Raw genomic sequence first — 230,686 nt, 5'->3', positions numbered from 1 at the left:
ACTGGACCCGGCAGACCGTGGCAAGCGGATCGAGCTGCAGATCGGCGCCATCGCCACCCATGCCACCGTCTGGGTCAATGGCTCCATCGTCGCCCATAACTGGTCCGGCTATAACAGCCTCTATATCGACCTGACGCCCTTTGCGCGCTATGGCGATGAATTGAACATCATCGCCATCCGCGCCGACGCCACCGCCATGGAAGGCTGGTGGTACGAGGGGGCTGGGCTCTATCGCCATGTCTGGCTGGCAAGACGGTCGCCGGTATCGATCATCACCGATGGCATCCATTGCGACCCGCGCAAGGGCGCGGACGGCACCTGGCGCGTGCCCGTCACCGCCACCTTGACGAATATCGAGAATTCTCCCGTTCCCGTCACCCTGGAAGCCACCCTGCTCGACCCGGATGGGCGGGAGATCACCACGGGCCGCATCGGCCTCACCGTACCGGTGCTGGCGGACGGCGCGGCGGCTTTGGTGCTGGAGCCAGGCCCCTCCCCCCGCCTCTGGTCGGTGGCAAGCCCCACCCTCTATTCCGTGCGCACCCGCGTACTGCGCGATGGCCGCACGGTGGATGAGCGCACGACCTTCATCGGCTTCCGCACCATCCGTTTCGATGCCAACCAGGGCTTCTTCCTCAACGACCAGCCGGTAAAGCTGAAGGGTGTCTGCCTGCACCAGGACCATGCCGGCGTCGGTGTCGCCGTGCCGGACAGCCTGATCCTCTGGCGCTTGCAGCGGCTGAAAGCCATGGGCTGCAACGCCATCCGCATGTCGCACAATGCCCCTAATGCAGAGATGCTGCATTGGTGCGACCGGCTGGGCTTTCTGGTCATGGATGAGAACCGGCAGTTCAATCCCGCGCCCGACTACATGGCGCAGTTGGAATGGCTGGTCCGGCGCGACCGCAACCACCCGTCCGTCATCCTCTGGTCGGTCTTCAACGAGGAGCCGATGCAGGGGACCGAAGCGGGCGTGGAGATGGTGCGCCGCATGTCCGCCGCCGTGAAGCGGCTGGATGACAGCCGCCCGGTGACGGCGGCGATGAATGGTTCCTTCTACGACCCGGTGAATGTCTCCACCGTCGTAGATGTGATGGGCTTCAACTACTACCAGGAGCATTACGACCGGTTTCACGCGGCCAACCCCGACAAGCCGATCACCAGTTCAGAAGATACCAGCGCCTATCAGACGCGCGGCGCCTTCCACACCGATCCGGAACGCCACATCATCACCTCTTACGATACGGAGGCGACAAGCTGGGGGGCCAACCATCGGCAAAGCTGGAAGAATATTGCCGACCGTCCCTTTGTGGCGGGTGGTTTCGTCTGGACCGGGTTTGATTATCATGGTGAGCCCACGCCCCATGAATGGCCAACCATAGCCAGCTTCTTCGGCATTCTCGATCTCTGCGGCTTCCCCAAGACCGCCTTTGGCATCCATGCCGCCCATTGGATCGATGATGCCCCCACCATCAGCCTCAGCCCGCACTGGACCTGGCCCGGTCGTGAAGGGGAGAATGTGCAGGTCTTCGCCATCACCAATGCCGAGGAGATCACCCTGCGCCTGAACGGGCGGGAGATCGGCACCCAGAAGGCCGACCGCATCATGGGCAATGAATGGCAGGTGCCCTATGAACCCGGTCGGATTGAGGCGCTGGCCCTGACCGGGGGTAAGGTTGTCGCCCGCGCGGTGCAAGAAACCGCCGGCCCGCCGGTAGCCCTGCGCCTTACCCCCACCTTCGCTGCCATGGCAGGTGATGGGGAGGATGCGCAGCCCGTCACCCTGGATGCCGTGGATGCCAAGGGCCGCCATGTCCCCACAGCTAACCTGATGACCCGCTTCCAGGTGGAAGGGGCGGCCATCATCGGTGTCGGCAATGGCGACCCCAACAGCCATGAGCCGGAACAGGGCAACAGCCGGTCCCTGTTCAACGGCCTGGCCCAGATCATCCTGCGTGCTGACCAAGGTGCCGGCAGCATCCGGCTGGTGGCGGAAGCCGATGGGCTGACGCCCGCCCGCCTCACCCTGCCGCGCGTGGCAGCGACACCGCGCAACCAGGTGGCGGTGACCCCGCCCTGGATGGATCTGCGGGAATGGCGCCGCTCCCCCGCCTTCCCCATCCGCCCCGATCCGGGTTTGGCCCCGGCCGATGGCGATAATAACAGTTGGGCCTTTGTGCGTGCCGGGGTGCCGACAAGGGCGGAAGATACGGTCGGCTGGCGCCTCTACCGCACCCGCTTCATCCCCTGGCGCCGCGTGGCTACCGAAGGCGGCACCCTGCGTTTCGAAGACATTGGCGGCCGGGCGGAGCTTTGGGTAGATGGGGTGAAGATGGCAGAAAAGCGGGATCCCGCTGCCGGCCCGCTGGAAGCCCCCCTTCCCGCCGGGGTGAACGCCCGGCGGGTCGTGCTGCTGGTGGAAGCGGGCGCGGGTCGCCCATCCGGATTGCTGGGGGCGGTGCGGGTGGTGGGGTAAGTGAATGGTGGCAAGGGCGATACTTTTGCCCTTGCCACACCCCAAGGCGTCGGCGGTCATCTCCGCCCCCCAAACCTCCACCTCCGCCCTCAGCGGTTCAAATCCGCTTCCTGGTCAAGAACTGGTCGATACGGTTCGAGTGTGCCTCCATCCATTTCCATATCCATGCCATGGCCAGCATCGTGAAAAGCCAGGCCAGGGTGACGTCGGACAGAAAATGGGCACCAAAAAGCACACGGTTAAGCGCGATCAGCATCAACAAAGGGATCAGGATGAAGGCGGCCTTCCGCCGCAGCCTTGTCGGCACAAGGACCAGCAGGGAAAGGGCCGCCGCTGCCCCTGATGCCTCGCCGGATGGAAAGGAGCAGTTGCGTGCGCATGCGCCGGCAAATTGCCAGACGGGTGTAAAATCAGCGCTCCCACCAAATTCAAGCAATTGACGGGGACGGGCGCGACCGATCAGGGGCTTCAAGGTCTCCACAATAAGAAGCGGGCCGGCAGCAAAGCTCAAGAGAACGAAGAGAGGTTTGTGCGGCTCACAAAGCCTGTACCTTTGAGGCAGCAAGATGGACATGCCGATAAGCAACAGCATTGCACTGATAATATAGGCCGGGCTTTTAAGACCGAATTCCCGAAGTCCCTTCAAGACAGGCTGATGCACCAGGACAAAGACCTGCCCCTCCGCAAACCAGCGCGATACGGCCAGATCGATTACCGGGAAAATCATGAAAATGAAGCTGATCAATATTATCGACCTGCCAATGACAACCAGCATTCTGTCAACACCGGTTCCGGTGTCATGCCCCGCCACATCGATAAGGGCTTTGGGCACGTAACTCGGTGCAGTCCTTCGCATTCCGGTCTCTCCTGACAACACATCACCGGTCCCTTAGAACGGGAGTGTCAAGAAATGGCGAAGACCGGATCAAGAGCCTGTCCGCAGGTGTGGAAACCTGTATTGTCTGATATCGGGACCGGGCAGCGAGAAACTGGGTGATGGCGACAAGGCGTTGAAATGGATAACAATCTTGTTCTCATCGTTGAGGATGAGCCGACAATTGCGCGGGTTCTTGAGGGATATCTGCTGCGGGACGGCTTCCGGACTGTCCAGGCGTCTGATGGGGAAACTGCCCTTCAGCATCACGCGCTTCTGAAGCCGGATATCGTGCTTCTGGATGTACGCATTCCCAAGATTGACGGTTTTGGCGTGCTGGCCCACCTTCGGCAAACCAGCTCAACGCCGGTCATCATGGTGACGGCGCTTGCCGACGATATTGACCGGTTGAGCGGCCTGCACCTGGGTGCTGATGACTATGTTGTGAAGCCGTTCAACCCGCAGGAAGTCGTCGCCAGGGTCAAGGCCGTCCTGCGGCGGACCTTGGGGGAGCGAAACGACGCTGTTCGCCGCTTCCGTACCATAGAGGTGGACTGCACCAGCTATGCGGCCTTCGTCAATCGCGACGGGCAACGGATAGCCCTTTCCCTGACGCTCAGCGAATTCCGGATTCTGGCTCATATGATCCGTCATCCGACCCAGGCATTCGCCCGCGCCGACATTCTGGATGCCTGTATGCCTGAAAGCGACGCGCTGGCGCGGACAGTGGACACCCATATTTCAAATCTTCGCCGCAAGTTGGAAGAAATAGGGGAAACCGGTTTCTTCCCCGCCATCCGCGGCGTTGGCTATCGCTTATATGATCCGCAATAAAAATGAATAAACATCGCGCGCTACCGCTGGCTACACTTACAGCCGCTGTCATCGCAACGATGCTTTTATTAAGCGTCGGCATGGCCTATATCGGCGTGACATGGTATTCTTCCTATCTGGAAGATGATATCAACAGCAGCCTCCCGCCGGAGGCAGCGGCCGCCTACGAAATGATATATGCCGGCCGGGTGCCCGATGAGACCTCTCTGAAAACCCTTATTGAGCATCTGGACGCGCAGTCAGAACCGGCGGATTTCAAGACCCAGATCGCCGTGTTGGTATGCGGGCTGCTGTCGGCGCTGGTTTGCGCCCTTATCGGCATTTATCTGGCCCGACGGATCGCCCGCCCCCTGGAAGACCTGACCGTCGCTGCCGAAACACTGAAGTCGGGCGACTTTTCAGCCCGCGTCGCCGCGGCCCCCAGCAGCACGCGGGAAGTCGCAAGCCTGGTGGAGACTTTCAACGCGCTGGCGACAAGCCTTGACCGGATGGAAAAGAGGTTGCGATTCAACAATATGGCGATTGCGCATGAATTGCGCACCCCCCTCACCGTTCTGCAGGGGGCGCTCCAGGCGATACATGACGGGGTTTTCCCCCTGGATCGAAAAACCATCCCGGATCTTCTGCTCCAGGTCGAAGGTCTGAGCCGGATTGTCGAGGATCTGCGAACCCTGTCGCTGGCGATCGGCCAGAAGCTCGTCATGCAGCGCCAGCAGCTCGACATCGCCGACATTGTGGAAGCCGTTCTGTCCACCTCCAAACCCCTGCTTGATGGCAGCGGGATGGATATTGAAACCAACCTTCGGCCCGCCCGGATATCCGCCGATCCATCCCGGGTTCGTCAAGCCGTCCTGGCGCTTCTGGAAAATGCCAGCCGGTACGCCGCCAGCGGCGGTTGGCTGCGGTGCGAGACGGAGGGGCTGCCGGATGGAAGCGTCGTGATCCGCCTGCTTGATCGCGGGCCCGGATTTCCAGAGGACATGGATGCCGTCGCCATCAATCCTTTCTGGAGGGGGGACCCTTCGCGATCACGCGCCACAGGCGGTACCGGGCTGGGCCTCTCCGTTGTCCAGGCCATAGCAGCCGCCCATGGCGGGCATCTTGAGTTCAAGAACCGCTCCGGTGGCGGCGCCATGGTCGCGCTTTACCTGCGCCCTGAATAGGCGAAGGCTGGCAGCCACAGGGCACAGAAGGCACATTGGAAGGTCAATCGCACCGGAAAATCCGGATGCGTTTCTTGACCTTCTTTTCCTCGATATCCATCCATTGCGGCTCGCTGGATGATGCCGGGCCTTTCAACAGGGTATCAAGGTCAAGGCCTTGACCCAAAAGGCTTCGCCGCGCGGAACCCGGCAAAAAGCGAGCCAGGAACCGCACCGGCGCAGCCGGCAGGCGCAGTTGCTCTTCGCGGATCCCATCGACATATTTTTCAATAATGATGGTGCTCATGGAACGACCTTTCAGGTTGGTCGTGCCGGGCCGGAACCCGGCAGAGGTAAAAACGGCGGCGCGACAGATCAAGACAGGCAATAAGGCCCGGGCCGGCGGAAGCGGGAGATGATCACGGGTTCATGCCGCCTCATTGCTGGCGCTTCCAAGCGCTGCAAAAAGCCCGACCAGCGCTCCTGGTGCTGTGCCCAGGGAGCGTTCAATGATGATGAAGGTCGCGCGTAACCGCGCTGCATATTCCTGGGGTGACCAGTTGAAACGCCCGCCGCCAAGCAGCATGGCCTGACCGGCGAGCAGAAATTCAAGCGTCGCCTGGGCGTCTTCGACATCGAAAACGCCTTCCTTCTTGCCCTGCGTGACAATCACCGCGAGGACAGGGGCCACTTGGCGCACAAGCTGCACATTGGTCAATTCATGCAGGGCGTAATTTTCCGGGTGGTTGAGGGCATCCACCAGATATTGCTGGTGCCGGTCAACATGCTGCATAGCAAGGACCGCACCGATAAAGCGATCAATCGCGCTGCTGCCCTCCTTCAGCCCCTCCGCCGCGACCGACCGCGCCATTTGCCGGACCACCGCGATTGCCAGCTTTTCAAGCAGATCATCCTTGGTCTTGAAATAAAGATAGAAGGTGCCCTTTGCGATACCGGACGCTTGAACAATCTCGTCGATTGAAACGGCCCTGACCCCCTTTTCCCGGAAAAGCCGGGCAGCGCTGGCAATGATGATATCGGCCTTGTCCGGGTTCTCTTTACGACGTGGCGGCACGGCAATCTCCATATGACTGACGGTCAGTCATTATACCGATAAATGTAGCCGATCAAGGGGATTGTTACCGCGCATGCGAAAACATGCGGGACCCCAGCCATGACGTACGTCCACTGCATGAGAAGATAGCCAGACGCTGCCGCGCCCGCTCAGACAGCCCCGCGCCCGTCCATTCTTGACAGGATGGCGGCCGCACCTCGCATCTGAAGGCTCATATCTGCCTCAACACCGCGCGGACCGGCGAGGCATCGGCGGTGGCCAATTTCAGCGGCAAGGCAATCAACTCGTAAACCCCGTCCGGCACATCGTCCAGCACCAGCCCTTCCAGAATGGCCAACCCATGCCGGCGGACACACATATGGGCGTCCAGGGTCTTGCTGTCCTGCGGATCAACAGACGGTGCGTCGGTGCCGATCAGCCGCACGCCCTGTTCTGCCAGGGCCATGATCAGCAAAGGCGACCAAGCCGCGAAATCAGCCTGCCATTGATCGGGGAAGCGGGTGAATGTGCGCACCAGCAGGCGGGTCATGTCCGGCCGCAGGAAGGGCATGACGTGGCCGGGTTCAATCAGCGCCACGCCCTGCGGAATGGTCAGAACCTGACAGGGGCCAAGATACAGGTCGAGCGGCACCTCCCCCATCGGGGCACCATCGGCATCATAATGCAGCGGAGCATCCGTGTGGGTGCCGGTATGGGTAGAGAGGCTGATCTGGCAAACGTTGACCGGACATCCGGGGCCGATGCTCCAGGTCCGTTCTTCCTGATAAGGGCTGTCGCCTGGCCAGACAGGGATACCGACCCGCACCTTCTGGCTGATGTCCCAGATTTTACGGCTCATAGCGATGTCCTGAGGCTGAGCAGTTCAGGGAAAAAGGAAAGGTCCAACGCCTTGACCAGATAGGACACGCCGCCGCTGCCGCCCGTCCCCGGCTTATAGCCGATGATGCGTTCAACCGTTTTCATATGGCTGAAACGCCATTGCTGAAACCGGTATTCCAGATCCACCAGCTTTTCCGCCAATTCATACAGGTCCCAATGCGCGGCTGTATCCCGGTAAACGGCCAGCCACGCCGCCTCCACCGTCCTGTCGGACCGGTAGGGCTGCGTCCAGTCGCGGGACAGATGGCTTTCGGGGATAGCAAAACCACGCCGGGCCAGCAGGCCTAGACATTCATCATAAAGCGATGGTTCCGCCAGCGCGGATAGAAGCCGTTCATGCACCAGAGGATCGCTTTGATGCACCGGGATCATGGCGGCATTCTTGTTGCCCAGCATGAATTCCAGCAACCGGTATTGCCAGGACTGGAAACCGGAACTCTGGCCCAGATGGGGGCGTACCTTGCTGTAATCCGCTGGCGTCATGGTGGACAACACGTCCCAGCCCTGGATCAACTGGGTTTGGATGCGGGCAACGCGCGCAATCATCTTGAAAGCCGGCCCCAGATCATCCCGCCTTACATGGTCCCGCGCCGCTGCCAGTTCATGCAGGCAGAGCTTCATCCAGAGTTCGGAGGATTGATGGATGATGATGAACAACAGCTCATCATGCTCCCCAGACAGCGTATGCTGGCAGGATAAAAGCGAAGGCAGCCCCAGATAGGCGCCATAGCTCATCGGCGGGGCCTGATGGATACCCTCCGAAGACAGATCGACGCTGGTCTTTTTCATGAAGCCCTATGATCGAAATCACTCCCGGCGCTCACTGTACCATGCCAGGCAGATCGACGGGCAAACCGTTATCGGTAACGTTCAACGGTTTTGGCTTTCAAAAATATTCTATATTTAGCCTCTTTTGGACGCTAAAAGCCAACCATAAAGGGCTGCTGGCATAGCATGGCCGGCTTCAGCCGCTGACAGAAGATGGGTATCTTTCGCCGTGATTGGACATATTCTTGATATTTTGGCCTCCGGCATTGTCGCAGTCATCAGTGCCATGGGCTATGCCGGTGTCTCCTTGCTGATGGCGATTGAATCGGCCTGTATCCCGCTGCCTTCGGAAATCATCATGCCCTTTGCCGGCTATCTGGTTTCCACGGCGGAATTGAACCTGATCCTGGTCGCCACGGCGGGTGCAATCGGCTGCAATCTGGGATCAGAAGTGGCCTATGTCATCGGCAAGCGCGGTGGCCGGACGGCCATTCTCCGCTGGGGTCGCTATGTGCTGCTGGACGCCCATGACCTGGATATGGCGGACCGGTTCTTTGCCCGGTTCGGGGCACCGGCAATGTTCATCGCCCGGCTACTGCCTGTGATCCGCACCTTCATTGCGCTGCCGGCGGGCATTTCCGCCATGCCGCGCGTGCCTTTCCATCTTTATACCTTCGTCGGCTCCTGGATCTGGTGCTACGGCTTGGCTTATGTCGGCATGAAGCTGGGTACCGAATGGCACGAGAACCCGGTACTGCGCACATGGCTGCACCGGTTCGATTTTGTGATCGTGCTGACGCTGCTGGTTCTTGGCGGCCTTTTCGTGTGGCACAAGATGCGCGGTCTTCGGCGCAGTGCCTGAGCGCGGAACTTAAATTCCATTGTCAAAGGCAATTACGAAATAATAAGCTACCTGACTGAAAATTAACTGATAATCTCGTGCAAGACTGACCGAAACCGTATCGCCTCACGCCTGCCTTGAATTGGGAAAAGCCGGAAGATGTCCGCCAAGGCCACGCCTGCCGTCAATGCGCTGAAACAGGCCGGTATCACCCACCGGTTGCTGGAGTATGATTATGACCCCGATGCCGATGCCATTGGTATGGCCGCGGCAGCAGCGCTGGGGGTCGATCCCGCAATGCTGTTCAAAACCCTGGTCAGCGATGTGGACGGGGTGGGCCTTGTCTGTGCCGTCATCCCCTCCCCCGCCCGCCTGGATTTGAAAGCGCTAGCGGCGGCGGCTGGTGGCAAGCGGGCCCAACTGGCCGAGCCCAAGGTGGCGGAGCGGATTTCCGGCTATGTGATTGGCGGGATCAGCCCGCTGGGCATGAAGCGGCGGCTGCCCACCCTTATTGATGCCAGTGCGGGCACCTTGTCGGAAATGATCGTGAATGGTGGTCGTCGGGGCCTGCAGATCGTGGCCGCCCCGGCCGATATCGTGGAGGTCCTGTCTGCAAAACTGGCGCCGATCACCGTCGTGAAGTAGGCGGCAGGACAAATCATGCCACGACATGCGGCGGGGCTTCACCCGCCTCTATGGCCGTGAGATTCTTGAGCGTGGTTTCCGCTATCGCCGTCAGGGCTTCTTCCGTCAGGAAGGCTTGATGGCCTGTGACCAGGACATTCGGGAAGGTCAGAAGACGCTGGAAAACATCGTCCTGCACGATCTCGTTGGACAGATCCTCAAAAAACAGGTCGCGCTCATCCTCATAGACGTCCAGTGCCACACCACCCAGTTTGCGAGATTTCAACCCTTTGATCAGGGCCGCACTGTCGATCAGGCCACCACGGCTGGTATTGATCAGCATCAGACCGGGTTTGGCCGCAGCGATTGCGTCTTCATCAACTAAATGGCGGTTATCTGGCGTTAAAGGACAATGAAGGGTGAGAATATCCGACTGTGCCAACAGGTCCGGAAAATCCAGATAGTCAATCCCCAACGCCATCAGCGCCGGGTCGGGAAAGGCATCGCTGGCCAGCACCCGGCAGCCGAAACCCAGCTTCAGAATACGGGCAACATGCCCCCCAATGCGCCCGGTACCGACAACACCCACCGTCCGGCCGATAAGGTTTCGCCCGGTCAAACCGACAAGAGAAAAATTATTCTCCCGCACGCGCATCCAGGCCCGATGAATATGCCGATCAAGGGATAAGATCAACCCGACTGTGAATTCCGCAACCGCCTCCGGTGAATAGGCCGGGACATTCACCACCTGCATGCCAAGCCGGCGCGCAACCTCCAGATCGACATTGTTGTAGCCTGCACAACGCAACGCGATCGTCTGCACGCCACCGGTGGCCAGCACCTCCAGCGTTGGTCCGTCCAGCCGATCATTCACAAAAACGCAGACCGCAGAAAACCCCTTGGCCAGCAGGGCAGATTTCTTTCCCAAGCGCGTTTCGAAATACTCAACCTCATGGCCATGCTGCAGGTTTGCCGCCTGAAAAAACCGACGATCATAGGGCTTGGTCGAAAACACGGCGACACGCATGGCAACATCTCCATTACATTCATTTACGGGGATTATAGAGGTGATTTGCCGCCTATTTCCGCCATCACCCGCATGGCTGTTTCCCGTACCATTTCACCCAAACTGGCAATCCGGGTATCTGTTATACGCGCCATAGGCCCAGAAAGGGAAACAGCGCAGGCCGGGTCACCATGTTCATTGAACACGGTCGCCGCAACACAGCGCAGACCGACGGCATGCTCCTCATCGTCAATGGCATAACCACGCTGACGGATGCCACCCAGGTCAGCCGCAAGGGCAGCCGGGTCCGTTACCGTTCGCGCGGTCATCCGGGACAGGCCATGGCGGTCGATATGGCGGTCCAGCGCGCTTTGATCCATCGCCGCCATCAGGGCCTTGCCGACGCCCGAACAATGCAGCGGCACGCGGGCACCCAGCCGGGCGAAGGTGCGCATCATCTCCCGACACTCTACCTGGGACAGATAAACTGCCATGCCCTGATCCTCAATGGCGAGATTGACTGTCTCCCCGCTGCGCTCCATCAGCCAGCGCATATGGGGCCGGGCCATGCGCACCACGTCACGGGTGCGCAGGAAACCATTGCCGGCGATGAAGGCCTGAACACCAACAGCCCAGAGTTTGGTTTCCGGATCAAACCGCACATAGCGTTCCGTCTCCAGTGATGTCAGCAGCCGGTGGGCGGTGGAGGCGGCCAGGCCTACTTCCGTCGCCAACTCTGTCAGCGTGGCGCCACCGTCGCTTTGCGCCAAACGGTTGAGGATCGCCAGGGCACGCCCCAGGGCCTGCACCTGCCCGCCACGTTCGCTCTCCTCCCGCATCTTGGCCATGCCGCACCTTTTCCGTATCGTGGAAAGACTTCCATAACATATTGCAGTGCCGGGGGCGTCGGCTTTATCGTTCAGGTCAGAGGAAATGCCCAACAGAGGACGCCACCCCATGTCCAAGATGGTTACGATCCACGGCCTGAATGTCGATGCTGACCTTCACCATTTCATCGACGCGGACGTGCTGCCCGGTACCGGGCTGGCGGCGGATCGCTTCTGGCTGGGCTTCGCGGACCTGTTCCACGACCTGACGCCCATCAACCGCGGGCTGCTGGCCAAGCGGGATGCGATGCAGGCGCGGATTGATGAATGGCATCAGGCCCACCGGGTTCAGCCGCTCAATCCGGATGCCTATGAGGGCTTTCTGCGGGAGATCGGCTATCTGCTGCCGGAAGGGCCGGATTTCACCATCACCACCGCCAATGTCGATCCGGAGGTGGCGCAGGTCGCCGGGCCGCAGCTTGTGGTGCCGGTGATGAATACGCGCTTCGCGCTGAATGCCGCCAATGCGCGCTGGGGCAGCCTGTATGATGCGCTTTATGGGACTGACGCGCTGGGGGATATCGGCACAGCGGCGACCAAAAGCTATGATCCCGTGCGCGGTGCCGCCGTCATCGCCAAAGGGCGGGAATTGATGGATCAGGCGGCCCCCCTGGCCCAGGGCAGCCACACCGATGCCACGGCCTACGGCATCCGCCACGGGCAGTTGGTGGTAACGCTGGCCGGCGGTACGGAAACCGCGCTGCGGGACAGCGCCCAGTTCAAAGGCTGGCAGGGGGAAGAGGCGCAACCCACCTCCGTACTGCTGGCCCATCATGGGCTGCATCTGGATATCATCATCGACCCCACCCACCCGATCGGGCAGGGAGATGCAGCGGGCGTGGCCGATATCGTGCTGGAATCCGCCCTGACAACGATCATGGATTGCGAGGATAGCGTCGCGGCTGTCGATGCTGCTGACAAGCTGGTCATCTATCGCAACTGGCTGGGGCTGATGAAGGGTGACCTGACCGCCAGCTTCGAGAAGGGCGGTCGTGTCATGCAGCGGGCGCTCAACCCGGACCGGACCTATACAAGCCCAACCGGCGCGCCGCTGACCCTGCATGGCCGGTCCTTGATGTTCATCCGCAATGTCGGCCACCTGATGACCAACGATGCGGTGACCTTCGCTGACGGAAGCTGGGCGCCGGAAGGCATATTGGACGGGATCGTCACCAGCCTGATCGCCCTGCATGACCTGCGGCGCACCGGCGGCCTGTCCAACAGCCGGGCCGGCAGCATCTATATCGTGAAGCCGAAGATGCACGGGCCGGAGGAAGTGGCCTTTGCCAACACGCTTTTCGACCGGATCGAGGATGTACTGGGGCTGGACCGCCATACGCTGAAAATCGGCATCATGGATGAGGAACGCCGCACCACGGTGAATCTGAAGGAATGTATCCGCGCTGCCAAGGATCGGGTCTGCTTCATCAATACCGGCTTCCTGGACCGGACGGGGGATGAGATCCACACTTCCATGCAGGCCGGACCGATGATCCGCAAGGGCGACATGAAGGCCGCCGCCTGGATCAGCGCCTATGAGAACTGGAATGTCGATAATGGGCTTTCCTGCGGCTTCCGGTCCCAGGCCCAGATTGGCAAGGGCATGTGGGCGATGCCGGACCGGATGGCCGACATGCTGAAGACCAAGATCGGCCACCCGATGGCCGGCGCCAACACCGCCTGGGTGCCCTCCCCCACCGCCGCCACGCTGCACGCGCTGCATTATCATCAGGTGGACGTGGCGGCGCGGCAGGCAGAACTGTCCTCCCGGCCCCGCGCCTCGCTCCGCGATATTCTGACCGTGCCACTGGCCAGGGGCATCAACTGGTCACCGGATGAAATCCGCCAGGAGCTGGAGAATAACGCCCAGGGCATCCTGGGCTATGTGGTGCGCTGGGTTGACCAGGGGGTCGGCTGCTCCAAGGTGCCCGATATCCATGATGTCGGGCTGATGGAAGACCGCGCCACGCTGCGCATCTCCAGCCAGCATATCGCCAACTGGCTGCTGCACGGGGTTTGCGACAAGGAGCAGGTGTTGGCGGTGATGAAGCGGATGGCCGCCGTGGTCGACCAGCAGAATGCGGGCGATCCTGCCTATCAGCCCATGGCCGCGGATTTCGACAATTCCATCGCCTTCCAGGCCGCGTGCGATCTGGTCTTCAAGGGGGTGGAGCAGCCCAACGGCTATACCGAACCGCTGCTGCACCAGCATCGCCGCGCGCTGAAGGCCAAACTGGCCGGCTGAACCGGCAGAAGCGCTTAAGGGTGAGGGGTGCCCCACCCTTAAGCGCGCCGGTACCGCTCCAGCAGATCATCGCCCAGGGGCAGTGTCTCCACGCGGCGGAACCGTTTTGCGTCGGCCAGCCGATCCGCGCCGAACGCGGCTGCCGCCCCCAGCCCATCCCCGCCAATCACCATCGGCGCCCGGAACCATTCTGCACGATCCACCGCATCGGCCCGCAGCAAGGATGCCGCCAGCCGGGCCCCGCCCTCTGCCAGAACGCGGGTGATCCCCCGCGCTGCCAGCGCCTTCACGGCGGCCATAACCGGGATTTCACCCGGCGGGTTGGGGTCGATGGCAATCACCTGCACCCCGCAATCGGCGAAGGCCTGGGCCCGGGCCTGCTGTGCCCCTTCCGCCAAGGTTACCACCCAGGTGGGTACGTCCCGCGCTGTCCGGACCAGCCTGGACGTCAAAGGCAGGCGCAACCGGCTATCCATCACAATCCGCACGGGGGAGCGCCCCTCCAACCCCGGCAGACGGCAGGTCAGTTCCGGATCATCCGCCAGTGCCGTGCCGATCCCCACCATGATGGCATCATACCGGGCGCGCAGCATATGACCGTGGGCGCGGGCCTGCGCCCCCGTGATCCACTGGCTCTGCCCGGTGCGGGTGGCGATGCGGCCATCCAGGCTGGTCGCCATTTTCAGCGTGACCATGGGCAGGGCTTCGCGGATTCGCTTGAAGAACCCTTCGTTCAACATCGCCGCTTCTGTTGCCATCAGGCCCACATCGACCTGAATGCCAGCCGCCCGCAGCCGCTTGATGCCGCCGCCACAGACGCGCGGATCGGGATCTTCACAGGCCACCACAACCCGCCCCACACCGGCCGCGATCAACGCTTCCGAACAGGGGGGCGTCTTGCCATGATGGTTGCAAGGTTCAAGGCTGACATAGACCGTTGCACCCCGCGCCGCCGTACCTGCCTGGGCCAGGGCCTGCGTCTCCCCATGAGGCCGACCGCCGGGGGCGGTAACGGCCCGACCAACAACAATCCCGTCCTTGACGATAACGCAGCCTACCGACGGGTTGGGCCAGACCCGGCCCAGTCCGCGTTCGGCCAGGGCCAGGGCGGATGCCATATGGGCATAATCCGCCGGCGAATAACCGGATGCCGGCATCGGTTAGCAATCCACTTTAATCGGCGTCGAGCACGTCGGTGCGCAAGGTCTCGACGAACTGGTTGAAATCGGTCGCCTCACGGAAGTCCTTATAGACCGAGGCGTAGCGAATATACGCCACCTTATCCAGGGCCTTGAGACTGTCCATCACCATACCGCCGATCTGGGTCGCCGGGATTTCCGTTTCGCCGGAACTCTCCAACTGGCGGACGATGGAATTGACCACCCGGTCAATGCGATCAGCATCCACGGGGCGTTTACGCAGGGCAATCCGCATGGAGCGGAGGAGCTTTTCGCGGTCAAACGGCTCCCGCGAGCCAGAGCTTTTGACCACAGTCAATTCACGCAACTGCACCCGTTCGAAGGTCGTGAACCGGGCACCGCAGGCGGAACAGAAACGCCGCCGCCGGATCGCGGAATTATCTTCCGTCGGGCGGCTGTCTTTCACCTGGGTATCATCGTTCCCGCAAAAGGGGCAGCGCATGCAAAGCCTCCATCCATCCCTGTTCTTTTTGACTTATCCGGGCCGGAAAGCAAAGCCGCGCCTTGGCAAAAACGCCAAGGCGCGGTGCTGCATTCATCACATCCCGGAATAGATCGGGAAGCGACGGCAAAGCGCCTGAACCTGTTCCCGCACGCGGGCTTCAGCAGCGCTGTTATCGCCATTGCTGATCGCCAGCGCGTCCAGCACTTCCACAATCATGTCACCGATCTGCGCAAATTCGGCTGTGCCGAAGCCGCGCGTGGTAGCGGCGGGGCTGCCCAGACGCACGCCGGAGGTGACGAACGGCTTTTCCGGATCGAACGGAACGCCATTCTTGTTGCAGGTCATGCCGGCATTTTCCAACGCATGCTCGGCGGCCTTGCCAGTCAGCTTCTTCGGACGCAGATCGACCAGCACGATATGGCTGTCGGTGCCACCGGAAACGATATCCAGACCACCGGCGATCAGCCGTTCAGCCAGAACCTTGGCGTTGGCCACCACATTCTGGGCATAGGTCTTGAATTCCGGCTTCAGCGCCTCACCGAAAGCCACAGCCTTGGCGGCGATGACATGCATCAGCGGCCCACCCTGCAGACCGGGGAACACGGCGGAATTGATCTTCTTGCCCAAATCCAGGTCGTTGGACAGGATCATGCCACCGCGCGGGCCGCGCAGGGTCTTGTGGGTGGTGGTGGTCACCACATGGGCATGGGGCAGCGGGTTGGGATAAACGCCGGCGGCGACGAGACCTGCATAATGGGCCATGTCGACCATGAAGAAGGCGCCGATTTCATCCGCGACCTTGCGGAAGCGGGCAAAATCGATAGCGCGCGGATAGGCGGAACCACCAGCAATGATCAGCTTCGGCTTATGCTCACGCGCCTTGGCTTCCAGATCATCATAATCGATCAGGTTGGTGTCACGGGTCACACCGTAAGAGACGACCTTGAACCATTTGCCAGACTGGTTGGCAGGGGCGCCATGGGTCAGGTGACCACCGGCGGCCAGATCCATACCCATGAACGTGTCGCCCGGCTGCAGCAGCGCCATGAACACGGCCTGGTTGGCCTGGGCGCCGGAATGCGGCTGGACATTGGCATATTCACAGCCGAACAGCTTCTTCGCGCGCTCGATGGCCAGATGCTCAGCGATATCAACATATTCGCAACCGCCATAATAGCGCTTGCCGGGATAGCCCTCAGCATACTTGTTGGTCAGAACGGAGCCTTGAGCCTCCAGCACAGCGGCCGAAACGATATTCTCCGACGCGATCAGCTCGATCTGGTCCTGCTGGCGGGCCAACTCCTTGCGGATACCCTGGTAAAGCTCGGGATCGGTATCAGCCAAGCTATCGGTGAAGAAGGGGGAACCCTTGACGCTGCTCATGATGTCTTGTCCTTATTGTACCAACGGGGAATTACCCCAGCATCGCGACGCGGCGCGCATGGCGCCCGCCTTCAAATTCAGTTGAGAAGAAGGTGGCCACGCAATCCTTGGCAACCTCGATCCCTGTCGTACGGGCGCCCAGCACCAGCACATTGGCATCATTATGCAGACGGGTCAGCCGCGCATCGGTCGGGCTATGGCATAAGGCTGCCCGCACATGGCGATGGCGATTGGCAGCGATGGAAATACCGATACCAGTGCCGCAGATCAGCACACCCAAACCAGCGCGACCATCAGCCAAGGCGGCGGCAACGGCGTCGGCGAATGTCGGATAGTCAACCGAAGCGGCACCGTCGGTGCCAAGGTCCAGGACGGGAAATCCCGCTTCCCGCAACTGAGCGGCAATCACCGCCTTCAGTTCCGGACCGGCGTGATCGGAAGCGATCGCAACCGTCGCCTTACCTTCGCTCGGTGCATGCGTTGCACTGGCGCTCATCGTACCACCTGCTTCTGTTCCGGTCGGGGCGGATGCCGCGTCGGCGCCAGGCCGGCCCCAACCGCTTGTAGGTCAGCGATTGCCGCGACCCTAGCAGAAGCACCCGTCTTTCTCCAGTTCCCGCCCAGCCCAGCAAAAGCAGCCCGGCCTTGTCCGCCACGCGCCCCTGGCCCGGCGCCGCATCGGAAACCCCCTTCGCGCGGACGGACGAAGAAAATGGGAACCGACCACAATCATCCGCGTTAAACACATGAATAGTTGCCACTGGCACCTTGATCACAAGCCATCGAGTCGGGAAATTGATATCGGTCAAGAGATCGGCGCGATGATAAGAGACAAGTTGCCGTGATCGGCATATCTATAACGTTGGTGATAGAGCGACTACAGTTGGATCATCAGGCGAATAGCCCGTGTTTTTATCGGGAATTTTTAGCATCACCGCCATAAGACAACTTAAATGGCACAGCATCTCCAAGTAATAACATCTGTCTCTGAATATGTTTTTCATTGACAGTTTTTCTAAGGCATGCGAAGCGAAACCACAGCTAGGACGAACTTCGGGAAACTGGGACAATGACCGAACAACAGGGCAACGACGTGGAATCCGGCGATCTGCTGCGCATGACAGCAGAGATCGTTTCCGCTTATGTCGGAAAGAATACGTTGCAGACACAGCAGCTGCCGGAGCTCATAAACGCGGTCTACTCTACCCTGACAGGGCTTCAAGCATCGCCTCAGGAAGCGGCGGCCGAGCCCGCACGACCGGCTGTGCCGATCAAAAGATCAGTCACGCCTGAATATATTATCTGCCTGGAAGATGGTAAAAAGCTGAAGATGCTGAAGCGGCACCTTCGATCGACCTATGACATGACACCGGATGAATACCGGGTGAAATGGGGCCTTCCGGCGGATTATCCCATGGTCGCGCCGAATTACGCCGCGCAGCGTTCCGAGTTCGCTAAGAAGATCGGCCTGGGCCGGGGTTCGTCCGTGCGCACCGGTCGCCGTCGGGGCTGATAAGCAGGACAGCTTCGGAAGCCGCCAGACCCGGTTCTGGCGGCTTTTTTTATGCCCCATCCACAGAGATGGAAACGTCACCCGCGATGGTGTTTCCAATTCTTTCCGTTAAGAAACAGGCCGCGCCTGGGCGCTACAATAATACGAGTGCCTCAGCCTTTGTTACGCAATACATAATTTAATTTGTTAATTGCATTATGGGATAGAATGGCACGCCCGGCCGAGGCTGGTCCCTGTATTGTCACTTCTGTGTTGGTGCGCGGATCAATCGCGTTTACACGGACAATCGTGCCCACCTGCTGAAATTCAAGCAGGATATCTTTTTCAGTCAGGGGGGCACGGGGAGATGGCACCGTCAGCCTCCATCTCAGATGCTGGAATAGGTGCCGTAGGAAAGAGATGTGGTCCAGAACCGCTCCAGGCGGCGCATCGTCTCATTGGCGCGCGCCAGTTCATCGGAGGACAAGCCACCGCGATCCAGCATCTCCACCTGTTTGGCGAATAAGGCACTGATCCGGTCACGCAGTGCCAGGCCTTTTTCCGAAAGGCGTACCCGGACGGAGCGACGGTCGTGAGCCGAACGCTCCTGTGTCAGGTACCCGTTCTCGTGCATTTTCTTCACATTATACGAAACATTGGAGCCCAGATAATAGCCCCTTGCCGTCAACTCGCCGACAGTCAGCTCGTCGTCACCAATATTATAGAGAATCAGGCTCTGGACATTGTTAATGTCCTGCATGCCGAGACGGTCGAGCTCGACCTTCAGAACTTCCAGAAAATGGCGATGCAGCCGCTCTATAAGCAGAATGCTTTCATAATAAGGTTGTTGCAAAGCCCTTCTCCATCGCCCCTGAAAAAATCGACCGCTATGCCGGACTATCCGGAGCAGCGGAACGTGGGCGCATCTCCATACCACAACTGGCGCCCCAACAATGTCGGAATAATATCATTATGGATCAGGTTAAAAGCAAATTGATTAAGATGCCAGGAATTGCTCTTTCCGGGATAAAAGGAATGCTTCTGAGTTTTCCGTCCAAAATGGTTATGCCATCCGCTTACCTCCCAGTTTGGCGCGCGCCAGGGAAAGGGACGTGGACAAAGCCTTGCCCAAATCTCCCCCGTCGCCTTTGATCTCATCACGGACGATGGCATGCATGGCGTCAATATGCAGCCCAACCACTTGGAGCTGCGCCGGGCTTGGCGCGGTCAGCGGTACAAGGAAATGGTTAAGGGCATTGGCAAAATCAGATAGCAAATCGTAACCGAACGTCTTTCCCAGGGTCAGTATATCATCGCTGATCTTGATGACACGGCGCAGGTGCACGGCGCGGTTCTGCTGGTCAGCAAGGGCAAGCCGGTAACTTTCCTGCAATTCCTGCAAGTCGATCCGTGTTTGGGTCACATGCGCATCCGACAGGCGGGCCACATGCGTTGTCGCCCGCATAATGGCTGCGGGATCAATCAAACCGGGCCGCCCATCCTCGGAGCCGCCGACCTTGGCGCGCAGCCGATTGGGCAACTTGATGATTTCAACCTTTGGCCCGGATGCGGCACCTGACTCCGACGTCTCAGGCCCAACCGGCTTGGTAATGTCGTTCATGCCTGTATCCTATGGCCGACTTCTGCCCCGCCGCCCTCATTATCCACATTTCCTTCTTTCTGCGCCACCGCATCGGCAGCGCTTTCGATCACCATGTGCTGTCCGTCCTCCACCACCCGGATATCATCAGGGCCAAGTTGACGCCGATCCGCCTCCCCGTAGGGAATGGACTGCCGGCGCCTGTCGGGACCAAAATAACTGGGTGCGCGGACAAAGGGCCGCGGCCGGTCGATGATGGCAAGCAGACGGGTCACTACGTTCATGACCGACATGGGCTTGGCCAGGTATTCCGTTACCCCGGCATCGCGGGCCAGCCGCACAGCCGTCTCATCGGCTTCACCGCTCATCATCACATAAGGCAGAAAGCGCACCCTGTCGCTCTCATGACCCCGTATCCATTTCAACAGGCCAATGCCGTCCAGCGGCTCCATCAAGTGATCCGCGAAGACAATGTCGACATCCCGACCGCCCATGCTGTCCATCTGGGCCGACACATCCAGGATCGCCATCGCTTCCTCACCATTGTCGGCCTGCATCACTTTGCCAATGCCAAGCCCTTTCAGGATGGTGACAAGAATAGAGCGGACGAAACGATTATCGTCCACGACCAGGATGGAGAGACCATCGAACCGATAATATTTCCCGCTCGAACTGGTCTTTGACATGAAGGGAGCCGAATGTCCGGGAACAGGCAAGGGCGATGGGCGGCAACAGTGTTAGTCCCGTCAAGTGCCGTTATGCAAGCCCGCTTGGCCCACCGCAAAGCATAGTATCAATCTTTCAGGGCGGCGCGCAGTTGATATTTACATTTCGTTAACAGGAAACCACGCACAAACCGACATATCGACAAGCGATTAACCACTTGGTCATCACCCTTGGACAAATAATGGACTTGTGTGGTGACAGGAGGCTTATCGATGGCGAGGACTGATCAACAGCGTAATGCGGAATCCGGACGGATCGAACAGACCGCGCTGGTCGTTTATTGCTTGCTGGAGGAAATGCGCCCCTTGCTGGCCGTTCAGGATAATGCCGAGAAAGACGACGCCCATCTTGGTATATTGATGGGGCTCACCATGTTCCTGGATGAGCAGATCGGTCCGTTCCGTACCGAACGGCTGATGGCTGCGGCGCCCAGCATCATTCTGCAGGCCGACGCACATGTGACGCCAGAGCAGCGGGCATCGGCCCTGTCGACGCTCCGTCGGATTGGGGACCATCTTGTGACTCTGGGATGAGTCGGCTGGTCATGGTACGTGCCCGCCGCGGCTGACGACCGACATCTGTTGCCAACAGGTCAAATCCGTACAGAAACACGCGGTCTTATTCGGTATTAACGAAATGTTATATATTGGTTCGTTATATATCTTGACTAGTCATGTGTGTGTTCTATCGTGCGCCCAGTTTCGGAAGGGTTCATGATGATTGATGTTAAAACCTTGTGCCTTGGCGTTCTCAGCCGGGGCGATGCCTCTGGATACGAGATCCGCAAGGAGTTCGAGGAAGGTCCCCTCAGCCATTTCAGTGATGCCGGCTTTGGTTCCATCTATCCGGCGCTGAAGCGACTGCTGGATGACGGCATGATCACGATGCTGCCGCATAGCGGCGATGGTCGGCCCGATAAGAAGCTGTACCGGATCACCCCCGCCGGTCGTCATGTCCTGTATCAGGCGCTGACGCGCGCGCCGGCGCCGGACAAGCTCCGTTCTGACCTGATGTTCATTCTTTCCTTCGGCCATCTGTTGCCGCCGCGTCATCTCGACCGGATCATCAATGACCGCATCACCGATTACCGGCGGATGATCGCGACGCTGGAGGCGCAGGAAAAGACGGCACAGCACACCCCCGGTGATCGCTTTGTTGAAGGGATGGGCTTGGCGATTTATCGCGCTGTAGCGACCTATCTGGAAGAACACCGGCACGAACTGGTGGCGGCCGCCCTGATGGAAAGCCAGGTGGCCGAGTGAGAGAGTGCCGTCGTCGGCACTAATCCTCGTCTGATATCAATCCGCCTGAAGCTTGACCTTTAGGCGGATTGGAGGGCGGCGCTGGGCGAGTGAGGGAGCACGAAATCTCCCGTGATCGGTCAAGATCAAGGGAGATTGGCATGATTCTGACTTGTTGCTTGCAGCGGGTGCTTAACCGAAGGTAAGTCACCCTTATGCAGGATGATCTCGCCCCCTCACGCGCAAGTGCCGGCTCTGGCAATGCCTACCGCTTGGCACCGCACCCCGCAGTGGTTGCACCTTATCAAAGGCCAGCGCCGCGGGGCGGGTCCGTCCGGCGGATCGGCGCGATGCTGGGGCGGAACTGGTATCTCATCCGCCGGTCCTGGCCACGACTGCTGGAACTTTGTTACTGGCCCACGGTCCAGTTGCTGATCTGGGGCTTCATGGCCCAGTATCTTCGCGGCAGCGGCGGCTGGGTCGGCAACACCGCCGGCATCCTGATCGGCGCTGTTCTTCTTTGGGAAATCCTGGTTCGCACACAGATCGGGATGAGCGTCACCTTCCTTGAGGAATTATGGAGCCGTAACCTCGGCAATCTGTTCGTCAGTCCGCTTCGAGCATGGGAATGGGTTGTGTCCCTGGTGTTGATGGGCATCATCCGTGTCGTCATCGGACTGGCCCCGCCTGTGGTGATCGCAGCATTGGTGTTTGATTTCAATCTTCTCGGCCTGGGCTTGCCGCTGGCCCTGTTCTTCGCCAATTTGATGATGCTGGGCGTGTCCATCGGACTGGTCACATCAGGCATCATCTTACGCCATGGGCTGGGGGCGGAAATGCTGGCCTGGATGGCCGTCTTTATCCTGGCACCTTTATCCGCCGTCTATTATCCGGTGTCAGCTCTGCCCCCCTCCCTGCACTATGTGGCGCTGGCTTTGCCCACGGCCCATGTGTTCGAGGGCATGCGGTCGGTGATCGGCGGGGCCGGTGTACCCTGGGGCCATATGGCCGCCGCGGCACTTCTTAATCTTCTCTATCTCCTGCTGGGCAGCCTATACTTCCTCAAGGCGTTCCAGCATGCCCGCCGGCAGGGCGCTCTTTTACAGGCGGGTGAGTAAGGGGGAAGGTTAAAAGGGTGTCCAGTGCCAGCAACCGGCGGCAATTCGCCGTACAGAAGCCCAAAGGCAAAGCCTGGGAGACATTGTCGCTCGTGGATGACCTCCGCAGCGGCAAAGCGGAATTCAAACTCGCGGTCCAGCTCCATGGGCGTGCGCCGATCCGACTGATCCAGATCGATTATACCAGCGACGAGGCCTTGTCCGATTTCGACTGGCACCTGATCGAACTGCATGATCCGAACAAGGGCGACCGGCCCCGGCCGACATTGATTGCCGGCAAGGAAAGGGCCACGCCGAAGGAAACGAAACCGGCAAGTTCCGGTAAATCCAAGGGGACACGGGCCAGACCGGGATCGTCTGGCGCGGACGAGAAGGTCGCCCTGCCGGTGCGCACCTATATCGTCGCCTTTCTGTTCGGGGCGTTGACGATTCTAGTCTGGGCCTTGACCTTCAAGACATAAAAAACCCTGTGCCAGGGATCGCCGGGCACAGGGTCGGAACCATCAATCCTGTATCAATCCGCCTTGATGTCGGAAGGTTTGGGTGCCCCACCATCGGGCGCCGGGCTGGCGCCCTGCACCGTATCCTCGCCCATCAGGCGGGCCGCTTCTTCCGCCAGGGCGCGATAGCGACGGGCAGAGAACGGAATGGTGGCGATATAGCCAAGACCGACAAATGCCAAGGTGGCCCATGGGGAACTGACCAGGGCGGCAGCCGCGAGACCCACACCCAGCAGCACGAACACCACATAGCGCTGGGGTACATGCAGCCCTTTGGCAGAGAAGGTGGGAACCGCGCTGATCATCAACACGGCCGTCCCCACTGTCCAAGGGATGACCAGCCAAGGGCTATCCACCCAACCGGGGCCGACCTCCAGCGTGGCGATCAATGGCAGCAACGCCAGGAAAGCCCCCGCCGGCGCCGGAACACCGGTAAAATAATTATAGGCGAAGGGCGGCTTCTCTGCCGCCGCCCCCAGCATGGTGTTGAAGCGCGCCAGCCGCAATGCCGCGCAAATCCCCATCAGGAGAGCCGCCATCCAGCCAATGGTATTGGCATCGGAAAGGGTCCAGAGATAGAGGATCATGGCCGGGGCCACGCCGAAGCTGACGACATCGGACAGGCTGTCCAGTTCCTCGCCAAACTTGCTCTGCGCGTTCAGCATCCGGGCGATACGGCCATCCAGAAGGTCGAAGACAGCCGCAACAGCGATAGCAAGCACCGCCTGCTTCCACTGCCCTTCCATCGCGAATCGGATACCCGTCATGCCGGATGCCAGATTGAGCATCGTCAGCATATTGGGCAGCAGATGATTGATGGACAGACCCCGGAGGCGGGGCGGCCGCAACCGCCGGGAACGGACCCGGATGGCAGGGCGCGGCACACCGGGCATCAGCGGACCTCACCCTCGCGCTGGGCTTCCACGCCGACAAGATCGGCCAGGATGCTTTCACCGGCGATCATCTTCTGACCGACCGCCACCAGCGGCGCCACACCATCCGGCAGATAGACATCGCAGCGACTGCCGAAGCGGATCAGGCCATAGCGCTCACCGGCACGCAGGGGCTGGCCGGGCGCCACCCACCACACGATACGACGCGCAACCAGACCGGCGATCTGCACAAACACCATGTCCCGCCCATCGGGCAGGGTCATGCGGATGGACATGCGCTCATTATCATCGCTCGCCTTGTCCAGCGAGGCGTTGAGGAACTTACCGGGATGATATTCCGCGCTGTGAACAACGCCATCGGTCGGCACGCGATTAACGTGGACATCGAACACATTGAGGAAAATGGAGACGCGGGTCAGCTTGACATCGCCCATCCCCAGTTCCGGCGGCGGCGAAGCCTTGGTGATCATGATCACCCGGCCATCGGCAGGGCTGACCACCAGACCGGGACGGGTCGGGGTGACGCGATCAGGATCGCGGAAGAAATAGACACACCACGCGGTCAGCACCAGACCAACCCAGCCCAACACCGTTGACCAGGTGAACAGCAGGACCGAGACGATGGCGAACAGGGCGATGAACGGCCAACCGGCCTTGTTGATCGGAACGATTACGGTTTTCAGTGCAGACATGGGCGGAGCGGCTACCCGCTTGTGGTGGGAACGAATGACCATACTAGACAGTCGGCGATGGGAAATTAAGCCAATTCGCGCATCCCGTCATATTGCCGGGATTTCTATAGCCAACGTCATAGGGCGGCGGCTGTTCCCGGCATCGGCCCCAAGTCGGACTGTCTTTTTCCGCGCAGCGCATCATTATCAGAAACGGGTGTGGCCTTACGTCAAGGATCGGGGATGTTTAAAAGTGCAGCAGCAAACGCCGACATCGTTGAAAATACTCATTTGTGAAGATGAAACCCTGATCGCTCTCGGCCTCGCGGCCGTACTGGAAGATGGTGGTCACGAAGTTTGTGGTATTTGCGGAACAGCCGATGATGCTGTGGATGCAGCCGCAGAGCAGCGCCCTGACCTTGTGCTGATGGACATCATGCTGCGGGGAACGCGCGATGGGCTGGATGCGGCGGCCGAGATTCGCCGCCGCCTCGACATACCCTGCCTGATGATGAGCGCGAATGATCCGGCATTGCTGCGCGACCGGCTCACGGAAATCCAGGCGATCGGCTTTATCCCGAAGCCCTACAGTCCGAACGATCTGCTGGGATGCCTGGCGCGGCTGGGGTGAAGTGTCGCATATGGCGGGTGGGCGCTGCTTGCGCTAAACCGGGGCCATGTCACAGCCATTCGCTCCCCTGCCCGTCGATGATGCCCTGCCCGCCCTTCTGTCGGCATTAAGCCAAGGGGGGAATGCGGTTCTCCAGGCTCCCCCTGGGGCTGGCAAAACCACACGAGTTCCCCTGGCCCTGTTGGATGAGGCCTGGGTCGATGGACGGCGGATCATCATGCTGGAGCCGCGGCGGCTCGCCGCACGGGGTGCTGCACGGCGCATGGCGGCAATGTTGGGTGAGGATGTGGGCGAAACGGTCGGATATCGCGTCCGGCTGGATAACCGCGTATCGGCCCGAACCCGAGTCGAGGTGGTGACAGAAGGGATTTTCCTGCGCCAGCTTCAGGCCGACCCTTCGTTGGACGGTGTAGCCGCCGTGCTGTTCGACGAGTTCCACGAGCGCAATCTGGATAGTGACCTGTCGCTGGCATTCTCTCTGCAAAGCCAGACCCTGCTGCGCGACGACCTTCGGCTGATCGCCATGTCCGCGACCCTGGATGGGGCACCGGTGGCAAAGCTGCTGGGCGATGCACCGCTCATCACCTCTGAAGGGCGGGCCTTCCCCGTGGAAACGCGCTGGGCCGAACCGCCGCCCGGTGACCGGATCGAAGAATGGACGGCCCGAACCATCCGCCGCATCCTGGTGGAGGAGGAAGGCAGTCTGCTGGTCTTCCTGCCGGGAACCGGTGAAATCCGTCGGGTGGAAAGGTTGTTGGCGGAGGCGAGCTTGCCGCCCGACGTGCTGGTGACACCGCTCTATGGCGATTTGAGCCTGGAGGCACAGGATGCGGCCATCCGCCCCGCACCAGCCGGCCGGCGCAAAGTGGTGCTCGCCACGGCAATTGCCGAGACAAGCCTGACCATTGATGGTGTGCGGGTGGTGGTTGACAGCGGCTATTCCCGCCTCGCCCGCTTTGACCCCCGCAGCGGGATGAGCCGGCTGGAAACCATCCGGGTATCCCGCGCCTCCGCCGATCAGCGACGCGGCCGTGCCGGCCGCACCATGCCCGGCATCTGTTACCGTCTCTGGTCGGAAGCGGCGGACCGGGCGCTGATCGGGTTCACCGCGCCAGAAATCACCCGGGCCGATCTGGCGCCCCTGGCGCTGGAGCTTGCCCAGTGGGGCATCACCGATATCACCGAACTGTCCTGGCCTGACCTGCCACCGGCACCAATGCTGGCACAGGCACGCCATCTTTTGCGGCAGTTGGGGGCACTGGATGAGAAGGACAGGATAACCCCTCACGGCAAGGCGATGGCCCGGCTGGGCCTGCATCCCCGCCTGTCCCATCTGGTGCTGCGCGGGCGCAGCTTGGGGCGCACCCGTCTGGCATGCCGCGTCGCCGCCCTGATCGGGGAACGGGATATTCTGCGGGGGGGCATCCGCGATGCCGATCTGCGCACCCGCCTGGACCATATGGCCGAACGCGGTCGCCTGGGTGATGTGGATCGCGGCGCGTTGCAGCAGGTGCGGGAAGTCGCCCGGCAACTGGAACGGCAAGTCGGCGGTGACGCCGGCACCATCGACCATGACGATGCCGGGCTTCTACTTGCCCTGGCCTATCCCGACCGGATCGCCCAACGCCGGGCTGGAACTGCCGGGCAGTACCGGCTTTCCGGCGGGCGCGGGGCGACACTGGACAGCACGGACCCGCTGGCCACCCGCGAATTTCTGGCCGTTGCCGATCTGGATGGTCAAGGCCGCGATGCACGCATCTTCCTCGCAGCCCCCGTCACGCAGGCGGAACTGGAAGAGGCGTTTGCAGACCAAATTCATACTGAAACCCAGGTCGCCTGGGATGGTCGGGAACAGATTGTTCAGGCACGGCGCCGACGGCGACTGTTTGAGCTGTCCCTGCGGGACGAGGCGCTGACCGATCCCCCGAGCGATGCCTTACTGCCCGCCATGCTGCAGGGCGTCCGGGAAATGGGCCTGGGCTGCCTGCCCTGGACCAAGGAACTGGAGCAATGGCGGCTTCGTGTCGGCTTCCTGCGGCGCACCGCGCCAGACCGCTGGCCGGACATCTCGGATGACGGCCTGCTGGCAAGCCTTGAGGAATGGCTGGCGCCCTATCTGGACGGGGTGCGCCGCCGCGCGCATCTGGACCGGATTGATCTACACGCCGCCGTCACGGGCATGCTGGACTGGAACAGCCGGCAAGCCTTGGATCATGAAGCCCCCACCCACCTGACCGTGCCCACCGGCAACCGCATACCGATCGACTATAGCGGGGACGAGCCGGTGCTGGCCGTACGCCTGCAGGAACTGTTCGGCTTGGCGGAGACACCACGGCTCGGCGGCGGGCGGGTGCTGGTCCTGCTGCATCTGCTGTCACCCGCCCACCGGCCGGTGCAGGTCACGCGTGACCTCGCTGGTTTCTGGACAGGCAGTTATCGCGATGTAAAAAAAGATCTGGCAGGGCGTTACCCGCGTCATTACTGGCCTGATGATCCGCTGGTGGCGGAACCGACGGCACGGGCCAAACGGCGCGGGTCCTGATCTGCTACCACGCGGCCATGCTGGCGTTCCAACTGCGCATCCAGTTCTGCCCCCAGCAGGACCGCGTAGGACCCGAGATACATCCACATCAATAACGCCATACCAGCGCCAAGCGAGCCATAAGTAGCGTTGTAATCAGCGAAATTGGAAATATAGATCGAGAAGCCGATGGAGCCGAGCAGCCAGAGGGCGGTGGCAGCCACCGCGCCCGGTGTGATCCAGCGCCATGCGACATGCGGACGGCAAGGGCCGAACTGATACAGCACGGACAAAGCGGTGATGACGGCCAGGGCCAGGATCGGCCAGCGCAGAATGCGGACAATCCATTCCACCGCCATGCCCAGACCGACAAAATTCAAAATTGTCGGCACGGCCACAACAATGGCCAGCGCCACGACCAGCAGCAGCATCAAACCGAGTGTCAATACCAGCCCGGTCAGGGAAAACGCGACAAATCCCCGTTTCTCCTTCCGGTCATAGGCAATGTTCAACGCGCGCATCAAGGCGCGCACCCCACCCCCTGCACTCCACAGGGCCACCGCCAGACTGGTGAGAAGGCCGAGACCAAGCGCCCCCGGCTTCTGCCGGGTCAGGCTATCCAACTGTGTCAGCAGCAGATCACGCCCTGACGGCGGCAGGAAGGCCGTCACCGGTCTTAGATGATCGTCGATGGATTGGGGATCAGCCACCAGCCCGTACAGGGCCGTTCCGGCAACCATGGCCGGAAACAGGGCCAGCAAGGTCAGGAACGCGACACCGGCGGCCACCACACTGATATTATCACGGTCTGCCTGGTCCCAGCACCGACGCAAGGTTAAAAGCCAGCCGCCGGGCGGCTGTAACACCTGTTCCTCACCCGTTACCGTCGGATCCCGTCCATCTGTCACAGCCAAAGTAACGCCCCTTTTCCACCCTGTCCTACAGGCAACAGGATGGAATGGGTGCCGGTTCCCTGTCAGGCCGCCGCGACCCGCAGATCACTCAGTTTGGTCAGCAGGTAATCCACATCCTCACTGGCCAATTCCTCGAACTGGGTCAGTATCCGCTCCAGCATCCGGCGGCGGTGGCGTTCCAGATCATGGTCCAGCCCGTCAAATTCGGTCTCGTTCGCCACATCCATGGCAATCCGCAACGCCGGATAGAGCTTGGGCGGCAGGCCCGTGCGATCGAACAGGGATTTAAGGCCCAGACGGCCCGCATCATGGATCAAAAGACGCGCGTTGCTGACCGGCACCTGACCCAACTGTGCCATGGCCATTTCCAGGAACGGCACATCGCCCATGCACAGGGCCCGCAGCAGCAGCGACGGGGTCAGGCGGTTGCTGCGGCGCAGTTGCGCCACCAGCCGCTCCAACTCGGCATCGCCCATGCCGCCAACCAGCCCATAGGTGGCGCGCTCACGGGATTGCAGCACGACATCGGCAGCAAGATTAGCCGACAAATCATGTTTGGCCACCAGCCGTTCCCGCAATTGTTCGGAAACCAGCGCCACCAGCCGTTCTGCCACGGTCGCAGGCAGGCGGGAACGGCCAACCATCGGCTCCGCAACGTCCTTGCTATCCGGGAACCGGTCCAAGGCGCGGCTGAAGACCTGTTCATCAATCTCCGCCGTGTCATTGGCCATCAGGGTGGCCACGACCTTCTCGCTGCCCCGCTCCACCAGTTCGCCCGCGACATGAGCGCTGACCTCCGGACGACGCGCCACGGCTGTCTGTTTTTCAGACGAACCGCTACGGACGATCTCCACCAGATCGGAATCCGTCAGCACAGTCGATACTTCAATGAACGGCAGCGCCACTTCCTCAACATCACGTGCCAGAGAAAGCGCGACATCATGGGGAATGGAGGCATTGCGTTTCAGGCTGTCGGCGAGCGCGACGCGGACGCGCGTCGCAACATCACGCGCCATGAGACGAACGATATCCTCCGCCAGGGCCCGTTCAGAAGCTGTGATGGCGGTTGCGGAAAACTGTGCCGCCACCTTCTCCGCCATTTCCGCACGGGTATTGGGCGAAGGGTCGGTCAGCAGCCGCTGCACATCCTGCTGGGTCAGCATATCGGACATCGGGCTTGAAGCCTCCCCGTGAACGGATCAGATGGCGCGGCATTGCAAATGCCTAACCGGGTTTCTTACCGATTAAATTTAGTGCAGGGCGGGCATAATTGCGAACGCCAAAATGAAGACACTGACCACAAGGGGGATATGATTTCCGCATTAACCGCCAATGTTTGCGACATGCAGACCTGTCTCCGGCTGGCGGCGGCGTTTTCGACGCCTTTCCTGCGCCTCCCGCTCGACCAAGCGGACACGATCAACCATGTCGATCCGTAATTCCGATAGCACTTCGAGCATCCGGTCGTCATACGCGAAAGACTCGGGGTTATTCTCCCGGAAAACGGCCAGCGCCGCATCCCTTTGCGCCAAAAGCTCCCGGATCGGCTGATGGTAAAAGCGGACCAGCGCCGTAAGCCAGCGATTGATCACCCAGTTCGGCCTTGCATGATCAATGACAAACCCATCTAACATGCGCACCACATCGCTTGCCGGATACCAGGTTTCCCCCGTCACCCAGCGATTGGTCGTAAAAAGCCGGACAGGCCGGCCCAGCCCATCCAGCGCCACGCCGACCAAATGCGACAGGGCACTATTCCCATCAAGATCGGGGGCCGGCTCCGCCGCGGCCAGCGGGGCAACCCCTTCCGGCATCCCCAGGGGTCGCAGGAATGTATGGAAATGCCCCACCTCGCCCAGGGGCTGACTGCCCACAGGATGGGCGTGAAAATAATATTGAGCATGGTGTTCGGCATCATAAACATCCGTTTCCGGATAATGCCGCATGTCGTTTTCAGGCAACCCGTTCAGAAGAAGGGTTAAAATATTGTCCTTGGTCTTTGACAATATTCTTTCACATTCAACAAGTTCACGGGCGACGGCCAATAAATCACTCAGTTGGTCATCGTCCAGCCGCGCCACGTCTTTCATAGACACCGAACCTGCTGCAAGATGGATGAATTACATACCCATCCGGTCAACCCTGTGCACAAGCCTAGCACGACCTGACCACACACGGCTGCATTCTATTTCGATTTAGGCGGGGTGGCAGTGGCCTTCTCCGCCGCGGGGTGAAGCGGTGCCGTGCGGCCGGCTGTGGGCAGGCGCGACTGATCAATGCTGGAGAAAAGCGGATGCTGGGCAGCCAGATCTTCCGTTTCCCGCGTCAGCACCCGGACAATCTCAGCCACTGCCGCATCATCGGCATCGGCACGCGCCACCAGCGTTGCCACCACGCCAATGGTGGCGACATCATTTTCCAGGCCTTTATAGAGCGCCGCTGGGACGGTTGCCACCGCCAGTTCGGGATGTTCAGCCAGCAGCGTATCCATCGCCGGGCCGGACAGTGGAACCGGCACGGCCCCACATGATGTGATTGCCTGATCAACAGCGCTGTTGGGATGGCCAACGGCCAGGAAAGCAGCATCAAGACCACCATCGCAGAGAGCCTTGACCGACTGATCCGGTCCCATCTCCTCCGCCTCGTCGTCCTTTTCCTTCAATCCGGCGGCCATGATCGCCATATCTGCCAGATTGCGCAGGGCGGAACCACGAGGGCCATGATTGACCCGCTTGCCCTTCAGGTCCGCCAGCGCAACGATACCGGCTTCCGGGCGCGCCAGCAGAACCAGGGTTTCCATATGCAGGCTTGCCACGGCCCGCAATTCACCAAAAGGACCCGCGGCGGCAAAACGCCCCTCTCCCTTATAAGCCATGCGCTGCCAGTCGGACTGGACCAGGGCCATATCCGCCTCGCCCGAGCGCAGGGCATTCAGGTTATAAACGGGGCCGGAGGTCGCCTCTACCAGACAGCGGTAACCGTGGCGCACCCGTTCCTGATTCATGATCCGGCAGATTGCCCCGGCGGCTGGATAATAAAGTCCAGTAACGGCCCCCGTGGCGATGACAAGCGGACGCCCCCGTGACGGGGCGGGGTCCGCCGCTGGTTGCTGGGCGCTGGCAGGCAACGCAATACCGGCGAGCATAAGCGGGGCGATGGCCAGGGCGACCGTCACCCGGCCAATGGATAAGCGGATTTTCCGGAAAGACAAAAGCCGTAATTCCCGTCAGCAAGGTAGAAGAAAGGCGCAGGTCACCGCCCGATGGAGCGGGGCAGCGGGTCCATGCTCACATTGGTCATGCCCTGCTGCAGCGTCCATTCCACAATCCGCCGCAGCACTGCGCCGGTCGCATTGTCCATGGCCGCGACAATATCCGTCAAGGCCGGGCTGGAGGCGGTCACCCGCGCCTCGAAAGTGTCACTGGCGACGATGTTGCGCCGTGGCATACGGACCAGCTTTGCATTGATCCTTACCACCGCTTCCGGTGCCGTCACCGTGGGATCCGCGCCAGCGTAATTGGCCTGGAAGTCGCGAAGATCGGTTTTCAAAATGAAGTCGGCACGCAGGCCTGAGCGCTCCACCCCAACCGCCACAATGCGGCGGCTATTCTCGAAGCTCTCAACCAGCAGGGTCTGCATCATGTCCGGGGCCGTATCCACCCAATTGGCCGCGGCATAATAGGTCATCCGGTTACTGGTCTCGCCCAGGGCGATGCGGGGCGTGTCGATGCCGTTATTCGCCAGTGGCGTCTCCACCAGCAATTGCCACTGCGCGCGCTCCAACCCGGCGGTGAATTCACGCGCCGGGGTCAGCATATAGAGGCGCGGCGGAGGGCCAGCATTAAACAGCCTTGCCGGGGAGCAGGCGCCCAGCGTCAGAAGACCTGTGCCGACCGCTGCCAGCACGCCCCGACGGGCGATCATCGAACCGGATCGGAGGGTCTTCATTCTGCATTCACTCCCGAGTTGCCGCCGAACAGCAGATCGGCCGGGTCACGTTCCAGACGCCGCGCAACGCGGCTCAAATTGGATGTCAGATCCTGAAGATGGATCAGAAGCTGGCTCAGATCATAAAGACCTGTGGCCGTGAAATCGCGGATCGGTTCCCGGTTTTCCTCGATCATCCCGGCAAGCGAGGCGGAGAGCTTGTTGACCTCCCGCGTTGTCTGGGCCAGTTCACGGGTGATGACACTCGCATCGGCCCCAACCTTGCCCATCGTATCATTGGTGGTGGCCAGCAGCGTGCGGGTCTGGGCGCCCAACACATCAACCTGCCGACGCAGATCGGAAATCAGCAGATTGGCATTGCGCATTGTCTGATTGGCCTCCCCGCTGGTTTCAGCCAGGTTGGCAAGCACGGTGCCGATGGCCTGCTGGTTCTCCTCATTCAGCAGGGTCGAAAGACGCGCTGACAGGTCGACCAGCTTGTCCAGCATTTCCGGAGCTTTTTGCAGCATGGAGGCAATGGCGCTGATCCGGGAGGGAATGACAGGAATATCCGATGTCTGATCCCGCAGCAGCGGCGCATCATTGCTGCCGCCGGCAATCTCGATATAAACGCCACCGGTCACGCCCACCGGCTCCAGCGAGGCGACCGCATCGGTCTTGATCGGGGTATCCTGCGGCACTTCCACCGTCACCCGCACCTGCTCCACATTCTCCGGATTGATGCGGATATCGGTGACGCTGCCCACACTGACTCCGCGATAACGCACAGGGCTGCCTTCCAGCAGGCCGGTCACGGTACCCGACATCATGATGTAATAGGGCTGCACATCCTTATCGAACTGGATTTTTGCCAGCCAGATCACGAAGAACATGACCCCGGCCGCCAGGGCCAGCACAAAGGCGCCGACCGCCGTATAGTTGGCCTTCGTTTCCATGCCTCATCCCTTCGCCGCGCTGGCCGCGCGGCCGCGCGGTCCATGGAAATAATCCCGGATCCAGGGATGATCCTGGCCCAGCAAATCATTGATCGTACCGACGACAACTTTTTTATCCACCAGCACGGCCACACGGTCGCAGATGGCATAAAGGCTGTCGAGATCGTGGGTCACCATAACGACCGTCAGACCCAGGCTTTTCTGCAGGTTGCCGATCAACTCGTCAAAAGCATTGGCGCTGATCGGGTCCAGCCCGGCCGTGGGTTCGTCCAGGAACAGGATTTCCGGGTCCATCGCCAGGGCCCGCGCCAAGCCGGCACGCTTGCGCATGCCGCCGGAAAGCTGGGATGGATATTTGACACCCGCATCGGCCGGCAGCCCCACCATGGCAACCTTGATGCGGGCAATCTCCTCAATCATCTCCCGGGGAAGGGCAGTATGCTCCTTCAACGGCACCTGGATATTCTCCAGCACGGTCAGCGAGCTGAACAGCGCCCCATCCTGGAACAGCATGCCCCAGCGGGCCTGGAGGGCGATACGCTCCCGCTCAGGGATGCGGCGCGTGTCCTTGCCCAGCACCTCCACAGTCCCCGCAGTTGGCTCCATCAGGCCGACAATTTCGCGCAGCAGAACGGACTTGCCCGTACCAGACCCGCCGACAAGACCCAGGACTTCGCCCTTCCGCACCGTCAGATCGACACCATCATGCACAATCTGTCGACCGAAGGCCGTACGCAGACCCTTGATCCGAATGACTGGGGGCTGTTGCGGGGGGACCACCGTCACATCACACCCCGAGATAAGAGAAAAGGATGGAGAAGACGGCATCAAGCACAATGACCAGGAAGATCGACAGCACGACCGACTTCGTTGTCAGCAGGCCAACCGATTCCGCGCTGCCCGTGACCCGCAGGCCCTGATAGCAACCGACCAGCGCGATGACCACGGCAAAGACCGGTGCCTTGACCATCCCCACGAACAGGGTGGAGGGGGTGACCGCGATCTGTAGCTGGCGGGTAAACTGGACAAAACCGATATCGAGATAGGAGTAGGCCATCACCGCCCCCCCCGTCAGGGCAACGATATTGGCATAGAAGGCCACCAGGGGCAGCGCGATCAACAGGGCAATCATGCGCGGCAATACCAGCAGTTCCAACGGGTCCAGGCCCAGGGTCCGCATGGCATCAATCTCCTGATTGACCTTCATCGTCCCGATCTGGGCCGTGAAGGCCGATCCCGATCGCCCGGCCACGATGATCGACGTCATCAGGATGCCGATTTCGCGCAGAACGCCGATCCCCAGCAGATTGACGACATAGATTTCGGCACCGAAACGACGAAGCTGATCCGCGCCCTGATAGGCCAAAACAATGCCGATGAGGAAAGAGAGCAGCCCGATGATCGGAAGCGAATTCAGCCCCGTCTGCTGGAGATGGAAAATGAAGGGTTTCCACCGGATACGCGAGGGTTGCAGCAGCAGGCGCCCGAGCGTGACCATGACCAGCCCGAGAAAGTTCAGCATGGACAAGACCCCATGCCAAAGGCTGACCGTTACGAAACCGAGCTGATAGAGGGCGGGAAAACGGGGGCCTTCCGGTATCTCCGGTCGCGGCTCCCCATTGGTGATACGCTGCACATCCATCAGAAGCTGGCAGAGATCGCTCCGCGCGCCGACGATGGCAACCTTGTGCCCCTGCCCCCGCAGGCGGCGGATCAGCCGGTCCAGCAACAAGGCGCCGGCGGTGTCGAGAGCCGTCATATCCGCCAGATCAAGGCAGATGGAACTGTTACGCTTGCCGGGGTCTTGAACCCTTAATTGCGGCTCCAGGCTTTGTGCCGACGCGATATCCCATCGCCCGGCAGCGGCCAGCACAAACTGGCCCTCTTCCCATGCCGATCTGATGGTTCCCGTTTGCACCCTGGCCCTATCTGCTGCGCACCGAAATGGATACGGTCGGTCCACTTGATATCACAGGCCGTGATGGGTCAATACCTGAATACCGCCAAGGAGGTAGGATGAGGCGGGCTTGAAAAGGCTTTCAACCTTTCGCTACCGCCCCGCCTTGGAAAGCTCGCTTTCATGCCACCGTGCCAGCAACAGACGCTGGATCAGCGAAAGCAACCCGAAAATCGTCATGCCCAACAGGGAAAGCAGTGTCAATGCCGCGAATAGACGGGGCATGTTCAACCGGTTCCCGGATTCAATGATGCGCCATGCGAGACCAGATGCCGTGCCCGATCCCGCCACGAATTCTGCGACCACGGCACCAATCAGCGCCAACCCGCCGGAAATTTTCATACCCGCCAGCAGATAGGGCAAGGCCGAAGGCAGTTGCAGTCGCCACAATATTTGCCAGCGGCTGGCACCATACAGGTGGAACAGATCGCGCAGATTGGGGTCCACCGCCCGCAAGCCCAGGGTCATGTTGGAGAGAATGGGGAAAAACGCGACAATCCAGGCCAGAATCAGCAAGGCCAGATTGACCCGCTCATAACCCACCCAGATCACGACGAGTGGCGCGATAGCGACAATCGGCGTTACCTGCAAGATGACGGCATAGGGATAAAGCGCCGCCGCTGCCAGCCGCGACTGGCTGAACAGCAGCGCCAGCGCGACACCGCTGACCACCGCCAGCAGGAAAGCCTGCAAGGTGATCACAAGGGTCAACCAGAGCGAGCCAAGCAACAAAGCCGCGTCACCCCAAAGGGCGGCCAGCACGGCGCTGGGCGCTGGCATCAGATAAGGCGGCACTTCCCAATACCGGATCGCCCCTTCCCAGGCGCCCAGCAAGATCAACCCGAAAAGCGGCGGGAGCAGCCAAAGGCCGGAACGCTGGATCAATTCCTTCATCCCGCCCCTCTGCCGGTATTGCTGGCCGGTGCCATGGCTGTTTCCAGCAAGGCTGACACGGCCCGGCACTGCGCGCCATAAAGGGTGCCGGTGCGGGTCGCCAGATCGCGCTCCGGCGGCAGATCGACCATCATTTCGCCAACGATACGACCTGGCCGCGGGCCCATCACCGCAATGCGGCTGGACAGGTACACGCTCTCAAAAACACTATGGGTGACGAACAGGACGGTGAAACCGCCATGCCGCCAGAGCGCCAGCAGATCATCGTTCAACTTCAAACGGGTGATCTCATCCAGAGCAGCGAAAGGTTCGTCCAGCAACAACAGGCCAGGCCGCGTCACCAAGGCCCGCGCCAGGGCGGCCCGCATCTTCATCCCGCCGGACAGTTCGCGCGGATAGGCATCGGCAAAATCGGACAGACCGACTTTTTCCAGCTCTGCCAACGCCCTGCTATCACCTTCCGCCCGTCCAACACCCGCCAGGTCCAGTGGCAAGCGGACATTGGCGCGGATCGTGGCCCAGGGCATCAATGTTGGTTCCTGAAAGACGAAACCGATATCGCCACGTGCGGCTGGCCGGGTCCATTCAACCTGCCCTGAGGTGGGGGACAAAAGACCGGCCACCAGACGCAGGACCGTGCTTTTGCCACAACCAGACGGCCCCAGCAGGGACAGGAACTCTCCCGCTGCGACCGTCAGATCAACCCCCGCCAGGGCCCTGGTGCCATTAGGGTAGGACAGCGTGACGGCATCCAGTCTCAGAAGGGGATCAGCACTCACGGCTTCAACGCCAGTCCCTGTCCGTCCCCAACGAAGCGAAAATCCACGCCCCGCCGCCAATCCAGATCTGCCGGATAAATCCCCAAATTTTTCATTTCATTCGTGAAATCTTCCCAGCGGTCAGCATCCATTGTGCCAACGCCGCGGCTTTCGGCATCCCCACCCAGGACCAACCCGTAATCGATCATCTTCTGGCGGGCATAGGCCAGCGTGGCATCATCAATATCCGGGTTCTGTTTTTTGATCAGGGCATGGGCCGGCGCCGGATCGCCCGTCAGATAGGCGTACCAGCCTTCTATGCTGGCCTCGACAAAGGCCTTAACCACCGCCTCCCGCTTTTCCAGCGTATCCCGCCGCACCATGATCAGGGCGGAATAAGAACCATAGCCGTAATCAGCCAGCAGAAATGTCTGCGGCTTCACGCCCGCCTTTTCGGCGGTGAAAGGTTCAGACGTGATATAGCCCTGTTGAATGGCCTTTTTATCAACAAGGAAGGGCGCGATATTGAAGCTGTATTTCCGGATCTGATTATCCGTAAAACCATAGCGCGATGCCAGCCAGCGCCAGATGGTATTCACGGAGGGATCACCGATATGGATCGGCTTTCCTTTCATATCCGCCAGATTTTTGACGTCGTCGCGAGGATGCGTCATCAGCATCCAGGGGTCTTTCTGGAACAGGGCGGCCACAGTGACGACGGGCGCACCAATCTGCACCAGATTAAGCGGGAAAAAGCCGCTGGACCCCATCGCCCCGTCAATGGCACCCGCCGCCAGCAGGCGCTGCGGCTCAACCCCCGTGCCACCGGGGCGGATTTCCACCGTCAGCCCCCGTTTGGCATAAAGGCCGGTGGCCAGCGCCTGATAAAATCCGCCCTGTTCTGCCTGCGCCACCCAGTCGGTCATGAAGACGAATTTCTCGGCCGCCCGAACAGGCAGCACCGAGAGCGTGGCGGCGATCAGGCCAGCGAGCAGAACAGGCAGGCGGAGAGCGGACATGGTTCGACATTCCCTAAACGAACGCAAGCCGGGCGATGCTACCCGCCGCCGCTGCGTCTGTCACCCCAACGACTTGAAACGGATGAATTCCAGGCCCACGGCATCGCAATCTGGATAGACATCCGGCTTTTCGGTGCTGATCCGGGCACCAATCACCATTTCGTAACCGAGACAAAGCTGAAGGATCTGCTCCACCAGCGTTTCCTGCAGGTTCCAGTGACGGCTCATGGCCAGGGTCGTGATACCCCGGCGCAGGGCGTCATAATCCAGCACCTCGTCAATCTCGTCCCGGGTCAGGGTGAGAGGACGCAGGAACAGTTCCGCATTGATAATAATCCGCTGCGGCGCCGCCTTCTCGAAATCGTGAATGCCGATCGAGGTCGGGATGGAGAGGTTCCGCAGATAGATCACCCTTGACTCGCCCATGGCTGAGATGAGCTTCAGGCGAGCCTCGTCAAGCGCAGGCGCGAACATTAATTTTCTCCTCGAACAACATACATCACGTCACGTTTACTGGGCAGCAGATGCTGCCCGCCATCCACCACCAGCAGATCGCTGGCATAGCCGGGAACAGCGGCGATGAACAGGATGGCATTGGCGATATCGTCGGGGGTGGAGCCCCGGCCCAGCGGCGCCAGACGATGGGCACGCTGAAACTCCTCTTCCGTCTGGTCGGCCGATGGTAAGGTCAGGCCCGGTGCCACCCCATGCACCCGAACCCGCCCTTCCAGAGCACAGGCCATCACCTGGGTCGCCGCGTTCAAGCCCGCCTTGCTGATCGTATAGCTGAAAAAATCCGGGTTCAGGTTGACCACCTTCTGATCCAACAGATTGATGACCACAGGATCATCCCGCCTGTCGCAGCAGGCGGCGAAAGACTGGGCCAGCAGGATCGGCGCTTTCAGGTTAACCGCCAGCAGCCGGTCCAGACCATCAGGCGTCATATCCTCCATCCGGTCATATTCGAACAGGCTGGCATTGTTGACCAGCAGACGGGGGGGGCCAAGCGCACGGGCCAATCGTTCCGGTAGCGACGCGGTTTCGGCAGCGTCTGCCAGTTCTGCCTTCAAGGCGACGGCGCAACCCCCCAGCGCTTGCAGGGCGCGCACTGTCTCCTCAGCCTCGCCAGCCGCGCTGTTATAATGGACGCCGACATCCCAGCCAGCCTTCACCAGCCGTTCGGCAATGTGCCGGCCCATGCGCTTGGCCGCACCCGTCACCAATGCCACAGGCCGCTTCGGCTGCATCGCCCCCGTCTCTCCCACCATTCGCCAGATCGGTTTTCATCGCCCTCTCTATCCGATCATCGCCATAAACGCCATGGCTGGCGGCTTTGCCCTGGCGCATTCCCCCCTTGCCGCGCCCCCATCGCGTCTGCCTATACTGACGAAGCTGCAACAACGCGGAGGGTCGCGGGCGTAGCACCATCATGGATCGGATTGCCTGCCCGGCTGACAGCCGGTGGCAGCCGGGCCGCCAACCCGCGGCGTTAACATGAGTACATTGGAAGATTTCATCCGTGCCCGGCATATCACCGAGGTGGAATGTCTGGTCCCCGATCTGTCCGGTATTGCCCGGGGCAAGATCGTCCCGGCAGACAAGTTCCTGCGTATCATGCGGGATCGCGGGCTGCGCCTGCCGGAATCCATTTTCATCCAGACCGTGACCGGTGAATATCCGGAGGATGAGGATGTAACGTCGGTGGAGAATTGGGATGTCTATATGGCGCCTGATCCCCAGACGATCCGCGTTGTGCCCTGGTATACGGAACCAACGGCGCAGGTGATCTGCGACTGTTTTTACGCCGATGGTTCCATCGTCGATATCTCCCCCCGGTCGGTGCTGAAGCGCGTCCTGAAATTGTACGAGGATCGCGGCTGGAAGCCCATCGTAGCGCCGGAGCTGGAATTCTTCCTGGTCGCGGTGAATAAGGACCCCGATTATCCGCTGGTACCCCCGATCGGTCGATCCGGCCGGCAGGAAAGCGGGCGGCAGGCCTATGGCATCGACGCCGTGAACGAGTTCGATCCGATCTTCGAGGATGTCTATGATTTCTGCGAAAAGCAGGAGATCGACGTCGATACGATGAGCCATGAGGCCGGCGCCGCGCAGATTGAAATCAATTTCAACCACGGTGATGCGCTGGAACTGGCCGATCAGGTCTTCCTGTTCAAGCGCACGGTGCGCGAGGCGGCGATCCGGCATCAGGTCTATGCCACGTTCATGGCCAAGCCGATGCAGAATGAGCCCGGCAGCGCCATGCATGTCCATCAATCGCTGGTGGATATCCAGACGGGGCAGAATCTGTTCAGCACAAGCGACGGCGCCGACACGCCCATGTTCATGAGCTTCATTGCCGGGCTGCAGAAGTTCCTGCCCTATGCGATGCCGCTGCTGGCCCCGAACGTCAATTCCTACCGCCGGCTGGTCCAGGGGTCGGATGCCCCGATCAATGTCCATTGGGGGCGGGACAATCGCACCACCGGTTTCCGGGTTCCCGTCAGCCCGCCGGAAGCGCGCCGGGTGGAAAACCGCGTCGCCGGGGCCGATGCCAACCCCTATCTCGCTCTTGCGGCTTCGCTGGCCTGCGGCTATCTCGGCATCGCCCAGGGGCTGGAGCCGAGTGACCCGGTGAAAGGCTCCGCCCATCGTCTGGCCTTCTCCCTGCCCCGCCATCAGGGCGACGCGCTGTCCAAATTCAATAGCTGCAAGCCGTTGAAGGAAGTGTTGGGCGACCGGTTCGTTTCTGCCGTCGGCTATGTCAAGCAGGCAGAATATGATGCCTACCAGCGGGTGATCAGTTCCTGGGAGCGGGAGAACCTGCTGCTGAACGTGTGAGCCTGGCCAGACGTGTCAAGGCGGCACGCCTGGTCGCATCAAACCGTTCTGCCACTGCTCCGTGGGACAGTGGCGGAACGGTTTGGGGAGAAGATGAGTTTATGGCATTGCCCCCACGGGAATCCGGCATAGGGCGCCGTTCTCGGGCCGGCCTATGCTGACGGGTGCTTCGTTGATGCAAAGGGAGGGTGTGCCATGCCTTTTCTCATCCGCTTCATGCTGCGCCATGCGGCCCTGGGTTTTCTGCTGGGGATTATGGGTGCAGGTGCCGCCATCGCCGCTGATTTCGCTGGACTGCGCAGTTTGGCCGCCTTGTCGGATATGGGCTGGGTTGGGTTATCGGCCTTCGCCTTCCTGACTGGCTTGACCATTGGCGGGCTGCAGATCGGCTTTGCCGTGATGCTGCTGCCTTATGATGATGCGCCACCCTCTGGTGGTAAACCGAGGCGCATCATCCCAGTGCCGCAACTGAAGCCGATACCCGTCAGGGTGCCGCGCCCAGGCGCTTAAACTGCATAGGTGGAGAAGCGATATTCGCTGTGGGAGCGAAAGGTTTGCCCCGGCCGCAGAAGCGTGGACGGAAATTCAGGCCGGTTGGGACTATCCTGGAAATGCTGGGGTTCCAGGCAGAAGCCGCAATGCGGCCTGTAAGGCACACCATTCCGGCCCGGCATATCAACAGAGTTGGCCGTAAAGAACTGCACACCTGGCTCCGTCGTCCATAATTCCAGGACACGGCCGCTTTGCGGCTCCAAAACCCGCGCGGCTTGGCGCAAATCACCAGATCGGCCCCGGATCACGAAGCAATGGTCATAGCCATTGCCGATACGCATCTGCTCTTCTGATGAGCCAATGTCCCGACCGATGGGTTTCGGCACCCGAAAATCCAGCGCCGTGCCCGCGACCGGTCTTATCTCCCCCGTCACCAGCTTATCGGGACCAAAAGCGGTGAAACCATCCGCCTCCACCCGCAGCAAATGATCGTGGACTGGCCTTGAATGGTCATAACCCAGGTTGAAATAGCCATGATGGGTCGGGTTCAGGACCGTGGGGGCACTGGTGGTGGCCTCGATTGTCAGGGCCAACCTGTCATCATCCGTCAGGCAATAGGTGACCTGGATGGAAAGGGTGCCGGGGAACCCCTGGTCACCATCAGCGCTTATCAGGGAGAAGCGCACGGCCGGCCCGGCCTTGTTATCAGCGGCCTCGCCCTGCCAGTTCCGCTTGGCGAAACCCACGGGGCCCCCATGGGAGCTATGGCGACTGCTGCCGGTTTCCAGTTGCACCATCCGCCCGTCCAGCGGAAAGCGGCCATTGGCGATACGGCCGGCATAGCGTCCAACCAGGGTTCCGAAATTCCGCGACCGCGTCCGGTAGGCTTCAAAATCATCCAGACCGAGAACGACCTCCCCGTGACGACCGGCACGGTCGGGCATATGCAGGGAAGTGACCGCCGCCCCATATGTCATGACGGCGGCACTGCTGCCGCGGCGGTTCGTCAGGGTAAAGCGGTAGACAGGGTCGCCATCCGGCATGCGCCCCCATTCCTCACGCCGCACCTGTCCGGCGGACGATGGCGGCAGAGTCTGGCAGCCGGCAAGCGCGGTACAGCCCAGAAGGAATAAACGACGGTTGAGAATGGAGCCCGGCATCAGCACCCCGGAAAGGCAGGGTGCGGCGGGACTAAGATGCCCGCCGCACCCTTAACATTACATCTTGTATCGAGCACCCAGGAAGAACTGGCGACCGGTATGGTGATAGACATAGGTGCTGTTCCGCACCCCATCCAGTTCACCATGATATTGACGGTTCGCCTCATCGGTGAGGTTGAGCGCTTCCAGCGTGATGGTGAAATTCTCCGTCACATTATAGGAGGCAGAGGCATCAATCGTCGTGGTCGCGGATTTACCATTGGCGACGATGCCACGGGTGCCGGCATTGGCCGCCGGAACCTGCTGGAAGTAACCGGAACGGTAAGCAGCGGAAACACGGGCGTTCCACTTCTCCCCATCATCATAATAAAGCGTCGCGTTCCAGGCATTGGGCGACAGGTTGACAAGATCCGCGGTCACGAAGGTGGCGCAGGCCGCATTCGGGCAGTAGTCGATCTTGGATGACACATGGGTGTAGTTAACCTGCAGGCCCAGATTGGATAACAGGTCCGGCAGGAAAGTCAGCGGCTGCTGATAGCTGATTTCAAACCCTTTCAGCGGGCCGCCCGGCGTGTTGGTGGGTGTGCTGAAAACATATTCCAGGTTCGGGTCACGTCCGCCACCGGCCGGGAAGGCTGTGGGGTTGAGCGCCGTCAACTGGGCATACGTCATCACCTGCTGCGTCGTCTGAACGAAGGTGGAGATATCCTTGTAGAAATAAGCGAAGGAGATCAGCGATTCCTTGGCGAAATACCATTCCACAGAGGCGTCGAAAGTGTTGGCCCGGTAGGGCTCCAGATTAATGTTCCCCAACGATGCGCTGGGGTTGGGTGCACTCAGCGCCGACAGGGTGAAGACGGGGATCAGGTTGGAGACCGGCGGACGAGACATCACCTTCGCCGCAGCAGCGCGCAGCACCAGATCATCCACCGGCTCCAGCGACAGGTTGATGGAGGGCAGCGTGTCCTTATAGGAGTTCTTGCCCGTGGCAGCGGTCGCCACGCCGGCAACGGCGGAGTAGCCGGTTGCTGTCACGTCCGTATCAACACGGCGAACGCCGACATTACCCCGGAAAGGCATGTCGCCCAGCGAAATGTCCCAGTCCGCCTGGACGTAGAAGCCCAGCGATTCCTCTTTCACATTGCGCCAGTTGGCGAGGGTGGACGTGTTTTCCAGCCCCTGAAGGCGGAAATCACCCCCCGGTACGCCGGTATCGCAGTTGCAGTTGAAATTATAGAGGCGGGCAAATGCTTCCAGATCCGGCACCAGCCACGAGGTCGGCGTGCCATCGGGCAGGTTAAGCCCCTTGCCGAACCCTTTCAGCAGCGTCGTGATGCTGGCAAGGCTGGTGCCTGCGGGCAGTGCGGGCGCGACATTGGAAGTGGCCGAAGGACGCGAATAGGCCGAGGTGTCGGACTTGAAGCGCTTCCAGTTCACGCCAGCCTTCAGGGTCAGCGCATCGGTGGCATCCCACTCGAAACCGCCCTGCGCGGTGTCATAGATATTGACCTGATAATTGGGATTCATCCGGATTTCCGAACGCGGAACCGCGCCGGTCGGCCCCACAATCGTCCAGGCTGCCGGATCGGTAACGTCGAAACCGTAGGAAATCAGCGGCAGGTTACGGTTGTTCCGGAAGTCCCAGCTATAGCCATCCGTATTCTGGCGATCCATCAGCACCGTGGTCTGGATCGGGTTTGCAAAATCAGACTTGGCGCGGCCGCCCGTGGCACTGGCACGGAAAGCCTCGGAGAATTCATGCTCCACATTCAGCGTATATTGCTGGAATTCCGTCGTCAGCTTATCGAAACGCTGTTCGGAGCGGATATCCATGTCGTCAAGCACGGCATAGACCATTTCCCCGGTACGCGGATCGACCTCAGCCGAAACGATATCCACCTGCGGCTTGCCGCCCTGGGAGGCATTGCGGCTCAAGGACCAAGCCTCCAGGAAGTTTTCCTGGCGGGTATTATTCAGCTTGGAATAAAGCGCATCGAACGTGACGGTCGTGTTGCCTTCCGCCGGGCGCGCCTGAAGCGACAGCGTGGCGCCGGTGCGTTCCTGGTCGTGAACCAGGCGGCCATAGCGCGGGATACGCGGATGGAAGATGCCGCCGGCAGCCGCCGCCCCACCGGGCAGGGCAGCAGGGTTCTGGAAGCCGTTATCGCCATTGGCCGGGCCCCAGCGAACCGAACTGAACCCTTCTTCCAGCAGATCGCGCTCCGAATAGGCGACGGAAAGCAGCGCCCCGATCTGGTTATCCAGCCAGGTGTTGGACAGCAAGACAGCGCCGCGCGGGTTCGCCTTCTTCGACAGGTCATTATAACCGATCTGACCGGACGCGGCGGCAGTGAAACCGTCGAAATCAAACGGGCGGGAGGTGCGCAGATCGACTGTAGCGCCGAGAGAGCCCTCCTCCACTTCCGCCGAAGCGGTCTTGCGCACAGTGATGTTATTGAAGAGTTCAGAGGCAAAGACATTGAAGTCGAAACCACGGCCCCGGTTAGTGCCGCCGGAACTGTCCGTCGCGCCCGTCGTGGCTTGCGCCTCAATCCCGTTGATGCGGGTACGGGTGAATTCCGATGAAAGCCCGCGCACGGTCAGCGACCGCCCCTCGCCAGCGTCCCTGTCAATCGACACACCGGGAATACGCTGGATGGATTCCGCCAGATTGGTATCGGGGAAATCCGCGATGTCCTCAGCGGAAATCGCATCGACAACACCGGCAGCGTTGCGCTTGATGTTCAGCGCGTTGGCAAGGCTGGCACGGAAACCGGTGACAACAATTTCTTCCAGGCTCTCCGTCGCAGCGGTTTCCTGCGCCTGCGCAAGACCTGCCCCCAAGGTCAAAGCGGTAATAGAGGCACCAAAAGCCAATAAGCGCCGGGCGCGGCTAAAATTCCGGGACATATGTTTCCTCCTCCAAAGGTTGCTTTTCAGGGGTTGACCCCCTTTTCAAGCTTTCCCCGCGGCTCGCGGGCATCGGCTTCGCACAAGTTTTGTCTGGCGATTGCCACCGGTGTCATGCAAAACTAAGCCCGGATGTCGATCTGCGCAAGCGCTTTACCGCGACAAACCGCCGCGCTTGCGGATTTTCCCGAACATTCCTGTCCGGGCGCGACTTTCTGGTCACTCTTCAGGGTTAGGACCACAGCACCGAGATGGAATGAACGGCACCAAAGATGGCGCCCGGCGCCGGATAAAATGAATAGGGGACGGAAATGTCTTTGAAAAACAACCTATTGGCAGCGACTGCCTGTATCGCCATGGTCATCTCCGGGCCGGCACTCGCCCAGCAACCAGAAGACGGATTGCTTTTCCGCTTCTCCGCAGACCAGAACCTGACCGCTGATTATGCCGGCGGCCAGGCAGAACCAACCTTCGCCGACAAGGTGAAGATCATTGGCCGGGGCGGGGTGGCAGGCGGCTATCTGCAGGCACCGGACGATCAGGTGCTGGCTTGGTCCGCCCCCGGCAATATCCAGGCCCAGCGCGGCACCCTCTCCTTCTTCTGGCGCGCGCGCTATCCCCTGGGCAGCACGGAATTCCCGCTTTTCCGGGTGGCGTATGCCAATCATTCAAGCTGGGACATGGTCTTCCTGCGGATTGATTGGAACGGCCACGGTTTTGACGCTTTCGTGACCGATGCCAATCTGGCCCGGGTGCGGGTTTCCTGGAAGGCACCCGCCATTCCCGCACCGGACGCCTGGACCCATATCGCGTTCGCCTGGGATGAGGCGGCAGGCATACAGCTCTATATCAACGGCACCTTGGCGGAACGGAAGGACCAGCCGGCGACATTGGATGCCGGGCTGGACCAGTTCGGGCCGCATAGCCGGATCATCGCGCCGATCCAGGTGCAAAGCCGGTACAATTTCCTGCGCGGCGGCGATCTGGATGAAATCCGGATTTATGATCATGCTTTGGCGCCGGATGCTGTGGCTACATTGGCCCGTGCACAAGAACCCAGAATCACAAAACCCGAACCGGACTGGCAGCAGCCCTGGGCCCTCCGCCTGGGTTTCGGGCCGAAAGACCCGGCCCCGCCCTATCTGGCCAGCAGCCATACGCGCATCCGCAAAGTGGAAATCAAGGACCAGCGCGACATCGCTCAGCGTATGTGGAAGGGAAATGACGGCATCCGGGAGACAACCTGGCCCGGGGTCTATAATCGCTCCCGCCTGCCCGGCCGGACCGATTATTTCATCCTGCCCGACTGGAATGTCTATTCAGCGGGTGGCAAGGAAGGAACATGGTTCCTCCCTGATGAGCCGTGGAACCGTGTGGAAATCCAGGGGGCGGCACATGGACGGCTTTCCGTGCTGCGCGGCGCCACGGTGCCAGAAGCAAAAGAGCCGGTGACGGCCCCTGCCACGGAACTGGCCCGCCGCCGCGAGGGCACGGAGCGCAGCACCACCCAACTGGCCAAGGATGAACAAGGCGGCGCCGTCCGCTTCACCAACGATGCCCAGGAGGTGCCGATCCAGGAGATCGGGGTCTATCATGTCGGCCCCGGCAAGGCGCCGGAGGCGGGCAACGCTTACAGTTTCACCGTGCGCGCCGAGGCCGAACCCGACTATCCCGCCATTGCCCATATTTCCCGTTTCATCGACGGTCGCTATCCGGCTGCGGAACGCGCGCTGGCCGTAGCGCTGCCCAAGGGGGGGCCGATGGAACCCCGCACCGTGCCGGCCACGACCAGCCAAAGGCCGCTGGTCCATATAGCCATTCCCATGGATTTCCGCCGCCAGGGGCCGGGCAAAGCCCTGCGGCGCGGCACCACCCAGGGCTATGAGAATGCCGGTGGCCTGGATGGGGTTGAACTGACCATCCCGGCTCTGAACCTGCCGGCCACGCATAAGGGGCTGATCCCGCTGAATATCCGGATCAAGGACCCGCTAACCCCCGAGCGGGACTTGGCAGATGTGAATGTCGCCGTCAAACCGGGAGAAGCGCGAACCCTCTGGTTGGACACGCGCGACCGCATCCTGCCGCCGGATGGCAGCGTCTATCTGACCATCGCCACCGTGGCCCCGGGCTTCGGCCTTGCCAGCCTGGATGGAATGGATGTGCGGCTGCTGTTCAAAAGCCGGGAAGAGGCACTGGCCGAACATGTGGCCGACCGGTTTGAACAGGTCCGCGATAATTACGGCTTCCTGGTGGAAGAACGGCAGAGCACACGGGAACTGGGCCTGTTCAACCGCTTCTATGAAGACCTGACCGACCTGCTGCGCGCTGACCCAACCCATAAGGGCGCACTGGCCTATTGGTCGGAATGGAACCCGCAACAACCCTTGCCGGCGGTGCAGATTGAACCCGCCCCGGCTGGCGTCCCGGCCTGGGCGTGGGGACAGACCCAGTATCTGGCACAGGTTCGTGACTTTGTGCATTGGTGGATCGACCACCGGCAGGTGGATGGTGAATTTGGCGGCGGCCTGTCGGACGACACGGATCTGACCAACCAGTGGCCGGGCCTGGCCCTGATGGGGGTGACGCCGGACAAGATCAACACGTCCCTGTCGGAGATGATTGAGGCGATCTATGCCAACGGCATGTTCACCAAGGGGCTGGGCACCATCGTCACCGACGAATTGCATGTTTATGAGGAAGGCATCAACGCCATCAGCCAGTCCGCCTACATGAATTGGGGCGACCCGCTGACGATGGAACGGTTGATGGAAACAGCCATCAATTACAGCCGCCTGACAGAGGTGAATCCAAAGGGCAACCGGCTGCTGGTCAGCAATTATTTCGGTGGCGACCGCATCGTGCGGGAGACACCCTGGCAATGGTCGAAGCCTTACTCCTATATGATCTTCCATCCCGGCGTGCTGCTGGTGGATTATAACGGCTCCCCCGCGCTGAAAAAGCTGCTGCTGGAACTGGCGGATGGTTATCTGGCCCATGGCAAGCAGGATGCGCAGGGGCGATGGGATTTCCCGTCGGAAATCAACTGGCCGGACGGCGCCACCCGCGGCACGGCCGGTCCGGAACAGACCAACCTGCTGATGTGGGCGGCATGGCGCTGGACAGGCGACGAGAAATATCTGCGACCGCTCGACCATGTTCTGCGCCGCAGCGGCCTGGGCGGGCTATCCGGCATCGTCAACAGCGATCTGGCCCTGGACTTGAAGCGGCCAGACTTGCGCACTCCCCTGGTAACCGCCGCCGGCCAGCGCGACGCCAACCCCTTCACCCTGCATACGGCCTGGACCGCCACGGGTGATAAGCGTTACCTGGAACAGCAATATGACCAGCAGCGGCGCTGGGCGACGTGGCGCTGGTCGATGATGACGGAAGACCATTGGTGGGTCGACCGGGTGGAGTTGCCGGCGCAGGAGCTGCAGCGCCAGCGTATGGGCGGGGTCGCCCTGTGGCGCAACGCCATCGTGCGGGGGCATCGCATAAGCTGGCAATTCGCCCAGCCTGACGACGCCACCAAACTGGCGATCCTGGTGCGGGAGCCGACGCGCACCGGCTTCCGCGTCATTGCCTATAACCTGTCTGATGCCCCGATTACCGCCACCATCCAGGGCGGCGATGTGGCAAAGGGGAACTGGCGGCTGAGCCAGGGGATCGACACGAACGGTGACGACAAGGCCGACACGAGTATCGATACCCGGACCATCCGCTTCGGCGACGGGATTGGAACTGACGTTCAGTTCGCCCCCCGGCAAACCAAAGTGCTGGAATTCACCCTTGCCGGTGAGGAGATCGAGACACGTAACCGTCCCGATATCGCCATTGCCAGCCGCGACCTGTCTTGGGATCGCCAGGGATTGAAGGTGAAGGTGCATTCCCTGGGCAGCCAGCCCACGCCCACCGGACGGGCACGGCTTCTGGATGCCGATGGCAAGGTTCTGGCCGAAGCCCCCATTCCTGCCCTGGCCGCCCCCAATGACCTGCTGGCGAAAACCGCTGACATCCTGATCCCGGTCGGGAAAGGACAGCAGGGCGTGCGGGTGGAACTGGTGCTTGATGGCGATCCGGTGGAGATCACCGATACCAATAATCAGGCCCAGGTCCCGCAACGGCCCTGACAGCAAAGCGGCCGCCGGTGAAGGTCCGGCGGCCGCACCGATCATGAAGGGCGGCTCCCTTCCGGGCCGCCCTTCGCCTTAACGATTACCCACCAGCGTCCGGATCAGGTCACCCATATTGCGAACATAGGTGCGGGTGGAAATGCCCTGGACAGGAAAGTCAGTCACATAAGGGGAGGTGTCGGACAGGTCACCGACATTGGTGGTGCGATATTCACCCCCCACCGGGGTTTCCGGACCATCGCCCTTATAGGGATTGGTGGTGAAGGTCAGCGGTGCCGGCCAGTAGCCAGCGTCATTCAGCGTGGTCAGAATATCGGACACGGCGGCATCAACGGGGGCCTTTTCCGCAGCCGGTTTGGCCATATCGGCTACACTGACATCCCGAAGGCTGAAATAGGCCGGCAGCTTATACGTCCCGGCCTTGGCCAGGAGGGGGGAGTTGCGTGCCAGTTCCGCCGGATCCAGCGTCAGGGCCGCCGCATAGGCCTTGCGCAACCCATCAACATCGATGGCCCGGAAGGACTGATAATGGATAATCACATCCTTGGGATTCTGGTTGGTGTAATAGCTGCCGTTGACGACATTCGAGCCACGGCGATGCAGGAATAGGGGCCTGCCGGTACCGATCTCAATAAAGGTCGGGTGGCTGTCGCGCCCTTTGACCATGTCAGCCGGCGCCCGCACACTGTCCAGCCAGTCAATCGCCTCTTCCACCCGCGCCAGATATTTACGATCACCGGTCAGTTGGTAAAAGCTGATCAGCGCCCGGATGTTGCTGGCCGTGGTGTGGGTGGCCAGGGCTTCCGGCTCGTAAGTGCGCGCGCCAACCGGCTTCAGCGTCTTCACATCATGTTGCAGCCCCCAGCCGGCCTGCGGTTTTGGCTGCTGGGTGGCGATGAAAATATCCATTCCGCGCCGGATAGCGGCGGGCAACCGCTCATCCCCCAGGGTCTGGTAGGCGAAAATCAGAAATTCCAGGTTTTCACCGATCACATCATCGTTGAAGGTGACATGGCCGGTATAATCGGGCCGCCCGTGCAGGCCGCCATGATCGACATGGGGAAAACGCTGGGGCCATCCCCCATTGGGAAGCTGCGCATCCAGCATGAACTGGATCACCTTCTCCAGCGGGGCGCGATAGGTCTCGTCCCGCTTTTCCAGATAAAGCCGCAGCAGAAGTTGCGCCGCTTCGGATGTGCCAGCATCGTCGAATGTCGCATTGCCGTAGTAATGCTGGAACTCTTCCATCCGCCAGGCATTGCGGCCATAGGTTTCATACCAGCGCTTTTCCGCCGCAGGCCCTGCGGTGTCGATCAGATAATTCCAGCCACCGCCGGGCAATTGCCCGCGCACCAGCGCGTCGACCGCCTGGCGCGCTGCGTCGTAATAATATTCATCCCCCGTTGCGCGATAAGCGTCCAAAAACAGATGCCCCATCGTGGGCGTACCCGGCGGCTGTACCCAGATCATTGTGGGCGAGGCCTCCATCTCACCCCAGCGGCGGGACAGGTCGGGCAGGTAGGTCCAGACATAGCCGCCCTGAACGGCCGCCTTCTCCACCATGAAACGGGTCGCCCGCTTCATGGTGTCCAGGATCGTCTGCTTTTCCGGCACCTGGGCAACCATTGTAGTGGTCGCCGCCGAGGGCTCGCGCGCGGCGGATGGGATTGCGGGAAAAAGAAAATAGAGGGCGCAGGCGGACAAAAGCGCGCGGCGCAGCGCGGACCGGTTCATCATGAAATCTCCAGACGTTTCCCATAGGGGCGGCTCTGCCGGCCACCTCCCGCCTGAAGATAACCATAAATGACACCGGTTTCCTATCCCCTATAAAGCCTCAAGGCTGTGGGATCGCCGGGTCAGATCTCAACATGCCCCCCCAGTTCCACCACGCGGTTCACGGGCAACTGGAAGAAATCTGCCGTGCGCGTCGCGCTGCGCGACAGGAAGGAAAACAGGTGCCCGCGCCAAGGCGCCATGCCGCTATCGGCACCAGGAACAACCGTCTCCCGCGTCAGGAAGTAGGAAAAGCGCATGGGTTCATAATCAAAGCCCAGGTCAGCCCGCCGGGCATTCGCCAATGCCTTCGGCACATCCGGGTCTTCCATGAAACCATAGCGAACGATGACACGGAAAATATCCTCCCGCAGGGCTTCAGCGGTAATGCGCTGATCCGCCGGCACGCGCGGCACGGCCTCAACCTTGACGGTCAGCAACACCACCCGCTCATGCAGGACATGATTATGTTTGAGATTATGCAGCAGGGCGAGCGGCACACCCTCCGTTTCCGCCGTCAGGAAGACGGCCGTGCCGGGCACCCGGCTCACCCGCTCCGACAGGCTGCCCAGAAACTCGACCACCGGCAGCGCATTCTCCCGCAGCTTGGCCTGCACCAGCAGCCTTCCCTGCTTCCAGGTGGTCATGACGAGGAAGGCAGCGATGCCCGCCGCCAGGGGGAACCAGCCGCCATGGGTGATCTTGGTTGCCGTTGCCATGAAATAGGCAATGTCGACGCAAAGAAGCAGGATAACCAAACCCCAGGCCCATATCCCCCGCCAGCCCCAATGGTTGAAGGCCAGCATGGAAACCAGGGTCGTGGTGATCAGCATCGTCCCCGTCACGGCGACGCCATAGGCCGCTGCCAGATTCATGGAATTGCCAAAGCCGATGACCAGCGCCACCACCGCCACCATCAGCGCCCAGTTCACGAACGGGATATAGATCTGGCCGATCTCCCGTTCTGATGTGTGGATAATCTCCATCCGGGGCAGATAACCCAACTGGATCGCCTGACGGGTGACCGAGAACGCACCGGAAATCACCGCCTGACTGGCGATGATGGTCGCCGCCGTCGCCAGAACAACCAGGGGCAAGGCGGCCCAGGTGGGGCCCATGAGGAAAAAGGGATTCACCGCTGCTTCCGGGCGTGTCAGCAACATGGCACCCTGGCCGAAATAATTCAGGATCAAGGCCGGCCAGACCAGTAGATACCAGGCAAGCCGGATCGGCAGCCGGCCGAAATGGCCCATATCGGCATAAAGTGCTTCCGCACCCGTCACCGCCAGCACCACGGATCCCAGCGCCAGAAAGCCGATCCAGCCATCATTGGCGATGAACATGATCGCCCAATGCGGGCTCAGCGCTGCCAGAACGCCGGGGGCCTGGCCGATATTGCTGATCCCCAAGACCGCCAGCAACACGAACCAGACGATCATGATGGTGCCGAACAGCCCCCCTACGGCCGCCGAGCCTTTGGATTGTACCGTGAACAGCAGCACCAGGATGGCAATGGCCAGCGGAACCGCCCATTGCGCCAGTTCCGGTGCCGCCACCTGCAGCCCTTCCACCGCGCTTAATACCGAAATGGCGGGGGTGATCGCACTGTCCCCATAAAACAAGGCGGCCGCGAACACACCCAAGCTGCCAGCAATTGTCAACAGCTTCGGTCTATTGGCCAGGGTCCGTTGCAGCAGGGCCAGCATGGCGAAACTGCTGCCCTCGCCATCATTATCGGCGCGCATAATGATGGCGACATATTTCAGCGATACGACCAGCAGAACTGTCCAGAACACCAGGGACAGGACACCCAGCACATGCAGCCGGTCCACCGGCAATGGATGCGGGCCCGCGAAAACCTCTTTCATCGCGTAAAGCGGGCTGGTGCCGATATCGCCAAACACCACGCCAATTGCAGAAATGAACAGCATCCCGAAGGAGGATTGCCGTACCGGATGCCCCGCCGCCGAAGCCGCGCTTGCCATTATGCCTTGTCCCCCAGGGAATGACGCTTTTGACGCTAACCAATCATGCTGCGGTGCGCAAGCAGGCCTGTCGGTGCGGATTTGCCCTTCAATGCCGGAAAGCGGAATGGTTTACGCCGGCAAAGGGCATTTCAGCATTGCATTCATGGCACCTCCCACCCCAGAATAGTGACCAACCAGGACAAAATAACCAAGTGCGGATCCAACTGTCCCGCACCCCTGGAAAAATGGAAATCGGACGAACAAGGGGGTTACGGATGAAAGTGGAACAGGAAGCAGCGGTCGGGCTTCTGCCGGCGCTGGGGCCGGTTCAACTGGTCATGTTGGGTGTCGGCTGTATCATCGGCGCCGGCATCTTCGTCATTACCGGATCGGCAGCCGCGCAATATGCAGGGCCGGCCGTGGTGCTGTCCTTCATCTTTGCAGCGGTCGCCTGTGCCTGTGCCGGCCTGTGCTATGCGGAAATGGCCGCCATGTCACAGGAATCGGGGGGCGCCTACAGCTATACCCGTCAGGCCATGGGCCCGCGCATCGGATGGCTGGTCGGCTGGAACCTGATCATGGAATATCTGGTCGCCGCCTCCTTCGTGGCGGTCGGCTGGTCGGGCTACCTGTCAGCCCTCTTCTCATCCATCGGCATGCCTTTGCCGGAAGCCTTTTCCTCCGCCCCCTTTGCCATGGAGAAGGGCAAGCTGGTCACCACGGGCGCGCTAATTAACCTGCCCGCCATGTTCATCATCGCTTTTGCCACCTTCTGCGCCGTCATTGGCGTGCGCCGGTCGGCATGGGCGAACACGGCTGTCGTGATCACGAAGGTGGCGGTGATCCTGGTGGTGATCGCTGTCGGCGCGTTTTACGTCAATCCGGACCTCTGGGTACCGTTCGTGCCGCAGAATACGGGGGAGTTTGGCCATTACGGCTATAGCGGGGTGCTGCGCGCCGCCGCGGTCGTCTTCATCGCCTATATCGGTTTTGATGCCGTCGCCACGACGGCACTGGAAGCCCGCAACCCCCAGCGCGATGTTCCCATCGGCATTCTGGGCTCCCTGGTCATCTGCACCCTGCTCTATGTCGGGATGGCCCTGGTTCTCACCGGTATCGTGCCCTTCACGGAACTGAATGTGCCAAGCCCCGTCGCGCTGGCCGTGGAACGGATGGGCCCTGCCATGGGATGGCTGGAACCGCTGGTATCGCTGGGTGCCATCGCCGGTCTGACTTCCGTGATCCTGGTTCTTCTGGTGGCGCAGCCGCGCGTTTTCTTCGCCATGTCCAAGCATGGCATTCTGCCATCGGTCTTCGGCAAGGTGCATCCCACTTGGCGGACACCGCATGTGGGCACTATTACCACCGGCCTGGTCGCCATGGCGCTGGCTGGCCTGTTCCCCATCGACCTGCTGGCTGAACTGGTCTCCATCGGCACATTGACCGCTTTCATGGCCGTATCCGCCAGCGTGCTGGTGATGCGCCGTACCCATCCGCATTTGCCGCGCCCCTTCCGGGTGCCGCTGGTGCCGGTGGTCCCCATCGTCAGCGTGGCTGTCTGCCTCTACCTGATGTGGGGCCTGCCGGGGGATACCTGGTGGCGGTTGGTCATCTGGCTGGGGATCGGCATCGCCATCTATGAATATCGTCGCCGGAAAACTGGCACGCAGAGCTGATTGGGAGATATGAAGAAAGGGCGGGCATGATCATCATGTCCCGCCCTTTCTTGCCGATCAGGAGCGTAGATTGTCTGCCACGCTGTGCAGCCCGTGCGCGCGCAGCAACTGCTCCCGCTGGCGCAGGCGCCTTTTCTCTACCGACTGACGGGTACGTTCCCCACCCAGGATGGTGCCATCCTCCCCAGTCAATGTCTTGACCAGACGGTCGAGCAGAGCATTTTCATTCTCCGGAGCGCGTGCATCCAGCGGTCGGTCGCCATTGATCTCCCGCAGCAGCCTGTCTGCGAGCGCCGCCTGACAATGCGGCATATGTCCCTGGATGATCAGAGCGGCCATCGTGCGCATCGTCGGGTTGGCAACACTTTCCACAGCCCCCTTCCGACGCAGCACAACATCGCCCATCTGCATCAGGGCCGTGCCCAGATTAGGGTGGAGAGCAAAGAGGTCCTGCACCACATCGGCAAAAATCAGCATGTCAGACAGGATCGCATCCACCTGCCGGATCAGGCCATTTTCCACATTTGCCTGTGCCAGCAGGGTCAAGGCTTCGACCTTCGCAGCCAGAGACCGGAAGTCGAAAAGCCAGACTGTCAGCAGCGATGTTAATATATAATCATGATGCTCCAGCGAGGAGCGCGACAGGATCAGGTCGCTAAGGGCTGCGAGATCTTCACCCTTGAAGACGGGGTAGGCGGCACGGTCGGCCGCCATGGTGCGCGCTTTTGCCTGCGCCTGCGACAGCAAGGTATCCAGCAACTGTATGCGTTGCTTTGGCGCCACCTTAGCCTCATTGGCCTGCGCCATGGCAATACGGTGCATGGCGGCATTCACCAACCCCTGCGCATCCTGCAACTTGCGCATATGGCTGTAGCTGTGCAGCAACTCGCTCGTACAGATATTGGCGCGGAAAAGATAATCCCGCATCACCTGGCTGATGGTGCGGCGCGCCTCCACGGCGAACAGATCATCCACCGTGGCGCAGATGGCAACGTCACCTTGCGGGGTGGAAATGGTGACGGGTCGATTTTTGCGCGGCTGGACTTCCTGCTCGTAAACAACAGTCTCAGAACTCACACCGTTGGACAGGGTGCGCAGGCGGACCACCTTGACCGAAAGGGTTTTTCCGGCCAGCAGAAGACGCCGGCTATCCTCAATCGCATCCTCTTCCCGGTCCCAGAGGGCGTGCAGCTCCCACCGGTCTTCCACCTTCAGGAAGACCTCAAAAACCAGTCGCTTGTTCCAGAAGCCCAGCCCAAAGAACATCCACACCCCTCTACCCGATGGGTATAGGCTAATGGATAGGGATTAATTGCAAAAGTTTTCTTAAGGTCAGTATCCGTTCTTCAATCGAACGGATTCGTGCTGCCCTTACGAAGCAACATGCGAATGGGCACACCCGGCAGCTCAAACGTTTCCCGCAGGCCATTAACCAGATAACGGGAGTAGTTATCCGGCAGGTCCACCGGCTTGCTGACAAACAGCGCAAAAGTAGGCGGACGGCTTTTCACCTGGGTCATATAGCGGATCTTCAACCGGCGGCCATCAACCAGCGGCGGCGGGTGGGATTCCGTCATGGCGCTCAGCCAGCGATTAAGCTGGGATGTGGGAATACGGCGATTCCACACATTATAGGTGGTCACGACCGTGTCCAGCAGCTCTTCCAGCCTCTGCCCTTTGAGGGCGGAGATGGTGACGGTCGGAATACCCTTCACCTGCGGCAAGGACGTCTGCAGCCGGTCAGAAAGCTGTTTCAACGCCGCATTCTTGTCGGCAACCGCATCCCACTTGTTCAGCGCGATGATCAGGGCGCGCCCTTCCTCGATCACCAGCCGGGCGATGGTCAGGTCCTGCTTGTCCAGGATACCATCCGCATCCAGAACCAGGACCACGACATGCGCCATCCGGATGACGCGGAGCGTATCCTGATTGGCCATCTTCTCCAGCTTGGCCTCAACACGGGCCCGACGGCGCAGGCCGGCCGTGTCAACCAGACGGATCGGACGGCCCTTCCAGGTCCATTCCACAGAAATAGCATCACGGGTCATGCCGGCTTCAGGCCCGGTCAAAACCCGCTCTTCCCCCACCAGGGCATTCAACAGAGTGGATTTGCCAACATTGGGACGACCGACAATGGCAAGCTGGAGCGATTTCGGCTCCGTCTCGTCCACCGGCATGTCTGCATCCGGCTCTGCCGCCTCATCAGCAACCGCGATGCTATCCTCGTCGGCCTGATCCGGCTCTTCCACCGGCTCATCCTTGGGCATATGCGGCAGCAGGGATTCCACCAGATCGGCCATGCCCTCGCCATGTTCGGCAGACAGGGGCACGGGCTCCCCCAGACCCAGTTCAAACGCTTCGATCAAGCCGGGCTGGCTGGCCGCCCCCTCGCACTTATTGGCAACCAGGATGGTCGGCGTCTTCACCCGGGCACGCAGCCACGCAGCGAAATGCTTGTCCATCGCCGTTACACCGGCGCGGGCGTCGATCAGAAACAGGCAGACATCGGCGCGCTGGATCGCCCGCTCCGTCTGTACCCGCATGCGGGCCTCCAGGCTGCCATCAAAGACATCCTCCAGGCCCGCCGTATCGACCACGGTAAATTCCAGCCCCCCGACACGGCCATCGGCGGCGCGCCAGTCGCGCGTCACGCCGGGCGTATCGTCAACCAGGGCGATCTTCTTGCCGACCAACCGGTTGAACAAGGTGGACTTGCCGACATTCGGCCGCCCGACAATGGCGACCGTCAGCCGGTGCGTGGCCTTAATCACTTACACTTACTCCGTTACCGATAGGCGGCCAGATCGCCGTCTTCCGTCAGGACATATAGGGTTTCGCCCGCTGCGACCAGCGGCTGAATGGCAGGGCCGGGCAGCTCTGTGCGACGGGTAACCGAGCCATCGGCGACCGACATCTCCACCAGTTCCCCCAGATTATTGCTCAACAACAGACGCCCGCCCGCGACCAGGGGACCGGTCCACAGGATCGCATCCTCGCGGTCCTCCGGGTCCTCATAGCGCTCAAGCTGGGAAATCCAGCGCACACGGCCATCCTTGCGGGTCAGGGCGACCACCTGGCCATCGTTGGTCGTGACAAAAACCCAGTCCCCCACCACAGCCGGGGTGGTGATGCCGCCAATATCCTGCTCCCAGACGCGCTGGCCGGAGCGGATATCAATCGCCGCCATGCGCCCGGAATGGCTGATGGCATAGACGACACCATCGGCAATGACGGGCAGACCGCGAATATCAGCAAGGCCGGTCAGGTTCTCACCCCGGCGAACAGCAGCAAGGCTGTCCTGCCAGGCCTGGCGTCCATTCTGCGTGCGCAGGGCGAAGATTTCGCCCGAAGAATAGGGCGTGATGGCCGTATCGCCTTCAACGGCTGCCGCCGAGCCGCCCAGCAGGGCCGCCGGTTCCAGGAAGCCGGTATGATACCATTCCAGCGCGCCGGTTTCGGCGTTCAGGGCAATGAGCTGGTTATCGATCGCCGACACGAAAACGCGGCCATCCAGCGCCGTCGGCGCGGACCGGATCGGACCGGCAATACGCCGACGCCAGATCACCTCGCCATTATCCGGGGCAACGGCAACCGCCTCGCCAAATCCGTTGGTGACGAACAGGCGACCTTCATGGAAGGTCACGCCGCCACCGAATGCCGTGCCCTTCTGTCCATCGCGCAGGATGGAGCGGCGCCACAGCCTTTTGCCGGTATTGGCATCGAAGGCGTGAAGCTCGTTATCGGTATCGAGAACAAAAGCCCGCCCCCCGGCAATCACCGGCCCTGCCAGCAGGCGGGCGGAAGAGCTGGAGCCGGAAACGCTGGCCGACCAAATGCGCTTCAGGGAAGCACCTAGGGCAACATGGCCGGCATTATGCGCCGCGTTGCCGCCGGGCTGGGCCCAATCCGCATTGGCGATGGCGTCCGGCAGCGTGACAGCGGCTTCGGAGACCTGGGGGTCCACCTCTAATTGCTGCTGAAGCTGCAGGACGGAAATACGATTCCCCCCCAGCTTCGGCCCTTCATCCTCGCTGCTGAACCAATCCGTGATGCCGCAACCCGACAGCATGAGGCATGCCACGAGAGAAACCGCGACACGGCGGGCATTGCGATAACGGGCGCTGGGGGCGGTGACGGTGGCGCGCAGGGCGCCGAAACGGTTGCTGCTGACCATGGTATCCTGGTTCTTGGGCGTCATTTCGGCGCCGCGTAAAAGGCGGCGAGTTCAGTGGCACGGGCACGAACGCCCTGCGGGGCATCAGCATCCTCAGCCAGACCGCGGAAAAGTTCCGCTGCACGGGCATTATCACCACTACGGATAGCCAAAAGTCCGGCCAGTTCCGCGGCAGAGGCACGCCATGCATTGCCTGTGGCAAGCAACGGTGCCAGCCGCCCCTGAAGGGCAGCAATATCGCCGGTATCGACCTGAAGCTGGATGGACATCAACAGGGCCAGATCGCGAAGAAGAGGCGTCGCCTCACTGTCGCCGGCAAGGCTGTCATAAAGCGCAATCGCCTGGTCGCGCTGACCGTCACGGGCACGCAGACCCGCCTCGTACAGACGGGCGATCGTGGCATGACCGCCACCCAACTGCTGGGCAGCCTGGGCCAGGGCATCCGCACCGGCCTTGGTGTCGACGGGCGCGGCATTCTGTTCCGGCCGGATTTTGGACAGGGCCGTGCTCAAAACGGCAGTGCGCTCTTCCATCTGGCCAGTGCGCCAATGTTTCCAGCCCACATAGCCCGCCGTTCCCACGACGATCAGCACCGCCGACGCCACGACGGCGCCACCATAGCGCTGCCAAAACGATACGAGCTTATCGCGGCGGATATCCTCGTCTACTTCGCGAAAGATGTCGGACATGCTTCACCCTCGGCCGGTCGCCGAACCGAATAAACAAAAAGCGGCGATAGCAGACCCCCCGCCGCCGGTCAAGGCAGCTGCCCCGCCCGGCATCTTCCACGCCGGTCAGGCCGACACCCAAGCGGCGGAAAATCCGTATCATGCCGGATGGTTATACGATGCTTTCTGGCAAATGCGGGGCAAAAATGCCCCGAGACGCGGAAAAGCGCAAAACAGCCGCCCGCCGGAACCTTCCTTCTTGCTGGGATCACCCGACACTGTTCGCGGCCTGCCCCGAAGGAAGGTTCAACCAATCTGCCGCCACCATGGCCTGGGTACGATTGCGGACGCCGAGCGCCTTGAAGATGGCTGTGATATGGATTTTCACTGTTCCCACCGTCAGGTCCAGCGCGTCAGCAATTTCGATGTTGCTGCGGCCATTCCGGATCATCGCCAGGATTTCCCGTTGGCGGGGGGTAAGCTGCTGCCCCGCATCTTCGCGGAAGAATCCGGCAGGAACCGGCCCCGCCACCGTCATCAGTGGCTCTCCCGCAGGGCGCATGGCCACAACGGGGGGCACAAAAATCCCCCCTTCCAACAACACCCTCAGCGCTGCCGGCAATTCATCATCGATATCGGAACGGCGAACATAGGCGCGGGCGCCCTCGCCCAGGGCCGCGCGCATCCGCTCCGGATCATTGCCCCCCACCATGATGATGGCAACGTTAGGACATTGGGCCATGAAGTCGCGCACCGCACCGCGGGAAAGAATGGCAATGGAAACAATAGCCGCCATGGGTTCCGTCGGTGCTTTAAGGGCCTGATGGCCCAACTCCGACAGGTTGGCAACATCCTCCAAGGAACCCACCCCCTCCACCCGGCGCGCAATCTGGCGCAGACGGACACAAAAAGCTGGCTCGTGATCTATCAAAAACAGACGCATTCGGTTCACGCCCCTGGGCTCATCCCCGCAACCAATCATGGATGGTGAGGGATGTGATTTCCCGACTATACACGGGAGCATCGCTTCCTACAATTTTATGCAGCGCCCGGCGCAAAAAACTTGGACCACAACTTTTGGGGGCTTTTTTGTCCGAGGAAGCGGAGCATGCATACATCATCCAATAAATTATTGCGCAAATTGGGATTTGCCCTCTCTTCATGTTACCACAATAGTTTAGGTTTGCCTTTCCGTGCCACGGGGTTAATTCATCGTAGACGAGAAAGATCCCTTTCATATATTGCGCACCTTCATAACTTACAGTTTTATGATATGGACCTAAAAAACAGGGATCGTGATGCAAAAGCACTCGCGGGAACATCATCGGCATCTATGTAAAGCGGGCCGAGAGGGTTGCCCGCCGCTGGTACTCCCCTCCCGTTTACCCATCCCCTGCACAGGGGTGTGCTGATCATGCGTGTGGCCGTTCTCACCGACGACGTTATGGTCCGGCGGCGCCTGATGATGATTTTGGCCCGGGAGGCGGGGGTCACCCCCGTTCTTCATGGTGATGTGGCGGGGCTGGCCGCCGGGTCGGCGGATGCGATTCTCATTGACCCCCGCAACTTCTCCTTGCTTCGTGATCGCGACCCTGTTGCCTCATTGCGCTTGTCCCGGCAGGCGCATTTCATCTTTATCCTGTCTCTGGGAGAGGTTCTGGACACAGCAGATATCCTGCCCTTCGCCGATGCCTGGATTTTCACCGACGAGAATTTGGACAAGGTGCCGGCGCTGCTCCGACTGGGCAAGGAAGGCCACTGCCTTCTCCCGGCGCAATTCCTCTCCCAGGATGGGATTGATCGCATCCGGCTGGCATTGCTGCCACGACTCAGCGATACTGAATATCGATGCCTGCTGGAACTGGGGCGAGGGCTGAACAACAGGGATATCGCTCAACGCCTGACCATGAGCGAGCCAACGGTGAAATCCACCGTGCGCGCTACCCTCACAAAAATGCACTTCCGCAATCGCACGGAAGCGGGCGTTTTTGCCGCCCGCAAAGCCGATGATCTGGTGCGTCAATCGGCATAACCAATCTGGCCGCCAAAGCGCTCGGGCTGGCATCAGGCGACGGAGGTGTCCGTTGCAGGACACCCCGCCCGTCAAAACGGATCAGCCAGCGGCGGCGATCGGCATCGTGTCGGAAGCGCCAGCGCTGTTGAAATCGCCGCCCACGCCGTTATTCAGCGCCCATATGGCCGCTTGTGTGCGGTTGGAGGCATTGATCTTCCGCAGCAGACTCTTGAGATGAACCTTGACTGTCGCTTCGGTAATCGAAAGCTGGTTGGCGATCATCTTGTTGCTGTCACCACTCAACAGGCAGCGGAGAATTTGCATCTCACGCTGGGACAGGCCTTTGCGGCTGGCCGGAATTTCTGGGGTTGGCGCGGCGGTCGCCACACGGCCCGTGATCAACAGCGCAGCCAGATGGGTGGGAAATACTTTCTCGCCCAGCATGACCAGCCGCAGGGACTGTGTCAGGGCGTCGGACGACAGGTCTTTCATCAGATAGCCATCAGCGCCCGCTTCCAGTGCACTGGAGAGACGGCGGGTGCAGAGATCGGATGTCAGGATGACAATACGCGCTTCCGGCAAAAGCTGACGCAGGCGACGCAACGCATCAGCCTCGTCCTCCGCACCTGACGCCAGGTCCAGCAGGACCAGTTTAGGCTGGGCACCCTGCTCTACCAGAACCACCCCTTCACGCATATTTCCGGCTTCTGCCGCGATCTGGAACGGCGACTCTTCCAGCAGGCGCTTCAGCCCTTCGCGGAACAGTTTGTTCGCATCGATCAGAAAAGTGCTCACATTTTCCATCTCATCACTCCCGCGCTGCATTCCGTTTCAATCCTGGCGCCGCTTTAACAGCACCATTCGGATGATCCCCCGATAGCTTCCCACCATCTTGGGCGACACCGGGAGCCGAATGGCCGGCTCTCTTTAGAGTGGGAAGTTACTCCCGGTGGCTTGGGTTTAACATCTCTCGAAGGCAGTAAAGATGTGAGCCTTTTAGGCATATGCCGGATATAGTGTCCTTATTATGCCCTAAAAACTTCTAAATTCATTCTGTTTCCTCTCATTTTACGGAGGAGCGTTACAGAGAAAATTTCGACATTTCATTGTGAACTTTTAATAATTAATAAATTATCAACAATTTTTTCAAATAAAAATTAAAATTGGCTTTGCAGTTGAACAGAAAAATGCGCTTCAATTTGGAAACAGCTTCAGATTATATTCGACAGATGCAATGTGACTAAAAAGAGAAATTTCTCCCTTTCGCCCCAAAAACGTCCCAATAATGCCCCAGACGCCAAAGGCTTACCCCAGACCGTTCGGGATAAGCCTTTGGATATGAGACCCGATTAACAGAGGCGCAAAAAGGGTCAGGACAGCGTCGCTTGAAGCCTGGAAAGATAGGCCAGGACGGCATCGACATCCGGCAGGGACAAGCGCGCGGCTGTCGTCGCCCCCAACTCACCCACGCGAATGCCTAAGCCTTTTTCCGCGACCGCGCGGAAGCCATCTTCGTCCGTCACATCATCCCCGATGAAAATCCAGGGATGGTCCTGCCACCCTTCCATCCGGGCCAGATGGACGACGGCACTTCCCTTATGCCAATCCATATCGGGACGCAGTTCATGCATTTCCTTGCCGGACATGTAGCGCAGGGTCGGCTCCCCCGACAGAACGGCATGAACCGTGTCAACAACCTGGGCCTTGTGGTCCGGAGCCACCAGCCTGGTATGGACCGTAATCGCATAACGTTTGGGTTGGACATATGCACCGGGAATGGATGTCAGCGCCTTTTCCAGTGCTGCCACAGCCCGTAAAATAGCAGGACGGAAAGGCTCCCCAACTGCATGGAAGCCGGCGGTCGTGCTGATATCCAGCCCGTGACTGCCGACATAGGCCAGCCCATCAATATCAACCAGGGACCGAACATCCGCCATATCGCGCCCGGAAACGATGGCGACAGGGCACAGGGCCGCAATCGCCCGCACTTGTTCACGCATCCGGTCAGAAAGAACAGCATCTTCCGGTCGCGGCATGATCGGCGTCAAAGTGCCATCATAGTCCAGAAACAAGACCGGCTTCCGCCCATCGGCAGCGCCCACCAAGCTTTCAGTTTCAGCAAGGCAGACATCAACATAATGCATATCGGTGCCGCCGACAGCGCTCGTCGTTTGATATGATATATCGACCATTGGTCCCATTTTCCTTCGCCGAAATAACAGCTTAACGCTTTGAAGCTGCATTTTGTGCCGTAAGGAAAGGGCGCGTCCAACCAGAATTATGGAAGCATAAGAGCCAAAATGGCGACGGCCCCGCAAAGGGGGCCGCCTTTTACCACTTGCCAATCCCGTTGGCCGGGATCATATTGTGCATCGCAGCACACGTTGCTGCATGCCCTTTCGGGCGTTTCCTCCCTAAACTCAGGCCGCTCTTGTAGCGGCCTTTTCTTTTGGGCCGTTTCCTCCCCATCGCCCCTTCTTATTTCCGAAGGTTGCGTCAGCGGCACCGTTCTTGTGAAGACTATTTCTTTCATCTGGAACGACAGGTCAAGGCATTTTCTGCCTGTCGGACAAAATTGTTGCAGATGGCACGACCGTTCTATTTCAGATAAGCGCACCATATCGGCGCAACCCCATGGAATGGCTGCTTTTTAGGAGCAAACAGCACAAAAAAACCCCGTCGCCGTAAGGCGCCGGGGGTTTCAGTCTTGGGAGGAAACGCAACAAAATGTCGCGGATTTCAGAAATATCGCATTGCACCTAAGATTTGGTTAACGCGAACGCCGAATCTTGTCCTTTTTTAGATCAGGCTCGGGACTGGCGGCAGACGGGGGGATGCGCTATGCAGCCAACCTTCCAAAGTCAGATCAGGTTCCAGTCCATGACCAGCATTCCCGCCCGCATCGCGCAAGAATTGGGCGTCCGGTCGCAGCAGGTGGAAGCCGCGGCAGCCCTTCTGGATGAGGGCAGCACCGTCCCCTTCATCGCCCGTTATCGCAAGGAAGTGACGGGCGGCCTGGATGATACCCAGTTGCGCACGCTGGATGAGCGGCTGCGCTATCTGCGGGAGATGGAAGAGCGCCGGGCAACGATCAAGCAGTCCATTACCGACCAGGGCAAGATGACCCCGGAGCTGCTGCGCGACCTGGAGGCGGCGGACAGCAAAACCCGGCTGGAAGATCTTTACCTGCCCTTCCGGCCGAAGCGGCGGACAAAGGGTATGATCGCGCGGGAAGCGGGGCTGGAGCCCTTGGCCACCCTGCTGCTGGCTGATCCATCCCGCGACCCGGAAAAGGAAGCCGCCGGCTTCATCGCCATCGACAAGGGGATCGCCGATACCAAGGCCGCACTGGAGGGAGCCCGCGCCATCCTGGTGGAGCGCATGGCGGAAGATGCCACCCTGGTCGGACGTCTGCGCCAGTTGGCCCATGATCAGGGCCGCATCGTCTCCACCCTGATCGAGGGCAAGGCGGAAGAAGGCGCCAAGTTCAGCGACTATTTCGATTCGAGCGAGGCCCTGACCCGCATCGCCTCCCACCGGGCCCTGGCGCTGTTCCGCGGACGGGCAGCCGGTATCCTGGACCTGAAGCTGGTGGTGGGTAATGAACCGGTGGCCGGTGAAGCCCACCCGGCCGAACAGATCATTGCCAACGCCTTCAGCATTGCAAACCGGTCCCGTCCCGCCGACCGCTGGCTGCTGGATTGCTGCCGCTGGGCCTGGCGGACCAAGATCGCCCTGCATATCGAAACCGATCTGATGAGCGTCCTGCGCGAGAAGGCAGAGGATGAAGCGATTACGGTTTTCGGGCGCAATCTGAAGGATCTGCTGCTGGCACCACCCGCCGGCCAGCGCGCCACCCTGGGCCTGGATCCCGGCATCCGGACAGGCGTAAAGGCCGCAGTGGTAGATGCCACCGGCAAGCTGCTGGAAACGGTAACCATCTATCCCCATGAGCCGCGGCGTGACTGGGATGGCTCCCTGGCCACCCTGGCTGTGCTGGTGAAACGCCATGATGTCGATCTGATCGCCATCGGCAATGGAACCGCCAGCCGGGAGACGGACAAGCTGGCCGCAGAATTGCTGGAAAAACTGCCGGGAGCGAAGCCGACCAAGGTGATGGTGTCGGAAGCCGGCGCGTCCGTTTATTCCGCCTCCGAAGTGGCGGCGCAGGAATTCCCCAAGCTGGATGTCACCCTGCGCGGGGCCGTATCCATCGCCCGCCGGCTTCAGGACCCCCTGGCCGAGCTGGTGAAGATCGACCCGAAATCCATCGGTGTCGGCCAGTATCAGCACGATGTCAGCCCGGCCAAACTGGCCCGGACGCTGGACGCCGTCGTGGAGGATTGCGTGAACGGCGTCGGCGTGGACCTGAATTCCGCGTCCATCCCCTTACTGGCCCGCGTTTCCGGCCTGTCCGGCACGGTTGCCGGCAACATCGTGGAATTCCGCGACCGCAACGGCATGTTCCGGTCCCGCCGCCAGTTGCTGGAGGTGCCGCGACTGGGGCCGAAGGCATTTGAACAGGCCGCCGGCTTCCTGCGAATCCGCGACGGCGACAATCCGCTGGACGGTTCCTCCGTGCATCCGGAAGCCTATCCGGTGGTGGAACGCATCCTGAAAAAGACCGGGCGACCGCTCGACAAGCTGATCGGCGATGTTGCCTTCCTGCAATCGCTCGACCCGGCCGATTTCACGGATGAGAAATTCGGCATTCCCACCGTGACCGATATCCTGCGGGAGTTGGAGAAGCCCGGCCGCGATCCTCGCCCGGAATTCAAAACCGCCAGCTTCAAGGAAGGGGTGGAGGAACTGAAAGACCTCCAGCTCGGCATGGTGCTGGAGGGGGTGGTGACCAATGTCACCAATTTCGGCGCCTTCGTCGATGTGGGCGTGCATCAGGATGGGCTGGTGCATATCAGCCAGCTTTCCCACAGCTTCGTCAAAGACCCCCACAGTGTCGTCAAGGCGGGCGATATCGTGAAGGTGAAAGTGATGGAGGTGGACCTGAAGCGCCGCCGCGTCGCCCTCACCATGAAGCTGGACGAACGCCCCGCGCCGGCACGCCCCACCGATAAGCCGGCGGAACGGCGGGATGAACGGCGGAGCCCGGCCACCGCCCCGCGCCAGAATGCAGCCCCACCCCGCAAAGCCCCGCCCGCACCGGCAGCGGAGGATAATGCTTTCGCCGCCGCCTTTGCCGCTGCAAAGGCCAAAGGTAAAAAATAAGCGCACAATCGGGAAAGCGGCGGCCCCTTGCCGCCGCTTGCGAAAAAGAAGGGCCAGTGACGTTGCTGCGTCACTGGCCCTTCTTTGTTTAATCCTGACCGTCCTGCTGGATGGCAGCCTGACGGAAGGGGTGGGCTGGATAGACACCCAGGATTTTCACCTCCCGGGCATAGAAGGCCAATTCCTCCATCGCCAGACGCAGGGACCGCTCTTCCGGATGCCCCTCCACATCGGCATAGAACTGGGCCGCGATGAAACGGCCATCCACCATATAGCTTTCCAGCTTGGTGATGTTCACACCGTTGGTGGCGAATCCGCCCAACGCCTTGTAAAGCGCCGCCGGCACTGACCGGACCCGGAAGAAGAAGCTGGTGACACTGGGCGTACCGGGTGCCGGCACCTGCGCTTCACGGGACAGGATCAGAAAGCGGGTCGTATTATGCGCGGCATCCTCGATCCCTTTGGCCAGGACCTGCAGACCATAAATCTCTGCCGCCAGATCAGAGGCAATGGCACCGATGCCAGGATCGTTCCAGGTCGCCACATCGGCGGCGGCACCCGCCGTATCGGCGTGGCTGACCGGCGTCAATCCCCGCTCCCGCAGATAATTGCGGCATTGCGACAGGGCCTGGATATGGGAATGGACCTGGGTCAGGCTTTCCATGCTGGCCCCTTTGGGCGCCACCAGGCAATGCACGACCCGCTGGTAATGCTCCCCGATGATATGCAGCCCGCCGCGCGGCAACAGGTGATGAATATCGGCAACACGACCGGCGACCGAATTCTCAACCGGGATCATGGCCAGCCGTGCCCGCCCCTCATGCACGGCGGCAAACGCGTCCTCGAACGATGCGCAGGGCAGCGGCGTCATCTCGGGAAAGACGCTGCGGCAGGCCAGATCGGAATTGGCACCGGGCGCGCCCTGATAAGCAATCGTCGAGGCAGGCATGACGTGATCAGTCCTTCTTATCTTTATGATTCTATACCCGTGACCGGCGCCAGCATCCGCCGGGCCCGTTCCAGATCCTCTGCCGTGTCCACACCCAGGGGCACGGTATCGACCACGGCAAGATCAATCACCATGCCATTGGCCAGCGCCCGAAGCTGCTCCAGCTTTTCCCGCTGTTCCAGGATCGCGGGGGGCAGTGCGACGAACCGGGCCAGCGCGTCGCGCCGATAGGCATAAAGCCCGATATGGTGGAATAGCGGGCCCTCACCCCAAGGTGCGGTCGCGCGGGTGAAATAAAGCGCCCGGCCCCGCCGGTCACCCGGCCGCAACTCCACCACAGCCTTCACGACATTGGGATTGGTCCTCTCCGCCGGATCAGAGATCACCACGCCCAGGGTAGCAATATCGACCGCGGGATCGGACAAGGGCGCAAAAACCGCCTGGACCGCAGCAGGTTCAATGGTCGGCAGATCGCCCTGGACATTGACGATCGCATCGTGCCGCCCCTCCGGGTCGATCTTGCATACCGCCTCCCAGATTCGGTCGGAACCGGATGGGTGGTCGGGATCGGTCAGCACCGCGCGGCCACCGGCAGTCTCCACCGCATCCACAATCGCCTGTTCAGCCGCAGCTACGACGACAGGGCCAATGGCTGCCTCCATCGCCCGCCGCCAGACCTGGACAATCATCGGCACGCCCTGGATATCCGCCAGCGGCTTGTCAGGAAGCCGGGTGGACGCCATACGGGCGGGAATGACGATCAAAGGGTTGGTTGGAAGGCTTTTCGGGGGGGGCTGGGTCATCATGATCTGTCCGTGCGACATTTGGTCCGCCGGGTCAAGGCGTAAACTCCATGTGCGACCGCCTGTCCTGGGATATGTATCCCGCATGGTTTGCCGACAAGCGGGCATGGACGTGCCCGCTGGTTGGCGTTATTGTGCCCGCGCCCGGCGTACCCAAGGGATCAGATCTAATGGCTGGCAGCACCTTTAATAAGATTTTCATGGCTATCCTCATGGCGACGCTCATTGCCATGTTTGCCGGCTTCTTCTCCAAGAAGCTCCTGCACCCGACCTATCCGGCTGAGCGCGCCTATAAGGTAGAAGTGCCCGAAACGGCGACAGCCGAAGCGGATGCGCCTGCCGCCCCCGCGGAGCCCGATCCGGTGACGCCGCTCCTGGCGGCTGCCGATCCGGCGGCTGGTCAGAAGCTGGTGCGCGCCTGCGCGGCTTGCCACACGTTCGAGCAGGGCGGCGCCAACAAGGTTGGCCCCAATCTCTGGAACATCGTGAACAACAAGCACGCCCATGCGGAAGGCTTCGCTTATTCTGATGCGATGAAGAGCCAGGAAGGTCCCTGGGATTACGAGCATCTGAACAAGTTCCTGGCCAACCCCAAGGCCACGATCCCGGGTACGAAGATGAACTTCGCCGGTATCAAGAAGGTTGAGGATCGCGCCAACCTGATCGCCTATCTGCGGACCCTGTCCGACAGCCCGGCACCGCTGCCGTAATCGGCAACCAGCGCCAGGTGTGATATAGGGGCGGCCTTCGGGTCGCCCCTTTTCATTGGGCGGGTAACAAGGCACCCCCGCATGCCTGTAGGAGAATCGCAGATGTCTGCCGCCGATCTCGCCCCACTTGTAACGCTGGCGCTGCGCTGCGCCGATGCGGCAGGTGCCGTTGCGCGCAAACATTACCGCACCCCCGTGGCGGTCGATGTGAAGGCAGACACCTCCCCGGTCACCATTGCCGACCGGGAAGTCGAATCGGCTATTCGCGCCATTCTCACGGCGGAACGTCCCCAGGATGGTATCCTGGGCGAGGAGCATGGCAGCCGCGACCTGAATGCTGAATATGTCTGGGTGATTGACCCGATCGACGGCACCAAATCCTTCATCACCGGCCGCCCGCTTTTCACCACCCTTATCGCGTTGCTGCACCGCGGGGTGCCTGTACTGGGCATTATCGACCAGCCGGTGATTGGTGACCGGTGGCTGGGCGTGGCCGGTCAGGCAACCACCCTGAATGGCAACCCTATCCGTACCCGTCTCTGCCCCGACCCGGCAATGGCGACGCAGGCGGCCACAATGCCGTTCCCGCATCCGGAATTCCGTCAGACGGAAGCAGCCAGCCGGTACATGGTCTGGGGTGGCGATGCCTATGCGTTCGGCCTGCTGGCCGCCGGCTTCATTGACCTGATGGTGGAAGCCGGCTTGCAACCCTATGACTGGGCCGCCCTTGTTGCCGTGATTGAAGGCGCCGGCGGCGTGATCACCGACTGGGAAGGCCAGCCGCTGCGGCTGGGCACCAACGGCAATGTTGTGGCAGCGGGCGACCCGTCCCTGCATGCCAAGATACTGCAAACGATCCGGCCCCGTTTGTAATTACCCGTCCGGGCTGACTCCTCATCTCATGCCACCGTTCCCGGCCGGGCTTGCGGAGGGGACGGCGGGCGTTGGACGCGGTCAGCGGGAAGGCGGACGCGCACCGTCGTTCCAACCCCCGGCGAGCTTTCCATTTGCAAGCTGCCCCCATGCGCTTCCGCATAGCCGCGCGCCAATGGCAGCCCCAGCCCGGCGCCGGGCTGCCGCCGGGCATGGCCATCCTCCACCTGTCCGAAAGGCTCCAGTGCCAGACGCATGGCGGCAACATCCATGCCGATTCCCTTATCGGCAATGGTAATCACGACATCACCGCTCTCCTGGTCCTCGCCGACCTCAATAGCAACAGCTCCCTCTTCAGCACTGAAACGGATGGCATTGCTCCAGAGATGGACCAGCAACTGCTTGATCCGGACCTCATCCACCAGCAGGCGTAGCCCGGCGGGATTGACGCGGGTGGAAACACGTACCTGCTTTGCCGTCGCCTTCTGGGACAAAAGCCGATCGCAGCGCTCCACCAGCGCCGACATATCAACCCAGCCCTCGCGCAGCTCCAGTTCCCCGGCATCCATGCGGGCAATATCCAGCAGGTCATTGATCAGGCGCAGCAGATGCAGGCCGCCTTCATGAATATCGATCGCATATTCGCGATATTGCGGGGCGCCCAATCCGCCCAGCAACTCATCCCGCAGGATTTCCGAAAAGCCGATGATCGCATTCAAAGGCGTGCGTAATTCATGGCTGATATTGGCGAGAAACCGGCCGCGCGCGCGGTCAGCCATGGCGGCACGCACTTCCGCCGCCTGCACCTGGGCACGGTTGGTCATATGCTCGCGGCGGTCCCGCGCAACAATGATCAAATCACGTCCCGACGGCTCCAGCCGGCATAAGGCCAGTTCCACGGGCATCGGCTCCCCCCCGGCGCCCGCCAGTTCGGTGGCATCCCAGACCGATCCGTCGGCAACAGGCCCACTGCCCTGAACACGTCGCTGAAAGGTCAGCCTCGCGGAGGGGGGAAGCAAATCGGCGAAGAACCGCCCCGTCAGTTCACGGCCATCCTTAGCCCCCAGCAGCGCTGCACCGACCTGGTTCACCAGAACAATCCGCCCGTCACGCAGCAGGCACACCAGATCGGGCAATCCATCGACCAGAAGCCGGTAGGCGGCGGCAATATGTTCCAGCCGATCCGCCATGATCGCATGGTGGCGGGCCCGCTGCCGGAAGCGCCCGACCATAAGGCCCCCGGCACCAAGCCCAACGAGCAGCAGAGGCAGAAGAAGCCAGGCCAGACGGGCCAGATAATCCCCCACGGGTGTAGGGGCCTGCCAGACCAGCCAGCCCTGTACCGTGCCATCGCCAAGGGCAACAGGCAGGGCAATGCGCCCAACCGCCCCCCCAACGGGGTCAGCCGCGGTGACGGCCACTTCAGTCAAGGACAACGGCACAAGGCTTTGCCGGGCAGCCGCCGTATCCAGCCGCCGCAACAGCAAAACAGCCCCCTGCCCTTCCGCATCGTCAAAGCCGGCGGCACCGACGAGATGATAGCTGTCCTGAAAGATCAGTCCGCCTGTCACCGGTTGGCCGGTATTGGCGGTTACCGACCGGACATGCGTGGCCAGACGGCTAATTTCTGCAACAGAGGATAAATCCCGCAGGTCAGAATCGGCCAGCGGTTTGCCATCCCGGAACCCCAGACGAAATTGCCCAGCCACATCCATCACCAGGACCGTGTCGCCATTACGTCCGAGCCACCGGGGAACGCCCTGCGCCTGATCCAGCAGAGCAGCATGCTCGCCCACCGTTGAGGCAAGATCGCCCTCCATGGCCGAGAGGGCGGCCCGGACCCCCTCCTGCACACGGACTGCCGCTTCATGGTCGGAACCACGGCCAGACCATGCAACAAGCAGGATCAGCAGCCCTACCATCGCCATCATCCCCCCGACCATCAGCAGGGTGGGGAAGCCCCGGGCCCCAAGCGCCGATGCATGGCCGCCTTGCAGATTGTGAAAGGCGGCCATGTCTGCGGGTGGCAACATGGCTGATGGGGGAAGAGGCGGCATCTGCTTCATGGACCTGGGATGAGAAACGGGTGGCGCCGATTCTTGTTAAGGTTAAGCCGGCTATATTTCATCTTACCCCCCGGTTCTTCAACAGGAACCTCGGACCGCCCTCTCTTTCCGGCCCTATTACGGGGAGGGATATTTTCCATTTTCATGAAATAATTATGACAGTGATCTGACTGAATTAAACAGCCAATCCAGAGACGGAAAACCGTGTTGATAATGCAACAACCGATCATCGTCATTTCATTGTAATAAAACCTCATCAAATCGGTAATGACGGTTTGATAGCCCTCCGGCGGGGCACGGGATCACACCGGCTACAACTTCGGCATTAGGCGGGTTGGGCAGTGAGGTCCGGCTTTCGGCGCATTCCACCGGAGAAGAACAATGAACTTCAAGTCCACCCTGCTGGCCGGCACCATTGTCGGCGCGGCCCTGATTGCCAGCCCGGCGCTGGCGCAGACCGCCCCGGCGGGCGGCGCGTCCCAGGCGCAGATTGATGCGCTGGCGCAGCAGATCCAGGCTCTGCAGAGCCAGCTGACCAGCCTGAAGGACAATGTCACCAAGGAGCAGAAGGCCGTTCAGAAGACGCTGGCCGATATGCCCAAGGTCACTGCCGACGGTGGCCGCATGCGTGTTGTGACCGCCGACAAGAAGTTCGATGTCGCTCTGCGCGCCCGCATCCACATGGATTACGGCACCTGGGTGAACAAGGATAACTACACCACCGACGCCACCGACGGCTTCCAGCTCCGTCGCGCCTTCCTGGGCGTTGCAGGCACCGTCTACAATGACTGGGGCTATGAGTTCACCGGCAACTTCGCCAATGACCGTGGTGGCGCTTCCCAGGTCCAGGCTGCCAACATCACCTATAATGGCTTCAAGGATAGCCAGGTGATCATGGGTGTGTTCCAGCCGAAATTCACGCTGGATGACAGCACCTCCTCCAACGATATCGCCTTCATGGAACGCGCGCCGATCAACAATATCGTTGTCGGTATTGGCGGTTCCGACAGCCGTACCGGCTTCGGTATCTCCACCAAGGGCAGCAACTACTTCCTGGCTGGTTACGTGACCGGCAACCAGACCGGTACCACGGGTACCATCGACGATATGGTCAACCTGCTGGGCCGCGCTGCCTATCAGTTCTACAGCAGCAATGAAGGCGGCGCCGGTATCGGTTTGTCCGGTGTCTATCAGGTAACCCCGCAGACCGCTGCCCGCACCAGCGCCACCCAGATCACGAAGACCGCTTCTTTCGGTGATCGTCCGGGCGTTCGCATCGGCGGCAACCGCACGTCGCTGACCAGCACCGGCACCATCAACAGCATTGATGACCAGTACGCCTACGGCGCCGATCTGGGCTTCAACTTCAAGAGCTTCTGGGGCGCTGGCGAATACTACAAGTTCGGCGCCAGCACGGACGAGCGCCTGCCCGGCACGACGACCGCCAACAGCTTCAAGGACCCGGAATTTGACGGTTACTACGTCTCCGCCGGCTATATCCTGACCGGCGAGCGTCGCGCCTATAAGCCCGGCGAATGGGCCACCGTGAAGCCCTCCTGGCCGGTGGGTCAGGGCGGCTTTGGCGCCTGGGAAATCGCGGCCCGTTACTCCACGGTCAATCTGATCGACCGCGCCGGCGGCGTCGCTGGTACCGGCACCGGTGAAGAGAAGAACTGGACCCTGGGCGTGAACTGGTACGTCAACAACGCCATCCGCTTCATGGTCAACTACGTCAACACCACGGTCGAGCGTCCGAACGGCACCGAACAGGGCCTGGATGCGCTGGCCCTGCGCATGCAGTTCCAGTTCTGATCGATCACACGATCATCAGGGAAGAGCCCGCCGGCAGCCGCCGGCGGGTTTTTTCTTGGCTTGGTTTTGCCGCGAGACCGCCGCCGACGGGAGGGCAGATCAGAGACGGCGGACGTCCGTAATCCCCTTGTCCCCCGCACGGGCCAGCACATCGGCCAGGGGTTCCACCACCACTTCCATATGGAAGGCGTTGGCGTGCAGCAGATTGCTGCCATCGACCATTAAACCGACATGGCCGGGGAAAAACACCAGATCGCCACGCTGGAACGCAAGTCCAGCGCCATCACCTGACACCAGCGTGCCAACCGAGGCCGCCTGCTGGTCGCTGTCGCGCGGACAGTCGATACCTGCCGCCTGAAGCGCCACCTGCACCAGCCCGGAACAGTCGATGCCGATGCTGGTCCGCCCCCCCCACAGATAGGGCGTGCCGACGAATCGCAACGCCACGGCCACCGGATCGGCTGCCTTATCAGCCAGCGGTGCCAGATGGCGGGCATAGATCCAGCCGCCGCCGGACACCTGCCGCCAGGAGCCCTCTTCCCCGATCACCGTGACAAGGGCGCCCATGGGCAAAATGTCGGCAAAGGGCTGCTTCACGTCCGGCGCCGGATAAAGCAGCGTGCGCAGCGCCGTAACCTTGTGGGTTGGCGCTTCCGGTTCGGCAGAAAGCCCTTCCACCCGCAGCCAGCCAACATAGCCACCGCGCACGCTATGCCCCCAGGCCCAGCCATCATGTTCTTCCAGCACGGTGAAATCCTCACCATGCAGCAGTTCGCTGGCCTGGCGCGCCTCAAAAGACGGGCCTTCCTTCAGCGCCATGAAACCGGCGCCGATCTGGCAGGGCACACCGTCGATGAAACGCGCCGCCTCGACCTTGCCTTTCAGGTAAGAGGCGGCGAGATCGTCGCGATAGGGATGGATACGGGGGTCGAGCTTTTGTTCGTCACTCATGCCGATGGTGCCAGGGCTTCCGGTCGGGCGGCATCCGCTGCCGCCACCATGGCGGCGGGAACACCGCCATTGCTGTCCAGGGCGGGATCAAGCGTCCCCCCTTCTTCACCGACCGGCGCCGCCTGCCCCGCATCAATCACCATCTGACCGAATTCAGCCAGGAAGACGGACCCTTTGACAGTCCGCTGGACCAGCACGTTGCGGCGATCCTGCTGGTCGCGCTTGCGCTTGATGTAGCCCAGCCGGCCCAGCCGGTCCAGCGCCCGGGTGATGGCGGGCTTCGATACATTCAATGTCTGCGCGAGACCCCGCACCGTATGGGGCGGCGGGGTCAGATAGACGGTCAGCATCAAGGCCAGTTGCCGGGCCGACAGGTCCGGTCCGTCCTTGCGCACGCTGGCCACCAAGGCCCCCCGCCAAAGTTGCAGCGCCTCAAGGTTTCGTGACATGCCGCCCCCCGACCGCTTCGCGCCGGCCCCTTGCGAAATCGCAACCGGACGCGAAACGGAGTGTGCCGAATAAAGTGTTTTACGGCAAGGCGGGAACCAACAGGCTTACCCTTGGGCGGCAAACCGGTTCGCGATCACGTTGAAAAAGGCCCGCAGCGTCATGGCCTCTCCGCCTTCCGGGCGGCCGGGCTTGGCACTGCTGTTCCAGGCATAGAGATCGACATGCGCCCACGGCGTCTGTTTGGAAACGAACTGTTCCAGATACAGCGCCGCCGTGATGGCGCCCGCCATGCCGCCGCCGGGGGCATTGTTCAGATCGGCGATCTTGCTGTCCAACTGGCTGCGATAGCCCTGCCACAGCGGCAGGCGCCACAACGGATCATGGGTGGTGGTGGCCGCCGCGCTGATCTCCGCCGCCAGGGCGTCATCATTGCTGAACAGGGCCGGCAATTCCGGGCCCAGCGCCACACGGGCGGCACCGGTCAGGGTGGCGAAATCGATCAGCAGTGCCGGCTGCTCGCTATCGGCTTCCGTCAGGGCATCGCACAGCACCAGACGGCCTTCGGCATCGGTATTGCCGATCTCCACCGTCAGGCCCTTGCGGGTGGGGAAAATATCCATGGGGCGGAAGGCATTGCCGGCCACCGCATTTTCCACCGCCGGCACCAGCACGCGCAGGCGCACCGGCAGCTTGGCATCCATGATCAGCCGGGCAAGGCCCAGGGCATGGGCGGCACCACCCATATCTTTCTTCATCATCAGCATGGAGGAGGCGGGCTTGATATCCAGCCCGCCGGTATCAAAACAGACACCCTTGCCGACCAGCGTCACCAGCGGATGGGACTTGTCACCCCAGTTCAGGTCGATCAAGCGTGGGGCCTTGGCAGCGGCGCGGCCCACGGCATGGATCATGGGATAATTATTCACCAGCAGATCGTCACCGACGATGGTGCTGACACGGGCGCCATATTCGGCCGCCAGCATTTCCGCCGCAGCCGCCAGTTCCGGCGGCCCCATATCTTCTGCGGGGGTATTCACCAGATCGCGGACCATATAGGCCGCCTGGGCGAAGCGCAGAACAGCCGCAGAATCGGCATTGGCCGGGATCACCAGCGCTGCAAAGCTCTTGGTGGATTTTTTGTAACGGGTGAACTGATAGCAGGCCAGGGCCCAGCCGGTGGCCACAGCGGTGGCGGTCGCCGCATCCAGCGGCGTTTCCAGCGCATAGGAACCGGCGGGCAGGCTGCCTGGCAGGCCCGCCAGCGACCAGATATCCACCGGATCGGCAACACCGGCCAGCACACGCGCCAGACTGCCATCAGCAGCGGCAATCAGCGCTGTGCTGCCGGGGGTGGCGGTAAAGCCCAGGCGGCGCACCCAGGCGGCATCCGCCGCAGGGGCTGCGGCCAGCCAGGCATCAAGCTCGGCCTTTTTCAGCAGGGTGACGGGGACGGTATCGGCGGCGGGGGCGTTCAGCAGACAGGCCAGCACGGTGCATCAGTCCTTGAGATGGCGGTGGACGGCTATGTATGGCGCCACATTCGTATCACGCCCCTTGAAGTTGGGGCTTGGTGGCTTCTGCTTCCAGCCCTACTCTCCCGTGGCAAACTGCGCAACGGGCAAGCTTCCATGGGCACACAGAACGAACTCACCCTCGTCATCGGCAATAAAAGCTATTCCTCCTGGTCGCTGCGGCCCTGGCTGGCCTTGCGGCAGGCCGGTGCCGACTTTCAGGAAATTGTTGTGCCGCTGCGCCAGCCGGACACCAAGGCCACGCTGCTGGGCCATGGCCCGTCCGGCAAGGTGCCGGTGCTGAAACATGACGGGCTGGTGATCTGGGACAGTCTGGCCATCTGCGAATATGTGGCGGAGCTTTATCCCGATGCCGGCCTGTGGCCGGCGGATCGGCAGGCGCGTGCCATCGCCCGCGCGGCCGCATCGGAGATGCATTCCGGCTTCACCGATCTAAGGCGCAACCTGTTCATGGATCTGCGCACCCGGCATGACGTCCCGGAACGGGTGGCCGCTGCTGCCGCCGACATTGCCCGCATCCAGGAACTCTGGACCGATTGCCGTACCCGATTCGGCCAGGGTGGCCCGTTCCTGTTCGGCCGTTTCACCCTGGCGGATGCCATGTTCGCCCCGGTCTGCGTCCGGATGCGGGGCTGGGGGGTGGAACTGGAGCCTGTGCCGGATGCCTATGTCTCAGCCGTCCTGGACCTGCCCGCCATGAAGGAATGGACCGCCGCCGCCGCGGCGGAACCGTGGGAGATTGATTACCTTACGGTGTAAAGGCGCGGTCCCATCCGGCCAGCAGGCGTCCATAGCCGGCGTCACGCCGCAGATCACCCAACAGAAAGGCCCTGTCCAGCCGCTGTCCGCCCCACCGGCCCAGCGGCTGGACCTTTCCACGAACGGAAAGAGACACGCGATCGCCGATGGTGCCCAAGGGCATGCGCACGCCCAACCGGGCAAAGGGCGCTTCCCCGGCCATCGTGATCCCCGCCGTCAAGGAGACCCCACTGCCAAACCAGCGTTCCACCCCTATCTCCGCCCCCCAATCGCCAGCCAGATAGCGCCCGGCAGACAGGGACAGGCGGCTTTCCGCTCCCGGCCCTTCCAGGCCAAGGGTGAGATGGGCGGTATGGATGCGGCTGTTGGGCAGGTGCCCGCTGCCATCCGGTTGGCGCTTCCACAACCGGTGCGCCTCCACGCCCACCGACCCGCGGGCAAGCGGCGGCTGATAGCGCAGTTCACCACCGAACCCGCCAAACATCTCCTCCAGATATCCAGCCTCCAGCATCACATCCAGCGGTGGGGCCAGGGTCAGCAATAAGGCGCCCTGCCCCCGGTTCCACCTGATGTCCCGGTTTGGATAAAGGGGGGCATCGGCGCGGCCCACCGTGAAGTCCCCCTGGGGGAAATTGCCCAGATCGTGGGCCAAACTGGTGCGTGCCGCGCTGTGCAGCAACAGGCCGGCGAGAGGCAGCACCGTCAACCCAGCATCCAGCCCCACCCGCCGGCCCCACTGGCCCGTTTCAGGGGGGCCGGGGCCAATCTCTCCCCATCCGGTCAACGCCATCTCCCAATGCCGGGCCAAGGCTGTGGGACGGGCAGCGCGGGCAAATTCCGTTCCCCGGCGGATTTCGGCGCCGCTGCTATCCCATCGGGCGGCCTTTTGCACCTGCAAGGCCGGCAAATGCGCCACGATTCCGGGAAGACCCAGGCGATGGGTTGCCGGTTTTGCCACCCGCCCCGTAAATGCGGCGGCGGCGATGCTCTCCGCCGGGTCCATGGCGGCATCCACATCGCTCCACCAAGCCCCGTCCGGCTGACGCGCGGGCAAAGGCCAGGGGCGATCCATGCCGGCCATATCCCATCGCAACGCCACGCCCAGTACAGCCCCGCGATAACGTTGCCATCCAACGGAAAGATCAAGCCATGACAGAGGCCGCGCGCCCAGCGTAACCGACGTTTCTGCCGCTGGTCCGGCCCTGGCCGCTATCGCCTTGATCCAGGCCCGATCGGTCCATAGGGGCACCTGCAGTGCCGCCAAAGGCTTCGGCTTCGACCAGGACAGGCCGCCGGCCCAGCCCATGCCCGCGCCCAGTTCGACGGAACCAAGACGGATGCCGGCCATGGCGCTATCCAGGCGCCTTGACGTGTCCGCGCCGATCCCCCGCACCCCCAGCACCAGCGACGGTCGCCACTTTCCCGCCGGCCAAAGGCGAAGGTCGGCATCGCCAACGCCATCCGCACCCCGATCCTGCCGCAGTTGCACGGCGACGGATTGCAGGGGTTGCAGCCCCAGCACGCCCTGCCGGCCCTCCCGGTCCCATTCCATCGCCGCCCAGGCTGTTCCTTCCTCGACCAGAAAAGGGGTGGGGGCAGCCGACGGCAAGGGCGCCGCCCGGCTGGGCGGGGCGACCAGCAGCAGAAGAAGCAGGAACAGGCGGATCGGGATCGGCACGAACAAAAAAGGCGGCACCCAGAGGATACCGCCCAAATTGCGCATATATTGTTCTTATTTCAACCAATAAGAAGAAAAGACCTCACACGCGCTCAATCACCATGGCAATGCCCTGGCCGCCACCGATGCACATGGTGATCAACCCATAGCGACCACCTGTCCGCGCCAGTTCATAAAGCGCCTTCACGGTGATGATGGCGCCCGTAGCCCCCACCGGATGGCCCAGGGCCACACCGCTGCCATTGGGGTTGACCTTCGCCGGATCGAAGCCCAATAGCTTGGACACGGCGCAGGCCTGGGCGGCGAACGCCTCGTTGCTTTCAATCACATCCATATCAGCGACGGTCAGCCCCGCCCGCTTCAGGGCGATGGGCACGGCATGGACGGGGCCAAGGCCCATCACGTCCGGTTCCAGGCCGGCATGGCCCCAGGCGACGATACGCGCCAGGGGCTTCACCCCGCGCGCGGCCGCAGCATCAGCCGACATCAAGGTGACAGCCGCCGCCCCATCATTAAGGCCGGAGGCATTGCCCGCTGTCACCGTGCCATCCTTTTTGAAGACGGGTTTCAGCTTGGCGAAATCCTCCAACTTGGCATCCGTCCGCACATGTTCATCCGTGTCGAACAAGCGGGTGCCGCCCTTGGCCTTCACCTCCACCGGCAGGATCTGTTCCTTGAAGCGCCCTTCCGCCGTGGCGCGGGCAGCGCGGGCATGGCTTTCCAGCGCCAGCGCGTCCTGGGCGGCGCGGTCGATGCCTTCGCGCTCGGCCACATTCTCCGCAGTCACACCCATATGGATATTATGGAACGGGTCGGTCAGCACCGTGACCATCGCATCCAGCATCGCGGCGTCGCCCATGCGCTGGCCCCAGCGCACCGCGGGCATGATATAGGGCGACCGGCTCATGCTCTCCGCCCCGCCGGCCACCGCCACCTCGCATTCCCCCAACCGGATCATCTGCGCGGCGGAGATGATGGCCTGCACGCCCGACCCGCAAAGCCGGTTCAGTGTCAGGGCCGGCGCCTCCTTCGGCAGGCCAGCCTTCACGGCGGCGACGCGGGCCAGATAGGCATCGTGCGGGCCGGACGGGATCACCTGCCCCATCACCACATGCTGCACATCGGTCGGGGCCAGCCCGGCCCGGCGCACCGTCTCCGCAATCACCAGCGCGCCCAGGTCGGCAGGCGCAATGTCCTTCAGGCTGCCGCCAAAGCCGCCCACCGCCGTGCGCGTCCCCGCAACGATCACCACATCATTCAAGCCGGTCATTACGTTCCTCCCGAAATTTGTTTTTATCGAAACGGTAATTTATGGGCCGATTGCGGCGCACACAAGAAATTTTCGCACATGCAAAAAGGGCCGACCCTGCGGCCGGCCCCTTTCTTCTCAACGCCCCTTGAAGGCGGGCGGACGTTTCTCGGCGAAGGCGGCCATGCCTTCCTTCTGGTCTTCCAGGCCGAAGGTGCTGTGGAAGGTGCGGCGCTCAAACAGCAGGCCTTCCGCCAGGCTGCTTTCAAAGGCGCGGTTCACACTTTCCTTCGCCATCATGGCCACCGGGCGGGACATGGCGGCGATCTTTTCCGCTATCCTCACGGTTTCCGCCATCAGGTCAGCAACCGGCACCACGCGGGCGACAAGGCCGGACCGTTCCGCCTCCGCTGCATCCATCATGCGACCGGTCAGGCACATTTCCATCGCCTTGGCCTTGCCGATGGCGCGGGTCAGGCGCTGGGTACCGCCGGCACCGGGGATGGTGCCGATGGTGATTTCCGGCTGGCCGAATTTGGCATTGTCCGCCGCGATGATGAAATCCGCCATCATCGCCAATTCGCACCCGCCGCCCAGGGCATAGCCGGCGACAGCGGCAATGGTGGGCTTGCGGCAGGTGGCCAGCCGGCCCCATTTGCGGGTGATGAAATCGTTCAGATAGGCGTCCATATGGGTGAAGCCGGCCATCTCCTTGATGTCGGCCCCGGCGGCGAACGCCTTTTCCGACCCGGTGACGACGATGACGCCGATGGCGGCATCAGCTTCCAGCGTGTCCAGGGCATCGCCCAACTCTGTCACCAGCGCATCGCACAGGGCGTTCAGCGCCTTGGGACGGTTCAGCGTGACGATGCCGACGGCGCCCTTGGTTTCAACCAGGATATTCTCGTAGCTCACGGTCATTTCCCCATTCTTGGACGGGCGATCATCAGGGCTGCAACAGCCGCCGCGCGATGATCACCCGCATGATCTCGTTGGTGCCTTCCAGTATCTGGTGGACACGCAGATCACGCAGGATGCGTTCCACCGGATATTCCCGGATGTAACCATAACCACCATGAAGCTGCAGCGCATCATTGGCGATCTGAAAACCGGCATCTGTGGCAAAACGCTTGGCCATGGCGCACCAGGTCGTCGCCTCCGCATGGCCCGCATCCAGGGCCACGGCCCCACGATGCACCATCAGCCTTGCGGCATCCAGTTCTGTGGCCATGTCAGCCAGCTTGAACTGCAATGCCTGGAACTCATTCAGCTTTTTGCCGAACTGCTGGCGCACCTCCATATGCGCCTTTGCCGCCTCCAGGCAGGCCCGCGCGCCACCGAGCGAGCAGGAGGCGATGTTGAGCCGCCCGCCATCCAGCCCCTTCATGGCGATCTTGAAGCCATCGCCCTCGTTCCCCAGCCGGTTGGCTACGGGCACACGACAATCTTCAAACATCACCTGCGCGGTGGGCTGGCTGTTCCAACCCATCTTGCGTTCCTTCTTGCCGAAGGAGAGGCCCGGCGTGCCCTTTTCCACCACCAGGCAGGAAATCCCCTTCGGTCCCGGCCCGCCGGTGCGCACCATCACCACATAGATGTCGGAGGACCCGCCGCCGGAGATAAAGGCCTTGGACCCGTTCAGCACATAATGGTCACCATCGCGTTCAGCCTTGGTGCGCAGCGATGCAGCATCCGACCCCGCCCCCGGTTCGGTGAGGCAATAGCTGGCGAAATGGGCCATGCTGAACAGATCCGGCAGCCATTTCGCCCGCTGTTCCTCATTGCCGAACGTGTCGATCATCCAGGCCGCCATGTTGTGGATGGACAGATAGGCAGCGGTGGAAGGACAGGCGGCGGATAGTTCCTCAAACAATATCGCCGCATCCAGGCGGCCCAAGCCGGTGCCGCCGAACTGGTCGCGGCAATAAAGCCCGGCAAAGCCCAGTTCTGCGGCCTTGCGCAGGGTCTCAACCGGGAAAATCTGGTTTTCATCCCAGTCGGCAGCGAAAGGCGCCATATGGTCGGTGGCGAATCCGCGCGCCAGATCCTGGATAGCGCGCTGGTCCTCGGTCAGATCGAAATCCATCTCGGTCGATCCTTGGCAAAAGAAAACGGGCGGTGGGCGCCTGTCGCCCCTGTCGGGCCCAGCCAACCACCGCCCCAGTCTGCGGCCCGCCCTGGGAGGGCGCGATAAGGCCGCGATTTCTGAGAAGAACCGGGGCGGTTGGCCCCTTACCCCATGGTGGGGATGACGAAGCTGGCCCCGTCGCGAATGCCCGAAGGCCAGCGCGATGTCACCGTCTTGGTCTTGGTGTAGAAGCGCACACTGTCCGGCCCATGCTGGTTCAGGTCGCCAAAGCTGGACCGCTTCCAGCCGCCGAACGTGTAATAGGCGAGCGGCACCGGAATCGGCACATTGATGCCGACCATGCCCACATCGACACGGGCGGCGAAATCACGCGCCGTGTCGCCATCGCGGGTGAAGATGGCGACGCCATTGCCATATTCATGATCATTCGGCAGGGCCAGAGCCGCCTCATAATCATCGGCGCGCGCCACGCAGAGCACAGGGCCGAAGATTTCTTCCTTATAAATCCGCATCTCCGGCGTTACCCGGTCAAACAGCACGCCGCCCATGTAGAAGCCATTCTCATAGCCCTGCAGGGTCAGTTCGCGGCCATCCACCACCAGTTCAGCGCCTTCCTGGATGCCGATATCGACATAGGCCTTGATCTTGTCCAGGTGCTGGCGGGTGACGACGGGGCCGAAATCCGCCGTCGGATCGGTGGAGGGGCCCACCTTCAACGTGCGCACCCGGCTGGCCAGCCGGTCGACCAGAATATCCGCCGTCTTCTGGCCCACCGGCACGGCCACGGAAATGGCCATACAGCGTTCCCCGGCGGAGCCATAGCCGGCCCCGATCAGGGCATCGACCACCTGATCCATATCGGCATCGGGCATGATCAGCGCATGGTTCTTGGCCCCGCCAAACGCCTGCACCCGCTTGCCGTTGGCCGTGCCGCGGGAATAGATGTACTCCCCAATCGGGGTGGAACCGACAAAGCCAACGGCTTTGATGTCCGGGTGGTCCAGAATGGCGTCCACCACTTCCTTGTCGCCATTCACCACATTCAAAATGCCTTTGGGCAGCCCAGCTTCCGCCATCAATTCCGCCAGCAGCAGCGGCACGGACGGATCACGCTCCGACGGCTTCAGAATGAAGGCATTGCCGCAGGCAATGGCGGGCGCGAATTTCCACATCGGGATCATGGCGGGGAAATTGAACGGGGTGATACCCGCCACCACGCCCAGCGGCTGGCGCATCGAATACATGTCGATGCCGGGCCCCGCCCCTTCGGTGAACTCCCCCTTCAACAGGTGCGGGATGCCGATGGCGAATTCCACCACCTCCAGCCCGCGCTGGATATCGCCCTTGGCGTCGGGAATGGTCTTGCCATGTTCCAGGGCCAGTTTCAGCGCCAGCTTGTCGAAATCCCGGTTCAGCAGTTCCAGGAACTTCATCAGCACACGGGCGCGCTTCTGCGGGTTGGTGGCAGCCCAGGCCGGCTGCGCCGCCTTGGCATTGGCCACCGCGTCCGCCAGTTCCGCCGCGCTGGCCAAGGGAACTTCGGCGGAAATCTCCCCCGTCATGGGCGTGAAGACCGGTGCGAAACGACCGGATCTACCCTCCACCCGCGCGCCACCGACAAAGTGATAAAGCCTGTCCACCATCGTTTCCTCCCGATTTGATTTAACGTCAAGGTGGCACGCGCCCATGCGCACGACAAGGCGCGCTTTAGCCCATCTTGTTGTGCAAAAAGCCCCATATGGCAGCGAACGGTGCCCACACTCATCCCCGGCTTTCTGGATCGACACCGAAATAGTCGCGGCCGCGCGAAACATCAGGGGCTTGTCCGATGAGCGAACAACTCTAGTTTCCTCCCACAGCAAAGTTGTAGGCAGAGTAATTATATGACCAATGAAGATAAGAGTTGCGTCGCCGGCTACCTCCCAAGAAGGCTGCCTTTGGGAAATTAGATAAAATGTAACCTAACCCTTTGGACGAAGGCGCTGCCCTTTTCGGCACCGCCTGTTGCTGTATGTTTCTTTCGAGGCAGAAAGGGGAGACACTTCAAGTGCAACACCATGACGGCGTCCATCTGCGGACCATGCGGACCTCGCGGGGGATGAGTTTGGCGGCTTTGGCAAACTCTGCGGGCCTGTCCAAGAGCGAGATTTCGAAGCTGGAAAATGGCGTTCGGCCGTTTCGTCCCGACCATGTGATCCGGTTGGCGAAAATTTTTGGTGTCGGTCCCGTGGATATGCTGGCACCCAACAGCCCGCTGCGCACCATGCTGGGTGAAGTCCGAACGGAAACAGACCTGCCTCTTTTCGATGGCCGTGAACTGGCGCGCGATGGCGATAATGCTGTTCCGCGCGGCAAAAGCCCGCGCCCGGCGCCGTTGCGCAATGCGCCCCGCGCCTATGCCGTGACCGTGAGCGACCTGAACAACACGCCGGCCCTGGCGCCGGGCGCCATATTGCAGATCAATCCCGATGTCACCGCCAGTGTCGGTGATCTGGTGATCAATCGCCTCTCCTGGTCGCCCCTGGCCTTCTATCTCCGGCAGGATGATGATGGTGCGCTGTACGGGCTGACGCTTTCCCGCCGCCGGATTGATCTGCGGATGGAAGATGTCGACAAGCTGCACCGCGTGGCCGGCATCTGGCTGGGGGAATGACCGGCAGGATCGCTTGACGGCATGGGGGCGCCAGACGACAGTCGGAGAGAATAAATGATCTCCGGGTAGATGATGGCGCAGGATCACACTGGTGTGCCAAAGGCCGCCATAGCGGCATTGATGGCGGCGGAACAGGATCGGTTCATCGCCGCACACCCCCGATCCGCCGAAGCGGCAGCGAACGGCCTGTCCGGGTTTTACCAAGGCGTGCCGATGCACTGGATGCGGGACTGGCCTCTGCCATTCCCGATCCTGGTACAAAATGCCCACGGCGCCACACTGACAGACATTGACGGCCACGAACGGGCGGATTTCTGCCTGGGTGATACCGGGGCCATGTTTGGCCACTCACCACCACCAGTTGCCAAAGCCATAGCGGAGCAGGCCCAGCGCGGCCTGACCTATATGCTGCCCACGGCGGATGCCGCCGCCATCGGCCACCTGCTCCCGCAAATTTTCGGCCTGCCCCATTGGCAGATTGCCACCACGGCCACGGACGCCAACCGTTTCGCCCTGCGTGTGGCCAGGGCGGTGACAGGGCGGCCACGCATCCTGGTTTTCAACGGCTGCTATCATGGCACGGTGGATGAAACCTTCGTGCGACTGGATAAGGGCCAAGCGGTGAACCGTCCCGGTCTTCTGGGCCAGTTCACCGACCTGACCCGTGACACGGCGGTGGTGGAATTCAACGATCTGACCGCTTTGGAACAGGCGTTGAAGGCGGGCGATATCGCCTGTGTCATCACAGAACCGGTTTTGACCAATAGCTGCATGGTGCTGCCCGAACCCGGGTTCCATGCGGGCTTGCGTCGCCTGACGCGGGAAACGGGCACGCTGCTACTGATCGACGAGACGCACACCATTTCCACCGCGCGTGGCGGCTACAGCGCCCGGTACGGGCTGGAACCGGATATGTTTGTGCTGGGCAAGCCGATTGCCGGCGGCATTCCCGCCAGTATCTGGGGCTTTACCGACGATATCGCCCGACGGCTGGATGCCGTGCGGGCGGCCACACCATCCGGCCATTCCGGCATGGGCACCACCCTGTCGGCCAATGCCCTGGCGCTGGCGGCCATGCGGGCCGTGCTGGAACAGGTGATGACCGCCGATGCCTATGCCCATATGGAACGATTGGCCGACCGGCTGGAAAAGGGCCTGATGGCGGCCATTACCGCTGCGTCCCTGCCCTGGCATGTGGCGCGCGTCGGCGCCCGGGTGGAGTTCATCTGCGCGCCCGGCCCTTTACGCAATGGCACGGCGGCTGAGGCGGCCCATGCCCCGGAACTGGAAGCGGCGTTGCATCTGGCCTTGCTGAACCGGGGCTGCCTGATCGCCCCGTTCCATAACATGATGCTGGTCTGCCCAGCGACGACGGCCATACAGGTGGACCGGTTGATCGCTGCCTTCACCGACATTACCGGCCAGTTGCGGAGGGTGGCATGAGCGGGCCGCCCTTTGCCCCGTGGGAGGAGGCCGAACGCTTCCTGGCCACCCATCCGGAGATTGAGGCGGTGGATATCGTGCTGGTCGATGCCAATGGCGTCGGCCGGGGCAAGATCATCCGCCGGCATGAATTGGAAAGCCTCTACCGCCAGGGGCGCCACCTGCCCAGTTCCATCCTGGGACTGGATGTGACGGGAGAGGATGTGGAGGAAACCGGGCTGGTCTGGGCAATGGGCGATGCCGACCTGCGCGTCTGGCCGGTCCCCGGTACCCTGGCCCCCCTGCCCTTCACCCACCCGGCGCGGGCACAGGTGCTGGTATCGCTCTATGGGCTGGACGGGCAGCCTTTTGGGGCCGATCCCCGCCATGCGCTGGCCCGCCAGATCGCAGCGTTGAAGGAGGATGGGTACCATCCGGCCGGCGCGTTCGAGCTGGAATTTTACCTGCTGGACGCCACCCCCGGCCCCGATGGCAGGCCGCGCCCGGCTTCCATGGCGCTGGACGGGCGCCGTCACGACCAGATCCAGGTCTATGGGCTGGATGATCTGGACGGGATGCAGCCCGTTTTCGCCGCCATCTATCAGGCTGCATCAGCCCAGGGCCTGCCGCTGGAAACCCTGATCGCAGAATATGCACCGGGCCAGTATGAGTTGACCCTGCATTACCGCCCCTGCCTGATGCGTGCCGCCGATGACCTGATCATGCTGAAGCGGCTGGTGCGGGCCATTGCCCGCCGCCATGGGATGATCGCCTGCTTCATGGCCAAGCCGTTCCAGGGGCGGGCCGGGTCTGGAATGCATCTGCACGTATCGCTGGGCGATGGCGCGGGCGGCAACCATTTTTCGGAAAAGGCAGATGGTGAATTGGTTCCGGTTCTCCGCCACGCCATCGGCGGACTGGCCGACACCATGGCTGAAAGCATGCTGGTCTTCGCGCCGCACGCCAATAGCTGGCGACGCTACGTCGCCAATCTCTATGCGCCGGTGGAACCCAGTTGGGGCGTGAATGACCGATCCGTCGCCCTGCGGGTGCCTGCCGGGCCCGCACAGGCCAGACGGGTGGAACATCGACCGGCAGGCGTGGACGCCAACCCCTATCTCGTCGGCGCCACCGTGCTGGCGGGCATAAGCCATGGGCTGGAAAACAGCATCGAGCCCGGCCCCGCCAGTCGCAGCGGCCAGCCGCAACCCGCCCCGGTTACCGCCCGCACCGCGACCATGCCGCGTGACTGGCATCAGGCACTGATAAAGGCAGAGGCCTCGGCATTCCTGAAGCAAGCCCTGGGGCCGGAATTGCACCGATCCTTCACCGCCATCAAACGGGCTGAGTTAGCCCGCGTGATGGCGGCCGTGCCAGACCTGGATTACCAGCTTTACCTGCACCTATAGGGGCCGGAGCCGGGCTGATCAGGCCCAGCCACCGCCCAGGGACCGGAACAGGGCGATGGCGGCCTGCAACTCCGCCAGCCGGGTCTGGGTCAACTGATCCTGGGCTGACAGCAGGGAACGCTGCGCATCCAGCAGGGTCAGCAGATCAACCGCCCCTTCCCGGTAGCGGGTTTCCGCCAGACGGAAAACCTCCCGCGCCAGCCGGACCGATTCCTCCTGCAGGCGGCGCTGGGTTTCCGCATTGCGGGCGGCGCCCAGTGCCGTTTCCACGTCCGAGAAGGCAGTCAGGATGGAAGCACGATAGCTCTCCACCAGTTCCAGCTTCCGCGTCTCGGCAATCTCCACCCCGGCGCGGCGGCTGCCGCCATCAAACAGGCTTTGCGCCAGCGACAGGCCCAGATTGGCGGTGGCCAGGGGCGCGTTGACAAGACTGCTCAACCCGCCGCCGGACAGATTGCCCGACAGGCTGATGCTGGTGGTGGGATAAAGGGCGGCCCGCGCCGCCACGATATCGGCCCCCGCCGCGACAAGCTGAAGCGATGCCGCCTTAAGATCGGGCCGGCGTTCCAGCAGGTCAGCCGGCACACCGGTGCCGGTGCGCGGCAGGCCCAGCCCGCCCAGCCCATCGGTGGCAACCGCGATATCCTGCGGCTGGCGGCCCAGCAGCACCGCCAGATTCAAGGTTGCATCCAGTTCCTGCTGGCGCAGGGCGGGGATGGTCGCCTGCTGCGATACCAGTGCATTGCGCTGCTGCGCCACTTCCAGCGCCGTGGCCGCGCCATTGCGGTAGCGGGAATCCACCACCGACATGACACGTTCGGCCAGTTCCAGGTTCTCCTCCGCGCTACGACGGCGGTCGCGCAGGGAAAGCACCTGGAAATAGGTATTGGCGACATCAGCGGTGACGGTCAGGGCCACCGTCTCCCGATCCAGGGCGCTGATCGCCGTCGCGGCAGCGGCACTGGTGGCACCAGCGCGGTTACGCCCCCAGAAATCCAGTTCATAAGAGGCCGAAAGGCCCAGGCTGGCACTGGTCCGCCCGCTGGAGGAGGAGCCGGTGCCATCATTGCCGGAGCCATTACCCCAACGGTCACTCTCCTGCCGGCTGATCCCCGCACTGCCGCCCACGCTGGGCAGCAGGGAGGCATCGGCCTGGATCTGACGCAGTTGCGCCTGCCGCAGCCGCAGGGCCGCCGCTGCCAGATCGGTATTGGCGGTGCGCGCTTCGCCCAGCAGGGTCAGCAATTCGGGGGAGTTGAAGCCCTGCCACCAGTCAGCGGCCGGCCAGGCGGCGGCGGCATCAACCGGTTGGGTCCAGGCGGCTTGGGGGGTGACAGGCTGCGGCACCGCCATGTCGCCAGCATGGGAGCAGGCGCCCAGCAGGGCGGTGCCAGTCAGCAGGACAAGGGACAGGGGCCGGGAAAGACGGCGGGCGATCATGCGTGGATCATCCAATGGCTGGCGTCAGTCGGACGCAAGGGCAACGACGGGGTCGAGCATGGCGGCGCGGCGGGCGGGGGTGTAACCAAAGACCAGGCCGGTACCGAAGGCACAGCCGAATGCCAGGGCAACCGGCGCCAGCGAAAGCTGGATCGGTGTGCCCAAAGCCGACAGCAGCAGGCCGATGGACAAGCCCAGAACAACCCCGACGACACCACCCAGGGCGGAAACAAGCAGTGCTTCCAGCATGAATTGCTGCATCACGTGACGGGTGCGGGCGCCGGTCGCCATGCGGATACCAATTTCGCGCGTCCGCTCCGTCACATTGACCAGCATGATGTTCATCACGCCGATGCCACCGACCAACAGGGAAATGGCCGCGATGGACCCCAGCAGCACCGTCATCGTGTCGCGCATCGCCGATTGCGTCTCGATGATGGAAGCGGTGTTGCGGATCTGGAAATCTTCCGCCTGATGGCGGGCGATCAGCAGGGAGGTAACCTCGGTCTGCGTCTCGTCAATCCGTTCCAGATTATCCACCAGCACCGTGATGGTGCGCAGGTTGCGCTGGCCGAACAGGCGCAGCGAACCCGTGCTGAGCGGCACGAACACCACGTCATCCTGATCCTGGCCGAATGGCGTGGCGCCCTTGGCAGACATCACGCCGATCACCTGGAACGGCACATTCTTCAACAGCATATAGCGACCAACCGGGTCCTGGTCGGGGAACAGGTTAGCGGCCACCGTCTTGCCGATGACAGCCACAGGCGCATAGCGCTGCTGGTCATCCTCACTGAAGAAAACACCGCTCTCCACCGGCCAGCTTTTGGCCACCACCATGGCGGGCGTCGTCGCATTCACCTGCGTCTGGTAATCCAGGTTGCCGGCGCGTGCCGTCATGCCGCCGGTATATTCCGGGACGGCAGCAGTGACATTAGGCAAGGCTGAAATCGCGATGGCGTCATCAGGAACCAGCGTTGCCACACCATTGGCGTTGCGCTGCCCTGGCGCGCCGGGGCGGACCAGCAGCAGGTTGGTGCCCATGGCACTCATCTGGTCCATCACGGATTGCTTGGACCCGTTGCCCACCGCCAGCATCGCCACCACGGATGCCACACCGATGACGATGCCCAGCAGCGTCAGCACCGTGCGATAAAGATTGGCGGTCAGGGCCCGCATCGCCATACGGAAGGCTTCCGTCAACTCACGGAAGTTCCAGCCTTCATCCTCACCCTGTTGCGGCACATGAACGGATCGGGCAGGCACGGGCGGCGGCGGGGCTGCTTGCGCGCCGTCCGGCGGCCCGTCAGCAATGACCTGCCCATCCTTCAACTCCACCAGCCGGCGGGCATTGTTGGCCACATCCCGGTCATGGGTGATCAGGATGATGGTGTGACCCTGGTCCGCCAGTTCCCGCAGCAGGCGCATAACCTCCACACCGCTGCGGCTGTCCAGCGCACCCGTCGGCTCGTCCGCCAGGATCACCTGGCCGCCATTGACCAGCGCGCGGGCGATGGAAACACGCTGTTGCTGACCACCGGAAAGCTGGCTGGGCCTATGGTCCAGACGCTCTTCCAGCCCCAGAGAAGACAGAAGCTGTTCCGCCCGTTCCCGCCGCGCATCCCGTGACATGCCGGCATAGATGGCCGGCACCTCGACATTCTCGGTCGCGGTGGCCATCGGGATCAGGTTGTAGCTCTGGAACACGAAGCCGAACGCCTCGCGCCGCAGCGCCGCCAGCATATCCCGGTCAAAGGTGGACACATCCTGCCCATCGAACAGGTACTGCCCGGTGGACGGTCGGTCCAGACAGCCCAGGATATTCATCAGGGTCGATTTGCCCGACCCCGATGCCCCCATGATGGCAACAAATTCACCGGGATAAATCTTGAGCGAGATGCCTTTCAGCACCTGCACCGCCAGTTCGCCAGTCGCATAGGTCTTGGTGATGTCGACCAGTTCGATCAGCGGCGTGGCCTGGGGCTTCTGCTGCGGGCTGCTCATAACACCCCCGGCGGACGCATGCGCGGCCCCTGCTGCTGCTGTTGCATGCTACGGGCCTGTCCTGCGGGCAAGGCACGTCCAATCACCACGCGCTCCCCTTCCTCCAGGCCGGACAGAACCTGGATATTCACCCGGTCCGCAACACCGACCATGATCCGCCGCTCTTCCGTCGTGCCATCGGCCTTCAGGACCGTGACCATGCGGGGGCGCCCGCCGGGGCCAGCCTCGCCGTCTGCTGCCGGTGCGGGGCGCTGACGGGGTGCCCCTTCAGCCCTGGGCCCCGCTTCGGAGCCAGCGCCCGGCCGACGCGGGGCACCATCGCCACCACGGGGCGGCGCCCCTTCCGGGCGGCCCGGCGCACGCAGGGCGGCCAGCGGAATGCGCAGCGTGTCCTTGGCCTGGGCGACAACGAAGAAGACCTGCGCGGTCATCTGCGTCATCAACTGGCCGCCCTCATTGCCCACATCGAACAGGGCATTATAGAGGACGACGTTATTTTCCACCGTCGGTGTCGGCTCCACCTGCCGCAATGTCCCCTGCCAGCGGCGATCCGGACGGCCAAGGGTGGTGAAATAAGCCGGCATGCCGATCTTCAGGCGCGAGACATCGGCCTCCGAAACCTGGGTCGTCACCGTCATCTTGGCCAGATCGGCGATGCGCAACACGATCGGCGCGGACTGGTTGGCATTCAGGGTCTGGCCCTGCTTGGCGTTTTGCGACACGACAGTGCCGGTCATGGGCGCGTAAATCTTGGTATAGCCCAGGTTCGCCTCATCCCCCCGCAGGGTGGAGGTTGTCTGGCGGATCTGTGCATTCACAGACCGGATCGAGGCTTCAGCAGCGCGCAGATTGGCCTCCGCGCTCTGGAAGCTGTCCTGGCTGGTGGCGTTATCCTTCAACAGGTTGCGCTGACGCTCAAACTGCTGTTTGGCCAGCACCAGTTCCGCTTCCCGCTGCGCCAGTTGCGCGTTCAGGTTTTCAAGCTGCGCTTTGTCGGAATCCACGCGGGACTGATAGACGGTGGGGTCGATTTCCGCCAGCAGGGTGCCCTGCTCCACTTCCTGGCCCACCAGGAAATGGATTTTGCGGAGCTGGCCGGAAACCTGGGTGCCGACATCCACATAATCCAGCGGCTGAAGGTTACCCAGCGCAGCAACGCTGTCTTCAATGTCCCCCCGCTCCACGGCAGTGGTCAGGTACTGACCTTCCCCCGTCGACCCGGCGCTGGAAAGCCACCAGGCAATTCCGGCGCCGGCGGCGGCCAGAAGGGCGATACCGGCATACAGGACACGGCGCCCGCCCTTGCGTCGGGACCGTTTCAGGGATGGCGGCTTGGTGGAAGCGGTGGCTTGGCTGGCAGCTTGCATCAGGGTCATCGACGAAGGGAGGACAAAGGGTGCCCTTCTTATACGCGGCCCGTGTTAATACCCTGCATCCGATTTTATAATATTTATGCAGTTTTTTCGCTTCCGCACATTATCCACGGTGGCCGTCTTTCAGGCCTTAACCGGGCGGGGCGGCTGCCGGCGCTCTCCCAGCGCATAAGACAGGGCGCCCATGAATTCTTCCATGTCCAGCGGCTTGGTCAGATACCGCAGGAAGCCGGCGGCCAACCCTTTTTCCACCTGTGCCGGCATGGCATTGGCGCTCAACGCCAGCACGGGAATGGCAGCGGTAGACGGGTCGGCCCGCAGGCGGCGCAGCATCTCGAAGCCATCCATGCCGGGGAGATTGATGTCCAGCAGGATGATGTCGGGTTGGGTATCGACCGCCATCTGCAGACCCGATCCCGGATCGGGCGCCACGAACAGTTCCGCCCCTTCCACCGCCGCCATCACATCCTGCATCAGTTCGATATTCGCGGGGTTATCCTCAATATAGAGCATGGTGAAATGGTGACCGGCGGCCAGACGCCGGGGGGAATGCCCCTGCCCGGAGGGTGATGCAGCCTGCGCGGCAGGGAAGAGATCGAAATAAAATTCGCTGCCCCAGCCTTCGTGGGTTTCCACCCGTAATTCCGATCCCATCGCTTCCAGAAGACGCTTGCAGATGGTCAGGCCGATACCGGTGCCTTCAATGGCCCCATGCTCCCGCCCCAGCCGGTTGAAAGGCTGAAACAGTTCCGCCAGCCGGTCTGCCGGGATGCCGATACCGGTATCCCGGACCGAAAGCCGGATACACTCTTCGTGCACATGGGCCCTTATGGTGACGCTTCCGCCCTCCCGATTATATTTGACGGCATTGGATACCAGATTCGACAGAACCTGGTGCAGGCGCGTCCTGTCAGCCGCAACCGGGGGGAGCGAGGGGTCAAAGGCTGTATGGAAAGCGATCCTGGCCGTCTGCGCCGCCGGTTGCATCGCGCTCACCAGATCGGCCACCACCGCCGACAGATCGACGGCCTCCATGGAAAGGCTCATCCGGCCAGCCTCCACCCGTGCCAGATCCAGCACCTCATCAATCAGGCGCAACAGCAGATGGCCGGCCTTGTCGATCTGGGTGGCAGCCCGTTCCTGCTTGGCGGTCAAAGGCTCCCGCACGCGATTGAACAACAGCAGTTGCGCAAAGCCCATGATGGAATTGAGCGGTGTACGCAACTCATGGCTCATGCTGGCGAGGAACTCGGATTTCGCCCGGTTGGCCGCCTCGGCACGCAAGCGGGCATCCTGAAGGTCGCGGGTGCGTTCCTCGACCCGCTGTTCCAGGGCGGCGCGCGCCTGTTCCAACTCCAGTTCCATGCGCCGCCGCTCTTCCACCTCCCGCTCAAGGGCGCGGTTGGCCAGACGCAATTGTTCAGCCTCCCGTGCCGCAGCGGCGTTGATGCGGCGGTCGGCAATGCTTGCGCCCAGTGCCAGAAGCAGCAAACCATAGGTAATGGCGGCAACCATCAACGCCAGCAGGAAGCGGGACAGGCCACCATCCGAAGGCGGACCAACGGGATCAAGCGTGATGACCAGGCCGGCCATGCCGACATAATGCATGCTGCTGACGGCAACCGCCATTACCAGGGCCGCCAGCAGACGATGGGACAGGCGCCGCACCCGGAAAGCCAGGGCAAGGGCCAGGCTGGAGGCGACCATTGCGATGACCACGGAAAGGATGAACATTTCCGGGCGATACGCGATGCGACCCGGCACCAGCAAAGCCGCCATCCCCATGTAATGCATGGAGGCGATGCCCGTGCCAACCAGGATACCCGCCGGCAGCAGCCGGGACAGGCCGCGCTCCGCGCGCACCCACCACAGCCCAAGAGCCACGACACAGATGGCGGTGATCAGGGAAACGGCGGTCAACCCGCCGTCGAAACCGATCGGCACATCCAGTTGGAATGCCAGCATGGCAATGAAATGCATCGCCCAGATACCGCCACCCAGCGCCGCCGACGCACCCGCAAGCCACCAGATGCGGGACAGGCCGGCGGCATGACGCAACCGCTCCACCATATCCAGAGCGACGAAGGCCGCAACGGCCGCCGTCAGGAAGGATAACAGCACCAACCAGGGGTCATGCGAAAAAGCCGCCCCTGTCGCCTCGGAAGTAAAGCATAGGCCGATCACTACCCATCCCACACTTATAGTTCCATGCCAAAAGGGGCCGATATCCCACCGCTGTCGCGCAATGGTCAACGTGCCGTTTACAGGGGCGTCGCTTGTTAATGCAGCATGGTATCACGAAGGGCATAGCGCACCCAAGGTGACGGTGCCGAAGGGCCAGGGAATCCTATCCCAGGGAGAAGGTGCAAGGGACGATAAATACACCTATACCTATGGTTATCGGGGTAGTAGTGCCACTTGCACCAGCATTCGCATATACAGGAAAGGGAGTATGACGTGACAGCGCATCCCCGGACCATCCAGGCCGGCGGGCGGATTGCCGGATGGAAAATGGCATTTGCTCCCTTCCTGACCTTACGCGGCCGATTGACCCTTCTCGTGGTGTCGGTTGTGGCCGCCATGGCAGCGGTGTTGATTGTTGAAAACAGCGCCCGCCAGAACGACGCCGTCATGCTGGCGCAGCGTCGCGCCATGGACATTGCCCAGGCCATTGCCGCCCAGCATTCGGAATTGCTGCTGAATGTTCAGCGGCTGGTGAATGTGGCTGCCACCCGGGTGGCCTATACAAACCCCACCCTCTGCACTGAACAACTGACGATGCTGAAGGCCGCACAGCCCTGGGTGTCGAACATTTTCATCGCGCAACGGGACGGCACGGTCCTGTGCGCCACACAAACCCTGGATCGCAACCGGAATCTGGCGGAGAGGGATTACTTCAAAACCGTCCTTGCCACAGGCCGACCTGCGCTTAGCGGCTATCTGCGTGCATTGACCAACAACCGGCCGATCATGGTCTATGCCCAGCCCGTAATCGGGCCGGAACGACAAACCATCGGCGTTGCCCTTGCCGGACTGCAGCTCGACTGGCTGGAAGCCGTCGCTGAGCGGGTAACCCAGGCCAATCCGGGATTGAGCCTGATGGCGCTGGACGGCACCGGCTCTGTGCTCAGCCGCTTTCCCCGGATCAGTGGGCTGGAGGGTACTTCCGTCCGGGATCTGGCCTTCGTCGCCACTGTCATGGCCCATGATACCGGGACCGTTTCCGGTATTGGCGTGGACTTGCGAACCAGGCTGATGGGGTTCACCACGCTGCGGGATAGCGGTGTAAAGGTGATTGTCAGTTTTCCCCAGGATGAGGCGCTCGCCCGGGCGGAGAACGAGTTCTCCCGCCACATGATCATTACGGGTGTGGTTGCGGTGCTGGCTGTCCTGATCCTTTATGTCGGCCTGTCGAAAACCGTTGTCTGGCCGCTGCGCCATCTGCTTGGAACGGTGCAGCGTCTGGGCCAGGGGGAACTGGGCCTGCGCGCGGCGACCGGTCCTGGGGAAATCGGCGTTCTGGCCGCCGCCGTGAATGAAATGGCCGCCGGCCTGCAACGCCAGTCGGCCGAGTTGGCCACCCGTGACGCGCAATATCGCCTGTTGTCGGAACAGGGAAGCGATGTGGTTGCACTGCATGCCCTGGATGGCAGCTATCTCTATATCTCCCCCTCGGCGGAATGGATGCTGGGCCACACCGCCGAGAGCATGGTTGGCAGCACACCCTTGGACCGGGTGCATGAGGATGATGCACCCCGGTTGGAACGGGCTTTGACCATTCTGGTCGCCGGCATGCCCTGCCCCCCTGTCACCTATCGCATGCGCCATGGCGACCAGCGCTGGATATGGGTGGAAACGGCTTTCGCCTTGGCCGCCGATCGGCAGGCCGGGCAGCGTATTGTCTCCGCCACCCGCGATGTGTCGGATCGGGTGGCGCAAGAACAGGCTTTGCGCGACGCACGGGAAGCGGCGGAGAAAGCCCAGCATGATGCCGAACATGCCAACCAGGCAAAATCCGAATTTCTGGCGAATATGAGCCATGAGGTGCGGACGCCGATGAACGGCATCATCGGCATGACATCCCTCCTGCTGGACACTTCGCTGAGCCAGGAACAGCGCAGCTTTGCGGAAACCATCCGTGAGAGCGCCGATGCGCTGCTTTATGTGATCAACGATATTCTGGACGTTTCCAAGCTGGAAGCCGGGAAGCTGGATCTGGAGAGTGTCGATTTCTCCCTTGAAGAGGTAGTTGACGGGGTTGTTGCGCTTCTGGCGCCGCGTGCAGCCCAGAAAGGGATTGAGCTTTCGGCCTCCATCGATCCCGCCGCCCTGGGGGCCTATCGCGGGGACCCGACAAGGTTGCGCCAGATCCTTCTTAATCTGGCCGGTAATGCAGTGAAATTCACCGAGGATGGCAGCGTAGACATCCTTGTCCGCCTGATCCGGAAAGAGGATGGGAAAGCCGATAATACCGCCTTGTCCTTCATCGTCACTGATACCGGCATCGGTATGACGCCGGAACAGGTGGCATCCCTGTTCCAGAAATTCAGTCAGGCTGACAGTTCCATCACGCGACGCTTCGGGGGAACCGGGCTGGGTTTGACCATCTGCCGACAACTGGTGACCTTGATGAATGGGGAGATCAAGGTTGAAAGCAGGTTGGGTGAAGGCAGTCGTTTCAGCTTCTCGCTGGAATTGCCACCCGCCGCCGCTCCCTTGCCCAACAAGCTGGAAATACCGGACCGGTTACGCCGGCTTTCCGCCCTGATCGTGGATGATCTGGAAACCAACCGTCGCATCCTTGCCCGGCAGTTGGACCGGTTGGGTATCCGTTATGTCACCACGGACGGGGCCTCCTCTGCCCTGGCAGAACTGGACCGGGCGGCATCGGAGGGAGAATTTCCAGACTTCATCCTGATCGACCACTCAATGCCCGGTATTACAGGGGACAGTCTGGGGCGCTGGCTGCGCCACCACCCCAGTTTCACGCATGTGAAGCTGGTGCTGGTCTCGTCAACCGGTGGCCTTTCCCCCGGCGATCCCGCCGCAGATGTCTTTGATGCCATCATGACCAAGCCGGTCCGCCCCCCGGTTCTGATGGAAGTGCTGGGTCGCCTGTTCAGCGTGGAGGAGAGTGTTTCGGCGCCCCCTTCACCGCCGCCGCCCGCATCAAGACGCGGCGAGGGGCGCCATGTGCTGGTGGTGGATGACAATCATATCAACCAGGAACTGGCACGGTTGATCCTGGACCGGGATGGCTATGCAGTCACCATGGCCAGCGATGGCATGCAGGCCGTTGCCGCCGCCGCCAATGGCTCTTTCGACCTCATCCTGATGGATGTGCAGATGCCTGGTATGGACGGCATTGAAGCCACACGGATGATCCGGTCCCAGGAAACACAAGGCGGCCGGCGGCGGATCCCGATCATTGCCATGACAGCCAACGCAATGGTTGGCATGCGGGAAGCCTATCTGGAAGCCGGGATGGACGATTATGTGTCCAAACCCTATGTGCCGATGACGCTACTCGACACGGCGGCACGGTGGGCTGGCGGTGATACGGCGCCAGCGGATGGAACAGATGCTGTGATGGAGGGAAAAGCCGTGCCGTCACCTGAAAATGATCTGGAAGCGATGCTGGCACCGCTGTCGGTGCTGGATCGCAGCATGCTGGACAGTCTGGCAAGTTTCACCTCGCCGGAAGAATTTGGTGAGTTGATGCAAACTTTCCTGGCGACCGGGCGCCAGCGCGTAGCCCAAATGGGAAGCGCGCGCGAAGGAAATGATCTCAACCGGCTCCGCCGGGAGGCACACAGCCTGATCTCCCTGGTCGGCAATCTGGGCCTGATCCGGCTTCAGACACTGGCCCAGAAACTGGAAATCGCGCTGCTGGACAACAAACCGGACGAGGCAGAAATACTCCTGATCAGCCTGCAGGCCCACGCGCCCGAAGGGTGGGCGGCAGCGGAGAGGTTGTTGCAGGATATGCAAGCCCCCGGCGCCGCCGCACAATGACCGGGCCTGTACGCGCCCAATCGCTCACCGTAAACGGGCCGGCGCCACCATTGCCGCCGTGAAGCCCAGTCCGGTCAATCGGTCGGGCGTTTCTTCCCCACGCAACAGACCCGCGGCAAATCCGGACAGGGCCGGGGCTGTCTGGATGGCACTTCCGCCTAAAGCTGCCAGCCAGAAAAAGCCTTCTGCCGCCGGATCAAATCCGATCACCGGATTACGATCGGCGACGAAGCTGCGCAAGACCGCCCAGCTTTGGCTGGGGCCCTTGATTTCCAGACCACAGGCCTCCTGGACCCTTTGGATTGCTCGGGCAGCCGCCTGTTCATCCGGCAGAGCATCCCCTGGTGCGACCGGCGTATTGTCTGCGGAGGAAAATAACAGCGCCCCACCCTCGGGCTTCAGGAAAAACGCCCCGGCAATATCCAGGATGAAAGGCATGCGGCCAATCTCCAACCCGGCCGGCGGGTCGATCAGGCTGACCGTACGCCGCATGGGCTGCAGGCCGATGGCAGGTACCCCGGCCAGGGTTGCAACCTGCTCGGACAGCACCCCTGCCGCGTTGACCACAATGCGTGCCTGCCACGTGCCCGCCGGGCTTTCCACCTGCCAAAAACCGTTCTGCCGGCTGAGGGCGGTGACGGGTGCGCTTGTGACAATTCGGGCGCCCCGCTGCCGGGCACCATCGCGATAGGCGGTACGCAGTCGTTCCACGTTGATATCGCAGGCATTGGGTTCAAGAATGCCGGCGGCGATATGCGCTTCCCGCAGCAAGGGCGCCAGGGTCCGGCATTCCGGCCCGGTCAGCGGGTTGATGCTGGGAACCAGGGCCTGCATGCTGATCAGGGCGCGGGTCAACTCATCCATCTGATCGGCACGGGCAATGTGCAGCACCGGACGCGGTGACAGAAGCGGACCTTCGGTGAAACCCGGCGGGGGATGCCGCAGGAAAGGCCCGGAAGCAACCGTCAAAGCCCGGATCGGCAAAGTGCCATATGTTTCCGAATAAAGCGCCGCAGACCGGCCCGTCGCATGGGCACCTAATTGATCCCCAGCCTCCAGCAGGACGACATCGCCGTCATTATCCAGCGCATAGGCAAGGGCGGTGCCGGCAATGCCCCCGCCGATGATGACGATATCGGCCTTTTGCATCGGATCATTCTCCTGGTCAATCAACTGCCTTTTGGCAACTGCCTTGTGGCTCATCCTATCACGCCCGGCGGTGGTTTCCTCCGGGCGTATCCATGCTCAGCGCGGCGCCATGCGGATGGCGCCATCCAACCGGATGGTCTCGCCGTTCAGCATGCTGTTGGCGATGATATGCAGCGCCAGCGCCGCATATTCCTCCGGCTTGCCCAGGCGTGACGGGAACGGGACCTGCTTGCCCAGACTGTCCTGTGCGTCCTGCGGCAGGCCCAGCATCATCGGTGTCAGGAAAATCCCCGGCGCGATGGTGCATACCCGGATGCCGGAACGCGCCAGTTCCCGCGCGGCGGGCAGTGTCAGGGCATGAACGGCACCCTTGGACGCGCCATAGGCGGCCTGACCGATCTGCCCGTCAAACGCGGCAACGGACGCGGTGTTGATGATCACCCCGCGCTCCCCATCCGCCGTTACCGGCTCCAGCCCCGCCATGCCGGCAGCCGCCAGACGCATGATATTGAAGGTGCCGATCAGGTTGACTTCGATCACCTTGCGGAAGAGGTCCAGATCATGCGGCCCGTCCCGGCCCAGAATTTTAGCTGGCGGTGCAATGCCTGCGCAATTCACGGCAATCCGCGCAGGGCCGAAGGCATCGGCTGCGGCTTCAATGGCATCCAGGGCGGATGTAGCCGATGTCACGTCGCAGGACAGGGCAAGGCCACCAATCTCTGCCGCAACGGCCGCCGCCGCCTCTTTGTTCACATCCAGCAAGGCCACCTTGGCGCCACCGGCCGCAAGCGCGCGTGCCGTGGCTGCCCCCAACCCGGAACCGCCACCCGCCACCAGGGCGCTGACACCTTTGATTTCCATGAGACTTCCTCCCTCTATCCATTCATGGCCGCGGGGACCGTAAGGCCCTGTCGCACGGCCCTTGGACACAGCAGATGTCGTGCCCTGATAGGCTTGGCAACCACCTTGTGGTGCCCTGCCGCCCGTCTTATCGTAAAGCCGCAAGACAGATAATGATGTAAATCATTGTTCTGAAAAGCCTATCCCGCCAACCGCCGGAGAAGTACCGCCACACCCCTGTGGCCTATGGGCGTGGGCGTCCGCTTGTGATATCAGGCTCACGCAGCATGAACGGAACCAGGGCCATGGCAAACGCAGTAAAGGCCGGCGGAATCGAACAGCCTGTGGCGCGACGTGCCCTATTGGCCGGGGTGGCCGCATTGGCCCTTCCCCTGCCCTTTATCCGTCCGGCGCGGGCGGAAGGGTTATCGCTCCGCGGTACCGCCTGGGAGAGAACGGGGCGGATGGCCGGCCTTGATCCCTATCTTCTTTATGCCGTCGGGTATGTGGAAAGCCGCCTGGATCGCAAAGGGCGCACCGGGCCCTGGCCCTTTGCCGTGCGCACAGCATCGGAATCCTACTATCCAGCGGATTTCAACGCGGCCATGACCTTGATCCATACTTTGCCGCCCAAGGAGATCGCCGACGCGGACCTGGGCTGGATGCAAGTGAATGTGCGCTGGCACGGCAACCGGGTGCCGGATGTCAGCCATCTGCTGCATCCAGAGATCAATATGCGGGTGGGGGCCGGTATTCTGCGGGAAGCAATCGACAGCATGCCGAAGGATCTGGAACTGGCCGTCGGCCGCTATCATGTCTGGCTGGATGAGCCCCGGGCCCGCGATTACGGCCGCCGCGTCCTTGCGCTCTGGCACAAGCTGCGTGAGACCTAAATCCAAGAGGCCCAGACGGCCCATCGCTAGGCTCTTAATCCAGCAGGCGGCGGGCAGCCAGAAGGTCCATCAAGGTGTCGGACAAAAGTTCCCGCAGCTCAGGGGAAAGGTTATCCCCTTCCGCCGTCGGGGCATCCCCGTCCTCCCCCTCATCAGACTGAGCCATATCGGCCGCTGATTCAGGTTCGTCTTCGGCCCCAATCTCGTCTTCGGGGATTGCGCCCTCCCCGTCAGAGCCCGGTGCCAGGGACAGGGGCGGCGCTTCGCCTACAGGGGGCAATTCACCGCCATTCGCCTTGGCTTCCTTTAACAGGCGCTGCACGCCGCGAATCGTATAGCCCTCGCGGTAAAGCAGGGCCTGGATACGGCGTAACAGTTCCACATCATCAGGGCGGTAATAACGCCGGCCGCCGCCACGTTTCAGCGGCTTGATCTGCGGGAATTTTGTCTCCCAGAAGCGCAGCACATGCTGCGGCACCTCCAGTTCGGTCGAAACCTCACTGATGGTCCGGAAGGCGGTGGCAGATTTTGCCACCGGCCGCACCCGCGCATCATCACTGGCAACATCGGTCATAGACGCGATCAGCCCTTCGCGTCGGTCGCGAAGCGTTCATTGATCCGGCTTTTCAGCACATGCGACGCGCGGAAAACCAGCACGCGGCGCGGCAGGATTGGCACTTCCTCACCCGTCTTGGGGTTGCGGCCAACGCGCTCCCCCTTGGAACGGACGGCAAAACTGCCAAAGCTGGAAATCTTGACCATGTCGCCATCGGCAAGCGCATCAGAGATTTCGTCCAACACGCTTTCAACCAGATCGGCGGATTCGTTCCGGGACAGGCCAACCTGCTGATAGACAGCCTCGCTCAACTGGGCGCGGGTAACAGTATTGCTCATGACGATTTCCCCCGGGTTCTTGTAAACCTGACGGTACGCGGCGGACGGAAATCCGTCAATTCCAGTTGCTTGGCACCGGTTGTTCAGATCAGGACAAAACCGGGATCAATAACGGACCAAAGCCCCGCCCCAGGTGAAACCACCGCCCATGGCTTCCAGCAGCATCAGGTCGCCGCGCTTGATTCGTCCATCATGGACCGCTTCCGCCAGCGCCAGCGGGATGGAAGCCGCAGAGGTGTTGCCGTGATGGTCGACCGTCAATACGACCTTTTCCGGCGACAGCTTCAGCTTGCGGCCGGTCCCCTCAATGATGCGGCGGTTCGCCTGATGCGGCACCAGCCAATCAATATCCTGAGCCTCAAGCCCGTTGGCCTGCAAAGCCTCGCGGACAACTTCCGTCAGGTTGACGACGGCATGCTTGAACACTTCCTGCCCACGCATGCGCAGATGGCCGACGGTCTGGGTCGAGGAGGGACCGCCATCGACATAGAGCAGATCGTGATGCTCGCCTTCAGAATGAAGGTGGGTGGACAGGATACCCTGGTCCTGGGCCGTGCCTTCCCCATCCGTGGCACGCAGTACCACAGCGCCGGCGCCATCCCCGAACAGGACACAGGTGGTCCGGTCGGTCCAATCCAGGATGCGGGAGAAGGTTTCCGCACCGATCACCAGCACGGTACGTGCCTGGCCAGCCTTGATGAAATTATCAGCCACCGACAGGGCATAGATGAAGCCGGAACAGACGGCCTGCACATCAAAGGCAGCACCGCGCTTCATACCCAACCGGGCCTGTACCTTCACGGCAGTGGCGGGAAATGTATGATCCGGGGTCGCCGTGGCCAGGACGATCAGGTCCAGTTCATCGGCCGTGATGCCCGCATGATCCAGGGCGGCAACGGCAGCATGATAAGCCAGATCGCTGGTTTTCTCGCCATCAGCGGCAATGTGACGGGATTTGATGCCCGTCCGCTCGGTAATCCACTCGTCTGACGTATCGACGATCTTGGTCAGATCCTCGTTCGTCATGACGCGGGCAGGCAGATAGGAGCCGCAGCCTAGGATAACCGACCGGATTGCCATTTAGAGAACCGCCGCTTCGCCGCCTGTTACATCCGTTTGCGCTGCCCTTGCTTCTGCCGCAGCAGCCAAAGCTGCCTGCAACACCGCCAGTTCATCGCGAATCTTGTCATTGAAGCCATGGTTGGCCATGCCGGCCGCCACGGCAATCGCATTGCTGAAGCCCAGCGCATCGGTGCCGCCATGGCTTTTCACGCAGATGCCCCGCAATCCCAGAAACATCGCACCATTATAGCGGCGCGGGTCCATGCGCAGGCGCAGCTTGGCGAAGGCGCCACGCGCGAAAACATAACCGATCTTGGACATGAGCGACGATGAAAGCGTCCGGCGTAAAAATTCGGCAAACAGCTTGGCCGTGCCTTCCGCCGTCTTCAGCGCCACATTACCGGTGAAACCATCGGTGACAACGACATCCACCGTACCGGCGGCCAGATCATTGCCTTCAATGAAACCATGGAAATTCCGGGCAAGCGGCGTGGCCCGCAGGGCGGCGGCCGCTTCCCGGATCGATTCATGGCCTTTTTGCTCTTCCGACCCGACATTCAGAAGACCAATGGTGGGGTTCAACAGGCCCAGCACGGTACGGCTGAACACAGTGCCCATCACGGCAAACTGAACGAGATTGTCGGCATCGCATTCCAGATTGGCACCAAGATCCAGCATGACACTCTCGCCACGCTGGGTCGGCATAATGGAAGCAATGGCCGGCCGGTCGATGCCCGGCAGGGTCTTCAGGACGAACTTGGCAATCGCCATCAATGCGCCGGTATTACCGGCGGAAACGACACAGGCTGCGTCGCCCGCCGCCACCGCATCGATGGCCAGCCGCATACTGGAATTGCGCCCCGACCGCAGCGCAGTCGACGGCTTGGCATCCATGGCAACGACATCAGCCGTGTGCCGGACGGTGGAAACCGCCTTCAGGGCCGGATACCGGTCCAAAAGCGCATTCAGCCGTGCCTCGTCCCCGACAAACAGGAACTCGACATTCTGGCAGCGCTCACGGGCCAGATCGGCGCCGGCGACGACCATGTCAGGCGCATGGTCGCCACCCATGGCGTCCAAGGCGATCCGCAAACGCGCAGTCACGAGCTTACGACGTCCTTATACCGCGAAACCGGATGCCTGCCGGCAAAATCAAGCAGCAGCAGCGGCCTGGGTCACTTCGCGACCATCATAATGGCCGCAGGAACCGCAGACATGGTGCGGGCGCTTCAGCTCGCCGCAGTTGCCGCATTCGTTGTAGGCGGCGGCGGTCAGCCCATCATGCGAACGACGCATGTTGCGCTTCGACTTGGAGGTCTTCTTCTTAGGAACAGCCATGATCGTAACTCACAATGTTTTAGGCGGCCACAAAGGGCCGCCCGGACAGAGGCGCTTGAATACTGGATATGGTCTCAGAGGGCAAGAGCCAAACCCGATTATGACGGCTTCTTTAAGCGGGACAGGGCCGCAAAAGGGTTCTGACGCGGCGGTTCAGCCGGCAAGGCGCCCTCTACCCCATCCGTCGCCGGGTCATAATCCTCCAGAATCGGGGTGAATTCAACACCCGGCGCGCGGGGATAGGGATCAAGCGCCAGCGACAGATTCTGGGCCACCAGTTCACCAATATCAATACGCCCGCCGGGCATAGGCTCGGGGAAATCCTCCTCCGCCCCCAGATACTGGAAATGATCGGCCTCGGGGTCATCCTCTTCCTTGGGGATCAGATGATCGGGGGCGAACATAGCGGAGAAATCCTCGGCCAGCGTGGCCGGCACCGGCTCCAGGCTGACAACACAGCGCTGGGTAACAGCGGCCTCAAGCTCACCCGTCACCTTGATGAACTCCCCCCGGACGCGGCGCAGGCGGAGCTTTGCGCGCAGATGGTCGATCCCGATCAGGTCAAACCGGGCGGCCAAGGCGGCGCATTCCTCCGGCGTGGCGCTCACCACCTCGTGCTGGCCGCCGGTCGTCACCTTGTCGGCAATGACGATATGGGAAAATTCAGGTTTGGCGGAGGGTGCAGTCATCGGGATATTCCAGAGAATCAGGGTACGGAGGCAACTGGGGCAAAAGTGATTTCACCTGCCAACAGCCGATCAACAGGGTAACTGACCAGCGCCGCCATCTGGCGGCGGGTATAAGCGGCCATCTCAGCCACGATATCCGGTTCCGGCAGGGTGCTGCCATACAGATTGCGGTCCAAGGCCTCGACCAGGGCTGCGGAGTCAGCCGCATCCAGGCCAGCATCATACGCCTGCACCCGACCATAATAATGGCTGGCCAGATCCTTGACCTTATCGCCCACCTTCATGTCACCCGCCCCCATTTCCCGTAGATTGAAATCCAGGTCGGCAAACATGAAATCGAACAGGGCCTGGTTGAAGACGGCTGTGGCCTGTCCCCCCATGGCCAGCCGCCGCATCACCATCCAGGCATGCAGGGCCACCATCTCGAACCGGCCTTCCAGCGTGTCGGGGACCCGGAGCCTGGTAAAAAACACCGGATCGCGCGCCTGCTCCACGATGGCGCCATAAAGCCGGGCGACAGTACGTTCCGACGGTTTGCGCTTGAACAGGCGGGTAAGCATGGGTGGGTTCCGAATATCGGCGGGGCGAGACATCCCGCAAGGGCGGCGATTATTGACATTGCGCCAAAGCCGGTGCCAATGTCACCGGCCAGATAGGGGGTGGCAGCCCCGGCGTCAAGCATGACCAGGGCGGATGATAGCGCTTGTATCCACCCGCCCGGCCCGTGCATATGGCAACCGGACCCGTTTTCCACCCCTCTCGTGATGACACGAAAAGAGATGTCCCTTTCCATGCGCAAGACAAAAGCCCCACTGCTGTTGACTGCCGGCCTGTTCGGCCTGGCCCTGGCAGGGTGCAGCCCGATCGTCGCGACAAGGGGCAATCTGGTGGAAGATAGCCGCCTGGCACAGATCCAGGCCGGTTCCACCACCCGCGAACAGGTGCAATATGTGCTGGGTACGCCCACCTCCACCGGCACGGTGGATGGGAACACCTGGTATTATATCGGTCGCCGCCTGGAACAGACCGCGTTCCTGGACCCGGAAGTGACGGCGCAGCGCACCATCCGCGTGCGGTTCGACGACCAGGGCACTGTCCAGGACGTGAAGGAACTGGATGTGAGCGATGCCCCTTATGTGGCACCGGTCGCTGCCGTTACACCGACCGAAGGCATTGATCTCGGTTTCTTCGAGCAGTTGCTGGGCAACCTGTCCAAGCCGGCACGCAAGAAGAAAGACGACGATAAGAAGAAAAAGTAAACATACGCCATGCCCTGTAGGGGGGGCGATATTATAAGGTTTTGGAAGCCCCGGACGCGATGGTCCGGGGCTTTTTGCTGCGATACGGCTATTGGTGCGCCAGGATGGCCAGCAGCAACAGGGCCACAATATTCGTGATCTTGATCATCGGATTAACGGCAGGACCCGCCGTATCCTTATAAGGGTCGCCCACCGTGTCGCCGGTCACGGCTGCCTTATGCGCGTCCGACCCTTTGCCACCATGGTGGCCTTCCTCGATATATTTTTTGGCATTGTCCCAGGCACCGCCACCCGAGGTCATGGAGATGGCGACAAACAGGCCGGTGACGATCACCCCCAGCAGCATCGCTCCCACGGCAGAGAAGGCAGCCCCCTTGCCGCCGATGGCCGCGACCAGCAGATACAGCACGACGGGCGCCAGCACTGGCAGCAAGGATGGGATCAGCATTTCCTTGATGGCAGCACGGGTCAGCATATCGACTGCGCGGCCATAATCCGGCTTGGATGTCCCGGCCATGATGCCGGGATTCTCCCGGAACTGTCGGCGCACCTCCTCCACCACCGATCCGGCGGCGCGGCCCACCGCCGTCATGCCCATGGCGCCGAAGAGATAGGGCAACAGCCCGCCCAGAATCAGCCCGACAACCACATAAGGATTGGACAGGCTGAAATCGACGCTGACGCCGGCGAAATAAGGATAATCCGCGCTGTTGGCCATAAAGTAGCGCAGATCCTCGCTATAGGCGGCAAACAGGACCAGCGCACCCAGCCCGGCAGAACCGATGGCGTACCCTTTGGTCACGGCCTTCGTGGTGTTGCCCACGGCATCCAGCGCATCGGTGGTGACACGCACATCCTTGGGCAGGTCCGCCATTTCCGCGATACCGCCGCCATTATCGGTGACGGGACCATAGGCATCCAGCGCCACCACCATGCCCGCTACGGCCAGCATGCTGGTCACGGCGATGGCGATGCCGAACAGGCCCGCCAGCAGATAGCAGCCAATGATGGCAACGCAGATGACCAGGGCCGGCAGGGCCGTCGCCTCCATCGACACAGCCAGTCCCTGAATCACATTGGTGCCGTGGCCGGTTGTGCTGCTCTGCGCCACCGATTTCACCGGCCGATAGCCGGTGCCGGTATAATATTCCGTGATCCAGACGATCAGCGCCGTCACCACCTGACCGATGACCGCGCAGAGATAAAGGTCCTGTCCGGTGAAGCTGACACCCCCGGATGTGGTCAGCACGGTGGCGAATCCATCCGGCAGCACCCAGGCCGTCACCGCTGCGATCGCCCCCAATGACAAGAGGCCGCAGGCGATGAAGCCCTTGTAAAGCGCGCCCATGATATTGCCCGAGGCGCCAAGCCGCACAAAGAATGTGCCGATGATGGAGGTGATGATGCAGGCACCGCCGATCGCCAGCGGGTAGATCATGATGGCCTGCAAGGCTGGCTCGGCGACGAAGAAGATGCTGGCCAGCACCATGGTGGCCACCACCGTCACCGCATAGGTTTCAAACAGATCGGCCGCCATGCCGGCGCAGTCGCCGACATTATCGCCGACATTATCGGCAATCACGGCGGGGTTGCGCGGATCATCCTCCGGGATGCCCGCCTCCACCTTGCCCACCAGATCGGCGCCGACATCGGCCCCCTTGGTGAAGATGCCACCGCCCAGCCGGGCGAAAATGGAGATGAGCGAGGCCCCGAAGCCCAGCGCCACCAGCGCATCGATCAAAGGCCGGCCGACCACCCCCATGGCCCCCAGGGCCATGTAATAGCCAGCCACCCCCAGCAGGGCGAGACCAGCCACCAGCATGCCCGTAACAGCACCCGCCCGGAACGCCAGCGACAGGCCTTGCGCCAGCCCGTGACGTGCCGCTTCTGCCGTGCGGACATTGGCGCGCACGGAAATATTCATCCCGATATAGCCGGCGGCGGCGGACAGGACGGCGCCGATAATGAAGCCGATGGCGACATAAGCCCCCAGCAGCAAGCCAACAATCACCGCGATAACCACGCCCACAAGGGCGATGGTCGTATATTGACGGTTGAGATAGGCGCGTGCGCCTATCTGAATTGCATGGGCAATTTCCTGCATCCGCGCATTGCCGGGATCGGCAGCCAGCACTGACCGCGCCGTGACCAATCCATACAGAATGGCAAGCACACCGCAGCCCAGCACGAAGTATAGTGCGTGCGTGATCATGATGTTTCCTTACCCTTTGAACGGTGCCGCTTTTTATTCTGCGGAGGCCAGGACGGCCGGCGGCACTTTGCGGGTAAAGCATGACACGCCACCAGGCATGCGGCAATACGCCGCGACTACCTATCGCCAGACGCGAAAGGGTCAAGGAAACGATTGAGAGGAAGGTGGATCAGTAAACCGGGCGCTGGGTGACCGACTGAATCAGCACATCATGCACAATGCCGGGGCCTAAAACCTTGTCCGTCGCCTCCTGCAATTTGGTTTTCAGGGCAGGGATATTCAGGATCTGGCCATCAATCACCTGCCCCGTCTCCAACCCGCCATAAAGGGCCTGGACATAGGCATCGGTCAGCCGGGGGCTTTGCGCACGCACGCTTTCCCGCGTCGGCTCGTCATCCACTTCCAGGCTGACGGTGAACATGATGTTCTGCTGCACATTCTTGGCCCCCATCAGCGGCACGATCATCGGGCCGATCTGGGCATAGACGGGGGGGCCGACGCGGGGCGGCTTCTCCACCTTCTTCTCTTCCTCCGCATGATCGGCTGGCTTGGGCCCAAACATCATATAGCCGCCGACAGCGGCGCCGATCAGCACCAGCAAGGCCAGGACGAGGAGAATGATCTTTTTCATGGGGGATGCTTACCATGGCAACGAAACGCACCCCCACTATAGCGCCTGTGACCAAAAGAGGGTGAGCGCCATTTCCGCCGGGTCGTAAAACACCACCCGGTGCCTCTGGGCAGGCTTAACCCGGCCGGTCGCCCCGACGCTGGCGCATTGTTTCCAGGGACCGGGCCAACCGCCCAATCTCGCCATCCGCAGCCAGAGGAAGGGTCCCGTGGTCGGGAATTCCTGCCGCCTCAGCCTCTGCCGTCGTTGCCAGGACACCCAGCGGGACCACAATCAGGCGCCGCAAAAGCAAGGTCGCCAGAATCAGAATCGCCAATAAAAAGGCCGCGCCCAGCAGCATGATGATGCTGGCGGATTGATGCGCCGTGCCGATGACAAGGGCCCGCGGATATTGCGCGATGAACCACCATCCCGGTCCCGCCAGGGCCGTGACCGCCAGATAATTGTCACCACCGGCATCGAACAATGTCCGCACTTCACCCGACGTCAGAGGGTTGGCGTCCAGTGTCTCCCGGAGCAGTCCATGAATGCGCGACAGGTTGGCATCACGCAGCAGGGACAGGTTGATCGTCCCCAATTCCCGGTTCAACTCGTTCATCCGCTGTGGGTGGGCAATCAGATGACCATCCCTGGACAGGATGAAATTCGTTGATCCTGCCAGGTGATCGGTGATCAACCTGTCCATCAGCTCATTCAGCAGCACGTCATGGCTGGCATTGATCAGATGGCGTCCGTCATGATCAATAGGAAGCTGATAGGTTACCATCCAGCCATTGGCCGTATGATCATGGTAAAGCGGGGTCCAGATCGGACGCCGATCCGGGTTTTCCACCATCAAGGTGGACTGGATGACCGATGCACCCACCATGTTCAAATCCGCGCGCGCCTGCAGGCCCCAGGCCGTGCCGGGCCAATAGTTCAAAAGCACATTCTCGGGAAAACTGGCATGGGTATTGACGAAATTGCCCTGCCAGGCGGGACCGAATTCCGCCAGTAATTGGGCCGTCAGCACCATACGCCGCTTCAGTTCAGGCGTCAGGTCCGCATGGTTGCGGCCCATGAAACCTGTAAGACTGGCGCGCCACAACCCATCCGGCCCGATCACACCGGTAAAATATTCCCGCCGCATCCGGATGGCCCCATCCTCCCCCTTCACGAACCAGCGGTCGAAATCGGGATCGGGCAACACGGCCGGATCGGTATAAAGTTGCAGGAACCGTTTGCGGAACTGCTCCATGTTGGATTGAGCCAGATCGAAGATCGCGCTCTCGGTCCGCCCGCGTTCCAGCAAATGCGCTTCCAGCGTCGCCAGCGTCTCATTTTCCGCACGCTGGAAGAAGGCAGCATAACCGATCGCCGTCACCGGAATGACGATGATCAGGGCCCAGATCGCCATCTGGGTCATGAAACCAGCCAGCAGCGAGCGGGCCGCCGCATCCGGCTTTTCGTGCTGCTGTTGCGGATTCTGCATCAAAACCAGCCTCGCTCCCCCATGAAGGCTGGATGGTTTTGTCCGCAAACAGTCACGTTCGTCAACAAGACTGTCCGCCAGGCAATAAAACCGGTCAATGCGATTTAGGTTTGGTGGGAAGGGCAGGCTCAGCCGACTGGGGGGCGGCGGCAATCTCTTTCACCATGCCTGCTTCGCGATAATAGGTTTCCGCCCCCGGATGCAAAGGCACGGACAGGCCATCCAGCGCCGTTTCCAGCCGGATTGATTTCCCTCGCGGATGGCCATTATCCAGCATCAGCCGCGTCTGTTCATTCCAGAGCGCGGCAGTGATGTCATGGATAAGGGCCGGCTTCATGTCCCCACGCACCAGCCATTGCGCGCCCACGCCCAGGCTGGCGGTGGCCGGCACATTTTCATAAATATCGGCCTCGATACGGCTTTCGGTGAAGAAGGGCAGGCGTTTTTTCAACTGCGCCGCCTGCTTGTCGTCGAAAGGCAGCAGGGCAATGGGCAGCCGGCGCGCCAGTTCCGCCACCGCCGGCAGCGGATAGCCACCAACAATGACAAAGGCATCCAGTTCCCCCGCCACCAGCCGGTCGCCAGCAGCGCCAGGGCTGAGATAGAAGGGCTTGACCGTCTTTTCCGACAGACCATAGGTGCTGAGAAGCGCACGCGCCGTGACCAGCGTACCAGACCCCTGCTCCCCCAGCGCCACGCGCTTGCCACGCAGGTCGGCCGGGCCCTTCATGCCGCCGTCAGCCCGCACAACAAGATGGATGGTTTCTGTATAAAGGTTCGCGATGGCCCGCAGGTCAGAATAAGGCGTCTTGTCGAACGGGGTCTCCCCCTCCCGCGCGGCATGCGCGATATCGGCCTGCACCAGGGCCGATTCGAGACGTTTCTGCCGCAGCAGATTAACATTTTCCACCGCACCGGACGTGGATTGCGCCACCACGATCAGGCCGGGCACCCCACAACTGCCACCCCGGTCGCAGGGGCGTGTGCCGGGCGGATTGGACACCGCATTGGCCAGCACCCCGCCAATCAGGAAATAGGTGCCACCCGTTGTCGCCGTGCCTATCTGGAAAAACCGGACCTGGTCGGCCCGGGCGACGCCCCCCGCCCCGGGCAGCGCCGCCAGTGCCAGGGCCGCCCCGCCAGCCTGCAACCATCGCCGTCTGCCAATCATCAGAGGCTGGCCCGCAGCCCCAGGCAACGGGGAGGAAGGGTGGTCAGATCCGGAGAGGAACTGCATGGCGCGGTGCGTCCGATCGCTCATGGTTCAGGTATCCCATCGTGCGCCCGGGCAGCCATCCACGCAACCGGAACGCATGCGAAACGGCTGGCTGCCGCTGGGCTTTCCAGCGTTCGTTGCCAGGATTCAACAAGGCTGTGGCAAAAATATCGCCGCTTCTGGGCCAGGACATGGCCCGTCAGATTACTCAGATCACATTGACCAGCATCAGGATGCCGACAATGGCGATGATGGCCCCGATCAGGCGGGAAGCCATGCCGCCGCCAAATTGATAAAGCGTGGCCGACAGCCCCACCCCGGCGGACAGGATCAACAGGCACCCGACCACCATGCCCGGCCAGAACAGCAAGGCATTGGTCGGTGTACCGCCCCATTGCGACAGCGAAATGCCATGGACGGCACCGGCAATGGCAGCCAGCACCAGCCCCAGCGCCACGGGCATGGAAACCGTGAAAGCCAACAGTCCGCCAAACAGGACCAGCGACCCTTCGAGCGCGAAGACGACATAGGGCAGATGCACCCCCATGCGCCACAGAAAGGCGAACAGCAAGCCGGCCACCAGCGCAAGCGCCGCCCCGGTGCCGGGGCTGCCGCGCCCCTGCATGTCCAGCCAGAGCCCCAGGCCCAGAAGCCCCAGCAGATGGACATAGGTCAGCATCGGCCCCGCCATGCCCGCGGAGAAGCCGGACGGCAGCGAGGTTGCCGCCTGGGCCGCACCAGGGATCAACAGGAACAGCCCCAACAGGCAGAGACAGGGCAGGATCAGACCGTGGCGATACAAAGGGCGCTCCAACTGGCAGCGGGCTCGGCCCCCTTGGTCGCCCAGACGGGCCTGTCGGGTCAAGCCCGCTGCGCCGCCCTTTCAACCTGGCTTTCATCGTCCAGCCGTCACCGTCACGGCAACCGACATGCCCAGATAATCGGATGGCGCGCCGGTCCATTCCCCCGCCAGAGGCACCGCTTGGGCGGCGTCGCGGGTCACGGCGACACGGATAAGGTTACGGCTGCCAATGATACCGTTGGTGGGGTCAAACTCGACCCAGCCAGCCCCCGGCAGATAGGCCTGCATCCAGGCATGGGTGGCGCCGGCCCCGACTGTTCCCTCCCCCGCCGCCCCGTCGGCCGCAGGGTCATACAGATAGCCGGTGACGAAACGGGCGGCCAGACCCAGGCTGCGCACCGCCTCCATCATCAACAGGGCGAAATCCCGGCAGGAACCGCTGCCCGTCGCCAGCGTCTCCACAGGGGACTGCGTGCCCTCTGCATCCCGCGACTGGTAGGTGAAGCCGGCCTTGATCGCCTCCGTCATCCGGATCAGCATGGGCAGGGTTTCCACCAACCCATCGGCATCATCCGGGCCGGGCCGCACGAACTGGCGCGCCCATTCATCCACCCTGTGATCCGGGTCGGGATAATGGCGCTCCATCGTCCGGCCCAGATCAGGCACCTCCGCCGCGTCATAGCTGAACGGGTAGAGGCGGGCATGGTCGGAAACCGGGAAATCAGCCGGTTCAGCCGGGAACTGCTCCAGCACAATCCGGCTTTCCACATGCAGACGGGTTGCCTGCACCCCGTCGAACGCGGCGATGGCGACCGAATTGCCAAACACATCATGCATCCAGCGCAGGCTGGTCGGCGGCGGGTCGATGACCAGGGCCGTTTCTACAAGCCGCACATCGTGGCTGTCACGGGGCCGGAACATCATCCGGTGCGGCCCCAGCGTTACGGGATTGGCATAATTATACGTGGTGACATGGCGGACGGTGAAGGTGCCCATTTTTTCCCCCTGGGGGCCCCACGGCCCGGTTAAGGCCAGAACGGCCACCAGCGGGACCGGTTCCCCCGTCCAGGCATATCATAATTCAACCAGATGGGCCGTCTGGTGGCGAAGGCGGCTGCGTTCCTGGAGAATGCGGACCCCGGCGGAGCGGGCACGGTCACAAGAACGGTAATGCAGGGCGAGGAGAATGCGGCTGACCTGCCCCCTGTGATCGAACAGGGGCATCCCCAGGCGTGCCGCCATGACACGCTGACCGGCATCCTGGCCGATCTCAAACGTCTCATAAACCGGTCGGCCGGTCTGGGCGATCAACGCCAGGAAATGATAGGCGGTGCTGTACAGCGCTGGCGGATAAACCTCGTCCAGATAGCGCCCGGCAATATCGCGGCCCACCGCGATGGCCGCTGCCGACCCGATGAAAAGCCCCAGGATGCGGCCATCCTTTTCCGCGGGCGCTGTTGTCAGCGCCAGATGGGGCAGCAAGCGCCGATCCATCTGGGACAGGTCCAGCCTGTCCGCCATGGGGGCCGCAGCCCCCGCATCCCCCAGGCGACACCAGAAATCCAGCGCATCGCGCAGCAGGATTTCTGGCAGATCGGAAGCAGCGATGGCGGCGGGAGGCATCGACATGGAAACGGCCGGATAGGGTGACGACAACGCCCAGATACGTGATGCTTGTTGCATCGGCATGACATGGGCGTGGCATTCAATCGCATTTTCCTTAAATGCAGCCCATGCCAAGCCCCTACCGCAATGCGAAGCCGCGCGCTATGAAGGGCGGATGCGAGGTCTTTCCCCGGTGGCTGGCCGGGCCATCGGGAGACCCTGACCGGAGATGATGCGATGAAGCTTTATGGCGCGCTGCTGAGCCCCTATGTCACCCGCGTGGTGCTGGCCGCCCGCTTCAAGGGCCTGGATATTCCCATCGTGCCGCCGCCGGGGACCGGGCTGAAATCGCCCGAATATCTGGCCATCAATCCCTATGGCAAGATGCCGGCCCTGGTGACGGACGATGCGGTGATCATCGAGTCGGAAGTGATCTGCGAATTCCTGGACGAGCGGTTCCCGGAAAAGAAGATCCTGCCCGGCAGCGATGTTGCCCGCGCCCGCGCCCGCATCATCAGCCGCGCCATCGATCTATATATCCTGCCCGCCCTGCTGGGCCTGCTGGGACAGATGAGCCCGCTGAACCGCAACGAAGCGCTGGTAACGGAAAAACGCGCCGAATTGCGGCGTGGCATGGATGGTCTGGAAACCTTCATCCAGGCCGACCCCTGGTGCATGGGGGCGGATTTCACCCTGGCGGACTGCGCCGTCGTACCGGCCTGTTTCTTCCTGCAGAAATTCCTGCCCGCCTTTGGCGTGATGGATGTGTTCGAGCATCACCCCCATATGGGCGCGGTCTGGGACCATGCCCATGGTGACCCGATGGTGGCCCACCTTCTGTCGGAAATGACAGAGGCGCTGAACGATTTCCTACGCCGCCGGGCCGCCAACGGCTAAGGCCATAGTGCCGGTCAGCATGTCCTGTTGACCGGCCTTATTGCCGGGCGCATCGTGTCGCCCGCGGGGGTGGCGTGACTGCGCACCGCATGAGTTTCAGCATCCAACATACAGAAAATGGGAAAAATCCTATGGTAAAGCCGATGCGCATCGCGGTCGGGACCGCGACGGTGGCGTTGATGGTGGGCATGGCCCATGCCGATGAAGGCATGTGGACGCTGGACAATGTGCCGAGGGCGGCAATCGCCAAGGCCACCGGCTTCACGCCGGACCCGGCCTGGCTGAAAAAGATCCAGCTCTCCTCCGTCCGTCTGGCCGGTGGCTGTTCCGGCAGCTTCGTGTCCGGTGAAGGTCTGGTGATGACCAATCATCACTGCGTCGCCGATTGCGTGGCCGAACTCTCCTCTGCCGAGGATGATGTTCAGGCCAATGGCTTTCTGGCCAAGACCCGCGCCGATGAACGCAAATGCGCCGGCATCGAGGTCAACCAGTTGACCGACATCACCGACGTCACAGACAAGGTGAATAAGGCGACCGACGGCAAGAGCGGCCAGGATTTCGCCAACGCCCGCCGCGCCGCGCTGACCCAGATCGAAAAGGAATGCAGCGGGGATGATGCCGCTGTGCGCTGCGATGTGGTGACGCTGTACCAGGGGGGCCGCTACCACCTGTATAAGTATCAGCGCTATCAGGATGTGCGTCTGGCCTTTGCACCGGAAGCTGGCATTGCCGCCTTTGGTGGCGACCCGGACAATTTCAACTTCCCACGCTACTGCCTGGATATGTCGCTGCTGCGCGTCTATGACGCCAGCGGCAAGCCGTTGAAGAGCCCCAACCATTTCAAATGGTCCAAGCAGGGCACCAAGGATGGCGAGGCGACGTTCGTCTCTGGCCATCCCGGTTCCACCTCTCGCCAGCGCACCATCTCGGAACTGGAATTCGTCCGCGACAAGGTCGCCACCTCCTACCTGTTCTACGCCCAGGAACGCCGGGGTCGCCTGATCGAATTCGGTCGGGAGAACGAGGATCGCCGCCGTGAGGCGTTCGAGCCGCTGGCCGGCACCGAAAACGGCATCAAGGTCTGGAAGGGCCGTCAGCAGGCGCTGGCTGACAAGGAATTTTTCGCTTCCAAGGTGAAGGCGGAGCAGGAGCTGCGGTCCAAAATCGCCGCTGATCCGAAATTGTCGGCCGACGTGGGCGATGCCTATGACGTGATCGCCAAGGCACAGGATCGCTATGCCCAGCTTTATCCGCGTCTGGTAATGCTGGAACGGATGCGCGCCTTTGACAGCGAGCTGGCCAGCTATGCCCGCCTGCTGCTGCGCGCGGCGGATGAGAGCAAGCTGCCGAACAATGAACGCCTGCGCGAATATGGCGAGGCACGGCTGCCGGCCCTGAAACAGCGCCTGGCCAACCCGGCCCCGGTCCATAAGGACCTGGAAATCGCCATGCTCACCTTCTCGCTGACCAAGCTGCGGGAAGAGTTCGGTCCCGATGACGCCATCGTGAAGGCCGTGTTGGGCAAGCAGTCGCCCGATCAGGTCGCCACCGCCGCCGTCAATGGCAGCAAGCTGGGTGACCCGGCGGAACGCCTGCGCCTGTTCGAAGGCGGCAAGGCCGCCATTGATGCCTCCAACGACCCGCTGATCAAGCTGATGGCCGCCATCGACCCGGCAGCCCGCGCCGCCCGCAAGGCGGTGGAGGAAGAAGTGGAAGCCCCGGTGGAGCAGGCCCAGGCCCGCATCGCCAAGGCCCGCTTCGCCCTTTATGGCGATAGCGTCTATCCCGACGCCACCTTCTCCCTGCGCCTGTCCTACGGCAAGGTGCAGGGCTGGGAGGAGTTGGACGGGCATATGGTGGAACCCTACACCACTTTCGCTGGCGTCTATGAACGCGATACCGGTGCTGCCCCGTTCGACCTGCCGCCGAGCTGGGAGAAGGCCAAGGATAAGGTCAACCTGTCCACGCCGTTCAACGCCGTGACCACCAATGACATTATCGGTGGCAATTCCGGCTCCCCCGCGCTGAACAGCAAGGGCGAGGTGATCGGTCTGGTCTTTGACGGCAATATCCACAGCCTGTCAGGCGATTATGGCTATGAGCCCAAGCGCAACCGCACCGTCATGGTCGATGTACGTGGCATGACGGAAGCCCTGCGCAACGTCTATCACGCCGACCATCTGGTGAAGGAGCTGGGGGTGAAGTAACCCCCAATCACCCGATATCAGATTTGGAAAACCGCCGGGGCGCCCCCGGCGGTTTTTTTTATGATGGGTATAGCGCAGGCAGTATCCGCCACCTCTTGACAAGCTACCTACCAGAAGGTAGGCAAGAGACATGAGCAACCTGTCGACCACAGCAGATGACATTCTGCGCTGCGCCCGCACCCTGATCGTTGCGGGCGGCTATAATGGCTTCAGCTATGCCGACATTGCTGCGGTGGTCGGTATCCGCAAGGCCAGCATCCATCATCATTTCCCCGCCAAGGCAGATCTGGTGCGCACCCTTGTTTTCCAATACCGCCAGGAAGTGGAAGCAGGGTTGGCCAATCTGGACCAGCGGGTCCCCGATCCGGTCGGGAAAATCCGCGCCTATCTGGGGTTCTGGGAGGCCTGTATCACCGATCAGAGCCTTCCCTTTTGTGTATGCGCCCTGCTGGCAACGCAAATCCCGATCCTTCCGGAAGAGGTTGCACAGGAAGTGCGGGCCCATTTCCGGATGCTGTCATCCTGGTTAAGTTCGGTTCTGACGCGGGGAAAAAATCAGGGTAGCCTGCACCTGAATGGAACGGCAGAAGCCGAAGCGGAAATCCTTATTGCCGCCGTCCATGGCGCCATGGTGTCAGCCAGGGCCTATGGGGACCCCGCGATATTTGGCGTTATCACCCATCCCATGCTGGAACGCCTTAACCCTCCCCCGTAAAGGCCCCCCTGATCGGATATCCCTGATTTTGCGTTCAAAAAACCTACCAACTGGTAGGTAGCCACACCCTCTCTCCAACATTCCGTCTACCGGAAAGGACAACCCGATGTTTGGTATCTCCCCGTTGGGCTGGGTCCATACGCTTGGCAGCCTGCCAGCCATCCCATTCGCCCTTTACATGCTCGTGCGGTATGGACGGATTGTGCCGTTCTCCCGCGCTGGCTTGATTTATTTCATCTCCATGCTGATCGGAAGCCTGTCGGTATTTCTTATCGCCCAACAGCCGGTCAGTTACATCATCGCCATCGCCACGATCCTGTTTTTGCTCACCGGCTATGGCGTGGCCCGATTTGCCGGGATATCGCGCGCCGCCCGCTATGTGGAAACGGTCTGCCTCAGCCTGACGGTCTTTCTGCTGATGGTGCCCACCGTCAGCGAAACCCTACGCCGGGTGCCAGATGGCCACCCGTTCGTGACCAGCCTGAATTCACCCTTGCTGCTGGGGGCACAAGCCAGCTTACTGGCCATGCTTATCCTCGGCTTGACCGCGCAGATCCTGCGCCTGCGCCGACAAAGGTAACCATGATGAATTAAAGCCCATCAGACCCGGCAGAGCGGTTATCGGTGGCGGCAAGGGGCGGGTCCCTATGGCACTCGGGAGCCCCCTTGTCATTTTTAATAGGAAATTTGTTTTATTAAAACTAACCCCCCTCGCGTGATTTTTGATATTTTCCTTAGGTGATGCGTTGCAGAGGCGGGATCGCCGCAATGCTCGCCAAACAAGGGCTGCCCGCTCAAGGGCACAATCATCGGGAGGAAGGTCTTGCACATGGCATTCTATCGGATTGCGCGGCTTTCTTTGTTCGCGTCATTGACAGCGCTATCAACCATAGCAGCCCTGGCCCAATCCCATCAAGGGCTGGGCGGGACCGGCGGTCAGGGGCCTGGAAGTTTCGGGCCTTTCAATGGGGAGTTTCCTGCCGGCGGGGATGGGCTGTTCAAGCCCATGCCGGAGGAAAACACCCTGCCCGGCCCGGCAATCGCGGCTGAAACGCCCTGGACCCTGCAAGGTTGGGTGCAATTTGACAGCGCCATGAAAGGCACGACCCTGCTTGGCGGCCTGCCCAGCGCCGATGGCAAAGCGCCGGCCCGTTTCCTGGCGTTGAAGGATGGCAAGGCAACCCTGCTGCTGGGGGACAAGAGCATCAGCGGCGGGCGCAGTCTGAAGCCGGGCACCTGGCATTTCCTGGCCGCCAGTTTCAGCGACGGCACCGCCCGGCTCTATGTCGATGGGGCGGAAGTGGCCAAAGCCTCGGCCAGCAGCCCCGCCGCAATGCCGCTCCTGTCCCTGGCCCCGCGCCCTTCCAGGCAGGTGCCGTTCGCAGCAAACCAAGCTGCCGTCTTTACAGGCCGGCTCTATGGCTTCACCAATCTGCCGCGCGGGCTGGCAGCCGCGGATATCAAGGCCCTGGCTGGCCCGCAGCCGGTTACAGCGCTGACGAATTTTGAATCCGGGGCGCCGACATGGCCAGTGCAGGTCCGCCAGCAATATGGCCAGATCCGCCCGCAGGCCCCCTGGACCCTGCCGAAGCAGCAGGGCGATTTCAGCAAACCGGTGGCCAAACCCCTGGCGGAAAGCCCGGCCCTGCGGCCCGACGGCCAGGGGCAATGGGTGCTGGGCGCGTGGCGTCTGGCAGAGGCCCCCAAGGTCAGCGCCCCCGGTGCGCTTCTGTCCCGCGCCGGGTTTGATACCGGCTCCTGGTATGCAGCCACGGTGCCGGGCACGGTCCTGACGACGCTGGTGGATCGCGGCGTCTATCCTGATCCCGATTACGGCTTGAACAATCTCGCCATCCCGGAAAGCCTGAACAAACAGGATTACTGGTACCGGACGGAGTTCGAGGTGCCGGCGGATCAGGCCGGCAAGCGCCTGCAGATTCTGCTGAAGGGCGTGAATTATCAGGCTGAGGTGTGGCTGAACGGCACAAGACTGGGCACCATGAAGGGGGCCTTCATCCGTGGCCGGTTCGACGTGACCGGCATCGCCCTGCCCGGCCAGCGCAATGCCCTGGCCATCAAGGTCTCCCCGCCGCCCCATCCCGGCCTGCCGCATGAGGAATCGCTGACCTCCGGTGTGGGCGAGAATGGCGGCATGCAGGCGCTGGACGGCCCGACCTTCATCGCGTCGGAAGGGTGGGACTGGATACCGTCGGTGCGCGACCGGAATACCGGGCTATGGCAGGATGTGAAGCTGATTGCCACCGGCGATCTGCGGCTGGGCGATGCCCAGATCGTCACCGCCCTGCCCGATGCCGATAATGGGCGCGCCCTGATCGACATCCATGTGCCGGTGGAAAACCTCTCCGCCCAGCCCTTGCAGGCGACGGTCACCGCCAGCTTCGATGATGTAACCGTGTCCAAGACGGTGACGGTTTCCCCCGGCACCAGCATGGTCAGCCTGACGCCTGCTGAATTCCCGCAACTGACCGTGCGCAATCCGAAACTCTGGTGGCCCAATGGCTATGGCGAGCCGACGCTGCACCAGATGAAGGTTGCCGTGGCGCTGGATGGGGCACCATCGGACAGCAGCGACATCCGCTTCGGCATCCGGCAGGTGACCTATGAATTGTCGCTGATGGATCAGACCGGGCAGTTGCGCCGGATGGAAGTGGACTTGACGGAGGCCAAGGCGCGCGGGGAACGGTTGATTGATGGCAGCCATGAAGGCATCCGCAAGGTACCGGATGGCTGGGCCGTGTCACTGCGGCCGGGGGCGGAGAATTCCCCTGCCCTGAAGCCGGTAGACCCGGCGGGCCTGTCACCGCATATCGTGATCCGGGTCAATGGCGTGCGTATCGCTGCCAAGGGCGGGAATTGGGGCACGGAGGATTGGCGCAAGCGCATCGACAAGAAGCGGCTGGAACCCTATTTCCGCCTGCATCGCGATGCGCATGTAAACATCATCCGCAACTGGGTCGGGCAGAATACGGAGGAGGAATTCTTCGAGCTGGCCGATGAATATGGGCTGATGGTGCTGAATGATTTCTGGGCCTCGACCCAGGATTATCAGTTGGAACCGCAGGACGTGCCGCTGTTCATGGCCAATGCCGCCGATACGGTGCGCCGCTACCGCAACCACCCCTCCATCGTGCTGTGGTTCGGCCGCAATGAAGGGGTGCCCCAGCCGATCCTGAACGAGGCGCTGGAAGAGTTGATCGCCAGTGAGGATGGCACCCGCCATTATATGGGCTCCTCCAACCGGGTGAATCTGGCCGGCAGCGGGCCTTACAATTACCGGGAGCCGGAAAGCTATTTCACCGACCATGCCCAGGGTTTCTCGGTGGAACTGGGCACGCCGTCCTTCCCGACACTGGAAGCCTTCAAGGCCGCCATCCCGACCAGCGAGCAATGGCCGATCAGCGATAGCTGGGCCTATCATGACTGGCACCAGGGCGGTAATGGCGATGTGAAGAGCTTCATGGAGGCCATGAAGGTCAAGTTCGGCCCCGCCACCAGCCTGGAAGATTTCGAGCGTAAAGCCCAGATGCTGAATTACGAGGGCTATCGCGCCATCTTCGAGGGGATGAATGCCGGCCTGTGGACCAAGCATTCCGGCAGGATGCTGTGGATGACGCAGCCGGCCTGGCCATCCACCATGTGGCAAATCCTGTCCCATGATTACGATACCCATGGCGCCTTCTATGGGATGAAGAAGGCCGCCGAGCCGGTCCATGTGCAGATGAACCTGCCCGACCATGGCGTGTCGGTAATCAATAATGGTCGCGAGGCTTTAGCCGGCCTGACCGTCACCGCCAAGGTCTGGACCCTGGATAATCAGCCCCTGGCGACCAAAACCCAGGGGCTGGACGCCGGCGCCGGAACGGTTTCAACCCCGTACAATCTGGACCTTGCTCCGCATCTCCAGGCCCACGAACTGGTTCTGGTCACCCTGGATCTGACCAACAAAGCCGGCACCACCCTGTCGCATAATTTCTATTGGGTGGCGCGCGATGCCGCTTCGCAGCAAAAGCTGAATGGCCTGCCGGCCAGTGCCATCCAGATCAGCGGCACGGGACAGAAGGTGGGCGGGGAGGTGAAGCTGCGCCTGCAACTGACCAACAGTACCAGCGTGCCGGCCCTGTTGACCAAGCTGACACCGATGAAGCCGGATGGCAGCCGCATCCTGCCCGCCTATATCAGCGACAATTACCTGTCCCTGATGGCCGGCGAAAGCCGGGAGGTGGAAGTGACATACCCGGCGGACGCCGCGCCGACGGCCCCCGTGATCGGGTTGCGCGGCTGGAACCTGGAGCCAACCCAGGTCACCGTGACCCTTTCCCAATAAGAAAAAAGGGCTGTATCAAGGATGGGACCCTGCGGGGTCCCATCATAAAAGATCATGGGAGATTGCCCGGATGCTGCGCCCTACCCTTCTCGCCCTCTCACTGCTATTCGCGATACCGGCCTTCGCCAACAGCACGAGTGAAGAGAGATTGCGGACCGACTGGCCATGGCTGGCCCGTTTCCAGGAGGATAACCAACGGCTGGTGGCCGAAAAAGCGGCGGTGGACATTGTCTTCATGGGGGACAGCATCACCCAGGGCTGGCCGAAGAAGCAGCCGGCTTTCTTTGCACCCGCTGGGCGGGTCAATCGCGGGATTGGCGGCCAGACCACGCCGCAAATGCTGCTGCGCTTCCGTCAGGACGTGATCGCCCTGAAGCCCAGGGCCGTTCATATCATGGCCGGCACGAATGACATCGCCGGTAATACCGGGCCGATGACACCGGCACAGACCCAGGCCAACATCATGTCGATGGTGGAACTGGCCCAGGCACATGGCATCAAGGTCATCCTGGCCAGCATACCGCCCGCCGCCGCGTTCCCCTGGCGCAAGGAAGTGGCGCCAGCGGAGCGCATTCAGGCGATGAACCAGTGGCTGCGGAATTATGCCGCCGAGGTTGGTGCCACCTATGCTGATTACACATCCGTTCTGGATGATGGCAAAGGCGGCATGAAGCAAGGCTTCGCCGACGATGGGGTGCATCCCACAGCCGATGGCTATGCGGCCATGATCCCTGTCACCGAAGCCGCGATCAAACAGGCGCTGGGACGGTAAACACCCCTATAGGGCCCCGGCGCTGGTGGCGGTCACACGCCACGCGGCCGGGGGCCGCTATAGGCGTTCAGCAGTTTCTCCATCAGATCCTGCATCGGGATGACGGGGTTGTCCGGGGTCACTTCCGGCAGCATTCCATCCACCAGGCCCCACCCTTTCAGCGGCTGTAACAGGCTGGGATCGCGGGACAGGATATGCAGGGGTACCTTGTGGCCGCCCTCTGCCTCATCCGCGATCCAGCCCACAGCGGGGTGGTCGCCCAGCACCAGCACCAGCGCATCATCCGGCACGGCGCGGACCAGCCAGTCGCCCAGCGCCCGCAGGCTGTAATCAATGGACCGGGCATAGTGGCCGGCCATGTCCAGATAATCCGGTGCCAGATCCGCTCCCGCAAAGGCGCTGCCATCGGCCAGGGCAGTGACAGACGCTTCCCGCCAGGACGGCAGCGGGGTCCAGGGGGCGTGGCTGCTGGTCAGCACCATTTCCAGGAACAAAGGCTGCCCTGGCTTCAGCGGCACCTGCTGTTCCACCGCTGCCAGCAACGCCTGGTCCGGCATCGGCGACCAGCCGAAAGCAGGTCCTTCATACGGAAAGGCTGATCGGTTCAATGTGAGATCGAAGCCCCAGCGCGCGCCCTCCGGCCAGGGGCCGGACAGGCCCGGCATGGCCGCAACCGTATGCCATCCGGCCCCCTGGAAGGCATTGACCAGCCCCGGCCGCCCGGACGCCAGCACGGCGCCCTGCAGCACCGGTTGATCCTGCCGGATACCGGCGCGCAATGTGCCATGGGCCAGCCAGCTCCGCCCGCCCAAGACCGGGCTTTCAACCAGTCCGGTCAGCGCATGAAAGCCGGATGCCGACAAGGCCGCTTCCAGCGCTGAAAGGCGCCCGGCGACAACCGCTTCATGGCGGGGATCGGTCAGGGCCGATAAGCCATAGGATTCCACCCAGGCCAACACCACGGGCCGGCCCCTGAGCGCACTTAACAGTTCTGCCGGGGGGATGGCGCCCACCGGGTCTTCCGCCAGGGCAGCGGCCAGATGTGCCTTTACCTCACGCCCGGCCACCCATCTTTCCCCCTGGTCCCGCCAGGCCGCCACCATGCCGCGCGCTGGCGGCTGGAAACCTTCGATCCCGGCCAGTTGCAGGGTAAGCGCGCCCAGCAGCACGCCCAGCGCCACCCGCCGCCCCGCCGGGACCGCCAGCGGCCGCATCAATCCGGCAAAAGCCAGGAAAAGCAGCCCCAGCAGCAGGCCCGGGATCAGGGCCACCACCAGGGTCAGCAGCAGGGGATGCAGGCTGGCAGCCAGCACATCCCACAAAGCCGGTATCAAGGCCGGATCGAAAGCGGGCTGGAATGGCCGCCCGGCAACCATCTGCGCCACCAGATCGGCCAACCGCATCAACACAACCGGCAGGGTCAGCAAGGCTGCCGCCGCAACACAGCGCCGTCCCGGTCGCCAACCGGCATAAGCCGCAATCAGCCCCGCCGCCAGGGCCAGGGCCGGCTCCACCGCCAGCCCGCGATGGTCCGGCCCCAGCATGGCCCCCGGCACCGCCGGCAATCCGACAGCCAGGCTAAGCAGCAACAGGGCCGGGAGGAGCCGCAGCGCGGCGGAAAAATAGGCTTTCAGCATCGGCACAGACACGCGGGATCAACAACGGAACGGATAATGACGGGACCATTGCCCCCTTGTCCTTGTTCCATCCGTACAGACAGCGGGAAAGGGGAGGCGGAAACATGCTGGAGGGGCAACTTCCCTGGACGGAGATATTGCTGCGGCTGACAATAGCAACCATCCTCGGCCTGCTTCTCGGCTTTGACCGGGAATGGCGGGGCAAGTCGGCAGGGTTGCGCACCCATACGCTGGTGGCCCTTTCGTCTGCCGCGACGACCCTGGTCTCTATGGAAATGTTTCTGGCCGCCAGCGAGGGGGGCAAAGGCGGCGATGTCGATCCCGTCCGCGTTGTCCAGGGGGTGGCGCAGGCAATCGGCTTTATCTGTGCCGGCGTCATCATCCGGGGGCGCGGCCATGATGTCCGCAACCTGACAACGGCGGCCACCCTGTGGACGGCGGGGGCGCTGGGCATCGCCTGCGGCGCCGGATTCCACGTTATCGCCGGTTTGACAGCGGGATTGACCCTGCTGGTCCTGATCCTGGCGGGATTGGTGGAACACCGGTATTTCCCGCAAGATCGCCAAGACGGCCCGCCCCCTCAACCATAACGGTGCAGGCGGGCACCATGGGCGCGCAGCCAGTCGCGCGGGCCCAGCACTGCCGGCGTCAGCCGGGCGCATAATTCCCAGAATTGGGCGGAATGGTTCATCTCCCGCAGGTGCGCCACCTCATGCGCGACGACATAATCCAGCACGGCGTCGGGTGCCAGAATCAGCCGCCAGCAATAGGAAAGCCGCCCTGCCGCCGAGCAGCTTCCCCAGCGCGACCGCGTATCGCGAACGGTGACCGATGCCACCTTGGCGCCGATCAAGGCGGCCTTGGCGCGCGACCGTTCCGCCATCACGCGCTTGGCCTCCGCCTTCAGGAAGCTGGTTACGCGGCGAGCCAGAAAATCCTTCTCACCCCCTACCAGCAGCAAGGGCCCTTCTTCTGTTCCCGTCACCAGACGCGGTGCCGCGCGGCTGCCGGGCTGGTGACGGATCACATGATCGACACCCAGGATCGGCACCACGGCCCCGTCGGCAAAGGGATATTCCGGCGGAACGGCGGAAAGCCGACGGTGCAGCCATTCCAGATGGCGGCCAATGAATTTATGGATTTCCACGTCGGGAATCGCCGGGGGCGTTGAAATACGCACCATGTTGCGCACGGGATCGACCCGCATCGACAACCGCCGGGAGCGCAGGGAGACCCGCACTTCCACCGGCACCGGTATATGGGCCAAAGCCATCATCCGGGGCGGTGGAGCGACGGCACGAGGACGGGAGGGGGCCAATGCCTTGCGCTTTGCCGCCGGCTTGGGCCGGGCCGGTTTCAACACAGGCTTCAGAAATGAAAACATCGGGCCTTCCCACCGCGCGGATTATCCGCGCCTACCCTATCCCAACAAACCAGCTTGGCAAGGCGACAGTGCCAGGACGCGGTCAAGGACCGCACAAATGAAAACCCCCGCGGCTGGATGCGCCCGCGGGGGTTTCCATTCATTCAACAATCTGCATGGCATCATTTCTTACGCAGATTGCGTTGAGATAAGCGATCTTCAGTAAATCGCAAAAGAAAACTGCGGTGGAGTCATGCTTTTATGCACCCTCCCTGGTTACGTAACGCAGGAAATCGCCCTTTATTACAGGACCGCCCACTGCGTCGGGGGCGTATAATCTGTCAAAACACCCTCCATCTCTTTGTTACGATTTGATGGTGCACCCGTTGGATGCGGTGGTCAAGGGGCAATATTACGGCAATTCGCGACCCTATCCGAAAGGTGTCAAACCCTGCTGCCTCCCCCGAAAGAGGATGTTGAAACAAAAAAGGCCGAACCCGTGAGGGTCCGGCCTTGGTCTTACAGCAAAGAGAAAAATGAGGCGTCAGGCGACCTGTGCCTTCAGGCGGCTGCTGCGCACGGCATCATTTTCGAGGATGAAGCGGCGCACGCGCGGCTCAATCTCCTCGCGCCATTTACGGCCGTTGAAAATGCCGTAATGGCCCACGCCCTTCTGCATGTAGTTCTGCTTCTTGGCTTCGGGGATGGAGGAGCAGAGATGCTGGGCGGCAATCGTCTGACCGGGGGCGGAGATATCGTCCAGTTCTCCTTCCACGGTCAGCAAGGCGGTCTTGGTGATGGCCGACGGGTCAACCGTCAGGCCGCGCCATTTCATGGTGCCGCGCGGCAATGCCCGCTCCTGGAACACCTGCTGCACGGTCTGGAGATAGAATTCCGCTGTCAGATCCAGGACAGACAGATATTCATTGTAGAATTTACGATGCGCTTCCGCGCTTTCACCATCGCCGCGCACCAGATGGCGGAACAGCTTCACATGTTCCCCGACATGGCGGTCCAGGTTCATGGACATGAAGCCGGTCAACTGGATGAAGCCCGGATAAACCTGACGCATGGCGCCCGGATAATAGAAGGGAACGTTGGTGATGACGTTCCGTTCAAACCAGCCGATATCCTTGTTTTCCGCCAGTTGGGTGACCACGGTGGGTGCAGCGGATGTATCAATCGGCCCGCCCATCAGGGTCATGGAGGCGGGCTGGCAATCATCATCCGTCTGGGCCATCAGCGCCACGGCGGCCAGCACCGGCACCGCCGGCTGACACACCGCCATGACATGCGTGTTGGGGCCCAGGTGACGGATAAAGTCCATCACATAGTCGATATAATCTTCCAGATCGAAGCGGCCGCGCGCCAGGGGCACCAGCTTCGCGTCAGCCCAGTCGGTGATATAGACATCGTGATGCGGCAGCAACGCCTGCACCGTGCCCCGCAGCAGCGTGGCATAATGGCCCGAGAGGGGCGCCACCAGCAGCAGCTTCGGGTCGTCATGCGGGACGGCGCGCTCAAAATTCACCAGATTGCCAAACGGCTTTTCCAGCACGACCCGCTCCGTCACGGCCACGTCGCGGCCATTGATGCGCGTGGTCGGCAGGCCGAATTCCGGCTTGCCCCAGCGGCGGGTTGTCCGTTCCAGCAGTTCCGCCCCGGCAGCCAGGGCACGACCGGCCTTGGTATATGAGGCGGGGACGAACGGATTCTGAAAGGTTTGTTGTGTCGCTTCCGCCATCAGCCGCAGCGGAGTCAGGGCGGCATGATGAAGATCGTAAAGATGGTAGAGCACTGACGAAACCCTCTCTCAACCCAAACCCGGGGGACCCGGCACCACCCACCCGCATCAAGGCGGGTGTGGCGGCTGGCGAACTGGCGCCACCTTTGCGGCAGCTTGTCACAGGTGCCGTTACAGTTATGCGCCATCGTTAAGGATGCAACGATTTAATCACTTAAGGGTTAAGATCAAAGGCAGCCGACCAAAGTCGGGGGTAGGGGCACAAATGCATGTATACCCCCTCGTTCGGGCCCAAATTTTCACCATGCCTGGATAGGCCCGGACAAATTAGCCTGTTGAAAAGGCAGGTTGGTTCATTCCGGGGCGATGTTATGGACCTCGACCGTGCCGGTCGCGTGACGCCGTAGAATTTCGCATGCCTGCCGTTCGCGTTCCGCATCCCGGACATTCACCCAGAGCAGCATGCCACCCCCCTCCAGATGGGGACGGAGGCTTTCGTCGCGCTTGTTGCCAAGCCAACGGGCCAAAACCGCGCCCAAGCCACCGCCGGCCCCACCCGCTGCCACAGCCCCGGCGGCAGCGGCCAAAGCAGTGCCGCCCGTGGAAATAATCGCGCCTGTGGCGGCAATAGCGGCAATATAGGCGGGAACGCCAATGGCAACGCCCTGGGCATTGCCCAGTTCTTCCGGCGATACGATGGCACGGCGCGGCGTATCCGGGTCTGTCTTGGCCAGTTCCACATGCCGGCGGCTGGCAATACGCTTGAGCGATTCCTCATCCTGGCCCATCAGGCTCATATCATGGGGGAAGAATCCGGCCATGGAGAGATCATCAATGGCCTTCTGCAGCGCTTCTTCCGTCGTGAACAGGGCCACAGCTTCCCGCAGGCTGCCATGGCTGGGCACGGCGGAAGGCGACTCCGCCATTGTATGATCCGGCTGATGCCCGGAAGGACGGCCGGGCGGATCGGTCATGTCGCGGAACGGCTTATCGTCGGTCATCGCTTTCTTCCTTCTGCCATTATGAGACGCGTCAAGCGGTCAGGAATGAAACGGTCCTGATCCGCAAAGGTTGCCATCCATACCGGGGCGGGCTTTTCGCTGGACCCTGCCGGGGCGCTGGCATAGACATGGGGGCGCCCCTGCTAATGGGGCGCATGCCCGTTTCAGCCACAAGAGATAGCGGTCGCCACCCGCGATGCCTGATGCCCTGACCCAATCCGCCCCCCTATCGCCGCTGGAAGCGGCCCAGAAGGTGCTGCGCGATGTCTGGGGCTATTCCGCCTTCCGGGGCATGCAGGCCGATATTGTGGAGCATGTGGCGACGGGTAATGACGCGCTGGTGCTGATGCCCACGGGCGGGGGCAAGTCGCTCTGCTATCAAATCCCGGCACTGGTGCGTCCAGGGGTGGGGATTGTCGTTTCCCCTCTTATCGCTCTGATGCGCGATCAGGTGGATGCCCTGCGCCAATTGGGCGTGCGGGCTGCCTATCTCAATTCCACACTCGACTGGCGGGAAGCGCTGGAGGTGGAGCGGGCGTGTGAACGCGGCGACCTCGACCTGCTTTATGTGGCGCCGGAACGGCTGGTGACGCCGCGTTTCCTGGAATTGCTGGAACGGTCCCAGATCGCCCTGTTCGCGCTGGATGAGGCGCATTGCGTCAGCCAGTGGGGGCATGATTTCCGGCCGGAATATCTCCAGCTTTCCATCCTGCACGAGAAATTTCCCGAGGTGCCGCGTGTGGCGCTGACGGCCACGGCCGATGCGCAGACCCGCACCGATATCGCCAACCGGCTGGGCCTGACCGATGCGCGGCTGTTCCTGGCCAGCTTCGACCGTCCCAACATCACCTATCGCGTGGTCGCCAAGGACCAGGAACGCCGGCAATTGCTGGATTTCCTGCGCCGCCGACCGGAAGATGCGGGCATCATTTATTGCCTGTCGCGCGGCAAGGTGGATGCCATCGCGCAATATCTGAAGGATCAGGGCATCGACGCCCTGCCCTATCATGCCGGCCTGGACCCGCAGACCCGCCACGGCAATCAGGAACGCTTCATCAAAGGTGAAGGCGTGGTGATGGTGGCGACGGTTGCCTTCGGCATGGGGATCGACAAGCCCAATGTCCGCTTCGTCGTGCATATGGACCTGCCGAAATCGCTGGAAGCCTATTATCAGGAAACCGGCCGCGGCGGACGCGACGGGCTGCCAGCGGAAGCGCTGATGCTCTATGGGTTCAGCGACGTGGTGCAGTTGCGCCAGATCGTGGAATCATCCGACAGCCCCCCCGCCTTCAAGCGCACCGAGCGGCAGAAGCTGGAAGCGCTGCTGGGCTTTTGTGAGACGGCGCGCTGCCGCCGCCAGACGCTGCTGACCTATTTCGGGGAGGAATATCCCCAGCCCTGCGGCAAGTGCGACACCTGCTTTGAACCGGTGCAGACCTATGACGGCACGGTTGTCGCGCAAAAGGCCCTGTCAGCCGTTTACCGCACCGGCCAGCGCTTCGGCGTCGGGCATCTGGTTGATGTGCTGCGCGGGGTCGCCACGGACAAGGTGACGGAAAAGGGCCATGACCGGATCAAGACGTTCGGCTGCGGCACCGAATTCGGCAAGCAGGAATGGCACAGCGTCTTCCGCCAGCTTGTCGCCCACGGATATCTCTGCGCCGATCCGGAAGGCCATGGCGGCCTGATCCTGACAGACGCCGCCACACCTGTGCTGAAGGGGCAGGAGAATGTGCGCCTGCGCCGTGATCCGTCAGCCTCCCCCGGTCGGTCCGGTGGCGGTCGCAGTAGCGGTGGAGGCAGCAGCAGCCGGCCCCGCGCCGCTGTCAGCAACCTGTCGCCGGAAGATGATGCGCTGTGGCACGCACTGAAGGCGCTGCGGCTGGAACTGGCGCGTGAGCAGGGCGTGCCGCCCTATGTCATCTTCCATGACGCAACCTTGATGGAAATGGTCCAGCAGAAGCCCCAGGAACTGGACGAGTTGGGCACCCTGCCCGGTGTCGGCGCCCGCAAGCTGGAACGCTATGGCGAGTATTTCCTGGATGTCATCCTGACCCAGAGCTGAGGGGACGTCACGCCACCCTCCCATTCCCCTGTTTTCCCCGTGGCTTAAAAGCCATCCGCCTGCGCCGCCAGGCATGAAACAACAAAGGTGATGCAAAGCGCATTTTCCTTGTTGCGTTGCCGGGATCGCTTTGCTAGAAGCACGTCCACCGCGACGGCGCCCCGATAGCTCAGCGGTAGAGCAACCGCTTCGTAAGCGGTAGGCCGTTGGTTCAAATCCGACTCGGGGCACCATCCTTCTCCCATCTCAGCACTTTATAAAATAAACCGGCTGGGCTGGGACGCTCCCCAAGCGCGTACCCCTGTGTCATACGCTGCTTTGTTCAGCGGAATCGTACATCCCCAGGCGCTTCTGTACCATTGCCATACATATTTCCGATTGCAGTTGCGAAGTGACGCGATAGACCGCGATAACGCCCGCAAGGCTCCGGCAAAATTGCCGATGCCGGAAACGCTTTGGGGGTGAGCGCGCGTCATGGTCATGCCGCAAGACATACAGATCGATGCCTTTGTCAGTTTTACGCTGGCGATCCTGCTTCTATTTCTGGGACGTGGATTGATTGAGATCTACAGTCCCTTGCGCCGTTTCAGCATTCCGGAATCGGTAATAGGCGGTCTTCTTTGTGTCCTGATTGTCGGTCTGGCCTACCTCATCCTCAACATGAAGATCAGTTTTGAGCTGAATGCCCGCGACCGGCTACTGCTCTATTTCTTCGCGGCCGTTGGCATGAATTCGGATATCCGCGATCTGGCGCGTGGCGGCCGGCCTTTGCTGATCCTGCTCCTGCTGGCCGGGGGCTATATTGTGGCCCAGAACCTGTTGGGTATGGGATTGGCAGGCGCTTTCGGGCTGGACCCGCGCGCTGGCCTGATGATGGGGTCAATCTCCCTGACCGGCGGGGTGGGCACCACCATGGCCTGGGCGCCCCATTTTGTGGATGTGCTGGGCATAACCAATGCGTTTGAACTGGGCATGGCCGGCAATATGATCGGCATGATCGCCGCCTGCTGCATCGGCGGACCCATCGCCGCCTATCTGATCAAAAATCATGGCGTTACCCCTTCCGGCAAAAGCGATTTGGGGGTTGGCGCGGTGCGTGAGGAACAAACAGCCACCAAAGTGAATTATTACGGGGTACTGCTGGCGTTGTTCTGGCTTAACATCGCCCTGATGCTGGGGGAGGCGATAGGCGAATTGATCAAGACCACCGGGCTTCATGTGCCGAGTTTTGTCGGCTGCCTTCTGGCCGGCATCGCGTTGCGCAATATTGTGCCGCACCTGACCCGGCGTAAGCGCCGGCTGTGGAACTGGAACATGATGCGCAGCGGCATAGCGCTGATTTCCGATATCTGCCTGGGAATGTTCATCACCATGGCCTTGATGGGGCTACAGCTTTGGCAGTTGCACGGCTCGGTCGGTTTCATCGCCACATCCATGACCCTTCAGGTGCTGATGGCGGTGTTCTTCACCATCTTCATTCTGTTCCGCCTGCTGGGCCGCGATTACGAGGCGACAGTGATGTGCGCCGGCTTCGGCGGTATCTCGCTCGGCTCCACCGCGACCGCCATCGCCAATATGAGCGCGGTGACGCGCGAACATGGCGCCGCGCCGCGCGCCTTCATCGTCGTTCCGCTGGTGTGCGGCTTTTTCATCGATCTGGTGAATGCCCTCATCATCGGCGTCATGGCCAGGTGATGCATGAATCTTGATCTGAAGCGGGAAGATGATGGCCTGGTCCTGTCGGTTCCCGATGGCGGCATGGACCCGGCGGGTGCGACAAAGGCCCTGGATGGCCTTTCATTGCCCGATACGGACGGCATCTCCCGCTTGCGGATAGAAGCACCGGAAAACTGGAAATGGGGCACTGGCGATGCCGCCTTCCTGGCGGCATTGCTCCAGCGCTTACCCAAAAAAGATGGCGACCCGGTAGCGCTGGAAGGCGTGCCGAAGGATCTGGCGAAATTGCTGGAACTGGCCCGCACCGCCCCCGCCGCGAAAGAGGCACCGCAAAAGCCAACAGGACTGCGTAAACATCTGGGTCTGTGGGCTTTGGGCGAATGGGCGGAAATCCGCGCCATGCTGACCCTGATCGGCGAAGTGGTGCTGCGCCTGCCCCGCTTCCTGACCGGCCGCGCCATGGTCCGCCGGAATGAAGTGATCGACGTGCTGGCGGAATCCAGCGTCCGGGCCCTGGCCATTGTCGGTATCGTCAATCTGCTGATGGGCTCCATCCTGGCCTTTGTCGGGGCTGTGCAGTTGAAGGCGTTCGGCGCCGGACTGTATGTGGCCGATCTGGTGGGCATCGCCTCGGTCCGGGAACTGGCGCCGGTGATGACCGCGATTGTGCTGGCCGGGCGCACCGGTGCCAGCTTCGCCGCCCGCATCGCCACCATGCAGGGGAACGAGGAGATCGACGCGCTGACCACGCTGGGCGTGCCGCCGGAGGAATTCCTGGTGCTGCCGCGCGTGGTGGCGCTCAGCCTGCTGATGCCGCTGCTTTATGTTTATGCCTGCGCCCTGTCGCTGATCGGCGGGCTGCTGGTCGCGACGACCATGATGGACCTGACCGCCACCGCTTACATGGTGGAGACGCAGGGCGCGATCAAAAGTGCCAATTTCGTCATTGGCGGGCTGAAGGCTTTCGTCTTCGGCGCGATGGTAGCCCTGATCGGTTGCCGCTGCGGCCTGCGGGCGGGGCGCAGTGCTGCCGATGTCGGCCAGGCCACAACGGCCGCCGTGGTCAATGCCATCGTCGCCATCATCGCCGTGGACGCGCTGTTCGCCGTCTGCGCCAACGCGCTGGGGGTGTGACATGGCGGGCCAGGATACACCCCGTATCGCACTGAAGGATGTGGATATCGGTTATCGCGGCAAACCGGTGCAGAGCGGTATCAGCGTCGATATTGCTGCCGGTGAAGTGTTCGCCATTGTCGGTGACAGCGGATCGGGCAAAAGCACCCTGCTTAAAAACATGGTAGGCCTCCTGACCCCGCTGAAAGGCAGCATCCGTTTTGATGGCAAGACCCTGACCGAAGCGGGCCGGACCAATGATGGCGGCAATGGGCCGCCCCCATTCGGCATCCTGTTCCAGGGGGGCGCGTTGTGGAGTTCCATGACGCTGCTGGAAAATGTGATGATGCCGATGGAAATGCACAGCCATGGCGACCCCGCCGGCTATGAGATGCTGGCGCGGTTCAAACTGGCCCTGGTCGGGCTGGCCGGACATGAGGAACGCTATCCTGCCAGCCTGTCGGGCGGCATGCGCAAACGGGCGGCCCTGGCCCGCGCCCTGGCGCTGGACCCGGCGGTGCTGTTCCTGGATGAGCCTTCCGCCGGTCTGGACCCGCTGAGTTCCCGCCGGCTGGACGAGCTGGTCCTGTCCCTGCGCGACGGGCTGGGCATCACGGTCGTGCTGGTCACGCACGAGCTTGAGAGCCTTTATTCCATCGCTGACCGCATGCTTTTCCTGGATGGGGAAGTGCATCGGCCCACAGCGCTTGGCCCCCCGGCTGAGCTTGCGCGCAACGCGGACAGCGACAAGGTGCGAGAGTTCCTCTCGCGCCGTGGCATCTCCTCCTCTCCCTCTTCTTCCTCTTCGCAGGAGGTTCACTCTTGAAACGCCCCAGCCCCACCGCCATCGGCGCCTTCGTGCTGGGCGCCATGATCCTGGTCGCCAGCGCCATCCTGTTCTTCGGCGGCGGTGCCCTTTGGGCGCAGCGGTTGGAGGCGGTCGCCTATTTCGACAGTTCTGTCGCCGGGCTTCAGGTGGGTGCGCCTGTCACCTTCCGCGGCGTCCGGGTCGGATCGGTGAAGACGATGGGCATCCACGTCAATCCGCAGACCTACAATTTCATCATCCGCGTCGGCATGGAAATAACACCGGATACGGTGGCCACCTTCGGGTCCGACCTGCCGGATGAGGGAGAGGAACTGGTTCCCATGCTGGTCAAGCGTGGCCTGACCGCCAAGCTGGTGATGCAGAGCTTCGTCACCGGCCAGTTGATGGTGGAACTGGATTTCCGGGAAGGGGGCAAGCGCACCGATATCAGGGGCCGTGCCGGCATGCCGGAAATCCCGACCGTACCCACGGACCTGGAAGCCATCACCACCCAGCTTGAAGGGGTGAAGCTGGATGAAACGATTGAATCCTTCAAAAACACCCTGGATGCACTGACCGGCGTCCTGTCCACACCGGAACTGAAACAGACCATTGCGGAGCTGCCGGCCCTGCTGGTGCAGGTGCGCCAGACCCTGGCGACGGCGGAAACGGAAATCAGCAGCCTGTCCGGTTCCACCCGGACCACAATCGACCAGACGGCCCGGTCGCTGGACCAGACGTTGGCATCCTTGCGCACCCTGACCGCCACTTTGGACCGGGAAGTGGCCCAGACCGCGGAAGCGGCCCGCACCACCATGGGTAAGGCGGATACCACGCTGGACGGTGCCAATGCCCTGCTGGACCCGCGCGGCCGCACCGCCGTGCAGATCCAGCGCGCCGTGGATGACCTGGCCACCACCGCAGCCCGCCTGCGCAACCTTTCCGAACGTATCGACCGTGACCCCAGCGTCCTGGTCCGGGGGAGATAAGCCATCATGACCATCAACCCGCGCGCCGCGTCCCTTCTGTTGCTGCCCGGTCTGCTGGTGCTGGGGGCTTGTGCCTCTGATCCGCCGGCCCTGGTGGCTTTGCCTGCCGCGCCTGCGGCCAGTCAGGCCGCCGCCAATCCGGCCACCCTGCTGCTGCGACCGGTTACGATCCCCGGTTATCTGGATAATCTGAATGTGGTGACCAGCCGCCAGGGTGGCAGCATCACGCAGGATCAGGGGACCGAATGGGCGGAACGGCTGGGCGACGGCACCACCCGCGTGCTGGCGGGCGCCCTTTCCGACCGGTTGGGACCGGGCAATCTGCTGATTGAGGGCGATGGACGCATCCCTGACGCCGATCTCAGCATCCAGATCACCCGCATGGACCCGCAGCCCGACGGAAAGCTTGTGCTGGAGGCCCGCTGGACCCTGGTGGGCAGCATGGGGGACCGGCCAGTGCGCGCCGGAACGGAAAGCATCAGCGTCCCCTTCTCCCCCCGCACCCCCGCCGGGATCGCCGACGCCACCGCCCAGGCCCTGGGGCAACTGGCCGACCGGCTGGTCGTGGCGGCAGAGACATTCCCCCGGATGGCGCAGACAATGCCGGGACCGGGCTCCGCCACAGTGCCACGATAATCATGCCCCCCTGACCGTCTGTGCTTCGCCCAGCGCCTGCGCCATGAAATCCACAAAAGCGCGGACACGGGCGGCCAGATGGTCATGGCCAACATAAACGGCGTGAACCTGCTCCTTCTCCGGATGCTTATAGGCCTCCAGCACGGACACCAACCGGCCTTCAGCAAGATCGCTTTCCACATGAAAGCTGCCCAATCGGGCTAAACCCAAGCCATCCACCGCCAGACGGCGCAGGATCACGCCATTATTGCCGTAGACATTGCCGCGGATGGGCACGCTGAAACCCTCCCCGCTGATCGGATCACGGAAGGGCCATTCATCCAGCGGACGGCGGAAATTGAAGCGCATGCAATTATGATGCGCGAGATCCGCAGGGTGTTGCGGCAGGCCATGCGCAGCCAGATAGGCGGGGGCGGCAACAATGATCCGCTCATTTTCATAAATTTTGCGGGCCTTCAGGGTGGAATCCCGCAAGGAGCCGATACGCAGCGCGATATCGGTGCGTTCATCCACCAGATCGATCACCGCATCGGTCAGGGAAATATCCAGTTCCACCTGCGGGTACAGCGCCAGGAAGCGTGGTACCAACGGCAGCAGGCGCATTTCCCCGAAGCCAACGGAGGCACTGACCCGAAGCCGGCCCCTGGGTACCACCCCCGCCCCGGTGGCAACGGCACGCTCCGCTTCCTCAATCTCAGCCAGGACACGGCGGGCACGATCCAGATAAATGACCCCTTCCGGCGTCAGTTGCAGCGCACGGGTGGAACGGGTCAGCAAGGATACGCCCAACCGGTCCTCTATTCGGGAAATCAGCTTGCTGACGGCCGAGGGGGTCAGCGCCAAGCGGCGACCAGCGGCGGAAAAGCTGCCCGCCTCCACCACTGCGACGAAGACACCCATCTCCCCGCTGCGATAATCCATAGGGCGTTCCCTGCCTTGTCAGCCTCAATCCTCACATCATTCGTGAATTAAATTCAAAGTGATTTTGAAAATCCACCATCTTCATTCCAGGATCGGATGGGGCCATCCTCTGCGTCAAATCAAACGTCACGCTTATCACTCGCCCGGCCGTTGACAGCGCAGGGCGGGAAAGGATGGTTTCATGCCTATCGCCCTTTATGCCTTGGCGATCGCGGCCTACGCGATCGGCACGACTGAATTCGTCATTGTCGGGCTTTTGCCCACGGTGGCGGCCGATCTCGCTATTTCCCTGCCTTTGGCCGGCCTTATCGTCAGCGTGTATGCGTTGGGCGTCACGTTCGGCGCCCCGATCCTCACCGCCCTGACCGGCAAGATCGACCGCAAGCCCTTGCTGCTGGGATTGATGGCCCTGTTCGTCACCGGCAATATGCTGGCCGCCCTCAGCCCTGATTACGGGATGTTGCTGGCAGCCCGGGTGCTGACGGCGTTTGCCCATGGCGTCTTCTTCTCCATCGGGGCCACGATTGCCGCTGATCTGGTCCCGGCAGACCGGCGGGCCTCTGCCATCGCCCTGATGTTTACCGGCCTGACGGTGGCAATTGTTACCGGCGTGCCGATGGGCACTTTCATCGGCCAGACATGGGGATGGCGCGCCACTTTTGGGGCCGTGGCAGGCCTGGGCCTGGTGGCGATGGTGGGCATGGCGCTGCTGCTGCCGGCCCGTATCGCCAAGGCCCCGCCGGCCAGCCTGATGGAACAGGTCAAAGTGCTGGCTTCCGGCCGGCTGCTGCTGGTCTTCGCCATGACCGCCCTGGGCTATGGCGGCACCTTTGTGGCCTTCACCTATCTGGCAACGATCCTGGAGACGATCACCGGTTTCGCCGCTTCCCAGGTCAGCCTGATCCTGATCCTTTATGGCGCCGCCATTGCGGTGGGCAATATTTCCGGTGGGCGGATCGCCAACCATAAACCGGTAAAGGCCCTGGCATGGCTTTTCATTGCCCAGGCTCTGGTCCTCGCCCTGTTCACCCTGACCGCGCCCCACATGATGCTGGCGCTGGTCACGCTTGCTGCCTTGGGTTTCCTGTCTTTTGCCAGCGTGCCGGGGCTGCAGCTTTATGTCGTGCAACTGGCCAAGCAGCACCGGCCCGGCGCCGTGGATACCGCATCGGCCCTCAATATCGCCGCTTTCAATCTGGGGATCGCACTGGGGGCCTGGATTGGCGGGCTGGTCGTCGCGTCACCGCTGGGTCTGGGGGCCACACCCTGGGTCGGGGCGATCATGGTGACAGGCGCCCTGGTCATGACCGTGTGGAGCGGTTATCTGGACCGGAGCCAGCAGCGCCCCATTGCCCAGCCCGCGTGATTTCCCATGCTTCAGGATGTATAAAAGGACTGTGCATCTGCGACAAAATGCGCCACCATCGTCACAGGTGACCGCCCCGCGAAGAGGTGCGGCGCCGTCCTGTTCGACATGGGCAACCTGTCTCCGACAGGTGGGAGGATGATGATGGTGGCTTTGCATGAAGGGAAGCGGACGCTGCCGCTACCCGCTGATTACGTACCGATGCCGGTGGCCCGCCGGCTCAGCAACCATGATTTGCAGGCGGCGCTTGCCGATGGCTGGGCCGATTTCCGGGCCGCCCCCGTCTATGGCCTGGTTTTCGGCGGTGCCTATGCGCTGCTGGGCATGGGCGGGTTGCTGATGTTCGCCCTGATGGGCTGGACGCATCTGCTGTTTCCAGCCGTCACCGGCTTTCTGCTTTTCGGCCCCTTTGCGGCACTGGGGCTCTACGATATCAGCCGGCGGCGGGAACTGGGCTTGGCGGTGGAGCCGGGGCAGGTCTTCATGGCCTTCAGCTGCCATGGTGGCACGCAGATCGGGCTGCTGGGCCTGTTCTTGGTCTTTTCCACCATCGTCTGGCTGAAAGTGGCGACGCTGATCTATGCCCTTTATTTCGGGCCCGCCCCGATGGAGTTGGGCAATCTCTGGAATGCGGTGACCGGCACTTTCAATGGGCTGCAATTCGCCATCATCGGGATGGTGGCAGGCGGGGTGATCGCCACCGTGATCTTCAGCCTGTCCGTGTTTGCCGCCCCCATGCTGCTGGACCGCGATATCGATGTCGTCACGGCCATGATGGCAAGCCTGAACGCGGTGCGACTGAACCTTCGCCTGATGTTGGCCTGGGGCGCCATGGTGGCCGTGGTGGTCGGTGCCAGTATCCTGGGCGGTCTGGTGGCACTTGCCATTACCCTGCCCTGGCTGGGCCATGCGACATGGCATCTTTATAGCCGCGCGCTGGACCGCTAACCGGATCAACAGCCAGAAGGCTGGGTCGAGATGGTGTCCTTATAAACACTCCCGGTGCCAAGATCGTCACCGGGAGTGCTTATCCGTCAGGGAGAAACACCAATGCGGCGCAGGTGCCGCTTCAGACTATCCTTGGGCAGGCGCAAATCGCGGGCCCATGCTTCCACATCACCCGGATAACGGCGCATCACTTCACGCAATTGTTCATCTGATATGTCGGCGCTGTCACGCAGGGCGGGGGACCGCTCCATCAGGCGATAAAGGCTGGTACGGGAAATATTGAGCAAACCGGCTGCCGCCTTGATATTCCATCCTGCCTCATCCAGGGCGGCCACCAGCTCGGCATCAGTGACAGTTGCAGGATCGCGGCGCTTCGGCTCGTCGCCCTTCACCGCCTCGGCCAAAACCGGGGTTGGTGCCGGCCCATTCTGAAGCGGGGATACGGCACCACCCGGCTGCCCGCCGGCCAGCAGGACAGGCATGCCAAGGCGGATCTGTCGTGCCGCGCCCAGCAATTCCCGGATATTCCCAGGCCAGGGATGCAGCAGAAGGGGCAATATCTGTGCTGCGGGTAGTTGCGCCGGATCGAACGGTTCCAGTTGTGGTTCCGACCGGGTCAGGAAACAGCGTAACAAAAGGCCGATATCCACCCGCCGCTCACGCAAAGGAGGCAGCCGGATCACCACCCCTTCCAGCCGCCGGCGAAGGGGCTGGTTGAAATCGACACCATCCAGCGGCCGGTCGGTCGCGGAAACGACACGCACATCCGCTTTCTGGTTCCGGGCATCACCCAGCCGCCGATATTCCCCCGATTCAAGGGCCCGCAACAGCATGGGCTGCACCTCGGCCGGGGTGTCGCCAACCTCATCCATGAAAAGGGTGCTGCCATCGGCCAGGGCGAACAAGCCGGTCCGCTCCCGCGCAGCACCGGTATAGGCACCCGCCGCCGCGCCAAACAGCTCTGACTGCGCCAGGGAAGGCGCCAGCGTGGCCATATTGATTGTGTGCAGCTTATGGGACGCACGCGGGCTCAAGGCATGGATGGCGGAAGCGGCAAGCTCCTTGCCGGTACCCGTGGCGCCGGTCACGAACACCGGCAGGTTGGTGGGCGCCACCCGATGGATCATCGCCCAGGCCATCTGCAGGCCATGGCTGATACCGATCAGCCCATGGCGCGCCGCCTCGTTCTGCAAGGGCAGGGACGTCTCGAAGATGGAAAGGATCACCTTGTCGGAAAGGCCGATCAGGATATCGGCCCCAAGTTCGTCCAGATCCACCACTGTCGGCCCGGTGACCGGGCGGCCATTGACGGTCACCATCATCCGGCTTTCCGGAGGTGTGATTTCAAAGGACCGGCCAGCACAGCGACGGATCAATACCGGCTGACGGGAGATATGCCGATCATCCAGGGCACCCTGATCGCGGCCCTGGGCCGCGCGGAAAACCGGCTCCAGGCGGCTGACGGCGAAGAACCCGTCGCTGCCGAACGCCAAGGGAGCGATCATGCCGATGCGGCTGGGGTCACTATGCCAGACGATGCCGAGACATAGGACTGTATGTCCTTCACGGCTCCACGGCAAACCCCAGGGAAGCGTAGGCGCCACGGTCGCGTCGTTCAATCAGCCCTCACGCACGCTGCTGCCATCATGATGTAAAATTCGCTCCCTGAAGTGTTGATGTTCTTGACATGAACAATTTTCATTGCAATGCGGAAACATTAGATCATCCACCTTGCGTGGTCTACCCATTTAGACTAGCTTCTGTCTTATATTTCCGGTGTGGAGAGTATCCTTCCAGCGACCATACAGACGGGTTAATGCGTAAACATTGGGATCGCTGTGACGGAGGGGATGCAAATGCTCACGCAGACGCTGGGCAAATATCGGATTGAACGTACTATCGGTTCCGGCTCCTACGGGACCGTTGTCGAAGCGACCGATTGTGTTCTTAATCGCCCCGTTGCGCTGAAGATTTTGCGTTCTGCCGGCATGCCGGCAGATTTACTGAAAAACCACTTGCGGGAAGCGCGTGCGCTGGCTCGCCTGCGGCATCCTAATATCGTCGCTATTTTCGACCTGGAGCAGGATGGTGATCGTACCGTCCTGGCAATGGAGCATATTGACGGGGAAACGCTGGCCGCCCGCCTGCGTCACGGCCCCATTCCCTTTGCAAACGCCCTGGAAATGGCCTGGCAACTGGCCGATGCGCTGGCCGCTGCTCACCAGCAGGGTGTCATCCATGCCGATATCAAGCCCGGCAATGTGATCATCGATCAACAGGCCCGGCCACTCTTGGTGGATTTCGGGCTAGCGCGTCTTTCCTGTGTTGAGGACGCCCAGGATACCCTGGCCAGCGCCAGGGGAACCACGGAAGGGTTGCAAGGCACCATCAGCTATATGGCGCCTGAACTTTTCATGGGCGGCAAGCCGGATGCCGGCACGGATATGTTCGCCTTCGGGGCATTGATCTACGAGATGGTGGCAGGCCGGCGCGCTTTCGATGCCGGCAGCGAAGGCGCCACCATGCAGCGCATCCTGAACAGCCGTCCGGAACGATTGTCGCTGCTCAACCCGGAAATACCCGCCACCCTGTGCAATCTGGTGGATGCGATGCTGGCCACCTCGCCCACAGGCCGGCCAGCCAGCATGGACACGGTTCGGGAAACGTTGGGCCGCATCGCCAGCGGGGCCGGGGGCGCACTGGTGCTGCCCCTGCCCCGCCCTCTGCCGCCCTTGGCCGTGGCAGCAGCCATGGCGCCGGCCGATGATCCCCCAGCCCGATATTGGCCCCGCCCCCTGGCGGTGGGCCTGCTGATCGCCGCGCCCGTCGCCCTGTTCATGCTGGCCTGGGGGCAGGACATGATCCCCTGGCGGATTGAGGCCGCCCCCAGCCTGCAGGCGCAGATCGGCCAGGGGGTGAATTATCTGTACCATCTGGACGATAAGGGCGCGATCGACGGCGCGATCAACACATTCCAGTCCGTTCTGACCCGTGATCCGCGCAATGCCGCCGCCACCGCCGGGTTAAGCCTCGCCCTGTTCCGCCGGTACACGGAAGAAGAAGCAAACCCGAAAACCCTCAACCAGGCGGATGCCGAAGCGCGGCTGGCATTATCCCTGGACAACCAGCTTGCCCTGACGCGTATCGCGGTGGCCTGGGCGGAAACCTATGCCAACAACAAGGAAGCGGCTTATCAGCATTTCCAGACCGCGCTGACCCTCGAACAGGACAATGTGCTGGCATTGGAAGGTCTGGGCCTTCTCTATCAGGGTGACGACCGGCAGGATGAAGCCATCGCCATCTATCAGCGAGGGATTGAGAAGCATCCCCAGTATCGCGTTTTTTATTATCAGCTAGGCCGGATATACTTCCAGCGGGCGGAATATTCGCAGGCTGAACAGGTTTTTGCCAAATGCGTGGAACTGGCGCCGGATAGCGCCCTGGGCTATGCTAATCTCAGCGCGGCCCAGCATATGCAGGGCCGGACCGCCGATGCCGTGCTGACCATCCAGCAGGGCCTGCGCATCCGCCCCCACTGGATGCTGTATAATAATCTGGGCACCTATCTTTACTTCCTGGGGGAATATCCGCGCGCTGCCCAGGCGTTTGAACGGCTGACGCAGGAAGATAATGGCAATAATTATCTGACCTGGGGCAATCTGGCGGACGCCTATCGCTGGAGCACCGGGCAGGAAAAGGAATCGCAATCCGCTTACCGGATGGCGCTGCGGCTGCTGGCCCCCTTGCTGAAGGATGAGCCGGATAACCCGAGGCGCAACAGCAAGGCGGCACTTTATCATGCCAAACTGGGCGAAAGTGCAGAAGCCCTGGCTGCCCTGGCCCCGGCCCTGGCCAAGCCGACCCCTGAAATTCTTTTTGACGCTGTCGTCACATCCGAAATCCTGGGCCAACGGGATCAGGCCTTGGATCTGCTGGGTCAGGCATTGAAGGCCGGCTATGCCCCACAGGAAGCCGCCCGCGACCCTGAACTGGCGTCGTTACGCCAGGACCCGCGGTATTCTCTATTGTTGACATCCCTTTAAGTGCATCTTTTCGACCCTTCAGGAAAGCCAACTTCATGACCGAGCCCAAGCAATACAAGCTTAAACTTACTTTCGACGCCCGTCAGATGACCGTCAGCCTGCAGAACGTTATTCTGCTGGATGGCGTTTCCTCGATGAATACTTCCGGTGCTTTTGCCGGTTCCTACACGTTCGATCCGGGCGACACGCTGGATATCGAAGTGGTGGCCCTGACCCATGGCGAAAGCCTGGTGTCGCTGAAGGACCTGACGCTGGTTTGCGTTCCGGCCGGCAGCGCACGGCAGCCGTTCCTGTCGCCCTATGATACGGAAAGCGCCGGTTATGTGATCCGGGAATGGAACGAGGGGACTGCCACGGAAGTCGATGGCAACCCCGCCATCATCTTCACCGCCAAGGCCCCGCTGTCCATCACCGCTCCCTATGGCGAGTGGGAGATGATGGGCTATCTGTCCGTTCTTTTCCCCCGCCCCGACCTGACCGATGCGCAGTTCTGCCGCGTGTTCGATTTCGATCCGTCGGTGGTTGTGGGTGGGGGCAACCCGCCGAACTAACAAAGAGTAATATCGGGACCGTCCGTCCCGGATATTCCTTGAAAGGGGCGACATCATCTGTCGCCCCTTTTTAGTTTCACAAAGCCAGAGCCACGCCCCAAGTCGTTACAGCGGCTTATATTGACGGATGGAAACCGGTGTCATATCGTTCACCCAAGAATAGGGATGGCACCCGGCAAGGTGCAACCGTTGCAAACACCCGCCTATCGGGGCACCGGCAAGTACGACCGATAAAGACGGGAACGATAAACTGAACAGGAAGAGGAACCGTCCGTGAAACGTATTGCGTTGTTGATACCGCTTTTCGCTTCCAACCTGCTCATTCCCGCCACCGTCGCCTCTGCCGCCGTGATTGGCATGAATGAGGCGGCCAGCGCGCTGACACCGTCGCGGGTCTCCTCCCTGCCCGACACGCAGCGCGCAGCATGGCAGGAATATTTGGCCCGTTCAGAGGCCCAATTATCCAGGGATAAGGCCAGTCTGGCCGCCGAGCTGGCCCCAGGCCAGCCCCTGCCACCGCCCCCGGCAGAGGGGAAAGGTGCCGACACCATGCCGCTTGATAAACCGGCGGCCTGGTACACCAGCAAAGCGGCACGGCATGTCGCAGATGTGATTGTCAGTTTCCAGACCCCCGCCGGCGGCTGGGGCAAGAACCAGCCCCGTGACGGTGCCCTTCGGCTGCCTGGGCAGCATTATACGGGGGAGAATGTCGCCAAGGTCAAATCCGGCTCCAATGATCTGGACGCGGCCCGCGACCGGGATTGGCACTATGTCGGAACCATCGATAATGACGCCACGGTCACGGAAATCCGGTTCCTGGCCCAAGTTGTCAGCCAGCTAGCGCCAGAAGAAGCTGCGCCTTATCGCGACGCCGCCTTGAAAGGTATTGAGTACCTGCTGGCCTCGCAATTTCCCAATGGCGGCTGGCCCCAGGTCTGGCCGCTGGAAGGCGGCTATCACGACGCCATTACCTATAATGACGATGCGCTGGTGCATGTGGCGGAATTGCTGAGCGATATTGCGGCGGGCAGGGATGGGTTCGGCTTCGTGCCCCCTGCCATCCGCACACGCGCCCTGGAAGCCACCAATGCCGCCATTCATTGCATCGTCGAAACCCAGGTGGTTCAGGACGGCAAACGCCTGGGATGGGGACAGCAGCATGATGCCCTGACCCTGCGCCCCACATCTGCACGGAATTTTGAACCAGCCGCCCTTTCCAGCACGGAAAGCGCGCGTATCCTGCTGTTCCTGATGGAGATCGAGGCCCCATCCGATGCCGTGAAGCAGGCCATCCGCGGCGGTGTCGCATGGTTGAACACCAGCGTCATCCGTGACCGCGCCTGGGTCAAAAGCGATCAAGGCTATCAATTGGTGACCGAACAGGGGGCCAAGCCACTCTGGTCGCGCTTCTACTCCCTGGACGGCAACAAGCCGGTCTTCGGCGACCGTGACAAGACCATCCATGATGATGTCATGGGTATCTCGCAAGAGCGGCGGACCGGGTATGCCTGGTACACGACCAGCCCGCAAAAAGCCCTCAGCGCCTTTACCAAGTGGGAGAAACGGTCCTGAAGATCAGGCGCCCTGGACCGCTGGAAGGGGGCGGCGCTGGCGGTCATCCAGCACCGCCAGCACCCATATGGCAAAACCGCCCAGCGCCAGCGCGCAGCCGACCCAGCCGGTAGACGTCCAGCCATGGCCGGCGGCGATCGCCATGCCGCCCAACCAGGGGCCAAGCGCGTTGGCCGTATTGAAGGCGCTGTGGTTCAGCGCTGCCGCCAGGGTCTGTGCATCCTTGGCCACATCCATCAAGCGGGTCTGAAGGGCCGTGCCCAAGCCCCCGCCGCAGCCGATCAAGAAGACGCAGGCCGTTACCGCCCAGATATTATGGGCGACGAAGGGAAACAGGGCGAGCGATGCCGCGCTCCAGAGCAGGATACCGCCCGCCGCCGGCATCACGGCACGGTCCGCCGCCCAGGCGCAGGCCAGATTGCCCACCGTCATGCCGATGCCGAACACAGCCAGCACCACCGGCACCATGGTTTCCGGCGCCTGCGTCACCTCCAGCAATGTGGAGACGAGATAGGTATAGACAGCGAACATGCCACCAAAGCCGATAGCCCCGATGCCCAGCGTCAGCCAGACCTGGCGCTGGCGCAGGGCGCCCAGTTCCCGCATCGGGCTGGCACCATGGATCGGCTTATCGGACGGGGCGAACAGCCAAACCATGGCGACAGTCAGCAGCGCCAGTACGCCGACAATGGCAAAGCCCCAGCGCCAACCCACTGTCTGGCCGATCCAGTTCGCCACCGGCACGCCGATGATGGTGGCCACTGTCAGGCCCAGCATCACCCGCGCCACCGCCTGCGCCCGCTTGTTCGGCGGGACCAGCGATGCGGCCACCAGCGCCGCCACACCGAAATAGGCACCATGGGGCAGCCCGCTCAGGAAGCGGAAGACCATCATCCAGCCATAGGAGGGCGCCATCGCGCTCAACACATTGGCCAGCGCAAACATCGCCATCAACCCGATCAGCAGCGTGCGGCGCGACAGCCGCGCGGCCAGAACGGCGATAATCGGCGCCCCCACCACCACACCCAGCGCATAGGCACTGATGACATGGCCGGCTGTCGGCTCGTCAATGCCAAGGCCAGCCGCGAAATAGGGCAGCAGACTCATCACCGCGAATTCGGTGGTGCCAATGGCGAAACCGCCCATGGCCAGGGCCAGCAGCACCAGGCCAGGACGGGAAACAGCAGGGGATGAGGCAGTCACACATAATCTCCGGCAGGCCGGCGATCCTTCAGGAGCGGGCGGCCTGCTGCTCCGCAAAACAGACGGATAATGTGGGCGCGGGTCACCCTGGGCTTCAAGTTACAGTATTTTGCCGCAGCGCAGCAAAAAACGCATGGCGCCGAAAATGGTTGCCTGTCCGACACTTCACCGGTCGGGATTCAGGTCCGGATAGCGGGCGATCAGGGCGCGAGTCACACCATTGGTCCAGCCGAACCCGTCTTGAAGCGGATATTCTCCACCGCCGCCGGGCAGCCTTTCTTCCACATTATATTTTTCCAGCAGCCGTCCCGTCTCCCGATAGGCGCGGTCCACGGTGCCGACCCAGCGGGCGGCAATGTCCTTTGCCAATCCCTCATGGCCATAGCGGGCCAGCCCGTCAATGGCGACCCATTGCAGCGGCGGCCAGCCATTGGGCGCATCCCATTGCTGATGGGTGAAGCGCAGACTGGTCCGCAGGCCGCCGGGCGCCAGCAGGTGATCCGCCGTCACCTTGGCCATGCTGGCGGCCTGTTCCGGCGTCGCCAACCCGACAAACAGGGGATAAAGCGCGGCAGCGGACAGAAAACCGGTGCCCTGGCCGCTATCCATATCCCAATCCTGGAAGCGGTTCTCTCGCCCGTCCCACAGATATTGATGCACAGCCTGGGCGCGGGCATCCGCCTTGCTGGTGAAATCAGCGGCACAGGCGCTGTCCGCCAGTGCCTGACACCGGCGGGCAATGGCCTTTTCCATGGTCCAGATCAGGCTGTTCAGGTCCACGGGCACGATGCGGGTGGTGCGGATGGTATGGAGATGGCCAGGATGGGCGAGCCAGCGGGCGCTGAAATCCCAGCCGCTTTCCGCTGCTGCCCGCAGGTCGCGATAGACGATGCCGGCGGGCCGGTCGCTCTGCGCCGCCGTCTCCACATCCTCGGCATAGGATTCATCGCGCGGGCTGTCGCGGTCATCCCAATAGCGGTTCAGCACGCTGCCATCGGGCATGCGCAGGGTACGGCGGCAAGCGATGATGATTTCCGCGCAGCCGGACCGGTCCATCCAATAATCATATTCCCGCTTCAACGCCGCCAGATGGCGGGCATCGCGGGCGGCGTCCCCCGGTCCCGCCAGATCCAGCATCAAGCCAAAGAAAGGCGGCTGTGACCGGCTGAGATAATAAGTGCGCGTCCCATTAGGGATATGGCCGTACCGTTCGATCAGGCTTTCAAAACCGGTCAGCATGCTGTCCACCAGATCCTGGCGGCCGTCGGCGATCAGACCCAACATGGTGAAGTAGCTGTCCCAGTAATAAATCTCCCGGAACCGGCCGCCGGGCACAACATAGGGTTCCGGCAGCCCCAGGGCGGAGGAGCCGGCCGGCGGGTCCAACGGCGATCGGGTGAGTTGCGGCCACAGGGCCGCGATATGGGCCAGCAGGGCGCGGGGTTCATGCGGGGGCGGAGCCTCGGTCGCCACAGCATCCGGCAGGGCGAAATTGGTTTCCACAAACGCCCGCAGCGCCTGGGTATCCTGCGGCTTCACCCGATGATAATCGGCCATAATGGCGGCGGCTGGCCGCTTTGGCACGGCATCCACAAAAGTCTTGCCGTCGGTGAACAGGCGCTGTTCCTGCACCGCCACGAAAAGCGCACCATACAGATCAGCGGGACTGGAGGGCGGTGCATGGTCGAACCCACACAGGAACAAGGCGGCGGCAAGAAACGGAATGGCGCGCTTCATGGATATCGGACCTCCAGCAACGTGGAATGTCGGAACAGACCTGCTGATAACACAAGGGCGGGAATTTGGTGCCCGGAGCGGATGTCCGGGCACCATGTTACTGTTTATTCCCAGGATCAGGCGGCCATCACCGAACGGCCGTTCCGTCCCCGCCGCCGCCGGGTGGAGCCCCAGGCGGCGACATCCACCTCATCGCGCACCCGCTCCAGCGCAGACAACACACCCCTGATATCCGCATCACTCAAGTTGCAATGAACAGTGAAGCGCAGGATGGCCCGGTTGCGCGGTGTGGCCGGGGCGCAGAAGACGGACCCGAAAATCCCCTCCCGCTCCACCGCGTCGCGGAAGGCGATGATGGCATCGTCGGTGCCGGCCTCCAGCGCGATGATCTGGCTGTCGGAGATATCAACATTGTACCCCAGATCATCCAGCCCATCGCGCAGCCTTGCATGGTTGGCGTGCAGCCGTGCGCGCCGCCACGGCTCATCCCGGATGACATCCAGTGCCGCCTCGAAGCCCGCCACCTCATGCGCCAGCACGGAGGTGGAGAAAATCATGGGCATGGATTCATACCGGAAAAAATCGGCGTTGCGGGCCGAGCAGACGATAGCCCCGCCCCGGCTGGCCACGGCCTTGGACAGGCCCAGGGTGCGGAAATGCACCCGCCCCGTCAGGCCGGCCGCTTCCACCAACCCCGCCCCATCCGTGCCATGGGCGCCGAAGGAATGGGTTTCATCCACCACCAGCACACAGCCAGTCCGTTCCGCCACATCACAAAAAGCAGCCAGCGGCGCGATATGGCCCGATGTGCTGTACAGCGCATCAATGGCAATCACCCCCGGCCCATAGGCGGCGATCTGCCGTTCAAGATGGCCGGGATCATTATGCCGGAAGGGCCGCGCGACAGCGCCGGCACTCTTCACCCCCTCCCACAGGGAAGCATGGGCCAGCATGTCCAGATATATGGGCATATCGGGCTGCGCGATGGTCTGGATCAGCCCGACATTGGCGCAATATCCAGACATGCACAGCACCGCATCTTCCGCCTTCATCAAGGTGGCCAGACGCCGCTCGAACGCGCGGTGCCGGTCTTCGCGGCGATGGGCGAAAATGCGGGACAGGCTGTCGCCATGCCCGCCTTCCTCCAGCGCGGATATCTCCGCCCCGATGATCCGGGGATGGGCCGCCAGCCCCAGATAATCGTTGGTCCGCATCAAAATGGCATCGGCGCCGGGAACAGACCCGTTCAACAGCCGGTCCAACCGATGCAGATTGTCCCGCTCCGCATAGGCCTGCCGGATCCGGGCATCAAGGATGGCCGGGTCGGTCGGCGCGAAGGCGGGGAAATGGGTACGGGTGAAGAGTGCCGTGTTTGCAACGCTCATGATAAGCTCCTGGAAACGCGGGGGAGGAAAATGCGCCTCCCAACAACCGCGCCAGGAACTTTAAGTCGAATTTGTTTGCATTTATGTCTGAAAGGTCACTCGTGGATATATACACGCTATTGCGGGACCTTCATCGGCGTGCGGCCAGACAACGCCGCATACAGTATGAACATGTACGTACGAAACTTCAACTTCTCGGCGTTATTGGATTTTTTGGATTTCCCGCCTATTGGGTGATATGGACTTATATCTACCCACAAACGTATGAGAATTTAACTTTACGGCTTCTCGGCGCAGTCGCTGCGATACCTTTCATTATCGAAAAATGGCTTCCGCAGAAAATACGAAATATGATGCCATCCTATGGTATTATATTTTGTACAATGGCATTGCCGTCATTTTTTTCATATATGTCATTAATGAATGGAGCAAATATTGCTTGGCAAACCTCATTTATTGCTTCATTTTTATATTTAGCGCTGGTTATGGATGCTATTGCCTTCATGCTATCGGCCATTTTCGGCACGCTGATCGGGATTATTTCTTATTTTATTGTAACAGGTCAAAACCCGCCCCAAGGCTTTATTGACGGCTGGCCCATATACCTTTTCGTTTTATCCGCCGGAACGATATTCAACTATGCCGAGGCGCTGGCCCGGGCAGATGACCGTATCCAATCCGCCCGCGCGGTCGGCGGCACCATCGCGCATGAGATGCGCACCCCCCTTCTGGGCGTGCGCCTGGATGCAGAAACGGTGCGGGAACGGATGGCCCAATTGCTGGCGGAAACTTCACTGGACCCGGCCGCCCGTGCAGAAGCCGATGCCCTGCTGCTGGCGATGCGGAGAATCGAAGGGCACGGCCTGTTCGCCGACAGCGTCTTGAACATGATGCTGACCAACCTGTCAGGCCCACGGCGGCAAACGGAAGATATGCGCGCCGTCTCCATGGCCGTCACTGTTACCGATGCGATGAACCGCTTCCCCTTCCGGGGAGAGGAGCGACGGCGCGTGATCCTGGCGCTGGAAGATGATTTCATGGTCAACGCCTCGCCGGTCATGCTGACCCAGGTGATCCATAACCTGCTGCGCAACGCCCTTCGTGCCACCGCAGAAGCTGGGAAAGGTGAGGTGGTCATCCGCCTTGAAAAGGGCCGCGACGAACATCACCTCGTCGTTCGTGATACAGGAATAGGCATTGCCCAGCATCGGCTGGCGCAACTTTTCCGCCCTTTTGCCACGATGTGGGGGGGCACCGCCGGCGTAGGATTGGGCTTGGCTTTCTGCAAAAAGGCGGTAGAAGATATTGGTGGCACAATCAATGTTACGTCTTTACATGGATCATTCACCCAGTTTCGGATAAGCTTCCCAGCCGGCACAGGCTATTGAGACCTATGGCGAAATGACCTTCAGGATCCCTCCTTACAGCTTTCCAACAACGGTTGCTGCCGTTGACGATGATGCGCATTTCCTGGAGAGTCTGGCCTTTTCCTTGGGCCGCGCGCTGCGGTGTGACGCCTTTGAACATCCAGCCACCGCGCTTTCCGCCCTGGTCAACAGGGATGGGCGGGCCCGGATCGACCATTTGCTGGCGCCGTTGCAGGAATCCGATCTGGCGGAGTTGCCGGGCGATTGGACGGATCGGGGCGTCCGTCTGCATTGCTCACGGATCGTGGATGTCGCCGGGGATCCGACGCGGCATCAGGATGTCAGCGCCATCATTGCCGATTATGACATGCCGGGGATGGATGGGCTTTCCTTCTTCCGGGGGCTGGAATCACCCGCTGCCAAGCGCATTCTGCTGACCGGCAAGGCCGATGAACGGGTGGCGATCCACGCCTTCAATGAAGGACTGATCGACCTGTTTTTCATGAAGCATGATCCCACCATCCGCGATCAGCTCCGCACTGCCATCGCAGACGCCCCCCAGCATTATTTCCGCAAACTGACGCGGCCCTTATTGCCCTTTTTCGATGCCCGGTCCTTTCTTCATGATCCTTTTTTTGAACGATATGTGACCGAACAGTTTGCCATCCATGGCATTGTCGAGCATTACCTTTCCCTGCGCCCTTCAGGCCTGCTTTGTTTCGACGCCCAGCACGAGGGCTGGCTGTTGCTGGCCCAGGCGGAAGAGGATGTCTGTGGCATCATGGAGGCCGCCGGCGGTGCCGGTTACACCCAGGAAGGGGCGGCAGCGGTTGCCCGCGGGGAATTGCAGCCTTTGCCATCGACCGACAATGCCGGCGTGCCGGGGCAGGTGGAACTGGTGCCTTGCATCCGGCTTCAGTCGCAATGGCGCTGCAGCTTTATCCCGGCACCGCCACACCTGCGGGGACTGATCAAATATCCGCCCCCGGCCCGCTTCCAGCGTTACCGGCAGTTTGCAACAGTCACACCCAACACGGCCATTCCCTGACAGACGCTTTCACTTTGCCTGGGCCTGGTTGATCAGACTGCGGCAAGGGCTGTCCTCCCCACCACCGGCATCCAGGAAGGGCACGATGGCAGCCAGCGGCGTCAGCAAGACGCCCAATGCCACCGCCGCCCCACCCTTCAGGGCCAGTTTTCCGCCTTCCACCCCAACGGCCGGTTCCTTGAATGTGCCCCCCAGGGTGATGGGCACACGCGCCGACAGGGGGCTGAAATCCTTGGGCTGCGGTTGCAGCCGTCCCTCCAGCCGCTCTTGACCCAGATCCAGCGCCAGCTTGCCTTTTATGTTCGTATCGGTGGTGTCCAGCACCAGGGTACGCGACTGCATCATGCCTTTCTTCACATCGAAATCGCTGACAAAGCAGCGCACGTTGATGGCATCGTCGCCGGCGATCAGATTGGCCAGGGCCTCCGCCGCATCCAGCCCCGCCAGTTCCACCAGCAGGTGGCTGAGCGTGCCATTCTCCATCACCAGGACCGCTTCCCCGTCCGATGTTCCCAGGATGTCTGAAAGGGAACTGCCCGTCCCCTGCAATTGGATACGGCCAGCCAACGCACCCTCCGTTTCCGGCTCAAACCGGGTGCCTTTGAAAAAGGGCCGCAGGCCCAGATTACGAATGCCCAGATCGAAATTCCCGATCGGCACATCTTGGCGCCCATCCAGCACCACGGTACCCGCAATCTCCCCGATCTCTGCCTTAAAGCGCAGCGGTTCCAGCCGGGCCTGCCCACCCTTCAGGATCAGGTGGAAATCCACTTCCCGCAGAGGCAGGTCCGGCACCACGACATTCTGTCCGGTAAATTGCACTTCCATATCGGCAGCACGCAGCCGCGCCAATTCCACCGGCACATCAGGCAGGACTTTTCCCGGCGGGGCAACGGATGCCGACGGGTCTTCCTCGCCAGGGTCCAGGCCGATCAAGCCGCCAAGATCAATCAGGCGCAACTTGCGGGACAGAAGATTGGCCTGGATCAGGGGTATTTCCTCCCGCGGGTCAATGGCGACGCTGCCGGACAAATCACTTTCGCCCACTTCCCCCTTCAGATCATCAACCCGCCATCGCCCTTCATCCCGCTGCATGCGGCCGGAAAGGCTGTAAGGCGCGGTCGTGGGCGTGGGGATGCCGAAAATGGGGAAGATTTCCGCCAGATCCGGACCGCTCAGGGAGAGTTGGAAGTCCGCCCCCTCCAGCCGGATCGGATCGCGCATCGTGCCATCCAGCGCCAGCTTTGTGCCGCCGGCGGCAAGGTCAAGGCGCACGGGATAAGGATCCTCAGCCGCGCGCAGGCTCATCAAGGACCCGGCAACCAGCGTGACCGTGAAGGGCTTGCGTTCAATGGTGCCATCGCCTTCAACCCGCACCTTGCGATCCGTGTCGCGGGCCGCGACGTTGCTGATCCGGCTGCGAAAATCAATGCCTTTGCGCCGGTCGCGATAAGACAGGGCCCCTTCCTCGATCAGGAAATCGCCGATCAGGGGCATTTCGGTACGGTCATCAGGCGTGGTGGCCTCTGCGGCCAGTTTGCCCGCCGTGAAATCCCAGTTCGCCACTCCTTCTTCATTCTGCTCCAGCCGCACCCGCGGGCGGATGATTGCCAGTTCCGGCAGTTCCCAGCGCAACCGCAGCAGGGCGGGAAGGGAAACGCGCATGCGCACCCGCTCCACCTCTGCCATCAAGGGTTCTTTGGCCCAGGCCGCATTGGCCACCGTCAGCCCTTCAACCGTGATCAAGGGCTGCCAAGACCAGTCAATATCCAGCTTTTCGATGGTCACTTCCCGGCCACTCATGGCCGACAGGCGGTTCGCGGCCCAAGGGGCGAGCCGTCCCCAATCGAACAGAAGAACGACCAGGATCAACATCAGCATAAGGCCGGCGAACAATCCGGCACCCCATTTCAGCGCGCGCCGCATACCATCCTCCCTCGTCACCCGTGTCGGCCTTTTACAAAAGCCGGCCGTCAGGATTTGCTGGCATGGTCTGGCTTGCCCTTGCGCTTGGTCGCGGCCATATCCTCTAACTGCTTCTTATCCATGGATTTATACATGGATTTGGAAGCGCCCTGCAGGTCGCCCACCTTGGTGTCGCCCCGTTTGGCGGACAGGGCGGCCCCGGCCGCCTTCTGCTGCGCCTTTGACTTTGCCGGCATCTCAAGCCTCCCTCTCCAGGCGGTTTCCGGGCGGACACCCTCATATCGCGGTTGCGAGCAGCCGGTTTTTCGCCCATCCTTCCATGGCAACGATTGATCAGCCCGTGCCGTTCCGGCCGGGCAGGCCGGTTTGGTGGTTTCCCACCTTTTATCCGGCTACCAGGGGAACCTTTCTTCCCGCACGGTGTTTCCATCCGGTGCGCGGGGGTCCAATCAGGGGAAACGGGCCATGGGGATCGAGACAATGACCACCGAAACTGCGCCGCCCTTGGCGGCACCTGCTATTCAGAAAACCACTTCCAGCCAGGCCATGGCGGCGGCGAAAACGCCGGCCATCGCGACGCCGGTTGCAGGCCTGTCTCTGGGGGCCGCGCGCGGCCTGACAACCTGCGGCCCCCAGGCGCGGCGTGAGGCCAGCCTGCGCCGCTAAGCCTTCTCCGAATTTCTGCCGATTTTCCGCATTTGCCCTTTGGGGATGCGGAAAATCGGCTTGCCCCTATCCAGGCTCGCTGGTGGCCGGATCAATCCGGCAGCAGCAGCGCCACGGGCAGAATGGCGAACAGGTCAGTCGCCAAAACCTCCCCCGTCGTGAAACGCCGGCCCGTCAGGGCATCGCGCCAGATGCCGGTGCCCAATGTCAGGCTGGTATCACCCCATCCGCCGGCTTCCTCCAGCCGTGCGGGAAACCGGGTCACAGCCGTGATTGCCGCTTTGTCCCCCTCCCGGCGGGCAAAGGCGCACAGATGGTTCGCCGCCACACCTTCGGCCAGCAGCCCCTCATAAGCGCCATCGCGGAACAGGTCATTATGGGCTGACCGCACGGCCAGCACCTGCTTCGTCAAAGCCAGCTTTACGGCCCCATCGCCCCAGCCTTCCCGCAACCGGGCAAATGCACCCGCCGGGTCTTCGGCCAAAGCGGGTTCCAGCCGGTCCAGCAGGGTCATCCGGGCAGGATAATCCACCGGCCGCCGATTATCAGGGTCCACAAGGCTCAGTTCCCACAGGTCGGCCCCCTGGTAAATGTCCGGCACACCAGGGGCCGTCAGCTTCACCAGGGTCTGGGCGAGGCTGTTGGAAACGCCCAGCGCCGCAACCCGCGCCTGGAAGGGCAGGAAGGCCTCCAGAAAGGCGGGGCGTGCCGGGTCCAGCGCATCACGCGCGAAGCCCAGCATCGCCTCTTCATAAACCATGTCGGGGGCGGCCCAGCCGCTATGCAGCTTCGCCTCCCGCATGGATTTCACCAGCGCCCCTTCGATCCGGTCGCTGAAAGCCTTCAGCGCATCGGCATCGGGAATGCCAATCCCCGTCAGTTCCGCCGGCCATGCACCCAGCAGAAGCTGATAGAATAGATATTCGTCATTCTTGTCCGGCGGTGCGCCCCCTTGCAGATCCCCGCGACGGGCACGCAGGATGCGGCTCCAGCCCGCCACTTGCCGCCCCCACTCCTCTGCCATCTCGGCCAGCAGCGCCAGCCGGGCACGCACATCTTCCCCGCGCTTGGTGTCGTGGGTGGATGTTCCCAGCATCGCATGGGGCCAGCGGCGGGCACGATCCGCATTTGTCTTGTGAAAAGCGGATAGGGAGATGCCCAGATGGTCGGGATGGCCGCCTACCTCATTCACCGCAATCAGGCGGTTATAGCGGTAAAAAGCCGTATCCTCCAAGCCCTTGGCCATGACAGGACCGGTATATTGCTGAACCCGCCGGGCCAGCCGCACCGTCTGGGAACGGCTGTACCCGCTGCCGGGTGCGGCCACCAGATCGGTGGTCAGCAGGGCATGCAGGAAGTCGAACACGCTGCCATCCAGTTCGCGCGCCTGCCGGCGGGCATGGGCCACGGCCCAGTCGATGTCGCGCCTGTCTTCCGCCGTGGCTGTGCCGCCATCGATATAGGAACGATAGACGGGAAAGGCCGCCACAATCTGCTTCAGGCCCCGGGCCAGGATATTGCGGGTGAAATCCGTCGTGCGGGGGTTCTGCCGCGCCAGCCGGGCCGCATCGCGGGCCAGGGCGTTCAACTCTCCCGCCATTTCATTTTCCATGATCCGCATCTTGGCTTCGCGGACCAGATCGGCGAAAGGCTGGTCCTGGCCGGTGAAGCCGGCATAAAGCTGGCTTAACGCCGCTTCCCCCGCGCCATCGACCAGCAGGGCCAGTACGAGATTGGTGAATTCGTAACCCGTGGTGCCTTCCACCGGCCAATCTTCCCGCAGCCCCTCATGGCGGGCGAGGATTTTTTCCAGCACCAGATAGAAGGGCATGGGCGCCTGCGCCCGCAGGCGCTGGCAATAGGCTTTGGGGTCGGCCAAGCCATCGACATGGTCGATCCGCAGCCCCTCCAGCACCCCGTCACGCAGCAGCCGGAAGACCAGCCCATGCGCATGGTCGAACAGTTCCGGCAACTCCATACGCAGGCCGGCCAATTCATTGATATTGAAGAAGCGGCGATAATTAATGTCATCCGCCGCAACACGGAAATGGGCGGCGCGCCAATGCTGCTGCTGGATCAGCCCGTCCAACGCCGCTTTGCTGGCAAGATCACCGGCGACGCCATTCAGGCACGCCACAGATGCGGCGATAGCAGCGGCAGCGGTTTCATCCTCACCCGCCAGGGCCGCCAGTTCGGCCTGCAATTCCCGCGCACGGCGAACCTCATGCGGATGGTCGGCGGACAGATGGGCAAAGGCATCGCCGATCCTTTCCAGCACAGGAAGGTCACTGCCAAGAATGGCGGCGTAATCACAGGGGCGGATGGGCAGCTTGTGGGCGCCATAAGCCCAGATGGCGAAACTGCCGGCCGCCGCGTCGAAGCGCAGTTCCAGGTCACCCGCCGCCAGCACAGCGCCATATTGATCCCCCAGGAACGGCACCAGCAATTTGCCCTGCAGGTAACGTTTGTCGGAATCCCAGTCGATATCGAACCAGCCGGAATAGACGCTGTCCGGCCCCCATTCCAGCACGTCCAGCCACCAGGGGTTATCCGATCCGCCAACGCCCATATGGTTGGGCACGAAATCCAGAATCTGCCCCAGATGGTTCGACCGAAACGCCGCCACCATGCGCTGGAAAGCAGCCTCATCCCCCAGTTCAGGGTTCAGACGGTCATGATCCACAATGTCATAACCATGGGTGCTGCCCGGTCTGGCCAGCAGATAGGGCGAGGCATAGACATGGCTGACGCCCAGCCGCCCCAGATAGGCTGCGGCATCGGCCGCCGCATCAAAGCCAAACTCCTTGCGGAACTGAAGGCGGTAGGTGGCCAGCGGCACAGGCGGACGCGGATGGGACATGGGGGCAGGCTCCAGACAGGGACAAGAGGGGAGGTCGTGCAGAACAGACGCCGGCGCTGCCTTACCCATCCTCCACCATCCAGCGTACCGACCAAGGCCCCAGCCGGTGCCCCTCCCCCTGCCCTTCCAGCCACAGCAGGCGGCCAACCGGCGGCGGGAAATCATCCTGCGATGTGGCGGAAAGGTTGGCCGCCACTGTCAACCGGCACCCATCCCCTCCCTGCCAGGTAACACGCACCCCGCCCTGACCGATGCAGTGCCATTGCCCGGCATGGCCGGCAATGAAGGGCAATAACGGGGTGACTTCCCACCGGCGCACGGCGAGGATACGGCGATACCAGTCCAGCCACCCGGCATGGGGCGCACGCTCCAGTTCCAGCCAATCCAGTTTGGATGATTGGAACGTGGCAACGTCGGTCGGGTCCGGAATACGGGCGCGGGATGCGGCATCCTGGAATTCCGGGAAACGTGAAAATTCCTTTCGCCGCCCCTCGCGCACCGCATCGGCCAGTTCCGGACCGAAATCGCAGAAAAAGGCAAAGGGTGTGCTGGCCCCCCATTCCTCCCCCATGAACAGCATGGGGATTTGCGGGGACAGAAGGTAAAGGCTGGCCGCCGCCCGCACCGACGACGGGTCGGCGGTTGCCGTGATCCGGTCGCCAAAGGCGCGGTTGCCGATCTGGTCATGGTTCTGGAGAAAGGCGACAAACCGGGCCGGCGGCAGATGGGCGGAAGGCTGCCCGCGCTCACTGCCGCGATATTCCATCACCTCGCCCTGAAAGGCGAAGCCCTCGGCCAGGGCGCGGGCCAGCAGCTCAGGCTGGCCGGCATAATCTGCATAATAGCCGGCATCCTCCCCCGTCACGGCGACATGCAGGCCGTGATGAACATCATCATTCCACTGGGCAGTGAAGGATTGATCCAGCCGGTGGGCCTCGTTCTCCTCATTTTCCAGGATCAGATGCACGGGCCGGGGGCCGGCGGCAGCGCGCACACGTTCCGCCAGCGCTTCCAGCAGATGATGGGGACTGTCATCCAGGATGGCATGCACAGCATCCAGCCGCAGCCCGTCCAGATTAAATTCAGTGATCCAATAGACCGCATTGTCGATGAAGAAGGCGCGGACAACCTCGCTGCCCTCGCCATCATAATTGATGGCATCGCCCCAGGGGGTGCGATGGGCGCTGGTGAAGAAGGTGGGCGCATAGGCGTGGAGATAATTCCCCTCCGGCCCGAAATGATTATAGACCACATCCAGCAGCACCATGATGCCGCGCGCATGGGCGGCATCAATGAAGGCCTTGAAATCCTCTGGCCGGCCATAGGCGCTATCGGGCGCAAAGGGCAGCACCCCGTCATAGCCCCAGTTGCGCTGACCGGGGAAATCCGCCACCGGCATGATCTCCACCGCCGTCACACCCAGCCCGGCCAGATGGTCCAGCTTTTCAATGGCGGCGCGGAACGTGCCTTCCGGCGTGAAGGTGCCGATATGCAGTTCATAGATCACCGCCTCTTCCCAGGGCCGTCCGGCCCAGGCCGTTTCCTGCCATTCATAGGCCAGGGGGTCGATCACCTCTGACGCGCCATGCACATCATCAGGCTGGAAGCGGGAGGCGGGGTCCGGAACAGGCGTGCCATCGGTCAGCATATAGCGGTAGCGGCTGCCGGGACCGGCGGCGGGAACCGTCCGTTCGTGCCAGCCGCCGCCCAGCGCCACCATATCCAGCGGCGCCCCCTCATCCAGCGCCAGCCGAACATGATCATGCGCCGGGGCCCACAGCCGGAAGCGGACCTGGCCATCCGCGCCGATCTGCGCGCCGAAATCCATGTGGTGGGCGCGCCCTTTCCCCGTACCCCCACCACCGGCCATGCTGCCCTGATCCGCCATTTGCCACCCCACGCGATGATCCAGTGCAGGGTTAACCCGCAAGGCGCAGGCCCCGTTCCTTGCAGTGCAATAAAATCCCTGGGGAACAACGGTTGCGGGCGGGGGTTTCTGCTGCACACCCGCCCGAACCACCTACCCCGGATACACCCATGGCCGAAATCAAGCGCGCGTCCCGCATCGCCGAAGGTCTACCCTATCCGCTGGGGGCCACCTGGGACGGGTTGGGGGTCAATTTCGCCCTGTTCTCCGCCCATGCCACCAAGGTGGAACTGTGCCTGTTCGATGATGCGGGCAAGCGGGAACTGGAACGCATCACCCTGCCGGAATATACTGACGAGGTCTGGCATGGTTACCTGCCGGAGGCGCGGCCGGGCACTGTCTATGCCTACCGGGTGCATGGGCCTTACGATCCGCAGAACGGCCATCGGTTCAACCCGCACAAGCTGGTGCTGGACCCTTATGCCAAGGGGCTGGTGGGACAGATCAACTGGCACCCCTCGCATTTTGGCTATCGCATGGGCCATAGCCAGCAGGATCTCAGCTTCGACCGGCGGGACAGCGCGCCGCATATGCCGAAATGCCGCGTCGTCGATCCCGCCTTCACCTGGGGCCATGACCGGCACCCCTGCGTGCCCTGGGACCGGACCATCATTTATGAAGCGCATGTGAAGGGCATGACCAAGCGCCACCCCCTGGTGCCGGCGCATCTGCGCGGCACCTATGCCGGCATGGCGGTGAAGGAGATCGTGGATTACGTGAAGGCCCTGGGCATCACCTCCATCGAACTGATGCCCGTCCATGCCTTCGCGCAGGATCAGCCTTTGCTGGACCGGGGCCTGCGCAATTACTGGGGCTATAATTCGCTGGGCTTCTTCGCGCCGGAGCCCGGATATTCCGCCACTGGCGGCGGGATCAACGAATTCAAGCAGATGGTCGCCCAGTTCCATGATGCCGGCCTGGAGGTGATCCTGGACGTGGTTTACAACCACACGGCTGAAGGCAATGAACTGGGGCCGACCCTTTCCTTCAAAGGCATCGACAATGCCAGCTATTACCGGCTGATCCCGGACAATAAGCGCTATTACATCAACGAGACGGGCACGGGGAACACGCTGAACCTGTCCCACCCGCGCGTGCTGCAGATGGTCACCGACAGTCTGCGCTATTGGGTGGAGGAAATGCATGTCGATGGCTTCCGCTTCGATCTTGCCACCATCCTGGGCCGGGAACCCTATGGCTTTGACGAGGGCGGCGGCTTCCTGGACAGTTGCCGGCAGGACCCGGTGCTGTCACGGGTGAAGCTGATCGCAGAGCCGTGGGATTGCGGGCCGGGCGGCTATCAGGTTGGCGGTTTCCCGCCGGGCTGGACGGAATGGAACGACAAGTTCCGCGACACGGTGCGCGCCTATTGGAAGGGCGATGAGGGGCAGTTGCCGGAACTGGCCGACCGGTTGACGGCATCGGGGGCGGTCTTCAACCGCCGGGGCCGCAAGCCCTACGCATCGGTTAATTTCGTCACCGCGCATGACGGTTACACCCTGCATGACCTTGTCTCCTACAATGACAAGCATAATCAGGCGAACGGGGAGGATAACCGCGACGGCCATTCCCATAACCTGTCCTGGAACCATGGCGCGGAAGGCCCAACCGAGGATGAAGCCATCCAGGTCCTGCGGGAACGGCAGAAGCGCAACATGCTGGCCACGCTGCTTTTCGCCCAAGGCACACCCATGATCCTGGCAGGGGACGAGTTTGGCCGTACCCAACATGGCAACAACAATGCCTATTGCCAGGATAATGAGATCACCTGGCTGGATTGGGAAGGGATCGACGCGGCGGGCGAGAACCTGACCCGGTTCGTCCGCCGCTGTCTGGCGCTGCGGGCGCAATATCCCCTGCTGCGGCGGGGACGGTTCCTGACCGGGCAGCATAATCCGGACCTGGATGTGAAGGATGTCACCTGGGTGACCCCCTCCGGAACGGAGATGCAGCATGGCCAATGGCATGACAACCACGCCCGGTGTCTGGGCATGCTGCTGGACGGGCGGGCGCAGGCCACCGGCATCAAACGGTCGGGCGGTGACGACACCTTATTGCTGCTGCTGAATGCCCATCATGATGTGGTGCCCTTCACCCTGCCGGAAGTACCGGGCGGGCAATCCTGGCAGCCTTTGCTGGACACCAATCTGGAGGCGGATGCGGTACTGGCCCCGGCAAAAGCCGGCAGTACCTATATGCTCACCGGCCGATCCCTGCTGCTGCTGGTCTTGCAGGCAAAACCGGCAAAGACGGGCACTACTGTTTAAGCACGGCGCTGGTCAGGGACGGGCAGCCATCTGTACGGGCTGGGCCAGACAGGCTTCCAAAGCGCTGGCCCGGTTACCGGCATCGTCCGTCTTGGGCAGGGCAACCTGGGTGTAGCGGGCGCAATCGGCGAAATGGGGGTGTTCGTCGGCTACCTGAACGGGGGTCTGGGTCACCGGCACCCCGGCTCCGGTACAGGCGCCGAGAAACAAAAACAATGCCGTGCCCGCCAATGACAAGCGGTGCATCACCTTGATCCTTACAGTCAGACATTGGATGATGGGCAGACGATAGCCGCACGGCCCCGCCTTGCCAGTGACACGGCTCACAGAACCGTGAAGGGCATCGCATGGAAGCCATGCGGCATATCGCCGGAAGGCCAGCGACAGGAATTGCCGATGACCCCCCACCCGCTTCCCGATCCCCGCCCCCTGCTGCTGACCCGCGCCTGCCGGCTGGCCATCATTGATGTGCAGGACAGGCTTCTGGCCGCGATCGACGGGGCCGACCAGGTGGTGGCCCGCTGTGAAGTGCTGGTTCATGCGGCCCAGCGGCTGGGTATTCCCGTCGCTGCCACGGAACAGAACCCGCAAGGGATCGGTCCCACCACGGCACGGCTGGCCGCCCATATTCCATTACGGTTCGGCAAGGTGCATTTCGCCGCCAGCAACCAGGGGGATTTCCTGTCCTGGGCGGCGGCCGGTGGTACCATCCTGCTGGCGGGGACGGAGGCGCATGTCTGCGTGCTGCAGACGGCCCTGGGCCTGTCCGGTCTGGGGTTGAAGGTGGCGGTAGTAACCGATGCCATCGGTTCCCGCCGCGCCTCGGACAAGCAGGCGGCATTAGACCGCCTGCGCCATCATCAGGTGGAACTGGTCAGCAGCGAGATGGTGGTCTTCGAATGGCTGGAACGCTATGACCGGCCCGAATTCAAGGAATTGCTGCGGCTGATCAAATAGCGTTCCGCCCGGCACCTACCAGCTTAGTGGTGGCCGTGCCCGTGGCCATGATGGCCATGGTCGCCATCACCTTCCGGCGCCTTGATAACCGCAATGCAGATGCCGGACAGTACGGAAGCGGCGATAAAGATACCAATGACGGCGAAGCTCATTTCATTCCCCCAGATGCGGTCACGCTGGAGGGGACCGCATCATCTGTAAGGCACCCGTGGGCACATCATATAATCCGGCGGCACGTTAGCGTTACGTTGACGGTGCCGCAAGATGCAGATCAGACCATATCGGGCAGGGGCAGCACCAGATTGCGCGCACCCCGCAGATCGGTATTCTTCAAGTCCGCCTCCCGCAGGTCGGCCATGGTCATGATCGTGTCTGTCATCACGGCATCGCGCAACACAGCGTTCTGCAAGTTAGCCTGGGTGAAATCCCCATCTTCCATTCTGGCACCGACCAAGTTGCCACCAGACATATTCACCCGGACCAGCCGCGCCTTGCTGAAATTGGTCGGCCAGTTCTGGCCGTTACGCAGTTCCATAGGCGACGCGATGATGTTGGTCAGATCGGCATCGTGCAGGATGGACCGTTCCAGGCAGGCCCCACGCAAATCCGCCTTGGGAAGCTGGGCCTCGCGCAGGTCCGCCATGGAAAGATCGGCCATGGCCAGCACCGTGCCGGACAGGTTGGCGCCGCGCAGCGAGGTCTGTTTCAAGATCGCCGCGGAAAGGTTGAGGTTGGAGAGATCCTGACCGCTGAGATCAATCCCCGTAAGGTCTGCCCGTTTGCCCTTATGACCGTTGGAGACAATCCATTCCCGGTGCTGGCGCAGGGCATTGCCAAGCACGCCGTCGATTCCATCCAGCCGGCGCAGCGTATCCGCCCCGCTGAGATTGGCCATCGACAAATCAACCTCATCCAGCAGCGCGCCCAGCAGGCTGGCTGACGAAAGGTTGGTATTGCGCAACAGGGCGCGGGTAAGAATAGCTCCGTCCAGCTTGGCGCCGGACAGATTGGCATCGGACAGATCCGCCCCTTCCAGATTGCAGCCGGTCAGGTCCGATCCGCTGAGGTCGGCCCGGACAAACATCGCGCCGCGCAGATCGGTATCGCGCAAATCGGCCTGGATGACGAAGGCATTGGACAGTTTCGCGCGGCTGAGATCGGCACGCATCATCGTGGCTTCTGACAGTTCGGTCGCATTCTGGTTCGGGCTCAAGGGCGACAAGTCACCGTTCTTGGACCGCATCAGATAACCGTCGCGCAAATCCGCTTCCGTCAGGATGGCACGGGCAAGTGACGCACCACGCATCGCGGCGCCGCGCAAATCAGCCCGGATCATGGTGGCACGGGAAAGGTTGGCCCGGCGCAGATCAGCGCCAAAGAAGCAGGCTCCCCGCAGATTGGCGCCGCTCAGATCGGCATCGGAAAGTTTTGCGCCCGTAAAATCCGCTTCCACCAGAAGCGCATTCTGCAGGCGGACCCGTGACAGATCATAGAACTTAAGGCAGGCCCGGATGCCGCCCCGCTGCCCCTGAAGGAACCGGCGATGCAATTGCAGCACCTGCTCGATCTCCGCCGCGCTGATCGACACATAGTCGATATCGAGGCCATCTAAGGTGGTGCTTTTCATGTGCAGGAGAGACCGAAGTCGTTGGACAGGTGTTAGCAGAAATAAGCTAACGGTCATTCGTTAACATATCCCTGCCATTCACCGAGGGCCAATCAGAGATAACCAACCTAAAAGATAGGTGCCTTTACTAATTTTCCCCGCTCATCCACATATTAAAAACTCGAATTCGAATCAGTAAAGCCAAGTTCAGTAAATAAATTCATAAAAAAGAAAAAATTTTCTGTATCAATCAGTAAAAATCCAATCAAATCAGGAACCTGTGAGAATAAAAATTGCCAACCCGCGACAGCCAACTGGGTCTGGAGGCCAGCATGATGAACAGCCACTCATCGCCAATGGCCATGAAACCGGGATCCCAGAAAAGGCAACCGGGTCAGTTGAACATGCCAATGTAATTATCACCGCCCCGCCATCGGGGACGGGGCAGACATACATATTCCGCGATGGCGAAATCAAATCACTGGATTGACCGCACCATAGCCGCCCACTCACGCATCAGGGCCGTCACAGCGCCGGGCTGCTCCAAAGGGGCCAGATGGCCACAATGCTCCAGCACCACCAGCCGGGCATCCGGCACAGCGGCAGCCACCTCGGCCAATCTGTCCGGTGGGGTGACCTGATCATCAGCACCGACAATACATAATGTCGGCACCCGGATTGCCGCCAAGCCGGGTCGGCTGTCCACCCGCCCCAGAATCGCTGTCTGCTGACGCAGAAAGGCGTCGCGGCCCACCCGCTCCGCCATCTCCATCACCACGCCGGCAATGGCGGGATCATTGGCGAAATCCGGGTGGATCAGGGTTGGCAACAGGCGCGGCGTCACGCCTTTGAACTTCCCGCTCTGCGCCAATTTCAGCAGAGCCTGACGTCGTTTGCGCTGTTCATCCGTATCCGGCCGCGCGCTGGTATCCACCAGACACAGGCCCAGGACCCGCTCCGGCGCGCGCCGCATGATCTCGAACGCCACATAGCCCCCCATGGACAGGGCCGCCAGGGCAAAGCGCGGGGGCGCCGTCGCCAGCACCTGCTCCGCCATCACGGCAATCGAATCGGCCTGGGTAAGGTCAGCCACCCGGCTTTGCACCAGATCATCGAGGTCGCGCACCTGATGCGACCAGAGTGCCGCATCGCATAACAGCCCCGGAAGCAGAAGGAGGGGCAGCCTTGCGTCATGCGGGGGGTGCGTCATCGCCCGAAATCCTTGCTCTTACAGGCTGGAATTGTTATCGAAGGGGCCGACCCTAGCTGATAGGGGGCACCCGGTCCAACCCATGTGCCCATGTCGGTTTTGTCTGGCTGGTCGGCGCCCATCGCCGAGCGGTTGGTTTGTCACTCCCATCCATGCCGCTGACGTCACGGTCTTGATCGACGTCACACATGCCTGACGAAGGTCTAATGCTGTTTTCGGAACTGGGGCTCGGTCCCGACGTCCTGCGCGCCGTTGATGAGGTCGGTTACAAGAATCCGACGCCAATCCAGGAAAAAGCTATTCCGTGGGTGCTGCAGGGTCGTGACGTGCTGGGCTGTGCGCAGACCGGTACGGGTAAAACCGCGTCTTTTACCCTGCCCATGATCGATATCCTGGGCCGTGGTCGGGCGAAGGCGCGCATGCCGCGCTCCCTGATCCTGGAACCGACGCGCGAACTGGCTGCCCAGGTAGCCGACAATTTCGAGCTTTACGGCAAGTACCATAAGCTGAACATGGCGCTGCTGATTGGCGGCGAGAGCTTTGGCGATCAGATCAAGAAGCTGGAACGCGGCGTCGATGTGCTGATTGCCACGCCCGGCCGCATGATGGACCTGTTTGATCGCGGCAATATTCTGCTGACCGACATCAAGGTTCTGGTGATCGACGAGGCGGACCGCATGCTGGACATGGGGTTCATCCCGGATATCGAGCGGATCGTCAGCCTGCTGCCGCGCAAGCGTCAGACCCTGTTCTTCAGCGCCACGATGCCGCCGGAGATCAAGCGTCTGGCCGACAAGTTCCTGGATAAGCCGGAAGAGGTGACGGTCAGCGCGCCCGCCTCCACCGCCACCACCGTGGCCCAGCATCTGCTGGTGGTGAATGAGGAAGACAAGCGCGAGGCCCTGCGCCACCTGCTGAAAAACGACGATGTGAAGAACGCCTTCATCTTCTGCAATCGGAAGAAGGATGTGGCCGTCGTCCATGGTTCGCTGGTCAAGCACGGTTTCAATGCCGGCGCGCTGCATGGCGACATGGTGCAGTCCAAGCGTATGGAAACGCTGGAGGCTTTCAAGGCCGGCAGCATTGATCTTCTGGTCTGCTCCGATGTGGCGGCCCGCGGCATCGACATCTCCAATGTCAGCCACGTGTTCAATTTCGACACGCCGCATCATTCGGAAGATTACGTCCATCGCATCGGTCGCACCGGCCGTGCCGGCAAGACCGGCCGTGCCTTCACCATCGCCATGCCGGAAGATGGCAAGCTGGTGCAGGCGATTGAGAAGCTGATCAATCAGGAAATCCCCCGTTTCACGATCGAAGGGATAGAAACGGCCGAGCTTTCCTTTGATGATGACGGCCGCCGCCGTCGTGGCGTCCGGGCAAAGCGGGACGAAGCCCCGCGCGGCCGCAAGGATCGCACCCCGCGCGAGCGGACGGAGACGGAGGCTGCACCGGAAACTGCGGAAGCCCGCGAGCCCCGCCGTACCCGTGACCGGAACGAGCGGCCGGCGCGCACTGAGCGGGTAGAGCGCACCGAACGGCCTGAACGCAATGAGCCGCGGGTGGAGCGGTCCGAGCGGACAGAGCGTTTCGACCGCAACGAGCAGCGGCCCGAGCGTGGCGATTATCCCCGCCGTGATCGTGACGACCGCCGTGATCGCCGCCCCCGCCGCGACGATATGGATGATTTCGCCCCCGTTGTCGGCTTTGGCGATGACGTGCCCGCCTTCATCCTGCGCGCCGCCCGTCCGAAGACGGAACCGGTGACCGAACTGGTAACAGCGGCCGAGGGTTGAGCCGATGCAGACCATCTTCGTTCTGGTCAAATGCGAACTTGGCCGCGCCTATGACGTGGCTGATCTCGCCGTCCAGGATGTGGAGGAAGTGTCGGAGGTGCATTCCATCTCCGGCCAGTATGATCTGATGATGAAGTGCTTCCTCCCCGATGGGGAGGATATCGGCCATTTCGTCACAGGCCGGATTCAGACCCTGTCCGGGGTGAAAGACACTTTCACCATGATCACGTTCAAGGCTTTTGCCTGACGCCCGTATGCCGGCCCCGCCTGACCGGGCCGGCATTGCGCGCCCCGACATGGCGCGCGCCTTTCACCGTTTGATGACAGGCCTTCAGCCCGAAAGACGGGCATACTTTCGCGCAGTGTCCTGCCAGACCTGTAATGGTCAAAGATGCCGGTAATCGCGCATGAGGCCCGTCGTCGGCAAAATTAGTATAAAATCCACGTGAGCGCCTTAGCCGGCCCGGCATGTGGAGGATATGATCGCATGTTCAAACGCTTCATCATCAACCCGCCGGTCTTTTTCGGCTCCCTGTTGATCATCGCCATTTTCCTGGGCATCGGGATCATTTTCCCCAACCGGGCCGGTGAAATTTTTGGCGCCTTACAGAGCAATATTCTGGCTTCATTTGGTTGGCTTTATCTGCTGGCGGTCGGGATCTTTTTGATCACCGTGCTTCTGCTTTGCATGGGCCGCTATGGTCGCTTGAAACTGGGACCGGACGACGCCACGCCCGATTTCAAATTCACATCCTGGATCGCCATGCTGTTCGCAGCGGGGATGGGGATCGGGTTGATGTTCTATGCAGTGGGCGAACCGATCAGCCATTTCATGGCCCCGCCAACAGCCGCCCCGCGCTCCGTCGGGGCCGTGCGGGAAGCGATGGCCGTGACCTTTTTCCACTGGGGTATCCATGCCTGGGCGATTTACGCCGTGGTCGGCCTGTCCCTGGCCTATTTTGGATATCGTTATAACCTTCCCCTGACCATCCGGTCCGGGCTTTATCCCTTGTTGAAGGAACGGATCAACGGCCCGATCGGGCATGCCGTCGACATTTTTGCGATTGTCGGCACCACCTTCGGGCTTGCCACCTCTCTGGGCTATGGCGTGTCGCAGATCAATGCCGGTCTCAATTACTTGATCGGCATACCCATGGGGCCGGAAGTCCAGTTGCCCCTGATCGCCGTCGTAACTGGCCTTGCAACCATCTCTGTCGTATCAGGTCTCGACAGGGGTGTGCGGATTCTGTCTGAAACCAACCTGGTCGTTGCCATCCTGCTGATGCTGTTTGTCCTCGCCGTGGGTCCGACCGGGCAGCTTTTTCGCGATTTTGTACAGAATATTGGCCTGTATCTGGATAGCCTGATCCTGCGGACCTTCAATATTTATGCTTATGAGCCGACACCCTGGATTGATAGCTGGACCCTGCTTTACTGGGCATGGTGGATTTCCTGGTCGCCTTTCGTCGGCATGTTCATTGCCCGTATTTCGCGCGGCCGCACCGTGCGGGAATTTGTGACGGCGGTTCTGTTCATCCCTGCCGGCTTCACCTGCTTCTGGATGACTATCTTCGGCAATACCGCCATCTTCGTGGATAGCCAGATCGCGGGGGGCCAGTTGGGTGCCGCCGTGGCTGCCGATATTTCCGTCGGCCTGTTCCGGTTTTTTGAATATCTGCCCTTTCCCGTCATCACTTCCACATTGGCCGTCGTGCTGGTGTCGATCTTCTTTGTCACATCCTCCGATTCCGGATCGCTGGTGATTGATTCCATTGCCGCCGGGGGTGAGACGGAAACCACCACCGGGCAGCGCGTCTTCTGGTGCGTGATGTCCGGCGTGGTTGCTGGCGCCCTGTTACTGGCTGGCGGTCTGGGTGCCCTGCAGTCGGCCACCATTGCCAGCGCCCTGCCCTTCTCGCTGGTTATCCTTACCCTGGTCTGGGCGCTATTCCGGGGCATGCGGGCCGACCTTGCGCAAATCCACGCGCATCGCGGACTAGCCGCCCCGGTTCCAGCCCAGCCGGCCGCCGGGCTGACCTGGCAGCGGCGACTGGCATTGATGCTCCACGCCCCAACCGAGGCAGAAATCCAACACTTCATCGCGAAGGACGTTCGCCCGGCGCTGGATCAGATCGCCAGTGAACTGACCCGCCGGGGCCGCACCACCCATGTTCAGGAGGAGGAGAACGGCGCCATTGCCCTGCGCTCCCCGGCGGAAGGGGTGCGCGACTTTGTTTATGGTGTGGGGATCAGCGCCCAACGTCTGCCCACCTTCAACACCCGCGGTACCCGCAAGCCGGAAATGCGGTATGAGGCGCGGACATATTTTTCCAGCGGGGGTCGCGGCTATGATGTCATGGGCATGACCCGGGACCAGCTCATTGCTGATATCCTGGTACAGTTCGAACGATACCTGACCCTGGTGCAATCCCCGGAATCCCAGCTTGTCCATGGCGCGCCGGAACATTCGATCCAGAGCTGACGGAGGAGCAGCAAAGGAAATTGCCCCCATCGTCCAGCAATCGCCGCAATCTTCCCCTTCCATTCCGGCAACCCGTCAGCCATTGGCGCGCATTGACTTCAAGGGCCCGGTCGGGGACAAGCTGAAATGTCGATCCTTTTGGTTCCGTAAAAGTTGGACGGCCCGCCCCATGATGCCTAAGCCCCTTTCCTTCCGCGGCCTGATGCTCTGCACCGCGCTGGCCGCCGGACTTCCCGGCTTGGCACTGGCGCAGTCCAATCCCGTGGGTACGCCCGGCATGTCCCCGGTGGCACCGCCCCCGCAGAAGAATGATGGCAAGGGTCAGCCTGTGCTGCTGTCTGCCGACAGCCTGGATTATGATGAGGATCTGGGAATCGTCACGGCGCGCGGTCATGTGGAACTCAGCCAGGGGTCGCGCCTGTTGCTGGCCGATACGGTCAGCTTCTCGGAAAAGACCAATGTGGTGACGGCCTCCGGCAATGTCTCGATCCTGGAGCCGACGGGCGAGGTGATCTTCGCCAACTACACCGAATTGTCGGACGACCTGTCACGCGGCTTCGTCGATCAGGTCCGCTTGCTGATGTCGGACAATTCCAAATTCTCCGCCCTCCAGGGGGAACGGCTGGAGGGCCGCTATACCCGTATGGAAAAGGCGGTCTATTCCCCATGCGAGCTCTGCGCCAGCGATCCGACCCGACCGCCGATCTGGCAGATCCGGGCCGCCCGCATTACGCATGATCAGGAAAAGCGGGATATCTATTATCGCGACGCCACGCTGGAGGTGGCGGGCATTCCTGTGATGTACCTGCCCTTTTTCGGCCATCCTGATCCCAGCGTGGAACGGCGCAGCGGCTTCCTGACGCCCAGCGCCGGTGTCAGTTCCGATCTGGGCACCTATGCTCGGCTCTATTATTTTTTCGATATCGACGAATCCAAGGATTTCACCCTGGAAGTGACACCCAGTTCGAAGGACGGGCTGCTGCTGGGGGGTGAATATCGCCAGCGTCTGGTCAATGGCAGCCTGACAATGGCCGGGAGCGCCGTTTATACCGACCGTCCGCGCCTGACCGCCCAGGGCACGGAGGTGGATAAAAAGGAATTCCGCGGTCATGTGTTTGGCGCCGGTCGATTCGATCTCAGCGAGAACTGGCGCTGGGGCTTTGATCTGCGCCGCGTGACCGACGATACCCATCTGCTGCGTTACAATTACAGCACGGAAAATATCCTCACCAGCCGCGCCTTCGTGGAGCGGTTCGACGGGCGGGATTACTTCGCTGTCGATGCCTACAGCTTCCAGGATCTGCGCCCCGGCAACCAGGAGGAAGAGCCGCTCGTCATGCCCATGGCCACCTTCAGCGCGCTGGGTGAACCCGGCAGCCTGCTGGGTGGACGATGGGCAGCGGATGCGGGTTTCCTGTCCCTGCTGCGCAGCGATGGCAATGACACGCGCCGCCTTTCCAGTGCGGCAAGCTGGCGCCGGGAGGATATCGCCCCCATCGGTCTGGTTTCCACCCTCAACGCCGAAATGCGCGCCGACGGCTATTGGGTCAGCAATCTGCGTCGGGAGGACGGCACGGTCGAAGATGGCGACAAGACCCGCCTGCGCGGATTCGCTCATGCGGACTGGACTTTGTCCATGCCGTTTGCCCGGCAGAGCGGCACGGTGCAGCAGTTGATCGAGCCGATCGTGATGCTGTCGGTCGCACCCGACATCAATAACAGCAGCAAGATCCCCAACGAGGACAGCCAGGATATCGAGTTCGATTATACGAACCTGTTCCAGTCCTCCCGCTATGCCGGTATCGACCGGCTGGAGGGGGGGCAGCGCGTGACCTATGGTCTGCGCAGCGGTTTCTATGGCTTCGGCGGCGGCAGCAGCACCCTGTTCCTGGGCCAATCGCACCGTTTGCAGGGGGGCACCGACTTCCCCGAAGGGTCTGGTCTGCGTCGCCGCAATTCCGACGTGGTGGGGAAGCTGGAATTGTCCCCCAGCCCCTGGCTGGATGTCAGCTATAGCTTCCGCCTGGACAGCCAGTCGCTGGCCCAGCGCCTGCACGATGTCTATGGCTCTTTCGGTCCCGCCGCCTTCCGGGTGTCGGGCAGCTATCTTTTCATCGACCGGCTGGCCCAGGGCGACGGATTGAATACCCGCGATCGGGAAGAGCTGTCTTTGAATGTCAGTTCCGCCCTGACCGACCATTGGTCGGTGGGGGTCAACCAGCGGCGTGATCTGGCACAAGGGGGCGGCCCCATCCTGACCGGTGCATCCATCACCTATCAGGATGAATGCCTGACCTTCCAGCTTGTTGGCGAACGCAACTATACCCAGCGTACCGGCCTGGATACCGGCGACCGTATTTTCTTCCGTGTTGTATTGAAGAATTTGGGTGAGTTCCTCAGCCCAGCTATTTCTGGCAATGTATTTGGTGAGCAGGCACGCTGATCATTCTGAAAAGCTGTGACAGGTCAATTCCTCCATCTGGTGGAGTTGACCCCAACCGTTGCCTGTGGTGAGAAACTTTGGAAACCCACCACAGAAAAGAGGGAAGGTTGATGGCGTCCGGAACTCCCGCCTTCCTTGCCAGAGGTGGCCAGATCGGCGAGCTGATGCGCGCACTGGACTGGTCACATTCCCCCCTGGGACCGCCAGCCGAGTGGAACAATACGCTGAAGACCACGGTCGGCATGATCCTGTCGGCCCAGGCCCAGATTGTCCTGTTCTGGGGGCCGCAACTGGTCGCCCTCTACAATGATGCCTATGCACCGACAATCGGCCTGAAGCATCCCTATGCGCTGGGCCGCCCGGGCAATGAATATTGGTCCGAGTTATGGGATGACCTGGAACCGCTGCTGCGCCAGGTCCTGGACACAGGCGAAACTGTTTTCGCCAAAAGCCGCCGCTTCTATATTGAGCGGCAGGGTTTCCCGGAGACAGTCTATTTCGATATCTCATATTCTCCAGTCAGCGACCCGGACGGGGTCGTGCTTGGGGTGCTGTGCATCGTCAATGAAACAACCGAACAGGTGCTGAGCGAACGGCGCCTGCGAGAGAGCGAAGCGCGATTCCGCAATCTTGCCAACAACGCCCCCGTGATGATGTGGATGTGCGACCGGAGTGGACGCTGCACCTATCTCAACAGCGGGTGGTATCGCTTTACCGGACAAAACGCAGCAGATGGTGAAGGATGGGGTTGGCTGGATGCTATTCACCCCGGCAACCGGGAAAATGTTCAGCGCAGGCTGGACGATGCGCTGACGAACCGGCAGCCCTTTTCCGCCGAATATCGGCTGAAAAGGGCTGCCGATAACAGTTACCGTTGGGTTCTGGCCACGTCAGCTCCGCGATTTGGAGAGGATGACGTTTTTCTGGGCTATATCGGGACCGTCATCGATATCGATGATCGATACGAACAGGAATTGCGCCTGCGGGAAAGCGAAGCCCGTTTGCAGGCCATCAGCAATTCCATCGACCAGATGGTCTGGTCAACGCGGCCCGACGGCTATCATGATTACTATAACAGCCGCTGGTACGAGTTCACGGGGATGGAACCAGGCGCCACCGATGGCGATGGCTGGAACATCCTCTTCCATCCAGATGACCGGGAACGGGCCTGGGCCGTCTGGCGTCATTGTCTGGAAACCGGCACGCCCTACCATATTGAATATCGCCTGCGACATCACAGCGGTCGCTATCTCTGGGTGCTGGGTCGGGCCCAACCAGTGCGGGACGATGCGGGAAAGATCACGCGCTGGTTCGGCACCTGCACCGATATCAAGGAGATCGTGGACGCGCGCGAAGTGCTGGCCCGTTCACGCCAGGAACTGGAAAGGGAAGTGGCCGAGCGCACTGCAAAGCTGATGGAAGCGGAAAGCCGGCTGCGTCAGGCGCAGAAGATGGAGGCGGTGGGCCAGTTGACGGGCGGCATCGCGCACGACTTCAACAATATGCTGGCCGTTATCATCAGCGGCCTTAATCTGCTGCAAAGACGGCTGGCACGCGGCGACACAAATGTGACCGCCTATGTGGAAGGGGCACTGGACGGTGCCCGGCGGGCGGCGGCACTGACACAGCGTCTTCTGGCTTTCGCCCGGCAGCAGCCCCTGGCACCAGAACCTTTGGATGCCAACGCGCTGGTGATCGGCATGACCGATTTGCTGATCCATGCGCTGGGGGAGAGGATGGCCGTGGAAACGGTCCGGGGTGCCGGCCTCTGGCGCGCCCATGCCGATCCCAATCAATTGGAAAGCGCCATCGTCAATCTTGCCGTCAATGCCCGGGATGCCATGCCCGATGGCGGCAAGCTGACGATTGAAACCGGCAATGCCTATATTGATGAGGAATATGGCCGCGAGCATGAGGTGCAGCCCGGCCAATATGTCATGATCGCGGTCAGCGATACCGGCACCGGCATGACGGCCGACATCCTGGCCCGCGCCTTCGACCCGTTCTTCACCACCAAGGGCGTGGGACGCGGCACCGGGCTAGGCTTGTCTCAGGTTTTCGGCTTCGTCCGGCAGTCCGGCGGGCATGTGAAAATCTATTCCGAACTGGGCCATGGCACCTGTGTGAAGATCTATCTGCCCCGCTTCTATGGCGAGGCGGAAACCTATGCCCGGCGCCTTCCCCCGCAAACGGAAAATGGCGGTCGCCCCGGCGAGGTGGTGATGGTGGTGGAGGATGATGAGCGGGTGCGCCGTTTCTCCACCGAAGCCCTGCGCGAGTTGGGATATGATGTGGTGGAGGCCGCCAGCGGTCGCGAAGCGCTGGCGCTGATTGATGCCGGGCAGAAGATCACGCTGCTGTTCACCGATGTGGTGATGCCGGAAATGACCGGGCGACAACTGGCTGATCTGGCCGTGCAGAAAGTGCCTGACCTGCGGGTGCTTTACACCACGGGCTATACCCGGAATGCGGTGGTCCATAATGGCGTGCTGGACCCCGGCACACAGTTTCTGCAAAAGCCCTTCAGCCTGGACATGCTGGCAGCCAAAATTCGCTCCAGCATTGACGGGAATGGCTGAAGGGCGGACAGGGCTGGCGAAAGCCGGGCGCCACCCTATTTGACCACTGGACGGAATGATCCCTCTCGGCCACTCTCGGGGCCAAACCTGATGCGGAGCAATCATGGAAAACGCGATATTCTCCACCGCGCGGCGCGGCTTCCTGGCACTGATGGCCGGGGCGGCGATGATGGTGGGCGCCGCCGCCCCCGCCTGGTCGGAAACGGCCTATGATTTCAAATTCACTGCCATTGAGGGTGGGGAACTGCCCTTGTCGCAGTACAAGGGCAAGACCGTGCTGGTGGTGAATACCGCCTCCATGTGCGGCTATACCCGCCAGTACAAGGGCCTGCAGACCCTGTGGGACAAGTATAAGGACAAGGGTCTGGTCGTACTGGGTGTCCCCTCCAATGATTTCGGCGGGCAGGAGCCGGGTTCGGCCGCTGAGATCAAGGAATTCTGCGAGGTGAATTTCGCGGTCGATTTCCCGATGACCACGAAGGAACCGGTGAAGGGCGGCAGCGCCCACCCCTTCTATAAATGGGTGACCGCCCAGAAGGGCGAGCCGAAATGGAACTTCCATAAATATCTGATCGGGCCTGATGGTGCGCTGATCGAAGCCTATGGCTCCAAGGTGGAGCCGGAGGACACGGTGCTGACCGGCGCCATCGAGAAGTCGCTGAACCACGCGTCCTGAGCGGGGTTACCTTTCCCGCTGCCACCACGGGCATGGTGGCAGCGGCAGCTTGTATTTCCGTTAACGGCTGGGTAGGGTCGCCAGCGTGGGGATAGTGGCGATCACGCCTTTATCCGCCACCGCCCTTGTGCCGCTGACGAGAATCAGAACCCCACCATGAGCTACGGCCTGTACGACCAACGCCACCGCTATCGCCGCCGCATGTGGGGCCGCATCGGCAAAATGGTTCTTTGGCTGCTGCTGCTTGGCGGCATCGCCGGCTTCTCCTATCTGGTCGGGGTGGAGCAGTTGAAGTCCCGCGAGGGCTCCATGCAGGATGAACTGGTGACCATGATCGCTGCCCGCGACAAGGCGGAACGGCGCGCGGCCCAGCTTCAACAGATCGCACAGACGCAGGAAGTCCGCGCCAACGAGCTTGAGATTCGCCTGCAGCGGGAAGTGCCAAGCGGCGACGTGGCCCGCCTGACAGAGCTGATTTCCCGCAAGCTGGCGGAAGGGGTGAATGCTGACCGTATCGCCTTCCTGATCGAACAGACCAGCAATGCCCGTTCCTGCGCGCGGGCTGAAACCAAGCGCTTCGTCCTGCCGACGCCGATCTATCGCGGTGCCAACACCAGCGTGGCCTTTGCCGATGGCAGCGTGACAGTCAGTGGCGAAGGGGTGCCGGCGCGGAATGCCACTGGCAGCCCGGAAGCTTGGTTCGACCCGACCAAGCCGGTGACGCTGCGCATCAACAGGGCCGATGGCACGACGGATGAAAAAACCGGTGTTCTGCCGCTGGAATATTCGGTCATGACGCGGGAGAGCGAGGTCAAGCTGACCATGGCCGCCGGCGCGCGTTCTTTCGTGGAAGTCACCGGCGAGGTTTGCCGCTTCCCCTGATGACACCACACCGTTAAGGGACCGGGCCCACGGACCGGGTCGGTCGCAGGGAAAGCGACAGGGTGGTGTCATACCCGCCATAGAAACCGGGATTGTTCCCCTCTATGGCCAGGACAGGGCCGTCCGGCCCCAGCCGCAGGCCCAGGCTGCGGAAGCGGAAATCCCGCAGGGCCTGGGTAACCAGGGCTAGATTCTGATTGCGCTCCGGCGTCAGGAAGGGTGGTGGTGCCGGGCCGTCATAATGCAGCCTGCCCGGCGCCTGTGCCTGCCATTCCCCCGCAAAATCTCCCCCATCCCGTAAGGGAAGGGACAAAGTGCCGGCAACCGCCCCCTCGCCGGTCAGGCCATCCGCGCCCAGCGCCACCAGCAGCCGATCCAGCGGCGTGGACGGCAGGACAAGGCTCAGCGGGGGCGGATTGCCTCCCAGCGCCAGCGCCATCGGCGCCATATCAACCGGCAGCCCCTGCCATTGCATCGCAACCGGCCCCGTCCGCAGCACACCATCCCCTGACAGTTCCACCGTCATTTTGCCGCCCAGCACTGTGGTGCCCCCAGCCGTGAGGGCACCAATGGAGATGTCCTGCCGTTCAAGACGCAAAGGGGACAGGGCGGACAGACGGATCCGACCCTGCAGGCCATTGATGCTGCCCCCCGGCCAGCCGATGCCAGCACCCTCCAGGGTCAAGGCTCCGTCCTGTTGCGGCCCCTGCCCCTCTTCTTGAACGGAAAAAGACAGGCTGGCCCCCCCGGACAGATGCGTCAGCCATTGGCCCAGCCAGGGCGACACACGGGAAGCCGGAACGGGTCGGCTGTCGGGTGGGCGATGGGTAATCTCTACCGCTGCCGCAAAGCGACCGTCCCCCCCGACTTTCCCTTGCCCAGACAGGCCCAATCCCGGTTGGGTCGCCGGGGCCGCCAATGTCCAGTCCCAGCCGTCCGCCCGGTGGTGCAGGATCAGGGTGGGTTGCAAGGGCGGCAGCAGCGGCACCGGCTCCCCCAGCCGCAGGGTGGCCGCGGTGAAGGCCAATGGCTCCCCGTCAATCTCCCCCTGGATGGTCAACCCCTCTGCCACCAGCCCCAGGCTAGGCAGATGCAGGGTGCCCTGCTGGTTTTCCAGTGCGCCGAGGCGCCAACCTTTTCCCATATTGGCATCCAGGCGGAAGGGCAAATACAGGCTGTTATCGCGCGGGCCGGCGGCAAGACCGATATCTGTGGCCCGCAATTCCCCCTGATAAGCCCCGTCCGCCCCTTCCAGGGGGGTCAGAGACATTGCAAGCTCCCCGCCGCGCAAAGCCCCTTCCCCCCTTGCTGGCGGGAAAAGGGACAAAGTGGCCCTGCCAGGGGAGGCCCGCTCCGCCTGCCAGGCCAGCCGGAATTGGACCGGCCCCAAGCCGGGAACGGGCACCCCATCCCCCCTTATATCGACATGCCCCCACGGCCTATGGCCCGGAAGCCAGCCGATACGCCCCCCGCCCGAGAGCGATTGTCCCCCCGGCGGGGGGCGCAGGGTGAATCCCAGCGTGCCATCCGGCGCCATGCCGCCCAGGGCCAGATCCGCCAGGGGGCCTGCCGCGCTTTGCAGCAGGGCGGCCCCGCCCTCCCCCACCTGCCAGCCCGTTTCCACCGGCAGCAACCGCGCGTTCCTGACCTGAAGACGCATCCCTGCCGGCAGGTGAAGCAGCGCATCCGCAATCGTGACCGGCGGCAGGCGCCAGCGGTCAGGGCCGGGGCCAGGCAATTGCCAGTTCAACGCAAAGGGGTCCAGGACCAGACCTGAAAGGGCCAAGGCGTCAATCTCCCGCCGCCATAGACCCAGCGGCCGGTACCGGATGTCAAATTGCGCCGAACAACCGGGGGCGCAGGCGGTGTCCAGCAACAGGCGCCCCTGCGCGCCGGAGAGGGACCAGCCCGACAGTTCCACCTGCGCGCCGGGCAGCCCTTCCGCCCATAGCGCACGGGACAGGGCCATCTCAATCCTGCCGGGCAGGGAAATCCAGGCCAGTGCCGCCAACAGGATCAGGAATGCCGGCACCAGCACCAGCCACCGCTTCGCCACCATCAGCCCCCTTCAGCCCGTCATGCGCGCTTGAGGATAACAGCCCTCCCCGCTTTTCCGGTTAAGGGTTCCCACGCGGTCGGGTCACCGTTATCGTCGCGCACGCCCTTTCCATCTTGCCGGAAGCACAGGCCCATGTCCGCCTTCATCACCCGTCTGGCCATCGCCTTTCTGCTGTTGCTGTGCCCCATGGCGGTTCAGGCGGCCGACAAGGAACCGCCGCTGAAGCCAGAAAACACACTGTATCTGGACCTGAAAGATGGGCGCGTGGTGATCGCGATGCGGCCGGATGTGGCCCCCCTGCATGTCGCCCGCATCCGCCAGTTGGTTCGGCGCGGTTTTTATGATGGCTTGACCTTCCATCGCGTGGTGAAGGGCTTCATTGCCCAGACTGGTGACCCGCTGGGCCGGGGAATCGGCGGTTCCGGCCGCTATCTGTTGCTGGAACCATCGGACCTCCCCCATGAGCGCGGCACTGTTTCCATGGCCAGGGGCCTTCACAAGAATAGCGGCGATAGCCAGTTCTTCATCCTGATGCGCAAGGAGCGGTCGCTGGATGGGCAATATACGATCTGGGGCAAGGTGATAGAAGGGATGGACCTGATCGACCGGCTGAAAGTGGGTGATCCGGCCCGCAATGATCTGGTCAACGATCCCGACCGGATCATCAAGGCCAGCATCGGCGGCGATCCGGAAAAGCCGGCCCCGCCCGCCGCCCCGGCCAAAACAACCCCCGGCAAATAGGCGGCAGCCGCGCAGCCGGGCTTATTCCAAACCGAAAGCGGTGCCGCTATGGTGGCGCCGGCATGCCGATAACAACAGTCGCCTAAGGAGCCGACACCATGGATCTGGAAAACACCCTCTATCTCGACCTGAAGGATGGCCGCGTCACGATTGCGCTGCGTCCCGATCTGGCGCCCAAGCATGTGGCCCGCATCAAGGAACTGGCCCGCCAGGGTTTCTATGATGGGTTGACCTTCCATCGCGTGATCGAAGGCTTCATGGCCCAGGGCGGCTGCCCGCGTGGCGACGGCACCGGCGGTTCCGGCCAGAACCTGCCGCAGGAATTCTCCCGCGAGCCGCATGTGAAGGGTGTCTGCTCCATGGCCCGCGCCGCCAGCCCGAACAGCGCTGACAGCCAGTTCTTCATCTGCTTTGACGATGCCCGCTTCCTGGATGGTCAGTACACCGTCTGGGGCAAGGTTGTGGATGGGATGGAGCATGTGGACGCCATCAAGCGCGGCAAGGGCCGCAATGGCGAAGTGACCGAGCCGGACACGATCGTGAAGATGCAGGTCGCCGCCGACGCGGCCGCCGCCTGATCGGGCAGCCTCTACAGAAATGTATGATGAGGACGCCGCCGCCGGGCAACCGGCGGCGGCGTTTTCTTATGCAGCGCCACCCTTACAACGGGAATTTCTTGTATTGGGACAACCCTCTATCCAATAATACGGCGGGTTCATCAGGGGGTATCCATGCGGGAAGAAACGGCGCTGTCAATCCAGGGTTTGCGCAAATCCTTCGGGCCAAAGGAAGCGGTGCGCAATCTGGACCTGACCATCCAGGCAGGGGAATTTTATGGGCTGTTGGGCCCCAATGGGGCGGGCAAGACGACAACGCTGAAGATGGTGGTGGGCCTGCTGCCGCCCGATGCGGGGGCGGTATCGGTTTTCGGCGTCGATGCACGGCAAAGGCCAATGGATGCCAAACGGCTGATCGCCTGGCTGCCGGATGAACCGATGCTGTATGACAAACTGACCCCGCTGGAATATCTGGAATTCGTCGCTGGGCTGTGGGGCGTGGATGCCAGCACCGCCGCAAGCCGCGCGGAGGAACTGTTGCGCCAGTTGGAGCTGTGGGAACAGCGCGATGACCGGTGCGAAAGCTTCTCCCGCGGGATGAAGCAGAAGGCCGCCCTGGCTGGCGCCCTGATCCACGATCCAAAGCTGCTGATCCTGGATGAGCCGTTGACCGGCCTGGATGCCGCCATTTCCCGGCAGGTGAAAGACCTGTTGATCGCCAAGGCGCGCAGCGGCTGCACCATCATCCTGACCACGCATTTCATGGATGTGGCGGAACGGCTGGTGGATCGGATCGGCATTATCAATAACGGCGCCCTGATGGCGAATGGCACGCTGGAGGATCTGCGCCAGCAGGCTGGCCGGGCCGGCGGGACGCTGGAAGATGTGTTCCTGCATCTGATCGACCAGCAGCGGGGGGCCGCCTGATGCTGCGCCCCGGATCGCTGCCATGGCTGCTGCGGCATGATCTGCGGCTGACCTTCCGCACCCAACAGACAGGCCCCTGGGCCAAAGCCTTCACCATTGTCGTCTATCTGCTGTTCACCCTTGCCGGCGTCGTGACGGCGATGGGCCTGGGCAAAATCGCCGTCCCGCCGGATAAAATCTATGCGGCCCTGGGGGGAATGGCGCTGTTCTCGCTGTTCCTTTCCTTTGCCGCCGCCATGCAGCTCATGATCAACGCGCTATATACGCGCGGGGATTATGAATTACTGCTGTCGGCGCCGATCAAGCCACGCACCATCCTGCCTGCGCGGCTGGCATCGGTCTGGGTGGCGGTTTCAATCGGCATGCTGGCCTTTACCAGCCCCTTCATGAATGGGGGGGCGCTTCTCCTCTCCGCCAGATGGTTGATCGGCTATCTCACCTTGCCGCTGCTGGCCCTAATATCGCTGTCCATCGCCTTTCTGGTGCTGGTGGGATTGATCCGGCTGCTGGGGGCCGCGCGGGCACGGACTTTCGCCCAGGTCACCAGCGGCATCATCGGCATTGGCAGCGCCGTCATCATCAACCTGCCGCAGATGATGGGGCGCGGGCATAGCGACAATAGAAGCGCGTTCCTGGGTATGACCGAACTTGCCGACACGCCCTTGTCCGCCGTCGCGCAGATGATGGGCATGGCGGTGGCCGGGCAGCCCCTGGCGCTGGCCGTGCTGGCCCTTGTGGCCATTGGCGGTTTCGCCCTGATCATCTCTCTGATGTCGCCTTATTTCCTGACATTGGCCACCAGCACCTTGACCGCCGCCGCCGGCCCGTCACGCAAGCGGCGGCGCAGGACCGGCGCGATCATTTTGCAGCCTCGTGGCCCTATCCTGGGGCTCGCCAACCGGGAATTGCTATTGATCCGGCGGGACCCGAACCTGCTGACACAGGTCATGTCCATCATGCTGCTGTGCCTGCCCGTCGTCCTGCCGACGATGCAGAAAGAGATGGTCGCCGGTGACGGCACCATTTTCGCAATACGCTGGCTGGGATTGCTCCCCGGCCTGGGTCTGCTGGCCGGCGCCATGACCTGGCTGGCCGTGGCGGCAGAAGATGCGCCCGCCCTGCTGGGCACCGCACCCGTCCGGCCACGGGATATCCTGCTGGGGCAGATCGTGGCGGCGGGCCTGCCCTCCATGGTTCTGCTGACAATGCTCAGCCTTTATGTCGGCATCACCAGCCCCTATCCGGCGGTGATGATGTGGCTCTGCGGCCTGCTCTCCATTCTGTGTTTCATCCTGCTGGACATGCGGCAGGCCCCCAGCAATGCCGGGCGAAGCGGCTTCCAGAAACGCTATCAAGGTGCTTACCTGCTGCTTTTCCTGGAAATGATGCTGGGTTTCGGCCTTTTCGGGCTGAGCGTTCTGCTGATCTGGGGCAGCCCGGTCTGGACCGTGCCGCTGCTGCTGGGCCTTCTGGCGGCGGCGGTGGGGCTGTTGCTGTTGCAAAAGCCGATGGTGCTGCGCCGGGCATAAAGGCCAGCCGTGGCCTGCGGAAATCGGACAGGAGGCCATGGGGGCGACCATGTCCGATTTCCGCGAGCGTGACAGCCGGGACCGTGCCAGGATCGGGCCATGGAAACGCTCGACCCCATCGTCTGTTACCGCGCCCTGCAAACCCGCGACCCACGGTTCGACGGGCGGCTTTATATCGGGGTCACCAGCACCGGAATCTATTGCCGGCCCATCTGCCCGGCCCGCACATCCAGGTTTGAGAATTGCCGCTTCTTTCCTTCTGCCGCTGCGGCAGCGGAAGCCGGATTCCGCCCCTGCCTGCGCTGCCGGCCGGAGACGGCACCCGGCAGCGGTGCCTGGCGCGGCACCTCCAATACCGTGCGGCGCGCCCTTTCCCTGATTGCGGAAGGGGCGCTTGACGGGGATGAGGGATCGCTGGAAACCCTGGCCGAGCGGGTAGGGGTGGGCAGCCGCCAGCTCCGCCGCCTGTTCCAGCAGCATATCGGCGCATCCCCGCTGGCCGTGGCGCAGACAAAGCGGGTTCTGTTCGCCAAGCACCTGATCCATGACACGATGATGCCGATGGCCGAGGTAGCGCTGGCGGCAGGTTTCAACAGCATTCGCCGCTTCAACGAGACGTTCCAGCAGCTTTACGGCCGCCCACCATCCGCTCTGCGCCAGCGGCGGGCGACCGGGGCAGAGATGACGGCGACAGCAGGGGTGGAACTGCTGTTGCGCTACCGCCGACCCTATGACTGGGCCGGGATGTTGGACAGTTTACGCCGTCAGGCCGACAGGGCAGAGACAGTGACGGACGGGTGTTATCACCGCCATTTGGTGCTCGATGGGGAAGCGGGCGACGTAACGGTCCGGCATGTGCCGGCGCGGGACAGTCTGGCCGCCACCATTACCTTTCCCCGGCTGCAATCCCTGCCCACCATTGTGGCCCGGCTGCGTAGGCGCCTGGACCTGGATGCCGATATGGAAATGATCGGCCAGCACCTGTCGCAGGATGCCACCCTGGCCCCCCTGCTTGCCACCCGACCGGGCCTGCGGGTGCCAGGCGGATGGGAGGGGGAGATCACCCCTGCCGCCTCCCCCACAATCACCCCGGACAGGCTGGCCGCGTGGCGCCCCTGGGATGCCTATGCGCTGGCCCTTCTGGAAGCAGGGGCGCAACCATAGCGTCCTAGCGCCAGCGTCTGCGGATCATCGCCTCTGCAGGATCAGCGCGTCCGGCACGGTCAGCGGGTCAACCATGGTCAGCACCAATCGGCGCTTGGCGCCACCCGGAATGGTCAGGCCAGATGCCTGCCGTATCCGACCCGCCATCACCCCATCGGCCCAGGCCCGGTCACCGGTTTGGCGGGGAATGGCGATGACCTGCATCGCTTTCCCGTCCAGCGCGACACCCAGGCGCAAGCCTTTATCCGGGTCCAGTGGGAAGGTGGGGATGAAATCGACCGACAGATCCCATTCGCCGGGCGGCAAGTCGATCTCATAGATCAGGCGCGGGCTATCGGCTGCATCCGGTGCGCGGGCTTTATCCAATGTGGGCATGATCGCCATGGCCCCCTTCCCCCGCCCCAGGCCGGGCACCAGGGTCCAGGCCGCATCGGATGCTGCCCGGCTGGTCGTGAAATCCTCCGCCTGGATGATAATGATGCCGGCATCCGGTACAGACGGCTGGCGCGGGCGGGGCGGCGGCGGGCTGTGCGCCGGCAGGGACAGGCCGGGGGCCGGCAGGATGGGCGGTGTCAGCCGATAGGACCGCCATTGGCCGTCGGCTGGTTCCTCCGCCATCATGCCGCGCCATTTGCCATCGGCGATTTCCTCGTTGTAGCGCCGCGTCAGGGCCTTCAACTGTTCATCCGCCGCGCGGGCCAGCTTGCCCCGGCGCCGCGCTTCCACGGGATCACTGTTGAACAACCGGTCATAGGCTTCGCCATGGAAGAAACGGCGATTGGCCAGGCCCGCTGCGCGCACCGGATATTCCACCAGTTGGAAAAACGCGTCCCGGCTGGCCGGGGTCAGGCGGGGCAACAGTCGCTCAACCCGATCGGATAAGCTTTCGAACGCCGCCAGACGCGCTTGTGCCGCCTCGATATCCAGGTCGCTGCGGCGGAACTTCTCACCCGGCAGCCACCATTGCAGATGCTCCGGCTTGCGCTCAAAATTCAGTTGGTGGTGGAGCGCCAGGATATCGGCGATCTCCGGCGCTAGATCAGCGCCGAATTCCCGTCCCGCCCAGGCCTGCAGGAAGCCCGGTGCCCCGCCAGCATGGCGGAAGGCATCCATATCCCATGCCATGGTCAGGAACAGGTCGATATTGGTTTCCGCTGGCTTGATATCACCGACATTGGCCACCCAGAGCTGGCGCGCGCCCAGATCATAGGCGCGGCCCATCTCCAACTCGATCAGGCCGGGCGGCACGGTGGAGAGCCACAGATGCGACAATGGCGCGCCCAGATAGGAGAGATGGTAGTAAATACCCGACCCGCCAGGGCGCTGCCGCTCAGCCGCCGACGGGAATTGCCGGATATAGCCGAAATTATCATCCGGCCAGACCAGGGTGACATCCGGCGGCAGGTCCAGACCGGCACGGTAAATCTCCAGCACCTCCTTATAGGGAGTGAAGACCTGGGGCACCTGCTCCACAGGACCGGGCACATGATCCTTCAGCATGGCCCGCTGGTCGGCAATGATCCGGTTCAACAGGGCGCGCCGTTCCTCCAGGCTGTCGGCACCGACAATGCCGCTATCATGGATGCCGCGCATGCCCAGCGTATAGATATTCTCATATCCCGCATTGGCCTGTACCCGCTGACGCCAGTACTCCTTCACCAGATCGGGATGGGTGGCATAGTTGAACTGGTCGGACGGGGCCGTCCATTCCCCCACATTGTTGCGCAGCATCGGCTCGGCATGGGACGATCCCATGATGATGGCATAGCGATCGGCCAGACGCGCATTGGCCGGGTCGGCATTGAAGGCCTGCGTCACTTCATGCATCGCCGGCCATAGCAGGTTGGCCCGCAGCCGCAGCAGCAGACCGAACATTTTTTCGTACGTCTTGGGCCCGATATCCCCGCGTTCGGGATCGAAATTATTGGCGGCCCAGGGATGCAGGCCCCAATCCTCATCATTGATGAAAATGCCACGATATTTCACCGAGGGCGGGCCGAGCCGGCGGGTGCCATCGGCCACATGCAGCGCATCGCGCTTGGGCGGCGGCACATCGGCCCACCAAACCCAGGGTGACACACCGATGGCGCGCGATAATTCATAAATACCGTAAGCCGTGCCACGCCGGTCACTGCCGACAATCACCAGCGCTTGCCGGATACCGGGCGCCGGATCGGTCACCGGCACGATGAGATAGCTTTCCCATGCCCCATGCAGGGAGGCCACATCCAGCCGCCCGGCGGCAACGAGCCGGTCAATGGCGGGGGAGCGGCCCAGCGTACCTACCCATATCTGGGTATCGGCCTTGGGCTGGGTTTCCGCCAGCACCGGGCGGCGACCGGTCACCGCCTCGATATCATCGGCCAGATAGGTGGCGGCAATCGCCACCACCGCATGGTCGCCGGGATCGTGGAAAATCGGCGCGGCCCGCCCATCCGCCACCAGCGGCAGGGAGCCTGCCGCCGGTCGATCCATCACCCAATCCGCCGGTCCAACACCAGCCGCAACCGGCCCCGCAAGCAAAACCCAGGACAAAAACAGCAGAAAGAACAGGCGCATACGGGTTTCCCGGACGAAGGACAGGACCAACTGGTCATGCCAAAGTCAGGGCATATGGCAGACCTGTCAAGCAACTGTACCTTGGGAAGCCACCACCGGGCGCAGGCCCAGCCAGCGCCGCGCCCGTGGCAGGGATCGCAGGACGACCCATTCCAACAAAGCCACCAGCAGCAGCGATGCCCCCAGCACTGGCAGGAACAGGGCGAAGAACAGCAGCAGGCCGGCCATCACCGCCGGACTGCCCTTGATGCGCAGCGGTGGCGGCGCGCCCAGCGCCCCCTGGGGCCGGCGTTTCCACCACATCACCACGCCACTGACCGACAGCAGCACCAGCCCCAGCGCCGCCAGCACGCCCAGTGCCTGATTGGCAGGGCCAAACAATTGCCCCTCATGCGCGGCAATGCCGATACCAACCGCCCGGTCGATAATATGACGGTCGGCAAAGCCCTCCTGCCGCAACACGGCACCGGTGGTGGCGTCCAGATCAGCGCCCACCCGTTCCGGCCGGTTTTGGGTCATGGACCGCACCGTCCAGGGCTTATCCTTACCGTTCGGGGGAGAGATAAGCACCGGGGCCGGCATGTTGAGCGTCATGGCCGTGGCGACGATATCGGTCAGGCTGACGGCACCGGCCATCATGTCGGCCCCGTCACCATGGTCGTGCCCTGCCATATCCGTGGCGCGGGTTGCTGCGCGGCTGGTCGTCCAGTCCTGGCCACCCACCGCTGCCGTCCCGGTAGCCTGACGCACGGCCTTGAAGCCGGCCCCCCAGACCGTGGCCCAGGGCAGGCCCGTCAACAGCAAGAACAAAGCGATGAAGGACAACCACATGCCCACCACGGCATGGATATCCCGCCAGAAGGTGCGGCTGCCGCCGCTGAAACGGGGGTAAAGCACCCCCGCCATCCCCTGCCCGCCGCGCGGCCACCAGAGGTAAAGCCCGCTGACGATCATGACGATACCCCAGCAGGCCGCCAGTTCCACCAGCAGCGATCCACGATCCCCCATCAGCAACTCGCCATGGATGGATTTGACCACCGCCATGAAGCGGTCTTCCTCCGCCACCTTGTTCAGGATGGCCAGCGTCTGCGGATGGACATAGACACGCCAGAGCGCGCCCTGCCCATCAGCCACCACCACCCGCACGGCACTGTCCGGTGCCGTAGGCAGGATATAGGATTTCAGCCGTCCCCCCGGCACGGCAGCAACGGCAGCAAGGGCCTGCGCATCCGCATCGGCCGGTTGGCTGGTGATGTGCAGCCCCTCATAAGGCCGGTCGATGAAAGCTTCCACCTGCGGCTTGAACAGGTAGAGCATGCCCGACAGCGACAGAAGGATGATGAAGGGCACGCAGAAAAGCCCGGCATAGAAATGCCAGCGCCAGATGGTGCGGTAATCCAGCCAGCCGGTCCGGGCCGGCGCTGCCTGCAGGGGGATGTCGCTCATCGCCTCAGCCCTTCCATTTCAGTTCGAGGGAGAATGTGCGCTGCGGATAGGGGTGGAAGACCCAGGCCTTGTCATTGCCGATATTGTCGACACCAAAGCTGAGCTGGGTCTGTTCCGTCACATCCCAGGACAGTTTCGCATCGAAAATCATGAATTCCGACACATAGCCATAGGTGTCACCGCGTTGGGTGCCCAGCAGATCGGTATTGGGCCGGGAGGCGTAGCGCCAGCCGGTGGAAAGCTGCCAATCCGGCGCGAAGCGATAGCGGGCATTGCCGTTCAGGCGCCAGTGCGGGATGCGGGGGAACTGCTCGCCTTCCGAGGCGGGGACGGCCCGGTTCTTCAGGGTCTTGGCGTCGATCCAGGCAGCATTGAAATCAATGTCCAGCCCGTCAAGCCCGACATCGAATGCCTCGATAATCGCCTCCACGCCCCATTGGCGCATCCGGTCGATATTCTTGAACGAGCTGGTGACGACGCCGAACTGGTTGAAGCCCTGCTGACTGAAAATCGCGTCATCCACCCGCTGATAGAACAGGGAGCCGGTGACCCGCACATCATCAAAGCTGTGACGCAGCATCAGGTTGGCATCGCGTGACTTTTCCGGCTTCAGGTTGGGATCGAAGCTGTTGGGATCAAACACGCCATTGCCGTCCAGCCGGCCCTGAAACAACTCCCCCACGGTGGGGAAGCGGGTGGCCGTGGCAAGTGATACCTGCGCCACCCAGTCGGGCGCCAGTTCCACCTGTGCACCCAGCGTCGGGTTGATGGCGCTGTCCTTGCGGTTATCGTAATTCTGGAAGACGGGCGCACCAGCCACCCGGTTGCCAAGCGAGCCGTCGAAAGCGCGCCATTGATCCACACGCACACCGCCGGTCAGTGTCCAGCGGTCGCTCACCTGCCAGGCATCGTCGATGAACAGGCCTACCTGCCGCGTCTTACCCGCCGTGGCGGTGGAGAATACAGGGTTGGCCCCGCTGCGCCAGTTGCTGACGTTGTTGATGGTCTGGTCAGTATAATAGAGGTTGGAATTGATGCCGACGGCCAGTTCATGGTCGCCCAGCGTACGCTCCAGCAGCAGGTCACCCGACCACCAGCCGGTATCACCGGCCCGCGTATCCGTGCCGGCCCCATCATTGATACCGTTGGTATAGCCGTTGGAACTGCGGGTGCGCTGCTTGTCGATGCTGAAATTGGACAGGTTCAGCGACAAATCCCAACCGGCCACGGGGCCGGACAGCTTCACGCCCGACAGGATCTCCCGCCGCTCATTCTTCGACAGATTGATGGTGGGCATGGTGTAGGGCACACCATCCACCAGCACGCGACCGCTATAGACCAGATTGCCGGCGCCATCGCGCAGATAGCTCTGCGGCGTGGTGCTGTCATAATCGGACAGCCAGACGGCGGCGATGCCGGTCACATTCCAGCCATCGCCAAAATCATAGCCCAGCCGGGCACGCACCTGATCCTGTGTCGTATCCTCCACCGTATAGGCACCGGCGATGGGGGTCTGGGTGATGAGGCCGGGATCGATCACCGCGCCGGTGACCGGGGTGCCCGTGGCTGCACCCGTGGCGCGGGTCAGTTGGTAGAATTGCTGGGGATGGCCATCATTTTCCAACCGGCGATAGGACAGACGCGCGCTCCACGGCCCATCCTTCTGCTTCCAACTGAAGCCGGCCTCACCGGTATAGCCCTGAAAATCCTTGTTGGTGCCATACTGCTTATAAGGCTGGATGAAATATTGCGCGGTGGCGAAGCTCTCCACCCCCTCTGCCGGCGGCTTGGTGGTGATGGAGATGATGCCGCCCATGGAATTGCCGGGATAGCGGGCGGAATAAGGACCATAGACCACATCGAACTGCTGCACTTCCCCCGACCCGATCACGCCCCATTTGGGCGGAAAAGCATAGGAATTGCCCAGGAAGTTGGAGATCAGGAACCCATCCACCATGACCAGCGCGCGGGCCGACTGGGTGGAACTGGTGCCACGGAAGCCGATAATGGCGTTGGAATCCCCGATATAGCGCTTACGCACGAAGAAATTCGGCGCGTATTTCATCAGGTCTTCGACATTCACGGCATTGATGGCGGCAAACTGCTCCTGACCCAAGGAGACGGAGAGGCCGCGCGGTTCGATGCTGATCGGGGCATCGCGCTGGCCGACGACAATCACCTCTGCGGCGGTGGTGACGGCGGCCACCTGGGTTGCCCCCTCATCGCCGAGGGCAGGCAGGGCAAAGCACAGGGTGGCGACGGAGGCAAGGCTCCGGGCGCGGAAAGAGGGAGATGACAAGGGGGAAACTCCGGCACCCACCGGCCGCTTTCAGGCGGCACCTGGTCATGGTGGGGATCAGTCAGGAACGGCGCCTGTCGCGCCCGCGATGATGGCAGGATGGGGAGGCGGCATCCGCCCCCAACCCGCAAGGATCACGCGAAAGCCGGCGGCGCCCTGGCGCCGGGAGGACGACAAAGAAGCAGAGAGGCGGGAAGAATATCCGCGCGCCGGACGCGGCCCACCCTGCGTGACAGCAGCAGGGGCAACAGCAATGCCACCAGCAGCAGAAGCGGCGCCACGGCTGCCATCAGGGCAAAGGCACACAGCCCCGGCTGATGGGTATCGACCGGGCCGGTGGCGTCCTTGGACCCCAGGCCATCGGCATGGCCATCAATGGTCTTCATCCCGCTGGCGGTACAGATCACCAGCCAGCCCTGCCCCTCATCCCCATTAATATTGGGCATGAAGCCACCAGGGATCAGCCCCCGCACCAGCAAAGCAAGCAGCACCAGCCAGGGCGCAAAGCCCCGCAGCCATGCGGCGATGCCGGAAAGGGTGCGATGGTGGATCATGCGCCGTTCTTGACGCAAGGCTTGTGGAACAGTCAAGCCCATATGGGCGCGGCAGATCGGCGCGCACCCTCTGTTGCCGGGAAACACCCATGTGTGACAGCCCATGGCAATAGAGCACGACCGTGCTATTTTAACCGGCGACCGTTTTCCCGAAGGTGGTTTCGATGTCCCAGCCTGTTTCCCGCTTCTATTTCGCCAACCGGCTGCGCCTGCATTATGTGGAATGGGGTCAGCCCGACCGGCCCACCCTGCTGCTGGTCCATGGCGGGCGCGACCATTGCCGGAGCTGGGACTGGGTGGTGCAGCATCTGGCCAATGATTTCCACATCCTGGCGCCCGATCTGCGCGGGCACGGTGATTCCGGCTGGGCCACCGGCAGCGGGTATACGCTGACCGATGTGGTGGGCGATCTGGTGCAGTTGCTGCGCCAGCGCGCCGGTGGACGTGCCTATGTCATGGGCCATTCCTTCGGCGGTGCGGGAACCATGATGCTGGCGGGCCTGTATCCGGAACTGGTGGAGCGGCTGGTTGTTGTGGAAGGGACATGGCAATGGTCGCAGCTTCAGCGCGGCATCGGCGTGCATGAACGGTTCCGCGAATGGGAAAAGACCGTGCATGAATTGTCCGCCCGCGCCCCGCGCAAATACCCCTCTCTGGACGAAGCCACGGCCCGGATGCAGGCGGAAAACCGCCGCCTGACGCTGGAGCAGGCCCATCACCTGACCCTGCATGGCATGCACCAGAACGAGGATGGCAGCTATAGCTGGAAGTTCGACAATTATGTGCGCGCACCCTATCCGCCCCAGATCGGGGTGGAGGAACTGACCTCCATCTGGTCATCCATCACCTGCCCCACATTACTGATCGGCGGCGGGCAGAGCTGGCTGCCGGCCGATGCCAATGAGGCGGCGCTTGGCCTGCTGCCGCAAGGGAAACTGGCCATGATCCCGGAAGCCGGCCATTGGCCCCATCATGATTTCCTGGCGGAATTTATCGACCATACCCGCCCCTTCCTGCTGGAGGGACGCTGAACGGGTACGCTCTCCCCAGGGCAGGGGCATGGACAGTGGTGGCGCCATAACCGGCAACAGGTCGGAACCGGTTATGGCAGGGGGCGTTACCCAGGCACGCCAACCGCACCATCGCCACAGACGCCAGGGGATACGCCATGCCCGACGATATCCGTATCAAGCCCTATGCAGGCCCGGCTGGGGGCTGGGGCTCCGTCCGGTCCCTGTTCCGCCACGCGCTGAAGCGCGACCAGCAGCCCGATGTGCTGAACCTGCTGCGCCATCAGAACAAACCGGATGGGTTCGCCTGCGTCAGTTGCGCCTGGGCCAAGCCGGCCGATCCCCACCCGGCTGAATTTTGTGAGAACGGGGCCAAAGCCACCTTTCATGAACATATGGCCGCCCGCGCCAATCCCGACTTTTTCGCCCAGCATACGGTGACGGAAATGCGGGGCTGGGCTGATTACGACCTGGAAGCCGCCGGGCGGCTGACCAGCCCGATGCGCTTCAACCCAGCCACCGACCGATACGAGCCGGTAAGCTGGACCGACGCCTTCGCCGAGATCGGGCGCGAGCTGGCGGCGATCCGGGCGGTCGATCCCAAGCGGACGGTCTTTTATGCCTCCGGTCGGGCCTCGCTGGAAACATCCTATATGTACCAGCTTATGGCCCGGCTTTACGGCAATAACAACCTGCCGGACAGTTCCAACATGTGCCACGAAAGTACATCCGTGGCTTTGCCGGAAAGTATCGGCGTCTCTGTCGGCACGGTGCGCCTGTCCGATTTCGAGGAAACGGACGCAATCTTCTTCTTCGGCCAGAATGTGGGCTCAAACAGTCCGCGCATGCTGCACCCTTTACAGGGCGCTTCCAAGCGCGGGGCTGCCATCGTCGCCTTCAACCCGCTGCGGGAGCGGGGGCTGGAACGGTTCACCAACCCGCAAAATCCGGTGCAGATGTTGACCGGTGGGGAAACCCAGATCAGCGGGCAATATCATCAGGTCCGGGCCGGTGGTGATATTGCTGCCATCGCCGGTATCGCCAAGGCGCTGCTGGAAGCGGACGACAAGGCAAGGGCGGCAGGGGCGGCAACCCTGCTGGATGATGACTTCATCACCAGCCACACACATGGTTTCACTGAATTTGCCGGATATCTGCGCCGCCTGGACTGGCCGGCGCTGGAAGCGGAATCCGGCCTGACCCGCGCGGCCTTGGAACAGGCTGCGGTGACCTATGGCAGCGCCAAGGCGGTCATCGGCATCTATGGCATGGGGCTGACCCAGCACAAGCTGGGGGTCGATACCGTGCAGATGCTGGTCAACCTGCTGCTGATGCGGGGCAATATCGGTCGGCCCGGTGCCGGCATCTGCCCGGTGCGCGGCCATTCCAACGTGCAGGGACAGCGCACGGTGGGCATCGCCGATAATCCAGATCTGGTGCCACTGGACCGGCTGGCCGCGCTTTACCAGTTCCAGCCGCCGCGGGAAAAGGGCCTGACCACGGTGGAAGCCTGCGAAGGCATCATCAAGGGAACCGTCGCTGCGTTCATCGGGCTGGGCGGCAATTTCCTGCGCGCGGTGCCGGAAACCCAGTTGATGGAACAGGCATGGCCGCAGATGCGCCTGACGGTGCAGATTGCCACCACGCTGAACCGCAGCCATCTGTTCAATGGCAAGGTGGCCTATCTTCTGCCCTGCCTGGGCCGGACGGAAATTGATGAACAGCGCACCGGACGGCAAATCGTGACGGTGGAGGACAGCACGTCATGCTTCCACGCGTCCCGCGGGTTCGCCCGGCCCGCCAGCGCCGATCTTCTGTCGGAACCCCGCATCGTGGCGGAGATCGCCAAGGCCAGCCTGCCCCCCAACCCCAACGTCCCCTGGGACGGGTGGGCCGATGATTACAGCCTTGTTCGCGATGCCATGGCCGCCACCTGGCCCGACCTTTTCGCTAACTTCAATGCAAGGCTGGGGGAGCCGGGCGGGATTGAGAAGCCCCTGCCGGCACGGGAGCGTCAATGGCACACCAATACCGGCAAGGCGAATTTCAAGCTGCCGAAAGCCTTGTCCGCCAGCTTTGCCGCGGATGTGCCGGGCGCGCTGCGCCTGATCACCCTGCGCAGCAACGACCAGTTCAACACCACCATCTATGGCTATCGCGACCGGTTCCGGGGGATTGAGGGCACTCGGATGGTGGTGTTGCTGAACCGGGACGATATGGCCCGGCTGGGCGTGACGGAAGGGCAGGACGTGACGCTGGAAACCATGGCCGATGACGGGGTGGAACGCCGCGTCGCAGGCCTGCGCGTCGTGCCGTATGAGATACCGGCCGGCTGCTGCGCCGCCTATTATCCGGAATGCAATCCCTTGATCCCGCTTTGGCAGCACGCAGAAAAAAGCAAGGTGCCCGCCGCAAAATCCGTCCCGGTCCGGTTGGTCGTAGCGGGGAAAAGTTGAGCCGGTATAACAAGCTGGTGGTGTGGCGCCTGTGGCAGGCTTCGGCTAAGATGGTCGTGATGGGCATCAGGCCATCGCGACCATCTCCGGTAGCTCTCAAAGAAAAATCATGACAACAGCGGACGCCCGCAAACTCTACCAGCATGTGGCCAATGCCATCTCGGCTTCCATCGAGTCCGGCACTTACAAATCCGGCCAGCGTCTGCCATCCGAACGTGATCTGGCAGAAAAATTCAATGTTTCCCGGCCGACGGTACGTGAAGCGATGATCGCGCTGGAAATCCGCGGGCTGGTGGAGGCGCGGCACGGGTCCGGCATCTATGTCACGGGCGCCGCGCCGGAGGGAGCCGCACCGGACCTTGATATCGGGGCCTTTGAGCTGACAGAGGCCCGGCGTCTGTTTGAAGGGGAAGCTGCCGCCCTTGCCGCCACGACCATCACGGATGAGGAACTGGACGAGTTGGACCGGATCATCCAGGAAATGGCGTTGGAAAACCGGGAAAATGTGATGGGCGAACATGCGGACCGGCGTTTCCACGTCGCCTTGGCCCGCTCCACGCGCAACAGCGCCATCGTCATGGTGGTGGAGGCGCTGTGGGATGTCCGTCACAAGTCACCCCTGTGCCGGAACATGCTGGAACGGTCCCGTCAGTTTGGCGTGCGGCCCGCTATTGATGAGCATCGCGATGTCGTGGAGGCCCTGCGGTCCCGCGATCCCCGCAGGGCCCGTGCCGCCATGCAAAACCATCTCGGGACCGTGATCGAAAATCTGCTGAAAGCAACCGAGCTTGAGGCCGTCCAGCGCGCCCAGTCGGAAATTGCGGCCAAGCGGAATGAGATCGCCCGGCGCACCGCGCTGTAAGCACCGATCACGCCCTGTCGCGGCATCGTCCCGGCGTGACGACCGCATTATTCCATTATATAATTCATTTTCCCATTATTCGAGATTCAGGAACGAAGATGACCCCTGCCCCCCTGCAAACCCTGGTCCGTACGGCCAAGGATACCCCCGGCGTGCCGGTCACCATCGTGGATTTCAATGCCGGTTTCCTGCCGCGCTTCTTCAGCTTTGCGGCGGAAAAGGCCCGGGGCCGTTATTCTTTCTGCCTGATCAGCCCGCTGGGTCGGGTGGTTCTGTCCTATTCCGATCCCTGCACCGTCCTGACTGCCGACCGTACAGCCTTCGCCAAAGCCAATACGGCGGTGCAGATCGGGTACGGGTCGGATATCTGGTCGGCCAATTTCAACCCGCAAATGTCCGGCATGCCCGGCTTGTGCGCCTATAAAGGCTCCCGCGCCCTGCTGGTGCCGGCCGAACCCCGCCCACTTTATCTTGGCTGCATCGGTGTTTCCAGCGGGGCCGCCGGCGATGATGACCCGCTATGCCAGCAATTTGCCGATTTCATCCTGGAAGAAGCGGCACGCGAGCCCCGCGCCGTGATGGCACTGGCCTGATCCTGTTTACAAAAAAAGGGCGGCAGTCGCGAACTGCCGCCCCCATCACTCCGATGTACCGAACCGGGGCCGCCGTCAGACGGCCCCGGTTAGAATTACCCTCAATCCAGCTTGAACCGGACGCCCGCCATGATACGGCGAGAACCCGTGCTGTAGGTGAAGGGCAGGTTCTTATATTGCAGATACTGGCTGGGATCGCTCTCGGTCAGGTTCAGCCCTTCCAGCGTCACACCGATCTGATCGGTGATCTGGTAGGCCAACTGCGCATCAAGCTGGCCGTAAGAGCGGTTCCAGATGCCAAGGGTGCGGTTGGCCGGCCCATCGCTGAAACCGAAATTCCCTGCGAAGGACTTGCTGCGCCACGTATAGGACAGGCGCGCCTCAAACCCGAAATCCTCGTAATAGACCTGGGTGTTGAAGGCGTGCTTGGAGACACCCGGAATGGGCAACCCGTCAGCAAAATCATTGGCGGTCGGCGACTTGCTGTCGGAATAGGTGTAGTTGGCGTTGAAGCCGACACCCCAATCGAACGCATATTGGGCTGACAGTTCGAAGCCCTTGATACGCCCGCCTTCACCATTGACCGGCCGCTGGATCGGCACGTCACGCCCACCTGCCTGATCCATGACGAATTCCGGGCTGGTCTCCGTGGTGATGAAGCTGTCCACTTCCTTCCAGAAGCCGACGGCAGACACAAGGCCCTGGCGACCGAAATAATATTCATAGCCAAGGTCGAACTGGGACGCGCGGAACGGGTCAAGGTCGGGATTACCGGACGAACCGTTGGTCGCCTCGAACAGGTTGGTCGTGGGGTTGCGGGTGAAGTCCACCCGGAAACCACGGCCCAGATCGAACAGGTTCTGACGTGCCACGACGCGGGAAGCGGCGAAGCGCACCTTCTGTCCTTCATCCAGGTCGAACACCATGTTCAGGCTGGGCAGGATGTCGGTATAGCTGCGTTTATTGGCGATGGTTTCGCTGTCCCGCAGCACGCCATTCCAGCTATCGGTGCCCAGATAGACCGGGTCAGGATCGGTGGCGCGGTTCTGGTACACGGTCAGGCTGGTATGGATCAGGCGGGCACCGACATTGATGTGATAGCCATCGCCCGGATCACCGATATCGGCCATCATGTAACCGGAATGGGTTTCCTCCTTCACCCGGAAGCTTTCCAGCGGTTCAGCATAGAAGGCGAACGGGGTGTCCGGATAAAGCGCCTGGATCCAGGCGGCGCCATTCTTCATCTGGCTGCGATCCTGGACCAGGACCTTGCCGCCCTGCACATTGCCGGCGGAGAAATTATTGATTTCTTCCACACGGCCCGGCGCATTGGTGAAGGTCTGGAACGGCGTGATCAGCGGCGGGGAATTGCCGAAGCGGTTATCGCAGGCGCGCGGAATACCCGGCGTACCGGCCGGCAATTCGCAGGACTTGTAACCGATGGCACCATCCTGGAAATAGCCGTAGGGCGTCCATTTCTGCCCATATTTCGTGCCATCCAGTTCGCCCTTGCCGGAATAATCGGCCAGATAGCGACCACGGACATAATCCACATCGCGGGAGGCGAAGCGGTAGCCGCCGCTCAGCGTAACATTACCAGCCGAGATGAAGTCCGGATCATATTCGCCATCAGCGCGCAGCGAGTAATTCTCCAGATCGGCATTCTCCCCGAAAACCCAATGCGACTTGAAGAAGCCATAGGCCGGGTTGGTGAACAGGTCGGGCGTGCTGCCAAGGCCAAAGTTGGGCAGCTTGCCGTTACCGTTGTCATAAGTGAACAGGTAGCTGGCCGGCGCCGCCGGATTGGCCGGCTGATGACTGAAGCCTGTCGGGCTAGTCGGATCAGCAGTCGGCACCGAATATTGGGTGTAACGCACATCATTATTGGCGCTGGTGCTGTCCATCGAGGCCTTGGCATAGGCGCCGCGCACCGAACCGCGGAAGTTGCCGCCATCATCATATTTCAGCCGCAGGCCGAAATTATCCGCCTTCACCTCGGCATTCTGAACATAAGAGATGGCTTCGGCGGAATTCGCCCGCATCGTGCCGCTCAACAGCACGCCATTGCCATCAATTTGATAAGGCTTGCTGGTATCCAGGCCGGGGCTTTCCACCGCGAAGGGGAATTTCAGCGATGCCTCGGACGTCAGGATTTCCGATTCAGAATGGAACCAGTCACCCGACAGTTCCATGGCATCGTTAAGCTGGATGGCACCGCTCAAGGAACCGCCGATCCGTTCGCGGGTCTGGTCGCGGTCGGTGGCGTAGCGATATTCCGGCGCATAGTAATTCTGGGTGACGGTCGCTTTGTCACCGCGTTCGGCAAAGCGCCAGTTACCGCGATTCTGCCCGCCCAGAACGTCGGTATGGATATTCTGCTTGTCGTAGGAGAAGGTGCCGATCAAGGCAGCCTTGTCATTCCAGTTATAGCCGGCAGCGACCGCCCCCAGGGGCTTCCATCCGCCATCGGCACCACCGGATTTGGCACCACGGACGTTGCCCGCCAGCGTCATGCCTTGTGCCAGCGACAGGGCATTGCGTGTCTTCAGGTTGATGATGCCGCCCAGACCGCCTTCCAGCAGGCGTGGGTTGGGTGACTTATAGACATCAACACCGCCCAGCAGTTCCGACGGCACGCCTTCCAGACTGTCGGTATTGCGCTCCTGCCCTTCCCCAAGGGTGAAGACTTCAAGACCGGTCAGGAAAATCTCGTCATTCAGCAGGGTGACATTCTGGTCCAGGCCGCGGATACGGACCTTGGTGCCCTGGCCGTTATTACGATCAATCTGCACACCGGACAGACGCTGCAGGCTTTCTGCAATGTTCTGGTCCGGGAACTTGCCCATATCCTCGGCAGTGATGGATTCGATGATCTCGTTGGAGTTGCGCTTCACCTGCAGCGCATCCGCCAGGGATGCACGGAAGCCGGTGACGATGATCTCCTCCATCTGCACATCCTTGGAGGCTTCCTGCGCGGAAACCACAGCCGGCATCCCCACCAGCGCGATGGTTGCAACAGAGCGTAGATAGACTCCGAGTCTGCTTTTCTCAGGCATCTCTTCTCCCTCCCAGGAAATATTCGCTTTTCGATTTTGGTGCGGTCATGCCGCTTCCTATTACCTGCTTCATTCCCGACATGGCGTCAACTGAAATTGACATCGCTGTCAATTTTTTCCGATTTTTGATTTCCTAATCGAATGATCGCTGTTACAAGGTCCATGTCCGCTTCTGGCTCTGTCTGACCGACCGATTATTCATCGGTACGGGCGCCCTTTCTCACCCTTCATCAAAGAAATCATTTTCCGACCCGCAAAGGGTACTTGTGCGTTGCGATCTCGCAAATGCGAGAAATATCTGGGGTATTTTCCCGGCGCGACTGGGGGCTTGGGGCGTTGACAGACGAGACAGGCAATGTCATCTCTGTGACAACGATGTCAGATATCGGCCATAACAGGCCGCAAAAGTAGGGAGGAAAACTCGGTGACTGCACGGCGATCCATGGGCGCGCTGCGCCTGCTCGGCTCCATCAGCATAGTGGCCCTGACCTGTGGCGGCATCCATGCCAGCACAGCCATTGCCCAGGAAGGTGCAGCCCCAGCCGCCATTCTGCATCCCGAGAAATGGCCGCGACCGGCCACCCAGCGCCTGATCGACCCGGCGGTTGAAAAGCGCGTGGATGCGCTTTTGAAGCAGCTCTCCGTAGAGGAGAAGGTCGGCCAGGTCATTCAGGGCGATATCGGCACCATCACCCCGGAGGATCTGCGCAAATATCCGCTTGGCTCCATCCTGGCTGGTGGCAATTCAGGCCCCAACGGGGATGACCGCGCGCCGCCAAAGGAATGGCTGGATCTTGCTGACGCCTTCTATCGCGTGTCGCTGGAAAAGCGGCCCGGTCACACGCCTATTCCTGTCCTGTTCGGCATCGACGCCGTGCATGGCCACGGCAATATCGGGTCGGCAACCATCTTCCCGCATAACATCGCCCTTGGCGCCACCCATGATCCGGAATTGCTGCGCCGCATCGGTGAAGTGACGGCCGTGGAAATGGCCGCAACCGGTATCGACTGGACCTTCGCGCCTGCCCTGTCCGTGGTTCGCGATGATCGCTGGGGCCGCACCTATGAGGGCTTCTCCGAGGATCCGGAGATCGTGGCCGCCTATTCCGCCGCCATTGTGGAAGGCGTGCAGGGCAAGTTTGGCAGCAAGGATTTTATGGCGCCTGGCCGAATCGTCGCCAGCGCCAAGCACTTCCTGGCCGATGGCGGCACCGATCAGGGGCGTGATCAGGGCGATGCCCGCATCTCTGAAGATGAGCTGATCCGCATCCATAATGCTGGCTACCCCCCTGCCATCGATGCCGGCGTTCTGACCGTCATGGCCTCCTTCAGTTCCTGGCAGGGCATCAAGCACCATGGCCACAAGCAGTTGCTGACCGACGTGCTGAAGGGGCAGATGGGCTTCAATGGCTTCATCGTCGGCGACTGGAACGCGCATGATCAGGTGCCGGGCTGCACCAAGTTCAACTGCCCCACCTCGCTGATTGCGGGGCTGGACATGTATATGGCCGCCGATAGCTGGAAGCAGCTTTACGAGAATACGCTGGCCCAGGTGAAGGATGGCACCATCCCGATGGCGCGCCTGGATGATGCGGTGCGCCGCATCCTGCGCGTCAAGGTTCTGGCCGGGCTGTTCGAAAAGCCGGCGCCCAAGGACCGGCCCGGTCTGCCGGGTCTGGAAACGCTCGGCAGCCCCGAACATCGCGCCGTCGGTCGGGAAGCCGTGCGCAAGTCACTGGTTCTGCTGAAGAATGACAAGGGCACCCTGCCTCTGTCCCCCAAGGCCCGCGTGCTGGTTGCTGGCGATGGGGCCGATAATATCGGCAAACAGTCCGGCGGCTGGACCATCTCCTGGCAGGGCACCGGCAATCGGAATGACGAGTTCCCGGGCGCCACCTCCATCCTGGGCGGCATCCGCGACGCCGTGGCCGACGCCGGCGGCAGCGTGGAGTTTGACGTTGCCGGCCAGTACAAGACCAAGCCCGATGTCGCCATTGTCGTCTTCGGCGAGGAACCCTATGCCGAGTTCCAGGGCGACGTGGAAACGCTGGAATATCAGCCGGATCAGAAGCAGGATCTCGCTCTGCTGAAGAAGCTGAAGGACCAGGGCATCCCGGTCGTGGCGGTCTTCCTGTCCGGTCGACCCATGTGGGTCAACCCGGAACTGAACGCCTCCGATGCCTTTGTCGCCGCCTGGCTGCCGGGAACCGAGGGTGGCGGCGTTGCCGATGTGCTGTTCACGGACAAGGCCGGCAAGGTTCAGCATGATTTCGCCGGCAAGCTCTCCTACTCCTGGCCGCGTACAGCCGCGCAGACCACCGTCAACCGGGGTGATGCCGATTACAATCCGCTCTTCGCCTATGGTTATGGCCTTACCTACAAGGATAAGTCCAAGGTCGGCACCTTGCCGGAGGAATCTGGCGTCCCGGCAGAGGCCCGGCAGAATGCGGGCATCTATTTCCGGGCTGGCCGCGCTGCGGCTCCCTGGTCGCTTTCTCTGATGGATGAGAAGGGCGACCTTCGCGTCACCACCACCAGCGCGGACAGCCCCGGCCAGGTGATGACCCTGCGCTCCGTGGATGTCGCCGCCCAGGAAGATGCCAAGCAGTTGACCTGGAAGGGCAACGGCCGCGGCACGCTGGCCATTACCGGTCGGGCGACCGACCTGTCCCGGCAATCCAATGGCGATGTCACCATCGCCCTGCGCTATCGCCTGGATGCCGCACCAACAGCCCCAGTGATAATGGGGATGGCCTGTGGCCCCGACTGTACGGCAACGCTGGATATCACCGACACCCTGAAAAAGGCGACGGTCGGCGCCTGGTCGGTGGTGAAGATTCCCTTGAAATGCTTCGCTGCCGCAGGCGCGAAGATGGACAGGATTGAAGCACCGGTCGCCCTCAGCACCACGGGCAAGATGACCGTCACCTTCACTGACATCAAGCTGGACGCCAATCCGGCCAACGCCGTCTGTCCGGCTGGCTGATTCCCCGCCGGAAGACCCGCCGCCCCATTCTCCTCATGGTGGGGTCGAGCGGCTTCTCACCCCCACTCCTGGCCACCCCCGGCAACGGGCGGTGGCCCTTTCTTTGCGCTATACCAGCCCCGTGCTGTCAGGGGCGGCGGTTCACCATCGCAACACCCGCCAGCGCAAGGCCGCCGCCCAGTAGCGTTGTCCAGCCCGGCACCTCCCCCACCAGGGGCACCGCCGCCAGCGATGCCACAACCGGCACCAGGTAAAGAAAATTCGCCGCCCGCGCGGCGCCGAAATGGCCCAGCACGATAGCCCAGGCACCGTACCCGATGGCTGCCGGCAACAGGGCCAGAAACAGCAGTGCCGCCTGCACCCGCCGCTCCGCTGTCATGGCCTGAGCCACCCCGTCAGGCAGCCATGGCAGAAGCCACAGGGCGCCGAACAGCAAGGTGATGGCGGAGGCATTCAAGGCCCCATGGCGGCGCACGAGGGGGCGCTGCAGCACGAAATAGGAGGCAGTCGTGAAAGCCGCCCCCAGGACCAGCATCGCGCCACTGCCAAAACGCAGCCCACCGGGCTGGCCGGTCGCGATAACGCCTACCCCTGTCATGCTGAGCGCCATGCCGGCCCAGGCCAGGGCACGGAATCGCTCTTTCAGGAACAGCACCGCCAGGATCACGGTGATAACCGGTGCCACGTTGGCGATGAAGCTGGCCGCCCCTGCGGCCACCGTCTGCTGTCCGGAATTCAACAAGATATTATAGAGCGCGATCCCCAAGCCACCGCAGACGGCAAAACGGAGAAGATCGGCCCGGGACGGCAGGGGCGGACGCCGAATCGCCAACCACCCTATCGCGACCAGGGCGGCAAGGGCGAAACGGGCAGATGCCAGCGGCAGGGGGGCCATGCCATCCAGCGCAACCCGGATCGCCGGGAACGCCAGGCCCCAGCTCCCCACCGTAATCATGACGGCGATCAAAGCCACCGGCGTAAAGAGCGATGGCACGTCAGGGACGGAACCGGGGCGGGAATCGGGCATAAAATGTTCCAGAATGGGACCAGCAAGAAGACCAGCAGGAGCCGGTAAAGAAAAAGGCCGCCCGGTTCTCACCGGACGGCCTCCATTCTAACCCGAAAAGCCGGCCCTTACGCGCCGGGGGCGGCTTCACTCCGCCGTTCGGAATAGATGTAGAGCGGCTTGGCGCGCCCCTCCACCACTTCCTTGTTGATGACGATCTCTTCCACGCCCTGCAGGCCGGGCAGATCATACATCGGATCAAGCAAGATGGTTTCCATGATGGAGCGAAGACCGCGTGCACCGGTCTTGCGTTCAATCGCCTTGCGGGCGATGGAGCGCAGGGCCTCCTCATGGACAGACAGCTTCACGTCTTCCATCTCGAACAGGCGCTGATACTGCTTCACCAGCGCGTTCTTGGGCTTGGCCAGGATTTCGATCAGCGCATCTTCATCCAGATCATGCAGCGTCGCCAGCACCGGCAGACGACCGACAAATTCCGGGATCAGACCGAACTTCAGCAGATCTTCCGGCTCGACTTCCCGCAGGATATCGCCCGTCCGGCGTTCATCCGGGCCGCGCACATCGGCACCGAAGCCGATGGAGGTGCCCTTGCCACGGGTGGCGATGATCTTTTCCAGACCCGCGAAAGCGCCGCCGCAGATGAACAGGATGTTCGTCGTATCCACCTGCAGGAATTCCTGCTGCGGATGCTTGCGCCCACCCTGCGGCGGCACGGAGGCGACCGTGCCTTCCATGATCTTCAGCAGGGCCTGCTGCACACCTTCGCCCGACACGTCACGGGTAATGGACGGGTTGTCGGATTTGCGGCTGATCTTGTCCACTTCGTCGATATAGACGATGCCGCGCTGCGCCCGCTCGACATTATAGTCGGCAGCCTGCAGCAGCTTCAGGATGATGTTCTCCACATCCTCGCCCACATAACCGGCTTCGGTCAGCGTGGTGGCATCGGCCATGGTGAAGGGCACATCGATGATGCGGGCCAAGGTCTGCGCCAGCAGCGTCTTGCCCGAACCGGTCGGCCCGACCAGCAGGATGTTGGACTTGGCCAGTTCCACGTCATTGTGCTTCGCACCGTGGTTCAGCCGCTTGTAATGGTTATGAACTGCCACTGACAGCACGCGCTTGGCATGCTCCTGCCCGATGACATAGTCATCCAGCACCGTACTGATATCGCGCGGAGTCGGTACCCCATCACGGGACTTCACCAGCGTGGTCTTATTTTCCTCGCGGATGATGTCCATGCACAGCTCGACGCATTCATCGCAGATGAACACGGTGGGGCCGGCAATGAGCTTGCGCACCTCGTGCTGGCTCTTCCCGCAGAAGGAGCAGTAGAGGGTATTCTTGCTGTCGCCGCCGGTCGACTTGGTCATATGGGCTCCGTACATCACCGGATGGTGCGTGGCCCGGAACCCGGCTTGGTCCCAACCCGCGCACCCGGAATGCCCTGACGGGCATCCCACTGGAACGGGCGGTTGCGATACCGGGCCGGCGTGCCGCCCCAAGGGGCCTGCCGGTCCTTCTCACGCGCGCCCTTACCTGCCTACCACGGCAGGCCGGGACGCACCGCCCTGCCTGCCTATTCAACAACACGTAAAGCGACAGGATCAATACATACTTATGCCCTGCCGCGCGTTGGTCACGCCGAAACAGCCATCAGGCCGCCCCCGACAGACCACCGGGACGATGCTCAATCACTTCATCAATCAGACCAAAGGTCTTGGCCTCGGCCGGACTCATGAAATTGTCACGTTCCACGGCCTTTTCAATCACGTCCAGCGCTTGGCCGGTATGATACTGGAAAATCTCGTTCAGGCGCTGACGCATCCGCAGGATTTCCTGCGCCTGAATCTCGATATCCGCTGCCTGCCCCTGGGCCCCGCCAGAGGGCTGATGGATCATGATTCGGCTGTTCGGCAGGGCGAACCGCTTGCCGGCGGCACCGCCGGACAGCAACAGCGCCCCCATGCTGGCCGCCTGACCCATGCAAATCGTCTGCACGGGGCAGCGGATATATTGCATCGTGTCATAAATGGCGAGGCCAGCCGTCACATAGCCGCCGGGGGAATTAATGTAGAAGGAGATTTCCTTGTCGGGATTCTCCGCCTCAAGGAACAGAAGCTGGGAACAGATCAGGCTGGAAACGGCATCATTGACACCGCCAACCAGGAAAATGATCCGCTCCTTAAGGAGGCGGGAATAGATGTCGTAGGCGCGCTCTCCCCGATTGGTCTGTTCGACCACCATGGGAACCAACGCGTTCATCTGCGGATCGATCATGATTCCTGCCTTGTTCCTTCACGAGACCGTGGGAGCCAGATATAGGCTCCCACGTCTCAAATCAAAGGGGGGGAAGCCGATCAGGCGGCCGCCACGCCCTCTTCCTCTTCATCGGGGTCACGCATCAGGTCTTCGACCGACACGGTGACCTCGTTCACCTTAACGCTTCCGAGGATGAAGTCGACAACCTTGTCTTCGTAAATCGGCGCGCGGAGGCTTTCGACCGCCTGCGGGTTCTTACGGAAGAAGTCGAAGACCTGCTGTTCCTGGCCCGGATAACGACGAACCTCGTCGATCATGGCCTTGTTCAGCTCTTCACGGCTGACGGTCACATTGTTGCGGCGACCGATTTCGGACAGCAGCAGACCCAGGCGGACGCGACGCACCGCGATGTCGCGATACTCGGCCTTCAGGGCCTCTTCATCCTTGTCCTTGTCTTCCTCAGCAGCGCCATCACGGGCCAGCTCGTCCTGCAGGCGCTTCCAGATCTGCTCGAATTCGATATCGACCATGCCGGCCGGCACCTCGAAATCATGCAGCTCAGCCAGCTTGTCCAGCAGGGCGCGCTTGGCGCGCAGACGGGACGTGGTGGCATATTCTTCGCCGATACGCTCGGTCAGGGCCGTCTTCAGGGCTTCCAGATCGTCGAAACCGAAGCTCTTGGCCAGATCGTCGTTCAGCTCCGCATCCTTGGCGGCGCGGATTTCATGGACCTTCACCTCGAACACGGCATCCTTACCGGCCAGCTCGGCGGCATGATACTCGGTCGGGAAGGTAACCTTCACGGTCACGTCGCTGCCGGCCTTGGTGCCGACCAGCTGGTCCTCGAAGCCGGGGATGAAGGAGTTGGAGCCCAGCTCCAGCTCATGGCCTTCGCCCTTCATGCCGGGACGCTTCTCGCCGTCGACAGAACCGTCGAAGTCGATCAGCAGGATGTCGCCGGACACAGCGGCGCGATCCTCTTCCACCTTCTCGGTGGTGCGGCGCCCCTTGGACAGGCGGCCCAGGCTCTCGGAAACGGCTTCATCGCTCACAGCGGCAACCGGCTTCTCGATCTCGACGCCGGACAGGTCGGCCGGCTCGAATTCGGGCAGCAGTTCGACGCTGATCTTCAGGGCCAGATCGGCGCCGGCGTCGAAGCTCTCAACCTCGACCTTCGGCTGCAGGGCCGGGCGCAGGTTATTGTCCGCAACCACCTGCTGGGCCGCGTCATTGACAGCGGCTTCCAGCACTTCGCCCATGACCGACTGGCCATAGCGCTGCTTCAGGATCGGCATCGGGACCTTGCCCGGACGGAAGCCCGGCATCTTCACGGTCTTGCCGACCTCGGTCAGCCGGGTCTGCACCCGCGATTCGATATCCTGGGCCGTGAGGACGACCTTGAAGTCGCGGCGGAGGCCTTCAGCGCTGGTCTCGGTGATCTGCATGGGACGAAATGCCTGTCTTCTTGCTGTGCGCGCCTGCCCGATGGACCGGACCGACGCTCCCGCGACCTTTCCCGGCGAACCGGGACGCCGCGGTGGGTTGCGGGTCAAAACCAAAAACTCAAATGGTGCGGGCGAAGGGACTTGAACCCCCACGTCTTTCGACACCGGAACCTAAATCCGGCGCGTCTACCATTCCGCCACGCCCGCCCAACGGGAAGACCAGGGGCCGCCCGCGGGAGCGCACCGTATAGCAAGGGATATCAGCCGCGCCAAGCGCGATATCGCATGTGGCGACACCTATGGCGCCGCGAATTCGCAACCCTGCGGCCCGGTATAGCCGGCCGCTGCCGGTGGATGGTTCATGCAGGTGTGGATTACGCTTTTCCAACAGCCACGCAAAAGCGCATCGCCGCAGCACCATTGGCGCTGCGGCGATGTCATCCCAGTATGATCGCCAATCATTCCGTTAGCGGAACAAGGCTTGCTGCGTGTCAGTTTGGGACCGGAAGCCCGAACAGGCGGGTAAAGCTCTCCACGGTCAATGTACGCAGGTCACCCCGCGCGGTTTCATGACGCCCGCGAGAGGGACCATCAATCATGTCGTTGCGGGCGATGTAGCGGACGTGGGGCACAGGAAACCCATCTTCCGTTACCGCAACGACACGGGCCGTTTCGACAGAATGGAAGATGTTCCGCTGATAAACATCACCAGGAACCGGCGCTGTCATCGGTTTGGAACGCCTGAACAACGACACACTCATCGTACTCGCCCCCCTCTATCGTGCTTCCCGCCACGTCGCGCCACCCCCGCCGGAAGGGATAGGCTGCGATAACGAAAGGTTAATATATTCATATAGGGCTCTGCAATGCGGGGGGCCCGATTCTTTTACTTTCTTATTACCAATGGTTTAGCTTCAATTTTATGTAGTTTTCGTCCCATCCGGATTCGGGGGCCGATCCTTCGGGACTGAATGCTTTTCCAGCTTTTTCCGTCACCGGAACAACCACCAAAAAGAAAAGAAATTCAGTTTCTTAAATGCAACACCCACCCTTGTCACACGCGGGAATGGCAGGATAAGGCGTCAAACGGGCGCCTTTAGCCTCATGAAAGGGTGGCACTTTTCAGTTGTCGCAAAATGGCCGGGATCTGCTCTGGCAGATCGTCGGCAATCAGCCCCGGCCCGGCCCTATGCCCCGACTCGCCATGAATCCAGGCCGCCGCAGCAGCCGCTTCAAAGGTCGGCATTCCCTGGGCCAGAAGACCGGCGATCAGCCCCGATAGCACATCTCCGCTGCCCGCGGTCGCCAGATCAGGGGGAGCATTCTCATTAATGACCACCCGTCCGTCCGGATGGGCAATCACCGTATCTGGCCCTTTCAGCAGCAATACCGCTCCGGCCTGACGCGCCGCTGCCTGGGCGCGGGCAAGCCGTCCCCCCGGCAGGTCGCCGAAGAGGCGTCGGAATTCCCCTTCATGCGGGGTCAAAACCCAGTCTGTGGACAGACCCGCATCGCATAGCGTCTCAAGCCTTCCAGCAAAGACAGAGAATATGTCTGCATCCAGCACGCCCCGTCGCCCTGCCGCCAACGCGGCAAGGGTCGATTCTCTCAAGATGTCAGCCGCGGAACCCTCCGTTCCCGCCCCAGGCCCCAGCAGCAGCGCATTGCGACGCGGATCGCTCAGCAGGTTCCGGAAATCGGACCCGGTTTCAACCGGGATGACAATCAAGCTGGCGAGTGCCAGGCTATAGACAAGGCTGGCCGCCGGCTCACAGGCCAGGGTCACAAGCCCGGCCCCAATGCGCAAAGCGGAGCGTGCGGCCAAGCGGCCCGCACCCGTCATGTGCGCGCCCCCCAGCATTAATAAATGTCCGCGCCCATATTTGTGTCCATCCAGGCGCGGCCAGGGGAAAAGATGCTGCCATACTTCCGGACCATTGGCCCAATGTGTCAGGCCAAGACCAGCCACCAGTGATTCCGGAATGCCGATATCGGCGATATCAACCCGGCCGCACAAGGCACGGCCCGGCAGCAGCAGATGGCCGGGCTTACGCCGGACGAAACTGATGGTCCGGGTAGCGGGAGCAGCAGCGCCCCGGACGGTCCCGTCATCGCCATTCACCCCAGAGGGTATATCGACTGCCAGAATGAGCCGCCCCGACGCGGCCATGGCGTTGACCAGGTCCAGCGCCGTTCCCGCTAGGTCACGGTTCAACCCAGCACCGAACAAGGCATCTATAATAAGGATGTCATCTGCAATCAGGTCGGGATGGGCCTGCAGCACAGGGCCGGTCCAAGCGGCGGCGGCCCAGGCGGCATCGCCGCGCAATTCTTCCCGCTTGCCCAGCAATCCAACCCGAACTGACCAACCCTGTTCAGCCAGCAGGCGCGCAGCGACGAATCCGTCGCCACCATTATTGCCAGGACCGCAGAGGACCAGGATCGACCCGTCGCCCGCTGCCTTTGCCATCTGGCGGGCGGCTTCTGCTACCGCAGCACCGGCACGCGCCATCAGAACGGTGCCGTCGATACCCGCCATCATCGCCGCGCGATCAGCGGCATAGCTCTGCGCAACGGTCAGCAACGCCATAGGACTGCCCCCCTTCCATCCATGACAGGAATAGGCCAGTTCCACAGGAACGGACAATTGAAAGCATGGGGTAAAGGCCAACAGGGGCCCATAAACGACAAAACGGCGAAACCAGGATTTCCTGGTCGCCGTGTCGGGCAAAACAACTTATATTCCTAAGCAGGAAAACCTGGGGCGATGGACGGGACTCGAACCCGCGACCACTCGGACCACAACCGAGAGCTCTACCAACTGAGCTACCACCGCCGCCGGGAGCCGCTATATGCCCCAGGTGGCCCTGATGCGTCAAGCGCTGGTTTTGTCTTTTTTATCTTTTTTTCCTGACAGCCTTAACGGCGAAATAACGGGCACCAAACGCCCATGAGCCGGGCGTTTAGCATGGTTAATGCACAAAAATCACCGTCACTGATTAAAAAACGACCTACAATTTGCCTGTTTTTTGATCAATTGAACTTTTGCACCGGCTGTAGAGCCCTTGAACGCAGGCTCTTTGGAACTGGCATGGGGCGTGCTTACAGGCATTATTGCGCTGGTTCGGCCTTACCGGTCGGGCTGGCGCCGAAATTTGGAGCTCCGGGACTGAGATGAAGAAAATCGAAGCCATCATCAAGCCCTTCAAGCTGGACGAGGTGAAGGAAGCCCTCCACGAAGTCGGTATCAAAGGCATCACCGTAACCGAAGCCAAGGGTTTCGGTCGCCAGAAGGGCCATACCGAGCTTTATCGTGGCGCGGAATATGTCGTCGATTTCCTGCCGAAGGTGAAGATCGAGATCGTGATGGACGACACCCTGGTCGACCGCGCGATTGAGGCGATCCAGCAGGCTGCCCATACGGGCCGTATCGGCGACGGCAAAATCTTCGTCACCCCGGTGGAGGAAGTGATCCGCATCCGTACCGGTGAACGGGGCTCCGACGCCATTTAAGGGCACCCGCCTGCGGCCCCTGCGCACATATCTGCGCATCGGTCATGGGCTTTAGAAAATTATCTTCCAAAGCGGCGGGGGTTGGGGTAACGCCCTTCATCGGGCGCGATACGACCCACCGTCTCGCATCACAGCGACAAACCTCAAACCACGGAAGCAGAGGCTATGTCTGATTTGGCCAAGTTCTTCGACCTGATCAAGGAAAACGACGTCAAGTATGTCGATTTCCGCTTCACCGATATCAAGGGGAAGGTCCATCACGTTTCCCAGCACCTGTCCACGGTGGACGAGGATCTGCTGACCGACGGCGTGATGTTCGACGGGTCGTCCATCGCTGGCTGGAAGGCCATCAACGAGTCGGACATGACCCTCATGCCCGACCTGTCGACCGCCGTCATGGACCCGTTCTCGGCCCAGCCGCTGCTGACCGTACTGTGCGACGTGCTGGAGCCGTCGACCGGCCTGCCCTACAAGCGCGACCCGCGTTCCATCGCCAAGGCCGCTGAAAAGTACATGGCCTCTGCCGGTATCGGCGATGTCGCCTATTTCGGCCCGGAAGCCGAGTTCTTCGTGTTCGACGACGTCAAGTTCGAAGTCTCGATGAACAAGGTGATGTACGAGTTCGACAGCGAGGAAGGCCCGTACAATTCCGCCAAGTCCTATGAAGGCGGCAATATGGGCCACCGTCCGGGCGTCAAGGGCGGCTACTTCCCGGTTGGTCCGGTCGACAGCGCCCAGGATCTGCGCGCCGAGATGCTGACCGTTCTGGGCGAGATGGGCGTGGAAGTCGAAAAGCACCACCACGAAGTGGCTGCTTCCCAGCATGAGCTGGGCGTGAAGTTCGGCACGCTGGTCAAGATGGCCGACGGCATGCAGTTGTTTAAGTATGTCGTGCACAATGTTGCCCACCAGTACGGCAAGACGGCAACCTTCATGCCGAAGCCGGTGTTCGGTGACAATGGGTCGGGCATGCACTGCCACCAGTCCATCTGGAAGGACGGCAAGCCGCTGTTCGCCGGCAATGGCTATGCCGACCTGTCGGAAACCGCCCTGTTCTATATCGGCGGCATCATCAAGCACGCCCGTGCGCTGAACGCCTTCACCAACCCGCTGACCAACAGCTACAAGCGTCTGGTTCCGGGTTATGAGGCTCCGGTGCTGCTGGCTTACTCCAGCCGCAACCGTTCCGCTTCCTGCCGTATCCCGCACGTGTCCAGCCCGAAGGGCAAGCGCGTCGAGGTCCGCTTCCCCGATCCGGGTGCAAACCCGTACCTGGCTTTCGCCGCCATGCTGATGGCCGGTCTGGATGGTATCCAGAACAAGATCCATCCGGGCGAGGCGATGGACAAGAACCTGTATGATCTGCCGCCGGAAGAGCTGAAGGAAATCCCGACCGTCTGCCGCAGCCTGCGCGAAGCGCTGGAAAGCCTGTCGGCCGACCGTGAGTTCCTGAAGAAGGGTGACGTGTTCACCGACGACATGATCGACGCTTTCATCGATCTAAAGATGGAAGAAGTGCTGGCGTTCGAAACCTCGCCGCACCCGATCGAATACAAGATGTACTACAGCGTCTGATGTGGCCGGCCCCGGCAACGGGGCCGATCCTCGCAGCCGATGTTCAGGAGAACCCCGCCGGTCCGCCGGCGGGGTTTTTCTTTGCCGGAATTTCTGGTGGCCATGTCGGCCCGCCGCGTCCCCCTTCGTCTTCCAGGCGACCCGACAAAAGTCGGCCTGGACGCGACAAGGAAACCGGCAATGAAATTCATGATCCTGTTGAAGGCCACCGCAGAAACAGAAGCCGGCATCATGCCGGACGAAAAGCTGCTGACGGAGATGACCGCCTATAATGAGGCCCTGGTGCAGGCTGGCGTGCTGCTGGGCGGCGAAGGGCTGCACCCGACATCCGCCGGGGTGAAGGTGCTGTTCGACGGCGCTTCCCGCGAATTGGTGGCGGGGCCTTTTGCCGCTGCACCGGGAACACTCATTGCCGGCTTCTGGATATTTGAGACACCATCGCTGGAAGAAGCGGTCCGCTGGGTCAAGCGCTGCCCGAACCCGACCGGCCAACGGGCGGAGATCGAAATCCGTCGCATCTTCACCCTGGAGGATTTCGGCGACGCGATGAGCCCAGACCTTCGGGAAAGGGAAAAGGCGATGGAAGCCGAAATTGCCGGGCATCGCGGATAGGCTGAGCCAAAGGCCAGGGTGCCGGGGGTTCCGCCTGACGGACCGATCGTCTAGAGCCGTGTGCGTTTAATCGGAAACGCACACGGCTCTAAGCCCTTGTTCAGCGAGCAGATTCACGCTCCAAAGCGATTCCGCTTTTCCGCGATCTGCTCTAGGGTATGCAGAATTCCTGTACCCAAGGTCGACCATGCGCCCTGCCCTGCCCCTGTTCTTTACCATCGCCCTGTCACTGGCCGCCGCCTTGCCCGCAGCGGCTCAGCAGGCCGAGGCGAAGGAAGCAGCGCGCAATGCCAACTGCCAGCCCGGCAAACTGGACGTGCTGAAGCAGGTCACCGGGCGGATGGCCGAAACGGTTTACAAGGTCACCTGCACCGGCCAGAAAGCGGCTGATGGCAAGGAAGTCTTCGTCGTCATCCAATGCCGCGACCGGATCTGTGTCGCAATGTGACCTCACCCGCCCTATGGGGGATCGCGGAGTAAACGCTCCAGCACGGCCCGGAAGGGCGGCGGCAAGTCGGTGGGCCGTCGCGTCACCCGATCCACATAGACATGGGTGAAATGGCCGGCTGCCGCCGCCTGCCCTTCCCCCTGGCGGAAAATGCCAACAGTATAATGGACACTGCTGGTGCCGATGCGGCTGACGGCGATCCCCACCTCCAGCCGATCCGGGAACGCGACCGGGGCGAAATAGCGGCATCCCGTTTCCACCACCAGGCCGATCACCGGCCCGGCATGGATGTCCAGCACCCCATTGGCGATGAGATAGCCATTCACCGCCGTATCGAAATAGGAATAGTAGGTGACGTTATTGACATGACCATAAAGGTCATTGTCCATCCATCGCGTCTCCAGCGCCGTGAAATGGCGGTACTGATCGCGCCCTGGCGCTGGCTCCCGTGCCATGTCCCCTCCCCTACCCGTTCGTCAGCAGAATAAAGCCACGCTTTGCATCGCGGACGCCACCTGGACGCCTTTGCTGTTCCAGATGCCCATGGACTGGCTGCTGCCCCCCAGGCGGGCATAATGGGCGGTGGAGCGCAACAGCCACCAGCCATCCTCCGTCACCGGCGGTTCCGGAGCGAAATTCAGGGTCCAGTTGATGGAGCTTGCCGGCCCCGGTCGTGTCGCCAACAGCAGCGATGCCGGCGGCAGAGCGTCTCCTGTGGCCAGCAGAACCACGTAAGGGTCGAGCGCCGCCGTCTGCTCCCGCAGACGTATCCAGAAAAGCAAATCCGCTTCCCTGCTGGCAGGACGGCCCGGCTGGGCCAGAAAATAATCGAAATTGCCCGTGAAAGCCGGGGGCTCCACCGGGGCCACCAGGGGTTCAACACCGGGTGCCAAGCCTGGCACCAGCGGGGGCCCGCTGAAATCAACCGATGAGGGCTGGGTCTTCATGAAGACGAACAGGGCATGCAGGCCAACAGCCCCTTCATGGGACAGAATGTCCGCCTGCACGAAGGTGGCATTGCGGCCTTGTCGCAGGACACGGGCCTCCACCCGGATGTCACCGGCCAAGGGCCCCACAAAGCCGATCTGCGCCGACCGCAGCGGCGGCAGATCAGGAACAGTCCGCAACGCTGCTTCCAAAGCCAGGGCGGCTGTCAAACCGCCATACCCGGTACGCCCCTGCATCCAGTTGGACGGTATGGTCGCAGTCCAGCCACCGGCCGCTGCCGGAGCCATGGCGCCCACCACCTGCTCCAAGGACATTGCCTGTTGCATCATTCCTCCACCTCGCGCCGCCCTTCCTGATCGGGCATGGTCTTATATAGTGCGCGCGCCCTTCGTATCACTAACATCTACCCCTGTTGACACTAAACAACTGTCTTTGTTGACGTATTGTCAACCCCGTCCTATGGTGGGGTTTATCGAGATCAGCAGCGGGGAGAATCCCATGAACGGGCCGGCTTTGCGCGCGGCGCGGGAGGCGCGGGGCGACACGCAACAGGCCTTTGCCGAATGGCTGAATGCCAAGTTGGGTCGTCGCTACGACAAGGGCCGCGTTTCCAGGTGGGAGGGCGGCACGGAAAAGATCCCCCAGGCGGTGGCGGATCTGGTCGGATCGCCGGCAATGCGCCAGCGCGACCGCGCCACCATCATTGCGATATCCAACCAGAAAGGCGGTGTGGGCAAGACCAGTGCCGCCGTGAATATCGCCGCCGCCCTGGCCGCCCTGGGCCAGCGCGTGTTGCTGGTGGATGCCGACCCCCAGGCCAGCGCCACCGTGCATCTGGGTATTTCCCAGGCCGAAGCCTCCGATGCCGGGCGCACGACCTATCATGTCATGCTGAAGGACCAGCCGGTTACCAATGCCGTGGTGCCGGTATGCGACGGCCGTTTCCATCTGCTGCCCTCCACCATCCTGCTCTCCGCGGCGGAGACGGAGTTGATGGCAGAGCCGATGGGCACGCTGGTGCTGCGGGAAAGGCTGGCCTCTGTCGCCCGCGCCTATGATTACATCCTGCTGGATTGCCCGCCGCATCTGGGCATGATGACATTGAATGCCCTGGCCGCCGCCACCGGCGTGCTGATCCCGGTGCAGACGGAAATGCTGGCCATGATGGGTGTGCCGCTGCTGCTGGACACCATTGCCAAGGTGCGCCGGCGCGGCAATCCCGATCTGGCCATCATTGGCATCCTGCCCACCATGTTCACCGCCCGCCACACCCAGGACCGGGCCACCCTGGCCGATCTGACGGAGCGGTTTGGCGGGTCACTGCGCATCTTCTCCGCCGTGCCCCGTTCCACCATCTTCCCGCAATCGGTCGCGGCGGCACAGCCAACCGTGGATGTCGCCCCCGACCCCAGCATCGTCGCCCCCTTCCGCGAGGTGGCGCAGTCCCTGCTCCAGGCCGACCTGACGGAGGAAGCCGATGTCGCGTAAGCTCGCCCGCAGCAACCCGGCCCTGGCCCCGGCCACGCCCCTGGTCCCGCGCGATAGCGGTTTGAACAAGCTGTTCGGCACCTCAGTCGATTTTCCGGAACTGGTGGAACTGGATCTGGATCAGGTCCACCCCAACCCGGACCAGCCCCGCCGCCATTTCGATGCCGTCGCCCTGCAGGAGCTGGCGGACAGCATCCGCCATAATGGTCTGTTGCAGCCCATCCTGGTCCGCCGCCGGGCAGAAGGCGGCTATCTGATCGCGGCTGGTGAGCGGCGCTGGCGCGCCCATGGCCTGTTGGGGAAAGCCACCATCTTCGCCGTCGTCACCAAGGGCGATATCGAGGAAGTGGCCCTGGTCGAAAACCTCCAGCGTCGTGACCTGGATGCGGTGGAAACCGCCCAGGCCCTGGCCCGGCTGGGGGAGCGGCACAATTATGCGCAGGAGCAGTTGGCCGCCATTGTCGGCCTGTCCAAGTCGGAAGTGTCCCGCCTGCTGGCCCTGCGCGCCTTGCCCGACCGGGTGCTGACCGAATATGCCGACCTGCGCGACCGGGTGACCAAAAGCCACCTGTTCTTGCTGGTGGACACCGATGCGGCGGCCGACCGGCTGGCCCTGTGGGAAAGGATAAAGGCCGGCGCCACGATCAAGGAACTACGCGCGGTCCGTAAACCGGCCCCCACCAAGGCCGCTGCCAGCCCGGTGTTGCAGGCGGCGACCAAATTGGGACGGTCGCTGGACGGGCTGGCGCGTCGGTCCGGTCGGCTAGCCGACGAGGAGCTTCAGTGTTTGAAAACGCTGAGGGACCGGATCAACAAGCTGCTAGATAGCTGATTGCGACATCGCAAAGCGATCCTTACTGCTTGGGGGCGAGACTCCCTTAACGATAAAAAAGGCCGCCGGTTATCCGGTGGCCTTTTTCACGTGCCAGTACAGCTGGTCAATGCCGCTCAGGCTTTGCGTCGGGCCCGGGGTGACTGGAACTCCACTTCTGTGATGCTGCCGGAGGTCAGGGTGGAGAGAACGAGCCGTACCGTCGCTTCGTGGCTGCGATGGGCCGTATCGGCGGTTGCGGCATGCCCTGCCCGCAGGATCAGGCGACGGGCGCCCCTGGGCGTTTCCTCGATCCCCACCACCTCCAGATCACGCAGCAGCGGCGTTGGCAGGTTGCGCTGGCTCAGCGCATGGCGGGCAGCAGCCCAGAGCGCTTCCGCATCATCAGCATCAGGCAGAGGCGGCGGTAGGCTGGCCGCCGGGGCGGGCACGTCCACATTCTCCACCACCGTCAGGCGTCGTGCCCGGCGGCCTACACTATGGCGTTCACGCTCCAGGAAGGTTTCGGCTGCCTCTTCCTCTTCCTTGGCGTGGAAATCCAGGGTCACCTCTTCAATCTTGCGGCCGCGGCGCTTGAACTTCTCCTCCGGCATTTCCACGCGGAACGGGGCAAGCTGGTTCACCTCCGCCATGGCGCGGTCGATGGTGCGGGTACGCAGGATACCGAAATCCTTGTAAGCCCCCTCCGGCACATTCAGCAGCTTGCGCAGTGTCTCGATATCCAGCGTCAGGGACGGATGATCCATCTGATAGCGCTGCATGCCGATTTCATAGAGCTTCAGCGCATAGGTGCTGGTGACCTTGACCATCGCCGGCCCGGACAGGCGGGCCCAGAGCTGGGAGGAGCGCTGCAGCTCCAGGAACGCATCAGTGAACTGGAAATGGATATCCGCGCTGTCGATCTCCACCTCATCCTCGGGCCGGACATAGGAGGACAGGATGCGCAGTTCCGCACGGCTGCGGCGTCCGCGGAAAGGACCGATGACAACCAGACTGCTCTCATAAATCTCTTTCAGCGCATCAAAGATCCGCTCATTGCCCTTGTGATTGCCGCGCACCACCTTCTTGGGCAGGCGATAGAGCTTGTTGGCAAAGTTCTGGCTGCCGGCCAGATGGATCATGAAATTCAGCATCTTCTGCGCTGGCAGGGACAGGCGTGACCCATTGGCGGGGTAGGAATAAACCGCCTCTGCCGCCTTGATCAGATGCTTGTAGCCGTCGCGTTCAAACGTCGCGGCGGCAACCCGCGCCGTATGCCCCATCTGATCCAGGGCTGGCAGATTGTCGCCAATGCCCGTGCTGGCCTCCAGATCGATCACCACACCCGTTTCCGCCAGAGACGGGGTATAAGGGACGATGGATTGCATGGCGGCCGCCACGATCGGGTTGCCGCCCACGTCGTCATCAAGGACCGCGCCCTTTTGCGCCGGGGCGGCGGCGGTCTTGCGGCGTGATGGTGGCATGGCTCTCCCCTGGATCGATGGTCCAAACTATGTCCATCCTTACCCGGATTGCAAGTAAGGAAAGGACTGTCTGTGCATGCTTACCGGGTGGGGGAAAGACTTACGCCCTGGGGCGTAGGGGAACTGCCCCCGTCATGTAGGGATAGCAGCCCCCGGCCCGTAAGGAATATCCGCGAAAACCCCAGCATTTCTGCGGCTCTTGGCTTCCCTGAATCTTTTACAAGAATCCTGAACAAATAAACCGACCTTGTTTTGTGAGATTTATGTCCTTCCCGGCCCTCATTGCAGCCCTGGAAAGCGCCGAAACGGGGAGTTGCGACTCGTAAAACAGGATTCCTTACCTGTTGGGGGCTTTGTCCGGATTCGGGCTGGCTTTTCATATCCTTACGGTTTGGGGGAGCGGTTAGAAGCCCAGGCTGAGAACTCAGTCCCCCACGGCGTAAGGATTCCCCCAGCAGGTAAGGGTTTTGCTGAAAGCCGGGCTCATCAAAGACTTGAGACATAAAGCGGGGTCCAGTCTTTCTGCCTTCTTCCGCGCCCCCAGATGTAAGGAAAAGGGCGGGTGATCGATGCAGCCAGCGCCGCCCCCAAACGGTAAGGAAAGCGGCCACCCTTACGGGTGGGGGGCGTGGCGCCCGATTCCCTTACCCCTTGGGGGAGAAGGAGGCATCTACGCCGCTGTTAAGCTCCTGAAAACACAGCAGCAGATATGAAAGCGCCCCCGGTAGGGGGCTATCCTTACAGTGTGGGGGGATGGGAATCGTCGTAATTCCTTACAAGAAGGGGGCCGAAGCCCTCGCTTCCGCCCCCTTTGCCCCAAGCAGTAAGGATTGAATCAGCTTGCAGCGCGGGATGCTTCATGCAAGCGGACGACAGATGCCTGTGGCCCCATCGGCCCTTCTTCCCGGGCTGGTGTGACCTGCACCAGGGCACCCACTTCCAACCGGTCAAACTGGTTATCCCCAACCACGGCCCGACTGAAATAGAGGTCGGTACCGCCGACCATCTCCACGAATCCGTAATCCTGATCGGGGAAAAGCCGGACGACGCGACCGGTATCGGGCGCTGATTCGTGGTGCTTCACGATGCCCTTCTCAATGCGGGACGCCTGCTCAAGCTGTCGCTGTATCGCTTCGAACACCCGGTTGACCACCAGCGTGTGGTCCATTTTGGCGTCGTGCCGCTCCTCGCTGTCCTTGGCCACGATGGTATTGTGGTTCGGGATATTCACCTCCACTGACAGAGCCAGGGGCAGTTTGCCGCTCTCTGCGCTGCGGTGGGGTATATGCACGACCACGCGGCAACTGATGATCGACCCATGGAACCGTTCCAGCCGTTCCACACGGCTGCGGATCAACTCCTCCAGATAGGGGGAACTGTCCATGTCCTTGAAGACGATCTGCAATGGCGATTCCATCGCTGCATCCTTTCCGGCTGTGGCAAGGGCCGTCGGCGGTGCGGGCGGTGCCGCGACCGGCGGCTCCAGGCGATGTAAGATGAACCCCGCAGGACAGGTCGGGGTTCCATGGGTGATGCGCTCTCAACGTTATGAGCATCGACTTAGTTGCGAACGATTATCATTATCTGTAAGGTGCTTTCGGGCTTCCGGTTGATCTTATTCCGAGGACATGACGATGGAGATGTCGGCTCCCTTCCGCCGCACCCGCACTGCAATTGCCCCCGACATGCCATTCGTGGCATTGACGCCGTCAGCCCGGCTGGCGCTGTGGGGCTTGCGGTATTGGGCAACCTGCGCCCGGAATGGTCGGTGCCCGGCCCTGTTGATGCGGGATGTCTATCAGTCGGCGGGTGTGGTCGATGCAGCGGCCAGCATCGATGCACTGATGCGGATATTCCTTCGCGCCTCCCGGCGAACCCCTTGCTTTGGTTGCCCGGCCTGCAGCACCATTACCGATGATGAGGCGCTGCTGCTGCAGGCGCTTTGCCATTTACAGCAGGGGGATGGCTTTGCGGCGGAGCCGCTGCTGGCCTCCTGGCTGTCGCCCATGGCGGCCGAGATCGCCGCCCCAGCCATGGAAGGGCTGGCTTGCCTGTTGTCACGGGCTGGCTATCTGCTCCTCTCCGATCATGTCCCTGAGTCACGCCCTGCCCGTCATCTGCACTGATAGAGACCTGCGACAACAGGGGGGTGGACAGGCTGCCCCTGCCATGGCATCGCAAGGGGATGAAAGCGGCGACGGCAACAGGCACACGGACGATCAGGACGGTTGCAGCGTTGCTGCTGCTGGCCCTATGGGTACGTGCGGCCATCCCTGTCGGCTATATGCCGGTGCCATCGGTTGATCGCGATGGATGGCTGTCTTTTGGCTTCTGCGGCGCCCGCCTTGGCAAGCCGCTGCCGGCCAAGCTGGCGTTCAGCCATGGTGGTGAAGCCTGTCTTTTTGCACCAGCATCCGCGCTGGTGCCGTTGGACGGGACCGGCATTCCCACGCCGCATTCCCTTTTTATTCTGGTCGCGCAAGTGCTGTGGGCCCCTCTTCTGGTCGCCCCGGCGGCGTTGAGGTTGCCCCCGGCCAGGGGGCCTCCGCTGGCGGTGACGTACCCCTTGCTGCGTTAACGACCATGAATGAAAAGAGATAAGGATCAATCGCCATGAAGTTCTTCGCCAAGCATCTGGCTTTCGCTTCCCTTGCCAGCCTGATGATGATGGGCATGGCCCATGCCGCCGATGGCGTCTCAGTCAGCGAGCCGTTTGCCCGCGCCACTGCGCCCTCGGCCAAGGCGGGTGCAGCTTTCCTGACGCTCTCCATCGCCAGCGGTGAGGATAAGCTGCTGTCCGTCGCCAGCCCGGTGGCGGAGAAGGTGGAACTGCATAACCACATCATGGAAGACGGGATCGCCCGCATGCGCGCGGTGGATGCCATTCCTGTGGTTGCCGGCACACCCACGGCTTTGAAGCCGGGCGGGCTGCACATCATGCTGATCGGCCTGAAGCAGCAGTTAAAGGAAGGCGATACCGTCCCGCTGACCCTGCGTTTTGAGAAGGCAGGCGATGTGGTTGTTGCCGTTCCGGTCAAAGGTGCCGGTGTGCGTCCCGGTGGTGATGACCATTCCGGCCATGGTCATGGTCACAGCCACTGATCGGGGGACGGTATGAAACGTCCTTTCCTGTTGGGTATCGCTGCCCTGGCGGCGGCTTTGGCCCTGCTGGCAGGCACTGTGCTGTTGACGGAACAGATGCGTCCCGGCAGCAGCACGGCCGATGGCGGCAGCGGACGCGCCGACATTGGCGGCCCCTTCACCCTGACCGACCATACCGGCGCCCCAGTGACGGAAGCCGCCCTGCAAGGCCAGGTCAGTCTGGTGTATTTCGGCTATAGTTTCTGTCCCGATATCTGCCCGACCGACCTGCAGGTGATCGGCGAGACCCTGGATCTGGTGCAGGACGACCTGCCCGAAGCGCAGGGCCTGTTCATCACTGTTGATCCGGAGCGTGATACCCAAGCGCAACTGGCGGGCTATGTCAGCCTGTTCCACCCCCATATCCGGGGCCTGACCGGCACGCCGGAACAGGTGGCCGCCGCTGCCAAGGTCTATCGCGCCTATTACAAGAAGGTCTCCGCGGAGGAGGCCGGGTCCAGTGACTATCTGATGGACCATTCGGCCTTCATCTATCTGTTCGACCGGCAGGGACAGTTTGTCCGTGTCTTCGGGCATGGGGCCGAAGCCGCCGCCATCGCAGAGGCGATGCGGGCGCTGAAATGAAGCGAACCGGCACCTGGGCAACCCGGTGCCGGTTACCCTTCCCTTACGGCAATTTCAGGCCGCTGACCACGCTGGCCATCACCTCCACCAACTGGCGGCGTGGGAAGGTGTTGCGGAAGGCCAGCCGCACGGTACGACCAGCCAGACCCGGCGCCAGCGGCCGCACGATGGTTCCCGGCACAGGCGCCCTGCCCGCCACGGCCAAGGCCGGCGCCAGGGTGCAGCCATAGCCGGCCGCGACCATATTCAAGAGCATCTCCAGACTGGTGGCGCGGAAATCGGCCCTGGGGTCGGATTGCTGATGGCAGACAGACAATGTCTGGTCCCGCAGGCAATGCCCGTCCGCCAATACCAGCACATCCGCCTTGGCCAGTTGGCCATCGCTGATCGCCGTCTCCTGAGCCAGCGCATGCTGTTCCGGCAGGACCATCAGGAATGGTTCCTCAAACAGCAGGAACGTGTCGATATCATCCCCATCCGGCACTGTGGCAATCAACGCCACATCCAGTTCATGCCGGCGCAGACGCGACAGCAACTGGTCGGTCACATCCTCCCACAGCACCAGATCCAGCGCGGGGCAGCGTTGGCGCAAAGGGTTCAGAATGCGCGGCATCAGATAAGGCCCCAGCGTCGGGATGACCCCAAGGCGTAAGGAACCGGCCAGCGGGTCCCGCCATCCCTGTGCCAGCCGGACGATGGCATCGGCCTGGGCCACAGCGGCGCGGGCCAGCGGCACAATTTGTTCTGCCGCTGGTGTCATCTGCACGGATTTGTTCGTCCGCTCGAACAGGGTGGTGCCCAGCATCTCCTCCAGCTTGCGGATTTGTCCGCTCAATGTCGGCTGGCTGACATGGCAAGCCTCTGCGGCATTGCCGAAATGAAGGTGATCGGCGACGGCGATCAGATAGCGCAAATCACGCAAATTCATCGGACGGGGCAGCCTTTGGTGCGGGATCATACATAGGGGCTGCCTATGAATATGATCAGATCATTCAATTTTACCAGGGGTGATCGCGGGCATAATGTCTGGCTATCGAGCGGCGCACCCCGCACCGCTCCCCGAAATTCCAGCCTGCAAGACCAGGGAGACCCCCATGACCCGCATGACGACGACCGCCGGCGCCCCCATCCCCGATAACCAGAACAGCCTGACCGCTGGCCCCCGCGGGCCCGTTCTGCTCCAGGATTATCAGCTTATCGAGAAGCTGGCCCATCAGAACCGGGAGCGTATTCCTGAGCGTGTCGTGCATGCCAAGGGTTGGGGCGCTTTCGGCACCCTGACCGTCACCAACGATATTTCCCGCTATACCCGCGCCAAGCTGTTTGCCGAGGTGGGCAAGAAGACCGATCTGCTGATCCGCTTCTCTACCGTTGCCGGTGAACTGGGTGCTGCCGATGCCGAGCGCGATGTGCGCGGCTTCGCCGTCAAGTTCTATACGGAGGAAGGCAATTGGGATGTGGTCGGCAACAACACGCCGGTCTTCTTCATCCGCGACCCGCTGAAGTTCCCCGATTTCATCCGGACACAGAAGCGTCACCCCCGCACCAACCTGCGCAGCGGCACGGCGATGTGGGATTTCTGGTCTTTGTCGCCGGAAAGCCTGCATCAGATCACGACGCTGTTCAGTGATCGCGGCATCCCCGTCAGCCCGCGCTTCATGAATGGCTATGGCAGCCACACCTACAGCTTCTGGAATGATCAGGGTGAGCGCTTCTGGGTGAAGTTCCACTTCAAGACCCAGCAGGGCCACAAGACGATGACGAATGCGGAATCAGAGTCCGTCATCGCCAAAACCCGCGAAAGCTATCAGGAGGATCTGTTCGGCGCCATTGAGCACGGCGATTTCCCGCGCTGGACCCTGATGGTTCAGATCATGCCGGAACTGGATGCCGACAAGACCGCCTATAACCCGTTCGACCTGACCAAAGTATGGCCGCACGCGGATTACCCTTTGATCGAGGTTGGCACGGTGGAGCTGAACCGCAACGCGGACAATTACTTCGCTGAGATCGAGCAGGCGGCCTTCAGCCCGTCCAACATCGTCCCCGGTATCGGCTTCAGCCCGGACAAGATGCTGCAGGCCCGCATCTTCGCCTATGCCGATGCGCATCGCTATCGCCTGGGCACCCATTACGAGGCCCTGCCCGTCAACGCGCCGAAATGCCCGATGCATCATTATCACAAGGACGGAGCGATGCGCTTCTTCCAGAATGATACCGGCAACCCGAACGTCTATTACGAGCCGAACAGCTTTGGCGGCCCGACGCAGGACCCGAGTGTGGCGGAACCGCCGCTGCGCATCACGGGGGATGCCGCCCGCTATAACCACCGGGAAGGCAATGACGATTACAGCCAGCCCCGCGCCCTGTTCAACCTGTTTGACGATGCGCATAAGCAGCGCCTGTTCAAGAATATTGCCGCCGCGATGCAGGGCGTGCCGGACTTTATCGTTCAGCGCCAGTTGGCCCATTTCGCCCTGGTTCACCCGGATTATGCGGCGGGCGTCGCGGCGGCCCTCGGGGTGACATACACCGCGGTGGCCGCTGCGGAGTAAGACGGTAATGTGAGCGGGGCGGGCATCCCCTGCCCCGCTCAGCCCTTCGCTTGCGACGTCGCAACAGCCGGAAAGGCAGGAAGATCATGAAGCGCTGGTTTTATCGGGCGGGGGCCGCCCTGTTCGTAATGTTGGGTATTATTGGCGCGATCCTGCCGGTGATGCCGACAACCATCTTCCTGATCCTGGCGGTTGTCTGCCTGATGCGGGCCGGTGACCATCGGGCCCGGCTGCTGCTGGATCATCCCCGGTTCGGGGCGCCGATCCGTCTGTTTCTGGAACAGGGGGCCATTACCCGGCGGGGTAAGTTTGCCGCGTTGGGAGGGATCAGCCTGGGGGCGGCGGCGCTGGTGCCGGTCACCCTGTCCCTGCCCTGGATCGGTGCGCCGGCGATGCTGGTGATGGCGGGGGTTGCCACCTTCATCATCACCCGCCCGGAGCCCCTTTTAGCCCGGGTTCCGGTTCAGGGGCGTCACCGCCCCTGATTGCCTTCACGAGAGAAGCCTGAAAAGCCCATGGTCACCCGGCCATGGGCTTTTTTTATGTATCGAGCTTTCGGCCCAATATGCCGCGCAAGAGTTGCGCGCCCGGTGCTTCCACCGCGCCAGCCAGCAGAATGCGCCCATCCTCCAGCAAGGTGACCTTCACCTTTTGCCCCGGCTTTACCCGCAGGTGGGTCAACATCTCCGGTGTCAGGGGCAATGACCCGGTTTCATCCAGGGTGATATCGCTGCTCATGCGGCCGGCCTCAAAAAAGTTTGTTAACCGAACCTATAGCGGCTTCGTCCATCCGCTACTCATGCCATTTGATATAGGCGGCTGTTACGCGGGCTGCAATTCAGCGCGGGGGCGCACAGGGATAGGGCGTGGAACCGGTTGACAGAAAGGGGCTGGTAATAAAATATAAAGATATAGCTATAAATCATTTTGGGGGCGGAGATGAAAATCGGCTTGCTGGGCGCTGTGCGCGATCCCTTCCGCCCTGGGGGGCCGGCAGGGGAACTGGCCCCTTTGCTGGAACTAGGCGTGCAATTACAGCCCTTCCCATCCCGTGTGCCGGCCTTTCCTTTCAGCCCGCTGGAACAGGCGCTGCAGCAGGTTGGCCATCTGGAGGCCGGATTGGCGGCGACCCGTACCGGCTGTGATGCGCTGGTGATTGATAGTTTGGGCGATTATGGCCTTGCCGCCATCCGTGCTGCCGTGGCTCTGCCGGTTTTCGGGCCTGGTGAAGTGGGCATGGCGGAAGCCGCCGCCGGCGGGCGGCGCTTTGGCATCGTCACGGTCTGGCCGGAATCCATGAATTTCATCCCCGCCGGTCTGCTGCGTGCCTATGGGCATGAAGCGGCCTGCATCGGCATCCGCAATGTCGGCGCCGAAGCCGCCTTGGACCGTCTGGCCGGGCCGGACGGGTATCTGGCGCAGGTCCGCGATGGGGCTGCCGCGATTATCGACGCTGTGGGGGAGGCGATCATTGCCATGGCGGGGCAGGGGGCGGAAGCGGTGCTGCTGGGCTGCACCTGCATGTCGCCTCTGGCGGCAACCCTTGCCGCCCGTGCCCCGATCCCCGTGATCAACCCGCTGGCCAGTGCCGTACTGGCGGCCCAGAAGGTGGGGCCGTGGCAGGGTGGGGAGAGGATCACTGCACGGCCGGGCCGTCCCGATCTGGTGGCGCGCATGGTTGCCGGCGTAGCGGATGAAGAGGCGGAGGATTGCCCCGTCTGTGTGGTGGCTGAAGCAATGGGAGAAGGGGCATGAGCATGAATATCCGTATCCGGCGCGGTTTTACCGATGGGCCACATGGGCAGATCCATTATCGCCGGGCCGGGCAGGGAGAGCCGATCCTGCTGTTCCACGCCTCGCCCGCCAGTTCCAAACAGTTGGAGCCGTTGATTGCCGGTCTGGCCGACCGGTTTGACGTTATCGCCCCGGACACGCCCGGCAATGGCGACAGCGATGCCCCGATCCTGTCCGATGGGCGCCGCCCCGACATGGCTGATTATGCGGCCAACATCGTGGCCCTGATGGATGGTCTGGATGTTGCGACGTCGCATCTTTACGGCTCCCATACCGGGGCGGCCATTGCGGCGGAAACGGCGATCCTGGCACCGGGACGGGTTTCCAGCGTTGTGCTGGATGGGGTTGCTGCCTTCTCGCCGGAGCAACAGGCCGATTACATGGCCCATTACGCCCCGCCCCATACGCCGACGCTGGATGGGGATTATCTGATCCGCGCTTTCATGTTCTGCCGCGACCAATACGCTTTCTTCCCCTGGTATAAGCGCGATGCCGCCCATCGCCGTCCGCTGGGGCTGCCGCATCCGCAGCGGCTGCATGAGATGGTGCTGGATGTGCTGAAGGCGCCGGAGACCTATCCCTGGTCCTATCACGCCGCCTTCAAATACCCGATTCTGGACCGGATCGGCTTGATCACCTGCCCCGTGCTGGGCTTGATCGGCGCGTCAGATCCGCTGGGCGACGATACGCGCCGCGCCTTGGCAAAGGCCGCGAAGGGAGAATGCCGGGAGACGCCAGCCTTCGGTCTGGAAGGGCATGGGGAGGCGGTGGCGCAGTTGATCAAGCAGTTCGTCGGGGCGATGCCGGCCTGATCCGGGCCGGCATCGCCATTGGCCTTTACAGCCAGCCGGCGGCTTCCCGTTCCGTCAGCTTGACCAGCAGGTCAATATGGCCGGCACTGCTGTTCAGGCACGGGATATAGGTGAAATTCTGCCCCCCAGCGGTAAGGAAGGTCTCCCGTATCCCCTGGTTGACCTCCTCCAGCGTCTCCACGCAATCGCTGACGAAGGCAGGTGCCATGATGGCGATATTCTTCACGCCCTGGCCGGGCAGGGCCTTGATCATCGGTTCCAGATAGGGCTGCAGCCATTCTGTCCGGCCAAAGCGGGACTGGAAGGCGTGGCGCAGCTTGTCCGGTGGCATGCCCAGGGCTTCGCGCAACAGGCGCGCGGTCTTCAGGCAATAGCAGTGATAGGGGTCGCCCTTTTCCAGATAGGATTTGGGCAGTCCATGGAAGCTGGTGATCAGCAGGTCCGGCGTCCAGTCCAGCCCGGCCAGATGGGTGCGCACGCTGTTGGCCAGGGCGGCGATATAATCCGGATCATCGTGATATGTCGGCACTGTGCGCAGGGCCGGCTGACGGCGCATTGTCATCAGCGTCCGGAAGGCCTGGTCGCAGGCGGTCGCCGTGGTGGTGGCGCTATATTGCGGGTAGAGCGGGAAAAGCAGGATGCGCTCACACCCCGCCGCCGTCAGCTTTTCCAGCGCCGAGGCCGTGGACGGGTTGCCATAACGCATGCCCCATTCCACCACCACCTTTTCCCCATGCCGCTCCCCCATCGCAGCGGCCAGCAGGCGGGCCTGTTCGCGCGTATGGGTCTTCAACGGGCTTTCATCCAGCTCCCGGTTCCAGATGCCGGCATAGGCATGGCCGCTTTTCTTGGGCCGGAAGGTCAGGATGATGCCCTGCAGGATCGGCTGCCAGATCAGGGGCGGCACTTCCACCACCCGGCGGTCGGACAGGAATTCCGACAGATAGCGCCGCATGGAGCTGTAATCGGTGCCGTCCGGGGTGCCGAGATTGATCAGCAGCACGCCGACGCGCGGCACCTTGACAGGCGGATGGCCAGCGGGCAGGGGCGAGGTGGTGGAAACGGGGGCTTGCAGCACGGCTATCCTTCAGGGTTTCTCGTCAGGCGTTCTTGCGTACCATCGCCAGCAGGGCACGGCGGTGGCGGTGTGCCTGCATTAAGATATCTGCCGGTGCGTGTCCTTCAATGACCAGACGCTCACCATCTGCGACAAGCCCGGCCCCATAGTGCCGCAGGGCTTGAAAAACCTTTTCCGCCGCTTTGCGCTGCATGGTCGATCTCCCATCCAAAACCTGAAGTGCCGCCATCCTGGCAGCCTTGGCATCAAGAGGGAAATCGAATGATCTGATCGGGTCGATAGGGGTGGCCTATCGGTGACAAGCCACCCCGCTGTGGGCTGTTAGGCGCCGCAGCACTTCTTGTATTTTTTGCCGGAACCGCACAGGCACGGATCGTTGCGGCCGATCTTCACCACGGTGCGCGGACGCTGGCCCATGATGCCATCCACATACCACCAGCGGCCATCCTGCTTCTGGAAGCGACCGGTTTCATGGTGCATCAGTTCCTTGCCATCCATGACGAACTTGGCGACGAACTCGACAAACGCTTCGTTCTCATCGCTGCCGGGGCCGGTGGAACGTACGTCCAGGCCGGTCCACTGGCTGTTCTGTGCCCATTCCGTCACCTGGGCGGCGTCGAAATCATCCTGCGTGCCGGGCAGCAGGGTGGAGCCGAGATAGGAGATGTTGGCTGTCGCGAAGGCGGAATAGCGCGACCGCATCAACGCTTCCGGCGTCGGCGGAACAGCGGCACCGGACAGGTAAGGACCGCAGCACTCGTCAAAGGGGCGGCCGGAATTGCAATGGCAGAGGGTCATGGGTGAAATCTCAACGCTAAACATTCTGGGCTGATATTCTGGCGGCAGGCATAGCTCAAAGCGACGGCCTGCACCAGTGCCGGCTGGGCAGGGCCGTTGTCATGCCATCGGTCAAACATCTTGACTGATGGCATCCGCGCCGACGGGCGCGGCGGCGGCCCATGCCGCCGAAGCCTTTAATCCCGAAGGGTCGGGGTTAAAGGCCGCTGGGATTACAGGTCCAATGACAATTCCGTGCCGGGGCGGGTGCTGTGATCGTGCCAATGCAGGTTACAGCGCGGCTCGTACAGGTCGGCCTGTCCCAGTTCCAGCGTGCGGTCGTTGCGCAGCTTCTTGAAGCTCTTATGCGCGTCATGGCCACAGACGGCACAGCGTGCCCGCAGCTTCTGCACATGATCGGCCATGGCGGCCAGGGTGGCGGTAACGGGGAAGGCCCGGCCACGCCAGTCCATATCCAGCCCGGACACGGCAACATCAATGCCGCGCACCAACAGGGCGCGCACATCTTCCACCAGATCGCCCTGGTAATGGGGATCGGTGCAGAACTGCACCTCGTCGATGAAAATGGCGGCGATGCTGTCCGGCACGGGGGGCATGCGGGTGATGGGCGTGGCGTCAAACCCGACACCATCATGGTTCACCACCCGGTCATGGGCATAGCGCACATCGAAAGCCGGCTTCAGCAGCATGATATGGGAGCCGGTGCCATGGGTGTACCAGATGGCTTTTTTCAGGATTTCCGTGGATTTGCCGGAGAACATCGGCCCACAGATCACCTCCAGCTTGCCATAGCGCATTCGACCGCCCTTTCCGCATACCCGCCCATAAGGCGGCGATCTATAGGCGAGATCGCCGTTCCATGCCATGAAAACGCGATTGGACCATGGCGCGAGGAAAATGGGAATGCAGGGTTGGACCGACGGCTATGTGACGGAGATCGCCTATACCCACGGTTTCCATGACGAGCTGCTGCCCTGGCCGATGATGGCGGCCCTGGCCGACGCTGGCCGGCCGGTGCCGGTCGCCCCTGGTGCGTCCTTCGATTATTGCGAACTGGGCTTCGGCCAGGGGTTCAGCCTGGCGCTGATGGCTGCAGCCAATCCGCAGGCCCAGTTCTGGGGCAATGATTTCAACCCCGATCATGTGGCCCATGTTGCCGGGCTGGCGGCGCGCGCGGGTTTGGCGAACCTGCAGGTCAGCAGCCGGGGCTTTGCCGATTATGATGATGGCAGCCTGCCGGATTTCGACATTATCGCCCTGCATGGTGTCTGGTCCTGGGTGGGGCCGACGGCGCGGGCGG

General features: G+C 62.0%; 195 protein-coding genes and 3 tRNA genes (2 of these 198 running past the window's edge). 85 read left to right on the top strand and 113 right to left on the bottom strand.

The window, feature by feature from the left end:
• Positions 1 to 2,476, top strand: the 3' portion of a protein-coding gene (gene galA / locus G473_RS0110525) for a beta-galactosidase GalA (protein ID WP_029013062.1). The gene continues 434 nt to the left of window position 1, outside the view; only the last 2,476 of its 2,910 coding nucleotides appear in the window; the start codon falls outside the window, past its left edge; its stop codon occupies positions 2,474 to 2,476.
• 97 nt (positions 2,477 to 2,573) lie between these two features.
• Here the strand turns inward: galA and G473_RS0110520 are convergent, their stop codons facing one another.
• Entirely contained in the window at positions 2,574 to 3,332 is a 759-nt protein-coding gene (locus G473_RS0110520; RefSeq protein WP_245580038.1) for a phosphatase PAP2 family protein, read from the bottom strand.
• A 159-nt stretch (positions 3,333 to 3,491) separates the two neighbouring features.
• Between G473_RS0110520 and G473_RS0110515 the strand changes: the two genes are divergently transcribed.
• Positions 3,492 to 4,184, top strand: a complete 693-nt coding sequence (locus tag G473_RS0110515) for a response regulator transcription factor (RefSeq protein WP_029013060.1) — start codon at positions 3,492 to 3,494, stop codon at positions 4,182 to 4,184.
• Between the two features lie 2 nt (positions 4,185 to 4,186).
• On the top strand, positions 4,187 to 5,347 hold the full coding sequence (locus G473_RS0110510) for an ATP-binding protein (RefSeq protein WP_035706486.1): 1,161 nt from the start codon (positions 4,187 to 4,189) through the stop codon (positions 5,345 to 5,347).
• 43 nt (positions 5,348 to 5,390) lie between these two features.
• On the opposite strand, the gene G473_RS26305 is transcribed toward G473_RS0110510, so the two are convergent.
• From G473_RS26305 to kynA, 4 genes are all read right to left on the bottom strand, one after another.
• On the bottom strand, positions 5,391 to 5,633 hold the full coding sequence (locus G473_RS26305) for a hypothetical protein (protein ID WP_035706483.1): 243 nt from the start codon (positions 5,631 to 5,633) through the stop codon (positions 5,391 to 5,393).
• Between the two features lie 120 nt (positions 5,634 to 5,753).
• On the bottom strand, positions 5,754 to 6,401 hold the full coding sequence (locus G473_RS26300) for a TetR/AcrR family transcriptional regulator (RefSeq protein WP_161630970.1): 648 nt from the start codon (positions 6,399 to 6,401) through the stop codon (positions 5,754 to 5,756).
• 211 nt (positions 6,402 to 6,612) lie between these two features.
• On the bottom strand, positions 6,613 to 7,239 hold the full coding sequence (gene kynB / locus G473_RS0110495) for an arylformamidase (RefSeq protein WP_029013058.1): 627 nt from the start codon (positions 7,237 to 7,239) through the stop codon (positions 6,613 to 6,615).
• Entirely contained in the window at positions 7,236 to 8,069 is an 834-nt protein-coding gene (gene kynA / locus G473_RS0110490; protein WP_029013057.1) for a tryptophan 2,3-dioxygenase, read from the bottom strand. Before kynA ends, kynB begins: the two co-directional genes overlap by 4 nt.
• Positions 8,070 to 8,277: 208 nt before the next feature.
• Between kynA and G473_RS0110485 the strand changes: the two genes are divergently transcribed.
• Complete coding sequence (locus G473_RS0110485; RefSeq protein ID WP_029013056.1) at positions 8,278 to 8,910, top strand: DedA family protein; 633 nt, start codon at positions 8,278 to 8,280, stop codon at positions 8,908 to 8,910.
• Between the two features lie 138 nt (positions 8,911 to 9,048).
• Positions 9,049 to 9,534 carry a Cys-tRNA(Pro) deacylase gene (gene ybaK, locus G473_RS0110480; RefSeq protein ID WP_029013055.1) on the top strand — a complete coding sequence of 162 codons (486 nt, stop codon included), beginning with the start codon at positions 9,049 to 9,051 and terminating at the stop codon, positions 9,532 to 9,534.
• Positions 9,535 to 9,547: 13 nt separating this feature from the next.
• On the opposite strand, the gene G473_RS0110475 is transcribed toward ybaK, so the two are convergent.
• Positions 9,548 to 10,540 (bottom strand): 2-hydroxyacid dehydrogenase, encoded by a 993-nt coding sequence (locus G473_RS0110475; RefSeq protein WP_029013054.1) that lies wholly within the window; start codon positions 10,538 to 10,540, stop codon positions 9,548 to 9,550.
• A gap of 32 nt (positions 10,541 to 10,572) precedes the next feature.
• Positions 10,573 to 11,367, bottom strand: a complete 795-nt coding sequence (locus tag G473_RS0110470) for an IclR family transcriptional regulator (protein WP_154667353.1) — start codon at positions 11,365 to 11,367, stop codon at positions 10,573 to 10,575.
• Positions 11,368 to 11,476: 109 nt separating this feature from the next.
• Between G473_RS0110470 and G473_RS0110465 the strand changes: the two genes are divergently transcribed.
• The gene (locus G473_RS0110465) at positions 11,477 to 13,651 is read left to right on the top strand and encodes a malate synthase G (RefSeq protein ID WP_029013052.1); all 2,175 of its coding nucleotides are present in this window, start codon (positions 11,477 to 11,479) and stop codon (positions 13,649 to 13,651) included.
• Positions 13,652 to 13,689: 38 nt separating this feature from the next.
• Here the strand turns inward: G473_RS0110465 and ribD are convergent, their stop codons facing one another.
• From ribD to rpiB, 4 genes are all read right to left on the bottom strand, one after another.
• On the bottom strand, positions 13,690 to 14,808 hold the full coding sequence (ribD, locus tag G473_RS0110460; protein WP_029013051.1) for a bifunctional diaminohydroxyphosphoribosylaminopyrimidine deaminase/5-amino-6-(5-phosphoribosylamino)uracil reductase RibD: 1,119 nt from the start codon (positions 14,806 to 14,808) through the stop codon (positions 13,690 to 13,692).
• A gap of 16 nt (positions 14,809 to 14,824) precedes the next feature.
• Complete coding sequence (nrdR, locus tag G473_RS0110455; protein ID WP_029013050.1) at positions 14,825 to 15,292, bottom strand: transcriptional regulator NrdR; 468 nt, start codon at positions 15,290 to 15,292, stop codon at positions 14,825 to 14,827.
• A gap of 96 nt (positions 15,293 to 15,388) precedes the next feature.
• Positions 15,389 to 16,678 carry a serine hydroxymethyltransferase gene (gene glyA / locus G473_RS0110450; RefSeq protein ID WP_029013049.1) on the bottom strand — a complete coding sequence of 430 codons (1,290 nt, stop codon included), beginning with the start codon at positions 16,676 to 16,678 and terminating at the stop codon, positions 15,389 to 15,391.
• Between the two features lie 31 nt (positions 16,679 to 16,709).
• Positions 16,710 to 17,174 carry a ribose 5-phosphate isomerase B gene (rpiB, locus tag G473_RS0110445; RefSeq protein WP_051330133.1) on the bottom strand — a complete coding sequence of 155 codons (465 nt, stop codon included), beginning with the start codon at positions 17,172 to 17,174 and terminating at the stop codon, positions 16,710 to 16,712.
• Positions 17,175 to 17,747: 573 nt separating this feature from the next.
• Here rpiB and G473_RS0110440 point away from each other — a divergent pair.
• Complete coding sequence (locus tag G473_RS0110440) at positions 17,748 to 18,191, top strand: Ros/MucR family transcriptional regulator (RefSeq protein WP_029013047.1); 444 nt, start codon at positions 17,748 to 17,750, stop codon at positions 18,189 to 18,191.
• A 152-nt stretch (positions 18,192 to 18,343) separates the two neighbouring features.
• Here G473_RS0110440 and G473_RS29885 read toward each other — a convergent pair whose 3' ends face one another.
• The 4 genes from G473_RS29885 to G473_RS26295 form a co-directional block, all read right to left on the bottom strand.
• Positions 18,344 to 18,544, bottom strand: coding sequence for a DUF6898 family protein (locus tag G473_RS29885; protein WP_084437898.1), 201 nt, complete (start codon positions 18,542 to 18,544; stop codon positions 18,344 to 18,346).
• A 14-nt stretch (positions 18,545 to 18,558) separates the two neighbouring features.
• Positions 18,559 to 19,023 (bottom strand): MarR family winged helix-turn-helix transcriptional regulator, encoded by a 465-nt coding sequence (locus G473_RS0110435; RefSeq protein ID WP_029013046.1) that lies wholly within the window; start codon positions 19,021 to 19,023, stop codon positions 18,559 to 18,561.
• Positions 19,024 to 19,233: 210 nt separating this feature from the next.
• Positions 19,234 to 19,791, bottom strand: coding sequence for a hypothetical protein (locus G473_RS0110430; RefSeq protein WP_029013045.1), 558 nt, complete (start codon positions 19,789 to 19,791; stop codon positions 19,234 to 19,236).
• Positions 19,788 to 20,456 (bottom strand): response regulator, encoded by a 669-nt coding sequence (locus G473_RS26295; RefSeq protein ID WP_051330132.1) that lies wholly within the window; start codon positions 20,454 to 20,456, stop codon positions 19,788 to 19,790. Before G473_RS26295 ends, G473_RS0110430 begins: the two co-directional genes overlap by 4 nt.
• 252 nt (positions 20,457 to 20,708) lie before the next feature.
• On the opposite strand from G473_RS26295, the gene G473_RS26290 reads away from it, so the two are divergent.
• The 4 genes from G473_RS26290 (at position 20,709) to G473_RS29205 (ending at position 23,316) form a co-directional block, all read left to right on the top strand.
• The gene (locus G473_RS26290) at positions 20,709 to 21,029 is read left to right on the top strand and encodes a hypothetical protein (protein ID WP_051330131.1); all 321 of its coding nucleotides are present in this window, start codon (positions 20,709 to 20,711) and stop codon (positions 21,027 to 21,029) included.
• A 180-nt stretch (positions 21,030 to 21,209) separates the two neighbouring features.
• A complete protein-coding gene (locus tag G473_RS0110415) occupies positions 21,210 to 21,758 on the top strand; it encodes a PadR family transcriptional regulator (RefSeq protein WP_245580037.1) in 549 nt (182 codons plus the stop codon).
• A 329-nt stretch (positions 21,759 to 22,087) separates the two neighbouring features.
• Positions 22,088 to 22,855 carry an ABC transporter permease gene (locus G473_RS0110410; protein ID WP_051330130.1) on the top strand — a complete coding sequence of 256 codons (768 nt, stop codon included), beginning with the start codon at positions 22,088 to 22,090 and terminating at the stop codon, positions 22,853 to 22,855.
• Between the two features lie 17 nt (positions 22,856 to 22,872).
• Positions 22,873 to 23,316 carry a hypothetical protein gene (locus G473_RS29205; RefSeq protein WP_051330129.1) on the top strand — a complete coding sequence of 148 codons (444 nt, stop codon included), beginning with the start codon at positions 22,873 to 22,875 and terminating at the stop codon, positions 23,314 to 23,316.
• Positions 23,317 to 23,369: 53 nt separating this feature from the next.
• Here the strand turns inward: G473_RS29205 and pssA are convergent, their stop codons facing one another.
• The gene (gene pssA, locus G473_RS0110400) at positions 23,370 to 24,248 is read right to left on the bottom strand and encodes a CDP-diacylglycerol--serine O-phosphatidyltransferase (RefSeq protein WP_029013042.1); all 879 of its coding nucleotides are present in this window, start codon (positions 24,246 to 24,248) and stop codon (positions 23,370 to 23,372) included.
• Positions 24,248 to 24,940, bottom strand: a complete 693-nt coding sequence (locus tag G473_RS0110395; RefSeq protein ID WP_029013041.1) for a phosphatidylserine decarboxylase — start codon at positions 24,938 to 24,940, stop codon at positions 24,248 to 24,250. The genes pssA and G473_RS0110395 overlap by 1 nt, the downstream gene beginning before the upstream one ends.
• Before the next feature lie 34 nt (positions 24,941 to 24,974).
• Between G473_RS0110395 and G473_RS26280 the strand changes: the two genes are divergently transcribed.
• Positions 24,975 to 25,550, top strand: coding sequence for a response regulator (locus G473_RS26280; protein WP_084437894.1), 576 nt, complete (start codon positions 24,975 to 24,977; stop codon positions 25,548 to 25,550).
• A 46-nt stretch (positions 25,551 to 25,596) separates the two neighbouring features.
• A complete protein-coding gene (gene hrpB, locus G473_RS0110385) occupies positions 25,597 to 28,092 on the top strand; it encodes an ATP-dependent helicase HrpB (RefSeq protein ID WP_029013040.1) in 2,496 nt (831 codons plus the stop codon).
• Here the strand turns inward: hrpB and G473_RS26275 are convergent.
• The 13 genes from G473_RS26275 to G473_RS0110320 form a co-directional block, all read right to left on the bottom strand.
• Entirely contained in the window at positions 28,029 to 28,979 is a 951-nt protein-coding gene (locus G473_RS26275) for a YihY/virulence factor BrkB family protein (protein ID WP_161630969.1), read from the bottom strand. The genes hrpB and G473_RS26275 overlap by 64 nt on opposite strands.
• 68 nt (positions 28,980 to 29,047) lie before the next feature.
• Positions 29,048 to 30,157, bottom strand: coding sequence for a SpbR family protein (gene spbR, locus G473_RS0110375; protein ID WP_029013039.1), 1,110 nt, complete (start codon positions 30,155 to 30,157; stop codon positions 29,048 to 29,050).
• A gap of 150 nt (positions 30,158 to 30,307) precedes the next feature.
• Complete coding sequence (locus G473_RS0110370) at positions 30,308 to 31,075, bottom strand: DUF6969 family protein (protein WP_029013038.1); 768 nt, start codon at positions 31,073 to 31,075, stop codon at positions 30,308 to 30,310.
• Positions 31,076 to 31,170: 95 nt separating this feature from the next.
• Positions 31,171 to 32,196 carry a TAXI family TRAP transporter solute-binding subunit gene (locus G473_RS0110365; protein WP_051330126.1) on the bottom strand — a complete coding sequence of 342 codons (1,026 nt, stop codon included), beginning with the start codon at positions 32,194 to 32,196 and terminating at the stop codon, positions 31,171 to 31,173.
• 41 nt (positions 32,197 to 32,237) lie between these two features.
• A complete protein-coding gene (locus tag G473_RS0110360) occupies positions 32,238 to 32,933 on the bottom strand; it encodes an ABC-type transport auxiliary lipoprotein family protein (protein ID WP_245580036.1) in 696 nt (231 codons plus the stop codon).
• The gene (locus G473_RS0110355; protein ID WP_029013035.1) at positions 32,930 to 33,868 is read right to left on the bottom strand and encodes an MlaD family protein; all 939 of its coding nucleotides are present in this window, start codon (positions 33,866 to 33,868) and stop codon (positions 32,930 to 32,932) included. The genes G473_RS0110360 and G473_RS0110355 overlap by 4 nt, the downstream gene beginning before the upstream one ends.
• Before the next feature lie 3 nt (positions 33,869 to 33,871).
• Positions 33,872 to 34,654, bottom strand: a complete 783-nt coding sequence (locus G473_RS0110350; RefSeq protein ID WP_029013034.1) for an ABC transporter ATP-binding protein — start codon at positions 34,652 to 34,654, stop codon at positions 33,872 to 33,874.
• 1 nt (position 34,655) lies between these two features.
• Positions 34,656 to 35,741: an MlaE family ABC transporter permease gene (locus G473_RS0110345; protein ID WP_245580035.1), complete on the bottom strand. Its 1,086-nt coding sequence runs from the start codon at positions 35,739 to 35,741 to the stop codon at positions 34,656 to 34,658.
• Positions 35,742 to 35,918: 177 nt separating this feature from the next.
• Complete coding sequence (locus tag G473_RS0110340) at positions 35,919 to 36,719, bottom strand: ABC transporter permease (RefSeq protein ID WP_029013032.1); 801 nt, start codon at positions 36,717 to 36,719, stop codon at positions 35,919 to 35,921.
• Positions 36,716 to 37,498, bottom strand: a complete 783-nt coding sequence (locus G473_RS26270; protein WP_035706476.1) for an ABC transporter ATP-binding protein — start codon at positions 37,496 to 37,498, stop codon at positions 36,716 to 36,718. The genes G473_RS0110340 and G473_RS26270 overlap by 4 nt, the downstream gene beginning before the upstream one ends.
• The gene (locus tag G473_RS0110330) at positions 37,495 to 38,496 is read right to left on the bottom strand and encodes an ABC transporter substrate-binding protein (protein WP_029013031.1); all 1,002 of its coding nucleotides are present in this window, start codon (positions 38,494 to 38,496) and stop codon (positions 37,495 to 37,497) included. The genes G473_RS26270 and G473_RS0110330 overlap by 4 nt, the downstream gene beginning before the upstream one ends.
• Positions 38,497 to 38,556: 60 nt before the next feature.
• Positions 38,557 to 38,970, bottom strand: coding sequence for a dihydroneopterin aldolase (locus tag G473_RS0110325; protein WP_029013030.1), 414 nt, complete (start codon positions 38,968 to 38,970; stop codon positions 38,557 to 38,559).
• Positions 38,970 to 39,743 carry an SDR family oxidoreductase gene (locus G473_RS0110320; protein WP_035706473.1) on the bottom strand — a complete coding sequence of 258 codons (774 nt, stop codon included), beginning with the start codon at positions 39,741 to 39,743 and terminating at the stop codon, positions 38,970 to 38,972. The genes G473_RS0110325 and G473_RS0110320 overlap by 1 nt, the downstream gene beginning before the upstream one ends.
• 247 nt (positions 39,744 to 39,990) lie before the next feature.
• Here G473_RS0110320 and G473_RS0110315 point away from each other — a divergent pair, with 247 nt between their 5' ends.
• Both G473_RS0110315 and G473_RS26265 read left to right on the top strand, forming a co-directional pair.
• Entirely contained in the window at positions 39,991 to 41,334 is a 1,344-nt protein-coding gene (locus G473_RS0110315) for a glutamine synthetase family protein (RefSeq protein WP_029013028.1), read from the top strand.
• Positions 41,335 to 41,529: 195 nt separating this feature from the next.
• Positions 41,530 to 41,844 (top strand): hypothetical protein, encoded by a 315-nt coding sequence (locus tag G473_RS26265; RefSeq protein WP_051330125.1) that lies wholly within the window; start codon positions 41,530 to 41,532, stop codon positions 41,842 to 41,844.
• On the opposite strand, the gene G473_RS0110305 is transcribed toward G473_RS26265, so the two are convergent.
• Positions 41,841 to 42,986: an aldose epimerase family protein gene (locus G473_RS0110305; RefSeq protein ID WP_029013027.1), complete on the bottom strand. Its 1,146-nt coding sequence runs from the start codon at positions 42,984 to 42,986 to the stop codon at positions 41,841 to 41,843. The two genes, G473_RS26265 and G473_RS0110305, sit on opposite strands and share 4 nt — an antisense overlap.
• Before the next feature lie 57 nt (positions 42,987 to 43,043).
• Positions 43,044 to 45,896, bottom strand: a complete 2,853-nt coding sequence (locus tag G473_RS0110300) for a TonB-dependent receptor (RefSeq protein ID WP_051330123.1) — start codon at positions 45,894 to 45,896, stop codon at positions 43,044 to 43,046.
• Between the two features lie 311 nt (positions 45,897 to 46,207).
• On the opposite strand from G473_RS0110300, the gene G473_RS0110295 reads away from it, so the two are divergent.
• Positions 46,208 to 50,026, top strand: coding sequence for a LamG-like jellyroll fold domain-containing protein (locus G473_RS0110295; RefSeq protein ID WP_029013025.1), 3,819 nt, complete (start codon positions 46,208 to 46,210; stop codon positions 50,024 to 50,026).
• A gap of 78 nt (positions 50,027 to 50,104) precedes the next feature.
• Here the strand turns inward: G473_RS0110295 and G473_RS0110290 are convergent, their stop codons facing one another.
• Positions 50,105 to 51,766, bottom strand: coding sequence for a pectate lyase (locus tag G473_RS0110290; protein ID WP_210163277.1), 1,662 nt, complete (start codon positions 51,764 to 51,766; stop codon positions 50,105 to 50,107).
• A 119-nt stretch (positions 51,767 to 51,885) separates the two neighbouring features.
• Positions 51,886 to 53,787 carry a potassium transporter Kup gene (locus G473_RS0110285; RefSeq protein ID WP_051330122.1) on the bottom strand — a complete coding sequence of 634 codons (1,902 nt, stop codon included), beginning with the start codon at positions 53,785 to 53,787 and terminating at the stop codon, positions 51,886 to 51,888.
• A 257-nt stretch (positions 53,788 to 54,044) separates the two neighbouring features.
• Between G473_RS0110285 and G473_RS0110280 the strand changes: the two genes are divergently transcribed.
• Positions 54,045 to 55,445, top strand: a complete 1,401-nt coding sequence (locus G473_RS0110280) for an amino acid permease (RefSeq protein ID WP_161630968.1) — start codon at positions 54,045 to 54,047, stop codon at positions 55,443 to 55,445.
• Between the two features lie 57 nt (positions 55,446 to 55,502).
• On the opposite strand, the gene G473_RS0110275 is transcribed toward G473_RS0110280, so the two are convergent.
• The 5 genes from G473_RS0110275 to G473_RS26260 all read right to left on the bottom strand — a co-directional run bounded on the left by G473_RS0110275 (position 55,503) and on the right by G473_RS26260 (position 61,230).
• A complete protein-coding gene (locus tag G473_RS0110275) occupies positions 55,503 to 56,711 on the bottom strand; it encodes a hypothetical protein (RefSeq protein WP_029013021.1) in 1,209 nt (402 codons plus the stop codon).
• A gap of 80 nt (positions 56,712 to 56,791) precedes the next feature.
• Complete coding sequence (gene der, locus G473_RS0110270; protein WP_029013020.1) at positions 56,792 to 58,216, bottom strand: ribosome biogenesis GTPase Der; 1,425 nt, start codon at positions 58,214 to 58,216, stop codon at positions 56,792 to 56,794.
• A 14-nt stretch (positions 58,217 to 58,230) separates the two neighbouring features.
• A complete protein-coding gene (locus tag G473_RS0110265) occupies positions 58,231 to 59,643 on the bottom strand; it encodes a PQQ-like beta-propeller repeat protein (RefSeq protein WP_245580034.1) in 1,413 nt (470 codons plus the stop codon).
• Positions 59,640 to 60,308: a tetratricopeptide repeat protein gene (locus G473_RS0110260; protein ID WP_029013018.1), complete on the bottom strand. Its 669-nt coding sequence runs from the start codon at positions 60,306 to 60,308 to the stop codon at positions 59,640 to 59,642. Before G473_RS0110260 ends, G473_RS0110265 begins: the two co-directional genes overlap by 4 nt.
• A 247-nt stretch (positions 60,309 to 60,555) precedes the next feature.
• Positions 60,556 to 61,230, bottom strand: coding sequence for a response regulator transcription factor (locus G473_RS26260; RefSeq protein WP_051330121.1), 675 nt, complete (start codon positions 61,228 to 61,230; stop codon positions 60,556 to 60,558).
• A 471-nt stretch (positions 61,231 to 61,701) separates the two neighbouring features.
• Here G473_RS26260 and G473_RS0110250 point away from each other — a divergent pair, with 471 nt between their 5' ends.
• Complete coding sequence (locus G473_RS0110250) at positions 61,702 to 62,319, top strand: helix-turn-helix transcriptional regulator (protein WP_029013017.1); 618 nt, start codon at positions 61,702 to 61,704, stop codon at positions 62,317 to 62,319.
• A gap of 81 nt (positions 62,320 to 62,400) precedes the next feature.
• Here the strand turns inward: G473_RS0110250 and G473_RS0110245 are convergent, their stop codons facing one another.
• The gene (locus G473_RS0110245) at positions 62,401 to 63,105 is read right to left on the bottom strand and encodes a LuxR C-terminal-related transcriptional regulator (protein WP_029013016.1); all 705 of its coding nucleotides are present in this window, start codon (positions 63,103 to 63,105) and stop codon (positions 62,401 to 62,403) included.
• A 566-nt stretch (positions 63,106 to 63,671) separates the two neighbouring features.
• Entirely contained in the window at positions 63,672 to 64,493 is an 822-nt protein-coding gene (otsB, locus tag G473_RS26255; RefSeq protein ID WP_051330120.1) for a trehalose-phosphatase, read from the bottom strand.
• A 688-nt stretch (positions 64,494 to 65,181) separates the two neighbouring features.
• Here otsB and G473_RS0110235 point away from each other — a divergent pair.
• Positions 65,182 to 67,527 (top strand): Tex family protein, encoded by a 2,346-nt coding sequence (locus G473_RS0110235; RefSeq protein WP_029013015.1) that lies wholly within the window; start codon positions 65,182 to 65,184, stop codon positions 67,525 to 67,527.
• Between the two features lie 88 nt (positions 67,528 to 67,615).
• Here G473_RS0110235 and G473_RS0110230 read toward each other — a convergent pair whose 3' ends face one another.
• Positions 67,616 to 68,476, bottom strand: a complete 861-nt coding sequence (locus tag G473_RS0110230) for a prephenate dehydratase (protein ID WP_029013014.1) — start codon at positions 68,474 to 68,476, stop codon at positions 67,616 to 67,618.
• A 23-nt stretch (positions 68,477 to 68,499) separates the two neighbouring features.
• Complete coding sequence (locus G473_RS0110225) at positions 68,500 to 69,279, bottom strand: 3-deoxy-manno-octulosonate cytidylyltransferase (protein WP_051330143.1); 780 nt, start codon at positions 69,277 to 69,279, stop codon at positions 68,500 to 68,502.
• Between the two features lie 212 nt (positions 69,280 to 69,491).
• Between G473_RS0110225 and G473_RS0110220 the strand changes: the two genes are divergently transcribed.
• Both G473_RS0110220 and G473_RS0110215 read left to right on the top strand, forming a co-directional pair.
• Positions 69,492 to 69,989: a c-type cytochrome gene (locus G473_RS0110220; RefSeq protein ID WP_245580033.1), complete on the top strand. Its 498-nt coding sequence runs from the start codon at positions 69,492 to 69,494 to the stop codon at positions 69,987 to 69,989.
• A gap of 102 nt (positions 69,990 to 70,091) precedes the next feature.
• Positions 70,092 to 70,862 (top strand): inositol monophosphatase family protein, encoded by a 771-nt coding sequence (locus tag G473_RS0110215; protein ID WP_029013011.1) that lies wholly within the window; start codon positions 70,092 to 70,094, stop codon positions 70,860 to 70,862.
• Positions 70,863 to 70,888: 26 nt separating this feature from the next.
• Here G473_RS0110215 and G473_RS29200 read toward each other — a convergent pair whose 3' ends face one another.
• Positions 70,889 to 72,919, bottom strand: a complete 2,031-nt coding sequence (locus tag G473_RS29200; RefSeq protein ID WP_161630967.1) for a sensor histidine kinase — start codon at positions 72,917 to 72,919, stop codon at positions 70,889 to 70,891.
• 390 nt (positions 72,920 to 73,309) lie between these two features.
• Between G473_RS29200 and G473_RS0110205 the strand changes: the two genes are divergently transcribed.
• Positions 73,310 to 74,740 carry a porin gene (locus G473_RS0110205; protein ID WP_029013010.1) on the top strand — a complete coding sequence of 477 codons (1,431 nt, stop codon included), beginning with the start codon at positions 73,310 to 73,312 and terminating at the stop codon, positions 74,738 to 74,740.
• Positions 74,741 to 74,839: 99 nt separating this feature from the next.
• Here the strand turns inward: G473_RS0110205 and G473_RS0110200 are convergent, their stop codons facing one another.
• From G473_RS0110200 to G473_RS0110190, 3 genes are all read right to left on the bottom strand, one after another.
• Complete coding sequence (locus tag G473_RS0110200) at positions 74,840 to 75,691, bottom strand: C40 family peptidase (protein WP_029013009.1); 852 nt, start codon at positions 75,689 to 75,691, stop codon at positions 74,840 to 74,842.
• Positions 75,688 to 76,140, bottom strand: a complete 453-nt coding sequence (locus G473_RS26245) for a MarR family transcriptional regulator (RefSeq protein WP_084437882.1) — start codon at positions 76,138 to 76,140, stop codon at positions 75,688 to 75,690. The genes G473_RS0110200 and G473_RS26245 overlap by 4 nt, the downstream gene beginning before the upstream one ends.
• A 105-nt stretch (positions 76,141 to 76,245) precedes the next feature.
• Positions 76,246 to 77,631, bottom strand: a complete 1,386-nt coding sequence (locus G473_RS0110190; RefSeq protein ID WP_029013008.1) for a leucyl aminopeptidase family protein — start codon at positions 77,629 to 77,631, stop codon at positions 76,246 to 76,248.
• Positions 77,632 to 77,769: 138 nt separating this feature from the next.
• On the opposite strand from G473_RS0110190, the gene G473_RS0110185 reads away from it, so the two are divergent.
• Complete coding sequence (locus G473_RS0110185; protein ID WP_029013007.1) at positions 77,770 to 78,432, top strand: glutathione S-transferase family protein; 663 nt, start codon at positions 77,770 to 77,772, stop codon at positions 78,430 to 78,432.
• Here G473_RS0110185 and G473_RS0110180 read toward each other — a convergent pair.
• From G473_RS0110180 to G473_RS0110160, 5 genes are all read right to left on the bottom strand, one after another.
• On the bottom strand, positions 78,422 to 80,155 hold the full coding sequence (locus G473_RS0110180; protein WP_029013006.1) for a YjbH domain-containing protein: 1,734 nt from the start codon (positions 80,153 to 80,155) through the stop codon (positions 78,422 to 78,424). The genes G473_RS0110185 and G473_RS0110180 overlap by 11 nt on opposite strands.
• 37 nt (positions 80,156 to 80,192) lie before the next feature.
• Positions 80,193 to 81,380 (bottom strand): acetyl-CoA C-acyltransferase family protein, encoded by a 1,188-nt coding sequence (locus G473_RS0110175; protein ID WP_035706466.1) that lies wholly within the window; start codon positions 81,378 to 81,380, stop codon positions 80,193 to 80,195.
• A 117-nt stretch (positions 81,381 to 81,497) separates the two neighbouring features.
• Entirely contained in the window at positions 81,498 to 82,274 is a 777-nt protein-coding gene (locus G473_RS0110170) for an enoyl-CoA hydratase (protein ID WP_029013004.1), read from the bottom strand.
• Between the two features lie 31 nt (positions 82,275 to 82,305).
• The gene (locus G473_RS0110165; protein ID WP_029013003.1) at positions 82,306 to 83,445 is read right to left on the bottom strand and encodes an isobutyryl-CoA dehydrogenase; all 1,140 of its coding nucleotides are present in this window, start codon (positions 83,443 to 83,445) and stop codon (positions 82,306 to 82,308) included.
• Between the two features lie 146 nt (positions 83,446 to 83,591).
• Positions 83,592 to 85,091: a CoA-acylating methylmalonate-semialdehyde dehydrogenase gene (locus G473_RS0110160; protein ID WP_029013002.1), complete on the bottom strand. Its 1,500-nt coding sequence runs from the start codon at positions 85,089 to 85,091 to the stop codon at positions 83,592 to 83,594.
• Positions 85,092 to 85,495: 404 nt separating this feature from the next.
• Between G473_RS0110160 and G473_RS29195 the strand changes: the two genes are divergently transcribed.
• The 3 genes from G473_RS29195 (at position 85,496) to G473_RS0110145 (ending at position 88,932) form a co-directional block, all read left to right on the top strand.
• Complete coding sequence (locus G473_RS29195) at positions 85,496 to 86,101, top strand: helix-turn-helix domain-containing protein (protein WP_051330118.1); 606 nt, start codon at positions 85,496 to 85,498, stop codon at positions 86,099 to 86,101.
• Positions 86,102 to 86,170: 69 nt separating this feature from the next.
• A complete protein-coding gene (locus tag G473_RS0110150) occupies positions 86,171 to 87,544 on the top strand; it encodes an aspartate aminotransferase family protein (RefSeq protein WP_029013001.1) in 1,374 nt (457 codons plus the stop codon).
• Entirely contained in the window at positions 87,541 to 88,932 is a 1,392-nt protein-coding gene (locus G473_RS0110145; protein WP_029013000.1) for a glutamine synthetase family protein, read from the top strand. Before G473_RS0110150 ends, G473_RS0110145 begins: the two co-directional genes overlap by 4 nt.
• A gap of 18 nt (positions 88,933 to 88,950) precedes the next feature.
• Here G473_RS0110145 and G473_RS0110140 read toward each other — a convergent pair whose 3' ends face one another.
• From G473_RS0110140 to G473_RS29190, 4 genes are all read right to left on the bottom strand, one after another.
• Positions 88,951 to 90,372, bottom strand: a complete 1,422-nt coding sequence (locus tag G473_RS0110140; protein WP_029012999.1) for an efflux transporter outer membrane subunit — start codon at positions 90,370 to 90,372, stop codon at positions 88,951 to 88,953.
• 24 nt (positions 90,373 to 90,396) lie between these two features.
• Positions 90,397 to 92,376, bottom strand: a complete 1,980-nt coding sequence (locus G473_RS0110135) for a MacB family efflux pump subunit (RefSeq protein ID WP_029012998.1) — start codon at positions 92,374 to 92,376, stop codon at positions 90,397 to 90,399.
• Complete coding sequence (locus G473_RS26235) at positions 92,373 to 93,752, bottom strand: efflux RND transporter periplasmic adaptor subunit (RefSeq protein WP_210163276.1); 1,380 nt, start codon at positions 93,750 to 93,752, stop codon at positions 92,373 to 92,375. The genes G473_RS0110135 and G473_RS26235 overlap by 4 nt, the downstream gene beginning before the upstream one ends.
• 120 nt (positions 93,753 to 93,872) lie before the next feature.
• A complete protein-coding gene (locus G473_RS29190; protein WP_154667349.1) occupies positions 93,873 to 95,870 on the bottom strand; it encodes an MHYT domain-containing protein in 1,998 nt (665 codons plus the stop codon).
• A gap of 336 nt (positions 95,871 to 96,206) precedes the next feature.
• On the opposite strand from G473_RS29190, the gene G473_RS29185 reads away from it, so the two are divergent.
• A complete protein-coding gene (locus G473_RS29185; protein WP_051330116.1) occupies positions 96,207 to 99,764 on the top strand; it encodes a response regulator in 3,558 nt (1,185 codons plus the stop codon).
• 24 nt (positions 99,765 to 99,788) lie between these two features.
• On the opposite strand, the gene G473_RS0110115 is transcribed toward G473_RS29185, so the two are convergent.
• Positions 99,789 to 100,967 carry an NAD(P)/FAD-dependent oxidoreductase gene (locus G473_RS0110115; RefSeq protein ID WP_084437878.1) on the bottom strand — a complete coding sequence of 393 codons (1,179 nt, stop codon included), beginning with the start codon at positions 100,965 to 100,967 and terminating at the stop codon, positions 99,789 to 99,791.
• 42 nt (positions 100,968 to 101,009) lie between these two features.
• Entirely contained in the window at positions 101,010 to 101,774 is a 765-nt protein-coding gene (locus tag G473_RS0110110; protein WP_029012996.1) for an SDR family NAD(P)-dependent oxidoreductase, read from the bottom strand.
• Positions 101,775 to 102,058: 284 nt separating this feature from the next.
• Between G473_RS0110110 and G473_RS0110105 the strand changes: the two genes are divergently transcribed.
• On the top strand, positions 102,059 to 102,646 hold the full coding sequence (locus G473_RS0110105) for a transglycosylase SLT domain-containing protein (RefSeq protein WP_161630966.1): 588 nt from the start codon (positions 102,059 to 102,061) through the stop codon (positions 102,644 to 102,646).
• A gap of 34 nt (positions 102,647 to 102,680) precedes the next feature.
• Here the strand turns inward: G473_RS0110105 and G473_RS0110100 are convergent, their stop codons facing one another.
• The 7 genes from G473_RS0110100 to G473_RS0110070 all read right to left on the bottom strand — a co-directional run bounded on the left by G473_RS0110100 (position 102,681) and on the right by G473_RS0110070 (position 107,189).
• On the bottom strand, positions 102,681 to 103,220 hold the full coding sequence (locus tag G473_RS0110100; protein WP_051330114.1) for a MerR family transcriptional regulator: 540 nt from the start codon (positions 103,218 to 103,220) through the stop codon (positions 102,681 to 102,683).
• 8 nt (positions 103,221 to 103,228) lie between these two features.
• Complete coding sequence (locus G473_RS0110095) at positions 103,229 to 103,540, bottom strand: integration host factor subunit alpha (RefSeq protein ID WP_029012993.1); 312 nt, start codon at positions 103,538 to 103,540, stop codon at positions 103,229 to 103,231.
• 105 nt (positions 103,541 to 103,645) lie between these two features.
• Positions 103,646 to 104,620: a beta-ketoacyl-ACP synthase III gene (locus tag G473_RS0110090; protein ID WP_029012992.1), complete on the bottom strand. Its 975-nt coding sequence runs from the start codon at positions 104,618 to 104,620 to the stop codon at positions 103,646 to 103,648.
• Positions 104,621 to 105,706 carry a phosphate acyltransferase PlsX gene (plsX, locus tag G473_RS26220; RefSeq protein ID WP_051330113.1) on the bottom strand — a complete coding sequence of 362 codons (1,086 nt, stop codon included), beginning with the start codon at positions 105,704 to 105,706 and terminating at the stop codon, positions 104,621 to 104,623. It lies immediately after the preceding gene.
• A gap of 48 nt (positions 105,707 to 105,754) precedes the next feature.
• A complete protein-coding gene (gene rpmF / locus G473_RS0110080; RefSeq protein WP_029012991.1) occupies positions 105,755 to 105,940 on the bottom strand; it encodes a 50S ribosomal protein L32 in 186 nt (61 codons plus the stop codon).
• 98 nt (positions 105,941 to 106,038) lie between these two features.
• Positions 106,039 to 106,629, bottom strand: a complete 591-nt coding sequence (locus tag G473_RS0110075; protein WP_035706462.1) for a YceD family protein — start codon at positions 106,627 to 106,629, stop codon at positions 106,039 to 106,041.
• A gap of 17 nt (positions 106,630 to 106,646) precedes the next feature.
• Positions 106,647 to 107,189: a ubiquinol-cytochrome C chaperone family protein gene (locus G473_RS0110070; protein WP_029012989.1), complete on the bottom strand. Its 543-nt coding sequence runs from the start codon at positions 107,187 to 107,189 to the stop codon at positions 106,647 to 106,649.
• A gap of 231 nt (positions 107,190 to 107,420) precedes the next feature.
• On the opposite strand from G473_RS0110070, the gene G473_RS0110065 reads away from it, so the two are divergent.
• A complete protein-coding gene (locus G473_RS0110065) occupies positions 107,421 to 107,888 on the top strand; it encodes an outer membrane protein assembly factor BamE (protein ID WP_029012988.1) in 468 nt (155 codons plus the stop codon).
• 88 nt (positions 107,889 to 107,976) lie between these two features.
• Here the strand turns inward: G473_RS0110065 and G473_RS0110060 are convergent, their stop codons facing one another.
• The 7 genes from G473_RS0110060 to G473_RS0110030 form a co-directional block, all read right to left on the bottom strand.
• Positions 107,977 to 110,100, bottom strand: coding sequence for a sodium-translocating pyrophosphatase (locus G473_RS0110060; protein WP_029012987.1), 2,124 nt, complete (start codon positions 110,098 to 110,100; stop codon positions 107,977 to 107,979).
• Between the two features lie 169 nt (positions 110,101 to 110,269).
• Entirely contained in the window at positions 110,270 to 110,731 is a 462-nt protein-coding gene (locus G473_RS26215; protein ID WP_051330112.1) for a flagellar basal body-associated FliL family protein, read from the bottom strand.
• Positions 110,732 to 110,846: 115 nt separating this feature from the next.
• Complete coding sequence (locus G473_RS26210) at positions 110,847 to 112,202, bottom strand: PDC sensor domain-containing protein (RefSeq protein ID WP_051330111.1); 1,356 nt, start codon at positions 112,200 to 112,202, stop codon at positions 110,847 to 110,849.
• A 94-nt stretch (positions 112,203 to 112,296) separates the two neighbouring features.
• A complete protein-coding gene (locus G473_RS26205; RefSeq protein WP_245580032.1) occupies positions 112,297 to 113,463 on the bottom strand; it encodes a TAXI family TRAP transporter solute-binding subunit in 1,167 nt (388 codons plus the stop codon).
• Positions 113,464 to 113,626: 163 nt separating this feature from the next.
• Positions 113,627 to 114,220 (bottom strand): HupE/UreJ family protein, encoded by a 594-nt coding sequence (locus G473_RS0110040; RefSeq protein WP_029012986.1) that lies wholly within the window; start codon positions 114,218 to 114,220, stop codon positions 113,627 to 113,629.
• Between the two features lie 93 nt (positions 114,221 to 114,313).
• Positions 114,314 to 115,216, bottom strand: a complete 903-nt coding sequence (locus tag G473_RS0110035) for a transglutaminase family protein (RefSeq protein ID WP_029012985.1) — start codon at positions 115,214 to 115,216, stop codon at positions 114,314 to 114,316.
• Positions 115,217 to 115,294: 78 nt separating this feature from the next.
• Positions 115,295 to 115,849, bottom strand: coding sequence for a PAS domain-containing protein (locus tag G473_RS0110030; RefSeq protein WP_154667347.1), 555 nt, complete (start codon positions 115,847 to 115,849; stop codon positions 115,295 to 115,297).
• A 213-nt stretch (positions 115,850 to 116,062) separates the two neighbouring features.
• Between G473_RS0110030 and G473_RS29180 the strand changes: the two genes are divergently transcribed.
• The 6 genes from G473_RS29180 (at position 116,063) to G473_RS0110000 (ending at position 124,761) form a co-directional block, all read left to right on the top strand.
• On the top strand, positions 116,063 to 116,722 hold the full coding sequence (locus G473_RS29180) for a glutathione S-transferase family protein (protein WP_051330109.1): 660 nt from the start codon (positions 116,063 to 116,065) through the stop codon (positions 116,720 to 116,722).
• Positions 116,723 to 116,853: 131 nt separating this feature from the next.
• A complete protein-coding gene (locus G473_RS0110020) occupies positions 116,854 to 118,929 on the top strand; it encodes a S46 family peptidase (protein ID WP_154667346.1) in 2,076 nt (691 codons plus the stop codon).
• Between the two features lie 130 nt (positions 118,930 to 119,059).
• Complete coding sequence (locus G473_RS0110015; RefSeq protein ID WP_029012982.1) at positions 119,060 to 119,644, top strand: TetR/AcrR family transcriptional regulator; 585 nt, start codon at positions 119,060 to 119,062, stop codon at positions 119,642 to 119,644.
• 106 nt (positions 119,645 to 119,750) lie between these two features.
• Positions 119,751 to 120,224: a hypothetical protein gene (locus G473_RS0110010; protein WP_029012981.1), complete on the top strand. Its 474-nt coding sequence runs from the start codon at positions 119,751 to 119,753 to the stop codon at positions 120,222 to 120,224.
• Between the two features lie 249 nt (positions 120,225 to 120,473).
• Complete coding sequence (locus G473_RS26195; protein ID WP_035706458.1) at positions 120,474 to 123,989, top strand: glycoside hydrolase family 2; 3,516 nt, start codon at positions 120,474 to 120,476, stop codon at positions 123,987 to 123,989.
• Between the two features lie 70 nt (positions 123,990 to 124,059).
• Positions 124,060 to 124,761 (top strand): SGNH/GDSL hydrolase family protein, encoded by a 702-nt coding sequence (locus G473_RS0110000; RefSeq protein WP_035706455.1) that lies wholly within the window; start codon positions 124,060 to 124,062, stop codon positions 124,759 to 124,761.
• Positions 124,762 to 124,793: 32 nt separating this feature from the next.
• Here G473_RS0110000 and G473_RS0109995 read toward each other — a convergent pair whose 3' ends face one another.
• Positions 124,794 to 126,410, bottom strand: coding sequence for a sulfatase-like hydrolase/transferase (locus G473_RS0109995; RefSeq protein ID WP_154667345.1), 1,617 nt, complete (start codon positions 126,408 to 126,410; stop codon positions 124,794 to 124,796).
• 92 nt (positions 126,411 to 126,502) lie between these two features.
• Between G473_RS0109995 and G473_RS26190 the strand changes: the two genes are divergently transcribed.
• Entirely contained in the window at positions 126,503 to 126,988 is a 486-nt protein-coding gene (locus G473_RS26190) for an MgtC/SapB family protein (protein ID WP_035706453.1), read from the top strand.
• Here G473_RS26190 and G473_RS0109985 read toward each other — a convergent pair.
• From G473_RS0109985 to G473_RS0109975, 3 genes are all read right to left on the bottom strand, one after another.
• The gene (locus G473_RS0109985) at positions 126,979 to 127,782 is read right to left on the bottom strand and encodes a M48 family metallopeptidase (RefSeq protein ID WP_029012978.1); all 804 of its coding nucleotides are present in this window, start codon (positions 127,780 to 127,782) and stop codon (positions 126,979 to 126,981) included. The two genes, G473_RS26190 and G473_RS0109985, sit on opposite strands and share 10 nt — an antisense overlap.
• Before the next feature lie 523 nt (positions 127,783 to 128,305).
• Positions 128,306 to 129,559 (bottom strand): polyhydroxyalkanoate depolymerase, encoded by a 1,254-nt coding sequence (locus tag G473_RS0109980; RefSeq protein WP_029012977.1) that lies wholly within the window; start codon positions 129,557 to 129,559, stop codon positions 128,306 to 128,308.
• A gap of 299 nt (positions 129,560 to 129,858) precedes the next feature.
• Positions 129,859 to 130,506: a general stress protein gene (locus G473_RS0109975; RefSeq protein ID WP_029012976.1), complete on the bottom strand. Its 648-nt coding sequence runs from the start codon at positions 130,504 to 130,506 to the stop codon at positions 129,859 to 129,861.
• Positions 130,507 to 130,702: 196 nt separating this feature from the next.
• On the opposite strand from G473_RS0109975, the gene recQ reads away from it, so the two are divergent.
• The 7 genes from recQ (at position 130,703) to G473_RS0109940 (ending at position 137,794) form a co-directional block, all read left to right on the top strand.
• On the top strand, positions 130,703 to 132,571 hold the full coding sequence (recQ, locus tag G473_RS0109970; protein WP_029012975.1) for a DNA helicase RecQ: 1,869 nt from the start codon (positions 130,703 to 130,705) through the stop codon (positions 132,569 to 132,571).
• Positions 132,572 to 132,729: 158 nt separating this feature from the next.
• A tRNA-Thr gene (locus G473_RS0109965) sits at positions 132,730 to 132,804 on the top strand.
• 241 nt (positions 132,805 to 133,045) lie between these two features.
• Positions 133,046 to 134,266 (top strand): sodium/glutamate symporter, encoded by a 1,221-nt coding sequence (gltS, locus tag G473_RS0109960; RefSeq protein ID WP_245580031.1) that lies wholly within the window; start codon positions 133,046 to 133,048, stop codon positions 134,264 to 134,266.
• Between the two features lie 3 nt (positions 134,267 to 134,269).
• On the top strand, positions 134,270 to 135,382 hold the full coding sequence (locus G473_RS26185) for an MlaE family ABC transporter permease (RefSeq protein ID WP_051330108.1): 1,113 nt from the start codon (positions 134,270 to 134,272) through the stop codon (positions 135,380 to 135,382).
• A gap of 1 nt (position 135,383) precedes the next feature.
• Positions 135,384 to 136,187, top strand: coding sequence for an ABC transporter ATP-binding protein (locus G473_RS26180; RefSeq protein WP_051330107.1), 804 nt, complete (start codon positions 135,384 to 135,386; stop codon positions 136,185 to 136,187).
• The gene (locus G473_RS0109945; protein WP_029012973.1) at positions 136,184 to 137,158 is read left to right on the top strand and encodes an MlaD family protein; all 975 of its coding nucleotides are present in this window, start codon (positions 136,184 to 136,186) and stop codon (positions 137,156 to 137,158) included. Before G473_RS26180 ends, G473_RS0109945 begins: the two co-directional genes overlap by 4 nt.
• 6 nt (positions 137,159 to 137,164) lie before the next feature.
• On the top strand, positions 137,165 to 137,794 hold the full coding sequence (locus G473_RS0109940; protein ID WP_029012972.1) for a PqiC family protein: 630 nt from the start codon (positions 137,165 to 137,167) through the stop codon (positions 137,792 to 137,794).
• Here G473_RS0109940 and G473_RS0109935 read toward each other — a convergent pair whose 3' ends face one another.
• The gene (locus G473_RS0109935; protein WP_029012971.1) at positions 137,795 to 138,715 is read right to left on the bottom strand and encodes a LysR family transcriptional regulator; all 921 of its coding nucleotides are present in this window, start codon (positions 138,713 to 138,715) and stop codon (positions 137,795 to 137,797) included. It abuts the gene before it with no gap.
• 181 nt (positions 138,716 to 138,896) lie between these two features.
• Between G473_RS0109935 and G473_RS0109930 the strand changes: the two genes are divergently transcribed.
• Together G473_RS0109930 and G473_RS0109925 are read left to right on the top strand one after the other, a co-directional pair.
• Positions 138,897 to 140,081: an MFS transporter gene (locus G473_RS0109930; RefSeq protein WP_029012970.1), complete on the top strand. Its 1,185-nt coding sequence runs from the start codon at positions 138,897 to 138,899 to the stop codon at positions 140,079 to 140,081.
• Positions 140,082 to 140,219: 138 nt separating this feature from the next.
• Positions 140,220 to 141,029 carry a DUF2189 domain-containing protein gene (locus tag G473_RS0109925; protein WP_161630965.1) on the top strand — a complete coding sequence of 270 codons (810 nt, stop codon included), beginning with the start codon at positions 140,220 to 140,222 and terminating at the stop codon, positions 141,027 to 141,029.
• 86 nt (positions 141,030 to 141,115) lie between these two features.
• Here the strand turns inward: G473_RS0109925 and G473_RS0109920 are convergent, their stop codons facing one another.
• Positions 141,116 to 142,534 carry a sigma 54-interacting transcriptional regulator gene (locus G473_RS0109920; RefSeq protein ID WP_029012968.1) on the bottom strand — a complete coding sequence of 473 codons (1,419 nt, stop codon included), beginning with the start codon at positions 142,532 to 142,534 and terminating at the stop codon, positions 141,116 to 141,118.
• A 351-nt stretch (positions 142,535 to 142,885) separates the two neighbouring features.
• On the opposite strand from G473_RS0109920, the gene G473_RS29175 reads away from it, so the two are divergent.
• The 3 genes from G473_RS29175 (at position 142,886) to pelA (ending at position 147,195) form a co-directional block, all read left to right on the top strand.
• Positions 142,886 to 145,072: a serine/threonine-protein kinase gene (locus tag G473_RS29175; RefSeq protein ID WP_051330105.1), complete on the top strand. Its 2,187-nt coding sequence runs from the start codon at positions 142,886 to 142,888 to the stop codon at positions 145,070 to 145,072.
• Positions 145,073 to 145,107: 35 nt separating this feature from the next.
• The gene (locus tag G473_RS0109910) at positions 145,108 to 145,623 is read left to right on the top strand and encodes a hypothetical protein (RefSeq protein ID WP_029012967.1); all 516 of its coding nucleotides are present in this window, start codon (positions 145,108 to 145,110) and stop codon (positions 145,621 to 145,623) included.
• A gap of 273 nt (positions 145,624 to 145,896) precedes the next feature.
• On the top strand, positions 145,897 to 147,195 hold the full coding sequence (gene pelA / locus G473_RS0109905) for a pectate lyase (protein ID WP_029012966.1): 1,299 nt from the start codon (positions 145,897 to 145,899) through the stop codon (positions 147,193 to 147,195).
• Positions 147,196 to 147,198: 3 nt separating this feature from the next.
• Here pelA and G473_RS26170 read toward each other — a convergent pair whose 3' ends face one another.
• The 3 genes from G473_RS26170 to cqsA all read right to left on the bottom strand — a co-directional run bounded on the left by G473_RS26170 (position 147,199) and on the right by cqsA (position 151,520).
• The gene (locus G473_RS26170) at positions 147,199 to 148,398 is read right to left on the bottom strand and encodes an MFS transporter (protein ID WP_035706450.1); all 1,200 of its coding nucleotides are present in this window, start codon (positions 148,396 to 148,398) and stop codon (positions 147,199 to 147,201) included.
• A 165-nt stretch (positions 148,399 to 148,563) separates the two neighbouring features.
• The gene (gene treF, locus G473_RS0109895; protein WP_029012965.1) at positions 148,564 to 150,135 is read right to left on the bottom strand and encodes an alpha,alpha-trehalase TreF; all 1,572 of its coding nucleotides are present in this window, start codon (positions 150,133 to 150,135) and stop codon (positions 148,564 to 148,566) included.
• Between the two features lie 116 nt (positions 150,136 to 150,251).
• Entirely contained in the window at positions 150,252 to 151,520 is a 1,269-nt protein-coding gene (cqsA, locus tag G473_RS26165) for an alpha-hydroxyketone-type quorum-sensing autoinducer synthase (protein WP_051330104.1), read from the bottom strand.
• A gap of 101 nt (positions 151,521 to 151,621) precedes the next feature.
• Here cqsA and G473_RS0109885 point away from each other — a divergent pair, with 101 nt between their 5' ends.
• Both G473_RS0109885 and G473_RS29170 read left to right on the top strand, forming a co-directional pair.
• A complete protein-coding gene (locus G473_RS0109885; RefSeq protein ID WP_210163275.1) occupies positions 151,622 to 152,908 on the top strand; it encodes a sensor histidine kinase in 1,287 nt (428 codons plus the stop codon).
• Between the two features lie 13 nt (positions 152,909 to 152,921).
• Entirely contained in the window at positions 152,922 to 153,935 is a 1,014-nt protein-coding gene (locus G473_RS29170) for a response regulator (protein ID WP_029012963.1), read from the top strand.
• A gap of 9 nt (positions 153,936 to 153,944) precedes the next feature.
• On the opposite strand, the gene G473_RS0109875 is transcribed toward G473_RS29170, so the two are convergent.
• Both G473_RS0109875 and G473_RS0109870 read right to left on the bottom strand, forming a co-directional pair.
• Positions 153,945 to 155,861, bottom strand: coding sequence for an AsmA family protein (locus tag G473_RS0109875; protein ID WP_029012962.1), 1,917 nt, complete (start codon positions 155,859 to 155,861; stop codon positions 153,945 to 153,947).
• 47 nt (positions 155,862 to 155,908) lie between these two features.
• Positions 155,909 to 156,097, bottom strand: a complete 189-nt coding sequence (locus G473_RS0109870; RefSeq protein WP_029012961.1) for a DUF3008 family protein — start codon at positions 156,095 to 156,097, stop codon at positions 155,909 to 155,911.
• 244 nt (positions 156,098 to 156,341) lie between these two features.
• Here G473_RS0109870 and G473_RS0109865 point away from each other — a divergent pair, with 244 nt between their 5' ends.
• Positions 156,342 to 156,527 carry a hypothetical protein gene (locus G473_RS0109865; RefSeq protein ID WP_154667343.1) on the top strand — a complete coding sequence of 62 codons (186 nt, stop codon included), beginning with the start codon at positions 156,342 to 156,344 and terminating at the stop codon, positions 156,525 to 156,527.
• A 91-nt stretch (positions 156,528 to 156,618) separates the two neighbouring features.
• On the opposite strand, the gene treY is transcribed toward G473_RS0109865, so the two are convergent.
• Entirely contained in the window at positions 156,619 to 159,387 is a 2,769-nt protein-coding gene (gene treY / locus G473_RS0109860; RefSeq protein WP_029012959.1) for a malto-oligosyltrehalose synthase, read from the bottom strand.
• A gap of 61 nt (positions 159,388 to 159,448) precedes the next feature.
• Positions 159,449 to 161,275, bottom strand: coding sequence for a malto-oligosyltrehalose trehalohydrolase (gene treZ, locus G473_RS26155; protein ID WP_245580030.1), 1,827 nt, complete (start codon positions 161,273 to 161,275; stop codon positions 159,449 to 159,451).
• A 149-nt stretch (positions 161,276 to 161,424) separates the two neighbouring features.
• Between treZ and glgX the strand changes: the two genes are divergently transcribed.
• Positions 161,425 to 163,581 (top strand): glycogen debranching protein GlgX, encoded by a 2,157-nt coding sequence (gene glgX, locus G473_RS26150; protein ID WP_051330103.1) that lies wholly within the window; start codon positions 161,425 to 161,427, stop codon positions 163,579 to 163,581.
• 12 nt (positions 163,582 to 163,593) lie between these two features.
• Here the strand turns inward: glgX and G473_RS0109845 are convergent, their stop codons facing one another.
• The gene (locus G473_RS0109845) at positions 163,594 to 163,827 is read right to left on the bottom strand and encodes a hypothetical protein (protein ID WP_029012958.1); all 234 of its coding nucleotides are present in this window, start codon (positions 163,825 to 163,827) and stop codon (positions 163,594 to 163,596) included.
• 150 nt (positions 163,828 to 163,977) lie between these two features.
• Between G473_RS0109845 and G473_RS0109840 the strand changes: the two genes are divergently transcribed.
• Positions 163,978 to 164,538, top strand: a complete 561-nt coding sequence (locus G473_RS0109840) for an isochorismatase family protein (protein WP_051330102.1) — start codon at positions 163,978 to 163,980, stop codon at positions 164,536 to 164,538.
• A 23-nt stretch (positions 164,539 to 164,561) separates the two neighbouring features.
• Here the strand turns inward: G473_RS0109840 and G473_RS31080 are convergent, their stop codons facing one another.
• The 3 genes from G473_RS31080 to G473_RS0109820 form a co-directional block, all read right to left on the bottom strand.
• Positions 164,562 to 164,690: a hypothetical protein gene (locus G473_RS31080; protein ID WP_281169916.1), complete on the bottom strand. Its 129-nt coding sequence runs from the start codon at positions 164,688 to 164,690 to the stop codon at positions 164,562 to 164,564.
• Between the two features lie 119 nt (positions 164,691 to 164,809).
• Positions 164,810 to 166,165: a pentapeptide repeat-containing protein gene (locus tag G473_RS26145; protein WP_051330101.1), complete on the bottom strand. Its 1,356-nt coding sequence runs from the start codon at positions 166,163 to 166,165 to the stop codon at positions 164,810 to 164,812.
• A 457-nt stretch (positions 166,166 to 166,622) separates the two neighbouring features.
• Positions 166,623 to 167,354, bottom strand: coding sequence for an alpha/beta fold hydrolase (locus G473_RS0109820; RefSeq protein ID WP_029012956.1), 732 nt, complete (start codon positions 167,352 to 167,354; stop codon positions 166,623 to 166,625).
• A gap of 206 nt (positions 167,355 to 167,560) precedes the next feature.
• Between G473_RS0109820 and G473_RS26140 the strand changes: the two genes are divergently transcribed.
• The 7 genes from G473_RS26140 (at position 167,561) to G473_RS0109785 (ending at position 178,212) form a co-directional block, all read left to right on the top strand.
• The gene (locus G473_RS26140) at positions 167,561 to 169,150 is read left to right on the top strand and encodes a DEAD/DEAH box helicase (RefSeq protein ID WP_051330100.1); all 1,590 of its coding nucleotides are present in this window, start codon (positions 167,561 to 167,563) and stop codon (positions 169,148 to 169,150) included.
• A gap of 4 nt (positions 169,151 to 169,154) precedes the next feature.
• Complete coding sequence (locus G473_RS0109810) at positions 169,155 to 169,397, top strand: Lrp/AsnC ligand binding domain-containing protein (protein ID WP_029012955.1); 243 nt, start codon at positions 169,155 to 169,157, stop codon at positions 169,395 to 169,397.
• 240 nt (positions 169,398 to 169,637) lie between these two features.
• Positions 169,638 to 171,632, top strand: a complete 1,995-nt coding sequence (locus tag G473_RS0109805) for a BCCT family transporter (protein WP_029012954.1) — start codon at positions 169,638 to 169,640, stop codon at positions 171,630 to 171,632.
• Positions 171,633 to 171,801: 169 nt separating this feature from the next.
• Complete coding sequence (locus G473_RS26135; RefSeq protein ID WP_245580029.1) at positions 171,802 to 174,075, top strand: LPS-assembly protein LptD; 2,274 nt, start codon at positions 171,802 to 171,804, stop codon at positions 174,073 to 174,075.
• A 110-nt stretch (positions 174,076 to 174,185) separates the two neighbouring features.
• Positions 174,186 to 176,654: a hybrid sensor histidine kinase/response regulator gene (locus tag G473_RS26130; protein WP_051330099.1), complete on the top strand. Its 2,469-nt coding sequence runs from the start codon at positions 174,186 to 174,188 to the stop codon at positions 176,652 to 176,654.
• 103 nt (positions 176,655 to 176,757) lie between these two features.
• On the top strand, positions 176,758 to 177,330 hold the full coding sequence (locus G473_RS0109790) for a glutathione peroxidase (RefSeq protein WP_029012953.1): 573 nt from the start codon (positions 176,758 to 176,760) through the stop codon (positions 177,328 to 177,330).
• Between the two features lie 156 nt (positions 177,331 to 177,486).
• Complete coding sequence (locus tag G473_RS0109785) at positions 177,487 to 178,212, top strand: hypothetical protein (RefSeq protein ID WP_029012952.1); 726 nt, start codon at positions 177,487 to 177,489, stop codon at positions 178,210 to 178,212.
• A gap of 13 nt (positions 178,213 to 178,225) precedes the next feature.
• Here G473_RS0109785 and G473_RS0109780 read toward each other — a convergent pair whose 3' ends face one another.
• Positions 178,226 to 180,271: an intermembrane phospholipid transport YdbH family protein gene (locus G473_RS0109780; RefSeq protein ID WP_029012951.1), complete on the bottom strand. Its 2,046-nt coding sequence runs from the start codon at positions 180,269 to 180,271 to the stop codon at positions 178,226 to 178,228.
• A gap of 132 nt (positions 180,272 to 180,403) precedes the next feature.
• Here G473_RS0109780 and G473_RS26125 point away from each other — a divergent pair, with 132 nt between their 5' ends.
• The 5 genes from G473_RS26125 (at position 180,404) to G473_RS26120 (ending at position 185,189) form a co-directional block, all read left to right on the top strand.
• On the top strand, positions 180,404 to 181,012 hold the full coding sequence (locus G473_RS26125) for a peptidylprolyl isomerase (protein WP_084437865.1): 609 nt from the start codon (positions 180,404 to 180,406) through the stop codon (positions 181,010 to 181,012).
• 98 nt (positions 181,013 to 181,110) lie between these two features.
• Positions 181,111 to 181,590 (top strand): peptidylprolyl isomerase, encoded by a 480-nt coding sequence (locus G473_RS0109770; protein ID WP_029012950.1) that lies wholly within the window; start codon positions 181,111 to 181,113, stop codon positions 181,588 to 181,590.
• Between the two features lie 153 nt (positions 181,591 to 181,743).
• Positions 181,744 to 182,496: an ABC transporter ATP-binding protein gene (locus G473_RS0109765; protein ID WP_029012949.1), complete on the top strand. Its 753-nt coding sequence runs from the start codon at positions 181,744 to 181,746 to the stop codon at positions 182,494 to 182,496.
• Positions 182,496 to 184,025 (top strand): hypothetical protein, encoded by a 1,530-nt coding sequence (locus G473_RS0109760; protein ID WP_029012948.1) that lies wholly within the window; start codon positions 182,496 to 182,498, stop codon positions 184,023 to 184,025. Before G473_RS0109765 ends, G473_RS0109760 begins: the two co-directional genes overlap by 1 nt.
• Positions 184,026 to 184,124: 99 nt before the next feature.
• Entirely contained in the window at positions 184,125 to 185,189 is a 1,065-nt protein-coding gene (locus tag G473_RS26120) for a bifunctional transcriptional activator/DNA repair enzyme AdaA (protein WP_051330098.1), read from the top strand.
• Positions 185,190 to 185,213: 24 nt separating this feature from the next.
• On the opposite strand, the gene G473_RS26115 is transcribed toward G473_RS26120, so the two are convergent.
• From G473_RS26115 to G473_RS0109735, 4 genes are all read right to left on the bottom strand, one after another.
• Positions 185,214 to 187,748 (bottom strand): glycosyl hydrolase 115 family protein, encoded by a 2,535-nt coding sequence (locus G473_RS26115; RefSeq protein ID WP_051330097.1) that lies wholly within the window; start codon positions 187,746 to 187,748, stop codon positions 185,214 to 185,216.
• Between the two features lie 66 nt (positions 187,749 to 187,814).
• Entirely contained in the window at positions 187,815 to 189,194 is a 1,380-nt protein-coding gene (locus tag G473_RS0109745) for a PepSY-associated TM helix domain-containing protein (protein WP_029012947.1), read from the bottom strand.
• Positions 189,195 to 189,198: 4 nt separating this feature from the next.
• A complete protein-coding gene (locus G473_RS26110) occupies positions 189,199 to 191,493 on the bottom strand; it encodes a TonB-dependent receptor (RefSeq protein ID WP_084437863.1) in 2,295 nt (764 codons plus the stop codon).
• 134 nt (positions 191,494 to 191,627) lie between these two features.
• Positions 191,628 to 192,047 carry a DUF2946 family protein gene (locus G473_RS0109735; RefSeq protein WP_029012946.1) on the bottom strand — a complete coding sequence of 140 codons (420 nt, stop codon included), beginning with the start codon at positions 192,045 to 192,047 and terminating at the stop codon, positions 191,628 to 191,630.
• Between the two features lie 164 nt (positions 192,048 to 192,211).
• Here G473_RS0109735 and G473_RS0109730 point away from each other — a divergent pair, with 164 nt between their 5' ends.
• The 4 genes from G473_RS0109730 to G473_RS0109715 all read left to right on the top strand — a co-directional run bounded on the left by G473_RS0109730 (position 192,212) and on the right by G473_RS0109715 (position 196,968).
• The gene (locus tag G473_RS0109730) at positions 192,212 to 193,078 is read left to right on the top strand and encodes an alpha/beta fold hydrolase (RefSeq protein WP_029012945.1); all 867 of its coding nucleotides are present in this window, start codon (positions 192,212 to 192,214) and stop codon (positions 193,076 to 193,078) included.
• Positions 193,079 to 193,215: 137 nt separating this feature from the next.
• On the top strand, positions 193,216 to 195,513 hold the full coding sequence (locus tag G473_RS0109725; RefSeq protein ID WP_029012944.1) for an FdhF/YdeP family oxidoreductase: 2,298 nt from the start codon (positions 193,216 to 193,218) through the stop codon (positions 195,511 to 195,513).
• A gap of 109 nt (positions 195,514 to 195,622) precedes the next feature.
• Entirely contained in the window at positions 195,623 to 196,375 is a 753-nt protein-coding gene (locus tag G473_RS0109720) for a FadR/GntR family transcriptional regulator (RefSeq protein WP_029012943.1), read from the top strand.
• 98 nt (positions 196,376 to 196,473) lie between these two features.
• Entirely contained in the window at positions 196,474 to 196,968 is a 495-nt protein-coding gene (locus G473_RS0109715) for a hypothetical protein (protein ID WP_029012942.1), read from the top strand.
• 101 nt (positions 196,969 to 197,069) lie between these two features.
• Here G473_RS0109715 and G473_RS0109710 read toward each other — a convergent pair whose 3' ends face one another.
• The gene (locus G473_RS0109710) at positions 197,070 to 200,024 is read right to left on the bottom strand and encodes a TonB-dependent receptor (RefSeq protein ID WP_035706443.1); all 2,955 of its coding nucleotides are present in this window, start codon (positions 200,022 to 200,024) and stop codon (positions 197,070 to 197,072) included.
• Positions 200,025 to 200,448: 424 nt separating this feature from the next.
• On the opposite strand from G473_RS0109710, the gene G473_RS0109705 reads away from it, so the two are divergent.
• Complete coding sequence (locus G473_RS0109705; protein WP_210163274.1) at positions 200,449 to 203,010, top strand: glycoside hydrolase family 3 protein; 2,562 nt, start codon at positions 200,449 to 200,451, stop codon at positions 203,008 to 203,010.
• A 127-nt stretch (positions 203,011 to 203,137) separates the two neighbouring features.
• Here G473_RS0109705 and G473_RS0109700 read toward each other — a convergent pair whose 3' ends face one another.
• The 8 genes from G473_RS0109700 to G473_RS0109665 all read right to left on the bottom strand — a co-directional run bounded on the left by G473_RS0109700 (position 203,138) and on the right by G473_RS0109665 (position 210,580).
• The gene (locus G473_RS0109700) at positions 203,138 to 204,037 is read right to left on the bottom strand and encodes a DMT family transporter (protein WP_051330096.1); all 900 of its coding nucleotides are present in this window, start codon (positions 204,035 to 204,037) and stop codon (positions 203,138 to 203,140) included.
• Between the two features lie 107 nt (positions 204,038 to 204,144).
• Positions 204,145 to 205,410 carry an ATP-dependent Clp protease ATP-binding subunit ClpX gene (gene clpX / locus G473_RS0109695; protein ID WP_029012938.1) on the bottom strand — a complete coding sequence of 422 codons (1,266 nt, stop codon included), beginning with the start codon at positions 205,408 to 205,410 and terminating at the stop codon, positions 204,145 to 204,147.
• A gap of 283 nt (positions 205,411 to 205,693) precedes the next feature.
• Positions 205,694 to 206,317 carry an ATP-dependent Clp endopeptidase proteolytic subunit ClpP gene (clpP, locus tag G473_RS0109690; protein WP_029012937.1) on the bottom strand — a complete coding sequence of 208 codons (624 nt, stop codon included), beginning with the start codon at positions 206,315 to 206,317 and terminating at the stop codon, positions 205,694 to 205,696.
• A gap of 80 nt (positions 206,318 to 206,397) precedes the next feature.
• Positions 206,398 to 207,744, bottom strand: coding sequence for a trigger factor (tig, locus tag G473_RS0109685; RefSeq protein ID WP_029012936.1), 1,347 nt, complete (start codon positions 207,742 to 207,744; stop codon positions 206,398 to 206,400).
• Between the two features lie 123 nt (positions 207,745 to 207,867).
• Positions 207,868 to 207,951 (bottom strand) — tRNA-Leu (locus G473_RS0109680).
• A 284-nt stretch (positions 207,952 to 208,235) separates the two neighbouring features.
• Positions 208,236 to 208,505: a hypothetical protein gene (locus G473_RS0109675; RefSeq protein ID WP_154667342.1), complete on the bottom strand. Its 270-nt coding sequence runs from the start codon at positions 208,503 to 208,505 to the stop codon at positions 208,236 to 208,238.
• 341 nt (positions 208,506 to 208,846) lie between these two features.
• Complete coding sequence (locus G473_RS0109670) at positions 208,847 to 210,334, bottom strand: bifunctional ADP-dependent NAD(P)H-hydrate dehydratase/NAD(P)H-hydrate epimerase (RefSeq protein WP_029012934.1); 1,488 nt, start codon at positions 210,332 to 210,334, stop codon at positions 208,847 to 208,849.
• 170 nt (positions 210,335 to 210,504) lie between these two features.
• Positions 210,505 to 210,580, bottom strand: a tRNA-His gene (locus G473_RS0109665).
• Positions 210,581 to 210,918: 338 nt separating this feature from the next.
• On the opposite strand from G473_RS0109665, the gene G473_RS0109660 reads away from it, so the two are divergent.
• The 4 genes from G473_RS0109660 to G473_RS0109645 all read left to right on the top strand — a co-directional run bounded on the left by G473_RS0109660 (position 210,919) and on the right by G473_RS0109645 (position 213,892).
• Positions 210,919 to 211,257: a P-II family nitrogen regulator gene (locus tag G473_RS0109660; RefSeq protein ID WP_029012933.1), complete on the top strand. Its 339-nt coding sequence runs from the start codon at positions 210,919 to 210,921 to the stop codon at positions 211,255 to 211,257.
• Positions 211,258 to 211,422: 165 nt separating this feature from the next.
• On the top strand, positions 211,423 to 212,832 hold the full coding sequence (gene glnA / locus G473_RS0109655) for a type I glutamate--ammonia ligase (RefSeq protein ID WP_029012932.1): 1,410 nt from the start codon (positions 211,423 to 211,425) through the stop codon (positions 212,830 to 212,832).
• A 180-nt stretch (positions 212,833 to 213,012) separates the two neighbouring features.
• Complete coding sequence (locus G473_RS0109650; protein WP_029012931.1) at positions 213,013 to 213,444, top strand: YciI family protein; 432 nt, start codon at positions 213,013 to 213,015, stop codon at positions 213,442 to 213,444.
• A gap of 187 nt (positions 213,445 to 213,631) precedes the next feature.
• A complete protein-coding gene (locus G473_RS0109645; RefSeq protein ID WP_051330095.1) occupies positions 213,632 to 213,892 on the top strand; it encodes a hypothetical protein in 261 nt (86 codons plus the stop codon).
• Positions 213,893 to 213,903: 11 nt separating this feature from the next.
• Here G473_RS0109645 and G473_RS0109640 read toward each other — a convergent pair whose 3' ends face one another.
• Together G473_RS0109640 and G473_RS0109635 are read right to left on the bottom strand one after the other, a co-directional pair.
• A complete protein-coding gene (locus G473_RS0109640) occupies positions 213,904 to 214,347 on the bottom strand; it encodes an acyl-CoA thioesterase (protein ID WP_029012929.1) in 444 nt (147 codons plus the stop codon).
• A 21-nt stretch (positions 214,348 to 214,368) separates the two neighbouring features.
• A complete protein-coding gene (locus G473_RS0109635) occupies positions 214,369 to 215,169 on the bottom strand; it encodes an acyl-CoA thioesterase (protein ID WP_210163273.1) in 801 nt (266 codons plus the stop codon).
• Between the two features lie 169 nt (positions 215,170 to 215,338).
• On the opposite strand from G473_RS0109635, the gene G473_RS0109630 reads away from it, so the two are divergent.
• Complete coding sequence (locus G473_RS0109630) at positions 215,339 to 216,328, top strand: ParA family protein (protein ID WP_029012927.1); 990 nt, start codon at positions 215,339 to 215,341, stop codon at positions 216,326 to 216,328.
• Positions 216,318 to 217,160 carry a ParB/RepB/Spo0J family partition protein gene (locus tag G473_RS0109625; protein ID WP_051330094.1) on the top strand — a complete coding sequence of 281 codons (843 nt, stop codon included), beginning with the start codon at positions 216,318 to 216,320 and terminating at the stop codon, positions 217,158 to 217,160. The genes G473_RS0109630 and G473_RS0109625 overlap by 11 nt, the downstream gene beginning before the upstream one ends.
• A 116-nt stretch (positions 217,161 to 217,276) precedes the next feature.
• On the opposite strand, the gene G473_RS26105 is transcribed toward G473_RS0109625, so the two are convergent.
• A complete protein-coding gene (locus tag G473_RS26105; RefSeq protein WP_084437858.1) occupies positions 217,277 to 218,623 on the bottom strand; it encodes a replication initiation protein in 1,347 nt (448 codons plus the stop codon).
• 835 nt (positions 218,624 to 219,458) lie between these two features.
• On the bottom strand, positions 219,459 to 220,040 hold the full coding sequence (locus G473_RS0109615; protein WP_029012925.1) for an HPF/RaiA family ribosome-associated protein: 582 nt from the start codon (positions 220,038 to 220,040) through the stop codon (positions 219,459 to 219,461).
• Positions 220,041 to 220,257: 217 nt separating this feature from the next.
• On the opposite strand from G473_RS0109615, the gene G473_RS26100 reads away from it, so the two are divergent.
• Genes G473_RS26100 through G473_RS0109595 form a run of 4 tightly spaced genes read left to right on the top strand, consistent with a single transcriptional unit; the run spans position 220,258 to position 222,349 of the window.
• Entirely contained in the window at positions 220,258 to 220,749 is a 492-nt protein-coding gene (locus tag G473_RS26100) for a hypothetical protein (protein ID WP_154667341.1), read from the top strand.
• 59 nt (positions 220,750 to 220,808) lie between these two features.
• On the top strand, positions 220,809 to 221,201 hold the full coding sequence (locus tag G473_RS0109605; protein ID WP_154667340.1) for a hypothetical protein: 393 nt from the start codon (positions 220,809 to 220,811) through the stop codon (positions 221,199 to 221,201).
• A gap of 35 nt (positions 221,202 to 221,236) precedes the next feature.
• A complete protein-coding gene (locus G473_RS0109600) occupies positions 221,237 to 221,725 on the top strand; it encodes a copper chaperone PCu(A)C (RefSeq protein WP_029012923.1) in 489 nt (162 codons plus the stop codon).
• Between the two features lie 12 nt (positions 221,726 to 221,737).
• Positions 221,738 to 222,349: an SCO family protein gene (locus tag G473_RS0109595; protein ID WP_029012922.1), complete on the top strand. Its 612-nt coding sequence runs from the start codon at positions 221,738 to 221,740 to the stop codon at positions 222,347 to 222,349.
• Positions 222,350 to 222,392: 43 nt separating this feature from the next.
• Here G473_RS0109595 and G473_RS0109590 read toward each other — a convergent pair whose 3' ends face one another.
• A complete protein-coding gene (locus tag G473_RS0109590) occupies positions 222,393 to 223,277 on the bottom strand; it encodes a LysR substrate-binding domain-containing protein (protein WP_035706436.1) in 885 nt (294 codons plus the stop codon).
• A gap of 166 nt (positions 223,278 to 223,443) precedes the next feature.
• Between G473_RS0109590 and G473_RS0109585 the strand changes: the two genes are divergently transcribed.
• Positions 223,444 to 224,904: a catalase gene (locus G473_RS0109585; RefSeq protein ID WP_029012920.1), complete on the top strand. Its 1,461-nt coding sequence runs from the start codon at positions 223,444 to 223,446 to the stop codon at positions 224,902 to 224,904.
• Positions 224,905 to 224,990: 86 nt separating this feature from the next.
• Complete coding sequence (locus tag G473_RS29165; RefSeq protein ID WP_051330093.1) at positions 224,991 to 225,389, top strand: YbaN family protein; 399 nt, start codon at positions 224,991 to 224,993, stop codon at positions 225,387 to 225,389.
• 55 nt (positions 225,390 to 225,444) lie between these two features.
• Here the strand turns inward: G473_RS29165 and G473_RS26090 are convergent, their stop codons facing one another.
• A complete protein-coding gene (locus G473_RS26090) occupies positions 225,445 to 225,642 on the bottom strand; it encodes a hypothetical protein (RefSeq protein WP_035706430.1) in 198 nt (65 codons plus the stop codon).
• Positions 225,643 to 225,843: 201 nt separating this feature from the next.
• On the opposite strand from G473_RS26090, the gene G473_RS0109570 reads away from it, so the two are divergent.
• Positions 225,844 to 226,659, top strand: coding sequence for an aspartate/glutamate racemase family protein (locus G473_RS0109570; protein WP_029012919.1), 816 nt, complete (start codon positions 225,844 to 225,846; stop codon positions 226,657 to 226,659).
• Positions 226,656 to 227,510 (top strand): alpha/beta fold hydrolase, encoded by an 855-nt coding sequence (locus G473_RS26085; RefSeq protein WP_051330092.1) that lies wholly within the window; start codon positions 226,656 to 226,658, stop codon positions 227,508 to 227,510. The genes G473_RS0109570 and G473_RS26085 overlap by 4 nt, the downstream gene beginning before the upstream one ends.
• A gap of 25 nt (positions 227,511 to 227,535) precedes the next feature.
• On the opposite strand, the gene hemH is transcribed toward G473_RS26085, so the two are convergent.
• The 4 genes from hemH to G473_RS26080 form a co-directional block, all read right to left on the bottom strand.
• The gene (gene hemH, locus G473_RS0109560) at positions 227,536 to 228,588 is read right to left on the bottom strand and encodes a ferrochelatase (protein ID WP_245580028.1); all 1,053 of its coding nucleotides are present in this window, start codon (positions 228,586 to 228,588) and stop codon (positions 227,536 to 227,538) included.
• Positions 228,589 to 228,610: 22 nt separating this feature from the next.
• Entirely contained in the window at positions 228,611 to 228,817 is a 207-nt protein-coding gene (locus tag G473_RS30280) for a hypothetical protein (RefSeq protein ID WP_154667338.1), read from the bottom strand.
• Positions 228,818 to 228,909: 92 nt separating this feature from the next.
• Positions 228,910 to 229,386 carry a YchJ family protein gene (locus tag G473_RS0109550; protein ID WP_029012917.1) on the bottom strand — a complete coding sequence of 159 codons (477 nt, stop codon included), beginning with the start codon at positions 229,384 to 229,386 and terminating at the stop codon, positions 228,910 to 228,912.
• Between the two features lie 212 nt (positions 229,387 to 229,598).
• On the bottom strand, positions 229,599 to 230,183 hold the full coding sequence (locus tag G473_RS26080; protein ID WP_051330091.1) for a thymidine kinase: 585 nt from the start codon (positions 230,181 to 230,183) through the stop codon (positions 229,599 to 229,601).
• Between the two features lie 106 nt (positions 230,184 to 230,289).
• Here G473_RS26080 and G473_RS0109540 point away from each other — a divergent pair, with 106 nt between their 5' ends.
• Positions 230,290 to 230,686: the start of a class I SAM-dependent methyltransferase gene (locus tag G473_RS0109540; RefSeq protein ID WP_029012916.1), read on the top strand. 1,139 nt of this gene lie beyond the right edge of the window; the window shows 397 of its 1,536 coding nt (coding positions 1-397); it begins with the start codon at positions 230,290 to 230,292; the stop codon falls past the right edge of the window.

The sequence above is a fragment of the Niveispirillum irakense DSM 11586 genome (assembly GCF_000429645.1).
Lineage (GTDB): Bacteria > Pseudomonadota > Alphaproteobacteria > Azospirillales > Azospirillaceae > Niveispirillum > Niveispirillum irakense.
The sequence above is the reverse complement of the archived record's forward strand: the minus strand, read 5'-3'. Positions and strand labels throughout refer to the sequence as shown.

Coding starts and splice junctions, on each gene's coding strand:
- G473_RS0110520 (WP_245580038.1), bottom strand. CDS start 3,332: ATGCGAAGGACTGCACCGAGTTACGTGCCCAAAGCCCTTATCGATGTG.
- G473_RS0110515 (WP_029013060.1), top strand. CDS start 3,492: ATGGATAACAATCTTGTTCTCATCGTTGAGGATGAGCCGACAATTGCG.
- G473_RS0110510 (WP_035706486.1), top strand. CDS start 4,187: ATGAATAAACATCGCGCGCTACCGCTGGCTACACTTACAGCCGCTGTC.
- G473_RS26305 (WP_035706483.1), bottom strand. CDS start 5,633: ATGAGCACCATCATTATTGAAAAATATGTCGATGGGATCCGCGAAGAG.
- kynB (WP_029013058.1), bottom strand. CDS start 7,239: ATGAGCCGTAAAATCTGGGACATCAGCCAGAAGGTGCGGGTCGGTATC.
- kynA (WP_029013057.1), bottom strand. CDS start 8,069: ATGAAAAAGACCAGCGTCGATCTGTCTTCGGAGGGTATCCATCAGGCC.
- ybaK (WP_029013055.1), top strand. CDS start 9,049: ATGTCCGCCAAGGCCACGCCTGCCGTCAATGCGCTGAAACAGGCCGGT.
- G473_RS0110475 (WP_029013054.1), bottom strand. CDS start 10,540: ATGCGTGTCGCCGTGTTTTCGACCAAGCCCTATGATCGTCGGTTTTTT.
- G473_RS0110470 (WP_154667353.1), bottom strand. CDS start 11,367: ATGGCCAAGATGCGGGAGGAGAGCGAACGTGGCGGGCAGGTGCAGGCC.
- G473_RS0110465 (WP_029013052.1), top strand. CDS start 11,477: ATGTCCAAGATGGTTACGATCCACGGCCTGAATGTCGATGCTGACCTT.
- ribD (WP_029013051.1), bottom strand. CDS start 14,808: ATGCCGGCATCCGGTTATTCGCCGGCGGATTATGCCCATATGGCATCC.
- nrdR (WP_029013050.1), bottom strand. CDS start 15,292: ATGCGCTGCCCCTTTTGCGGGAACGATGATACCCAGGTGAAAGACAGC.
- glyA (WP_029013049.1), bottom strand. CDS start 16,678: ATGAGCAGCGTCAAGGGTTCCCCCTTCTTCACCGATAGCTTGGCTGAT.
- rpiB (WP_051330133.1), bottom strand. CDS start 17,174: ATGAGCGCCAGTGCAACGCATGCACCGAGCGAAGGTAAGGCGACGGTT.
- G473_RS0110440 (WP_029013047.1), top strand. CDS start 17,748: ATGACCGAACAACAGGGCAACGACGTGGAATCCGGCGATCTGCTGCGC.
- G473_RS0110430 (WP_029013045.1), bottom strand. CDS start 19,791: ATGAACGACATTACCAAGCCGGTTGGGCCTGAGACGTCGGAGTCAGGT.
- G473_RS26295 (WP_051330132.1), bottom strand. CDS start 20,456: ATGTCAAAGACCAGTTCGAGCGGGAAATATTATCGGTTCGATGGTCTC.
- G473_RS26290 (WP_051330131.1), top strand. CDS start 20,709: ATGGCGAGGACTGATCAACAGCGTAATGCGGAATCCGGACGGATCGAA.
- G473_RS0110415 (WP_245580037.1), top strand. CDS start 21,210: ATGATGATTGATGTTAAAACCTTGTGCCTTGGCGTTCTCAGCCGGGGC.
- G473_RS0110410 (WP_051330130.1), top strand. CDS start 22,088: ATGCTGGGGCGGAACTGGTATCTCATCCGCCGGTCCTGGCCACGACTG.
- pssA (WP_029013042.1), bottom strand. CDS start 24,248: ATGCCCGGTGTGCCGCGCCCTGCCATCCGGGTCCGTTCCCGGCGGTTG.
- G473_RS0110395 (WP_029013041.1), bottom strand. CDS start 24,940: ATGTCTGCACTGAAAACCGTAATCGTTCCGATCAACAAGGCCGGTTGG.
- G473_RS26280 (WP_084437894.1), top strand. CDS start 24,975: ATGACCATACTAGACAGTCGGCGATGGGAAATTAAGCCAATTCGCGCA.
- hrpB (WP_029013040.1), top strand. CDS start 25,597: ATGTCACAGCCATTCGCTCCCCTGCCCGTCGATGATGCCCTGCCCGCC.
- spbR (WP_029013039.1), bottom strand. CDS start 30,157: ATGTCCGATATGCTGACCCAGCAGGATGTGCAGCGGCTGCTGACCGAC.
- G473_RS0110370 (WP_029013038.1), bottom strand. CDS start 31,075: ATGAAAGACGTGGCGCGGCTGGACGATGACCAACTGAGTGATTTATTG.
- G473_RS0110360 (WP_245580036.1), bottom strand. CDS start 32,933: ATGAAGACCCTCCGATCCGGTTCGATGATCGCCCGTCGGGGCGTGCTG.
- G473_RS0110355 (WP_029013035.1), bottom strand. CDS start 33,868: ATGGAAACGAAGGCCAACTATACGGCGGTCGGCGCCTTTGTGCTGGCC.
- G473_RS0110340 (WP_029013032.1), bottom strand. CDS start 36,719: ATGAAGGAATTGATCCAGCGTTCCGGCCTTTGGCTGCTCCCGCCGCTT.
- G473_RS0110330 (WP_029013031.1), bottom strand. CDS start 38,496: ATGTCCGCTCTCCGCCTGCCTGTTCTGCTCGCTGGCCTGATCGCCGCC.
- G473_RS0110325 (WP_029013030.1), bottom strand. CDS start 38,970: ATGTTCGCGCCTGCGCTTGACGAGGCTCGCCTGAAGCTCATCTCAGCC.
- G473_RS0110320 (WP_035706473.1), bottom strand. CDS start 39,743: ATGCAGCCGAAGCGGCCTGTGGCATTGGTGACGGGTGCGGCCAAGCGC.
- G473_RS0110315 (WP_029013028.1), top strand. CDS start 39,991: ATGAGTACATTGGAAGATTTCATCCGTGCCCGGCATATCACCGAGGTG.
- G473_RS26265 (WP_051330125.1), top strand. CDS start 41,530: ATGCCTTTTCTCATCCGCTTCATGCTGCGCCATGCGGCCCTGGGTTTT.
- G473_RS0110305 (WP_029013027.1), bottom strand. CDS start 42,986: ATGCCGGGCTCCATTCTCAACCGTCGTTTATTCCTTCTGGGCTGTACC.
- G473_RS0110300 (WP_051330123.1), bottom strand. CDS start 45,896: ATGTCCCGGAATTTTAGCCGCGCCCGGCGCTTATTGGCTTTTGGTGCC.
- G473_RS0110295 (WP_029013025.1), top strand. CDS start 46,208: ATGTCTTTGAAAAACAACCTATTGGCAGCGACTGCCTGTATCGCCATG.
- G473_RS0110290 (WP_210163277.1), bottom strand. CDS start 51,766: ATGATGAACCGGTCCGCGCTGCGCCGCGCGCTTTTGTCCGCCTGCGCC.
- G473_RS0110285 (WP_051330122.1), bottom strand. CDS start 53,787: ATGGCAAGCGCGGCTTCGGCGGCGGGGCATCCGGTACGGCAATCCTCC.
- G473_RS0110280 (WP_161630968.1), top strand. CDS start 54,045: ATGAAAGTGGAACAGGAAGCAGCGGTCGGGCTTCTGCCGGCGCTGGGG.
- G473_RS0110275 (WP_029013021.1), bottom strand. CDS start 56,711: ATGTTCTTTGGGCTGGGCTTCTGGAACAAGCGACTGGTTTTTGAGGTC.
- G473_RS0110265 (WP_245580034.1), bottom strand. CDS start 59,643: ATGACGCCCAAGAACCAGGATACCATGGTCAGCAGCAACCGTTTCGGC.
- G473_RS0110260 (WP_029013018.1), bottom strand. CDS start 60,308: ATGTCCGACATCTTTCGCGAAGTAGACGAGGATATCCGCCGCGATAAG.
- G473_RS26260 (WP_051330121.1), bottom strand. CDS start 61,230: ATGCGTCTGTTTTTGATAGATCACGAGCCAGCTTTTTGTGTCCGTCTG.
- G473_RS0110250 (WP_029013017.1), top strand. CDS start 61,702: ATGCGTGTGGCCGTTCTCACCGACGACGTTATGGTCCGGCGGCGCCTG.
- G473_RS0110245 (WP_029013016.1), bottom strand. CDS start 63,105: ATGGAAAATGTGAGCACTTTTCTGATCGATGCGAACAAACTGTTCCGC.
- otsB (WP_051330120.1), bottom strand. CDS start 64,493: ATGGTCGATATATCATATCAAACGACGAGCGCTGTCGGCGGCACCGAT.
- G473_RS0110235 (WP_029013015.1), top strand. CDS start 65,182: ATGACCAGCATTCCCGCCCGCATCGCGCAAGAATTGGGCGTCCGGTCG.
- G473_RS0110230 (WP_029013014.1), bottom strand. CDS start 68,476: ATGCCTGCCTCGACGATTGCTTATCAGGGCGCGCCCGGTGCCAATTCC.
- G473_RS0110225 (WP_051330143.1), bottom strand. CDS start 69,279: ATGACCCAGCCCCCCCCGAAAAGCCTTCCAACCAACCCTTTGATCGTC.
- G473_RS0110220 (WP_245580033.1), top strand. CDS start 69,492: ATGGCGACGCTCATTGCCATGTTTGCCGGCTTCTTCTCCAAGAAGCTC.
- G473_RS0110215 (WP_029013011.1), top strand. CDS start 70,092: ATGTCTGCCGCCGATCTCGCCCCACTTGTAACGCTGGCGCTGCGCTGC.
- G473_RS29200 (WP_161630967.1), bottom strand. CDS start 72,919: ATGCCGCCTCTTCCCCCATCAGCCATGTTGCCACCCGCAGACATGGCC.
- G473_RS0110205 (WP_029013010.1), top strand. CDS start 73,310: ATGAACTTCAAGTCCACCCTGCTGGCCGGCACCATTGTCGGCGCGGCC.
- G473_RS0110200 (WP_029013009.1), bottom strand. CDS start 75,691: ATGAGTGACGAACAAAAGCTCGACCCCCGTATCCATCCCTATCGCGAC.
- G473_RS26245 (WP_084437882.1), bottom strand. CDS start 76,140: ATGTCACGAAACCTTGAGGCGCTGCAACTTTGGCGGGGGGCCTTGGTG.
- G473_RS0110185 (WP_029013007.1), top strand. CDS start 77,770: ATGGGCACACAGAACGAACTCACCCTCGTCATCGGCAATAAAAGCTAT.
- G473_RS0110180 (WP_029013006.1), bottom strand. CDS start 80,155: ATGCGCAATTTGGGCGGTATCCTCTGGGTGCCGCCTTTTTTGTTCGTG.
- G473_RS0110175 (WP_035706466.1), bottom strand. CDS start 81,380: ATGACCGGCTTGAATGATGTGGTGATCGTTGCGGGGACGCGCACGGCG.
- G473_RS0110165 (WP_029013003.1), bottom strand. CDS start 83,445: ATGGATTTCGATCTGACCGAGGACCAGCGCGCTATCCAGGATCTGGCG.
- G473_RS0110160 (WP_029013002.1), bottom strand. CDS start 85,091: ATGGTGGACAGGCTTTATCACTTTGTCGGTGGCGCGCGGGTGGAGGGT.
- G473_RS0110150 (WP_029013001.1), top strand. CDS start 86,171: ATGATGGCGCAGGATCACACTGGTGTGCCAAAGGCCGCCATAGCGGCA.
- G473_RS0110145 (WP_029013000.1), top strand. CDS start 87,541: ATGAGCGGGCCGCCCTTTGCCCCGTGGGAGGAGGCCGAACGCTTCCTG.
- G473_RS0110140 (WP_029012999.1), bottom strand. CDS start 90,372: ATGATCGCCCGCCGTCTTTCCCGGCCCCTGTCCCTTGTCCTGCTGACT.
- G473_RS0110135 (WP_029012998.1), bottom strand. CDS start 92,376: ATGAGCAGCCCGCAGCAGAAGCCCCAGGCCACGCCGCTGATCGAACTG.
- G473_RS26235 (WP_210163276.1), bottom strand. CDS start 93,752: ATGACCCTGATGCAAGCTGCCAGCCAAGCCACCGCTTCCACCAAGCCG.
- G473_RS0110115 (WP_084437878.1), bottom strand. CDS start 100,967: ATGAGCCACAAGGCAGTTGCCAAAAGGCAGTTGATTGACCAGGAGAAT.
- G473_RS0110110 (WP_029012996.1), bottom strand. CDS start 101,774: ATGGAAATCAAAGGTGTCAGCGCCCTGGTGGCGGGTGGCGGTTCCGGG.
- G473_RS0110105 (WP_161630966.1), top strand. CDS start 102,059: ATGGCAAACGCAGTAAAGGCCGGCGGAATCGAACAGCCTGTGGCGCGA.
- G473_RS0110100 (WP_051330114.1), bottom strand. CDS start 103,220: ATGACCGATGTTGCCAGTGATGATGCGCGGGTGCGGCCGGTGGCAAAA.
- G473_RS0110095 (WP_029012993.1), bottom strand. CDS start 103,540: ATGAGCAATACTGTTACCCGCGCCCAGTTGAGCGAGGCTGTCTATCAG.
- G473_RS0110090 (WP_029012992.1), bottom strand. CDS start 104,620: ATGGCAATCCGGTCGGTTATCCTAGGCTGCGGCTCCTATCTGCCTGCC.
- rpmF (WP_029012991.1), bottom strand. CDS start 105,940: ATGGCTGTTCCTAAGAAGAAGACCTCCAAGTCGAAGCGCAACATGCGT.
- G473_RS0110075 (WP_035706462.1), bottom strand. CDS start 106,629: ATGACTGCACCCTCCGCCAAACCTGAATTTTCCCATATCGTCATTGCC.
- G473_RS0110070 (WP_029012989.1), bottom strand. CDS start 107,189: ATGCTTACCCGCCTGTTCAAGCGCAAACCGTCGGAACGTACTGTCGCC.
- G473_RS0110065 (WP_029012988.1), top strand. CDS start 107,421: ATGCGCAAGACAAAAGCCCCACTGCTGTTGACTGCCGGCCTGTTCGGC.
- G473_RS0110060 (WP_029012987.1), bottom strand. CDS start 110,100: ATGATCACGCACGCACTATACTTCGTGCTGGGCTGCGGTGTGCTTGCC.
- G473_RS26215 (WP_051330112.1), bottom strand. CDS start 110,731: ATGAAAAAGATCATTCTCCTCGTCCTGGCCTTGCTGGTGCTGATCGGC.
- G473_RS26210 (WP_051330111.1), bottom strand. CDS start 112,202: ATGCAGAATCCGCAACAGCAGCACGAAAAGCCGGATGCGGCGGCCCGC.
- G473_RS26205 (WP_245580032.1), bottom strand. CDS start 113,463: ATGAGCGATCGGACGCACCGCGCCATGCAGTTCCTCTCCGGATCTGAC.
- G473_RS0110035 (WP_029012985.1), bottom strand. CDS start 115,216: ATGGGCACCTTCACCGTCCGCCATGTCACCACGTATAATTATGCCAAT.
- G473_RS0110030 (WP_154667347.1), bottom strand. CDS start 115,849: ATGTCGATGCCTCCCGCCGCCATCGCTGCTTCCGATCTGCCAGAAATC.
- G473_RS29180 (WP_051330109.1), top strand. CDS start 116,063: ATGAAGCTTTATGGCGCGCTGCTGAGCCCCTATGTCACCCGCGTGGTG.
- G473_RS0110020 (WP_154667346.1), top strand. CDS start 116,854: ATGGTAAAGCCGATGCGCATCGCGGTCGGGACCGCGACGGTGGCGTTG.
- G473_RS0110015 (WP_029012982.1), top strand. CDS start 119,060: ATGAGCAACCTGTCGACCACAGCAGATGACATTCTGCGCTGCGCCCGC.
- G473_RS0110010 (WP_029012981.1), top strand. CDS start 119,751: ATGTTTGGTATCTCCCCGTTGGGCTGGGTCCATACGCTTGGCAGCCTG.
- G473_RS26195 (WP_035706458.1), top strand. CDS start 120,474: ATGGCATTCTATCGGATTGCGCGGCTTTCTTTGTTCGCGTCATTGACA.
- G473_RS0110000 (WP_035706455.1), top strand. CDS start 124,060: ATGCTGCGCCCTACCCTTCTCGCCCTCTCACTGCTATTCGCGATACCG.
- G473_RS26190 (WP_035706453.1), top strand. CDS start 126,503: ATGCTGGAGGGGCAACTTCCCTGGACGGAGATATTGCTGCGGCTGACA.
- G473_RS0109985 (WP_029012978.1), bottom strand. CDS start 127,782: ATGTTTTCATTTCTGAAGCCTGTGTTGAAACCGGCCCGGCCCAAGCCG.
- G473_RS0109975 (WP_029012976.1), bottom strand. CDS start 130,506: ATGACCGACGATAAGCCGTTCCGCGACATGACCGATCCGCCCGGCCGT.
- recQ (WP_029012975.1), top strand. CDS start 130,703: ATGCCTGATGCCCTGACCCAATCCGCCCCCCTATCGCCGCTGGAAGCG.
- gltS (WP_245580031.1), top strand. CDS start 133,046: ATGGTCATGCCGCAAGACATACAGATCGATGCCTTTGTCAGTTTTACG.
- G473_RS26185 (WP_051330108.1), top strand. CDS start 134,270: ATGAATCTTGATCTGAAGCGGGAAGATGATGGCCTGGTCCTGTCGGTT.
- G473_RS26180 (WP_051330107.1), top strand. CDS start 135,384: ATGGCGGGCCAGGATACACCCCGTATCGCACTGAAGGATGTGGATATC.
- G473_RS0109940 (WP_029012972.1), top strand. CDS start 137,165: ATGACCATCAACCCGCGCGCCGCGTCCCTTCTGTTGCTGCCCGGTCTG.
- G473_RS0109935 (WP_029012971.1), bottom strand. CDS start 138,715: ATGGATTATCGCAGCGGGGAGATGGGTGTCTTCGTCGCAGTGGTGGAG.
- G473_RS0109930 (WP_029012970.1), top strand. CDS start 138,897: ATGCCTATCGCCCTTTATGCCTTGGCGATCGCGGCCTACGCGATCGGC.
- G473_RS0109925 (WP_161630965.1), top strand. CDS start 140,220: ATGATGATGGTGGCTTTGCATGAAGGGAAGCGGACGCTGCCGCTACCC.
- G473_RS0109920 (WP_029012968.1), bottom strand. CDS start 142,534: ATGATCGCTCCCTTGGCGTTCGGCAGCGACGGGTTCTTCGCCGTCAGC.
- G473_RS29175 (WP_051330105.1), top strand. CDS start 142,886: ATGCTCACGCAGACGCTGGGCAAATATCGGATTGAACGTACTATCGGT.
- G473_RS0109910 (WP_029012967.1), top strand. CDS start 145,108: ATGACCGAGCCCAAGCAATACAAGCTTAAACTTACTTTCGACGCCCGT.
- treF (WP_029012965.1), bottom strand. CDS start 150,135: ATGAAGCGCGCCATTCCGTTTCTTGCCGCCGCCTTGTTCCTGTGTGGG.
- cqsA (WP_051330104.1), bottom strand. CDS start 151,520: ATGAGCGTTGCAAACACGGCACTCTTCACCCGTACCCATTTCCCCGCC.
- G473_RS29170 (WP_029012963.1), top strand. CDS start 152,922: ATGACCTTCAGGATCCCTCCTTACAGCTTTCCAACAACGGTTGCTGCC.
- G473_RS0109875 (WP_029012962.1), bottom strand. CDS start 155,861: ATGCGGCGCGCGCTGAAATGGGGTGCCGGATTGTTCGCCGGCCTTATG.
- G473_RS0109870 (WP_029012961.1), bottom strand. CDS start 156,097: ATGCCGGCAAAGTCAAAGGCGCAGCAGAAGGCGGCCGGGGCCGCCCTG.
- G473_RS0109865 (WP_154667343.1), top strand. CDS start 156,342: ATGACCACCGAAACTGCGCCGCCCTTGGCGGCACCTGCTATTCAGAAA.
- treY (WP_029012959.1), bottom strand. CDS start 159,387: ATGTCCCATCCGCGTCCGCCTGTGCCGCTGGCCACCTACCGCCTTCAG.
- treZ (WP_245580030.1), bottom strand. CDS start 161,275: ATGGCGGATCAGGGCAGCATGGCCGGTGGTGGGGGTACGGGGAAAGGG.
- glgX (WP_051330103.1), top strand. CDS start 161,425: ATGGCCGAAATCAAGCGCGCGTCCCGCATCGCCGAAGGTCTACCCTAT.
- G473_RS0109845 (WP_029012958.1), bottom strand. CDS start 163,827: ATGCACCGCTTGTCATTGGCGGGCACGGCATTGTTTTTGTTTCTCGGC.
- G473_RS0109840 (WP_051330102.1), top strand. CDS start 163,978: ATGACCCCCCACCCGCTTCCCGATCCCCGCCCCCTGCTGCTGACCCGC.
- G473_RS31080 (WP_281169916.1), bottom strand. CDS start 164,690: ATGAGCTTCGCCGTCATTGGTATCTTTATCGCCGCTTCCGTACTGTCC.
- G473_RS26145 (WP_051330101.1), bottom strand. CDS start 166,165: ATGAAAAGCACCACCTTAGATGGCCTCGATATCGACTATGTGTCGATC.
- G473_RS0109820 (WP_029012956.1), bottom strand. CDS start 167,354: ATGACGCACCCCCCGCATGACGCAAGGCTGCCCCTCCTTCTGCTTCCG.
- G473_RS26140 (WP_051330100.1), top strand. CDS start 167,561: ATGCTGTTTTCGGAACTGGGGCTCGGTCCCGACGTCCTGCGCGCCGTT.
- G473_RS0109810 (WP_029012955.1), top strand. CDS start 169,155: ATGCAGACCATCTTCGTTCTGGTCAAATGCGAACTTGGCCGCGCCTAT.
- G473_RS0109805 (WP_029012954.1), top strand. CDS start 169,638: ATGTTCAAACGCTTCATCATCAACCCGCCGGTCTTTTTCGGCTCCCTG.
- G473_RS26135 (WP_245580029.1), top strand. CDS start 171,802: ATGATGCCTAAGCCCCTTTCCTTCCGCGGCCTGATGCTCTGCACCGCG.
- G473_RS26130 (WP_051330099.1), top strand. CDS start 174,186: ATGGCGTCCGGAACTCCCGCCTTCCTTGCCAGAGGTGGCCAGATCGGC.
- G473_RS0109790 (WP_029012953.1), top strand. CDS start 176,758: ATGGAAAACGCGATATTCTCCACCGCGCGGCGCGGCTTCCTGGCACTG.
- G473_RS0109785 (WP_029012952.1), top strand. CDS start 177,487: ATGAGCTACGGCCTGTACGACCAACGCCACCGCTATCGCCGCCGCATG.
- G473_RS0109780 (WP_029012951.1), bottom strand. CDS start 180,271: ATGGTGGCGAAGCGGTGGCTGGTGCTGGTGCCGGCATTCCTGATCCTG.
- G473_RS26125 (WP_084437865.1), top strand. CDS start 180,404: ATGTCCGCCTTCATCACCCGTCTGGCCATCGCCTTTCTGCTGTTGCTG.
- G473_RS0109770 (WP_029012950.1), top strand. CDS start 181,111: ATGGATCTGGAAAACACCCTCTATCTCGACCTGAAGGATGGCCGCGTC.
- G473_RS0109765 (WP_029012949.1), top strand. CDS start 181,744: ATGCGGGAAGAAACGGCGCTGTCAATCCAGGGTTTGCGCAAATCCTTC.
- G473_RS0109760 (WP_029012948.1), top strand. CDS start 182,496: ATGCTGCGCCCCGGATCGCTGCCATGGCTGCTGCGGCATGATCTGCGG.
- G473_RS26120 (WP_051330098.1), top strand. CDS start 184,125: ATGGAAACGCTCGACCCCATCGTCTGTTACCGCGCCCTGCAAACCCGC.
- G473_RS26115 (WP_051330097.1), bottom strand. CDS start 187,748: ATGCGCCTGTTCTTTCTGCTGTTTTTGTCCTGGGTTTTGCTTGCGGGG.
- G473_RS0109745 (WP_029012947.1), bottom strand. CDS start 189,194: ATGAGCGACATCCCCCTGCAGGCAGCGCCGGCCCGGACCGGCTGGCTG.
- G473_RS0109735 (WP_029012946.1), bottom strand. CDS start 192,047: ATGATCCACCATCGCACCCTTTCCGGCATCGCCGCATGGCTGCGGGGC.
- G473_RS0109730 (WP_029012945.1), top strand. CDS start 192,212: ATGTCCCAGCCTGTTTCCCGCTTCTATTTCGCCAACCGGCTGCGCCTG.
- G473_RS0109725 (WP_029012944.1), top strand. CDS start 193,216: ATGCCCGACGATATCCGTATCAAGCCCTATGCAGGCCCGGCTGGGGGC.
- G473_RS0109720 (WP_029012943.1), top strand. CDS start 195,623: ATGACAACAGCGGACGCCCGCAAACTCTACCAGCATGTGGCCAATGCC.
- G473_RS0109715 (WP_029012942.1), top strand. CDS start 196,474: ATGACCCCTGCCCCCCTGCAAACCCTGGTCCGTACGGCCAAGGATACC.
- G473_RS0109710 (WP_035706443.1), bottom strand. CDS start 200,024: ATGCCTGAGAAAAGCAGACTCGGAGTCTATCTACGCTCTGTTGCAACC.
- G473_RS0109700 (WP_051330096.1), bottom strand. CDS start 204,037: ATGCCCGATTCCCGCCCCGGTTCCGTCCCTGACGTGCCATCGCTCTTT.
- clpX (WP_029012938.1), bottom strand. CDS start 205,410: ATGACCAAGTCGACCGGCGGCGACAGCAAGAATACCCTCTACTGCTCC.
- clpP (WP_029012937.1), bottom strand. CDS start 206,317: ATGATCGATCCGCAGATGAACGCGTTGGTTCCCATGGTGGTCGAACAG.
- tig (WP_029012936.1), bottom strand. CDS start 207,744: ATGCAGATCACCGAGACCAGCGCTGAAGGCCTCCGCCGCGACTTCAAG.
- G473_RS0109675 (WP_154667342.1), bottom strand. CDS start 208,505: ATGAGTGTGTCGTTGTTCAGGCGTTCCAAACCGATGACAGCGCCGGTT.
- G473_RS0109670 (WP_029012934.1), bottom strand. CDS start 210,334: ATGGCGTTGCTGACCGTTGCGCAGAGCTATGCCGCTGATCGCGCGGCG.
- G473_RS0109660 (WP_029012933.1), top strand. CDS start 210,919: ATGAAGAAAATCGAAGCCATCATCAAGCCCTTCAAGCTGGACGAGGTG.
- glnA (WP_029012932.1), top strand. CDS start 211,423: ATGTCTGATTTGGCCAAGTTCTTCGACCTGATCAAGGAAAACGACGTC.
- G473_RS0109650 (WP_029012931.1), top strand. CDS start 213,013: ATGAAATTCATGATCCTGTTGAAGGCCACCGCAGAAACAGAAGCCGGC.
- G473_RS0109645 (WP_051330095.1), top strand. CDS start 213,632: ATGCGCCCTGCCCTGCCCCTGTTCTTTACCATCGCCCTGTCACTGGCC.
- G473_RS0109640 (WP_029012929.1), bottom strand. CDS start 214,347: ATGGCACGGGAGCCAGCGCCAGGGCGCGATCAGTACCGCCATTTCACG.
- G473_RS0109635 (WP_210163273.1), bottom strand. CDS start 215,169: ATGATGCAACAGGCAATGTCCTTGGAGCAGGTGGTGGGCGCCATGGCT.
- G473_RS0109630 (WP_029012927.1), top strand. CDS start 215,339: ATGAACGGGCCGGCTTTGCGCGCGGCGCGGGAGGCGCGGGGCGACACG.
- G473_RS0109625 (WP_051330094.1), top strand. CDS start 216,318: ATGTCGCGTAAGCTCGCCCGCAGCAACCCGGCCCTGGCCCCGGCCACG.
- G473_RS26105 (WP_084437858.1), bottom strand. CDS start 218,623: ATGCCACCATCACGCCGCAAGACCGCCGCCGCCCCGGCGCAAAAGGGC.
- G473_RS0109615 (WP_029012925.1), bottom strand. CDS start 220,040: ATGGAATCGCCATTGCAGATCGTCTTCAAGGACATGGACAGTTCCCCC.
- G473_RS26100 (WP_154667341.1), top strand. CDS start 220,258: ATGGAGATGTCGGCTCCCTTCCGCCGCACCCGCACTGCAATTGCCCCC.
- G473_RS0109605 (WP_154667340.1), top strand. CDS start 220,809: ATGAAAGCGGCGACGGCAACAGGCACACGGACGATCAGGACGGTTGCA.
- G473_RS0109600 (WP_029012923.1), top strand. CDS start 221,237: ATGAAGTTCTTCGCCAAGCATCTGGCTTTCGCTTCCCTTGCCAGCCTG.
- G473_RS0109595 (WP_029012922.1), top strand. CDS start 221,738: ATGAAACGTCCTTTCCTGTTGGGTATCGCTGCCCTGGCGGCGGCTTTG.
- G473_RS0109590 (WP_035706436.1), bottom strand. CDS start 223,277: ATGAATTTGCGTGATTTGCGCTATCTGATCGCCGTCGCCGATCACCTT.
- G473_RS0109585 (WP_029012920.1), top strand. CDS start 223,444: ATGACCCGCATGACGACGACCGCCGGCGCCCCCATCCCCGATAACCAG.
- G473_RS29165 (WP_051330093.1), top strand. CDS start 224,991: ATGAAGCGCTGGTTTTATCGGGCGGGGGCCGCCCTGTTCGTAATGTTG.
- G473_RS26090 (WP_035706430.1), bottom strand. CDS start 225,642: ATGAGCAGCGATATCACCCTGGATGAAACCGGGTCATTGCCCCTGACA.
- G473_RS0109570 (WP_029012919.1), top strand. CDS start 225,844: ATGAAAATCGGCTTGCTGGGCGCTGTGCGCGATCCCTTCCGCCCTGGG.
- G473_RS26085 (WP_051330092.1), top strand. CDS start 226,656: ATGAGCATGAATATCCGTATCCGGCGCGGTTTTACCGATGGGCCACAT.
- G473_RS30280 (WP_154667338.1), bottom strand. CDS start 228,817: ATGGCGGCACTTCAGGTTTTGGATGGGAGATCGACCATGCAGCGCAAA.
- G473_RS0109550 (WP_029012917.1), bottom strand. CDS start 229,386: ATGACCCTCTGCCATTGCAATTCCGGCCGCCCCTTTGACGAGTGCTGC.
- G473_RS26080 (WP_051330091.1), bottom strand. CDS start 230,183: ATGCGCTATGGCAAGCTGGAGGTGATCTGTGGGCCGATGTTCTCCGGC.